198 protein-coding genes, 4 tRNA genes and 2 pseudogenes (1 of these 204 cut by a window edge) are annotated in these 230,686 nt (G+C 57.7%); 123 read left to right on the top strand and 81 right to left on the bottom strand.

Annotated features, from left to right (window positions below):
* From ACN0SY_RS14620 to panB, 14 genes are all read left to right on the top strand, one after another.
* Positions 1–173: the 3' end of a thiamine pyrophosphate-binding protein gene (locus tag ACN0SY_RS14620; RefSeq protein ID WP_417688323.1), read on the top strand. Its footprint begins 1,441 nt before the window's first position; only the last 173 of its 1,614 coding nucleotides appear in the window; its start codon lies off the left edge, out of view; the stop codon is at positions 171–173.
* 523 nt (positions 174–696) lie between these two features.
* Positions 697–1,008 (top strand): STAS domain-containing protein, encoded by a 312-nt coding sequence (locus tag ACN0SY_RS14615; RefSeq protein ID WP_417688321.1) that lies wholly within the window; start codon positions 697–699, stop codon positions 1,006–1,008.
* 7 nt (positions 1,009–1,015) lie between these two features.
* The gene (locus ACN0SY_RS14610) at positions 1,016–1,381 is read left to right on the top strand and encodes a response regulator (RefSeq protein WP_417688319.1); all 366 of its coding nucleotides are present in this window, start codon (positions 1,016–1,018) and stop codon (positions 1,379–1,381) included.
* A gap of 42 nt (positions 1,382–1,423) precedes the next feature.
* Positions 1,424–3,562 (top strand): chemotaxis protein CheA, encoded by a 2,139-nt coding sequence (locus tag ACN0SY_RS14605; protein ID WP_417688317.1) that lies wholly within the window; start codon positions 1,424–1,426, stop codon positions 3,560–3,562.
* Positions 3,563–3,591: 29 nt separating this feature from the next.
* The gene (locus tag ACN0SY_RS14600) at positions 3,592–4,083 is read left to right on the top strand and encodes a chemotaxis protein CheW (RefSeq protein WP_417688315.1); all 492 of its coding nucleotides are present in this window, start codon (positions 3,592–3,594) and stop codon (positions 4,081–4,083) included.
* Positions 4,084–4,139: 56 nt separating this feature from the next.
* Positions 4,140–6,860 carry a methyl-accepting chemotaxis protein gene (locus tag ACN0SY_RS14595; RefSeq protein WP_417688314.1) on the top strand — a complete coding sequence of 907 codons (2,721 nt, stop codon included), beginning with the start codon at positions 4,140–4,142 and terminating at the stop codon, positions 6,858–6,860.
* A 60-nt stretch (positions 6,861–6,920) separates the two neighbouring features.
* Positions 6,921–7,772, top strand: a complete 852-nt coding sequence (locus ACN0SY_RS14590; protein WP_417688312.1) for a CheR family methyltransferase — start codon at positions 6,921–6,923, stop codon at positions 7,770–7,772.
* Positions 7,769–8,386, top strand: a complete 618-nt coding sequence (locus ACN0SY_RS14585) for a chemoreceptor glutamine deamidase CheD (protein ID WP_417688310.1) — start codon at positions 7,769–7,771, stop codon at positions 8,384–8,386. Before ACN0SY_RS14590 ends, ACN0SY_RS14585 begins: the two co-directional genes overlap by 4 nt.
* Before the next feature lie 13 nt (positions 8,387–8,399).
* The gene (locus ACN0SY_RS14580) at positions 8,400–9,464 is read left to right on the top strand and encodes a protein-glutamate methylesterase/protein-glutamine glutaminase (RefSeq protein WP_417688308.1); all 1,065 of its coding nucleotides are present in this window, start codon (positions 8,400–8,402) and stop codon (positions 9,462–9,464) included.
* 36 nt (positions 9,465–9,500) lie between these two features.
* Positions 9,501–10,697, top strand: coding sequence for a methyl-accepting chemotaxis protein (locus ACN0SY_RS14575; protein WP_417688306.1), 1,197 nt, complete (start codon positions 9,501–9,503; stop codon positions 10,695–10,697).
* 9 nt (positions 10,698–10,706) lie between these two features.
* The gene (locus tag ACN0SY_RS14570; protein WP_417688304.1) at positions 10,707–11,012 is read left to right on the top strand and encodes an STAS domain-containing protein; all 306 of its coding nucleotides are present in this window, start codon (positions 10,707–10,709) and stop codon (positions 11,010–11,012) included.
* Positions 11,013–11,034: 22 nt separating this feature from the next.
* Complete coding sequence (locus ACN0SY_RS14565; protein ID WP_417688302.1) at positions 11,035–12,837, top strand: ATP-binding SpoIIE family protein phosphatase; 1,803 nt, start codon at positions 11,035–11,037, stop codon at positions 12,835–12,837.
* A gap of 141 nt (positions 12,838–12,978) precedes the next feature.
* Positions 12,979–13,839, top strand: coding sequence for a pantoate--beta-alanine ligase (panC, locus tag ACN0SY_RS14560; protein ID WP_417688300.1), 861 nt, complete (start codon positions 12,979–12,981; stop codon positions 13,837–13,839).
* A gap of 37 nt (positions 13,840–13,876) precedes the next feature.
* Positions 13,877–14,686 (top strand): 3-methyl-2-oxobutanoate hydroxymethyltransferase, encoded by an 810-nt coding sequence (gene panB, locus ACN0SY_RS14555; protein ID WP_417688298.1) that lies wholly within the window; start codon positions 13,877–13,879, stop codon positions 14,684–14,686.
* Positions 14,687–14,768: 82 nt separating this feature from the next.
* Here panB and ACN0SY_RS14550 read toward each other — a convergent pair.
* Positions 14,769–14,858, bottom strand: a tRNA-Ser gene (locus ACN0SY_RS14550).
* Positions 14,859–15,358: 500 nt separating this feature from the next.
* Here ACN0SY_RS14550 and ACN0SY_RS14545 point away from each other — a divergent pair.
* The 18 genes from ACN0SY_RS14545 to fdhF all read left to right on the top strand — a co-directional run bounded on the left by ACN0SY_RS14545 (position 15,359) and on the right by fdhF (position 34,906).
* On the top strand, positions 15,359–15,979 hold the full coding sequence (locus ACN0SY_RS14545) for a 50S ribosomal protein L21 (protein ID WP_417688296.1): 621 nt from the start codon (positions 15,359–15,361) through the stop codon (positions 15,977–15,979).
* A gap of 50 nt (positions 15,980–16,029) precedes the next feature.
* Positions 16,030–16,299: a 50S ribosomal protein L27 gene (rpmA, locus tag ACN0SY_RS14540; RefSeq protein ID WP_417671647.1), complete on the top strand. Its 270-nt coding sequence runs from the start codon at positions 16,030–16,032 to the stop codon at positions 16,297–16,299.
* 129 nt (positions 16,300–16,428) lie between these two features.
* Entirely contained in the window at positions 16,429–17,034 is a 606-nt protein-coding gene (locus ACN0SY_RS14535; RefSeq protein WP_417688294.1) for a GNAT family N-acetyltransferase, read from the top strand.
* Positions 17,035–17,451: 417 nt separating this feature from the next.
* The gene (obgE, locus tag ACN0SY_RS14530) at positions 17,452–18,498 is read left to right on the top strand and encodes a GTPase ObgE (RefSeq protein ID WP_417688292.1); all 1,047 of its coding nucleotides are present in this window, start codon (positions 17,452–17,454) and stop codon (positions 18,496–18,498) included.
* Positions 18,498–19,637 carry a glutamate 5-kinase gene (gene proB / locus ACN0SY_RS14525; RefSeq protein ID WP_417688290.1) on the top strand — a complete coding sequence of 380 codons (1,140 nt, stop codon included), beginning with the start codon at positions 18,498–18,500 and terminating at the stop codon, positions 19,635–19,637. The genes obgE and proB overlap by 1 nt, the downstream gene beginning before the upstream one ends.
* Positions 19,638–19,684: 47 nt before the next feature.
* Complete coding sequence (locus tag ACN0SY_RS14520; protein WP_417688288.1) at positions 19,685–20,965, top strand: glutamate-5-semialdehyde dehydrogenase; 1,281 nt, start codon at positions 19,685–19,687, stop codon at positions 20,963–20,965.
* Positions 20,962–21,594, top strand: a complete 633-nt coding sequence (locus tag ACN0SY_RS14515) for a nicotinate-nucleotide adenylyltransferase (protein WP_417688287.1) — start codon at positions 20,962–20,964, stop codon at positions 21,592–21,594. Before ACN0SY_RS14520 ends, ACN0SY_RS14515 begins: the two co-directional genes overlap by 4 nt.
* A gap of 214 nt (positions 21,595–21,808) precedes the next feature.
* Positions 21,809–22,162 (top strand): ribosome silencing factor, encoded by a 354-nt coding sequence (gene rsfS, locus ACN0SY_RS14510; RefSeq protein WP_417688286.1) that lies wholly within the window; start codon positions 21,809–21,811, stop codon positions 22,160–22,162.
* A gap of 57 nt (positions 22,163–22,219) precedes the next feature.
* Positions 22,220–22,702, top strand: coding sequence for a 23S rRNA (pseudouridine(1915)-N(3))-methyltransferase RlmH (gene rlmH / locus ACN0SY_RS14505; protein ID WP_417688285.1), 483 nt, complete (start codon positions 22,220–22,222; stop codon positions 22,700–22,702).
* A gap of 153 nt (positions 22,703–22,855) precedes the next feature.
* The gene (locus ACN0SY_RS14500) at positions 22,856–24,277 is read left to right on the top strand and encodes a murein hydrolase activator EnvC family protein (protein ID WP_417688283.1); all 1,422 of its coding nucleotides are present in this window, start codon (positions 22,856–22,858) and stop codon (positions 24,275–24,277) included.
* Positions 24,274–25,614 carry a S41 family peptidase gene (locus ACN0SY_RS14495; protein WP_417688281.1) on the top strand — a complete coding sequence of 447 codons (1,341 nt, stop codon included), beginning with the start codon at positions 24,274–24,276 and terminating at the stop codon, positions 25,612–25,614. The genes ACN0SY_RS14500 and ACN0SY_RS14495 overlap by 4 nt, the downstream gene beginning before the upstream one ends.
* 73 nt (positions 25,615–25,687) lie before the next feature.
* Positions 25,688–26,824 (top strand): divergent polysaccharide deacetylase family protein, encoded by a 1,137-nt coding sequence (locus ACN0SY_RS14490; RefSeq protein ID WP_417688279.1) that lies wholly within the window; start codon positions 25,688–25,690, stop codon positions 26,822–26,824.
* 10 nt (positions 26,825–26,834) lie between these two features.
* Entirely contained in the window at positions 26,835–27,368 is a 534-nt protein-coding gene (locus ACN0SY_RS14485) for an RNA pyrophosphohydrolase (RefSeq protein WP_417688277.1), read from the top strand.
* Positions 27,369–27,442: 74 nt separating this feature from the next.
* Positions 27,443–28,213, top strand: coding sequence for an SDR family NAD(P)-dependent oxidoreductase (locus ACN0SY_RS14480; protein ID WP_417688275.1), 771 nt, complete (start codon positions 27,443–27,445; stop codon positions 28,211–28,213).
* 19 nt (positions 28,214–28,232) lie between these two features.
* On the top strand, positions 28,233–29,438 hold the full coding sequence (locus tag ACN0SY_RS14475) for an acyl-CoA dehydrogenase family protein (RefSeq protein WP_417688273.1): 1,206 nt from the start codon (positions 28,233–28,235) through the stop codon (positions 29,436–29,438).
* Between the two features lie 21 nt (positions 29,439–29,459).
* Complete coding sequence (locus tag ACN0SY_RS14470) at positions 29,460–30,380, top strand: LysR family transcriptional regulator (RefSeq protein ID WP_417688271.1); 921 nt, start codon at positions 29,460–29,462, stop codon at positions 30,378–30,380.
* 84 nt (positions 30,381–30,464) lie between these two features.
* Complete coding sequence (locus tag ACN0SY_RS14465) at positions 30,465–32,141, top strand: NAD(P)H-dependent oxidoreductase subunit E (RefSeq protein ID WP_417688269.1); 1,677 nt, start codon at positions 30,465–30,467, stop codon at positions 32,139–32,141.
* Positions 32,138–34,906: a formate dehydrogenase subunit alpha gene (fdhF, locus tag ACN0SY_RS14460; RefSeq protein WP_417688267.1), complete on the top strand. Its 2,769-nt coding sequence runs from the start codon at positions 32,138–32,140 to the stop codon at positions 34,904–34,906. Before ACN0SY_RS14465 ends, fdhF begins: the two co-directional genes overlap by 4 nt.
* A gap of 30 nt (positions 34,907–34,936) precedes the next feature.
* Here fdhF and queG read toward each other — a convergent pair whose 3' ends face one another.
* Entirely contained in the window at positions 34,937–36,082 is a 1,146-nt protein-coding gene (gene queG / locus ACN0SY_RS14455) for a tRNA epoxyqueuosine(34) reductase QueG (RefSeq protein ID WP_417688730.1), read from the bottom strand.
* Positions 36,079–36,771 (bottom strand): glutathione S-transferase family protein, encoded by a 693-nt coding sequence (locus ACN0SY_RS14450; protein WP_417688265.1) that lies wholly within the window; start codon positions 36,769–36,771, stop codon positions 36,079–36,081. The genes queG and ACN0SY_RS14450 overlap by 4 nt, the downstream gene beginning before the upstream one ends.
* Positions 36,772–36,986: 215 nt before the next feature.
* Between ACN0SY_RS14450 and ACN0SY_RS14445 the strand changes: the two genes are divergently transcribed.
* A complete protein-coding gene (locus tag ACN0SY_RS14445; protein WP_417688263.1) occupies positions 36,987–37,793 on the top strand; it encodes an undecaprenyl-diphosphate phosphatase in 807 nt (268 codons plus the stop codon).
* A 31-nt stretch (positions 37,794–37,824) separates the two neighbouring features.
* Here the strand turns inward: ACN0SY_RS14445 and ACN0SY_RS14440 are convergent, their stop codons facing one another.
* Positions 37,825–38,835, bottom strand: a complete 1,011-nt coding sequence (locus tag ACN0SY_RS14440; protein ID WP_417688261.1) for a helix-turn-helix transcriptional regulator — start codon at positions 38,833–38,835, stop codon at positions 37,825–37,827.
* Positions 38,836–38,988: 153 nt separating this feature from the next.
* Here ACN0SY_RS14440 and ACN0SY_RS14435 point away from each other — a divergent pair, with 153 nt between their 5' ends.
* On the top strand, positions 38,989–39,201 hold the full coding sequence (locus ACN0SY_RS14435) for a DUF1127 domain-containing protein (protein ID WP_417688259.1): 213 nt from the start codon (positions 38,989–38,991) through the stop codon (positions 39,199–39,201).
* Between the two features lie 101 nt (positions 39,202–39,302).
* On the opposite strand, the gene ACN0SY_RS14430 is transcribed toward ACN0SY_RS14435, so the two are convergent.
* Positions 39,303–40,277 (bottom strand): complex I NDUFA9 subunit family protein, encoded by a 975-nt coding sequence (locus ACN0SY_RS14430; RefSeq protein ID WP_417688257.1) that lies wholly within the window; start codon positions 40,275–40,277, stop codon positions 39,303–39,305.
* Between the two features lie 184 nt (positions 40,278–40,461).
* Here ACN0SY_RS14430 and ACN0SY_RS14425 point away from each other — a divergent pair.
* The 9 genes from ACN0SY_RS14425 (at position 40,462) to ptsN (ending at position 48,277) form a co-directional block, all read left to right on the top strand.
* Positions 40,462–40,548, top strand: a tRNA-Leu gene (locus ACN0SY_RS14425).
* 221 nt (positions 40,549–40,769) lie between these two features.
* Positions 40,770–42,395: a CHASE domain-containing protein gene (locus ACN0SY_RS14420; protein WP_417688255.1), complete on the top strand. Its 1,626-nt coding sequence runs from the start codon at positions 40,770–40,772 to the stop codon at positions 42,393–42,395.
* A gap of 173 nt (positions 42,396–42,568) precedes the next feature.
* Positions 42,569–43,189, top strand: coding sequence for a ribonuclease D (locus ACN0SY_RS14415; protein WP_417688253.1), 621 nt, complete (start codon positions 42,569–42,571; stop codon positions 43,187–43,189).
* Positions 43,190–43,209: 20 nt separating this feature from the next.
* Positions 43,210–43,860 (top strand): LPS export ABC transporter periplasmic protein LptC, encoded by a 651-nt coding sequence (gene lptC / locus ACN0SY_RS14410; protein WP_417688251.1) that lies wholly within the window; start codon positions 43,210–43,212, stop codon positions 43,858–43,860.
* Between the two features lie 9 nt (positions 43,861–43,869).
* Entirely contained in the window at positions 43,870–44,400 is a 531-nt protein-coding gene (gene lptA, locus ACN0SY_RS14405; protein ID WP_417688249.1) for a lipopolysaccharide transport periplasmic protein LptA, read from the top strand.
* A gap of 80 nt (positions 44,401–44,480) precedes the next feature.
* A complete protein-coding gene (gene lptB, locus ACN0SY_RS14400) occupies positions 44,481–45,260 on the top strand; it encodes an LPS export ABC transporter ATP-binding protein (RefSeq protein WP_417688246.1) in 780 nt (259 codons plus the stop codon).
* Between the two features lie 67 nt (positions 45,261–45,327).
* Positions 45,328–46,875: an RNA polymerase factor sigma-54 gene (gene rpoN, locus ACN0SY_RS14395; protein WP_417688244.1), complete on the top strand. Its 1,548-nt coding sequence runs from the start codon at positions 45,328–45,330 to the stop codon at positions 46,873–46,875.
* Positions 46,876–47,154: 279 nt separating this feature from the next.
* Positions 47,155–47,742 carry a ribosome hibernation-promoting factor, HPF/YfiA family gene (hpf, locus tag ACN0SY_RS14390; RefSeq protein ID WP_417688242.1) on the top strand — a complete coding sequence of 196 codons (588 nt, stop codon included), beginning with the start codon at positions 47,155–47,157 and terminating at the stop codon, positions 47,740–47,742.
* A 67-nt stretch (positions 47,743–47,809) separates the two neighbouring features.
* Positions 47,810–48,277 carry a PTS IIA-like nitrogen regulatory protein PtsN gene (ptsN, locus tag ACN0SY_RS14385; RefSeq protein ID WP_417688240.1) on the top strand — a complete coding sequence of 156 codons (468 nt, stop codon included), beginning with the start codon at positions 47,810–47,812 and terminating at the stop codon, positions 48,275–48,277.
* A gap of 69 nt (positions 48,278–48,346) precedes the next feature.
* On the opposite strand, the gene mdoH is transcribed toward ptsN, so the two are convergent.
* Positions 48,347–50,188: a glucans biosynthesis glucosyltransferase MdoH gene (gene mdoH / locus ACN0SY_RS14380; RefSeq protein WP_417688238.1), complete on the bottom strand. Its 1,842-nt coding sequence runs from the start codon at positions 50,186–50,188 to the stop codon at positions 48,347–48,349.
* A gap of 241 nt (positions 50,189–50,429) precedes the next feature.
* Here mdoH and ACN0SY_RS14375 point away from each other — a divergent pair, with 241 nt between their 5' ends.
* The 9 genes from ACN0SY_RS14375 to ACN0SY_RS14335 all read left to right on the top strand — a co-directional run bounded on the left by ACN0SY_RS14375 (position 50,430) and on the right by ACN0SY_RS14335 (position 59,967).
* Complete coding sequence (locus ACN0SY_RS14375; protein WP_417688236.1) at positions 50,430–51,287, top strand: zinc-dependent alcohol dehydrogenase; 858 nt, start codon at positions 50,430–50,432, stop codon at positions 51,285–51,287.
* Between the two features lie 23 nt (positions 51,288–51,310).
* The gene (locus ACN0SY_RS14370; protein ID WP_417688234.1) at positions 51,311–51,712 is read left to right on the top strand and encodes a 6-pyruvoyl trahydropterin synthase family protein; all 402 of its coding nucleotides are present in this window, start codon (positions 51,311–51,313) and stop codon (positions 51,710–51,712) included.
* Entirely contained in the window at positions 51,705–52,763 is a 1,059-nt protein-coding gene (locus ACN0SY_RS14365; protein ID WP_417688232.1) for a glycosyltransferase family 4 protein, read from the top strand. The genes ACN0SY_RS14370 and ACN0SY_RS14365 overlap by 8 nt, the downstream gene beginning before the upstream one ends.
* A complete protein-coding gene (locus ACN0SY_RS14360; protein ID WP_417688230.1) occupies positions 52,760–53,566 on the top strand; it encodes a class I SAM-dependent methyltransferase in 807 nt (268 codons plus the stop codon). The genes ACN0SY_RS14365 and ACN0SY_RS14360 overlap by 4 nt, the downstream gene beginning before the upstream one ends.
* Before the next feature lie 562 nt (positions 53,567–54,128).
* Positions 54,129–54,380: an acyl carrier protein gene (locus ACN0SY_RS14355; RefSeq protein ID WP_417688228.1), complete on the top strand. Its 252-nt coding sequence runs from the start codon at positions 54,129–54,131 to the stop codon at positions 54,378–54,380.
* A 1-nt stretch (position 54,381) separates the two neighbouring features.
* Entirely contained in the window at positions 54,382–55,563 is a 1,182-nt protein-coding gene (locus ACN0SY_RS14350) for an acyl-CoA dehydrogenase family protein (RefSeq protein ID WP_417688226.1), read from the top strand.
* 3 nt (positions 55,564–55,566) lie between these two features.
* On the top strand, positions 55,567–56,478 hold the full coding sequence (locus ACN0SY_RS14345; RefSeq protein ID WP_417688224.1) for an amino acid--[acyl-carrier-protein] ligase: 912 nt from the start codon (positions 55,567–55,569) through the stop codon (positions 56,476–56,478).
* A complete protein-coding gene (locus tag ACN0SY_RS14340; protein ID WP_417688222.1) occupies positions 56,478–57,488 on the top strand; it encodes a DUF1839 family protein in 1,011 nt (336 codons plus the stop codon). Before ACN0SY_RS14345 ends, ACN0SY_RS14340 begins: the two co-directional genes overlap by 1 nt.
* A gap of 1 nt (position 57,489) precedes the next feature.
* Complete coding sequence (locus tag ACN0SY_RS14335) at positions 57,490–59,967, top strand: glycoside hydrolase family 2 protein (RefSeq protein WP_417688220.1); 2,478 nt, start codon at positions 57,490–57,492, stop codon at positions 59,965–59,967.
* A 35-nt stretch (positions 59,968–60,002) separates the two neighbouring features.
* On the opposite strand, the gene ACN0SY_RS14330 is transcribed toward ACN0SY_RS14335, so the two are convergent.
* Genes ACN0SY_RS14330 through ACN0SY_RS14320 form a run of 3 tightly spaced genes read right to left on the bottom strand, consistent with a single transcriptional unit; the run spans position 60,003 to position 64,391 of the window.
* Positions 60,003–61,760 carry an alpha/beta fold hydrolase gene (locus ACN0SY_RS14330; protein WP_417688218.1) on the bottom strand — a complete coding sequence of 586 codons (1,758 nt, stop codon included), beginning with the start codon at positions 61,758–61,760 and terminating at the stop codon, positions 60,003–60,005.
* A gap of 43 nt (positions 61,761–61,803) precedes the next feature.
* Positions 61,804–63,174: a lipopolysaccharide biosynthesis protein gene (locus ACN0SY_RS14325; RefSeq protein WP_417688216.1), complete on the bottom strand. Its 1,371-nt coding sequence runs from the start codon at positions 63,172–63,174 to the stop codon at positions 61,804–61,806.
* On the bottom strand, positions 63,171–64,391 hold the full coding sequence (locus ACN0SY_RS14320; protein WP_417688214.1) for a glycosyltransferase: 1,221 nt from the start codon (positions 64,389–64,391) through the stop codon (positions 63,171–63,173). The genes ACN0SY_RS14325 and ACN0SY_RS14320 overlap by 4 nt, the downstream gene beginning before the upstream one ends.
* 289 nt (positions 64,392–64,680) lie before the next feature.
* On the opposite strand from ACN0SY_RS14320, the gene ACN0SY_RS14315 reads away from it, so the two are divergent.
* Positions 64,681–65,769, top strand: a complete 1,089-nt coding sequence (locus ACN0SY_RS14315) for a polysaccharide deacetylase family protein (protein ID WP_417688212.1) — start codon at positions 64,681–64,683, stop codon at positions 65,767–65,769.
* Positions 65,770–65,798: 29 nt separating this feature from the next.
* Here ACN0SY_RS14315 and ACN0SY_RS14310 read toward each other — a convergent pair whose 3' ends face one another.
* Positions 65,799–66,788, bottom strand: coding sequence for a glycoside hydrolase family 5 protein (locus tag ACN0SY_RS14310; protein ID WP_417688210.1), 990 nt, complete (start codon positions 66,786–66,788; stop codon positions 65,799–65,801).
* Positions 66,789–67,043: 255 nt separating this feature from the next.
* Between ACN0SY_RS14310 and ACN0SY_RS14305 the strand changes: the two are divergent.
* Together ACN0SY_RS14305 and ACN0SY_RS14300 are read left to right on the top strand one after the other, a co-directional pair.
* Positions 67,044–67,616 (top strand): annotated as a pseudogene (locus ACN0SY_RS14305) (glycosyltransferase family 4 protein); the annotation flags it as partial.
* Between the two features lie 30 nt (positions 67,617–67,646).
* Entirely contained in the window at positions 67,647–68,252 is a 606-nt protein-coding gene (locus ACN0SY_RS14300; protein WP_417688728.1) for a glycosyltransferase family 4 protein, read from the top strand.
* A gap of 14 nt (positions 68,253–68,266) precedes the next feature.
* Here ACN0SY_RS14300 and ACN0SY_RS14295 read toward each other — a convergent pair whose 3' ends face one another.
* On the bottom strand, positions 68,267–69,634 hold the full coding sequence (locus ACN0SY_RS14295) for a UDP-phosphate alpha N-acetylglucosaminyltransferase (RefSeq protein ID WP_417688208.1): 1,368 nt from the start codon (positions 69,632–69,634) through the stop codon (positions 68,267–68,269).
* Positions 69,558–71,627, bottom strand: a complete 2,070-nt coding sequence (locus tag ACN0SY_RS14290; RefSeq protein WP_417688206.1) for a GumC family protein — start codon at positions 71,625–71,627, stop codon at positions 69,558–69,560. The genes ACN0SY_RS14295 and ACN0SY_RS14290 overlap by 77 nt, the downstream gene beginning before the upstream one ends.
* Before the next feature lie 344 nt (positions 71,628–71,971).
* Here ACN0SY_RS14290 and ACN0SY_RS14285 point away from each other — a divergent pair, with 344 nt between their 5' ends.
* Positions 71,972–72,745 (top strand): WecB/TagA/CpsF family glycosyltransferase, encoded by a 774-nt coding sequence (locus tag ACN0SY_RS14285; protein ID WP_417688204.1) that lies wholly within the window; start codon positions 71,972–71,974, stop codon positions 72,743–72,745.
* A gap of 27 nt (positions 72,746–72,772) precedes the next feature.
* On the opposite strand, the gene ACN0SY_RS14280 is transcribed toward ACN0SY_RS14285, so the two are convergent.
* Positions 72,773–73,516 (bottom strand): cobalt-precorrin-6A reductase, encoded by a 744-nt coding sequence (locus ACN0SY_RS14280; protein WP_417688202.1) that lies wholly within the window; start codon positions 73,514–73,516, stop codon positions 72,773–72,775.
* Positions 73,509–74,603 carry a cobalt-precorrin-5B (C(1))-methyltransferase gene (locus ACN0SY_RS14275; RefSeq protein WP_417688200.1) on the bottom strand — a complete coding sequence of 365 codons (1,095 nt, stop codon included), beginning with the start codon at positions 74,601–74,603 and terminating at the stop codon, positions 73,509–73,511. Before ACN0SY_RS14275 ends, ACN0SY_RS14280 begins: the two co-directional genes overlap by 8 nt.
* A 122-nt stretch (positions 74,604–74,725) precedes the next feature.
* Here ACN0SY_RS14275 and cobA point away from each other — a divergent pair, with 122 nt between their 5' ends.
* The gene (cobA, locus tag ACN0SY_RS14270; RefSeq protein WP_417688198.1) at positions 74,726–75,589 is read left to right on the top strand and encodes a uroporphyrinogen-III C-methyltransferase; all 864 of its coding nucleotides are present in this window, start codon (positions 74,726–74,728) and stop codon (positions 75,587–75,589) included.
* Positions 75,586–76,896, top strand: coding sequence for a cobyrinate a,c-diamide synthase (locus tag ACN0SY_RS14265; RefSeq protein ID WP_417688196.1), 1,311 nt, complete (start codon positions 75,586–75,588; stop codon positions 76,894–76,896). The genes cobA and ACN0SY_RS14265 overlap by 4 nt, the downstream gene beginning before the upstream one ends.
* A gap of 8 nt (positions 76,897–76,904) precedes the next feature.
* On the opposite strand, the gene cobM is transcribed toward ACN0SY_RS14265, so the two are convergent.
* The 8 genes from cobM to ACN0SY_RS14225 form a co-directional block, all read right to left on the bottom strand.
* Positions 76,905–77,678 (bottom strand): precorrin-4 C(11)-methyltransferase, encoded by a 774-nt coding sequence (gene cobM, locus ACN0SY_RS14260; protein ID WP_417688194.1) that lies wholly within the window; start codon positions 77,676–77,678, stop codon positions 76,905–76,907.
* On the bottom strand, positions 77,675–79,516 hold the full coding sequence (gene cobJ, locus ACN0SY_RS14255; RefSeq protein ID WP_417688192.1) for a precorrin-3B C(17)-methyltransferase: 1,842 nt from the start codon (positions 79,514–79,516) through the stop codon (positions 77,675–77,677). Before cobJ ends, cobM begins: the two co-directional genes overlap by 4 nt.
* A complete protein-coding gene (gene cobI / locus ACN0SY_RS14250) occupies positions 79,486–80,211 on the bottom strand; it encodes a precorrin-2 C(20)-methyltransferase (RefSeq protein ID WP_417688190.1) in 726 nt (241 codons plus the stop codon). Before cobI ends, cobJ begins: the two co-directional genes overlap by 31 nt.
* A gap of 2 nt (positions 80,212–80,213) precedes the next feature.
* The gene (gene cbiE, locus ACN0SY_RS14245; RefSeq protein WP_417688188.1) at positions 80,214–81,419 is read right to left on the bottom strand and encodes a precorrin-6y C5,15-methyltransferase (decarboxylating) subunit CbiE; all 1,206 of its coding nucleotides are present in this window, start codon (positions 81,417–81,419) and stop codon (positions 80,214–80,216) included.
* A gap of 213 nt (positions 81,420–81,632) precedes the next feature.
* Positions 81,633–82,304: a precorrin-8X methylmutase gene (locus ACN0SY_RS14240; RefSeq protein WP_417688186.1), complete on the bottom strand. Its 672-nt coding sequence runs from the start codon at positions 82,302–82,304 to the stop codon at positions 81,633–81,635.
* A 2-nt stretch (positions 82,305–82,306) separates the two neighbouring features.
* A complete protein-coding gene (locus ACN0SY_RS14235; RefSeq protein WP_417688184.1) occupies positions 82,307–83,464 on the bottom strand; it encodes a sirohydrochlorin chelatase in 1,158 nt (385 codons plus the stop codon).
* Positions 83,461–83,718, bottom strand: a complete 258-nt coding sequence (locus ACN0SY_RS14230) for a DUF6732 family protein (RefSeq protein WP_417688182.1) — start codon at positions 83,716–83,718, stop codon at positions 83,461–83,463. The genes ACN0SY_RS14235 and ACN0SY_RS14230 overlap by 4 nt, the downstream gene beginning before the upstream one ends.
* Positions 83,719–84,056: 338 nt before the next feature.
* Positions 84,057–85,343 (bottom strand): Hsp70 family protein, encoded by a 1,287-nt coding sequence (locus tag ACN0SY_RS14225; RefSeq protein WP_417688180.1) that lies wholly within the window; start codon positions 85,341–85,343, stop codon positions 84,057–84,059.
* Positions 85,344–85,559: 216 nt separating this feature from the next.
* On the opposite strand from ACN0SY_RS14225, the gene ACN0SY_RS14220 reads away from it, so the two are divergent.
* Positions 85,560–86,078, top strand: a complete 519-nt coding sequence (locus tag ACN0SY_RS14220; protein WP_417688178.1) for a glycine cleavage system protein R — start codon at positions 85,560–85,562, stop codon at positions 86,076–86,078.
* A gap of 188 nt (positions 86,079–86,266) precedes the next feature.
* Positions 86,267–87,016: a hypothetical protein gene (locus tag ACN0SY_RS14215; RefSeq protein ID WP_417688176.1), complete on the top strand. Its 750-nt coding sequence runs from the start codon at positions 86,267–86,269 to the stop codon at positions 87,014–87,016.
* A 36-nt stretch (positions 87,017–87,052) separates the two neighbouring features.
* Here the strand turns inward: ACN0SY_RS14215 and adhP are convergent, their stop codons facing one another.
* Both adhP and ACN0SY_RS14205 read right to left on the bottom strand, forming a co-directional pair.
* A complete protein-coding gene (gene adhP, locus ACN0SY_RS14210) occupies positions 87,053–88,072 on the bottom strand; it encodes an alcohol dehydrogenase AdhP (RefSeq protein WP_417688174.1) in 1,020 nt (339 codons plus the stop codon).
* A 271-nt stretch (positions 88,073–88,343) separates the two neighbouring features.
* A complete protein-coding gene (locus tag ACN0SY_RS14205; protein ID WP_417688172.1) occupies positions 88,344–88,820 on the bottom strand; it encodes a MarR family winged helix-turn-helix transcriptional regulator in 477 nt (158 codons plus the stop codon).
* A gap of 85 nt (positions 88,821–88,905) precedes the next feature.
* Between ACN0SY_RS14205 and ACN0SY_RS14200 the strand changes: the two genes are divergently transcribed.
* The 3 genes from ACN0SY_RS14200 to ACN0SY_RS14190 are packed head-to-tail and all read left to right on the top strand — an operon-like array spanning position 88,906 to position 93,636.
* Positions 88,906–90,681, top strand: coding sequence for an N-acetylglutaminylglutamine amidotransferase (locus ACN0SY_RS14200; protein ID WP_417688170.1), 1,776 nt, complete (start codon positions 88,906–88,908; stop codon positions 90,679–90,681).
* 4 nt (positions 90,682–90,685) lie between these two features.
* Entirely contained in the window at positions 90,686–92,467 is a 1,782-nt protein-coding gene (gene ngg, locus ACN0SY_RS14195; RefSeq protein ID WP_417688168.1) for an N-acetylglutaminylglutamine synthetase, read from the top strand.
* Positions 92,464–93,636, top strand: a complete 1,173-nt coding sequence (locus ACN0SY_RS14190; protein ID WP_417688166.1) for an osmoprotectant NAGGN system M42 family peptidase — start codon at positions 92,464–92,466, stop codon at positions 93,634–93,636. The genes ngg and ACN0SY_RS14190 overlap by 4 nt, the downstream gene beginning before the upstream one ends.
* A 186-nt stretch (positions 93,637–93,822) precedes the next feature.
* Here ACN0SY_RS14190 and ACN0SY_RS14185 read toward each other — a convergent pair whose 3' ends face one another.
* Positions 93,823–94,935 (bottom strand): helix-turn-helix transcriptional regulator, encoded by a 1,113-nt coding sequence (locus ACN0SY_RS14185; protein WP_417688164.1) that lies wholly within the window; start codon positions 94,933–94,935, stop codon positions 93,823–93,825.
* Positions 94,936–95,421: 486 nt separating this feature from the next.
* Here ACN0SY_RS14185 and ACN0SY_RS14180 point away from each other — a divergent pair, with 486 nt between their 5' ends.
* From ACN0SY_RS14180 to ACN0SY_RS14170, 3 genes are all read left to right on the top strand, one after another.
* On the top strand, positions 95,422–99,855 hold the full coding sequence (locus ACN0SY_RS14180; RefSeq protein ID WP_417688162.1) for a VCBS domain-containing protein: 4,434 nt from the start codon (positions 95,422–95,424) through the stop codon (positions 99,853–99,855).
* A 74-nt stretch (positions 99,856–99,929) separates the two neighbouring features.
* A complete protein-coding gene (locus ACN0SY_RS14175) occupies positions 99,930–101,702 on the top strand; it encodes a type I secretion system permease/ATPase (protein ID WP_417688160.1) in 1,773 nt (590 codons plus the stop codon).
* A complete protein-coding gene (locus ACN0SY_RS14170) occupies positions 101,699–103,021 on the top strand; it encodes an HlyD family type I secretion periplasmic adaptor subunit (protein ID WP_417688158.1) in 1,323 nt (440 codons plus the stop codon). Before ACN0SY_RS14175 ends, ACN0SY_RS14170 begins: the two co-directional genes overlap by 4 nt.
* Positions 103,022–103,223: 202 nt before the next feature.
* On the opposite strand, the gene ACN0SY_RS14165 is transcribed toward ACN0SY_RS14170, so the two are convergent.
* Genes ACN0SY_RS14165 through ACN0SY_RS14155 form a run of 3 tightly spaced genes read right to left on the bottom strand, consistent with a single transcriptional unit; the run spans position 103,224 to position 108,353 of the window.
* Positions 103,224–106,529 (bottom strand): error-prone DNA polymerase, encoded by a 3,306-nt coding sequence (locus ACN0SY_RS14165; protein WP_417688156.1) that lies wholly within the window; start codon positions 106,527–106,529, stop codon positions 103,224–103,226.
* On the bottom strand, positions 106,526–108,004 hold the full coding sequence (locus ACN0SY_RS14160) for a Y-family DNA polymerase (RefSeq protein ID WP_417688154.1): 1,479 nt from the start codon (positions 108,002–108,004) through the stop codon (positions 106,526–106,528). The genes ACN0SY_RS14165 and ACN0SY_RS14160 overlap by 4 nt, the downstream gene beginning before the upstream one ends.
* Positions 107,919–108,353 carry an ImuA family protein gene (locus tag ACN0SY_RS14155; protein WP_417688152.1) on the bottom strand — a complete coding sequence of 145 codons (435 nt, stop codon included), beginning with the start codon at positions 108,351–108,353 and terminating at the stop codon, positions 107,919–107,921. Before ACN0SY_RS14155 ends, ACN0SY_RS14160 begins: the two co-directional genes overlap by 86 nt.
* Positions 108,354–108,923: 570 nt before the next feature.
* Here ACN0SY_RS14155 and ACN0SY_RS14150 point away from each other — a divergent pair.
* A pseudogene (locus ACN0SY_RS14150) lies at positions 108,924–109,296 on the top strand (IS3 family transposase); the annotation flags it as partial.
* Positions 109,297–109,493: 197 nt separating this feature from the next.
* On the opposite strand, the gene ACN0SY_RS14145 reads toward ACN0SY_RS14150, so the two are convergent.
* A tRNA-Ser gene (locus ACN0SY_RS14145) sits at positions 109,494–109,583 on the bottom strand.
* Between the two features lie 323 nt (positions 109,584–109,906).
* Here ACN0SY_RS14145 and ACN0SY_RS14140 point away from each other — a divergent pair.
* From ACN0SY_RS14140 to pabB, 4 genes are all read left to right on the top strand, one after another.
* Positions 109,907–110,239, top strand: a complete 333-nt coding sequence (locus ACN0SY_RS14140) for a hypothetical protein (protein WP_417688150.1) — start codon at positions 109,907–109,909, stop codon at positions 110,237–110,239.
* Between the two features lie 36 nt (positions 110,240–110,275).
* The gene (gene msrA, locus ACN0SY_RS14135; RefSeq protein ID WP_417688148.1) at positions 110,276–110,926 is read left to right on the top strand and encodes a peptide-methionine (S)-S-oxide reductase MsrA; all 651 of its coding nucleotides are present in this window, start codon (positions 110,276–110,278) and stop codon (positions 110,924–110,926) included.
* 527 nt (positions 110,927–111,453) lie between these two features.
* Complete coding sequence (locus tag ACN0SY_RS14130) at positions 111,454–112,941, top strand: methyl-accepting chemotaxis protein (RefSeq protein WP_417688146.1); 1,488 nt, start codon at positions 111,454–111,456, stop codon at positions 112,939–112,941.
* 161 nt (positions 112,942–113,102) lie between these two features.
* A complete protein-coding gene (gene pabB / locus ACN0SY_RS14125) occupies positions 113,103–114,893 on the top strand; it encodes an aminodeoxychorismate synthase component I (RefSeq protein ID WP_417688144.1) in 1,791 nt (596 codons plus the stop codon).
* Here the strand turns inward: pabB and ACN0SY_RS14120 are convergent, their stop codons facing one another.
* From ACN0SY_RS14120 to ACN0SY_RS14100, 5 genes are all read right to left on the bottom strand, one after another.
* Positions 114,894–115,535 carry a nucleotidyltransferase family protein gene (locus ACN0SY_RS14120; RefSeq protein WP_417688142.1) on the bottom strand — a complete coding sequence of 214 codons (642 nt, stop codon included), beginning with the start codon at positions 115,533–115,535 and terminating at the stop codon, positions 114,894–114,896. It lies immediately after the preceding gene.
* A 160-nt stretch (positions 115,536–115,695) separates the two neighbouring features.
* Positions 115,696–118,113 carry a phenylalanine--tRNA ligase subunit beta gene (gene pheT, locus ACN0SY_RS14115; RefSeq protein ID WP_417688140.1) on the bottom strand — a complete coding sequence of 806 codons (2,418 nt, stop codon included), beginning with the start codon at positions 118,111–118,113 and terminating at the stop codon, positions 115,696–115,698.
* A gap of 67 nt (positions 118,114–118,180) precedes the next feature.
* Positions 118,181–118,846 carry a phenylalanyl-tRNA synthetase subunit alpha gene (locus ACN0SY_RS14110; RefSeq protein WP_417688138.1) on the bottom strand — a complete coding sequence of 222 codons (666 nt, stop codon included), beginning with the start codon at positions 118,844–118,846 and terminating at the stop codon, positions 118,181–118,183.
* A 46-nt stretch (positions 118,847–118,892) separates the two neighbouring features.
* Positions 118,893–119,975, bottom strand: a complete 1,083-nt coding sequence (gene pheS / locus ACN0SY_RS14105) for a phenylalanine--tRNA ligase subunit alpha (protein ID WP_417688136.1) — start codon at positions 119,973–119,975, stop codon at positions 118,893–118,895.
* Positions 119,976–120,395: 420 nt separating this feature from the next.
* Positions 120,396–121,181 carry an outer membrane protein gene (locus tag ACN0SY_RS14100; RefSeq protein ID WP_417688134.1) on the bottom strand — a complete coding sequence of 262 codons (786 nt, stop codon included), beginning with the start codon at positions 121,179–121,181 and terminating at the stop codon, positions 120,396–120,398.
* A gap of 303 nt (positions 121,182–121,484) precedes the next feature.
* On the opposite strand from ACN0SY_RS14100, the gene ACN0SY_RS14095 reads away from it, so the two are divergent.
* A complete protein-coding gene (locus tag ACN0SY_RS14095) occupies positions 121,485–122,339 on the top strand; it encodes a hypothetical protein (protein ID WP_417688132.1) in 855 nt (284 codons plus the stop codon).
* A gap of 92 nt (positions 122,340–122,431) precedes the next feature.
* On the opposite strand, the gene lepA is transcribed toward ACN0SY_RS14095, so the two are convergent.
* Both lepA and ACN0SY_RS14085 read right to left on the bottom strand, forming a co-directional pair.
* Entirely contained in the window at positions 122,432–124,237 is a 1,806-nt protein-coding gene (gene lepA, locus ACN0SY_RS14090) for a translation elongation factor 4 (protein WP_417688130.1), read from the bottom strand.
* A 108-nt stretch (positions 124,238–124,345) separates the two neighbouring features.
* Positions 124,346–125,272: a LysR family transcriptional regulator gene (locus ACN0SY_RS14085; RefSeq protein WP_417688128.1), complete on the bottom strand. Its 927-nt coding sequence runs from the start codon at positions 125,270–125,272 to the stop codon at positions 124,346–124,348.
* 81 nt (positions 125,273–125,353) lie between these two features.
* Here ACN0SY_RS14085 and ACN0SY_RS14080 point away from each other — a divergent pair, with 81 nt between their 5' ends.
* Entirely contained in the window at positions 125,354–125,884 is a 531-nt protein-coding gene (locus ACN0SY_RS14080; protein ID WP_417688126.1) for a GNAT family N-acetyltransferase, read from the top strand.
* 20 nt (positions 125,885–125,904) lie between these two features.
* Here ACN0SY_RS14080 and mepA read toward each other — a convergent pair whose 3' ends face one another.
* Positions 125,905–126,930 (bottom strand): penicillin-insensitive murein endopeptidase, encoded by a 1,026-nt coding sequence (mepA, locus tag ACN0SY_RS14075; protein WP_417688726.1) that lies wholly within the window; start codon positions 126,928–126,930, stop codon positions 125,905–125,907.
* 118 nt (positions 126,931–127,048) lie between these two features.
* Complete coding sequence (locus ACN0SY_RS14070) at positions 127,049–128,089, bottom strand: patatin-like phospholipase family protein (RefSeq protein ID WP_417688124.1); 1,041 nt, start codon at positions 128,087–128,089, stop codon at positions 127,049–127,051.
* Between the two features lie 246 nt (positions 128,090–128,335).
* On the opposite strand from ACN0SY_RS14070, the gene ACN0SY_RS14065 reads away from it, so the two are divergent.
* Complete coding sequence (locus tag ACN0SY_RS14065) at positions 128,336–129,385, top strand: M42 family metallopeptidase (protein ID WP_417688122.1); 1,050 nt, start codon at positions 128,336–128,338, stop codon at positions 129,383–129,385.
* On the opposite strand, the gene ACN0SY_RS14060 is transcribed toward ACN0SY_RS14065, so the two are convergent.
* The 8 genes from ACN0SY_RS14060 to ACN0SY_RS14025 all read right to left on the bottom strand — a co-directional run bounded on the left by ACN0SY_RS14060 (position 129,386) and on the right by ACN0SY_RS14025 (position 136,462).
* The gene (locus ACN0SY_RS14060; protein WP_417688120.1) at positions 129,386–129,970 is read right to left on the bottom strand and encodes a hypothetical protein; all 585 of its coding nucleotides are present in this window, start codon (positions 129,968–129,970) and stop codon (positions 129,386–129,388) included.
* 200 nt (positions 129,971–130,170) lie between these two features.
* A complete protein-coding gene (locus ACN0SY_RS14055) occupies positions 130,171–130,377 on the bottom strand; it encodes a cold-shock protein (RefSeq protein ID WP_417688118.1) in 207 nt (68 codons plus the stop codon).
* Positions 130,378–130,669: 292 nt separating this feature from the next.
* Positions 130,670–131,128 (bottom strand): YtoQ family protein, encoded by a 459-nt coding sequence (locus ACN0SY_RS14050; protein ID WP_417688116.1) that lies wholly within the window; start codon positions 131,126–131,128, stop codon positions 130,670–130,672.
* 159 nt (positions 131,129–131,287) lie between these two features.
* Positions 131,288–132,973: a methyl-accepting chemotaxis protein gene (locus ACN0SY_RS14045; protein WP_417688114.1), complete on the bottom strand. Its 1,686-nt coding sequence runs from the start codon at positions 132,971–132,973 to the stop codon at positions 131,288–131,290.
* 13 nt (positions 132,974–132,986) lie between these two features.
* Positions 132,987–133,595 carry a hypothetical protein gene (locus ACN0SY_RS14040; RefSeq protein WP_417688112.1) on the bottom strand — a complete coding sequence of 203 codons (609 nt, stop codon included), beginning with the start codon at positions 133,593–133,595 and terminating at the stop codon, positions 132,987–132,989.
* A 184-nt stretch (positions 133,596–133,779) separates the two neighbouring features.
* Positions 133,780–134,646 carry an SDR family oxidoreductase gene (locus ACN0SY_RS14035; RefSeq protein ID WP_417688110.1) on the bottom strand — a complete coding sequence of 289 codons (867 nt, stop codon included), beginning with the start codon at positions 134,644–134,646 and terminating at the stop codon, positions 133,780–133,782.
* 11 nt (positions 134,647–134,657) lie between these two features.
* Positions 134,658–135,497, bottom strand: coding sequence for a TrmH family RNA methyltransferase (locus ACN0SY_RS14030; RefSeq protein ID WP_417688108.1), 840 nt, complete (start codon positions 135,495–135,497; stop codon positions 134,658–134,660).
* A complete protein-coding gene (locus ACN0SY_RS14025; RefSeq protein WP_417688106.1) occupies positions 135,494–136,462 on the bottom strand; it encodes a class I SAM-dependent methyltransferase in 969 nt (322 codons plus the stop codon). Before ACN0SY_RS14025 ends, ACN0SY_RS14030 begins: the two co-directional genes overlap by 4 nt.
* Before the next feature lie 228 nt (positions 136,463–136,690).
* On the opposite strand from ACN0SY_RS14025, the gene ACN0SY_RS14020 reads away from it, so the two are divergent.
* The 5 genes from ACN0SY_RS14020 to ACN0SY_RS14000 all read left to right on the top strand — a co-directional run bounded on the left by ACN0SY_RS14020 (position 136,691) and on the right by ACN0SY_RS14000 (position 142,535).
* Positions 136,691–137,662, top strand: a complete 972-nt coding sequence (locus ACN0SY_RS14020; protein ID WP_417688104.1) for a GAF domain-containing protein — start codon at positions 136,691–136,693, stop codon at positions 137,660–137,662.
* Positions 137,663–138,039: 377 nt separating this feature from the next.
* The gene (locus ACN0SY_RS14015) at positions 138,040–138,732 is read left to right on the top strand and encodes an SRPBCC family protein (RefSeq protein ID WP_417688102.1); all 693 of its coding nucleotides are present in this window, start codon (positions 138,040–138,042) and stop codon (positions 138,730–138,732) included.
* 75 nt (positions 138,733–138,807) lie between these two features.
* The gene (locus ACN0SY_RS14010) at positions 138,808–139,296 is read left to right on the top strand and encodes a (2Fe-2S)-binding protein (protein WP_417688100.1); all 489 of its coding nucleotides are present in this window, start codon (positions 138,808–138,810) and stop codon (positions 139,294–139,296) included.
* 63 nt (positions 139,297–139,359) lie between these two features.
* Positions 139,360–141,720, top strand: a complete 2,361-nt coding sequence (locus tag ACN0SY_RS14005; RefSeq protein WP_417688098.1) for a xanthine dehydrogenase family protein molybdopterin-binding subunit — start codon at positions 139,360–139,362, stop codon at positions 141,718–141,720.
* A 14-nt stretch (positions 141,721–141,734) separates the two neighbouring features.
* A complete protein-coding gene (locus ACN0SY_RS14000; RefSeq protein ID WP_417688096.1) occupies positions 141,735–142,535 on the top strand; it encodes an FAD binding domain-containing protein in 801 nt (266 codons plus the stop codon).
* 79 nt (positions 142,536–142,614) lie between these two features.
* Here ACN0SY_RS14000 and ACN0SY_RS13995 read toward each other — a convergent pair whose 3' ends face one another.
* Positions 142,615–145,050, bottom strand: a complete 2,436-nt coding sequence (locus ACN0SY_RS13995) for a methyl-accepting chemotaxis protein (RefSeq protein WP_417688094.1) — start codon at positions 145,048–145,050, stop codon at positions 142,615–142,617.
* Positions 145,051–145,348: 298 nt separating this feature from the next.
* On the bottom strand, positions 145,349–146,107 hold the full coding sequence (locus ACN0SY_RS13990) for an SDR family NAD(P)-dependent oxidoreductase (protein WP_417688092.1): 759 nt from the start codon (positions 146,105–146,107) through the stop codon (positions 145,349–145,351).
* Positions 146,108–146,237: 130 nt separating this feature from the next.
* On the opposite strand from ACN0SY_RS13990, the gene ACN0SY_RS13985 reads away from it, so the two are divergent.
* The gene (locus ACN0SY_RS13985; RefSeq protein WP_417688090.1) at positions 146,238–146,483 is read left to right on the top strand and encodes a (2Fe-2S)-binding protein; all 246 of its coding nucleotides are present in this window, start codon (positions 146,238–146,240) and stop codon (positions 146,481–146,483) included.
* Between the two features lie 30 nt (positions 146,484–146,513).
* Positions 146,514–147,005, top strand: a complete 492-nt coding sequence (gene bfr, locus ACN0SY_RS13980; RefSeq protein ID WP_417688088.1) for a bacterioferritin — start codon at positions 146,514–146,516, stop codon at positions 147,003–147,005.
* A 30-nt stretch (positions 147,006–147,035) separates the two neighbouring features.
* Here the strand turns inward: bfr and ACN0SY_RS13975 are convergent, their stop codons facing one another.
* The 5 genes from ACN0SY_RS13975 to ACN0SY_RS13955 all read right to left on the bottom strand — a co-directional run bounded on the left by ACN0SY_RS13975 (position 147,036) and on the right by ACN0SY_RS13955 (position 152,881).
* Positions 147,036–147,638 (bottom strand): hypothetical protein, encoded by a 603-nt coding sequence (locus tag ACN0SY_RS13975; RefSeq protein WP_417688086.1) that lies wholly within the window; start codon positions 147,636–147,638, stop codon positions 147,036–147,038.
* 302 nt (positions 147,639–147,940) lie between these two features.
* Entirely contained in the window at positions 147,941–150,409 is a 2,469-nt protein-coding gene (gene hrpB, locus ACN0SY_RS13970) for an ATP-dependent helicase HrpB (RefSeq protein ID WP_417688084.1), read from the bottom strand.
* Positions 150,410–150,415: 6 nt separating this feature from the next.
* Positions 150,416–151,462, bottom strand: coding sequence for a glucokinase (gene glk / locus ACN0SY_RS13965; protein WP_417688082.1), 1,047 nt, complete (start codon positions 151,460–151,462; stop codon positions 150,416–150,418).
* Positions 151,462–151,890: a methylglyoxal synthase gene (locus tag ACN0SY_RS13960; RefSeq protein ID WP_417688080.1), complete on the bottom strand. Its 429-nt coding sequence runs from the start codon at positions 151,888–151,890 to the stop codon at positions 151,462–151,464. Before ACN0SY_RS13960 ends, glk begins: the two co-directional genes overlap by 1 nt.
* Before the next feature lie 229 nt (positions 151,891–152,119).
* On the bottom strand, positions 152,120–152,881 hold the full coding sequence (locus ACN0SY_RS13955; RefSeq protein WP_417688724.1) for a DUF1194 domain-containing protein: 762 nt from the start codon (positions 152,879–152,881) through the stop codon (positions 152,120–152,122).
* 668 nt (positions 152,882–153,549) lie between these two features.
* Between ACN0SY_RS13955 and ACN0SY_RS13950 the strand changes: the two genes are divergently transcribed.
* From ACN0SY_RS13950 to ACN0SY_RS13900, 11 genes are all read left to right on the top strand, one after another.
* Positions 153,550–154,533, top strand: coding sequence for a sugar-binding transcriptional regulator (locus tag ACN0SY_RS13950; RefSeq protein ID WP_417688078.1), 984 nt, complete (start codon positions 153,550–153,552; stop codon positions 154,531–154,533).
* Positions 154,534–154,607: 74 nt separating this feature from the next.
* Positions 154,608–155,606, top strand: a complete 999-nt coding sequence (locus tag ACN0SY_RS13945) for a BMP family lipoprotein (protein ID WP_417688076.1) — start codon at positions 154,608–154,610, stop codon at positions 155,604–155,606.
* A 166-nt stretch (positions 155,607–155,772) separates the two neighbouring features.
* On the top strand, positions 155,773–157,299 hold the full coding sequence (locus ACN0SY_RS13940) for an ABC transporter ATP-binding protein (protein WP_417688722.1): 1,527 nt from the start codon (positions 155,773–155,775) through the stop codon (positions 157,297–157,299).
* Positions 157,296–158,402: an ABC transporter permease gene (locus ACN0SY_RS13935; RefSeq protein WP_417688074.1), complete on the top strand. Its 1,107-nt coding sequence runs from the start codon at positions 157,296–157,298 to the stop codon at positions 158,400–158,402. Before ACN0SY_RS13940 ends, ACN0SY_RS13935 begins: the two co-directional genes overlap by 4 nt.
* 9 nt (positions 158,403–158,411) lie before the next feature.
* Positions 158,412–159,380: an ABC transporter permease gene (locus tag ACN0SY_RS13930; protein WP_417688072.1), complete on the top strand. Its 969-nt coding sequence runs from the start codon at positions 158,412–158,414 to the stop codon at positions 159,378–159,380.
* Positions 159,377–159,772 carry a cytidine deaminase gene (gene cdd / locus ACN0SY_RS13925; protein WP_417688070.1) on the top strand — a complete coding sequence of 132 codons (396 nt, stop codon included), beginning with the start codon at positions 159,377–159,379 and terminating at the stop codon, positions 159,770–159,772. Before ACN0SY_RS13930 ends, cdd begins: the two co-directional genes overlap by 4 nt.
* Before the next feature lie 6 nt (positions 159,773–159,778).
* The gene (locus ACN0SY_RS13920; RefSeq protein WP_417688068.1) at positions 159,779–160,591 is read left to right on the top strand and encodes a purine-nucleoside phosphorylase; all 813 of its coding nucleotides are present in this window, start codon (positions 159,779–159,781) and stop codon (positions 160,589–160,591) included.
* Positions 160,584–161,363: a deoxyribose-phosphate aldolase gene (deoC, locus tag ACN0SY_RS13915; protein WP_417688066.1), complete on the top strand. Its 780-nt coding sequence runs from the start codon at positions 160,584–160,586 to the stop codon at positions 161,361–161,363. The genes ACN0SY_RS13920 and deoC overlap by 8 nt, the downstream gene beginning before the upstream one ends.
* 2 nt (positions 161,364–161,365) lie before the next feature.
* Entirely contained in the window at positions 161,366–162,682 is a 1,317-nt protein-coding gene (gene deoA / locus ACN0SY_RS13910) for a thymidine phosphorylase (RefSeq protein ID WP_417688064.1), read from the top strand.
* 98 nt (positions 162,683–162,780) lie between these two features.
* Positions 162,781–164,001: a phosphopentomutase gene (locus ACN0SY_RS13905; RefSeq protein ID WP_417688062.1), complete on the top strand. Its 1,221-nt coding sequence runs from the start codon at positions 162,781–162,783 to the stop codon at positions 163,999–164,001.
* 41 nt (positions 164,002–164,042) lie between these two features.
* The gene (locus ACN0SY_RS13900) at positions 164,043–165,035 is read left to right on the top strand and encodes an adenosine deaminase (RefSeq protein WP_417688060.1); all 993 of its coding nucleotides are present in this window, start codon (positions 164,043–164,045) and stop codon (positions 165,033–165,035) included.
* A 30-nt stretch (positions 165,036–165,065) separates the two neighbouring features.
* Here ACN0SY_RS13900 and ACN0SY_RS13895 read toward each other — a convergent pair whose 3' ends face one another.
* Positions 165,066–166,322 (bottom strand): MFS transporter, encoded by a 1,257-nt coding sequence (locus tag ACN0SY_RS13895; RefSeq protein WP_417688058.1) that lies wholly within the window; start codon positions 166,320–166,322, stop codon positions 165,066–165,068.
* Between the two features lie 265 nt (positions 166,323–166,587).
* Here ACN0SY_RS13895 and ACN0SY_RS13890 point away from each other — a divergent pair, with 265 nt between their 5' ends.
* From ACN0SY_RS13890 to ACN0SY_RS13865, 6 genes are all read left to right on the top strand, one after another.
* Positions 166,588–167,826 (top strand): DUF1688 family protein, encoded by a 1,239-nt coding sequence (locus ACN0SY_RS13890; RefSeq protein ID WP_417688720.1) that lies wholly within the window; start codon positions 166,588–166,590, stop codon positions 167,824–167,826.
* A gap of 73 nt (positions 167,827–167,899) precedes the next feature.
* On the top strand, positions 167,900–168,529 hold the full coding sequence (gene upp, locus ACN0SY_RS13885) for a uracil phosphoribosyltransferase (protein ID WP_417688056.1): 630 nt from the start codon (positions 167,900–167,902) through the stop codon (positions 168,527–168,529).
* 167 nt (positions 168,530–168,696) lie between these two features.
* Positions 168,697–169,203 carry a retropepsin-like aspartic protease family protein gene (locus tag ACN0SY_RS13880; RefSeq protein ID WP_417688054.1) on the top strand — a complete coding sequence of 169 codons (507 nt, stop codon included), beginning with the start codon at positions 168,697–168,699 and terminating at the stop codon, positions 169,201–169,203.
* A 70-nt stretch (positions 169,204–169,273) separates the two neighbouring features.
* On the top strand, positions 169,274–170,773 hold the full coding sequence (locus ACN0SY_RS13875) for a phosphomannomutase/phosphoglucomutase (protein WP_417688052.1): 1,500 nt from the start codon (positions 169,274–169,276) through the stop codon (positions 170,771–170,773).
* 122 nt (positions 170,774–170,895) lie between these two features.
* A complete protein-coding gene (locus ACN0SY_RS13870) occupies positions 170,896–171,894 on the top strand; it encodes an aldose epimerase family protein (RefSeq protein ID WP_417688050.1) in 999 nt (332 codons plus the stop codon).
* A gap of 29 nt (positions 171,895–171,923) precedes the next feature.
* Positions 171,924–172,955 (top strand): histone deacetylase family protein, encoded by a 1,032-nt coding sequence (locus tag ACN0SY_RS13865; protein ID WP_417688048.1) that lies wholly within the window; start codon positions 171,924–171,926, stop codon positions 172,953–172,955.
* Positions 172,956–172,965: 10 nt separating this feature from the next.
* Here the strand turns inward: ACN0SY_RS13865 and ACN0SY_RS13860 are convergent, their stop codons facing one another.
* A complete protein-coding gene (locus ACN0SY_RS13860) occupies positions 172,966–173,583 on the bottom strand; it encodes an HAD family hydrolase (protein WP_417688046.1) in 618 nt (205 codons plus the stop codon).
* Between the two features lie 125 nt (positions 173,584–173,708).
* On the opposite strand from ACN0SY_RS13860, the gene ACN0SY_RS13855 reads away from it, so the two are divergent.
* Positions 173,709–174,605, top strand: a complete 897-nt coding sequence (locus ACN0SY_RS13855) for a phosphate/phosphite/phosphonate ABC transporter substrate-binding protein (protein WP_417688044.1) — start codon at positions 173,709–173,711, stop codon at positions 174,603–174,605.
* Positions 174,606–174,623: 18 nt separating this feature from the next.
* Here ACN0SY_RS13855 and ACN0SY_RS13850 read toward each other — a convergent pair whose 3' ends face one another.
* From ACN0SY_RS13850 to ACN0SY_RS13830, 5 genes are all read right to left on the bottom strand, one after another.
* Complete coding sequence (locus tag ACN0SY_RS13850) at positions 174,624–175,799, bottom strand: acetate/propionate family kinase (protein WP_417688042.1); 1,176 nt, start codon at positions 175,797–175,799, stop codon at positions 174,624–174,626.
* Between the two features lie 3 nt (positions 175,800–175,802).
* Positions 175,803–177,215 carry a bifunctional enoyl-CoA hydratase/phosphate acetyltransferase gene (locus ACN0SY_RS13845; RefSeq protein ID WP_417688040.1) on the bottom strand — a complete coding sequence of 471 codons (1,413 nt, stop codon included), beginning with the start codon at positions 177,213–177,215 and terminating at the stop codon, positions 175,803–175,805.
* 114 nt (positions 177,216–177,329) lie between these two features.
* Positions 177,330–177,902, bottom strand: a complete 573-nt coding sequence (locus ACN0SY_RS13840) for a TadE/TadG family type IV pilus assembly protein (protein WP_417688038.1) — start codon at positions 177,900–177,902, stop codon at positions 177,330–177,332.
* 5 nt (positions 177,903–177,907) lie between these two features.
* Positions 177,908–178,498: a TadE/TadG family type IV pilus assembly protein gene (locus tag ACN0SY_RS13835; protein WP_417688037.1), complete on the bottom strand. Its 591-nt coding sequence runs from the start codon at positions 178,496–178,498 to the stop codon at positions 177,908–177,910.
* A gap of 10 nt (positions 178,499–178,508) precedes the next feature.
* Positions 178,509–178,934, bottom strand: a complete 426-nt coding sequence (locus ACN0SY_RS13830) for a pilus assembly protein N-terminal domain-containing protein (RefSeq protein ID WP_417688718.1) — start codon at positions 178,932–178,934, stop codon at positions 178,509–178,511.
* A gap of 567 nt (positions 178,935–179,501) precedes the next feature.
* Here ACN0SY_RS13830 and ACN0SY_RS13825 point away from each other — a divergent pair.
* The 9 genes from ACN0SY_RS13825 (at position 179,502) to ACN0SY_RS13785 (ending at position 188,348) form a co-directional block, all read left to right on the top strand.
* Positions 179,502–179,690 (top strand): Flp family type IVb pilin, encoded by a 189-nt coding sequence (locus ACN0SY_RS13825; RefSeq protein WP_417688035.1) that lies wholly within the window; start codon positions 179,502–179,504, stop codon positions 179,688–179,690.
* 150 nt (positions 179,691–179,840) lie between these two features.
* A complete protein-coding gene (locus tag ACN0SY_RS13820) occupies positions 179,841–180,338 on the top strand; it encodes an A24 family peptidase (protein ID WP_417688033.1) in 498 nt (165 codons plus the stop codon).
* Positions 180,339–180,549: 211 nt separating this feature from the next.
* Positions 180,550–181,320: a Flp pilus assembly protein CpaB gene (gene cpaB / locus ACN0SY_RS13815; protein WP_417688031.1), complete on the top strand. Its 771-nt coding sequence runs from the start codon at positions 180,550–180,552 to the stop codon at positions 181,318–181,320.
* Positions 181,321–181,328: 8 nt separating this feature from the next.
* Positions 181,329–182,774, top strand: coding sequence for a type II and III secretion system protein family protein (locus ACN0SY_RS13810; RefSeq protein WP_417688029.1), 1,446 nt, complete (start codon positions 181,329–181,331; stop codon positions 182,772–182,774).
* A 7-nt stretch (positions 182,775–182,781) separates the two neighbouring features.
* Positions 182,782–183,501 (top strand): CpaD family pilus assembly protein, encoded by a 720-nt coding sequence (locus tag ACN0SY_RS13805; RefSeq protein WP_417688027.1) that lies wholly within the window; start codon positions 182,782–182,784, stop codon positions 183,499–183,501.
* A gap of 26 nt (positions 183,502–183,527) precedes the next feature.
* Positions 183,528–184,814, top strand: coding sequence for an AAA family ATPase (locus ACN0SY_RS13800; RefSeq protein WP_417688025.1), 1,287 nt, complete (start codon positions 183,528–183,530; stop codon positions 184,812–184,814).
* Between the two features lie 31 nt (positions 184,815–184,845).
* Complete coding sequence (locus ACN0SY_RS13795; protein WP_417688023.1) at positions 184,846–186,330, top strand: CpaF family protein; 1,485 nt, start codon at positions 184,846–184,848, stop codon at positions 186,328–186,330.
* Between the two features lie 8 nt (positions 186,331–186,338).
* Positions 186,339–187,358, top strand: a complete 1,020-nt coding sequence (locus tag ACN0SY_RS13790) for a type II secretion system F family protein (RefSeq protein WP_417688021.1) — start codon at positions 186,339–186,341, stop codon at positions 187,356–187,358.
* Positions 187,359–187,370: 12 nt separating this feature from the next.
* On the top strand, positions 187,371–188,348 hold the full coding sequence (locus ACN0SY_RS13785) for a type II secretion system F family protein (protein WP_417688019.1): 978 nt from the start codon (positions 187,371–187,373) through the stop codon (positions 188,346–188,348).
* 110 nt (positions 188,349–188,458) lie between these two features.
* On the opposite strand, the gene ACN0SY_RS13780 is transcribed toward ACN0SY_RS13785, so the two are convergent.
* Positions 188,459–189,238, bottom strand: a complete 780-nt coding sequence (locus tag ACN0SY_RS13780; RefSeq protein WP_417688017.1) for a tetratricopeptide repeat protein — start codon at positions 189,236–189,238, stop codon at positions 188,459–188,461.
* Between the two features lie 204 nt (positions 189,239–189,442).
* Between ACN0SY_RS13780 and ACN0SY_RS13775 the strand changes: the two genes are divergently transcribed.
* The 3 genes from ACN0SY_RS13775 to ACN0SY_RS13765 all read left to right on the top strand — a co-directional run bounded on the left by ACN0SY_RS13775 (position 189,443) and on the right by ACN0SY_RS13765 (position 192,188).
* Positions 189,443–190,837, top strand: coding sequence for a leucyl aminopeptidase family protein (locus ACN0SY_RS13775; RefSeq protein ID WP_417688015.1), 1,395 nt, complete (start codon positions 189,443–189,445; stop codon positions 190,835–190,837).
* A 63-nt stretch (positions 190,838–190,900) separates the two neighbouring features.
* Positions 190,901–191,251: a MarR family transcriptional regulator gene (locus tag ACN0SY_RS13770; protein ID WP_417688013.1), complete on the top strand. Its 351-nt coding sequence runs from the start codon at positions 190,901–190,903 to the stop codon at positions 191,249–191,251.
* Positions 191,252–191,291: 40 nt separating this feature from the next.
* On the top strand, positions 191,292–192,188 hold the full coding sequence (locus ACN0SY_RS13765; protein WP_417688011.1) for an NlpC/P60 family protein: 897 nt from the start codon (positions 191,292–191,294) through the stop codon (positions 192,186–192,188).
* 6 nt (positions 192,189–192,194) lie between these two features.
* On the opposite strand, the gene ACN0SY_RS13760 is transcribed toward ACN0SY_RS13765, so the two are convergent.
* Positions 192,195–193,364: a DNA recombination protein RmuC gene (locus ACN0SY_RS13760; protein WP_417688009.1), complete on the bottom strand. Its 1,170-nt coding sequence runs from the start codon at positions 193,362–193,364 to the stop codon at positions 192,195–192,197.
* Between the two features lie 164 nt (positions 193,365–193,528).
* Between ACN0SY_RS13760 and def the strand changes: the two genes are divergently transcribed.
* From def to truA, 4 genes are all read left to right on the top strand, one after another.
* Positions 193,529–194,047: a peptide deformylase gene (gene def, locus ACN0SY_RS13755; protein ID WP_417688007.1), complete on the top strand. Its 519-nt coding sequence runs from the start codon at positions 193,529–193,531 to the stop codon at positions 194,045–194,047.
* A 210-nt stretch (positions 194,048–194,257) separates the two neighbouring features.
* Positions 194,258–195,199 carry a methionyl-tRNA formyltransferase gene (gene fmt, locus ACN0SY_RS13750; RefSeq protein ID WP_417688005.1) on the top strand — a complete coding sequence of 314 codons (942 nt, stop codon included), beginning with the start codon at positions 194,258–194,260 and terminating at the stop codon, positions 195,197–195,199.
* A gap of 41 nt (positions 195,200–195,240) precedes the next feature.
* Positions 195,241–195,780 (top strand): GNAT family N-acetyltransferase, encoded by a 540-nt coding sequence (locus ACN0SY_RS13745; protein WP_417688003.1) that lies wholly within the window; start codon positions 195,241–195,243, stop codon positions 195,778–195,780.
* Positions 195,781–195,788: 8 nt separating this feature from the next.
* Positions 195,789–196,601: a tRNA pseudouridine(38-40) synthase TruA gene (gene truA, locus ACN0SY_RS13740; RefSeq protein WP_417688001.1), complete on the top strand. Its 813-nt coding sequence runs from the start codon at positions 195,789–195,791 to the stop codon at positions 196,599–196,601.
* Between the two features lie 35 nt (positions 196,602–196,636).
* On the opposite strand, the gene ACN0SY_RS13735 is transcribed toward truA, so the two are convergent.
* Positions 196,637–197,455, bottom strand: a complete 819-nt coding sequence (locus ACN0SY_RS13735; RefSeq protein WP_417687999.1) for a DUF2189 domain-containing protein — start codon at positions 197,453–197,455, stop codon at positions 196,637–196,639.
* A 141-nt stretch (positions 197,456–197,596) separates the two neighbouring features.
* Here ACN0SY_RS13735 and ACN0SY_RS13730 point away from each other — a divergent pair, with 141 nt between their 5' ends.
* Genes ACN0SY_RS13730 through ACN0SY_RS13720 form a run of 3 tightly spaced genes read left to right on the top strand, consistent with a single transcriptional unit; the run spans position 197,597 to position 199,920 of the window.
* The gene (locus ACN0SY_RS13730; RefSeq protein ID WP_417687997.1) at positions 197,597–198,094 is read left to right on the top strand and encodes a DUF805 domain-containing protein; all 498 of its coding nucleotides are present in this window, start codon (positions 197,597–197,599) and stop codon (positions 198,092–198,094) included.
* Between the two features lie 47 nt (positions 198,095–198,141).
* A complete protein-coding gene (dapE, locus tag ACN0SY_RS13725) occupies positions 198,142–199,323 on the top strand; it encodes a succinyl-diaminopimelate desuccinylase (protein WP_417687995.1) in 1,182 nt (393 codons plus the stop codon).
* Between the two features lie 3 nt (positions 199,324–199,326).
* Positions 199,327–199,920, top strand: coding sequence for a hypothetical protein (locus tag ACN0SY_RS13720; protein WP_417687993.1), 594 nt, complete (start codon positions 199,327–199,329; stop codon positions 199,918–199,920).
* 80 nt (positions 199,921–200,000) lie between these two features.
* On the opposite strand, the gene dapD is transcribed toward ACN0SY_RS13720, so the two are convergent.
* Entirely contained in the window at positions 200,001–200,849 is an 849-nt protein-coding gene (dapD, locus tag ACN0SY_RS13715) for a 2,3,4,5-tetrahydropyridine-2,6-dicarboxylate N-succinyltransferase (RefSeq protein ID WP_417687991.1), read from the bottom strand.
* 325 nt (positions 200,850–201,174) lie between these two features.
* Here dapD and ACN0SY_RS13710 point away from each other — a divergent pair, with 325 nt between their 5' ends.
* Entirely contained in the window at positions 201,175–202,080 is a 906-nt protein-coding gene (locus ACN0SY_RS13710; RefSeq protein ID WP_417687989.1) for an EamA family transporter, read from the top strand.
* Positions 202,081–202,083: 3 nt separating this feature from the next.
* Here ACN0SY_RS13710 and ACN0SY_RS13705 read toward each other — a convergent pair whose 3' ends face one another.
* The 9 genes from ACN0SY_RS13705 to rpmH form a co-directional block, all read right to left on the bottom strand.
* A complete protein-coding gene (locus ACN0SY_RS13705) occupies positions 202,084–202,491 on the bottom strand; it encodes a hypothetical protein (RefSeq protein WP_417687987.1) in 408 nt (135 codons plus the stop codon).
* A 113-nt stretch (positions 202,492–202,604) separates the two neighbouring features.
* Positions 202,605–203,471, bottom strand: coding sequence for a LysR substrate-binding domain-containing protein (locus tag ACN0SY_RS13700; protein ID WP_417687985.1), 867 nt, complete (start codon positions 203,469–203,471; stop codon positions 202,605–202,607).
* 90 nt (positions 203,472–203,561) lie between these two features.
* The gene (locus ACN0SY_RS13695; RefSeq protein ID WP_417687983.1) at positions 203,562–204,302 is read right to left on the bottom strand and encodes a pyrimidine 5'-nucleotidase; all 741 of its coding nucleotides are present in this window, start codon (positions 204,300–204,302) and stop codon (positions 203,562–203,564) included.
* Positions 204,299–205,186, bottom strand: coding sequence for an acetylglutamate kinase (gene argB, locus ACN0SY_RS13690; RefSeq protein WP_417687982.1), 888 nt, complete (start codon positions 205,184–205,186; stop codon positions 204,299–204,301). Before argB ends, ACN0SY_RS13695 begins: the two co-directional genes overlap by 4 nt.
* A 180-nt stretch (positions 205,187–205,366) precedes the next feature.
* Entirely contained in the window at positions 205,367–206,014 is a 648-nt protein-coding gene (yihA, locus tag ACN0SY_RS13685) for a ribosome biogenesis GTP-binding protein YihA/YsxC (protein ID WP_417687980.1), read from the bottom strand.
* A 70-nt stretch (positions 206,015–206,084) separates the two neighbouring features.
* Positions 206,085–206,726, bottom strand: coding sequence for a CatB-related O-acetyltransferase (locus ACN0SY_RS13680; protein WP_417687978.1), 642 nt, complete (start codon positions 206,724–206,726; stop codon positions 206,085–206,087).
* Positions 206,727–206,931: 205 nt separating this feature from the next.
* The gene (gene yidC / locus ACN0SY_RS13675; protein ID WP_417687976.1) at positions 206,932–208,746 is read right to left on the bottom strand and encodes a membrane protein insertase YidC; all 1,815 of its coding nucleotides are present in this window, start codon (positions 208,744–208,746) and stop codon (positions 206,932–206,934) included.
* Between the two features lie 5 nt (positions 208,747–208,751).
* On the bottom strand, positions 208,752–209,159 hold the full coding sequence (gene rnpA / locus ACN0SY_RS13670) for a ribonuclease P protein component (protein WP_417688716.1): 408 nt from the start codon (positions 209,157–209,159) through the stop codon (positions 208,752–208,754).
* 65 nt (positions 209,160–209,224) lie between these two features.
* Positions 209,225–209,359, bottom strand: coding sequence for a 50S ribosomal protein L34 (rpmH, locus tag ACN0SY_RS13665; protein WP_006934271.1), 135 nt, complete (start codon positions 209,357–209,359; stop codon positions 209,225–209,227).
* 425 nt (positions 209,360–209,784) lie between these two features.
* On the opposite strand from rpmH, the gene ACN0SY_RS13660 reads away from it, so the two are divergent.
* From ACN0SY_RS13660 to ACN0SY_RS13645, 4 genes are all read left to right on the top strand, one after another.
* Positions 209,785–210,549 carry a TVP38/TMEM64 family protein gene (locus tag ACN0SY_RS13660; RefSeq protein WP_417687974.1) on the top strand — a complete coding sequence of 255 codons (765 nt, stop codon included), beginning with the start codon at positions 209,785–209,787 and terminating at the stop codon, positions 210,547–210,549.
* Positions 210,550–210,595: 46 nt separating this feature from the next.
* Complete coding sequence (locus tag ACN0SY_RS13655) at positions 210,596–212,023, top strand: dihydrolipoyl dehydrogenase family protein (protein WP_417687972.1); 1,428 nt, start codon at positions 210,596–210,598, stop codon at positions 212,021–212,023.
* 73 nt (positions 212,024–212,096) lie between these two features.
* Positions 212,097–213,623 (top strand): sensor histidine kinase, encoded by a 1,527-nt coding sequence (locus tag ACN0SY_RS13650; protein ID WP_417687970.1) that lies wholly within the window; start codon positions 212,097–212,099, stop codon positions 213,621–213,623.
* Between the two features lie 235 nt (positions 213,624–213,858).
* Positions 213,859–213,935, top strand: a tRNA-Arg gene (locus ACN0SY_RS13645).
* 521 nt (positions 213,936–214,456) lie between these two features.
* Here the strand turns inward: ACN0SY_RS13645 and ACN0SY_RS13640 are convergent.
* From ACN0SY_RS13640 to ACN0SY_RS13605, 8 genes are all read right to left on the bottom strand, one after another.
* The gene (locus tag ACN0SY_RS13640; RefSeq protein WP_417687968.1) at positions 214,457–214,810 is read right to left on the bottom strand and encodes a hypothetical protein; all 354 of its coding nucleotides are present in this window, start codon (positions 214,808–214,810) and stop codon (positions 214,457–214,459) included.
* Positions 214,811–215,223: 413 nt separating this feature from the next.
* A complete protein-coding gene (locus ACN0SY_RS13635) occupies positions 215,224–219,018 on the bottom strand; it encodes a tetratricopeptide repeat protein (RefSeq protein ID WP_417687966.1) in 3,795 nt (1,264 codons plus the stop codon).
* Positions 219,019–219,129: 111 nt separating this feature from the next.
* Positions 219,130–223,011, bottom strand: coding sequence for a hypothetical protein (locus tag ACN0SY_RS13630; RefSeq protein ID WP_417687964.1), 3,882 nt, complete (start codon positions 223,009–223,011; stop codon positions 219,130–219,132).
* A gap of 72 nt (positions 223,012–223,083) precedes the next feature.
* The gene (locus ACN0SY_RS13625) at positions 223,084–224,196 is read right to left on the bottom strand and encodes a hypothetical protein (protein ID WP_417687962.1); all 1,113 of its coding nucleotides are present in this window, start codon (positions 224,194–224,196) and stop codon (positions 223,084–223,086) included.
* Between the two features lie 197 nt (positions 224,197–224,393).
* Positions 224,394–226,547 (bottom strand): DUF6371 domain-containing protein, encoded by a 2,154-nt coding sequence (locus tag ACN0SY_RS13620; RefSeq protein ID WP_417687960.1) that lies wholly within the window; start codon positions 226,545–226,547, stop codon positions 224,394–224,396.
* Positions 226,540–226,851 carry a hypothetical protein gene (locus tag ACN0SY_RS13615; RefSeq protein WP_417687958.1) on the bottom strand — a complete coding sequence of 104 codons (312 nt, stop codon included), beginning with the start codon at positions 226,849–226,851 and terminating at the stop codon, positions 226,540–226,542. The genes ACN0SY_RS13620 and ACN0SY_RS13615 overlap by 8 nt, the downstream gene beginning before the upstream one ends.
* Before the next feature lie 527 nt (positions 226,852–227,378).
* Complete coding sequence (locus tag ACN0SY_RS13610) at positions 227,379–228,239, bottom strand: hypothetical protein (protein WP_417687956.1); 861 nt, start codon at positions 228,237–228,239, stop codon at positions 227,379–227,381.
* 77 nt (positions 228,240–228,316) lie between these two features.
* Positions 228,317–229,639, bottom strand: a complete 1,323-nt coding sequence (locus ACN0SY_RS13605; protein ID WP_417687954.1) for a tyrosine-type recombinase/integrase — start codon at positions 229,637–229,639, stop codon at positions 228,317–228,319.
* Positions 229,640–230,686: the final 1,047 nt, after the last annotated feature.

The raw sequence follows: 230,686 nt of genomic DNA, 5'->3' as shown, positions 1-230,686 counted from the left end.
TCGATTTCGGCGAGACGGATTTCCCGGCTGTGGCGAAGGCGTATGGCGGCCACGGCGTGTGGATCGAAGATCTGAAGGCGCTGGAGACCGAGGCAGTATCAGCCCTTGGTAGAAGTGGTTTTACGCTTCTTGCTTGCCGAATCAATGATCGCTCCTACGACGGCAGAATTTGAAAAATCTGCTTCTTCGAAGGGTCGTTTCAAGCTGGCGCAGCATCGGCCCGCCGGCGTTCCCGCCCTCAAAGCAGCGAACATCTAACGGGTGTTCCTGATCTTCGATAGTAATATACGAATACTGTGATTTCTATGGACATCGCCATCTTTAGAATGGCCCTTATGCATCCGTCAAATTGACAATTTCACGCATTTCGGCAGGCGAAAAAGATCATTGAAAAGACTCGCATCTTTTTCACGGCCTTGTCCGCATAAGCGCCTAACTCATTGAAAAAGACCATAGTTCAGAAGATTTGCTTGTCCTGAGTCTGCGATTACTTTTGGTTTCGATGAATTGAACTTGCAATCTATCGGAGAATTCTTGCGAGTCAGCGATCGCGTCAAATTTTTATTGACTTTGCGGTCACGTGCCTGAGCCTTGGTTCAAGTATTAATCTCGTGTTAATTGTTTAAGGTGTTCATTCTTACTTGAATTGATTTTGGAAAAAGTAGCAAAATTGAATAATAACTGGATGAGCAGCAAATGATCGATGGTATTTCGTCCGTTGTAAAAAATGCCGATGGCGCTGAATACTTCGAGCTGCCTGCGGTCTGTGACTTGTCGAGCGTCTCCAAGCTGCATGCGATGATTACGGAAGGCCCCGTTGGAGCGGACTTCTTAATCGACGCCGGAGCAGTCGAGCGCTGTGGAACAGCAGCAGTGCAGGTTCTGGTCGCCGCGTCGGAGGAACTGAAACAAAACGACTGCCGACTGGTGCTCAAGTCGGCATCTGAGCAATTCAACAATGCATTCGAGGACCTTGGCCTCGGACGCTGTCTTAGTGAGTGGGAGTGACTTTACGATGGCCAAATGTGCGCTGACCGTCGACGACAGCAAGACTATGCGGGACATGGTTGCCTTCACCCTCAAGGGGGCAGGTTTTGACGTTCTGGAGGCGGAAGATGGCGTTCATGCCCTGTCTGTGGTGCAGGGCAAGAAGGTCGATGTCGTGATCACCGATATCAATATGCCGAACATGGACGGCGTCACTCTGGTTCGTGAGCTGCGAGCCAAGTCGGAGTTCAAATCCACCCCAATCCTTATCCTCACGACCGAGGGAAGCGATGACAAGAAAGCGAGTGGCAAGGCGGCAGGCGCGACCGGATGGATCGTGAAACCGTTCGCCCCCGACAAGCTTCTGGCTGTCGTCAATAAAGTGTGTCCCTGAGTTTCGGCCTGATCTGTCAATTGAACCTACGGATTTGAACTCATGAGCAACAGCGGCTCCTCCACCTCCGACTTCGACCGGTTTCGCATCACTTTTTTCGAAGAGTGCAATGAGATCCTGGCTGATCTCGAAGTGCACCTGACCCAGCTTCAGGACGAGGCGCTGGACAATGAGGGCCTGAACGCGGTCTTTCGCGCGGCGCATTCCATCAAAGCCGGTGCAGGTGCCTTCGGATTCACCGATCTTGTCACCTTCACCCATTCTTTCGAAGCGCTGCTCGACAAAATGCGCGACGGCGAGATCGACCAGTCACCGGCTGTTTCCGATCTTCTGATCCGTGGTGGCGACGTCCTCGCAGAGCTGGTTTCAGCAGCCCAGGAAGAGCGGACCGTCGAGCCCGGTTTTGGATCGGACGTGCTTGAGGAAGTGCAAAAACTTCTTGGCCATGAAGGGCCCGCGTCCGATGATCATGCCACTCAGCCGGTCGAGGCCTCCGAAGCTACGGGTGGTCCGAAGTCCTGGCACATTCAGCTGAAGCCAAACCCGGACCTGTTCAAGAATGCGACTGAACCGCTTCTTCTGATCAGGGAACTGCGCGGGCTGGGGCAACTCGAGGTCAAGTGTGACCTGTCGAACCTGCCGCCCGTCCGCAAGATGGACCCTGAACTGGCATACCTGTCATGGGAATTCGTTCTTTCCTCCGAATGCTCACGTTCGGACATAGAAGAAGTATTCGAATTCGTTGACGACACTTGCGAGATCACGATCACGCAACAAGGTGCAGAAGCCGTCGCTGCAGAACCAGCGAGCGATGCATCAGCCATCCCAGCCATCCCAGCAGAACAATCGGAACGGGTTGGTGCTGCCGTTGCTACAGACGCAGCTAGTGTCGAGGCGCGCAAGGGGAACGAGCCCGCAACGCCCGCGGCAAAGGCCAAGGCGATGGCCGCTTCGTCAATACGAGTCGAGCTGGGCCGCATCGACAGACTGGTCAACACGGTTGGTGAACTCGTCATAACCCAGGCAATGCTTGCTCAAGAGCTTTCAGACCTGACCGCCCACCTTGATCGTCAGCCGATCGAGGGACAGGAGCAATTGGCCAACCTTACCCGCGAGCTTCAGGAATGCGTGATGGCAATCCGCATGCAGCCGGTGAAGTCGGTATTCGCTCGCATGCCGCGTCTCGTCCGCGACCTGTCTGGAAAGCTCGGGAAGAAGATCAACTTGCGCATGTCCGGCGAACACACGGAAGTCGACAAGACGATCATCGAAGAGCTTGCTGATCCGCTAACGCACATGATCCGCAACTCTATCGACCACGGAATGGAAAAGCCCGAAGCACGGATTGCCGCCGGAAAGAGCGAGGAAGGTACGATCGATCTTTCGGCTGCGCATGTCGGCGGGAATATCGTCATTTCGATAAGCGACGATGGTGCCGGCATCAACCGCGAGCGGGTTCTTCAGATCGCGATCGAGAAGGGCATTGTTGCGCCAGACGCGGGTCTCACCGATCAGGAGATCGACGAGCTGATTTTTGCTCCCGGCTTTTCGACCGCAGCAGAGGTGACCGACATTTCCGGCCGTGGGGTCGGAATGGACGTCGTGCGGAGAAATATCGTCAGCCTTGGGGGACGTATCCAGGTGCAGTCGGAGCCGGGCAAGGGAACGCGTTTCCATCTGCTCATTCCGCTGACCCTCGCAGTGCTTGACGGCATGATCGTGGCGGTAGGCAACCAGCGTTACATCCTGCCCATCACGAGTATTGTCGAGAGTTTCCGGCCGGAAAGGTCGCAAATGCGACGCCTTGATGACTACACCGCCGTGGTCCAGATTCGTGGCGAATTCATTCGGATCGTACGCTTGTGTGACCTGCTGAACGTCGAGAACGCCGTTCAGGATCCCACCAAGGGCCTCATTGTCCTGGTCGAGGTCGCCGGCGGCGGCAAGGTTGGCATTACGGTCGACGAGCTGATCGGCCAGCAGCAGATCGTCATCAAGAGTCTGAACGACAACTTCGATCCAATTCCAGGTATTTCCGGCGCGACCATCCTTGGCAATGGCAAGGTCGCCCTGATCCTGGACATAGAGCAACTCGCTTCCATGAAGAGCACGGTCGCACATCCTGCGACAGCTGAGTTCGGCTTTGCCGCTCCGGCACCACGGCTCGTCGGAGCAAAATGACCATTGGGGGACAATCGATGCAGGCAAATATGCTTCAGTCACAGGATCCCGTGACCGCAGGAACGGGCGCAGTATCGCTTCAGCCGGATGGAAGTCCGACGCCCACGTCGTGCCAATTCATCAGCTTCCGTCTCGGCGATGACGAATATGCCATCGACATAATGGCGGTTCGCGAGATCAAGGGCTGGACAGAGACGACGTCTCTACCCAACCAGCCGTCGCACGTTTTGGGGGTGCTCAACCTACGTGGAGCGATTGTCCCGATCCTCGATCTTCGTAGCCGGTTTGGCCAAGGCCTCACCGAAACGACATCGATGCATGTCGTCATCATCGTCAACGTCTCGGAGAAGACGTTCGGAATTCTCGTGGACGCCGTCTCGGACATCCTGACGGTGGAGCCCGCGGAAATTCGCCCAGTACCGGAGTCCGACAAGACCGGTGGTGCGGACTACCTCTCGGGCATCATCAACGCCGATGAGGGAATGGTTGTGGTTCTGGCGCTCGAGGAATTGTTCCGCTGACGCCTTCTATTCAAAGACCGACTGTGCGCCGGATCTGATCTTTCTAGGAGAGAAAAATGCAGGATACCGAAGATACCACCCCGGAGGTCGCAAAGAGCAGCGGCGGGTTCTCAGTTCGCAAGAAGGTGATGATCTTCTCGACGATCTTGACGGCTGTGATCGTCCTCATCGGCGGTCTTTCTTTCATGACGTATTCGCGCACCAACAGTTCGTTCGCAAATGTCGAGAAGACCTTTGAGGCCGAATATGAAATGGCGCATCTACTGCGGAATTTTCTTGTCCTGAAGGCCCGCGCCCGCGAGCATTTGCTTGCAGTCCTCGATGGAGAACCTTCCACGGTGCCTGCTGATCTCGTGGCGTTTGAAAAGCAGCTTGAGGAAACCAAGGGTCATCTTGACACTCAGCACCAGGACAAGCTTGCGAAGGTTGAAGCCGACACTCTGGAGTTCCACCACCTTTTTGAAAAGGCCGAGGAGCTCAAGAAAGAAGGCGGCGAGACTTACAAGAACTATCTGAAGCCGCTGGGTGAAGAGTTGGAGAAAGGCGCGTATGAGACCGAACAGGCGGCCATCCGTACCGGCAATTCGAACGTCGTCTCCCAGTCGGTTGCCCTCTTGCAGCAGGTCATGAAAGGTCGCATGGCGGCATACCAGATCATGTCCTCTGGAACAGGCGAGAATCTTCCGAAAGCCGAGCAGGCCTTCGCCAAGAGTGAGGTGCTGGTGGCCTCGCTTGCCAACAGCGGTGTGCCCGCCGTCACATCGAGTGCCGCGAACTTGAGTGGCAAGGCCTCCGAGTATGCGAACAAACTGGCCGTCTCTGTCGAGACGATGGCCGAACTCAAGAACATCGTCGACGTCGAAATGGTTGCGGTTTCGAATGCAATCGAGGCCGATTTCGAAACGGTAATGACTGCGCTTAGTGAAGCGCAGCACCGTATTGCCGAGAGCACCAAAGGCACGACCTTCACGACTTTCATCGTGAACGCCGTTGCTGCGCTCATGGCACTTGGCATGTGCGTGTTCTTTGCCCGGATGATTTCTCGTGGCCTCGTGAAGCCCATGACGGAACTGAGTGACCAGATGGCTGAACTTTCGGGCGGCAAGCTTGATCTGAAGGTTGGCTATCAGGATCGCGGGGACGAACTCGGCGACCTCGCACGCGAGCTGGAAGGGTTCAGGCAGACCGCCAACGATTCCGAACGACTGCTTGGTGTAAATACCCGCATCAAGGTTGCGCTGGACAATTGTTCTACCAACATCATGCTGGCAGATACCGACGGAATCATCGTCTACGTGAACAAGTCGGTCACAGCGATGCTCCGCAACGCCGAGCAGGATCTGCGCAAGGTGTTCCCCGGGTTCTCCGTCGATAATCTGATCGGCACGAACATCGACATCTTCCACAAGAACCCGGCTCACCAGCGCAACATCCTCTCAACGCTCAACTCGGCGCTGAACACCGAGATCCAGGTTGGAGGGCGCGACTTCGGCCTGATTGCGAACCCCGTCACGGATGCCAATGGAAGGCGACTCGGCGCCGTGGTCGAGTGGGCGGACAAGACCGAAGAACGCCGCATCGAGCGCGAAATCTCGAAGGTGGTCGAGGCAGCTGCGAATGGCAACTTCCGTGAAAAGCTGGTGTTGGACGGCAAGAAGGACTTCATGCTTCGCTTGAGCGAGTCCATCAACCAGCTGTGCCTGACGACAGCCAACGCTCTCGATGACGTCAATGAAAAGCTGCTCGCACTTAGCGAGGGTGATCTGACGGCACGCGTCACGACCACCTATGCCGGCATGTTCGAGGAACTGAAAAATAACCTCAACGATACTGGCACGCGCCTGGCAGAGATCGTGTCCGAGGTGGCAAATGGCGCAAACGAAGTGAGCAACGCTTCTGCGGAGATCACTTCCGGTACGACGGACCTGTCCGAGCGGACCGAGCAACAGGCATCCAGCCTCGAGGAAACGTCAGCTTCGATGGAGGAAATGGCGGCGACCATCCGCCAGAATGCCGACAATGCCCAGCAAGCCGACCAGCTTGTCGCAAGTGCCAACCAGGTTGCGACACGAGGTGGTCAGGTCGTGACACGTGCGGTGGAGGCGATGAGCCGGATCGAGGCTTCTTCCCAGAAGATTTCCGACATCATCGGTGTGATCGATGAAATCGCATTCCAGACCAATCTCCTGGCACTCAATGCGGCGGTCGAGGCCGCTCGTGCGGGCGATGCTGGCAAGGGCTTTGCGGTTGTGGCTTCGGAAGTCCGATCGCTGGCGCAGCGTTCGTCCGAAGCGGCCAAGGACATCAAGGAACTTATCGTCGAAAGCGGAACTCAGGTTACCGACGGCGTGGAATTGGTGAACAACACCGGTTCGACCCTGGATGAGATCGTCAACTCCGTGAAGAAAGTCGCCGATATTGTCTCTGAAATCGCCGCCGCGAGCCGCGAGCAATCTGCCGGTGTTGAGGAAATCAACAAGGCCGTCAGTCAGATGGACGAGATGACCCAGCAGAATTCGTCGCTGGTCGAAGAGAATGCCGCAGCATGCCGCATGCTCCAGAGCCAGGCGGAGAACATGAGCCGCCGGATGGCCTTCTTCAAGACGAACGAAAATGCACGCCACTCTGTTCGGGAAACCGCCACGGCTGTTGCCAGTGTCGGTGCGGCGATGGGCGGCGGCCGATCCTATGCCGCTCCATCTCGCGGTGGCGCGGCAGCACTGCAGCAGAGCCTTGCGGTCGCTATCAACGAAGATGACGACTGGAAGGAATTCTAAAAGGGTTCGCTACCGGCGGCCGAACTGGCGGCCGCCGGTGCTCATCTTGAGAGAATGTGAATGTCGGCAGCTGTTGCAGAGAAAGAACGTGAGTTCCGGTTCAACGACAAGGAGTTTCGCTATCTTGCGGGAGTGGTGAAGGATCATGCCGGTATTGTGCTCGCCGATCACAAGAAGGATATGGTCTACTCGCGGCTTGCCCGTCGGCTGAGAGCCTTGAAGCTGTCCAGCTTCGAGGACTATTGCGCTCTTCTGGAAAGCGAGGGCGCCGCCGATGAAATGGGCATGTTCATCAATGCGATCACCACAAACCTGACGCGTTTCTTTCGTGAACCCCATCACTTCGAACACCTTGCTGAAGTCATGCCGCGAAAGTTCCAGAATGCACCCACTGCGACCCGAATTCGCATTTGGTCCGCAGGCTGTTCTTCCGGCGAAGAGCCCTATTCGATTGCCATGACGATGGCGGAGTGCCTGCCCAGGCTCGCGGCCTACGACTTCCGGATACTGGCGACGGATCTCGATACCTCGATGGTCGCGCACGCTGCTAGGGGTGTCTACCGCATGAGTGATGCGGACGGCCTGTCGAAGACGCGGATTGGTAAGTGGACACTCAGGGAGAGAGCCGCGGATTCAATTGCCATGAATCCTGTGCTGAAGGAACGGATTACGTTCAAGCATCTGAATTTGCTGCGTGATTGGCCGATGAAGGGAAAATTCGACGTGATTTTCTGCCGTAACGTGATGATCTATTTCGATGGCCCGACGAAAGACCGGCTTCTGCGGAGATTGTCCGACCATCTCGTGCCCGGTGGCTGGCTTTACATCGGTCATTCCGAAACGATCCTCGACCAGCAGAGCTGTCATCTCGTGCCTCGCGGCAAGACTATTTATGAAAAGGTGGTGGCATGAACGCCTCTGTTCGGATTCCCAAATCCAGGCGCGACCTTGCGACACCAAACCTGGAGCACACGGCGCACCACAAGAAGGTCCGTGTCTTGCCAGGTGAGACCCGCACCGTGACGGATCCCGAGCATACCCTAGTGACCATTCTCGGATCATGCGTGTCGGTGTGCATCCGAAATCCCTGGACCGGATTCGGGGGCATGAACCATTTCATGCTTCCACAGAGTGATACCGGAGAGTGGAATGGCGTGAATGCAGCCATGCGCTACGGAAACTATGCGATGGAGGCCTTGATCAACGAGGTCCTGAAGCGCGGATGCGCGCGAAAGGACCTTGAAATCAAGGTTTTTGGTGGTGCGAACCTTGGTTTTCACACCGCCAGTGTCGGCACCAAGAACGTCGAGTTTGTTTCACGGTATTTACGGGAAGAGGGCCTCTCCATTGCTGCCTCTGATGTTGGTGGCAGTCACGGTCGGCGTCTTTACTACAGGCCGTCGACCGGCGTGGTACGGCAACTTTACCTACGCACCAATCAGGATAATCGGGTTGCTGCTGAAGAGCAGACCTATGCGAAGACCGTCAATTCGGCGCCGGTTTCCGGCTCAATCGAACTCTTCTAGGGCAGCGAACAGTATGACGAAGAAAATCAAAGTGTTGATCGTTGATGACAGTGCGCTCGTTCGTCAAATGCTGGGCGAGATGCTGAACTCGGATCCGGAAATCGAGGTCGTCGGGACAGCATCTGATCCAGTATTTGCCCGTCAGATGATCAAGGAGCTGAACCCTGATGTATTGACCCTGGATATCGAGATGCCGCGCATGGACGGTCTTCATTTCCTGGAAAAACTCATGGCATTGCGCCCCATGCCGGTCGTCATGGTGTCTTCGTTGACGCAAAAGGGCGCAGATGTCGCGTTCCGTGCGATGGAACTCGGCGCTGTCGAGATTGTCGGTAAGCCGGTCATGGATTTGCGAGATGCATTTCAGGGGATGCGCTCCGAAATCGTAGGCAAGGTGAAGGCAGCTGCCCGGGCGAGGGTTCGGCCAAACGCTTCAGGGTCCACCCCTCCGGTCAAGCCCATGAGCCAGAACCTTTACAAGACAACCGAGCGGATCGTTTGCATTGGCGCGTCCACCGGTGGCGTTGAGGCGGTTGCGCAGGTTTTGCGCATGTTGCCGAGCAATGCGCCGGCGATCGCAATCACTCAGCACATGCCTCCGGCTTTCACCGGCAAGTTTGCCGCACGCCTTAATGGGATGTGCGCGATCAAGATTGCGGAAGCTCAAGGTGGAGAGCGGATGCTCCCGGGACACGCATACATAGCGCCAGGCCATTCTCATCTCCGCGTGGTTCGCTCGGGAGCAAACTACGTTTGCAAGGTTGAAGGTACTGAGCGTGTGAGTGGTCACTGTCCGTCCGTCGACGTGCTGTTCGAATCTGCAGCCGCCAATATTGGTGTGAATGCAGTGGGGATCATTTTGACCGGCATGGGACGCGATGGTGCCAAAGGCCTGAAAGCCATTCGCGATGCCGGCGGCGCGACCATCGGACAGGATGAGGCCAGTTGCGTGGTTTACGGCATGCCGAAGGCGGCATTCGATATTGGAGCAATTGAACAGCAGTGCTCTTTGGGGGCGATCGCGGAAACGATGCTTCAAACGTGCGCCAAAGGCGGCGCTCAGGCGATCCGAATCTAGGGGCGTTGCTTTTTTGGAATGGAATTGGGGACCGAGATGGTAGCGAGTGATCGGGCCGAAGGCTTCTTGCTTGAAGACGAAAATGCGATCGATTCCTTTGAAGGGGACGTTGAGGCGTCCGGCTCTGGAGGGACCTCGGACGCACTTTCCGAGACGTCTGACGCTGCAATGACGAGCAAGCTTCCGGAAGGTGATGATGAGGTCATCGGACGGCTTGGAGATCTGCGTTCTGTCCAGAATGATACCCTTCAGTTCCTGATACGAGAGATCAACTCCGTCTCGGACTATGTCGAGAGCCATGCAACCTCTCTGACCACGCGCTTCCGGGAGATGTCCGAAGCCTCGCGCGAGCAGAGCAAGGTGGTCGAGGCAATGGCCTTCGACGTCCAGCATGTTGCCGTCGACGATGCCCATGTGCCGATTGGCGATCTCGCCAAGGACCTTTCGGACACGATGGAAGACTTCTTCAAGAAGGTGATCTTCCTGTCTTCCCGTGGCGTGAAGATGTCCTACACGCTGGACGATATCTTCAAGGTCCTGGAAAACATGCAGCTGAGCATCAACGAGATCGAGCGCATCAACAAGCAGACACATCTTTTGGCACTCAACGCCAAGATCGAGGCCGCACGCGCAGGCGAGGCTGGCAAGGGCTTCGCCGTCGTCGCAGATGAAGTGCGCCAGCTGGCAAACTCGGTCAACGGCTTGTCCTCGAGCCTCAGAGAGCAGACCAGCCAGGTGACCGCTGGTCTCGATGGCGGCTATGCGATCATCAAGGAGATCGCCACGGTCGACATGTCCGAAGACAATATCGCGGCACATGATCGCCTCAAGATGATGACCAAGGGTTTCGTGACGCAGAGCTCCCAGCTCGCCAGCTCCTTGACGCGCAGCGCGGCGGCCAGCCAGAAAATGGAACAGGAAATCGGGTCATCTATCGTGGAGCTTCAGTTCCAGGATCGCGCCAAGCAGCGGCTCGAGGCCGTCTGCGATGCAGTGATGAAGATGCTTGCCGTCTCGGGTAGCAACTTGCCGGATACCCTGATCCCGCTCGAAAACACGAGCCTTGAATTCCGGCGCTCAGTGGCTGCCGAGATCGCAAATATTTTCAAGTTGGGAGAGTTGAAAGCGGCATACGAAACCGAATTCGGAATTGCAACAGCCCCTTCCGAAGGGGAAACGGACGACGCATTGGACGCCTCTCCGGCCGACGATGACGGGATTGAATTGTTCTAGGAGAAAACAATGGATCTCAGGACGGAATGTGATGCCGCGCAGTATACAGCGCATTTGAGTGGGCAATTGAAATACGCGGACAACGGTGCGTTTCGAACACTCGTGGACGAGATGAACGCATCGAACCTGAAACGCTGCGTCTTTAATCTCGCCGGACTTACAGCGATCGACTCAGCGGGTCTGGGCATGCTCGTGATCGCGTCCGATGCGGGAAAGAAACACGGTTGGTCGTTGACGCTGACCGGAGCCAGTGGACAGGTCCGCAAGGTCCTGGAGTTGTCGCGATTTGACCAACTCATGACCATCGCAGACTGAGCCGGTAGGGGAGGCTAGATCAATGGTTGGAGCCGCCCTGACAAGCGCAGACTTTGCCCGGCAGGGATTTGCCGGCGGCGCCGCTACGCTTGGCCTTGGTTCGCTTGCGGATGCAAGACTGCTCGTCATCGATGACAGCAGTTTTGCCCGCAAGACGATCAACGCCATCCTGGCAAACAACGGGTTCACGAATGTCCGGCTGGTCACGGATGGAGCCGAGGGGATTGCGGCGGCCGCCGAATGGTCGCCGGAAATCATTATCACTGACCTCTACATGCCAGTGAAAAGCGGGTTCGACGTTTGTCGCGAGCTGCGCAACCAGCCCACTTTTCGCGAAACTCCGATCATTGTCCAGACCTCCGCCGACACGCCGGCAATCCGTGGTGATGTATTCGAGGTCGGGGCCTCCGACCTGATCACCAAGCCGATAAATGCCCGCGAGCTGCTCAGCCGGATCCGGGTTCATCTGGAGCGTCTGCGCCTGATCGAAAGCCTGAAGGACTTCAGGCGCCAGATGCAGGACGAACTCAACTCTGCCAAGGCGATGCAAATGGAATTGCTGCCTGCCGACCAGATGATCGGCGAACTGGAGCAGCTTTTCCCGGTTCAATTCGCGTGGCACAGTCAGCCGTGCCAGGGTCTCGGCGGTGATATCTGGGGTGTCAATCAGCTCGATGATCGCCGAATACGGCTCTGGAACGCCGACTTCACCGGCCATGGCGTGAAATCCGCTCTGAACACGTTCCGGCTCAATACGTTTCTGAGAACATCGCTCAGGCATGATCAGAGCGGCCCGGCGCACTGGCTGAAATCAGTCAATGCATTTCTTTGCGAAGTCCTTCCGGTTGGCCAGTTCGCGACCATGCTTTGTTGCGACGTCGATTTTGCCCGCGGCACAGTTGTCATCGCATCGGCCGGGGCACCGGAGCCGGTCCTGCAGGTCGGCGGCGTCAATAAGGCGGTCGAGATTGGAGGCATGCCCTTGGGGATTAGCGAAAGCATCGAATATGAGGAACGCCAGTTGGAGTTCGGGCCAGGCAGCTGCCTGTTCGCCTACAGCGATGCTCTTATCGAAACGCCGACCGCAGACGATGCACTGTTCGACGCCGAGCGTCTTGTGCAACGACTGGATCAGTTGCAGACGTCCCCGGTTGCCAAACGTCCGGCGAAGCTCCTCGATGATTTGAATGGCGTTGCGCCCAAAGGCCTCGATGATGACCTGACGATGATCTTCCTCCAACATGCGGAAGCTCGTCCGAGAAGCTCGAATGTGCAGCCATTCAGCGCCCGTTCCGAGGGGAGCGCCGTTACGGAGGCGGCGGCGGTTATAGAGCCGCAACGACAGGTATTTGCCATCAGGACGATACGTGAGGCAGCAGATCTCGCTGAACGGCTGGCGGCGGAATACCCGAAGCCGGAAATCGTCGCCACCGGTATCTGGGAATTGCTGATCAACGCCATCGAGCACGGCAACCTGGACATAAGCCATGAAGAGAAGACACGTCTGCTTCTGGCGGATGAGCTGGATGCGGAAATCGAAAGACGCCTCGCATCGGAAGCCTTCGTGAATCGGAGGGTTCATGTCGAGCTTGCCAAGACCGGGCAGCAAATCTTGTTGACCATCCGGGACGAGGGAACCGGGTTCGATTTTGAAAAGTATATTGATCGGGAATTGCTGATTGATGTTCCAAACGGAAGGGGAATCGCGATCGCGCAGAAACTCAGTTTCGATCAGTTGACCTACCGGGGATGCGGGAACCAAGTCGAAGCGCGCCTCTCAGTTGAGGTGCAAGCTGATACGGACAGCGCCGCGCTGGACATCTGAGGGGCGAAGGTGACTTCTCTCAATACGCTTTCCGGAGTTGATCGCCACTGGACCGCTTAGACCGCTTGCCATATGGAAGCGGGTAGGGGCGGCCTTCGGAATACGCGATGCAGTCTGCCCGCTGATTTCGGGAAGGCGATCATGCAGATTTGTGCCAGCAAGAAGGCGGTTCGGGAGTTTACTCTGCAGCAGAGGAAGGCGGGCCGTAGGGTCGCCCTGGTCCCGACGATGGGATACCTCCACGACGGCCATATGTCGCTGGTCCGCGAGGCGAAACGCAGGGCCGACGACGTCATTGTCTCGATCTTCGTGAACCCCACACAATTCGGCCCGAACGAAGACCTTGCGACCTATCCGCGGGATCCGGACCGTGACCTTGCCCTGCTTGAAGCGGAGAATGTCGCCGCGGTCTTCATGCCCAGTGTTGACGAGATGTATGGCGCGGGCGGCGATACCTATGTGGAGGTGCCAGGGTTGTCCGGTATCCTTCAGGGTGCCCTGCGTCCGGGGCACTTTCGAGGTGTTTCGACGGTCGTCACGAAGCTGTTCAACATCGTCCTGCCAGATGTCGCGGTCTTCGGCGAAAAGGACTATCAGCAGCTAGCCGTCATCCGCCAGATGGTCCGCGATCTTGACATGCCGTTGCAGATCGTTGGTTCGCCGACGGTGCGCGAGGCAGATGGCCTGGCGATGTCCTCGCGCAACGTGCGCCTGTCTGACGAGCAAAGGGCGCAGGCCCCCGCGCTGAGCCGCTCCCTGACCGCCGCCGCCGAAGCTGCGAAATCCGGACCATCCATTCAGTCTCTGGAGCTGACCATTCGGTCGGTCCTCGAGCAAGCTCCGCTCGGACAGGTTGAAAGCGTTGACATCCGTGATGCTCACACGCTTGCGCCCCTGGAAGGCGTTCTGGAGGGCGAAGCCGTTGTGCTGCTCGCTGTGCGCTTCGGGGGTGTCCTTCTGATTGACCAAAGGGTGATTGCGCCGTCGCAGATGACGGCTTAAGTCCAAGGCAAAGACGACGTCAGTGAAAGGAAGCTCGATGAGCGCCCAGAAACCCATCCGCCGTGTCACGGTTCCCCAGATTGTCGCGCGAAAGGGCGGCGAGCCCATTGTCTCGCTCACCTCCTATCACGCGCACACGGCTGCCATTGTTGATAAATACGCGGATTTCATCCTGGTCGGCGACAGCCTTGGCATGGTCATGCATGGCATGGAATCGACCGTCGGCGTCTCGCTTGAGCTGATGATCATGCATGGCAAGGCCGTTGTTCGCGGAACCCAGCGCGCGTTGGTCGTCGTCGACATGCCTTTCGGCACGTATGAGGAAAGCCCCTCGGTTGCCTTCCGCAATGCAGCCCGCATCATGAAGGAAACCCAGTGTGGCGCGGTCAAGCTTGAAGGCGGCAGACGCATGGCCGAGACAATCAACTTCCTGACCGAGCGCGGAATTCCGGTCATGGCCCACACCGGCCTGACGCCGCAGTCAAGCAATGTCATGGGTGGGTTCAAGACTCAGGGCCGGGATGAAAGCAGCTGGCCCGCCCATGAAGAGGACGCCAAGGCTGTTGCCGACGCCGGTGCCTTTGCGCTTGTACTGGAAGGCATGGTCGAGCCGCTCGCGGCCCGGATCACCAAGCAGGTTCAGATCCCGACCATCGGCATTGGCGCTTCGGCGGAATGTGATGGCCAGATCCTGGTTCTGGAGGACATGCTCGGCCTCAATCCCAAGCCACCGAAGTTCGTCAAGGTTTACGGTGATCTCGGCAACCAGATCGAGAACGCGGTGAAGTCCTATGCCGACGCGGTCAAGGACCGCTCTTTCCCGGCGGAAGACCAGGTCTATCGCTAGGCATTCCCCATAGGGGTAGCAGACAGCCCGAAAGCTCGCCGTCCCGGCGGGCTTTTTCTTCGTCTAACATTGGGGAAAGTAATGGCGGAGAGGGTGGGATTCGAACCCACGGTGGAGTTGCCCCCACGCCGCATTTCGAGTGCGGTACTTTCAACCACTCAGCCACCTCTCCGCGGTGCTCAAGATAATCGGTCTCAAGTGGCGCGGAACATAGACAAGCGATCTTCGGGCCGCAAGAGGCAGATTGAGCTCATTTGCATTTTTTTGAGGGTTTTTCCAAGGCCACTCTTCATGCTGAGGAGAGGGCTGCGAGGGCAAGCGCTGAAGGCCATGTTCGTCACCGGCAGCCTTCGGACAGCGACGTTCGGGACGGTCGGTGACAGAGGGCACACTTGACGCTAGGTCCGGTGGCGGTATTTTCCGGCCGTCAACGCGGATAAAACGTTGACTTCGAGGGCTCCATGCATATAGTGCGCCTGCTTGAAGAGGCGGAATCTGCAGAAGGTTCCGCCCTTTATCGTTGTCCGAAGGCCTGCACCGGCTGTCCTAACCGACTTCAACCGGTATAGCACAAAGACCCGTCTGACGGGCGCCAAGGGATGCGAAGAACGGGCTGTTCGCCATGAATGGGCGGGTGGTCCAGGGAAAAATGAAAAGAAGGACGTGCGAGACATGTTCGCAGTGATCAAGACCGGCGGCAAGCAGTACACTGTCGCCGCAGATGACCTCCTGAAGGTCGAAAAGCTGGAAGCCGAAGCAGGCAGCACCGTTACGTTTGACGAAGTGCTCATGATCGGCAACGGTACGGACACCACCGTAGGTGCTCCGCTTGTGGAAGGTGCAACTGTTGTGGCCGAAGTGGTCGAGCAGGCGCGTGACCGCAAGATCATCATTTTCAAGAAGCGCCGCCGCCAGAACTCCCGGCGCCGCAACGGCCATCGTCAGGCATTCACCCTCATCAAGGTGACCGACATCCTGACCGGTGGCGCGAAGCCGGCCAAGAAAGCCGCTGCAAAGAAGACTGAAGCCAAGGCTGAAGAGGCTCCGGCCGCATCTGAAGAAGTTGCGCCCCTCTTCACCGCTCCGGAAGGCAAGGCCGACGATCTGAAGAAGATCTCCGGCGTTGGCCCGGTTCTGGAAAAGAAGCTGAACGCTCTGGGTATCACCACCTATGAGCAGATCGTCGGCTTTTCGGCTGAAGACATCGCCCGCGTTGATGAGGTCCTGAATTTCAAGGGCCGTATCGAGCGCGACAACTGGGTTGAGCAGGCCAAGGAACTGGCTGGCAAGTAAGCCGCCGCCGTTTCTGACTGATCTTAAAAGAGTAACGAGGAGAAACCCTCATGGCACATAAAAAGGCAGGCGGCTCGTCCCGTAACGGTCGCGATTCAGCTGGTCGCCGTCTCGGCATCAAGAAGTTCGGCGGCGAAGCCGTGATTCCGGGCAACATCATTGCACGTCAACGTGGCACTCAGTGGCACCCGGGCACCGGTGTGGGCATGGGTAAGGACCACACCATTTTTGCCACCGTTGAAGGCAAGGTCGAGTTTCAGGCGAAAGCCAACAAGCGAACCTTCATCAACGTGGTTCCGGTAGCGGAAGCTGCGGAGTAAAGCCGACGTGTCATCCAACACCGCCGGCGTCCCATAGCCCCGGCGGTTCAAGATGAAGAACCGGTCAAAGTTCAAGGGGAGATGGGTCGCCATCTCCCCTTTTCTTTTGCACTTTGATCGGAGAATGAAATGGTTGTCGAAAGTGATGGTCTCTTAGACGAAAGCTGTCTCGGTGCGGCTCCCCTGCCGCAGGAAGCTGTCCGTGTGCGGCTCGACCTGCCGCGAACCGACGATCTGGCCGACATCATGTTCCTGGCCAACAACCATCGCATCGCGGCGAACCTCGCCAACATGCCGCATCCGTTTTCGCTCGATAACGCGAAGGCGTTGATTGCACGTGCTGAGACAGCACGCGGCAACAATGCGACATTTGCAATTCGACTGCGTTCGACCGGCCGGTTCATCGGTATCGCCAAATATGGCGAGATGGAAGCTGGAGGAACGGTCCATATTGGCTACTGGCTCGGTGAGCCCTTCTGGGGTGACGGCCTTGCCACCGAAGCGGTTCATGCCCTCGTCGACCACGCCTTCACTCACGGCAGCATGGACGAACTGACGGGCGCGTGCCGCGTGACGAACCCGGCATCAAGGCGCGTCCTGGCCAAATCCGGCTTCCAGTACCGGGACCAGTCGATGATCCATTCGGTCGGAGCGCGCGGTTCGGTCCCGATCGAGCGGTACAGTCTGGAACGAAAGGTCTGGAAGTCGCTGAAGACGTGGGGCGCCGTTGCATAGTTTCGGGCACTGCTGAGGTCTGCCGGTTCAGGGGCTGGCAGACCTCGCGTTATCCAAAACAACGCGCTGAGCGGAACGAACGTGCCGCGAGAGTTGCAACGCGCACCGGGTTTCGGCTATTGGCAGGGCAAGCTTCCTGGGGTGAGTGGATTTTTTGCATGGCTCGGATGACGGGGCCACGCTGACGGTTTCGCGCGAACGATGCCAGGAAATCGCGCGCGAATGGAATGAAGAAGATCCAGCATTGACCGAAGGACAGTGGCATGAAGCCCGGACTTTCGCGGTTGGAAGGTTGCTTTCAGAGGTTTGGCGCGCGGTGGTTCCGCAGTCGACGGACGTCTAGAAGGCTCCATGCATGAATTCGAGACCCCTCGACGGCCAATATCGGGCGCAGCGGTCAAATGGAAAGAACAGAAAATGAAGTTCCTCGATCAGGCCAAGATCTTTGTGCGCTCCGGAAATGGCGGCGCGGGCTGTGTCTCTTTCCGGCGCGAGAAGTACATCGAGTATGGCGGTCCCGATGGCGGCGACGGGGGACGTGGCGGTGACGTCTGGGTCGAATGCGTCGACGGCCTGAACACGCTCATCGACTATCGCTACAAGCAGCACTTCAAGGCCGAAACCGGCATTCACGGCATGGGCAAGAACCGGACCGGCGCCGATGGTGGCGACGTGACGCTAAAGGTCCCCGTCGGCACTCAGGTGCTCGAAGAGGACAATGAGACGGTGATTGCCGACCTGACCGAAGTTGGCCAGAAGGTCCTGCTGCTAAAGGGCGGAAATGGCGGCTTCGGCAACGCACATTTCAAGTCCTCGGTAAACCAGGCTCCGCGCCGGGCGAACCCTGGCCTTTTGGGCGAGGAAAAATGGATCTGGCTGCGCCTGAAGCTGATCGCAGATGCCGGTCTCGTGGGACTGCCGAATGCCGGCAAGTCCACCTTCCTTGCGACGGTATCCGCCGCTAAGCCGAAGATTGCAGACTATCCCTTCACGACGCTGCATCCGAACCTCGGCATTGTCCAGATCGACGGAAACAGCTTCGCCATGGCAGATATTCCGGGCCTGATCGAAGGCGCGCATGAAGGAACGGGTCTCGGCGACCGTTTCCTGGGCCATGTCGAGCGGACCCGCGTTCTCCTCCATCTCGTTGATGGCTCCGGCGAGGAAGATCCGGGCGAGGCCTACACCGTCGTGCGCGGAGAGCTGGAGGCCTACGGCCATGGCCTTGCCGAGAAACCGGAGATTGTGGCTCTCTCCAAGTGCGACGCGCTGACGGACGAGCTCATTGCCGAACGTGCTGCGTCGCTGGAAGAGGCCTGTGGTCAGAAACCGCTGATCCTGTCCTCCGCAAGTGGCCACAATGTCGATCGTGCCCTGCGCATGATCGTGCGCGCCATCGACAAGGACAAACAAGACGCCGCCAACGAAGTTCCGGCCAAGGAGCAGGAGGGATGGCATCCCTGATGTCCGACCGTCGTTGCCTGACGGCTTACAGCCGTGTTGTCGTCAAGATCGGGTCTGCGCTTCTGGTTGAAGGCGGTGAGCTGAAGCGCTCATGGCTGGATGCGCTGATTGATGATCTCGTTGCGCTGAAGAAAGCGGGTGCCGAGGCGATCATCGTGTCGTCCGGATCGATTGCGCTGGGGCGCGGCATTCTTGGTCTGCCGAAAGGCCCGCTCAAGCTTGAGGAAAGCCAGGCGGCCGCCGCTGCTGGACAGATCCTTCTGGCGCAAGCCTACTCGGAGAGCCTGAGCCGCCACAACGTAAAGGCAGGCCAGATCCTGCTCACGCTCGGCGATACGGAAGAGCGGCGGCGTTATCTGAATGCGCGGGCCACCATCGGGACATTGCTCAAGCTCGGCGCCGTGCCGATCATCAACGAGAACGACTCGGTAGCAACGTCTGAAATCCGCTACGGCGACAATGACCGTCTCGCGGCCCGCGTTGCGACCATGGCAAGCGCCGACTGTCTGGTGCTCCTGTCGGATATCGACGGCCTCTACACGGCACCCCCCAATGACAATCCGGATGCAGTCTTCCTGCCCGAGGTTCCTCGCATCACGCCCGAGATCGAGGCGATGGCGGGCAGTGCCGGGTCGGAACTGTCCCGCGGTGGCATGAAGACCAAGATCGACGCGGGCAAGATCGCTACCGCTGCAGGTACCACGATGGTGATCACCTCTGGCAAGGCGCTCAATCCGTTGAAGAAGCTGGACGATGGGGCTCGCGGCACATGGTTTGCCGCTCTCGACAGTCCGGCTAATGCACGCAAGGCCTGGATCGGCGGGCATCTTGTCCCGCGCGGCGAGATCCATCTCGACGCAGGTGCCCTGAAAGCACTCAAGTCCGGCAAGAGCTTGTTGCCCGCAGGCGTGACAGCGGTGAAGGGCGAGTTTTCGCGTGGGGATGCGGTCAAGGTGCTCGGACCCGATGGCCGTGCAATTGGAAGTGGACTGGTCGCCTACGACCATGACGAGGCCCGTATGATCATCGGCCGCAACAGCCGTGAGATCGAGGCGATTGTCGGCTATCCGGGGCGGGCGGAAATGATCCATCGGGACGATCTCGTCCTCGACGATGCAATTTTGACAGGAAACGGTTAGAACTGTGCAATTCCGGCATTTCGCCGGATCAGGAGCGGAATAGAGCCATGTTGGACAAGGTTGAATTGAGTGACGTTGAAAGCTTGATGGCGGACATCGGTCGGCGCGCCCGCGCCGCTGGCCGGGTGCTGGCCATTGCTCCAACGGACACCAAGAACCTTGCCCTTGCCGAAATGGCCAAGGCCGTCCGCGTGGCAACGCCCCGGATCCTCGAAGGCAACGCCAGGGATCTGGAGCTGATGAAGGCAAATGGCCAGACCGCCGCCTTCCTCGACCGTGGAACCCTGACCGAGGAGCGTATCGAGGCCGTCGCACGGGCGCTTGAGGATATCGTTGCGCTGGATGATCCGGTCGGGAGTGTCATCTCGGCTTGGGAGCGGCCGAATGGCCTCAAGATCGAGCGTGTGCGAACACCGCTCGGTGTCATCGGCGTGATCTATGAAAGCCGTCCGAATGTCACCGCAGATGCAGGTGCACTCTGCCTCAAGGCAGGGAACGCAGTGGTTCTGCGCGGTGGCTCCGACACGATCAATTCCAACAAGGCAATCCATGCGGCCCTGCAGACAGGTCTGAAGAAGGCCGGTCTCCCGGAAGACGCGATCCAGATGGTGCCTGTGACGGACCGCGCCGCCGTCGGCGAGATGTTGAAGGGGCTTGGCGGTAATCTCGACGTCATCGTTCCGCGTGGCGGCAAGAGCCTGGTCGCGCGGGTTCAGACCGAAGCGCGCGTTCCGGTTTTCGCGCATCTTGAAGGCCTCGTTCACATCTTCATCGACAAGGCGGCGAGGCTCGAGACGGCTCTGGAAGTCGTCGTCAACTCCAAGCTTCGCCGGACCGGAATTTGCGGTGCTCTGGAGACCTTGCTGGTGGATGAGACGGTTGCCGAAAGCTTCCTGCCGTCTATCGTGAAGGCGCTTCAGGAAAAGGGCTGCGAAATTCGCGGAGACGAGCGTACGCGGACACTGTGCAGCAGTGTCAATCCGGTGAATGATGAGGACTGGAGCACCGAGTATCTCGACGCAATTCTGTCGGTGAAGGTCGTTGCAGGCCTCGATGCTGCGATCGAGCATATCGCGACCTATGGCTCAAATCATACGGACTGCATCGTCACCGAGGATGAAGCCGCTGCGGAGAAATTCTTCCAGCAGGTCGATTCCGCCATCGTGCTGCACAATGCCTCCACGCAGTTTGCAGATGGCGGCGAGTTCGGCATGGGCGCCGAGATCGGCATTGCGACCGGTCGCATGCATGCTCGCGGTCCTGTCGGCGTAGAGCAACTGACGAGCTTCAAGTACCGGGTGCATGGGAAGGGACAGACCCGTCCATGACATCTGCCGCACAGCGCGGGCGACTTGCCGAGGATTGGCTGAAACTGCCGCATGCAGAAGCCGGCAACCGCATCGGTCTGTTCGGTGGATCGTTCAATCCACCGCACTCGGGCCACCGGCTCGTTGCCGAAACTGCCCTCAAGCGACTGGGGCTTGACCAGGTCTGGTGGCTGGTCACGCCGGGAAATCCGTTGAAGGACCACTCGGAACTTGCTTCGCTGCAAGATCGTGTCTACATGACGCGCAAGATCGCTGATCATCCCAAAATGAGGGTCAGCGCGCATGAGCTGGTACTGGGGTCGCCCTACACGGCGAAGACGGTAGCTCTGCTGAAGGAAAAGCGCCCAATGCTCCGCTTCGTGTGGTTGATGGGCGCAGATAACTTGTCCGGTTTCCACCGCTGGCAAAACTGGCGGTCGATCGTCGAGAACGTCCCTGTTGCGGTCATCGACCGACCTGGGGCGTCGCTTGCGTCACTTGGTGCTCCGATGGCTTTGACCTTCGCGGCGCAACGGCTGGACGAGGCAGATGCCCGTCTATTGCCGTCGATGCAACCACCGGCCTGGGCCTTTCTGCATGCGCCTTTGGATCCGGCCTCATCGACCTCTTTGAGGCTAACGAGGCCGTAACGTAACGTAATGTGATGCTGCAAAGAGCTTGGCATGTCTTGAAACTGCCAACCTGGACAGCTTATTCTTAACCCGGCTGCGAAAGCGGCCTAGGTAGGGTCAACCCGCTCCGAAAACCTCCAGCTCGGGGCCAACGTCGAAAGGCACACCACTGACCATAACCTTTGAAAGCGAGCAGACAACCAAGTCCGCTCCCGTCCAGTCGCCCGCAAAAGTGGAACTTTCGCGGGAACTGATCGACACGGTTCTCGCCAGTCTCGATGACTCCAAGGCCGAGGACATAGTTACTCTCGAAATCGCCGCAAAGAGTTCCCTTGCCGACCAGATGGTTATTGCCTCCGGCCGGTCGCACCGTCATGTGGGCGCCATTGCGGATCACCTTTTGCGGGATATCAAGGACTCCGGCGGCGGCAATGCCAATGTCGAAGGCCAGACGACCTGTGATTGGGTTCTCATCGACGCCGGTGACGTGATCGTTCACATCTTCCGGCCCGAAGTCCGCTCGTTCTACAATCTGGAAAAGATGTGGGCCCCGGAACCCGAGGACACGCCGCACTACGTCGGCTAAGGCTGCTTCTTGCAGCACGAGTAACTGGACCGGGCCGACGGCCCGGCATGGAAAGACATGCGTCTGACTTTAGCATGTATCGGCCGGATGAAACCCGGTGCCGACAAGGAACTGTTTGACCGATACATCGACCGGGCGCGCAAGGCTGGAAAGTCGCTCGGCATTGGCGATGTGAAGATCGTGGAGCTCGGTGAAAGCCGGGCGCAACGCACGGCTGACCGCAAGTCGGAAGAAGCTGACGCGCTGATCGGGCACCTGCCTGCGGGAGCCCGCCTGGTGGTTCTCGATGAACATGGGAAGTCGATGACAAGTGTCGCCTTCAGTTCCAGGATCGAGGCCTGGAAGGACGAAGGGGTACAGGACGTTGTTTTTGCCATTGGCGGCGCTGACGGCCACGGTGATGCACTTCTGGCCAGGGCCGACTTGAAAATCGCCTTCGGAGCAATGACCTGGCCTCACCAGATTGTGCGAATTCTCCTCTCCGAACAGATATACCGTGCGATCACCATTCAATCCGGTCACCCATACCACCGGCAATAGCGTGCCGTGTGCAGGTTGCCGCAAAGAGCAATGTAAATTGTTACCGGCTCGGGTGCCTGCATCTCGCCGCATTCGGCGCCTAGGATCTTCGTCTGGAGTTGCAAGTTTTCCTAGTGAACGATTCCTTAACGATGGGCTGGGTATCGAAACCGAATGTTGGTTCGAAGCGACGGCGATAACAGGATGCGCCCGGGCAGCTTGCTGCCGGGTCTGTTAAAGGTGGGCCTGCCAGAATATCTCTGGGCCGGAAGCCTCATCATCGCCGTATCGCTTCTTCTTGTCACGCCAGCGCGCGCAACCGAAACCCCGGATGACAATAGCGCCGAGGCGACCGCTCAGGTCGATCCCGCCATTACTGAAGCTCTTCAGAAAAAACAGGCGCGTGAACAGGAACTGGCGAGCCTCAGCCGCGATATCGACGTGTCAGAGCAGCGCCAAAAGGAGATCGAGCGCGAGATCTCCGAAATTGATCGCGATCGCGAAAGCCTGAACGGGAAGATCCTGAGGACGGCCGAGACCATCAAGGGACTGGAAACGGAACTTTCCGATACCGAGCGCCGCTTACTTCGGCTCGGTGAAAACGAAGACGCCGTCCGAAAATCGCTCAACGGCCGCCGCGAGGTGTTGGCTGAAGTTTTGGCGGCTTTGCAACGCATCGGACGCAGGCCGCCCCCCGCTCTTGCTGTTCGTCCGGCAGATGCGTTGGCGGCCGTTCGGAGCGCCATCCTTCTGAATGCCGTCATGCCGGAGCTCCGGGTCGAGACCGAGGCCCTGGCGGCGGATCTCGCCGAACTTAGCCGTTTGAAGTCTGTGATCGCCGAAGAAAAGCGAAGCTTGCGCGGTGATGCGATGCGGCTTGCTGAAGAAAAGTCGCGGCTCGAACTGCTGCTGAGTGCCAAGCGCCAGGAACGCGAGAGGACTGCAGGGCAGCTTGCACAGGAAAAACAGCTTGCGGAAGAGCTGGCGGGAAAGGCTACAAGCCTTCAGGAGCTGATCGGCCAGCTCGAAAGCGAGATTGAAAGCGCGCGTATCGCGGCAGAAAAATCCCGTGAAGCGGAGCGTGCGGCCAAGGCCGGACGTGGCAACCGAGTGGATCCATTCTCGGACCCGGGCCGTATAGCTCCTGCGGTCGCATTCGATGACGCCCGCGGGCGTCTGCCTCAGCCCGTGTCCGGCGATCTGATTCGAGATTTTGGCCAGGAAGATGAATTCGGAGGGCGTACACAGGGGCAATCCATTGCCACACGCGCCGGCTCCCGCGTCACTTCGCCATCTGATGGGTGGGTTGTCTATGCAGGACCGTTCAGATCCTTTGGCCAGCTCTTGATCCTGAATACCGGCGGCGGTTACCATGTCCTCCTGGCCGGCATGGACCGAATCGACGCTGAATTGGGGCAATTCGTGCTCGCCGGGGAACCGGTAGGCGTCATGGGCACCACCAAATGGGCGAGTGCCTCCACGATTGGTTTAGGCTCGGCGCAGCCGATCCTGTATGTTGAATTTCGCAAGGACGGAAGCGCAATTGATCCCACCCCCTGGTGGGCGCGCGATGAACGAGAAAAGGCTCGCGGATGATTCGGAAAGCTTCACTGCTGCTCATTGGCGCCTTGATGGGGGCCACTGCTGTAACCACCCTGTCCCAGGTCCCGTTTCGCGTCAGCGATGCAGCATATGCGGCTGCGTCGGACACCTATCGTCAGCTGAACCTTTTTGGTGACGTTTTCGAGCGTGTGCGCTCCGACTACGTGGAAATGCCAGACGATGCGCAGCTGATCGAAAGCGCGATCAACGGTATGCTTACCTCTCTTGACCCGCATTCCAGCTACATGTCCCCGAAAAGCTTCCGCGACATGCAGGTCCAGACGCGCGGTGAATTCGGCGGCCTCGGTATTGAGGTCACCATGGAAGACGGCCTCGTCAAGGTCGTGTCTCCGATCGATGATACGCCCGCTTTCAAGGCCGGTGTTCTGGCAGGCGATCTGATCACCCATATCGACGGTGAGCAGGTTCAGGGTCTGACCCTGAATGAAGCGGTCGAGAAAATGCGCGGGCCGGTCAAGACCGATATTATCGTGACCATCCGCCGTGAGGGCATTGGCGAGCCTCTCGAAATCACCATCACGCGCGACATCATCCGGATTCAGTCTGTCCGTTGGCGGGAAGAGACCGACGTCGGCTACATTCGCGTCACCCAGTTCAATGAGCAGACTTTCGATGGCCTGAAGAAGGGCATTGAAGAAACCACTGCGAATATCGGCTCGGACAAGGTCAAGGGCTACATTGTCGACCTGCGGAACAATCCGGGTGGCCTGCTGGATCAGGCAATCGCCGTATCTGACGCGTTTCTCGAGCGCGGCGAGATCGTCTCGACCCGTGGCCGCAATTCCGAGGAAACCCAGCGCTACAACGCTCGCAGCGGTGACCTCACGGAGGGCAAGCCGGTGATCATCCTCGTCAACGGTGGCTCGGCATCCGCGTCGGAGATCGTGGCCGGGGCGTTGCAGGATCATCGTCGTGCCACGGTCCTGGGGACCCGTTCCTTCGGAAAGGGCTCGGTCCAGACCATCATTCCGCTCGGGGCAAACGGTGCAATACGTCTGACGACCGCCCGTTATTACACGCCATCGGGAACCTCGATCCAGGCGAAGGGCATCCTGCCGGATATCGAGGTTCTGCAAAACCTCCCTGACGAGCTCAAGGGCCGCGCTGAAACCAAGGGTGAAGCTGGCCTTCGCGGGCACCTTGAAAACGAGGGTACCGAAGGTGAGAAGGAGCAGTCGGGCAGCCAGGCTTATGTGCCTGCCGATCCGGCGGACGATACACAGCTGAAACTTGCTCTCGACCTTCTGCGAGGTGTTCAGGTGAACAGCGCCTTCCCGCCGGCTGGAGATGCGGCGGCTGTACCGAACTGATTGGCTGATCATTATCGGCTGCATCGATTTGAGGCGCAGCCGATGTCCCACTTCCTGAAGCTTTACGGTCGCGATGGCGAGTGAAGATCTTACAGCTCCATTAGGGTTGGGCAGGCGGAGAATTCTCCGCCTGCCCTTCGGCCTGATTGGCGCCGGTATCCTGACCGTCGTTGCGACGACGGCAGTGATCTGGATGGCGGTAGTTGACGAGCCGTTCGGTGGTGAGCCGGTCGCGGTCGTACCGCTCGAAAACACAGTCGAAGGACTTGCCAGCCGCGATATCGAGGTGGTCGAGATACGACCCGCCCTTGACGGCGATCTGGGACCGAACCTGAGACCCGACGCACGCGCATCAAGCCTTGGGCCACGCTATGAGCTCCAATCCAAGAGCGGAAATGGTGACGCTTCAACGCGTGATCTTATCAATCCGGATCCGCGGGTAAGTGAACGTAGCGATTACGGCTTCCTGCCCCGGATAAGCTCCGACGGGGTCCGCCCGCTCGATGCATATGCACGCCCATTCTCGACAGAATTCGCGTCGATTCCGAAAATTGCCGTGATCATATCCGGGCTTGGCCTGAGCGAGGCGGGAACGCAGAACGCAATCGACAATCTGCCTGCCGACGTTACCTTCGCCATGGCGCCCTACGGATCCAATCTCGACCGGTGGATGCAACGCGCACGCTCCAAGGGTCACGAGCTTCTGCTCCAGATGCCTCTCGAACCCTTCGATTTTCCAGACAATGATCCAGGTCCGCACACGTTGCTTGTCAGCTTGCGCCCCGGAGAGATGCTCGATCGGTTGGGATGGCTCCTTACCCGCGTGACCAACTACGTCGGCGTCGTCAACGAAATGGGCGCGCGCTACACTTCGACCCAGCCGTCGATGCAGTATCTGCTCGAGAAGCTGAACGAGCGCGGGCTGATGTTCGTGGATGACGGAACGTCTTCACGTAGCCTCTCCGCTGAAGTGGCAGCGCAGGTCAAGTCGCCGTTCAGCAGCGTGGACGTCGTGCTGGATGCGGTCCCGCGGGAGGACGAGATCAACGCCAAGCTGCTCCAGCTTGAGGGGGTTGCCCGGGCAAGAGGGGTGGCTGTCGCAGCTGGCTCTGCCCTGCCGGTCACCGTTCGACAGCTGGAGGTCTGGGCCCGGGACCTTGAAGAGCGTGGTCTCCTGCTCGTTCCAGTCAGCGCAACAATCGACAGATAAGGGGGGCTTCGTGCCAGCCAAGAGTATTGCCCCGGACTTTCCGGCGCCGGGTGAAGGACTGCCGTATCGCCCGTGTGTCGGCATAATGGTGGTCAACCGGGATGGACTGGTCTGGATCGGCAAGCGCGACGACGGCAACGGTGCTGCGGATTACGAGTATGTCTGGCAAATGCCCCAGGGCGGTATCGATCCTGGCGAGAATATACACGCGGCCGCATTGCGCGAACTCTACGAGGAAACATCCATTGCCTCGGTTTCGATGATCGGTGAGACCGCCGGATGGTTGACGTACGACTATCCGCCCGAGGTGGTCGCCGCTTCACGGCGCGCCCAGAAATACCGGGGTCAGGCTCAAAAATGGATTGTCGTCCGGTTCGAGGGTGACGAAAGCGAAATCAACATCCTGACGCCTCCAGACGGTCACAAGCCAGAGTTTTCCGAATGGAAGTGGGAGCGGGCCGAGCGTCTGCCGGCACTGATCGTACCCTTCAAGCGAGGAGTATACGAGCAGGTGCTGGCCGAATTTGGTGATTTGACGGCTTGACTTGAAGCTTCAGGTGCTTTGCCCTGTACGCCTGTTTCCGGACAGCAAACAAGCCGGATCGGACGGGAGGACAGATGACATTTGGAGCTGATCTGGCAGGCAAACGTATCCTGATTACGGGTGCCTCCAGCGGACTTGGTGCGCATTTCGCCGCGCTTTGCGCGTCTCAGGGCGCTCGCGTTGCGATCGCTGCCCGGCGCCTTGAACGCCTGGAGTCAATGGTACCGGATCTCATGAAATTGGGAGCGGCAGACGTCCGCACGATCGAACTCGACGTCAGCGATGGTGCCGCGATCCACGCCTGCCGTGCCGAGGCGGTAGAGGCCTTCGGAGGCCTCGATGTGCTTGTCAACAATGCCGGTATTGCACGTGAGGGAGCCGCGCTGGATCAACGGGCCGAAGACTTCGATGCGGTGATGGACGTCAACCTTCGGGGCGTCTGGCTGATGGCGATTTCCTGCGGCCGCCATTGGCGCGACACCGGCGAGCCCGGCAACATTATCAACATTGCATCCATCCTCGGTGAGCGTGTCAGTGCCGGAGTTGCGTCCTATGCCGTCTCCAAGGCCGCGGTCGTCCAGATGACGAAGGCGCTGGCCCTTGAACTCTCCCGCCACAAGATCAGAGTAAATGCCCTTGCTCCGGGATATGTGGAGACAGACATCAACCGCGGCTTCTTCGAAACCGAGCCGGGCCGGAAGATGATTTCCCGCATCCCGATGCGCAGGCTTGGCGAGCTCAGCGACCTGGATGGGCCCTTCACGCTTCTGGCCAGCGATGCCTCCAGCTACATGACCGGTGCCATCATCCCCGTGGATGGCGGGCATCTCGTCTCGTCGCTCTAACCGTTCCGGAGTTCCGCATATGGATTTTACCATCAGCCCGAGGGCCGAAGAGCTGAGGCAGAAGGTACGCGCTTTTGTCGATCGTGAGATTATCCCTCTTGAGAGCGACAGAAGCAATTTCAACGAATTCGAGAACCTGAAGCTCACCCTGCGCGACGCCTTGAGGGAAAAGTCGAAGGCGTCCGGCCTTTGGGCTCCCCAAATGCCGTCCGAACGCGGTGGGCTGCAGCTACCGATGGTGGAACAGGCCGTCTTCTACGAGGAAGCCAACCGTTCCATTTTCGGCCCCGCCATTTTCAACTGCGCGGCCCCTGACGACGGCAACATGCGATGTTTGGAGATGGTGGCGCGCGACGATCAGAAAACGCGTTGGCTGCAGCCGATTGTTGACGGGACAGTCAACTCGTCCTTCGCGATGACAGAACCGCATCCGGGCGGTGGCTCAGATCCGGGAATGATCCAGACACGCGCAGAGCGCCACGGCTCAAAATGGAAGGTCTACGGCCACAAGTGGTTCATCTCGGGCGCCGCCATTGCCAAGCATTTCATCCTGATGGCGCGAACCGACCCGAACCCTGAAGAAAAGAGGCGGCATCTGACTGCCTTCCTGTTCCACGCCGATCAACCCGGCTGGAGGATTGTCAGGCGCATCGACAACATGGGACCGGACGAGCATGGCGGCGTCTGCGAGATCGAATTCGACGGTCTGGAAATCGACGATGCTGATCGCCTGATGGAGGTGGGGGACGGTCTGCGCCTGACACAGATTCGGCTCGGGCCGGCCCGGCTCACCCACTGCATGCGTTGGCTCGGTCTTTCCAAGCGGTGCATGGAGATCACTCAGGACTATGTCTCAAGTCGCGAAGGTTTCGGCATCAAGCTCGGTGAGCGCGAGTCCGTCCAGACCGCGCTTGGAGAGCTGGCGCATGATATCCAGATCGGACGGTTGCTGGTGATGCATGCAGCCTGGAAGCTCGATCAGGGTGACCGTGCCCGCAAGGAAGTGTCCTCGGCCAAGATCCATGTCGCCGATACCTTGCACAAGGCGGCGGACACTGGGATCCAGCTCAACGGGGCGCGTGGCTATTCCAACGACACCGTGCTGGAGTGGATCTACCGCTACGCGCGGTGTGCGCGGCTCGTCGATGGTGCATCGGAAGTCCACAAGATGGTCCTGGCGCGGTTCTACGGCAAGGAAGGCACCGACTTTTGGCAATGGGGATAGGACAAAGAGCGAGATCAGCCGATGATGGACCGACTGCCGCCGTTTGATCTGGTCGACCTCCGACTGCTGGTGGCGCTCTCGGAGCATCGGCACTTCGCCCGGGCCGCAAATGCCTGCGGATTGTCTCAGCCAGCACTGTCGGCAAGAATCAGACGCCTTGAGAATGCGCTGGAAACGCCTCTGATTTTCCGGGGCAAACGTTTCGAGGGGTTTACTGCGGAAGGCGACAGAATGCTCTCCTGGGCACGCCGGATCCTGTCCGATTGCGGCGGTCTCGTTCAGGATGTTGCTCTCGAGAACGGGCCGGCAGGCAGCTTGCGCCTCGGCGTTATTCCGTCTGCCGCGCCGTTTGCGGGCCGTCTGTGTGGTGCACTTGCCCGCCGTTACCCTCAGCTTGCGTACCGGGTTCTGTCGCTATCCTCGACGGCTATTGAAGCCGGACTGGCTGATTTCTCGCTGGACGCCGGCATAACCTACCTTGAGCGGCAGCAGGGCCATGGCATCGAGGTCATCCCTGTCTACGAGGAGCAATACTCGCTGGTGGCAGCCCCCGATGTTGCATTGCCTGGTGCATCGCACTCACTGACATGGAAGGCTGCCGCAAGTCTTCCACTGTGCCTGCTGACGCCGGACATGCATAACCGCCGGATCATCGACGCAGCTTTCGAGCGTGCGGGAGAAAAGCCTGTGCCGCGGTTCGAGTCCAACAGCTTCAATGCAATTCTGGCCCTCGTCCGCCAAGGCGGTTTTGCGGCCATCATGCCGCGTATCCAGATCGAGGAGGGTCTTAGCGAGGGGCTGCTGGTGCGGGATCTCCAGGATCCCGATATCCGCGCCGGGCTCGGCCTGCTGCTTCCCGTCAGAGAGCCTGCGACGCCGGTCTCGCGAGCGCTGAAAGACTCCATCGCGAATATTTTGCAGAATTTTGATAATCTGGTGTGATCAATAGATCGTCATTGATGATTTGCCATTCCGGTACAGAGGGCGTTTCCTGAAAGAAAAATCGCCAGCCGGGAAGAAACGAAAATGACATTTGGCAAGGGGCTTTCACGAAAGCCGTCCCAGCCCAAGGGACGTCAGCTCGATGAGGACGCGCTTCAGGATGTGCGCGGCCTGCTTGGAGACGAACCGCGCAGGCGTGATCTGCTGATCGAACATCTGCACAAGATCCAGGATGCCTTCGGTGCCCTGCATGCCCGGCATCTGCATGCGCTCGCAGAGGAAATGCGGCTGTCTCAGGCTGAAGTGTTCGAGGTTGCGAGCTTCTACCATCACTTCGATATCGTCCGTGAAGGGGAGGCGGCACCCGCACCGCTGACGGTGAGGGTGTGTGACAGCGTAGCCTGCTCGATCAAGGGTGCCGATGCGTTGGCCGCGGTCCTTGAGACGGGGCTCGATCCCACGAAGGTAAGAATCCAGAAGGTGCCATGCATCGGCCGTTGCGCGGGTGCACCGGCCGTCCAGGTCGGCAAACGCGCGATTGAAAACGCCAACGAGCTTGCCGTTCATTCGGCCATCTTCGCATCCGAGAATGAGCCGGAAATCCCGGACTACATCGGCCTCAAGCGCTACCTGTGCGACGGAGGCTATCAGCTTCTTCAAAAAGTACGCGCGGGCTCCCTGACAGCCGGGGAGATCGCCGAAAAGGCACTCGAGGCCGGGTTGCGCGGGCTGGGTGGCGCAGGTTTCCCAACCGGGACGAAATGGAAGATCGTCCATGATCTTCCAGGGCCGAAATATCTGACCATCAACGGAGACGAGGGCGAGCCCGGGACATTCAAGGATCGTTTCCACCTTGAGCGCGACCCGCATCGCATGCTTGAGGGTGCGCTTATCGCGGCTCATGCCATAGAGGCGGAACGTGTCTACCTCTACATGCGCGACGAGTATCCGGCTGTGCTCGAGATTCTGCGCCGAGAACTGGACCTTCTTCGCGAAGCCGGAATCATAACGACCATCGACATCGAACTGCGCCGAGGCGCCGGGGCCTATATCTGCGGCGAAGAAAGCGCGATGATAGAGTCCATTGAAGGCAAGCGCGGCCTGCCGCGCCATCGACCACCCTATATCGCGCAGGTCGGCCTTTTCGGTCGTCCGACGCTCAACCACAACGTCGAAACGCTGTTCTGGATCCGCGACATTGTGGAAAAGGGACCTGAGTGGTTCGCTGCGCAAGGACGCCGGGGTCACAAGGGGTTCCGGTCATTCTCCGTGTCCGGCCGGGTACGGAATCCGGGCGTCAAGCAGGCGCCTGCCGGCATCACGATGAACGAACTCATCGACGAGTATTGCGGCGGCATGGAAGAGGGGCACAGCTTCAAGGCCTATCTTCCCGGGGGGGCTTCAGGAGGAATACTACCGGCATCTCTGGGCGATGAGCCACTCGATTTCGGCACCCTCGAGAAACACGGGTGCTTCATCGGCAGCCACGCCGTCGTCGTTTTCTCCGACAAGGACAACATGCGCGACGTCGCTCTCAATCTGATGCGCTTTTTCAAACACGAAAGCTGTGGCCAGTGTACGCCCTGCCGGTCGGGAACCGAGAAGATGGTTTCGCTGCTTGAGGACAAGACCTGGGACGAAGGCAAGATCGCGGACCTGCAGGAGGTGATGCGAACGGCATCCATTTGCGGCCTCGGTCAGGCCGCAAGCAATCCCGTTGCGTCGGTTCTAAAGTTCTTCGCCGGGGAGGGGCAAGCATGAGCAGCACCATCACCTTTACCCTCGACGGCCGCGAGGTTACGGCAGCTCAAGGCGAAAGCATCTGGGAGGTGGCAAAGCGTGAAGGCATCGCGATCCCCCATCTCTGCCACAAGGACGCGCCGGGCTACCGCTCGGACGGCAACTGCCGTGCCTGCATGGTCGATGTGGAGGGCGAGCGCACCCTGACAGCGTCCTGCGTCCGTGAACCGTCCAACGGCATGGTCGTGACCACATCCAGCGAACGGGCGCGCAAGGCGCGTGAGATGGTGTTCGAGCTTCTCGTCGCCGACCAGCCGCAGCGAGACCATCATCCTGATCCGGACAGCGACTTCTGGAAATGGTCGGATCGGGTCGGTGTCACCGATAGCCGCTACACGTCGTGTCCGAAACCGGAGCAGGATATCTCGCACCCTGCAATCGCGGTGAACCTTGAGGCTTGCATTGCCTGCAACCTTTGCGAACGGGCATGCCGGGAGGTTCAGGTCAACGACGTCATCGGGATGGGGTGGCGTGGATCGCATGCAGCACCCGTCTTCGACTTGTCGGATCCCATGGGGTTGTCTTCCTGCGTCGCCTGCGGCGAGTGTGTCTCTGCCTGCCCGACGGGGGCTTTGTTTGAGAAGAGCCTTCTCGATGAGACAGCGACCCGGCGTGAGGTCTTTGCCGAGGAGACTGTCGACAGCGTCTGCCCCTTCTGCGGCGTCGGCTGCCTGACCAAGGTTTCGGTGAAGGACGGCAAGATCGTCTCCGTCGATGGCCGCAATGGCCCGGCCAACGAAAACCGTCTTTGCGTGAAGGGCCGCTTCGGGTTCGATTATGTTTCCAGCCCCGAACGACTGACGAAACCGCTTATCCGCCGCGACGATGCTCCGAAGGATGCCCATCAGTCCCTCAGCCTTGACCGGATCCATGAGGTCTTCCGCGAGGCAACCTGGGAAGAGGCCCTGGACCGCGCTGCCGCCGGACTGAAAGCGTCGTTTGAGGCCAAGGGCAGCGCCGGGATCGCCGGGTTCGGCTCAGCCAAGGGCTCCAACGAGGAAGCCTACCTGTTCCAGAAGTTGATCCGTCAGGGCTTCGGCTCGAACAATGTCGATCACTGCACGCGGTTGTGTCATGCCTCCTCGGTCGCAGCGCTCATGGAGGGGATCGGGTCCGGAGCAGTAACGGCACCTTTCGCGGCCGCCCTCGAAGCCGACTGCGTCATCGTCATCGGGGCGCGACCGGAGCAGAACCATCCCGTTGCGGCCACCTATCTCAAACAAGCTGCGAAGAACGGCACCAAGCTCGTTGTCATGGACCCACGACATCAGGGACTGATGCGGCACGCGGATCACAGTCTGGTCTTCAAGCCCGGTTCGGACGTGGCGATGCTCAACGCCATCCTCAATGTCATCATCGCCGAGGAGCTCTATGACCGGCAGTATATCGCTGCCCATGTGGATGGCTTCGAGGCCTTGAAGGAGAAGATCGCCGCCTTCACGCCGGAAGCGATGGAAGAGGTCTGCGGCATCGATGCCCGGACGCTGAGAGAAGTCGCGCGCCTCTACGCAACGTCGGCCAAGTCGATCATCTTCTGGGGCATGGGCGTGTCCCAGCATGTTCACGGAACGGACAACGTCCGGTCGCTGATCGCCATGGCGCTCACGACCGGGCAGATCGGGCGGCCGGGCACAGGCCTGCACCCGCTTCGCGGCCAGAACAACGTGCAGGGCGCGTCTGACGCCGGTCTTATTCCGATGGTGTTCCCCGATTACCAGTCGGTCGAAAACCCGGATATTCGGGGCCGTTTCGAGGATGCCTGGGGCCGTTCCCTCGATCCCGATAGAGGCCTGACCGTCGTCGAGATCATGGATGACATTCTCGCAGGTGGCATCGAGGCGATGTACGTCATGGGCGAAAACCCCGCGATGTCGGACCCTGACCAGAACCACGCGCGCAAGGCTTTGGCAAGCCTCAAGCACCTGGTGGTTCAGGACATCTTCCTGACTGAAACGGCCTGGCATGCGGATGTCATCCTGCCTGCATCCGCGCATGCCGAAAAACTCGGAACCTACACGAACACGAACCGCCAGGTTCAGATCGGCCGTCCTTGCGTACCAATGCCAGGAGATGCGCGCGGGGATTGGGAACTGATCGTCGAACTTGCCAATCGGCTCGGTCTCAACTGGACCTACGGCGGTGTGCCCGAGGTCTATGAGGAGATGCGGTCGCACATGCCGTCGCTGGCACACATCTCGTGGGAGCGGCTGGAGCGCGACGGGACGGTTACCTATCCGGCCGACAGCGATGACACACCGGGCAACGAGATCCTGTTCGGTGAATCATTCCCAACCTCGGACGGGCGGGCGCGGATCGTGCCGACCGACCTCGTGCCGCCGGACGAAATGCCCGACGATGATTTCCCGCTGGTTCTCACCACAGGGCGGATGCTGGAGCATTGGCACACGGGTGCGATGACCCGCCGCGCCACGGTTCTCGATGCCATCGAGCCGGAGCCGGTGGTTTCCATGCACCCCAGGGATATTGCCAAGGCAGGTCTTCAGCTTGGTCAGAAGGTCAGGGTCGAGACGAGGCGAGGGGCCATCACCCTGACACTTCGGGCGGATCGGGACGTGTCGAACGGTATGCTGTTCATACCGTTCTGCTTCACGGAGGCACCGGCCAACTTCCTGACCAATCCGCAGCTTGATCCATTCGGCAAAATCCCGGAGTTCAAGTTCTGTGCGGCCCGCATTGCTCCGGCTATCGCCGAGGCAGCCGAATAGGCGCTTACGAATGAAGAGAGAATGGTCGTCTCACGGGTGAGGCGACCATTCCTCCAGGACGGTGACGTCCTGTTCACCCCGGGACCGGGTCAGTTTTTCCTGTTCAAACAAGTCCGCATCTGCGAGTTGCCGGAGTGCCCACACAGCGGCGCCACGTACGGTCGGGTCTTCGTCATCCAGATGTGGACGAACCTCGGAAAGCATGTTCCGCCGACCGGAGTTTCCAATTGCGATCAGAACATTGCGCAGGAAACGATTTCGGCCGATCCGTTTGATCGGCGACCCGGAGAAGCGCTTTCGGAAAGTCTGGTCGTCGAGCTTCGCCAGATCGGCAAGACGCGGCGCCTGCAGGTCATCGCGGGCGATGAGCTTTGCCTCGTTTGCCAAACGAGCAAACTTGTTCCACGGACAGGCCGCCAGACAGTCGTCACAGCCATAGATCCTGTTGCCAATGGCCTTCCGGAATTCTTGCGGAATGGGTCCTGCGTGCTCGATCGTCAGGTAGGAAATGCAGCGACGCGCATCGAGCTGATAGGGCGCAGGAAATGCATGTGTCGGACAGGCGTCAAGACAGGATCGGCATGAACCGCAGTGATCCCGCTCTGCTCCGGACGCCGGCAGGTCCAGCGTCGTAAAGATCGATCCGAGAAAGAACCAGGAGCCGAGTTCGCGCGAGACAAGATTTGTATGCTTGCCCTGCCAACCGAGACCGGCTGCAGCCGCGAGCGGTTTCTCCATCACGGGCGCCGTGTCGACAAAAACCTTCACGTCTCCACCGGCACGGGAAACGAGGAAACTCGCCAGTTCTTTCAGGCGGCCCTTGATGACGTCGTGATAGTCGCGGTTTCGAGCATATACGGAGATCCCCGCCGTTTGCGGATCTGATAAATGGGCGAGTGGATCGACATCCGGACCATAGTTCATGGCAAGCATGATCACGGACCGAACCTCGGGCCAAAGGACGGCGGGATCTGCACGCCTGTCTTCCGTCTCGGCCATCCAGCCCATGGAGGCGTGATATCCGGCTTCGAGAAACTGGCGGAGACGCTCGGGTGCCTGCGGTATGGAACTGGCGGGAGCGATACGCACGCCGTCGAAGCCCAACGCCGCAGCTTTGGTCTCGAGCCCGGATATCAATTTTCCGGTCGACGATTGATTTTTGACAGACGACGTCAGAAGTCCAGGTCCGCGTAGGTCGCCGATGGCGGCATCCCGAGGATCTTCTCGCCGAGGAGTGGCCGCATGCTCGGACGCGATTTCACCCGCGCGTACCAGCTCTTCACGTTGTCTTCCTCCGCCCATGACACTTCGCCCAAGTAATCGGCGCACGACAATTCGGCAGCCAGGGCAAAGTCGGCGAATGACAGTCGATCACCCGCAAGCCACCGGCGCGAGGCTACAAGATAGCCGAAATACTTCAAATGATGGTGGATATTGGCGCGGGCAACGCGCAGGGCCGCTGAATCGGGCTCTCCGCCACCTGCAGAGCGGGGCATGGTCTGCTTGTAGATCCGCTCACGTACCAGATGTCCCACAACCTCATTGTCGAACTTGACGAGAGACCATTCGACCAGGCGGCGGCACTCTGCCCGCGCGTCCGGATGATCGGGCATGAGGCGGCGGTCCGCCACGACATAGCCGCGTGTCTCATCGAGATACTCCATGATCGGCGTCGGTCCGCAGATGGCAGGCCCATCGTTTTCAACCAGCACCGGAACGGTACCAGCAGGGTTTCGCTGCAACAGCTCCTGTGGGCGCTCCCAGGGGTTGATCGTGCGTTCCTGATACTCCGCGCCATATTCGCGAAGGGCGAGGCGAACGAACCTGGAGGACGGAGAGAATGGATGATGATAGAGCGTGAGCATGAACGCTTGATGAGGCCTGACGTTACCGGTCGGAATACGGCAAATCTTGGTTGCGGTCCTTTATGAAGCCGAACCGGGTGTGCCGATAGCTGTCAATTATGACCTAAGGGTGGTTATCAAGGGTTTGACGCCGAAGTTCTGAATTAGGAATTTGGCAATGCTATTCGTTCAATCCGTGTCAGCATTGGTCGAACGCGGATTTTTGAGGAAATTTCATGGAAGATCAGACAATTATCAACGCCTTGATCCTTGGCGTCGTGGAAGGGGTGACAGAGTTCATCCCGGTTTCGTCCACAGGTCATATTCTGCTCTTGGGACACTTCCTCGGGTTTGAGAGCACCGGAAAGACCTTCGAGGTCCTCATTCAGCTCGGCGCGATTCTCGCAATTCTGACGGTTTATTCCGCCCGGCTCTGGAATCTGGCGATGGCGTTGCCGTCTGATCATGCAAGCCGGCGGTTCGTGTTCGGCATCCTGCTGGCTTTTCTGCCGGCAGCTGTCATCGGGGTTCTGGCGCATGGGTTTATCAAGCAGGTGCTGTTCGAATCGCCGGCATTGATCTGTACGACGCTTTTTGTAGGTGGCGTCATTCTGCTCTGGGTAGACCGCCTGCCGCTCAAGCCGCGCTACACAAATGTCATCGATTATCCGCTCAGCCTCTGCTTCAAGATTGGGCTATGCCAGTGCCTCGCCATGGTGCCAGGCGTATCGCGGTCCGGTTCGACAATCGCTGGATCTCTCCTGATGGGGACGGACAAGCGCTCTGCCGCAGAATTCTCGTTCTTCCTGGCCATGCCGACGATGGCCGGAGCCTTTGCCTATGATCTCTACAAGAACCGGGACATCCTCTCGATGGATGATGCCTACATCATCACCATCGGCTTCGTGGCGTCCTTTGTCGCCGGTGTGTTCGTGGTGAAGGGACTGCTGGACTTCGTTTCACGCCACGGGTTCACGCCATTTGCCTACTGGCGAATTGCCGTTGGCCTCCTCGGGTTTCTCGGACTGTACCTTTTCGGCTGACAGGCCGGAACGTTTGCAGATGCGGGCAATCTCAGTCCGGGCAAGCATGTGCCTGAGACATGGCGCTCAGTTCTTCCGCGAACTCGATCCGCAACTCTTCGGGTTCGATTAGCTCCGTCCCAGGGCCAAGCCAACGGATCAGTGGGAATAGCTGCGCTTTCTTTATGGTCGGAATGCTGATCAGGACCTTGCCGTCGGTAGCGGGCGAGAAGATCGCATGCCGGTAGTACCAGTCGCTGGCGAGGACCCTTGCCTGGCCTTGAGTGATCTTGATCCGGGCGCTCGGCCCTTCCTTCTCCCAACGGCGCATCGCCTGTGACAACCATGCTCCACCCAGCAGCGTCTTGATGGAAAAGTCCTTCGGGGGAGTGAAACGAAATCCACTCACCTCTATTTCGGCAACCCTGTCGGCGCGGTAGATCTTGATGTCATCAGCGTCGACGGAGCGACCCGCCAGGTACCAGAGGTTTCTGTCGTAGAGGATGCCATAGGGCTCCACATCATGCTCGCGAGGCTTCTGGCGTAACGGATTGACATGCTTGAACCGCACCCTGCGGTTTTCCAGCAAGCCGGCCATGAAGGCGTCAAGCGCGCTCTGCCAGCCCTCATGGGGCTCGGCCTTGGTCTGACTGTGAAAGATGTCGGCCGGTACCGGTTCGATGCCAATGATCCGATCCGCTTGTGACAGAAGAGAGTGAACCGCCTTTGGGAGGCTCGCGACGAGCTTTTGCTCGGCAGCATGCAGGTCACTCGCCAGGGGCAGGATCTGGCTGCCTCTGACCAACGCCAGCGCAGTCAGCAGCGCGGCGGTTTCATTTCGTGTCAGCGCGACTGGCGGCTGAAGATAGTCTTTTGACAGCCGATACCCGCCCTCGGCCCCGCGTTCCGCATCAATCGGAATGCCAAGCGAGAGCAGCCTGTCGATGTCCCGATAGATCGTCCTCAAGGAAACGCCGAAGCGTTCGGCGAGCGTAGTGGCCGAGACAAGGCGCCCTCCGGTAAGCAGCAGCAGAATTCCCAAGGCTCGTTCGATGGCATTCATGTTTTCGGCCCCTTCTTTCCGCAGACCTTAAGGCATGAATGAAAAAAGGAACAGAACGAGAATAAACCTGACTCACAGCTGTCAGGATTGGCTTGCCATTGTCACATCTGCGCCGGGAGACAGGCTCTTCGGCACGGTGTTGGGAGCACGATAATGGCAATGACTTTTGATCGAAACTATCGGTACCGGGCTGACGGCCGAGGTCTGCTTATCTGGCTGGCTACCGGCTTTGCAAACGCGATCCGCCGTGAATGGGAATACCGAAGGACAATGCGTGCCCTTCATGTTCTCGATGACCGCGGATTGAAGGATATAGGCCTTGTACGAACGTCAGTCGGTTACGAGCGGATCTCCGACGGCGGATGACGGCGGATGACGGCGGATGTCAAAGATGGACCCGGAACGACAAACGGGCGGCCCGGAGCCGCCCGTTGACTTATATATTCTGTCGCAGACTGTGCCGCAGCCTACGCAATGCGGTGGGCGTCGTACTGACCATGCTCGCGGAAGCGATCAAGATAGGTCGGAAGAACGGCCTCAAGCGTCGAGGTCCGAATTCCAATTCCTTCAAGCGTAAGGCCGTTCGCCTTGGCTGCTTCGGAAACCACGTTGTCGGACTTCAGCAGTTCTACCTGGTCTGCAGTCAGCATCGGCTTCGGGAGCATTTGCATGATTTTGCCCATCACGCTGGCCACCTCGAACGGGATCGGCACAAGGAAACGCTTGCGCCGGGTGACGGCGAACATAAGTTCGAGGCACTCCTTGAATGTCACCACTTCCGGTCCGCCGAGCTCGTAGGCGGCACCCGCCTGTAGGTCGCCGTCCACTGACCGGGCAACTGCCTCGGCAACATCGGAGACGTAGACCGGCTGGAACTTTGTCTCGCCGAAGCCGATCAGAGGCAAGGCCGGAGCGAAACTGGCCATCGCGGCAAACTTGTTGAAGAAGTCGTCCTCCGGACCGAACACGATCGACGGGCGCAGGATGACGCTGTCGGGAAGTGTTTCCAGAACGGCGGCTTCACCCATTCCTTTCGAGCGTGCGTAGTCGGATGCGGAATCGACATCTGCGCCGATGGCCGAGACATGCGTAATCGCGGAGAGACCTGCCGCGCGGGCGGCTTCCGCAATGGCACGCGGCCCGAACGCCTGAACAGCGTCAAATGTCTGCTTGCCGCTTGGAGCCAGGATACCGACCGCATTCACCACGGCATCGGCACCCACTACCGCGCGGTCAACCGACCAGCGGTAACGCAGGTTCGCCTGCACGGGCATGATCTGTCCCGGCGCGCCGAGCGGCTGCAGATGGGTTGCAAGATCGGGGCGGCGAACTGCTGCCCGGATGCGGTATCCACGGCGGGCTAGCGCCTGCACGATGTGGCGCCCCAGAAAGCCGGATGCACCGAATACTGTTACGAGTTTTCCATTGAGAGCCATGGACATGCCGGTTGCCCCCTGTCGCGTCCAAATACCTGCCCAGCTTCGAGAAGCGAGCGTTCCTGCAGTCTCTTAGACCGTCGACGGCGGCCTGTGAAGTGCTTTCCACCGCCACCTTGTGAATGAATGAAAATGATTTCGATTCTGTGATTGACAAGGCTCCGGGTGGTCCTTAAAAGCCCCTCTCACAGCCCAGGTGGCGGAATTGGTAGACGCACTAGCTTCAGGTGCTAGCGCTCGCAAGGGCGTGGAGGTTCGAGTCCTCTCCTGGGCACCAAAATTTTCTCAGACAGACTACCAACGTCTGAGCATCCCGAAAAAGCTCCGGTTTCCGGAGCTTTTTTCGTTTGCATCTTTGACGTTCAAGCAGTACGGGCGCAGGCGCTATGCTGCGCGGCCTTCTCGTCGGAAATCCGAATAATTCACTAGGTACCGCATAGATTTAACTTTGTGCGATGCGCAGAAAGACGTAGTCTTCGCTGCTTGTCTGGAGTTGCGATGTATCGTCTCGTTTCCCCCTCGGTTTTCCTTCTGGTTTCGGCTGTTGGGCTCGGAGCCACATATTCCTATTACGAGTCCGTCAGTTTAGGTGAAACGGCGCGACTGACCTCATTGGCTGAACAAGCCGCCCACCAGGTTGTCGCCAGAGTTGGCAACCACGTCTCTCTACTTCAGGCGACCAAGGCGCTTTATTCCGCCAATGACGGATCAGTGAGCGTGGACGCGTTTCGCGCATTCGTGGCCGGGCTTGACCTGAGTGGCGAGTATCGCGGGGTGCAGGGGATAGGTTTCTCAAAGGTTCTGCGTGAGGGGGACGCAGAAAAGGTGACGGCGGATCTGGCGCGTGATTACGGTATCGAGCGGGCGCCCTGGCCGGAGTCAACCGAGGACCTGAAAACATCCATCACCGCACTGGAGCCCTCGAATCCTCGCAATGCCGCAGCACTTGGCTACGACATGTATTCCAATGAGACGCGTCGCGAAGCGATGAAGCGGGCTGGCCAGACGGGTGAGGCCTCGGCATCCGGGCCTGTCATGCTCGTTCAGGAGATCACCGACGACAAGCAGGCTGGTTTCCTGGTCTATCTGCCGTGGTATGCGTCCGGTCAAATTCCGTCGGAAACGGATCAGATACGTTTAGAGGGCTTCATTTATGCCCCGTTCCGCGCGGGTGACCTGCATCAGGCAGCACTTCAGGAAAAGGGCGAACTTCCGCTTCTTGTCGAAACATTCGATGCGACAGGCAACGAAATGCAGTCTCTTTTCCGATCAGGCGGTTTCGAGGAGCGGGTTGCCGACAGCGGTCCGAAAGTGATCGTATCCGCAGAAGTCGCGGGCAGGGAATGGCTCTTCAACATTTATCCGACGCGTGATTTCAGCAATCCGGGTGACTACTACCCCGTTTACGCTGCCGGCCTGGGCGTCTTGTTGCTCGCCGTTCTGGCTGCAGCGCTGACGCATGTACAGTTCCGCGCCGGCATTGCAGCCCGAAACCTCGCGGATGCGACGCGAAAGGGCTTGGAAGAAAAGGAGCTGATGCTTCAGGAAATGAAGCACCGGCTGAAGAATGCGATTGCGAGAATTGCCGCGATTGCACGGCAGACCTCTGCAAACTCAGAAGATCTCGAGGAGTTTTCGTCCTCTTTTCAGGCACGCTTGAATTCGATGGCGAATGCTCAGGACATGCTGACAAGGTCGCAATGGTCAAAGGCGGACCTGAAGTCATTGCTGTCTTCCGAGCTTGAGCAGGTTCTTGGCAGCGACGTTGTTTCCAGCGCTGTCGACGGGACTTCCGTTGAAGTCAATGAGAAGGCGACGCAAGCGCTCGGCCTTGTTTTTCACGAACTGGCGACAAACGCTCTGAAGTACGGCGCTGTGACCGATCCGGATGGAAGTCTGAAGGTCAGCTGGACCATTGAAGGAACCGGAAAGAAAAAGCAGCTCGTGATCGACTGGGTTGAACAGCGTCCCGCAATCGAGCTCCCGGAAACGGCGCGAAAGGGCTTCGGTACCCGGTTGATCGATCTGTATGTCACAATCGAGCTGTCAGGTGTTATCGAGCGGGTGATCGAGGCAACCGAAACCCGTGTCTTGATCAGGCTGCCCTTCGCCTCCTGGGCGTGACGCATTGGTACCGTCCCGCCGTTTGGCCTGGGACCGTCAGGATGTAGTGGCTATGCGCCTTGCGCGATCATCGTCCATGATTTACCTCACTGCACAAGTGCAGGCGTTACGGGAGCCGTTGCGTCATATTGGCATAAACGAGCCCCGCTGCGGATCAGGAGCGACAGACGCGCATGACAATCCGGTACCACAAGAACGACCTGCCCGACCTCTCAGCCTACGAGGCTGCCGAGGCCGTGGCCGTGGACACGGAAACCTTGGGCCTCAATCCGCATCGTGACAGGCTCTGCGTGGTGCAATTGTCGTCTGGCGACGGCACCGCCGATGTCGTTCAGATCGAACGAGGGCAAACTGAAGCTCCGAATCTGGCCAGATTGCTCACAGATCCGAACAGGCACAAGATTTTTCATTTTGCACGATTTGATGTTGCCGTGCTCAAGCACTACCTGAATATCGATGTTAACCCGGTCTGGTGCACCAAGATCGCGTCTAAGCTAGTGCGGACCTATACCGATAGACATGGGTTGAAAGAGCTTGCGCGCGAGCTTGTCGGAGTGGATCTGTCGAAACAGCAACAGAGCTCCGACTGGGCCGCGGAAACGCTGTCGGACGCCCAGCTTGCCTACGCGGCCTCTGATGTTTTGCATTTGCACAAGCTCAAGGCGGTGCTGGAGGCGATGCTGGTGCGAGAGGGACGTTTGCACATGGCGCAAGCCTGCTTCCAGTTCCTGCCGATGCGTTCCGAGCTGGATCTGAAGGGATGGGATGAAAATGATATCTTTGCACATTCCTGAGGCTGGGCACTGAGAAACGGATGAGCGTTCAAGACGCGAAAGTATCTGGTGGAAACCCCAAACGGCTGGAAAGCCGCGTGCAAAGATCTGCGCGCCGTCACAGCCGTTGGGTGAAGGTGCTTCGCATTCTCCTGCCATTGTCCGGACTGCTCATCCTGTTGGGCATGGCCGGGCTGATCGTCGCCTTCAATATCCTGACGGGTCTGGGGATCGGCAACGTCAGCTTGACCAGCGACGGGCTCGTCATGGATCGGCCCGAGCTGTCCGGGCATGATGGTGAGCGCTCCTACAAGGTGTCGGCTGTTCGGGCCATTCAGCGCCTGAGCGACCCTCGCATTATCGATCTTGAGAACATTCGCGCCGATATCGTTCTAAACCCGAACGAAAGTGCAAGTGTCACCGCGCTTAAGGGGACATATGACAACGGTGCAGAGACCCTGGCTCTTTTTGACGGTTTGCAACTTCAATGGAGCGAGGGCTACACCGCCGACCTGTCGAGCGTCATGATCGATCTGAAGTCTGGTGCGCTGGAGACGAGCGAACCCCTTTCGATCCGCTCCGATCAGGGTAATATTCAGGCTGGACAACTGACCTACGATCAGGAAAAGGGAATCGTTCGGTTTACGGACGGTATCAAGATGACCCTAACTCCGGCCGCACAGGACAAATAGGAAATGCCGATGAGACTTGTGATCGCAGCGCTTGGCGCAATTTTCCTCTGTGCGGGAGGTTTCAACGCAAGTGCGCAGACTTTCTCTGACGCGTTTGCAGGTTTCGGCTCCAACGACAAGGAACCGATCCAGATAGAGGCGAGTGAGCTGCAAGTCGAGGACAGAACCAACAGCGCGACGTTTGTCGGCGATGTGGTTGTGTCGCAAGGCGATACGCGCCTGAAGACACAGCGGCTTCGCGTCTATTATGACGGCTCGGCAGCAGGTTCGACCCAACAGAAGATCTCGCGGCTGGAAGCGTCCGGTCGTGTCTTGATCTCGGCGAAGGACCAGACGGCAACGGGCGATCAGGCGAGCTTCGACATGAAGCAGGAAGTCATGGTGATGACCGGCAAGGAAGTTGTCTTGAGCCAGGGGCCGAACGTTGTCGTCGGCAACCGTCTCACGGTGAACCTGAAGACCGGAAAGGCCGATCTGCAGGCTCAGTCCTCGGGTCGAGTTAAGGTTCTGATTCAGCCGAACAGCCTGAACAGCAATTAAAACCCCAATTACTCCGCACTCGACAGTTTGCCGCAAGACACCTATGTCTTGCTTCAGTTCGGCAGCAACGGAACGCACCGGTGAAGCTTTTCCCATTCTCGTCCAACGAGGTCGCGCCCCGCGACGATGCAAGATCACCGGGCGCTCTTGTCGTTGATGGTATCGGCAAGACTTATGGACGCCGGCAGGTCGTGAAATACGTCAGCCTTGAGGTTCGCCCGGGAGAAGCCGTCGGGCTCCTCGGTCCGAACGGCGCGGGCAAGACCACGACCTTTTACATGATTACCGGTCTTATTCGGCCGGATCAGGGCGGGATCACGCTCGATGGCTTCGATATCACGCGTTTGCCAATGTATCGCCGTGCCCGCCTTGGGATCGGGTATCTCCCGCAAGAAGCATCGATTTTCCGCGGCTTGACCGTGGAAGAAAACATCCGTGCCGTGCTCGAGGTCATCGAACCGGACCGCCGCAGACGCTCCGAGGATCTTGAATCGCTTCTGAACGAGTTCGGCCTGACGCACCTGCGCAAGTCGCCGTCGATTGCCCTTTCCGGGGGCGAACGGCGCCGGGTCGAAATTGCGCGGGCTCTGGCGAGCCGCCCGTCCTTCATGCTTCTCGATGAGCCTTTCGCAGGCATTGATCCGATCGCGGTTGGGGATATCCAGCAGCTCGTTCGCCATCTGACAGAACGCGGCATCGGTGTCCTGATCACGGACCACAACGTCCGGGAAACGCTGGGTCTTATCGACCGTGCCTACATTATCGCAGCTGGCGAGGTCCTCACTGAAGGGTTGCCACGGGAAATCGTGGCGAACCCGGATGTTCGGAGGCTCTATCTCGGAGAGCAATTTACACTTTGATGACCGGGGGCGGGTTAGGTTATAGCAAGAAGCGGACCAACCGCGTGCACGAGAGACCCCGGACTTAATGGCAATTTCGACAAAGCTGGAGATGCGACAAAGCCAGTCGCTGATCATGACGCCGCAGCTGATGCAGGCGATCAAGCTTTTGCAATTGTCGAACCTTGATCTGGTTGCCTACGTCGACGCAGAGCTGGAACGTAACCCGCTCCTGGAAAAAAGCGATAGTGACACTCAGGGAGCCGGTTCCGAAACCGATGCCATTCCCGACGCCTTTGAAACGGATGCTTCTCAGGCCGGCTCTTCCCGAGACGAACCTCAGTCCGGCGACTGGATGGAGAGCCAGCTTGAGACCGGGTCGGAGGCCATTGCCAGTCGACTGGATACGGATCTGGGCAACGTCTTTCCCGACGAGCCGGGAGTTCCTGCGTCTCCTGATCCCGCTGCGCTCAAGGGCGGTGACAGCTACAAGAACACCTCAAGCGGCGGTTCGAGCGAGGACTACAATCTTGAAGCATTCGTGGCCGAAGAGGAATCACTCGTCCACTCGCTCGACGAACAGATGAATCTTGCCATCTCGGACCCGGCGGACAAGCTCATCGCTGGCCACCTTATCAATTCGCTCGACGAGAACGGTTACCTGTTTCTGGACCTGGAAGAAACGGCCGAGCAGCTTGGAATCGGCCTAGAAAAGATCGAGGCGGTTCTTGCTGTCCTGCAGACCTTCGAGCCAGCCGGTGTCTTCGCACGCAGCCTTGCGGAATGTCTCAAGTTGCAGCTGATTGAGCGCAACCGTTTCGACCCGGCAATGGAAGCCTTGATCGACAACATCGAGCTGCTTGCACGTCACGATTTTCCAGCGCTTCGAAAAGTCTGCGGAGTCGACGACGAAGACCTGACCGAGATGATCTCCGAGATCAGGGCACTGGACCCGAAGCCGGGAAGTGTCTTTGGGGGTGGCTTGGTCCAGCCGATGGTCCCGGATGTTCTGGTGCGCCGGTCTCCGGATGGAACATGGCTCGTCGAATTGAACACCGACACGCTTCCCAAGGTGTTGGTCAATCAGACCTATTATGCCAAGGTTTCCAAGAACGCGCGCAACGAGACCGAGAAGGAATACCTGACTGATTGCCTGCAGACCGCCAATTGGCTGGCCAAGAGCCTTGATCAGCGGGCAAAGACGATCCTCAAGGTGTCAACGGAGATCGTCCGCCAGCAGGACGGCTTCCTGACTTACGGCATCGAGCACCTCAGACCGCTCAATCTCAAGACGATTGCCGATGCAATCGGAATGCATGAATCCACGGTCAGCCGGGTAACGTCGAACAAATACATGGCGACCCCACGTGGCATTTATGAGCTCAAGTATTTTTTCTCCTCTGCCATATCAGCAACTGTCGATGGCGATTCCCATTCCGCGGAATCGGTGCGTCATAAGATCAGGCAGATGATTGATGCTGAGGATCCCAAAGCGATCCTTTCTGACGATACGATTGTTAAAAACTTAAAGGACGACGGTGTCGATATTGCTCGCCGAACGGTTGCGAAGTATCGCGAGGCGATGAAGATACCTTCCTCGGTGCAGCGGCGTCGTGAAAAACGGTCAATGCGATAAGCATATGATAATAATATAGAAATTCTCTTGGTTTCTAATTTTAAGTTGCGCATCGGCAATCGTGAAGTGGCCTTGTAACCGTGCTGCGCTGACGCTGCTGCGGCGCACGGATTGACAGGTGGCTTGGCGATGCGTATACGACCGCCCGCAAGTGAACGTGACGATGGGGATGGCGCTTCGGCGTTGACTGGTTCATTCTGTTGGCTTGGAGCACGACCTGCTTCAAGCGTCGGCATCCCGCCGGCGACCTTTTGGTCCAAACGAGAATTAGAGGTCCCCATGGCTTTGCGGATTTCGGGAAAGAACGTTGATGTTGGTGACGCTCTGCGCACCCACGTGACTGACCGGGTTGAAGACGCCTTGTCCAAGTATTTTGACGGTGGTTACAACGGCCACGTCACTTTGAGTCGGGAAGGCGCGGGATTCAAATCCGAATGCACTTTGCATCTGGACACTGGAATCGTCCTGCAGGTATCGGCTCAGGACCAGGAGCCGCGGCAGAGCTTTGATCTGGCCGCTGACAAGATCGAAAAGCGCCTCCGGCGTTACAAAAGGAAGCTGAAAGACCACCACGGCAATCATGCAGCCGGCCGTGAGGATTATGAAGCAGCCTCCTACGTTCTGGCCTCTCCGGAAGAAGAGGAAGAACTGCCCGTTGACTACAATCCGCTGGTGATTGCGGAAACAGCGGCGAAAGTGAAGACGTTGACCGTCGGCATGGCGGTGATGGAACTGGACCTGAGCGAAGCGCCTGTGATCCTGTTCAAGAACGCGGCCAACGGCGAAGTAAATGTCGTCTACCGCCGCTCGGACGGAAATATCGGCTGGATTGATCCGGCGCTTGTGGCCAAGCAGGCCGCTGAATAGAACACAAGAGATTGGCGCCGGAGTGTGTTCTGCGGACCCGGCGCCAAGAGATGCGTAGGCGAATGAAATGGATCTTGGTGATCTTCTGACGAAAGAGGCGGTCGTCGCCGGACTGAAGGTTAAGAGCAAGAAGCAGGCGATTCAGGAGTTGGCTGCCAAGGCAGCAGAACTGACAGGCTTGTCCGAGCGTGAGATCTTCGACACTCTCCTTCAACGAGAGCGTCTTGGTTCCACTGGTGTTGGCAACGGGATTGCCATTCCGCACGGGAAACTGACGCGTCTTGATCATCTGGTTGGGCTGTTCGCCCGGTTGGACAAGCCGGTGGATTTCGATGCCCTTGATGATCAGCCCGTCGACCTGGTGTTCCTTCTGCTTGCTCCGGAAGGCGCTGGCGCGGACCATCTGAAGGCATTGGCACGTATTGCCAGGCAGCTTCGCGATGGTGGCGTTACCGAGGGCTTGCGTTCCTCGACGGATGTCGATGACATCTACTCTCTGCTTACACAGCCGCTGGCCTCGTCCAACGCGGCCTGACGGAACCGTTTTAGGAGAGCAAAAAAAACCGGCCAATCGGCCGGTTTTTTTGTTTTTGGGACGTGCGCTTTATGCCTTCAGGCGAATAGGTTCCGATTGCGATGCCAGCGCGCTGTCCTCGTTTGCCTCTGGGCGGATGTGGAATGCTTCCGGCTGCAGGGCGGGTAGGCGCAGAGCGAAGAGTTCAGCTGGAGGCGCGGTCTCCTCGGGTATCCGCCAGAACCCGCTTCGGACCAGCAAATCGCCAACGCGGGGTGTCGACGTTGCCATGGCGAAGGGGATGGCCAGCAGCGGGCCAATCGCGATCGGGATGGCCGGCCAGACAAGTTCCAGCGGCTGTGTCGACAGCCAGGCAACACCCAGAAGCCCGAATAGCGTTTGGGGCCACAGTTTCGAAGCTGACAGAGCGAAAGAGAGCTGCTCCACGTCCCGTCCCTGAGCGCCCCAACCAATGGTCTTGCCGAACAGAAGGCCACCCATGAACAGGGTGTGCGCCATTGCCATGATCGGGGCCAGCATCGAGGAAAAGACGATCTCCACAAACGTACTCGCGACGATGCGGTGCGCTCCGCCAAATGCCTTACGCAAATCGGGGCGGGTGAGAATGTCAGCCATTGTTGCCAGCTTCGGAGCGAACACCATCGTCATGATGACAAGGAAAAGCGTGAAACCACTGTCCGATCGGAACAGGGGCCCTTCTCCCTCGACGAGTCCAGCCAGAGCCGCACTGAACATGAAGCCGATCCAGGCGGGTGATCCGATGAACATAAGGATGGCGAGGAAAAGCTGCACGCGGCTGACGGGCCTCAGGCCTGGCAGGGTGAGCAGCTTAATGTATTGAAGGTTGCCCTGGCACCAGCGCAGGTCTCGCCGAATGAACTCCAGCAGATGAGGCGGATTTTCCTCGTAGCTGCCCTGTTCTTTCGGCAGGACACGCACTTCGTATCCTGCTCGGCGCATCAATACCGCTTCAACCTGATCGTGGGAGAGGATGGTGCCGCCCAGAGGCCCGTTGCCCGGCAAGACCGGCAGACTGCAGTGGTCCATGAAGGGCTTGAGCCGCAGGATCGCATTGTGGCCCCAGTATGGACCGCAATCCCCCTGCCACCATGCGCTTCCGATCGTATAGGAACGCATTCCGAGCCGCATTCCGTACTGGAATACCCTTGCGAAGGCGCTGCGTGCCGGAAGGCCGACGACGAGGCTTTGCAGGATTCCGACGTGCGGGTTGGCATCCATTCGTCGGACGAGATCAAGTATCGCCTCCGGGGACATATAGCTATCGGCGTCGAGAGGGATGGCGTAGTCGTAGCCATGTCCCCATCGCTCGGCGAAATCAGCGATGTTGCCAGCCTTGAAACCGGTATTATCGGTTCTTCGGCGATAGATTATCTCGATCTGTTGTCCCCAACGATCCTGCAGCCGCTTCGCAGCTGCGCGTTCGTGCACCGCGATGTCGTCCTTGAAACTGTCACTGAGAATGAAGAGGGAAAAACGGCCTGCATCGTCGGTTTCGCACAATCCCGCCAACATGGAGCCAAGGCGGGTTTCAAGCGCTTGGGCATCTTCGTCGCGGATGCATGAGAGCAAAGCGGTGCGGGACGTTTCGATGTTTTTCTGTGGGTCCGCCTGCACCGGGCTAACCGCCGATACCGCATCGCGGCTCAGCCACATGACGGCAAGGCCTATGACCGCATTCCAGAAGCCGATTACCGTCCATGGCAGTGTGGCGAGAAAGCAGCCGAACATTAAACCCTTCAGCACACCGATCCCGCCGGGTGAGAGGGTTTGCATCATAAGCAATGCAAGCCCACATATGCTCGCGACGACCAGGGTGGCGAAAACGATGCGACGCATCATGGCCTGATGAGGCGTTTGCACGGTGCCGTGAAGATCCGCGACATCACGCATATTTGTGTCCTTTGATGGTGAAGCACATGTCATTAGTGCGCAGTAATAACGATCCAAAGTATGTTTTGCAGAACCACGTCATAACTGCGGTGAATTGATGGCAAATCACGAAACTGAGGCCAATAGGCCCCGACTCGCCACTTCGCTTTGGTACGCGGGTCAGGGCAAGCTGGATCTCAGGGAGGCACCCGTGCCGGCGCGCCAGCCCGGGCAATGCCTTGTTCGCACTTTGGCGACCGGAGTGAGCAGGGGAACCGAAAGCACAGTCTTCTCGGGCCTTGTCCCAGAAAGCGAGTGGGATCGCATGCGTGCACCGAACCAGGAGGGAGCCTTCCCCTTTCCGGTCAAATACGGCTACGCATGTGTCGGCATGGTCGAGTCTGGTCCAGAGGAACTGCTTGGTCGCAACGTTTTCGGTCTGTTTCCTCATCAAACCCATTTTGTTGCTGCTCCAGATACTCTGCACAAGTTAGCGCCGGAGATCCCGGTCAAACGCGCTGTCCTCGCGGCCAATATGGAGACCGCCCTCAACTCTTTATGGGATGGATTGCCCTCACCAGGGGATCACATCTGCGTGGTCGGAGGTGGGGTGGTCGGGTTGCTGACAGCCTACCTCGCTGCGCGGATCCCGGGAACGCGGGTAACCGTTGTCGACAAGAACCCGGAACGAGGCGACGTCGCGACGGCATTGGGTGCGAAGTTCGCCCTCCCGGAGAAGGTGCCCGCCAATCAGGATCTTGTCTTCCATGCCAGCAGCTCCTCGGCAGGATTGGAAACGGCCTTGCGGGCTGCCGGAACAGGGACGACCGTCATCGAGATGAGCTGGTATGGGAGCCGCAAGGTCGAAGCATCTCTCGGGGCGGATTTTCACGCAAGGCGCCTGGCGCTGAAATCCAGTCAGGTCGGTACCATCCCTTCGGCACGACAGCCACGATGGGATTTTCGCCGTCGCCTTGCTCTCGCCCTGTCTTTGTTGGATGACCCCCGCCTCGACCTGTTGCTCAGCCATGAAATTTCATTCCATGAGAGCCCGGGCCGGCTCCCTGAACTCCTTTCCGGTGAAGCAGATGCGCTGATGCCGGTTCTTGTCTACCCATAGGTTCTAGAAGGAATAATCGCCTGATGTTTGCTGTTGAGGTTCGTGACCACGTCATGATCGCCCATTCGTTCAAAGGTGAGCTGTTTGGTCCCGCGCAGGCGCTTCACGGAGCGACCTTTGTCGTTGACGCCGCTTTCATTGCTCAGACCCTGGATTCGAATGGTGTCGTGATTGATATCGGTCGTGCGCATGAGGCTTTGAAGGAGGTACTGGGGCCGCTGAACTACAAGAACCTGGATGACCTGCCGCAGTTCGCAGGTGTCAATACGACGACCGAATTCTTGACAAAGCATGTTCACGACCATTTGGCATCGGTCGCGCGAGCTGGGCAGCTTGGTCGTTCTGGCGACGAGATCGAAAGGATCCGGATCACGATCTCGGAGTCCCATGTTGCTCGCGCCTGGTATGAGGCTCCAATTGCCTGACACGCGGACGGTGGTCTTCGCCTATCCGGGTGATCTTGAGACACCGACAGGGGGCTATGCATATGATCGCAGGATCATCGACGGACTTCGGCAACTTGCCTGGAACATAGAGCTTCTTCCCCTCGGCGACGGGTATCCCATGCCCGATCAAGTGACCCTTCAGCATGTTGGTAGACTGATCGCGGAACTTCCGCAAACTGCAACGTTGGTCGTCGACGGATTGGCATTCGGCTGTATGGCTGAAGTGCTGCGCGAACATGCCGGATCGCGAAGGTTTGTCGCCCTGGTCCATCATCCGCTTTGTATGGAGAACGGCATGTCTGCAGATGTTGCGGCGCGCATGCAGGAAGCTGAGTGCAAGGCGCTTTCATTTGCCTCCGAGGTCATTGTGACCAGTGATGCAACAGCGCTGCAAGTAGTGGACATGTTTGGGATCAGCCGGGATCTGGTTCACACGATCTACCCCGGCACTGATCGCACGGCGTTGGGGTGCCCGAGTGATGGTGAAGAGGTCAGGATCCTCTCCGTGGGCACTATCGTGCCCCGCAAGGGCTACGACCTGCTTTTCCAGGCGCTGGGCGGATTGAAACACCTCGACTGGCATCTCGATATCGTCGGGGACACCAGTCGAGACCTGCGCTGTTTCGATGAGCTTGAGAAATTGCTGTCTGACCTTGAACTTTCGAGCCGGGTGACCTTCCACGGGGCAGTCGCTTCGAGCCGGTTGTCGGAGTTCTACCGGTCAGCAGACTTTTTCGCGCTTGCGAGCAACTACGAAGGCTACGGCATGGCCTACACCGAAGCGCTGTCGCATGGACTCCCCGTCGTCGGCAGTGGCGAGGGCGCCGTACGTGATACGCTGAACGTCGAGGGTGCCCTGTACTGCGAAACCGGTGACCTAAAGGCGCTTGCGGCGACGCTCGGACGACTGATCTGCGATCGATCCGAGCGCGAACATCTGCGACAGCGCGCATTTCTAGCGAGCCGGGATTTCCCCACGTGGGAAGCTGCAGCCAAGGCGTTCGGCAATGTTCTGGAGGGGGTAACATGAGCGGGTTCTCTGCCGATTGGCTGGCGCTTCGCGAGCCGTTTGACCTTGCAGTCAGGAACAGTCGCATTGAGCAGCGCTTCATAGGTTTCCTCGGCACGCAGAAACCCTTGAGACTTCTGGATCTGGCTAGTGGCGCCGGCTCGACTGTCGCTGCGCTCGGGCCAAAGCTCCAGTCCCGGGCATCATGGACGCTGGTCGACAATGATCAGAACCTGCTGAGTGTGGCCGCAGGGCGCTTCAATGACGGCGGGCCGGGGACGGACGCTATTGAATCTGTCTGCCTCGATCTCGCGCGCGAGCTCGATACCCTGGACTTCCAGGCCTTCGATGCGGTCACAACCTCCGCATTCTTGGACCTAGTTACGGATGGGTTTCTCGAGCGGCTGGTCAAAAAGGTGGTTGCTTCCCGAAAGCCATTTCTGGCGAGCCTCTCCTATGATGGCCGGTCCTGGTGTGAGCCGGCCGACGCACTGGATGACGTTATCCGGCAGGCAATGAACCGGCATCAGCAAACCGACAAGGGGTTCGGGGCCGCGCTGGGGCCATACGCATGGTCCCGCGCGGCGGAACTATTTCGGGCCGCCGGCTACGAGGTCGTCACCGGATCGTCCGATTGGGATACCGGAACAGGCGCTGGCGCATTTCAGAAAGAACTCTTGTCTGGCTGGCTTCAGGCGGCGTCCGAAATGGGTGTCGATGCCTTGCGGTTGGACAGCTGGAAATCCCGGCGCTGGCGGGAAATGGACACGGGTCAGCTGCGTGTGTCTGTCGGACATCAGGACCTGTGCGCCTGTCCGGTCTGAAGGGAAACAGGCACTCGAACGTTAGCCGGAAATACCTTGCCTCGGGTCGAAATTGGGAAGAGTGTCTTAATTTTACAGGCACTGTATCCGCTGATGCAACCAACCGCGGCAACAGCCGTGCACGGGTTGCTCTACCTCGGCCTCATCGCCCATCCGCTAGTGGGGTGGCTGGCCGCATCGGCCTATGCTGCATCGATCCCGGTCTTCGGACTGTTCACAGTGCCACCATTGATGGAAAAGGAACGTAAACTTTCCGCAGAGTTATATGAGTTCCGTGAGCTTTTTGCTCTACTATTCATTGCGGTTGTGGTGGTTCATGCGCTCATAAAACGAGATGATGTCCGCCGAGGGAGGCTCGGAGGCGGGGGGTGAATTTGGAGGCGTTCTTAAATCTAATGATTTTCTATATTTTTATTAAGGTAAATAAATCGTAATTCAACGTTATACATAAATTAACCAAGTAACTTAAGCGGTATTTATCTAATATGTCATAGTTAGTTATCCCAAGGGAAGTGGGCTGGCGTATTGTGCCGGACCTAAACAACGACAGGGAATTGCCACTATGACATCCAAGATCAGAGAGCTGCTGGCCAAACACGGCGGCTTGCCCGTCGCCGTCGATACACTCGCAGACTCGGCAGACCTCTACGAAGCAGGTCTGACCTCCTTTGCCTCCGTCCAGTTGATGCTGGCGCTGGAGGAAGAATTCGATGTCGAAATTCCCGAGAACCTGCTGACCCGCAAGTCCTTCTCGTCGATTGCGGCGATCGCCGACACCCTGTCTCAGATCACCGACGATCGCCAGGTCGCTTGAGATGAACGTTGCCGGCCCGATCACGGCCATGTCCGTGGTGGAACGTGCCCGTCGCGCAGCGGCGGTCGCGTCCAAACATGCCGATGACGTGGATGTGCAGGGCCGGTTCCCTGCCGAAGCCGTCGAGGCGATGAAAGGCGAACGTCTGCTCGGGATGCAGATTCCCACGGCATGCGGCGGTGAAGGCGCAAGCACGGCGGAAATCGCCGAGGTCTGTTCCATCCTCGGTCAGGCCTGCGCCGCCGCCGGGATGGTCTTCGCGATGCATCAGATCAAGTTGTCCAGCCTGGTGTCACATGGGCAGGACGCTGAATGGCATCAGGGGTTCATGCGACGTGTGGCGAACGAACAGCTGCTCGTTGCCTCCGCAACGACCGAAGGCGGCATCGGCGGCAACCTTCGCAATTCGATCTGTGCCCTCGAAGTCGCCGATGGTGTTGCACGGCTCGAAAAAGACGCAACCGTCATCTCCTACGGCAGGCAAGCCGATGCCATCATGGTCACCTCCCGCTCCAATCCGGATGCGGCGGCGAGCGACCAGATGATGACTGTCTTCGTCAAGGGGCAATACACGCTCGACCAGACCCATGTCTGGGACACGATGGGCATGCGCGGTACCTGTTCGGATGGCTTCCTGTTCAAGGGTGAGGCTCCGGCGGAGCAGGTTCTCCCCAAGCCTTTTGCCGAAATCGCGGCTCAATCGATGCTGGCAAACTCGCACATTCTTTGGAGCGCTGTCTGGTATGGCATTGCTGCCGATGCAGTTGCCCGTGCCCAGGCGTTTGTGCGCGGAGCGGCCCGTCGTGCGCCCGGCACGGTTCCCCCCGGAGCATTGCGCTTGGCTGAAGTCTCTTCGGACCTTCAGCTGGTCAAATCCAACGTCCTTTCGGCCTTGCAGCAATATGATGCAGCCCAGCGGGATGAAGACAAGCTGTCGTCCATGGGCTTTGCCGTTGCGATGAACAACGTCAAGATCGCGTCCTCTCAGACGATCCTGAGCATCATCAACCAGTGCCTGCTGATCTGCGGCATTCTTGGCTACAAGAACGGGACGCCCTTCAGCCTCAGCCGTCATCTGCGCGACGCCCATTCCGCTCAGCTGATGATTTCGAACGACCGAATCCTCGGCAACACGTCGACGATGCTTCTGGTCAACAAGCAAGACACCAGCCTGTTGGGGTGAGCCATGGACATGCAGACTTCACTTCTCAATCGTCTCTTCGACAGCGGGCTCCTGATCGATACCGGCGTTGAAGGTCTCTACGGGCGCTCCGGCGCGTTCGAAGACGTCATTGCGCGCTTCGAAGCTCTCGTCAGCAAATTCGGCCAGGACCAGAATGCCGAGGAAATCCGTTTTCCTCCCGGCATGAACCGGGCCCACTTCGAGGGCTCCGGCTACATGAAGAGCTTCCCGCAGCTGGCGGGTACGGTTCACAGCTTCTGTGGCTGTGAGCTGGATCACATGAACCTGCTGCAGTGCATGGCAGAAGGCGATGACTGGACCAAGGGGCAAGATGCGACCAACATCGTTCTTACACCTGCAGCCTGCTATCCGCTTTACCCGGTCGTGGCCAAGCGCGGACCTCTGCCACAGGGCGGCGGGTTGTTCGATCTCCAGTCCTATTGCTTCCGCCATGAACCCTCCAATGACCCAGCGAGAATGCAGCTGTTCCGCATGCGCGAGTATGTCCGTATCGGTGCCCCGGAAGATGTCATGGCCTTCCGCCAAGCCTGGATGGAAAAGGGTCGCAAGCTGATCGAAACCCTGCAGTTGCCGGTCGAGATCGACGTTGCCAACGATCCGTTCTTCGGCCGTGCAGGCAAAATGCTGTCCAACAACCAGCGCGACCAGAACCTCAAGTTTGAGCTGCTCGTTCCGGTGACATCGACGGCCAAGCCAACCGCCTGCCTGTCGTTCAACTACCACCAGGACCATTTCGGCACGACCTGGGGCCTCAAGACCGCGGATGGTGCTGTTGCTCACACGGCCTGCGTCGGGTTCGGTCTGGAGCGCGTTGCTCTTGCGCTCTTCGCCCACCATGGTCTGAACACCAATGAGTGGCCGGAACCCGTCCGCGAAGCTCTCTGGGGGAACTGATGACAAGTCCGGCGGACCTTCAGATCTTTCCCGGTTTGAATCCGGTAGCCTATGATCGTCACCCGCTTCACGCGATGACGCGCGACTGGCCGGAAACGAACTGCTATCTCGACATCTGGATCGAGGTTCTGGCGAGCCTGAAGCTGCCGCCGGAGGCCTGTCTCGGCTTTGCCGTGACTCAGGACTTCGAGGGCGATCAGTTCACCTTTTTCAAGGTGCCGCTGGAAGATCTGGAAAGCCTATATGGTCTCCGCGTCACGGAACTGGCGATCTACGACCGTGTCGAGCTCCATGTTCTGGAACAGCTGAAGCGGGGCCGCCTGTGCCTCGTGGAACTGGACAGTTTCTATCTGCCGGACACGCAGGGGACGGCCTATCGCAAGGAACACGGCAAGACCACCGTTGCCATCAACCGCCTCGACATCGAAGGCCGGTCCATGGACTACTTCCATAACCTTGGCCTTCACCGGCTCGAGGGCGAGGATTTCGACGGTGTTTTTCATCGCGGCGACAAGGCCCAGGCTCTTCCCCTGCTGCCCTATACCGAATTCGTCAAGCTGCCGGAGAGCTTGCCGGACACTACCGAGCTCGTGCGCGCTGCGCTTCGGCTTCTCGAAGGCCATCTTCGCCGGGCTCCGACGGAAAACCCGATCCAAGTCTTCGCACGCCAGTTCGCCGGTCAGGTTGAACAGGTTGCCGAAAGGCCGTTCGAGTTCTTCCATCTCTATGCATTCAACACGCTGCGTCAGCTTGGTGCCAACTACGAACTTTTCTCGGCCCATCTCGACTGGCTCGGTGAAAACGGCGTTGGTGGTCTCGAAACAGCGGCTGACACAGCGCGGCAGATCTCCACGGCCTGCAAGGCAGTCCAGTTCCAACTTGCCCGTGCGGTCATGCGCAAGAAGTTCGACAAGCTCGAAGGCTCGCTGCAGCCTGCCGTTGAAGCTTGGGATACCCTGATCGACACGCTCAACAACCGTCTTGCCAAGAACGACCGCGAAGCCGCCTGATATGCCGCACCAGTTGGGTTTCGAAGGTGATGAGCCAGTTCTGCTGAACAGCGGGTGGCGCATGGCTTTGACCGGGGCAGGGGCAATTGCCTCGGTGGACGAGCTCTCGAGCGTGACGGGATGGCTGCCAGCCTCAGTGCCTGGAACAGTTGCCGGTACGCTGGCGGAGGCGGGGCGGTATTCCGTCGAGCGGCCCGAACCCCTGCATCATCTTGACGCCTGGTACACGGCCTCGTTCGAGGTTCAAGAACCGGGCTCATGGCAATTGGTTCTCGACGGCCTGGCAACGATCGCAGAGGTCTATCTGGACGGCCATCTCCTGATTGCCACACGCAACATGTTCCGCTCTTTCGATGTGGATGTTGAGCTCAGTGGAGCACACGAGCTGACAATCTGCTTTCGGGCTCTCGCGCCTGAACTGGAGCAGAAAGGTCGGCGCGCGCGATGGCGTCCGCAGCTGGCGACGTCACAAGGGCTGCGGCTGGTGCGCACGACGCTGCTCGGGCATATGCCGGGATGGTGTCCGGAGGTCCATGCCGTCGGTCCATGGCGCCCGATCTATCTGCGTAAAAAGCGGCCGCTCGTTTGTAGCGCTCCCCGGATGACCGCCAGTCTCCTGCCAAACGGCGACGGCGAGTTGTCACTTTCTGTTTGCCTGAAAGGAACGTTCGAAGACGTCGTACTACACTGCGCTGGCCAGGAAACACGGCTCGCACGCGCCGGCGGCGATCATTTTTCCGGCGTTTTGCGACTACCTTCTGTCGAACAGTGGATGCCACACACCCACGGGGCGCCAGTGCTGCACGACGTCGTGCTGACCGTAGATGGCAGGCGCATTGACCTTGGCCGCACCGGATTCCGCCTGCTCGAAGTTGATCGCGGAAGCGATGGCAAGGGATTCGGTCTGAAGGTCAACGGGACTCCGGTTTTCTGTCGCGGGGCGGTCTGGACCTGCGCCGACATTCTCAATCTTTCCGGCGACATGGAAACATATCGGCCGCTTCTCCAGATGGCGCGGGATGCGGGGCTGAACATGCTCCGTATCGGCGGCACCATGACCTATGAGACGCGTGCGTTTTTCGAGCTTTGCGACGAACTCGGCATTTTGGTCTGGCAGGACTTCCAGTTCGCCAACTACGACTACCCGGTAAAGGACGAGGCGTTTGTGGCCGAAGTCCTGACTGAGGCAACGGACTTCCTTGAACGGCTGCAGGGGTGTCCATCCCTGGCAGTCTTGTGCGGCGGTAGCGAAATCTATCAGCAAGGCGCAATGTTGGGCCTGTCAGAAGACCGATGGAAGGGGCCGCTTTGCGAAGAGATCCTCCCGGCCGTTGCCGGGGACCTGCGCGCCGACGTGCCTTATGTGCCGAACTCCCCCTGTGAGGGAGCGTTGCCGTTTTCGCCGAACGAAGGTGTTGCGCATTACTATGGCGTTGGCGCCTATCAGCGGCCTTTGGAAGATGCCCGCAGAGCCGAAGTTCGCTTCGCAGCCGAGTGTCTTGCCTTTTCAAATGTTCCCGAGGCCGCAACTCTGGAGAGCCACCTGGCCGCAAGGCCTGGGCATGACCCGGCATGGAAGGCGCGGGTTCCTCGGGACCGGGGTGCCGGCTGGGACTTCGAAGACGTTCGTGATTTCTATCTGAAGACGCTTTACGGTTTCGACCCGGCGAGGCTTCGCTATTCCGATCCGGACCGGTATCTCGATCTATCGCGTGCCGTGACCGCGGAAGTGATGGAAGCGACGATCGGCGAATGGCGCCGTGCCGCTTCAACCTGCCAGGGCGCGCTTGTCTGGACGTTTCAGGATCTGCTCCCAGGACCGGGCTGGGGGCTGATCGACGCCTTGGGAACGCCGAAATCGGTCTGGTACGTCATGAAGCGGGCCTGCCGTCCTTTGCAGGTCTTCATGAGCGACGAGGGTACCAACGGTCTTGACGTTCATCTCATCAACGAAACGCCTGAGGACCGCAATCTCGTTCTGACACTGACGTGTCTGCGGGATGGGCGCACGCCGGTGATTTCATGCCGGAAGGAACTGGACCTGCCGGGCCGGTCGAATTCAAGGATGCCGGCGACTGATGTCCTCGGTAGCTTCTTCGATTTCACCTATGCCTATCGTTTTGGACCCTTGTCCCACGATGTGACGATCGCCCGGCTTTTCGACCCGGCAAGCGGCGGGGTTGTCGCCGAGAGCTTCCACTTCCCCGACAGTTTCAGGGATGACCGGGTTCAGGCAGACCTGACCGCTGAACTTGAGCAAGGCGAAAACCAGACTTGGCATTTGAGGTTGCAGACGGATGTGTGTCTTCGCTCGGTTCATCTCAGGGCCGACGGTTTCAGCCTGTCTGACAACTGGTTTCATTTGGCGCCGGGAGCCGAAAAACGTGTCAGTCTTCGTCCGAGTGCCGGTGCAACGTTCGAAGGTAAGCCGTCCGTGCAGGTCTCGGCGCTCAACGCAGTTGGACCACGACGGGTCTGATCAGGCATTACGCCTCCGGGCGGATAGTTACTTGCCTAAGCCCGGGCGCCGTCTGACCCGGAAATCCGCTCTACGGCTGATTTGATCTTCGCGTAATAGATCTCTTGAGCCGGCGCCGGCGTGAGATTGTGGTCGGCGTCAGGGATGAATGTGAGGTCCAGATTGGGAAATGCAGCCGCGTTCCGGCCGTCTTTTCCGAGAACTCTCTCCATATGCGGAATGCCGACGTCGCCAACACTGAACAGAAAGTCGATCCTCACGTTTCGGTCCCGGAGATCTCGTAGTTCGGAATTGACCCGCCGATAGATACGGGAAGATGGGGATAGACCGAAGAGATACGGCGCAGTCCTGCTCTCCAGCGAACGAAGGGCCCTCGTTGCGAGAAATCGGGACAGTGACAGAGCGGAAACCTGTCCCGTGAAAAGCTTCTTCAGTTTGGAGGCGTCGAGCAGTTTTCGGGCGTATGCGCCGGTATCCGTATGATCGAAGCGAAGCGCCTGTTCCACATCCTCGCGCCGGTCCCAGAGGAAGCGCTGCAGGTTCACCGCAACGATTCCGGCGATCCGCTGGTCGGAAATCGCACCTCGCAAGGCCAGGTATGCTCCGCTGCAGGTTCCTGCCGCAACCACGCTCCGCACGCCGCGTGTCTCGACGAAGTCAAGCGCATCGGAGATATCATGAAGCTGACACTCGCTATAGTGAACTATTTCATCTCCTTGCGAGGCTGGGTGGCTATCGCCGACGTCTGAAACATCAATCCGCAAGGACGCTATGCCGTCTTGCGCGAGCCGGCGAGCCGTCGTCCGGACATGGTCTGCCCATCCCGAGCGAGGCGTACCACCGGCGTTGAAAAACACGACTGCCGGACCCGTCTGTCCACGCTCAGGACAGCACCAGGTACCGACCATCTGGTTTTCTCGACCAATTATATGAATGGTTTCGACGAAGCCCGCTCCGGTCATGGCCGGGGCGATTGGTCCGCTCTGAGCAGCTGATGCGGCCTCTGGAGGAAATTGGGTCCTGATCCACTCTGCGACCGCCGTGAAATCCGGCTGAGGGACTTTGGCTGCGGTCGGATCAGTCATCAGGTCATCATAACCCCAGAAGACTGCCGTTCGATTGACTGGGTTTCGCGCTGCGATCTTGCTGGCGAAGTCGGCTTCGTTTTCGCGCCCTCCACGGTTCAAGACCAAAATCGGCAAGTCGCGCGGAAATTGCTCGGCGGAGATACGCAGCGACTTGATCTCCGCTGCCAGCCCGGGGCTCATCACAAAACCCGCGACTGAAAACGCACCGTCTGGCAGTGGCTCTGGTCTGACGCCGGTCACCTCGGCAATCATGGATGCACGGAGCTGAAGTTCGCGCAGATAGGCCCGGCCATTCAACACAGGAGCTAGCAAAACGGCACCCGCAGCCTGATCGTCCTGCCGTGCGATTGCATTGCCCACCAGAACGGCACCGAAACCGAGGCCGACCGAAATGACCTTGGTAACCCCGCGGCGAATTCTGAGGATGTCCGAGGCTTGCGCCAGGGTGTCGTCGAAAATCTGCAGACCATCAACGTCCAGAGGTAATGCGAGAGACTCGCCAGTCCCCGGATAGTCGAAGCGTAGAACCGGGTACCCGAGGCCCGCCAGCCGGTCGGCGAGGATGCGTAAGGAACGTCTGGCGCAGGTCCCCTCGAAACCCCAGTCGTTGCAAATCACGACCCCGGTGCGGCCCGTGCCGCCGTGGATCAGGCCGCTGGTTGCTCCGAATGCGACCGGTTCATATGGGAGGATCGAGTCGCTCAAGGATGTATCGCCTTCAAGTCACTTGTATGGGCAAGCTTCCACATCAGGGAGTGTCCTGAACATTCCCATTGCGGGTACTGCCTTTCGAGGATTTATCGGACAGCACTGCGATTAACGATGTTGCCGCATTGTCTACTTGCCATCGTCGAATGACCCATCGACGGCTGAAAAGGTGAACAGCGAGCAGCTGCAGCCAGCTGGCGACTGCAACACCGGCAAGGCCAAGTTCGTACCCAAGGATGCCGAGTGCGGCAAGATAGACGACAAATACGATTGTCCGCATGACGAGCAGATATTTCTCGCCATTGCCGATCATGATCAGCCATGTTCCAGGGCCGAAAAACGCACTCGTGATTGCGCCCAGGCACAGGATCAGAAGGATCCCGAAGTGTTGTTCAAAGTTCGGGTCAAACTGACTCAGGATAAAGCCGCCGAAGAAATAGAGGAACAAGCCGCCTATCAATGCGAGAGCAAAGCTGCCCGCCGATAAAAATGCGGTGATCCTCTGAGCCCCACGGCGATCGTTCTCTTGAAAACATGCCGAAATGAGCGGAATTCCGACCGTGTCGATGGCGAGAACTGGAAGGGTCAGAAGCATCGAGATACGAAAAGCGACAAAGTAGAAAGCCGCAGCCTCCAGGTCCAGAAGCAGCCCGATTAGGATGGTTTCAAAGTAGCTGGCAGCCGAATTAAAGAAGCTGTTGGCGGTGAAGAACCCTGTCTCGGTTCTCCACGTGCGCCATATGTCCCGTGACGGCAGAGCGTCGCGGCGCCAGATGAATCCGATGCCCTCAAACTGCAAAAACTTGACGAACTGGTAGGTGACAGTCACGCCGAGGAGAAGGGTTACGACCTCAGCCGCCGTAGCGCCACTCGTCATGTATCCGGAATAGGCCAATGCGGGCAGTGCCATGGCGCATAGGATCCGCCAGATGTTCTCGCGCGGTCCCAATGCGAGTGCGATCCGCCCGTGAATCCGGAAATAATTTTGAAAATATTCGCTCAACGCGAAGATTGCTGCGAAGAGGAAGGCAATGGGAAGCGAGTTGTAGGGCGTTTCCAATCGATCTGCGTAGGCCCAGGTGACGCTCGCGGCGAGCACTAGAACCGCGCTACCGAAAGCCAGCCACGACGCGTTGGCAAGCAGGATACCCTGATTGGTTTCGCCCCTTGCATGACCGTCTAACCGATAATGCTTCACGAGAAGAACGTGCTGCCCGAAAACGAAAATCAGCCCGAGTGAGCTACCGACCGAAAATAGAAAGATGTAGAGCCCGTACTCGGCTGTCGGCAGACTGTGGCTGGCAGCATACAGCACCAGAAAGCTCAGCACTGTGCTCCCGAACCGGCTCCCCATCGACCAGATGAAATTCATGACGCTGATTTGCTGAAGAAAGCCGAGCAATTGCCTCATTTGACGGAATCCGTAGCATTCTTCGTGGCGGTCACACGGTCGAAGGTTGCTTCTAGTGTCTTGGACAGTTCGCGGCCCACATGAGGCTTGAGATATAAATGTGCGGATCGAAGGGCGCCTTCGGACATCCGGACGTAGGCCCGTGGGTCGCTCGCGATTGCTTCGATGCGTTCACGCAGTGCGGCAACATTCTCAGATACAAAGTGGTAGCCGTTCACGCCGTTGTCGATATTCTCGGCAACGCCTCCCCGATCAGTCGAAATGACGGGTACTGCGTGGGAAAATGCCTCGATTGAGGCCCGTCCGAAGGCTTCGCGTCCGAGTGTCGGATAGACAAGTGAGTCGATCTGAGGAAAGAAATCTTTGGGCGTCGTCCATCCGAGAAACCTGGTGCGATCTTGCGGAAAGCGGGTGCGTACTTCTTCTGCAAACGGTCCCTGGCCCTTTCCGCCGATGACGAATTCGATATTCAAGTCATCGCTCAACGTACGTGCAGCGTCGGCCAGGACACCTAGCCCCTTGAAACGCGTGTGAACGCCGAGAAATCCGATCCGGAACGGTCGGTCCTTTGGAAAAGGACGCGGTTCGGTAGCGCAAACCTCTTCGATCGCAGCCGGGATCCGGGCGGACTCGGCATTCGGGAAATAACCTTCGTCCAGATGCCGCTGGATGATGTCGTGGGACTCCCCGATTAACGTGTCGACCAGACGGGATAGTTGCCGTCTGCCGAATGACGTCACGCGGCAGCCCCGGCATTGTCCCTGACAATCCTCGCCATTTTTCTGCATGACGCCGTTCCAGCACATCATGAATGAGCTGAAGACAGTATGTGCCACCGGCACACCGGCTGCCTTGGCAGCTGCCCAGGTGGCAACGTTGATGTTCTCGATGCTGACGGTGAGCACAAGATCCGGCTTGAAGTCCGCGATCTCGCGCGACATTGCAAAGAACGCTCTAGGGTTGCCATTTTCCAGGGCATGCCAGAGCATCTTCTGCCATGTAGGCCGGGGTTCATAGTAGTTCCAGTAGAGGTTTAGCGACTTGATACGGTGGACAGGAATGCCTTCGTAGGTCTCGTGTCGATCCTCGTCCGACACATGGACGACACGAACGTCATGACCTTCCCCGATCAGCATTTTGGCCAGCATCATCGATGAAACGGGCCCACCACCGTCGATAAAGGGTGGAAACGCCGCGCACGGCATCAGAATTCGCATTGTAGTGTCGTGCCTGCTGAGAGCGTCGAAGGTGAGGGCGATAAAGGGTAGATAATACCTACGCCGAAAATCTTACGAATGCGTTTTGGGTTCAGGATTGTCTGAGGGGAAACTGATCGAAAAGCGTTCGTTAAGCGCTCCGTGGGACCGCGGAACTTCAATTGGTTTCAAGTTAATCGACGCCTGTAATCAGTTGCGCCTAAATGGAATATTCATCTTGGTGTAATTACTTCGGGTTTGGTTGGCACATTGTAGATTTCACATTGAGAAAAAGGCTAAATTCCCGGATATGGAAAGCGAATTTTCCAGACAGACACCGCGATTGTCCGCCAAAGATCGTATCCGTCGGCGCGTGAAGACATCCGCGCTGAAGTTCCTGGCACAAAGTGGTCTCGCGAGTATGATCGGGTCGCGGTATGCCGGACGCGGTGTGGCCCTGATGTTTCACGAGTTCACCCATTGCCCGAAAAGCAAGCTGGACCAGGGTTGTCGGATCGAAGACTTCGAAGCGATCTTGAAAAAGATCCGAAAAAGTGGCCGCGACATAGTTACATTGAGCGAGGCCGTGCGAAGGCTCAACGAACCCGGTAGCCGGCCCTTTGTGGTGTTGACGTTCGATGATGGCTATCGCTCAAATCTGGAACTGGCCTTGCCGGTCATGGAGCGGTACGACGCCCCGGCAATCATCTTCGTTCCCACTGAAATGATGACTCGGACGATAAATGCCTGGTGGCTAGGACTTCGCGATCTTGTCGAGTCAAACGACAGCATCGACATGGATCCCATGGGCGTGAGGTTTCACTGTCCCGATCTGGAGGGCAAGATAGCCACGCTGCGCAGGCTGACGGCCTGGGTATGGGATGATTTTCAAAGAGCGGGATTGCTGCAGGACGTTTTCCACGCCCATTCGGTATCAATGCCGGATCTGGTCGATCAACTGGCCATGACGGAAACCGATATGGTTGAGAGTGATCGCCATCCGTTGATTGAAATCGGGGCGCATACGACCACTCATCGAGCTCTCACGATACTTTCCGAAGCGGAAGTCGAAGAGGACATCAGTGCGAACAAGCACTACTTGCAAGACAAGCTACAGCGTGAAGTGCCCCATTTTGCCTACCCCTATGGGCCCCCGTCGATAAGCGGCTATCGAGAAGCCGATATCGTTCGCAAATTGGGCTTTAAGGTCGCTGTGACGACGGAGCCGGGGTGTCTTTTTCCCGAGCACCTCGACCAACCTTTTCTGCTGCCAAGACAGGATGCGGAGTACACGGAAGACAGTCTTGTCCAAGCTGTTTGCGGCATGAACGGGGTATTTCGAGCAATGGCCTCGCGCGGCGGTTCGCCGATTGCTAACCCGGCAGTCTGCCGAGACTAGAGGCTTTCTGATCAGGGCAACGCGACCTGCTATTCAGAAACAAGGCACTGGGCAATTCGCCCATCGGGCGTGCGGATATGGGGTTCAAGTGCTTTCATCTGGGGCCGGTCATTGCCGTCCTTTGGTTGCAGCGATAGCGGGTAGTCCCCCCACCAGTCTCCGCCGGCCCAGGCGGTCCAGCCGAGCCAGATGTCGCCCTGGCTGTTGAGGTAACTTGCCATCTCGGCGATTCCGGCAAGGCAGTCCGGACTGGAGGAACCGCCAAACTCACCGACGAAACCAGCGTAGCCATGCTGGCGGAACCAGCCTGAGACCCCTTCAAGTGCGAGGATCGCATCATCAACTCTTGGGCACGTGGTATTGGTGCCGGAATAATCCCGGTCGAGGTATTGGTGAACCTCGAAAATAAAGTGGTTTTGCGGATCATGGATTTCCCGGAGGACTTCCGCGTTTGAACCGCCGTCCTGATCGTCGAACCAATGCGAGGCGCCGGTCCAGATCGTACCGGGCACCATGATCAGATTATTGGCGCCGGCCTTTCGTATCGCCTCGATCCCTGCATTTGCTGCCGGAAGCCAGGTCGCTGCTGAGATCCCCGCTGGCTCGTTCATCAGCAGAAATATGACGTCGTCGCGATTGGCAAAGTGCGGGGTAAAACGCAGCCAGAAATCGGCGAATGCGGGAGGAAGAACACGGCCCTGACCCATACGTGTTCCGGCATATTTCGCATAGTTGTGTGGATCGAGGATAGTGGTCATACCTCTGGCAGTAGCTCGCCGGACCGTGTCCTTTATTCGTTCCAGCTCATCGTCGTCCAACTCACCGTACAGCTGCGGCTGCACCCGTTCCCATCTGAAGGGGAGACGAATGACGTTCATGCCTTTGCTTGCGAAATAGTCGAGCGTCGCATCTGAGGGAAAAATATGTGTCTTTCCATGCTTCCCCGGCAGCGGACCGAATTCGCCCCCCGCTGCATTGATGCCCCTAAGGCACGGCTGGGCGGACAGTCCCGATGTCATTCCTGTAAAAACGGATAGGCACGTCATGGCTGCGCGAAGTGTCCGGACAGGCATAGATCGGCTCCATACTGGTTGCAGATGCAAGGATGCTCGATCAGGGGAAATCTTAGGTTAAGGAATGCCGAAAAACACCAGCAGCAAGGCGACGGATGTTCATCTACCATAAACCCTGTTGCCCAATGCCTCCGCATTTGTTGCGGGGAGGAAAGTGCTTTTTCACCAAATCAGGCTAACAGTTCCTGCATTCGTCGTTGAATGACTGAGATCGCCGGGATTCACATGAACGCAAACCCGAACCGCCAATTTGGTTCCCAAGATGCTCTTGAAGCGCCAACCAGCGCGGATCTGTCGGCGCTTAACGTCGTGCATGTGGTTCGCCAGTTCGCCCCAATGGTTGGCGGTCTGGAGGATTTCGTTCGAAACCTGGCGATGCGACAGGCCAGGTCGTTCAACAACGTACGGATCGTCACCCTGGACCGCCTTTTCACGGATCCGTTCAACCGGTTGCCCAGTGACGAGACCATTGACGGCCTCACCGTGCGCAGGATCCCGTTCTTCGGCAGCAGCCGCTATCCACTGGCTCCCAGCATTTTTGGTGAACTTGGCGGGGCCGATCTTGTTCATGTTCACGCCGTGGATTTCTTCTTCGATGCTTTGGCTTTGGGACGTATTCTCCATCGATGCCCGATCGTTGCTACGACGCACGGTGGCTTCTTCCACACCCGAAACCACGCGGGATTAAAGAAGCTTTGGTTCAAAAGTGTCACTCGTACGTCGGCTAATCAGTATCGTTCAATCGCGTGTTGCAGCCAGAGTGACTACGACCTCTTCGAGAGGATAGCGCCGAGTAAGGTTCGTTTGATTGAAAACGGCGTTGATCTGGAAAAATTCGCTGGTGCCGCGTCCACGGCTCCGCAAAAGACACTTGTGACGATCGGGCGGTTCTCCGCAAACAAGCAGATCCCGCGTGTCCTAGATGTGTTGGAGTGCCTGATCGATGCAGACCCCAACTGGTCGCTCGATATTGTTGGATCTCCTTCCGACCTCACCATCGAGGACCTGAACTCGGAAATTCAAGAGCGCGGTCTTGGCAACGCAGTCAGGGTTCACGTCGGCCTGAGCGACGAGCAGGTTCGCGAGGTCGTGAGCAAATGTAGTCTGTTCGTCAGTGCGTCGGAATACGAGGGTTTCGGGATTGCCATGATCGAGGCCTTGAGTGCGGGTCTTCTTCCGATCGTTCATCCCAATGACGCTTTCCGAGGCCTTGCAGGGCAGCATGATAGCGTGTGTTTGACCGATTTCTCTCGGCCGAAGGAGGCAGCAAGCGCGATCGACCACAGTTTCGAAAGGTTGCTTCAGGCTCCGGAGATGCGCGCGGCAGCTATGGCCTCGGCACAGCGTCACGGGTGGTCTTCAACCCTTGAAAGCTACAACGACATGTACCGTTGTGCCTTGGGCCGGTGAGACGACGTTTCGCCTTACGAGCTTCCCATCAGGGCACGCAGTCTCCGGATGGGCTCAGCTACCGAGGATGGCCGCGCGTAGTCCACTGCATCTTCGCTGACTGAGGAAATAGAGGTCCCGCCATTATCCGCATCCACGGCTCCAGCGGTGAACCAGAAGAGTGCGGCGAGTTTGATCGAGAAGAGTGAGCTCGAAACGATCAATAGAAGGCAGATGAAGATCGCGGCGAGAGCCTTGAAGCGGGTTGCATCCTTTCGGTGCTCTGGAGCGAACATAAACAAGCTCCAGAACATCATTATGCCAATCAAACCGATATGGCCGAGTGTATACGCGTACCCGCTGTCACCGAAGAAAGGCACGTTTCTTGAAATACCGAAGGTACTCGTCCAGGTAAGCTTTGTAATCAGCTGACCAGAGAGAACTACGCGTCCAATGAAGTCGTCCTCCCAGGGCATGCCTTCCATGTACTGGCCGATAATCACCAGCGCCGCCATGATCACGAAGGGGAGCAGCCACCAGATCAGGCGTGGCATTGTCTTGATGAATGGCAATGCGGCGGCGAAGGCGAGGCAAACAAACAGCCCGAAGCGCGCGTCCCCGAGTATGATCACCAGCGCTCCGGCAACGGCAAGGACATAGCGTCCCTTCATGTCATTGCGATACAAGGCCCACAGGAAGAGAAATGCGCCGAAGTTTCCCATCGTGACGGGTTCGAGAAAAACCGATGATGCGCGAACCTGCCCAAGGAAAGGTAAAAAATTTCGGCCCTCAAGACGCGTGCTGCTGATGAAAAGGTTCGATCCTTCGACGAAATTGTCCCCCGCCGACAATGTGCCGCGGGCGACGTAGTAGTCGAAGATGTTGACCAGTGCAGTGAATTGTTCCAGCTGAAGAAACTCGAAAAGACCGACTGCCGCCACCACGGCCGCAGATATCATTACGATGCGATCGGCATCACTGATCGAGCGGACCTTCCGGCCGACAAAGTAAAAGACAAGTGCGATGAGGACGTCGCGAACAGCCTTCAAGTCCAGTTCCGGGCGCAGGGCAAAAATGAAAGCCATGTAGCCGGCAAACAATAACATGAGGGCATAGAATGCGCCGCTTCGGGTGAGCGCCAGGGCAAAGGCAAGACCCACCAGGATGAGCTCTGTGAGGATGACGTGGGTTTCGCGAATACTCGAGAGGTTGGTATTTACGAATGCCAGGACGAAGTTGAAGGTGAGGCACGCGACTATGACTGCCGCTACTGCGGCTCTCCAGGCTCCGTATCGATCTCTGGGCGCAAAGCCTGGGAGGTCATTATCAAGCGGCGTCGAGTACGACATTTCCGATAATCCTGTCCTTCCACGGCTGCAGATAGGCCAGAGTTTCGTGAACATCTGCTGTCCGAGCCTTGCCCAGGGATGATACAAGCAAGATGCCGTCGCAGTGGCGCAGCAGAACCGGCAGAACTGGATTATCCATTGCAGCGCCGCCATCGATTAGCAGGTAGTCATCATCGCCATCCTGGGTGAGTTCGGCCTGCGATGCATATTTTCGTCGCGCACCCACGCTACTGACCTGAATATATTTGGACAGCATCGGCGACCGCAGATCGCCTGTCTCCGACGATTCAGGTGCACCGGAGATATGCCGGATCAGTGAATTGATCTTGCCAAGCGCCGTTGCGCTGTCTGCGAGTATGCCTTTCTCGTCCTGTGAGATTACGTCTGGGAGGCCGTTTGCGGTCGATGCGAGAAGCACGCGCTGGCCGATATCGCTGAGTGCAGACGACAAGTCGCGTGTGAAGTTGCGAGTGTCGGCGCTGGGCCTGGTGGCGAGCACGAGTACATTGGCGGGTGTCGCATCTTCAAAAGCCTGCCTAATCGCGTAAGCAAGACGCGACATCTCAAGCCCATTCCGATTGGCCCGTTGACGCTGTGCAAAGCCAAATGCGGGTAAGAGCTTGCCTGTCGAAAGGGCAGTCGAGCCTTTACCGGATGGAATCTGAGCAAGCACTGGCAGTAGTGTCAGCCTCGCCAGATCCTTGGGTGTCGAGATAGTCCCCCAGAGGATGGCCTTGCCGATTATCGCCGCCACGGCGAGGGCAAAGCCGAACAGACCGGCCGCGATGATGACGATCAGCTTGCGTGGTCCGCTGGGAGCTGTTGGAACCAGTGCTTCCTGAAGGATTTTTGTTGAGTTCGCTGTCAGGTCGGGCTGCTCTTCGAGTTCGCGTGAGCGTTTGAGGAAAGCCTCGTAGATTGCACGGCTTGCGTCGGCCTCGCTTTGCAACTGACGCAGTTCGATAAGCGCCTGTCCCTGTGCTGAATTGGTGGATTGCAGGTCGTTCAGCTGACGCTCTAGCGCGGCGACGGTGGTCTGGGCCTGCTCGTATTCTGTCTTGATATTCAGTTGACGGCGTTTCAGCTCCGCAGTGATCTGCCGCCGGGTATTCTCGAGCTGAGAACGCATTTCGCGCAGTGTCGGGTGCGCCGCACCCAGCGTGGTTGCCATTTCGGCGGTTTGTTGCTCGATCTGTGCATATTGGACACGAAGTGCAGAAAGAACGCTGTCGGTGACACGTTCCGGTAGGGCGCCTGCCTCTATGTCTGCCGCGGTGAGCGAGTTGACGAGCAGGTAGGTCGAGCGCGCCGCCTCCAGGGCAACACGTGCTTCAGTGAGCCGCGTGTTCAGGGCCTGGATCTGCTGATCAACGACCAGACCACCCTGGCCGGTGCTGATCAATCCTTTTCGGGCCTTGTACTCTTCGACAGAGGCTTCGGCCGCTTCCAGACGCTGCCGCAGTTCTTTAGCCTGAACGCCAAGTGTCGAACTGGTCTTGCGTAAGGTCTCCGCCTGACTTTGACTGACTTGAAAAATGTAGGCGCTGGCAACCGTGTTTGCGATTGCAGCCGCTTTGTTGGCGTCCGGGTGTTCGGCAGAAATCCTGAAAACCAACGAATTGTCCAGACGGCTCACGGTCAGAGCGTGCCGAAGAGCCGATAGTGTCGCTGCGCGCTTCTCCGTGTCTGAAAGACTTGCTGCGATACCGCCGAAAAGTCTCCGGAGTAGGCCTGCCTTGTGAAGCGCAGGGTCATTGTCGAGATCAAGCCGGTTCGAAACTTCGTTCAGCACCGGAGCCGATGTGATCACATAGATCTGGCTGTTGAGATCGGTCGACTGGGTCGCGGCGGCCGGGCGATTAAAGCTTTGGTCGGCGGTAACGAGGCCGAGATTTTCGGTTTGCAGGAGCAGCTCGCTCGACGCCCGATATGATGGTGTCTTCAGTGCAACATAGAAAAGGCTGAGAAGGATCGTCGCGACGGGTAGCGCCACGAGGGTTCGTTTGTGCCGCCTGAGGAGGCCCGGTACGTCTTCGATATCGATCATAGGTGACGTCCGTAGGACTTGGTCATGTTTGAGAACGGAAAAAGAATATCGGCCAGATTAAAAGGTTCAGCCAATCCTTCACAGATTATGCTTAACAAGTTCCAAACAACTGTTCTTCGCCCTGAGGTTTGGGAGATCGGTGCCGTCTATTCACCGGGATGAGGCAACTGATGAACGAACCCTGAATCCGATATCCGCGATCTACCGCATCGGCTTATTTTCCGATTAACCAAAAACCCGAATAGGGAATGTCCCTTAAGACCTATTTCGTGTGTTCAGCCTTATGTTGGCGTCACCAATGCACTCGATGAAGAAGTGCTGCCAAACACGAGCGGTAGGCGTAAATGTTGCTACAGGACGTGGACGCAGGCGTGGCCTCGCGTGCCGATCATGTTAGGATCGGTGCGGTGGATCTGCTGCGTCTGAACAGGGAAAGTGCAATCGGGTACATTAGGTCGGCGGTTCTGCTTGGACGTCCGATCGACATTGCCATCTGCAATGCCCATACGATCCTGTCTGCGCTCGATGATGCCGACTATGCGGCGGCGCTTCGGAAAATGACGCTGATCAACGACGGAATCGGCGTGAACCTCGCATCAAAGTATCTTCACGGGTACGGGTTTCCCGACAACCTGAATGGCACGGACCTAATTCCCGCCGTTCTCGCAGAGGTGGGTGTTCCACTGCGCATCTATCTTCTGGGTGCGCGCGAGAACGAGGTGCAACGTGCTCGGAAGCACATTGAGGCACTGTACCCGCTGCACACGGTCGTTGGAGCGCGCAACGGATATTTCTCGGATCCGGATATTCCATCGGTGTGCGACGAGATCAGCAATGCCAAAGCCGATCTGCTCTTGGTCGCGATGGGGAATCCGCGACAGGAAAAGTTCATTGTCGAAAACCGGGCGCTCATCAACAGTACCGTGGCGATTGGTGTCGGTGCCTTGTTCGATTTCATGTCCGGCTCAGTGGTGCGTGCTCCGCAGGTTGTTCAGGCATTGGGACTTGAGTGGCTTTTCCGGTTGGTCCAGGAGCCGCGACGTCTTTTCAAGCGCTATGTAGTGGGAATTCCGCGCTTCATGCTCGCCGTTCATCGTCAAAAGCGCGGTGAGGCGTGAGCCTGGCGCTTCCCCGGTTGCTGTGCTTCACAAGGCCCTGACGGCGTCGCACAAGGCTTCGATACTTCCAAAACTGGGAACCTTCGGGAGCTCCGGTCTGTCGGCAAGAAGCACCGGAAGACCTAGGTTCCGTGCCGCCTCGATTTTTGCATAAGAAGCATGGCCGCCGCTGTTCTTGGCAACCACGTGGGTCACTGCTCGTGACTGCAGGAACTCCTGCTCAACGCCCACTTCTCGCGACGGCCGTGCAAGGACCAGCTGCCATAACGCCGGCAGCGGCACCTCAGGCGGCTCGATCATGCGGACGACCGCGTCAATGTCTTTGCGGTGGTAGAAGCGTCCGATTTCCTTCCGTCCGACTGCAATGAACGGCCGGGAACGGGCCGGCAGCAAGGTTGCAGCTTCAGCAAGATCGGCCACGATTTGCCAGCGGTCGCCAGCTTGCGGTTCCCAAGGTGGACGCTCAAGGCGAACGATCTGAATACCACTCATTTCGGCGACGCTGGCCGCATTGCGGCTCATCTGAACGGCGAAAGGGTGTGTTGCGTCCACGATCAGATCAATGTCCTGCGACCTGCAATAGTCCGCAAGGCCGCTGCCCCCTCCAAAGCCACCGATTCTGGTCGGAAGACCGAGATCAGGCAATTCTGTAACGGCCCCTGCAAATGACGCTGTGATCTTCGCTGCAGGGAGCACCTCCGGCAGTCGCTTTGCCAACTGCCGGGCTTCCTGTGTGCCTGCCAGCAGGAGAACCTTCAGGCGATCACGCATCGAAGCCGGCCTCGCCTGTGACCCGGCCGTTCCGGTCGACGATCAGGACTTCGACGTCAATAGGGGCGTCGCGGAGGATGTTTCGGATCGCGTCCTTGGTCTTCCGGGCGAGCGGTGTACTGATGTCGACGCCTGCCTCTGTCGCGAGATCGAGCACTTCCTTGGCGGTATTGGCGTTAAGGCATCGCGTGACCAAGTCGGAAGAGTCCGATAGGCCTTCGATCAAGGTTGCCAGAAACTCGAAATCAACCTGGCTTCGAGCTGAATGCAGATCCAGCGCCCCTTGCGCGAGCTTTGTGAACTTCGCAAAGCCGCCGGACATCGTCAGGCGCTGAACAGGGTGCTCCCGCAGATATTTAAGCAGGCCGCCAGCGAAGTCCCCCATATCGAGGTAGGCGGCGTCATCGAGATCATAATGTGCTCGAACCGCGTTCTCCGATGTCGAACCGGTAGCGCCTACCACATGGGTCAATCCGGTCGCCCTTGCGACGTCGATGCCACGGTGGATCGACGCGATCCAGGCCGCGCAGGAAAACGGCCGCACGATACCAGTCGTCCCCAGAACAGACAGACCGCCCACGATGCCAAGGCGTCCGTTCAGGGTCTTCCTGGCCAACTCTTCGCCATTCTCGATGGAGATGGTCACTTCGGCATCGGAGTGGGCGTTCGCGGTAGCTGCGACTTGCGTGATCGCCTGGGTGATCATCTGCCGCGGCACAGGGTTGATCGCTGGCTCGCCTGGGGGGATTGGCAGTCCTGGACGGGTGACGGTGCCGACGCCGGGGCCTGCCTTGAATACGATGCCGCGCCCCGCTTCCAGCAGCCGGACGGTCGCGCTGACAAGAGCGCCGTGGGTGACATCAGGATCGTCACCGGCGTCCTTTATGATGGCGGCGGTTGCGGAACCGTCAGACAGAATGTGGCTCGCGAGGCAGAATGAGGTTGTGCCGCCGCGCGGCAAGGTGATCTCGACCGGGTCGGGGAAGTCACCGCTGACGAGTGCCTGAAACGCGGCTTTCGCGGCACCGGTAGCACAGGCGCCGGTTGTCCATCCGCGTCTGAGTTCTGTTGTTTTGGGCACGGTCATTCCGCCTTTATACCCGGAATTGCCGCAAGCGCATCTGCGCACATGGGACGTGCGTCGTTCTTGCTCGAAAACCTGCCGGATGAATGCTTGGCTGAGGCCGAAAGGCCGGATAGAACAGGCACATGTCCAGACGCGAAGAAACAGTCGAGATCCCTCAGGGCCTGCCGGAATTCGAACCCGGCTGGGTATGGCTCGCGGGTGCGGGCCCCGGCGATCCGGGTCTTTTGACACTGCATGCCCTCAACGGTCTCCGTCAGGCCGATGTCGTTGTATACGACGCGCTTGTCGACCAGAGCATCCTCGCCTGGATCAAACCCGGAGCAATAGCCGACTTCGCCGGCAAACGGGGCGGAAAACCCAGTCCGAAGCAGCGGGACATTACGCTCAAGCTGATCGAGTATGCCAAGGAAGGCAAAAAGGTCCTTCGCCTGAAGGGCGGAGATCCGTTTGTCTTCGGAAGGGGCGGCGAAGAAGCGCTTGGCCTGGTTGGCGCGGGTATACCGTTTCGGATCATACCGGGCATCACGGCTGGTATCGGCGGGCTTGCCTATGCAGGAATTCCTGCGACTCATCGGGACACAAATCAGGCCGTGACGTTCCTTACCGGCCACGATCAGACCGGCCTCATGCCCGGGGCAATCAACTGGCAAGGCGTCGCGCAAGGCTCTCAGGTGATCGTCATGTACATGGCGATGAAACACCTTGCGTCCATCTCCGAAAAGCTCATTGAAGGCGGGAGATCACCGGCTGAGCCCGTTGGCATCGTCTGCAATGCGTCGCTGGCAAACCAGGATGTGCTCGAGACGACCCTTGGCACATGCGCTGCCGATGCAGCTGCTGCCGGTATCGAACCCCCTGCAGTTGTCTGCGTCGGCGAAGTGGTCCGCCTGCGCAGCGGTCTCGACTGGATGGGTGCGATGTCCGGACGAATTCTCCGGTCCGATCCCTTGGGGCTTTCCAGCAGCCGGAACGTCGACGCAGGATGACCGGCAACCCGGCAAATGGTTTCCTGATTGCAGCCCCCCAGTCTGGCGCTGGCAAGACGACGGTGACCCTGGCCCTGCTCAGGGCCTTGCGGAATACGGATGTCAAAGTCGCGTCGGCCAAATCCGGGCCGGACTATATCGATCCGAAGTTCCATGAGGCAGCGAGCGGCTTGCCGTGCATCAATCTGGATGCTTGGGCGATGCAGCCTGCGCAGGTACGCAGCCTCGCCGCCGATCATGCCGATGCTGCCGATCTTCTGATCGTCGAAGGCGCGATGGGACTGTTTGACGGCGCTGCGAATGGGACCGGATCTGCCGCCGACCTTGCTGCCTGTCTGGGGCTACCCGTTGTCTTCGTTGTCGATTGCGCGAAACAGGCCCAGTCGGTTGCGGCACTGGTGGCCGGATTTCGGAACTTCCGAGCCGACGTTCAGATGGCGGGCTTGATCCTGAACCGGGTTGGCAGCGCCCGGCATGAGACAATGTTGCGGAAAGCGCTTGATCCGATCGGTATTCCGGTTCTGGGGGCGATGCCGCGACATGACGATCTCGTCCTCCCCGAGCGCCATCTCGGTTTGGTGCAGGCGCAAGAACACGCCGGCTTGGAACACTTCCTTGAGCGCGCAGCGGCCACTTGCGCTGAGCACATCGATCTCGCTGCGCTCGGACGTCTCGCCACGCCGGTCAGATCTGCCGATGGCGAGGAGAAGGTAGACCTGCCGCCGTTGGGCCAAAAGGTTGCAGTGGCCAGAGATGTGGCGTTTGCGTTTTCGTACTCGCACATTCTGGATGGCTGGCGGCGGGCGGGAGCCGAGGTGAGTTTCTTCTCGCCGCTTGCGGATGAGGCCCCGGATCGGGACGCTGATGCAATCTATTTGCCCGGCGGCTATCCGGAACTGCATGCTGGCCGGCTGGCTGTCGCAAAGAAATTCAAGGCCGCAATGCAGAAAGCTGCCAGCGAGGGGGCTTTAATCTACGGCGAGTGCGGCGGCTACATGGCGCTGGGCGCAGCTCTGACCGACGTCGATGGCATCGCTCATCAAATGCTGGGCTTGCTACCGCTGGAAACCAGCTTTGCGACCCGAAAGCGCCACCTCGGCTACAGGGTCGTCGAAGCGAAGTCTGACATCCCTTGGGCCGGTGCCCTGTCAGCTCACGAATTCCACTATGCGACAATCGTTCGTGAGGGTGCGGCTGAGCGCCTGTTCTCAGCGCGCGATGCCGAAGGCAACATGCTCGACGACATGGGCCTGCGCGCGGCGAACGTCATGGGCTCCTTCGCCCATGTGATCGCAGCGCGCGGCTAGGCGTTTCGTCAAGCCTTTGCCTTTTTCTTCGGGCGTAGGACGTGGACATGGTCCGCGTCATAAAGGGCGCTGTCGCGGAAGTCCTTTGCCGGCTTCAAGGCGTGACCCACGAAGATCAGAGCTGTCCGGGTAATCTTCGACTTGCGAACCTTGTCGGCAATGTCCGACAGCGTGCCGTGGATGAAATCCTGATCCGGCCAGCCGACACGATAGGCGACGATGACTGGGCAATCTGCCCCATAGAGCGGCGTCAGTTGTCTTTCGATCTCACGCAGATTTCGGATCGAAAGATGAATGGCGAGGGTCGCGCCGCTCTTGCCGAGGGTTACGAGATCCTCGTTGTTCGGCATCGCCGAGCTCTGCATGGTGGTCCGGGTCACGATAACTGTCTGGGCCACTTCCGGGATCGTCAGCTCTGTCTTCAGTGCTGCCGCTGCTGCGGCAAACGCCGGCACGCCGGGGGTCACCTCGTAGTCGATGCCGAGCGCATCCAGCCGCCGCATCTGCTCAGCAGTGGCTCCGTAAATTGACGGATCGCCGGAATGAACGCGGGCAACATCGAGGCCTTTCTCATGCGCGGCCTTGATCTCCTCGATGATCTCGTCGAGATGCATCGGCGCTGTATCGATCACGCGTGCGCCCTCGGGAGCTGCTGCCACGATCTGCTCGGGAACCAGCGAACCCGCATAGAGGCAGACCTGGCAGGACTGGATCAGCCGCAGGCCGCGAACCGTGATGAGATCCGGATCGCCGGGACCGGCGCCAATGAAATGGACGGTCATACGGATTCTCCCGTTTGTTCCTTGGGGGCGTCGATCCGCTTGGCATAGCCGCGCGGGGTATAGACGAAGGGTTTGCCGTCGCCCTTCATGACGGCACGGCTGTTGGAGGAGCCAACAAGAACTGTGGTCAGCATGTCGACCTCATCCACCGTCAGGGCTTCCAGTGTTGTCACGCGGACCGTTTCTTCCGGGCGGCCCAGGTTGACGCCGAGAACCACGGGCGTGTCTGCGGGCCGGTGTTTGAGAAGAATCTCGCGTGCGGCGGCGAGCTGTGTTCTTCGGCGCTTCGAGACCGGGTTGTAGAAGGCAATCACGAAGTCGCCCTCCGCGGCCGAGTGAAGGCGCTTCTCGATGGCCTCCCAAGGCGTCAGCAGGTCGGACAGCGAAATGGCACAGAAGTCATGGCCGAGCGGGGCACCGATCCGGGCGGAAGCCGCCTGCAGCGCGGAAATGCCCGGCGCGTTGATGATGCTGACCCGGTGCGCCGCATCGGAGACGCCGCCATGGTCAGTGTCCCGGTCGAGCAGTTCATAGACAAGAGCGCCCATGGCGTAGATACCGGCATCGCCGGAACACACGAGCGCAACATTGCGGCCTTCCCCGGCAAGCTCGAGGGCGAAACGAACGCGTTCCTGTTCTTCGCCGAGCGGGAAGTTGTGGTGGGTCTTGCCGGTGATATGCGGCGCGACGATGTCGAGATAGAGCGAATAGCCGACAACCTCTTCCGCTTCAGCGAGAAGGCGCGTTGCCTCCGGCGTGCGCCAAGCATCCTGGCCCGGTCCGATACCGATGACGGAGAGGTGTCCACGCGCGCGTCCGACTGTGGTAGGGTCGACGGGAGAGGGAGCCTTGGCGATTGCGACCGTTGCATTGGCGGTTTTCTGTTTTTCGAGAACGAGGGCGCCATCCGCCCCGGCGCCTGCGAGCGCTGCGCCCTCGGACACTCCGTGGCAGCCGACTTCCTCGAAAACCACATCAGACGGGTTTTTCAGCCGTGGCGTTTCCTGTTCCAGACGCTCGGCGGAGAAAACCCGGAATGGAATATCGAGATGGGTAGCGAGTGCGTTTATCGCCGTCTCGTCGGCCTTCAGGTCGATGCTGGCAATGCAGGCGACGCTGCCGCGAGCGATCTTGGCAGTGTTGAGCGAACCTTCGACGAGGTCGATCAACTCAGCCGGATCGCACCCGCGTGCGCATCCGACCCCGATGACATGCGTGCGCGGATTGTAGACCAGGCGGGTCGGTGAGCCGACTTCAGGCTGCTCGGTGACATTGATCGTGATTGCAGCGGTCTCAGAGCGGGGCAGCTCAGCTGCCTCCAGCCACTGTGCCGTGCCCTCAATGCGCACACTCGCACCTGACAGCAACTCGGCCATGACCGGCTTGGCGTCTTCCGGGTTGGCCAGCACCCATCCGGCGGGCGGTGCATCGAGTGCAATGCCAAGGGCCGTGTCGCCGGCGGTGGTGACCGCGGCGTGTCCTTGAAGCGTTTCGGCAATCTGGCGTGCAAGGTCGTTGGCGCCGCGATGGCCTCCGAGCAGCGGCACGACGCTTGCGCCGTCTTCCGAAACAGCCAGAACGGCAGGCTCCTTGCGCTTGTCTGACAGAAGCGGTGCCAGAGCGCGGATCAGTATGCCGCTCGCGCAGACGCCGATGATCGGGTTGCCGGCGGAAAACAACATGCGGATATGATCGATGGTTTCGCTGAACAGCGTATCGGCACTTCGAATACGGCCTGCGAGACCGTGAATGGCGGAACCGGGAAGGCTCGCCTCGATGCGCTGCGCGGTCTCAAGACCGGCCGAGTTCAGGACGAGAATGATGGGGGAAGCGTCCACGCTTCTTCTCCCTTGTAGATGAGGATCATGGAAAAATAGGGGGCTGTCTCGGCTTCAAGGTCCGCGAGCCGCGAAACCCGTTGTTCCGGCAAGCTCGCACGTTCGACGTACCCTGCCTGATCGAGAAGGCCCATCTCAGTAAGCAGCCCCTTCAGGCGCGGCAGGTGGCGTCCGACCTTCATGATGGCAACAGCCTGTGCCGTGTCGATCCGTGACCGGATCTCGTCATCGGGCAACGGGCCGGGAATGACGGTCAGGACGTCTGTCCGGCTGGTCAACGGCCGCTGCAGCTGCGCGGCGCAGGCCGTCAGAGACGTGACGCCTGGCACAACTTCACAGGCAAAGCGCTCGGACAGACGCTCGAAGAGATACATGAAGGAGCCGTAGAAGAATGGGTCGCCCTCGCACAGAACGATGACATCCTCGCCGCCTTCCAGAACCGCGGCGATCTCAATGGCGGCCTTGTCGTAGATCAGCTTTGCAGGGAATCGATCAACCCGCATGGGCACGACGATCGGGATCTCTCGCACAGTTGCCGGAATGAATCCGGCCGCAATGGAGCGCGCGAAGCTTGGTCCGGTATCCGGTGCCGGATAAGCGATCACGCTGGCGTTTGATATCAGCCGATAGGCCTTTAGCGTCATGAGCTCCGGATCCCCCGGACCCAGCCCGACACCATAGAGTGTTCCAGCCATTCTCATGCCGCTCCTTTGTGAAACGCCCATTGGGTGACAGGCATGAGCGGACGCCAGCCGGTCAAACCGCCGACGGGGCTTGCTCTTTGCACAGAGAGGCGGATCAGGTCGCCCCCGAAGCGCTTGTGCGCATCAAGAAGCACGGCCTCACTTTCAAGCGTGACCGCATTTGCCACTAGCCTACCACCCGGCTTCAAGGCGCCAATGCAGCACTCGACAATGCCATCCGCCGTCAGGCCACCGCCGATAAAGATCGCGTCAGGGCAGGGCAGGCCGGCCAACGCCTCCGGAGCGTCGGCGTTCTTCAGATCGAAGCCGGGAACCCCCAACGACAAAGCGTTCTCGGCTGCCATGGCCCGCCGCTCGTCGTGCGGCTCAAGGCCGATGGCCTGCGCACCCCGAGCCGCCCGCATCCATTCGATGCCGATGGAGCCGCAGCCGGCCCCAATGTCCCAGAGCAACTGACCGGGCAGTGGCATCAGGGCAGCCAGAGTGACGGCCCGGATTTCGCGCTTCGTCATCTTGCCGTCGTGCCGGAAGGCGGCGTCCGGAAGACCCGGTGTTCGGGCATGGACTGCAGCCCCCTCATCGGCGCATAAGGTTAGGGCAAGCGTGTTGAAATCCGCCACCGTTTCCGACCAGTCATGGGCTGTTCCCGAAACGATGCGCTCCGCGCTTCCGCCCATATGTTCCAGAACGGTCATCTCCGACGCACCAAAGCCTTTTTCGCGCAGAATCCGGGCAACCTGACCCGGTGTCTCGCCATTGCTGGTCAGCGCCAGGATCCGTGCTCCTGGATAAAGGAAAGTCGCGAGCGTCTCGACAGGGCGGCCATGAAGCGAGATGCATTCGACTTCCTGCAGGGGCCAGCGCATGCGGGCTGCGGCAAGCTGGAAGGCCGAGGGGCAGGGCAGAACTCGCATGTCTTCGGCTGCAAAGTGTTTTGCCAGCGCAGAGCCAATGCCAAACCACTGCGGGTCGCCGGTCGCAAGGATCGCGACAGGCGTTCCGGCAAGGGACTTCAGGTCGTCATAGACCGAGGCAAACGGGCTCGGCCAAGTCCGTGTCTCGCCGGGCAGGGTTCCGGCAAGTTCGAAATGCCGCTGGCTGCCATAAACGATAGCCGAGCCGTCAAGAATGTGACGTGCCGTTGGCGACAGGCCACCGTCCTCGCCGATACCGATGAGGGAAAGCCAGGGAGCGCTCATTCGTCCTCCAACTGGTATGGCCGTCGCGGCTTCGCTGCATCCAGGGCCTTCGGTGAGGTGTCATTCACGCCGTCATGCGACAGCATTCCGCGTGACCGCTTCGGCGTTCCTGCGTCCCCATCAGATGCGGAGCTGCTGCCGTGTGACAGCATTCCACGTGATTTCATTGGCTGCTTGTTGCGGGTCGAAAGCGGGCCCGGTCGTCTGGGTTCGTCAGCCATCCGCTTGTTCCTCCGGCAGGCCGGCTGCCAGTGCGTTGACGGCTGCTGCGGCCATGGCGGAGCCGCCGCGGCGACCCCGTATGGCGAGAAAGTCGACGCCGAACGGGTTTTCTCTGAGCGCATCTTTCGATTCCGCTGCACCGACAAAGCCGACGGGGAAGCCAAGAACGATAGCTGGCTTCGGTCCGCCGGCTGCGATCATCTCCAAAAGGTGGAAGAGCGCGGTCGGTGCATTGCCGATCGCAACGACGGCTCCCTCGAGCCTTTCGTGCCACAATTCTACAGCGGCTGCCGAACGGGTCGTTCCGAGCGTCTGGGCGAGTTCGGGCACAGGCCGGTCGTTCAGGGTGCAGATGACATCGTTTTGCTGCGGCAAGCGTGAGCGGATGATGCCGTGGGCGACCATTTCCACATCGGTGAAGACCGGAGCGCCCTTATGCAGAGCCGCCGCGCCAGCCTCGACGGCACTTGGCGAAAACATCAGGTCCTCGACGATATCCGTCATGCCGCAAGCATGAATCAGGCGGATGGCCACCGTCTGCAATGATTGCGGCAGGCGCGCCAAATCTGCTTCCGCTCGGACTGTGGCAAAGGATTGCCGGTATATCGCCGAAGGGTCGTGCTCATAAGTATAGCGCGGACCGGATGTTTCGCTCTCGTGCACCGTCAGTGTCCACCGCCCTTGGGCTTTTCCATCGACTTCGGCCCCAGCGGATGGTCCGCATGCGGATAGGGGTGATGGTGGTGCCCGTGGTCGTGCCCATGATCGTGAGAGTGCCCATGATCATGGGAATGGTCGTGATGATGGTGATGATGCGCGTTGTCACCATGCGAATGGCCGTGGTGATGGTGGTCATGATCATGGTGGTGATGATGAGCGGCAGCCTTGACCTGCTCTTCACAAGCCCCGGTACAGAACTCCTCACAGAGTTTGCACTCGGCTTCTGCTCCGAGACCTTCCACGTGATGATGGTGGCTTTCCTGCGCGAGGCCGACCTCGGCTTCGAAACCGAGCACCTGTTCGCGGTATTTGCACATCTGGCAGTTCATCACATTGGCACCCTGCAGGATCTCCTGCACGCGGTCGGCCATCGTATCGATCACCTGCGGATGGTCGTTCAGATAGCCTGCCTTGATGAACTCGATCTCGGGATGCTTTGCCGCAACTTCATCTGTGTTCGAGTAGATCCGCTGGACCAGCACGCCGGTGAAGAGGAAGTAGGGGAAGACGACGATGCGCTTGTAGCCGAGCTTGGCTGCGTGTTCGAGCCCGGGGGCAACCAGCGGAAACGTGACACCGGAATAGCAGGTCTCCGCCCAACCGAAGCCCATGCCCTCCCACAGAAGACGAGTGATCTTCGTGACATTGGAGTTCGCATCCGGGTCGGACGCGCCGCGCCCAACGACCATCAGAAGCGTCTCATGCCGAGGAACGTCGCCACCAGCCGCATCAAGAGCCTCCTGAATGCGTGCACCGGCGGCGCGGACCATGCGTGTGTCCACGGCCAGCTCCCGGCCGTAGGTGATCTTCATCTCGGGATGCTGGGCCTGATAGGTGTTCAGCACCGAGGGGATGTCATTCTTGGCATGGCCGGCGGCAAACAGCATGCCCGGCACGGCCAACACATGTGTGCAGCCCTGTTCGCGCAGCTTGTTGAGACCGTCGTGAATGACGGGATTGGCGAATTCCAGATAGCCATACTCGACGGGCCAGTCCGGGAACCGCTTCTTGAGGCCTTCCGCGAGTTGTGCGAACTGCTTGACCGCACCCTTGTTGCGGCTGCCATGACCACAGATCATCAGGCCCAGTTTCTCGGTCTTCATCGTGCAGCCTCTGCGTCGGCTTCACCCTCGGCCACGGCATCCGTGCTTTCTTCGCCTTCGGCTTCGCGCTTGCCTTTCAGGGCTGCGATGCCGGCAACGAGGGCAGCGCCTGCAAGGGCAGCAACACCGATCCAGTGCGAATGGCCGGCCAGCTCGCCAAGGTGTCCGGCGTGGGCCATAGCTGCGGACGGCACGCCAATTGCGAGCAGTGCCATGCAAACTGCGGCAGACTTGCTGCCGGCATTGATCGACATTGAGATGTCTCCCTCGTGTGTTTCGTCGTCGCGGCGGAGCAGGTGCCGCCGCGAAGTCGCGATACGCCAAACGAGAGGGAGAAAGCGGCGCAATACGAAGTCGCTCCGGCCCGGTGGGGCGGAGGTATCTCCGTTTTGACAGCTCCGGGCTGGGTCCCCGACATGGGTCGACCGCCACCGGAATAGCTTTCAGTCCGTCTCGGGACGCCGTCCAGTGGCGGCCAAGCTAGTGGAGCGGCGCCCGACGATCAAGCGCCAATCCGACAGGAAAAAGTATGAGACCGGCGTATCGGGTCGGTTGGTGGCTGAAGGTGACAGAGCGGGCTTGGCGGCCTCTGCTAGCTGATGGCCCAGTCGTGTGCATCGTCCCGCGCACCGATGAGCGCAAGGCCCGATGCGATAGACGACAATTCCTCTCCGCTCGCAATCCTCTCCGCCCCGAACCGATCGGAGAACATGCGACGGATAGCCGGAACAAAGGACGTGCCACCGGTCAGGAATACCTGGTCGATATCTGCTTCCTGCAGTCCAGCATCACCGAGGGTCTGGAGCAGAGATGCCTCGATGCGCTTCAGGTCTTCGGCGATCCAGTTTTCGAAATCGGCCCGGTGAATGGAGACAGAAAAATCTGTGCCAAGCGGATCGAAGCGGAGGTCGGTCGTCTCGGTATCGGACAGTGCGGCCTTGGCTTCGGACACCGCCTTGTAGAGGGGATAGCCCTGATCTTCGTCGACGATGTCGATAAAGAGTTCAATCTTTTCCGGTTCCAGGCAGTAGCGCAGGAGCTTTTTCATTTCCCGGTAGTCGTCGGACGTCTTGAACACCGACAGAAGATGCCAGCGGGCGAAATTGGAGAAGAGGTTCGGCGGGATCTCCAGTTGCTTTCCCATGCTGCGGTACAGTGTGCCCTTGCCCAGCTCGGGCAGGATGACATTGTCGATGATCCGGTAGTCGAACGTGTCGCCGGCAATGCCGACGCCGCCGCGACCGAGGGGAGCTGCTTTCAGAACTCCGCCTTCCTTGGAAAATCGCATCAACGAAAAGTCGCTGGTTCCGCCGCCGAAGTCGGCAACGAGGACGGTTGCATCCTGCCGCAGGCGTTGGGCAAAGGAGAAGGCCGCGGCGACGGGCTCATAAACGAAGAGCACGTCGCTGAAGCCGAAGCCTTCGAGCGCCTTTCGGTAGCGTGTCATGGCCAGTTCGTCATCCGGAGCGTTTCCGGCAAAGATCACCGGTCGGCCAACGACGAGCCGGCGGTCCGATGCAACGAAGCCGTCTTCGACATGATCGAGAGCTTTTGCCAGGAAGGTCTGCATCAGCGCTTCGAAGTCGAAGCGCTTTCCGAACACCCCGGTGCCGTTGAATTGCCTGCTGGCAACGAAAGTCTTCAGCGACTGAATGAAACGGACATCCCCGATGTGTTCCAGGAACTGCCGGATCGCCCAGGGTCCGACCTCCGGGAGTGGGGTGCCGGGTGCCCTGTCGAGGAAGCTCAACAGCGTGGCAATGCCGAGGTGCTGGTCACCTGCTGCGCCAAAACTAACACGCTCGGTATGCTCGCGCCCGGAACTGGTAGCCAGAACGGTATTGGACGTGCCGAAATCGAGGCCATATGCGAGCGTCATGGCGCAACCTTGTCGTTGTGTGTTGAAAACCGGCCGACGCACGAGGGCGCGCGACTTCTGGACATGGGCATCCTGCGCCGATGAAATCAGGGGCGCGGTACTTACCTTTCTATGCCGAAATGCGCAAGCTGATGACGGCCATTCGTCTCCGTTGCGGATCAATGACGTGCTGCACTAGTGTGGTGGCAGCGAAGTCGATAACGAGGGAGACGCGACGTGGCGAGCCATCTGGTGTTTACGGTGATTGCACAGGATCGACCGGGATTGGTCGATCGTCTGGCAACGGCGATTGCCGATGCAGGCGGCAACTGGGTCGAGAGTTCCATGGCGCGTCTCGGCGGTGAGTTTGCCGGTATCGTCAGCATCGATATCGATGAAGCTGCAATTTCCTCCCTCCATGAGAAATTTGATCTGCTGTTGCAGGATGGAATCGCGATCACGCTCCGGTCTGATGCCAATCGGCCGGCAGCACCGTCCGGAAAAGCTGCGCATCTCGACCTCGTTTCCCAGGATCACCCGGGCATTCTGAGGCAAATCACGCGCGTTTTGAGGGAACGCAACGTTAGCATCGAACATCTGGAGACCGAGGTCGTCGCCGGATCGATGTCGGGCGAATCGCTGTTCAAGGCCTCGGCCGATCTGAGGCTTCCAGATGGTCTGGATCCATCCGCGCTGGGCGACGCCCTGCATGCGACCGCGGCCGATATGATGGCAGATATCAACCTTATCGAATGACCGGTTGGTTGACTCTTCGAGGCAGGTGGAATCCTCCTCTCTCCATCTTTCAGATTCTGACAAGGCATGTTTCGATCGTCCGCTCGCGAATGTTTATAACTGCCATGTCGTGCTTCGAAGCATGAATTGACGGGTGCTAGCGTTTCTGATCCCGCGCATGGGGCGCGGACAAAAATGCTGGCCTCGACATGCTTTACCGTGCCTGTGCGCCAACGACCTCGGACGGAGCCATCAACGAACTCCTGAGATCGTGGGGACGCGACATTGCTGATGCCCGACAGACGATGGGACTGAGCCAGTCTGCCTGCGCAACCTGCCTGTTTCTCAACGAGGATACGGTAAGACGAATAGAACTGGGCGATCCCCGCATCGGGCTGGGAGCGTTTGTCTCTGTCTTGTGGGCGCTGGGGCTGATGGATGCGCTGGAGGGGCCGCTCGCACCCGTTGAACAGGAGGAGCGCCCGGTTTTCCTGCCGGCGCTCATACTTCCCTGGCAGGTTTCGAAGCTCCCAGTTCCCGTGAAATCGCCGGGACTCCCCGACCTGGATGATGAACCATTCACTCCGTCCGGCCCGAGATGGCCGATCGAGCTATGGGCGCTGGAGGATCGTTTGATCATCGGCGAGCTCTGGCGGTTCGACCCATCAGCGGCTGATGAGACGGTTTGCGAAACCCCGCATGATGAGGGTCTTGTTGCCGACTTCGAGTTTCAACGCATGCTGGAGGCCTGCCTTTCCGAACCGGAGGCAGACATCAGGGAAACCCTGCTTGCCGCCTATGGCGATGCGGCAGAGGAAACGCTTGCGGGAGTTTGGGCAGACGATGCTGCTGAACCGACCGAGGTGGCCTGCGAAGGCCTTCTATCCCGCTTCCTGCGGGGCATCAAACGATCGTTTGGAAAGACAAAACCAGAGCAGAAAGCGAAGAAAGTGGCCTGACGCAGGGCTCGCGACTTGCGTCAGGCGAGTAGCTCGTTAGAGCGTCATAACAATTCGGCCGTCGATTTCACCCGCGCGCATCTTGTCGAAGATGGCATTGATGTTGTCGAGGCTATCCTCGGAGTAATGCGATGCGACCTTGCCTTCGGCCGCGAACTCCAGAGCTTCCGAAAGATCGTTCCGAGTACCGACAATCGATCCGCGGATGGTCTTGCGCATCAGGACTGTTTCAAAGATCGGCAGCGGGAAGTCTCCAGGCGGCAAACCGACAAGGCTCATCGTTCCGCCCCGCCCAAGCATGCCCACGCCTTGCGCGAAGGACGAATTGGAGACGGCAGTGACAAGGACGCCTTCGGCGCCTCCACCTTTCTGGACCTCGGCGACGGGATCCGTGGTGGCAGCGTTGATGGCAAGATCAGCACCAAGCGACTTTGCCAGTTCAAGTTTGCTGTCGGATATGTCGACCGCGATGACGTGCAGGCCCATGGCCTTTGCATATTGAACGGCAAGGTGTCCCAGACCACCGACCCCTGCAATGACGACTGTATCGCCTGGCTTGGTGTCGGTTTCCTTCAGCCCCTTGTAGACCGTCACGCCGGCACACAGGATGGGAGCCGCTGGTGCGAAGGCGAGACCATCCGGCAATCGGCCGACATAGTTGGGATCAGCCAGAACATACTCTGAGAATCCGCCGTTCACGCTGTACCCGGTGTTTTGCTGGTCGGCGCAAAGCGTTTCCCAGCCACCCACGCAATGGCGGCAATGGCCACAGGCCGAGTGAAGCCAGGGTACACCGACACGGTCGCCCTCCTTGACTCTTGTGACCCCCTCGCCGACCTCGCAGACAAAGCCGACACCTTCGTGCCCGGGAATGAAGGGTGGCTTCGGCTTGACAGGCCAGTCACCTTCCGCGGCATGCAGGTCGGTGTGGCAAACCCCGCAAGCCTCTATCTTTACGACAATCTTTCCGGGTGTAGCCTTTGGTCTTGTAACGGATGAAATATCGAGTGGCGCCCCAAATTCCCGCACCACCGCAGCCTTCATGTCGCTTGTCATGAGCGCTCCTGAAAAATGAAACTTCAGAACGCCCTAAACCTACCGGGAAAGGTCAACTTAACAATACGCAGGAGACCCTAAGGCATTTCCCGGACATGCCGACTAGCCTCCGCCATCCATTTTACTCGGCAGGAACAGTGCGATCGAGGGAACTGCCAGAACACGCCATTCGGCCCTGGCGCAATGGGTGCGCGAACCAATCGTTCAGACGATCCTTTAGCGGTCCGGTCGGGGAGTTCTAACAGATTGAGCCGGGTATCTCGACGGCTGTTTACTCCTGAAGCTCGCCAGTTGTCAGGATCGGCGCAGCGCTGATCTTGTGCGCGTTCATCATCTCCGCAATCTTCTCGATTGCCGCGACGAGCGCCTTCCGTTCTTCAACCGGGAGGCTGGCGAAGTTTGCCTCGAATTCTTCATGGAGAAGGCCCGGGAGATTCTGGACCAGCGCGGCGCCTGTATCTGTCAGGTGCGCGTGAACAACCCGGCGATCGACCGTGGAACGATACCGCCCGATCAGGCGTTTCTCCTCGAGCTTATCCAGGATCATGACCACGGTTGCCGAGGACAGGTCCGCCTGATCCGAGAGTTGTTTCGTCGTGACTTCGCCAAGGTCTCGGATTGCCTGGAGCACGACGATCTGCGGAATCGTGAGTCCGACTGCCCGGGAAACCTCCCGCGATCGCAGGTCGATCGCGCGTACGATGCGCCTGATCGCCTTGAAAACCCTGGATGTATCGGTCGTTTCCATAATTATGACTCTGATTATTTGACCTCTAATGATTTGATCCCTATCTATTGCGGCGACCTAACACTGACAAGGGAAATTTGATTTTATGTGCGGTATTTGCGGCGAAGTGGTTTTCGGCGACGATCTGGCCAACACGACTCGGGTGGACAGAATGGCCCAGGCCCTGGCTGCACGCGGGCCTGATGCAATGGGCGTCACCATGCGCGGCCGGGTTGCCTTCGGACATCGCCGCCTCAAGATCATCGACCTGTCCGACAAGGGCGCGCAGCCGATGACGGACGTGACCCTTGGACTTACCCTGGTCTTCAACGGCTGCATCTACAACTACCAGGATTTGCGTCAGGAGCTGATCGCCAAGGGCCATAGCTTTGCATCGACGAGTGATACTGAAGTCATCCTGAAAGCCTGGGCAGAATGGGGTGGCGACTGCTTTTCCAGGTTCCATGGCATGTTCGCTGTAGCCATTCACGAACATGATAGCGGGCGGCTACACCTCGCCCGCGACCGTTTTGGTATCAAGCCGCTGTACTATTCCGAGGCCGGTGGCCGTCTTGCCTTTGCCTCTTCCTTGCCGGCCCTGTTGGCGGGCGGCAGCATCGACAGGTCGATCGATAAGGTCGCTCTCAACCACTACATGAGCTGGCATGCTGTCGTGCCGGCGCCGCGCACGATCTTGAATGGTGTGCGCAAGCTGCCGGCGGCCACGCTTCGAACGATCGAAAAGGATGGATCCTACAAGGATGTCACTTGGTGGGAGCCACGTTTCGAGCAGTCTGCCGAAGACATGAATCGTTCAGCCGAAGAGTGGCGGGACATGGTGCTGGAGGGGCTGCGCACCGCCGTTCGTCGCCGGATGGTGGCGGATGTTCCGGTTGGCGTGCTGCTGTCTGGAGGCGTTGATTCCAGCCTGATCGTCGGTCTGCTGGCGGAGGAAGGACAGAAAGACCTCGCGACCTTCTCGATCGGCTTCGAGGAAGCCAACGGCGAAAAGGGCGATGAGTTCCAATACTCGGATCTGATCGCCAATCACTACGGCACCGATCACCGCCAGATCTTCATTCCCTCGTCAGAGCTTCAGGGAAACCTTCCCGGTGCGATCAAGGCCATGTCCGAACCGATGGTGTCCTATGACAATATCGGCTTCTACCTTCTGTCGCGCGAAGTCTCGAAATACATCAAGGTGGTGCAGTCGGGGCAGGGGGCCGACGAGGTCTTTGCTGGCTATCACTGGTATCCGAAGATGGTCGGTGCAAATACGCCGGCCGCATCCTACGCCGACGCCTTCTTCGATCGCTCCTTCAATGCCATGGCTGAAGCTGTTTCGCCGGAGTACATGTGCGAGCGTGACGAGGCGATGGCGTTTGTCGAAAATCATTTCGGCAAGCCAGGTGCTGACGATCCGGTCGACAAGGCCTTGCGTCTCGATACCAACGTCATGCTGGTCGATGACCCGGTAAAGCGAGTCGACAATCATTCCATGGCCTGGGGCCTTGAGGCGCGCGTACCGTTCCTCGATCACGAACTGGTGGAGCTCGCAGGTCGCATTCCCGCGGAACACAAGCTTGCTCAGGGCGGCAAGGGCGTCTTGAAGGAGGCGGCCCGTCTTGTGGTGCCATCTGAAGTCATCGACCGGCCGAAGGGGTATTTCCCCGTTCCTGCGCTGAAATACATCCAGGGAAGCTACCTCGACATGGTACGAGATGCGCTGACCAACGAGGCGGCGCGTAGCCGCGGCCTGTTCAACTCGTCCTACCTGGACAAGCTGTTCAAGGATCCGACAACCTACATCACGAAACTTCGCGGATCAGAACTTTGGCAGGTCGCTCTTCTGGAAATGTGGCTGCAGGCTCAGGAGGTCTGAACCAATGGCGGACAACGAGGTGAGCCGGCCGAAGGGTGCCTACGACCACCGTTTGAAGCGCATGCGTGACCATGGCATGAAGCCGGTCTACCGCCCTGGAGAGCTTCAGGCGCACAAGAACCGGGTCGTTGAGTGCGGTTGGGGCCGGCTGGTGTTCGGAAACACGTTTTCTGATCCGGCCGACCTGGTGTCTGTTTTGCGCGACGAACGGCCGGATCAGCGCGACATCGCATTCTACGTGCGCGATCCGCATGTGGTCCTTGGAACGGCGCCCCAGGAACTGTTCCTCGATCCGTCCCATACCTATCGGTTGGATCTGGCGACCTACCGACCGGCACGGAACAGACGCAAGGGCTTCACCGTCCGGCGGCTTGGTTCCCGCCGCGATGCGGAGGCCATCAATATCCTCTACACCAGTCGCAACATGGTGCCCGTTCCTCTGGACTTCTTCTGGAACCGGATGGACCAGCGCGAATTGACGGTGCTTGTTGCAGAAGAGGACGAGACGGGTGCGATCGTGGGGACGGCGATGGGCGTGAACCACGACGCCGCTACAGCCGGTGCCGACAAGGGGGCTTCGCTCTGGTGCCTTGCCGTCTCTCCGCAGGCACGCTTTCCAGGCATAGGTGAAGCCTTGGTGAGGCGTCTCGCAGAGCAGTTCAAGGGGCGCGGAGTGCCCTACATGGACCTCTCGGTGATGCACGACAATACTCAGGCGATCGCGCTCTACGAGAAACTCGGCTTCGACCGCGTTCCCTACTTCACCGTCAAGCTCAAGAACACGATCAATGAAGCGCTTTATGCCGGTCCTTCGGTGGAGGAAAAGCTCAATCCCTACGCCACGATCATTGTCAATGAGGCGAGAAGACGGGGCATCCGTTCGGAGATCATGGATGCCGAGGCCGGCTTCTTCCGCTTGTCCTATGGCGGCCGCTCGGTCCGGTGCCGGGAATCCCTCACCGATTTCACCACCGGAGTTGCCATGTCGATCTGCGACGACAAGGCGGTCACCCACCGCGTCGTCCGCAATGCAGGCCTGAACGTGCCGCGCCAGATCCTGGCTGGGGACGAGGGCAGGATGTCCGAGTTCCTGACAAGCGTTTCGTCCGTAGTCGTGAAGCCTGCTCGAGGAGAGCAGGGCAAGGGCATTGCAATCGGCCTTTCATCGATGGAAGAGATATTGCGTGCCGTTGAAAACGCGCGAACCTATTCGGATGAAGTTGTGCTGGAGGAGTGTGTCTCGGGGCACGATCTTCGCCTTGTCGTCATCGACTACAAGGTCGTGGCGGCCGCAATCCGAAAGCCTGCCGAGATCGTCGGCAATGGCCGTGCCACGGTCAGGGAACTCATCGAAAGTCAGTCCCGTCGCCGCTCTGCCGCAACGGGGGGAGAGTCTCGCATTCCGCTTGACGATGAAACCCTGCGCTGTTTGGCCATGGTTGGTTACGATCTCGAGACTGTCCTTCCACACGGTGAAACGGTTCAGGTTCGCAAGACCGCCAATTTGCATACAGGCGGAACGATCCACGACGTGACCGGTGAGACCCACTATGCGCTGGTGGACGCTGCGATCCGTGCCGCCCGTGCCATCGAGATACCCGTCACTGGCATCGACCTGATGGTGCCATCCCACCGGGAGGCCGACTATTGGTTCATCGAGGCCAACGAGCGGCCGGGCCTCGCCAATCACGAGCCGCAACCAACGGCCGAGCGCTTCATCGACTTTCTATTCCCGCTTTCCATGCCGCAGCCCGTACGGGACGCGTTGAACCGGACCGGACTATGAGCTTGCTATCAATTGACGTTCAGTATCTGAGCGAACGCCTCGAAGACCTTCTGAAGATCCCGAGCCCAACCGGCTATACCGATGAAGTCGTGCGGCATGTGTGTGCGGAAATCGACAAGCTCGGCATCTTCTATGAGTTGACGCGCCGGGGCGCGATCCGCGCTCGCTTGAAGGGGCGAAAGCAGCGCCCGGCGAGGGCCTTTGTCTCTCATCTGGATACGCTCGGAGCGCAGGTGAAGGCCTTGAAAGACAATGGCAGGCTGGAAGTCGTTCCGATCGGATGCTGGTCCGCCCGGTTCGCCGAAGGCGCCCGCGTCAATGTATTCACCGATAGTGGTGCCTACACCGGCACTATCCTGCCGCTGAAGGCTTCGGGCCATACCTTCAATACGGGTGTCGACGAACTCCCGGTTGGTTGGGATTATGTCGAGCTGCGCATCGATGCCTATGCACGCTCGAAGGGTGATCTGGACCGTCTCGGGGTTGAGGTCGGTGATATCGTTGCTGTCGAACCGCAATCGGAATTCCTGGACAACGGTTTCATCGTATCCCGGCACCTGGACAACAAGGCCGGGGTTGCGGTCATGCTCGCCGCGATGAAGGCGTTTGTCGATGCGGGCGTCACGCCGACGGTCGATCTCTATTGGCTGTTCACGATTGCCGAGGAAACCGGGCACGGGGCCACGTCGATCCTGCCGGCAGAAGTTGCGTCGTTGATCGCCATCGACAATGGCACATCCGCTCCGGGACAGAACTCGGACGAGTTTGGCGTAACGGTCGCCATGGGGGACGAAACAGGTCCGTTCGATTATCATCTCACGCGCAAGATCGTTGCCCTTTGCAAGGAAAACGACATCAAGCATCAGAAGGATGTCTTTCGCTACTACCGCTCGGATGCCGCCTCGGCCGTCGAGGCGGGAGCGGATGTGCGTACGGCCCTGATCACCTTTGGTGTCGATGCCAGTCACGGCTATGAGCGGATCCATATGCATGCCCTGCGATCGCTTGCGGAATTGACGAGCGCCTATGCCCAAAGCCCGGTCGAGATCGCGCGCGACGCAAGCGAGTTTTCCGACCTGAAGGGTTTCACTCACCAGCCCACGGAAGACGCCGAACAGCGACTGCGCCCCGAGACCGACGATCCGGAGACCGAACCCACCGGGGAATGAGCGGACCTGAGGTGAGGCCGCAGAAATGAGGGAAAGCAACTGGGACTTGGCTATACTTTACCTCGCTGCGACAGGGTTGGGGGCAGCCGCCAGGGAAGCCTGTTCGTGCCCCATGTGGTGCTTTGCAAAAGATGCCAAGTCCTCCAGGTCTTAGCTTGGTGGCTGGTTCCTGGGAGGTCAGCGGCCTTATTCGAAGAAACGGAACCTTTCATAGATTTGAATGATTTGCTTCTGTGAATTGACGCCAAGTTTTGACATTGAGGATTTTAGCTGCTTGCGCACGGTATCTTCTCGTACGCCTTTCTGCTTTGCGTATTCACCAAGAGATTGGAGGTTAATGACTGCGGAAATTACGCCACTTTCACTCTGACTGAGATTGAATAGCGAGCCTAATCGCTCCAGAGTCTTTGTAGATATCTCAAGAGCCTCGGAGAATACCATGATTTTGTATGTAACTCTGCGGGCACGCTCAAGGCGACCCTTTACAAAGCGCGGAAGCGGATTGAACATTTGTACCGCATAGCCCATTCCATTTGTGCTGTCCGAAAGGCGGATCACCGGTGAGATGCCTGCTTGAAGTTGGCGGTAGGCGCCATCAATTATTCGCTGCCCTGCGATCTCTGAGCACAGTAGCTTTCCGTCCTGCATTCTTAGAAAACCTGACTTCAAGATTTCCTTTGCGACAGAATTCGCATACTCGGTAGTGTCATCAATTGTGACGGCGATGCCATGGGTTTGGGTATCATTGGCGGATTCGTGAGCTATAGCCTTTTCTGAAACCTCTTCGCTTAGCAGTCTCAGGTGCAAGGCCTTGCGAACGTGAATGGCGATTGCTTCAAATTCTCTTGCGGTCTCTGCAGAGAATTCACCTCCTCGTCTAAGAGTACTTACCCCGAACCATCCAGTTTTATATTTTGATCCAATGTTGGATCCCATTATTTTATTTATATCATATTTGACATGTAGAATATTATGAATTGGGTTTGTTTTCAGCTCGATCTCTGAATTGAATTCGTCATCAAGAATTGCCTTACTGAATTCCGATTTTTTTATAAATTGCATCCGATAGTCTGTCGGATAGTATAAGTCATGGTACTCTCGAATAAAGTCTCCATCAATATTGGCGCAAAAACTTAATCCGGATAGTCTATTTGAGTTATTCTTCAAAAATATGTGAGCCTTCGCAATTTTTAATTGCATGGATATTTCTTTTAAAGCCGACTCGAAATTTGCTGGATCTTCTACTCCGTCATAGATGGATGATATTAGATGGTTAATAGTATTATTTGAGTCCTTCATATTAAGCCCCACAAACTACATAAATAAATTCCTGCCCGGAAAAAATTTTTCGATCGCGGTGTCACCGTGCGATCACTGCTAGACAGTCAAAAGCGCGCTTCACTCCATATTTTTTAACGAATGGTTAATACCCGGCTGTGGTTAAATTATGCGCAGTGATTTTGGTTAAGTGTTTGATATAAAATTTAAATTCAGAAGAACTGGACTTCTGCCCAAGCTAAATAATCTCTGATGGATCGTAAGTTTTTACGGTCCGAGCGCCGTATCCCCCCATTTGGGGAATGTTCGATGCTGACGCTCATCGCTTAAGCTTATAGTGCATTTTATCAGGGGTAATTTCCACCCTTTCTTTCATTTTCGATTATTCGACAGGGTAGTCGTTAGTAATTAATGAGGATATTAAAAATGCCTAATAATATTAATCTTGAGGAGTTTTTTAACTCCATTCGCGCAAAAGTAGCTGAAATCAAGGGGAATACGTCCTCGGTGTCTGATGTTGATGTGATCGGCACCTACATCGAACCCGAAGGTGACGACCCGTCTCCCGATGTTTCGAGCATAAATTTTGTCGACGGAACAACAGGTCCCGATGTTCCTCTCCTTGGAACTGAAGGTCTTGATCTGATTTTGGCCCGCAGCGGTGATGATCTCCTGGTCGGCTATGGCGGAATCGATATCCTGCTTGGAAGTGATGATGTCGACACGATCGACTATTCCTACCTGAATGGCACGGGTAGCGGCATCTTCATCGACCTGCGCAGCGGGATCGCCATCAGCATGGGCGGCGACATCGACCTGCTTTCATCCATTGAAAACGCTATCGGCACGGTGAACAACGATGTGCTGCTGGGCAATGGACTCAACAACATCTTTTTCGGCAACGGCGGCAGCGACATCATCGATGGTCGCGGAGGCAACAAGGACGTTGCCCAGTTCACCGGCAAGGCCGAAGATTACGACATCGTCACCAATGGCGATGGTTCCGTCAGCATCACGAATGCTACGGGTACAACAACTCTCTACAATATCGAGTTGGTCCAGTTCGGCGAGGGAAGCGAGGTCGGTGACATCGAGCTCTTCAGCGTCACCGAGGGTGCGCTCGTTGCACACAACGATGAGATTGCGATCACCGAAACCACCGACGACGATGACTTCGTTCCAGGTGCAACGAACTTCAACGTTCTAGGCAATGACGACGAGATCGGTTCGACGTCGGGACAGGTTATTACCAGTCTTGCTTTGAAGGGAGCAGGCGGCGCGGAAACCCAGGTTGACACGTCGGTTGATACGAACGGCTTCCTTCAGGTGCATGGGGAATACGGCACTCTGGTTCTCAACGTTGAAACGGGTGAGGCCAGCTACATCTTCAACGATGAAGCGGACCGTCTTGCAGACGGTGAGATCGGGACCGATACATTCATTTATCAGGTCGTCGGCGGGGACAAGGCGGAGTTTACTGTCACAGTGACAGGGTCCAATGACACCCCGACAATCGGCAACGATATTTCATTGAACTTCTTGCCGATTTTCGAACTGCCAGGAACCGAGGACAGCTCGTTCAATCATGTCCGTTCGGGTGTCTTCGAAATCAACGACCCCGACACTGTCGTTAACCCCGACAATTTCGAAATCCAGATTAGCGGACCGTCTGTGTCACTGGCTTCCGAAGCGGGCGACATCCTTGAGATCCCTGGCAATGTCTATGCTTCATTGACGGCAATTGATACCAACATCCTGTGGTGGTCTTTTGATTGGTCCGATGAGCAAGGCCGGGTCAATTACTCCTATCAGGTGCAGGACAAGGCTCTCGATTTCCTCGCAGAAGGGGACGTCCTCACGGTCAATTACACACTCCGTGTTCAGGATGTGAACGACTCGAACTCCTACGTCGATCGCCCGGTCACAGTGACCATCATTGGCACCAACGACCAGCCGGAAATTCTCGTCGATGAGAGTGTTCTCGACTTCCAGGTTGATGAACTTTTGGATGCAGATCCGCAAGCGATCAGCTTTCTGACCGGTAGCCTCGTCGTTGACGACCCTGATCTGGGTGACACGCTCTACATCTCTGTCGACGGTACAGGTACCCCGAGCTATTCAGAAGGCGCTCTGCCAAGTGGGGTGGACATCTCAGATCTCCTTTCGATGGGCAACTTCAACTTCACCAGTGGGACGGAACTGGGCAATGTCTTTTCCGTTCCCAAGGGCGAAAGTCAGAACGTTGAGTTCACCTACGCTTACAATGGGTCGGCAAATCTGGATTGGCTTGCTGCCGGCGAAGAACTGACTTTGACTTTCGATGTGAAAGTCAGCGACCGTAACTGGTTCCCTGAAGGCACCGATACGACCCAGATCACGATCACCATTACCGGTACCAACGATGCTCCGGTTCTCTCGGCGGGCAATGTGACCGGCTCGATCATCGAAGGTGATCCAGCAACACTATCCGATTCCGGGTCGATCGATTTTACTGATCTGGATCTGTCCGACACCCCGACGGCCTCCTTCGCCGTGAAGAGTGTTGCGGGGCTCGACGGAGTAAACCTAACCGCAGGCCAAATTGCTCACTTCGCCTCTGGGTTCGGTATCACCGAGGACGCAGGCAACACGAATGATGGCACCGTAAACTGGTCTTACAGCATTGCGGAGCAGTATCTGGACTTCCTCGCCGAGGGAGAGCAGGTGGAAGCGGTCTTCACCGTCGTTGTCGATGATGGCAACGGTGGCGTCGTCGAACAGGATGTAACGGTCACGATCACAGGCACCAACGATGCCCCAACGATCGGAACAGACATTTCCTTCAACTTCCTGCCGATCATCGAACTTCCCGGAACAGAGGGCAGTTCTTTCAACCATGTTCGCGCAGGCGTGTTCGAGATCAATGATCCGGACACAGTCGTCAACCCGGCCAACTTTGAGGTTCAGATCAGCCAGCCGACGTTCTCGCTCGCTTCGGGAGCTGGTGAGGTAATCGACATTCCGGACGCAATCTATGCTTCATTGACGGCAATTGATACCAACATCCTTTGGTGGTCTTTCGATTGGTCGGACGAACAGGGAAGGGTCAATTACTCCTACCAGGTACAGGACAAGGCGATCGACTTCCTTGCGGAGGGTGACGTCCTTACGGTCAACTACACGCTTCGCGTGCAGGACGTTAACGACGCAAACTCCTTCGTGGACCGGCCCGTCACGGTGACGATCATTGGTACCAATGATCAGCCGGAGATCCAGGTTTCGGAAAGCAACCTCGATTGGACGGTTCTCGAAGACGAAGATGCCGCCAATCAGGCGATAGGGACTTTCGAGGGGAACATCGTCGTCGTTGATCCGGATCTTGGCGACACTCTCTTTGTTCAGGTTGCTGACGGCACGGCCAGCTATTCCGGCGGTTCCCTTCCGGCTACAGTCGATCTATCGAGCCTGCTTGACGGCGCCAATTTCGATTTCGGCTCCTCAAATCCGCAGGACAATGTGTTCGATGTTCCGAACACCGGGCACGACGTCACTTTCACATACAGCTATGGTGAAACTGCAGACCTTGATTGGTTGGGCGCCGGCGAAACGTTGACCCTGACCTACGAGGTTACGGTCAGCGACGATCGCAGCCTCCCGCCGGGTTCCGATACGACCCAGATTACCATCACGATTACCGGCAGCAACGATGGTCCGATGTTCTCGTCGGGTGATTTTGACGGTGCCGTTACGGAAGAAAACTCGCCCGCAACACTCATGGACACGGGCATCGTTTCGTTCGCAGATCTTGATCTGTCCGATACCCCGGTTGTAACCGCTGAGTATTGTGCAGTCGAACCGGTCGGTGGCGGGTTTACTCTTACCCCGGCCCAGAAAAGTGCGTTTGAAAATGCACTTACGGTTCAACAGGGGGTCGGCAATACCAACACAGGTACAGCGACCTGGACCTTTGCGATCGCAGCAACGGCACTGGACTTCCTTGCGGAGGGCGAACAGGTTGAAGCCAAGTATCTTCTGACCGTGACCGATGACAGTGGCGCCGTAGACACCCGGGAAGTTGTTATCCTGGTGACTGGCACCAACGATCAACCGACCCTTTCAATTGACCCGGGCGGTGATTATTCGGTCACCGAGGCTGGTGTCGGTGAGGCAGGCGACGTCGCGGCTTCCGGATCCGTTACGGGCGAGGACATCGATGTCCGAGATGTCCTCACTTATTCCGCATCTGATTTGGTCGGGGCCCTCGGGACGTTCAGCATTGATGAAGATACCGGAGAATGGACTTACGAGATCGACCAGGCCTCTCCAAGCGTTCAGGCGCTGAATGTTGGCGATGTAGTTGAGGAACTCTACACGATCACCGTGTCGGACAACCACGGGGGATCGGCGACTGTCGATGTCACCATCACCATCAATGGCACAAATGATGCCCCGACAGTCTCTGACTACACTGGTTCATTCACGGTCGTTCACAGCAACAGCGACCCTGCCGAGAGCAGCTTCAATCTGTTTGACCTTCTCGGTGCGAATGATGTCGATGATGGTGAAACCGAGACGCTTCAGATCAATGACATCGCGGGGACTCTCAGTCTCTCGATTGCTGGGCATGAAGTGACGCTTGATATTGCCGATCTCGAGGCTGCAGGTCTCCTTGATATTGGTACGGGAGACGGAAGCTTTACATTCACCCGCAATCTGGAACGCATCATGGCTCAAGTGATGGACCAGGGTGAAACGGCTGAACTCTCGGGCTCGATGACGGTAAGGGATGTCAACGGAGCAGTCTCCGACACCGCTGAATTCGACATCGAACTAAGCGTCGATCCGGATGAGACCAACACGTTCGGTGGGGATGATTGGACTACGTCGCCTGGTGCTGGCGACATGCCGGACATGCTCGTTCCGACGTTCGATACGAATGGTGACGGGCCGACACTTATCTGACCCGGCTTCTATTATCGGGGAGGGCTTCCGAGCCCTCCCCAGTCATGTTTTTTCTATTATTTTGGAGAGTAAAAATGGCTGTGCGCAGCGTTGCGGAGAGCTTCTATCCAGCTCTCAAGGTCTACCGCTCTTCTTGGGCAGGTTTTTTTGCCGTCGGCTTCTTCTCGATTTTCGTCAATCTGGGCACATTGATTTCGCCACTGTACATGCAACAGATTTTCGATCGGGTGATGCAGAGCGGCCACCTGGAGACCCTGGTTTTTTTGACGGTATTGGTAATTTTTTTTCTTGCTGTGATTGGCGTTCTGGACGCGATACGCGGTTCCATTCTGGCGACTATCGCGAAATGGTGGGATGAAACGGTCCATGCAGATCTGCTTCACGCAATCATCCAGACAGCGCGGTCGACAGGGAATTCCTATTCCCATGCAATGAATGATCTGGGCACCATCCGGCAATTTGTCGGTAGCTCCGCAGTGCTTCCGTTCTTTGATGGTCCATGGGTTCCCTTCTTTATTGGGGCGATCGTACTCATTCATCCGGCGTTGGGGGTTATTGCAGTCGCCGCCGGCGTAATGCTTCTTGTCATCGCCGGAATAAATGACGTCGTGACTCGGCGCAGAATGGAAGGTGCAGCAGCAGCACGGGTTCGAGCGCAGCAGACTATCGATATTGCGTCGCAGCATTCGGAGAGCGTCTACAGCATGGGCATGATACCCGGTGTCATGGCCCGGTTCAGAGCGGACAATGAGATTGTTGCAGATTCAACCTACGGCGTCGCTTCGTTTTCGGCCAAGACGACCGCACTAAGTAAGTTTGTGAGGTTTGCCGCACAAATCGGTGTGCTGGGATTGGGGGCTTTCTATGCCACGCAGGGGGAAATTACCCCAGGTGGCATGATTGCAGCGTCGATTATCATGGGGCGCGCGCTTGCCCCTGCGGAACAGGCCATTGGTGCATGGCGGGGTCTTGTGGGGGCTGTCCACGCGCACGGCCGCCTGACCAACCTCTTTTTGAAGGCGCCCCTCCTTTTCGAGAAGACCAAACAGCCAGAGCCCTCGGGACGTCTTCAATTGCGAAGTGTGAACCTTCTGGTGCCCAATCATGAGAAGCCTTTGCTACGGAACGTTACCGTCGACATTCAGCCTGCAACGCTGAACGCGATTGTTGGTCCCTCCGGGTCCGGCAAAAGTACGCTATGCAAATTGCTTATAGGAGCTATGGATCCGAGTTCAGGATCGGTGCGGCTGGATGGTGTCGCAATGCGTAACTGGGAGCTCCAGCAGCTCGGTCAAAGCGTAGGCTATCTCGCGCAGTCTGTAGAACTTCTGCACGGAACGGTGAAGGAAAACATCGCAAGAATGGGATTGCCGGACGATGACAAGGTCATCGCTGCGGCCCAACTCGCCGGCTGCCATGACATGATCAATGGCTTGCCAAACGGCTATGAAACACTGATTGGTCCGGGGGGCTTGCGGTTGTCGGGAGGTCAGGCACAGCGGGTTGGCCTGGCTCGGGCAATCTATGGATTGCCGCGGCTGATCATTCTGGACGAGCCGAATGCCAATCTGGATGCCGAAGGCGAGGCTTCCCTGCAGGAGTGCCTGGTTGTTCTTCGAGATCTGGGTTGCACCGTGATCATCGTGAGCCATAGGCCATCCGCGCTTTCCAAAGTTGACCTCATAATAACTCTTTCCGAAGGAGCCATTCAAAAGACGCAGACCGGCGAGGAGTTCATGAAAAATGCAATCCGACCTGTCAGCGACATACTACAGAAAATTGGAGAAATGCAGTCGAAGCGGCAGCCATCATCTTCCGTTTCTGAAGCCGGGGGAGAAAGTCGATGAATAGAGGGGATAATCCAGGCTCGTCGCTTCGGCGCTCGATCCGTCGGCACTGGTTTCTTGGCTTTACGGTGGTTGCGGTCTGCTTCTTCGGCACCGGATACTGGGCGTCCAATGCTGAACTCTCTTCCGCAGCGATTGCTTCAGGGAAGGTAAGTCCGGACGGCAGTCTACGGATCATTCAGCATCTTGAAGGAGGCATTGTCCGGCAGCTGAACATCAAGGAAGGTGATCTCGTTCACAAGGGAGATGTCCTGCTGGTGCTTGATAAGGCGCTCGCAATGGCGAACTATCTTTCGACCTATCGCAAGTATCAGCGCTTCGTCGTGACCCGTGACCGGTTGCTGGCACAAGAAAGGGGCGACGAGTCTTTCGAAGTTGCCATTTCCGAGGACATGGCAAGTGATCGCAGCTACAGACAGTTTGTCTCTAACGAGATGCTCAAGTTCAAGGTCCGGCGCGAATTGCTGGCTAATCAGCGATCGACATATCATGTGCAGACGCGGCAGGTAGAATCGGAAATCGATAGTCTCAAGGCGCAGGTCGGGGGGATCGGCCAGCAGATCAAGCTACTCGACCAGGAACTTGCAAACAAACGAGAACTCCGAAAGAAGGGCCTCATCCGCGAACCGGAATTGCTCGCCCTTGAGCGGAAGCGCGCGGAATTATGGTCTGAGCAAAATGCAATCGGTTCGACAATCGCCAGAGCCAGACAAAAAATCGAAGAGATCAAGATTGCTGAACTGACTTCCCTGAGCGAAGAGCAGGAAAAAACAGCCAAGGAGCTATCGGAGATCAACGCCGAAATCGCTCAATCCGAAGAAGCCATATCGGCGACCACCGACATCTTGAAGCGGACGGACATTGTATCCCCAGTCGAAGGGCGTGTGTTGAAGGTCAACTATAAGACCGTTGGGGGCGTCGTCAGGCCGGGCGAGCCTATTGTGACCATTGTTCCCGAAAAAGAAGAACTTATCCTGGATACCCGTCTGGGGACCTCCGACATCGACAATGTTATCATTGGGATGACGGCAAAGGTACAACTTACGTCGTTCATGGGCCGCCACATGAAACCATTGACCGGTGAGGTCTTTCAGGTTGGAGCTGACGCCGAGACCGATGACAAGACAGGCGAGCTTTTTTACACGGTTCGTGTGCGTGTAACGTCTGAAGACATCAACGAATCGAATGGCGATCTGGAGCTCGTACCTGGCATGCCTGCTCAAATCTTTATTCAGACTGGGAGCCACACACCGATGCGGTATTTCTTGGATCCGCTGATGAAGTCCTTCGATCGAGCGTTTCGCGAGGAAAGGCTTTAGGTCACGACGACGAATAGGCCTCCGTCTCACCGTGCAAGAGGCGGAGGCGTCTTTCGTGCGAAGTCAAACTCAGTCAGGGATTGCTTCGCTCTCCTATTATCCCTTGCAGGGACCAAGTTCCCAAAGGTGTTTGAGGAAACACCGGCGTTTACCGTGCAAAATGTTCCAAGATAAGGTTGGAAGGCTATGCCCGTCGAAAGCCTTAATGAAAATCGCGGCTGGGAAATAGTTGATTTGCCTGATCTCTTGGATGCATCGCACGAGGTTGTTGCCGCGGGTGTGGAGCGGTATTGCTTTTGGTCGAGGCTCGGCTGATCGCGCTGTCCATTGGGCGAGCGAGATCGGGCAGGCGGAATGAAAGGTCTTCGATCTGCTGTGCGATGAGGTGCACGACGATACCTTCACGTTGCAGATAGCCCGTTACGCGCAATAGTCGGCCACTCATGACGATCTGGCGAAACCGCTCATAGACCTTTGGCCAGATCACTACATTAGACACGCCCGTTTCATCCTCCAGTGTTAGAAAAATTACACCTGACGCGGTCCCTGGGCGTTGGCGGGTGATGACAAGGCCACAGACGGAATAGCGACCCAGTTGAACCTTTTGCAGCGCGTCATGTGTAATGAGACCCGGTATTGATGAGCGTAGCAACTCCATTGGATGGGCCCGTAGAGACAAGCGCGTAGACACGTAATCCTCGATCACTTCCTCGCCTAGGTGCATTGGTGGTAACAGGGTTGGAGGTTCATGAATATTTTCACCGTTAATCGGATCGTTGAATAGCGGCAGGGGGCTCCGATCCCGCATCGTCCGCACCTGCCAAAGTGCATCGCGGCGGGTCAGGCCCATATCCGTAAAGGCGTCTGCCTCCGCCAGCCGTTCCAGCACTGCAGGTGCCACGCCGGCCCGACGCCAAACAGTTTGGGGGTCACGATAACCGTTGCCGCGGGCTGCTACTATCCAACCGGCATCTTCCTGACGAAAGCCCCTGATTTGTCGGAAGCCCAGTCGTAGGGCCAGTGCCCCATCGGAGCGGCGTTCCAGCGTGTTATCCCAGTGGCTGATATTGACGCAGATGGGGCGAACTTCGACCTGATGGTCGCGGGCATCACGCACGATCTGAGCGGGAGCATAGAATCCCATCGGTTGGGAGTTCAGCAAGGCGCATGCAAAAATCGCGGGGTGATGGCATTTCAGCCAGGCCGACACATAGGCGAGCATGGCAAAGGCAGCCGCATGGCTTTCAGGAAAGCCATAGTCTGCAAAACCCTCGATCTGGCCAAAACAGCGTTCTGCAACCTCTTGGCTGTAGCCGTTCGCTAGCATTCCATTAATGAACTTCTCCCGATGCATCCCAATCGTGCCCATGCGGCGGAATGAAGCCAAGGAGCGGCGCAGATGATCGGCCTCCGCTGCATCATAGCCCGCGCCAACCACGGCGATTTGCAAGGCTTGCTCTTGGAACAACGGCACACCGAGTGTTCGTTTCGTGACGGCTTCCAGTTCCGGACCGAAAGGTTCAACCTTTTCCAGTTCTTGCCGCCGTCTGAGGTATGGTTGCACCATGTCGCCCTGAATCGGGCCGGGCCGGACAATGGCTACCTCTATTACCAGATCATAAAAAGTCCGCGGCTGCATTCGTGGCAGGAAACTCATCTGCGCGCGGCTTTCAACCTGAAACACTCCCACGGCATCGGCCCGGCAGAGCATGTCATATGTCGCCTCGTCTTCTTGGGGGACACTGTCGATGCTGAGGTCATAGCGCATATGATCGTGCATCAAGTCGAAGGCTTTTCGGATACAGGACAGCATACCCAAACCCAGTATATCGACCTTGAGAATACCCAGCGTATCAATATCGTCCTTGTCCCATTCGATGAGTGTTCGGTTCTCCATTGACGCATTTTCGATGGGGCAGAGTTCGTCCAAACGCCCCTTGGTGATGACGAACCCTCCTACATGCTGGGACAGGTGACGGGGAAAGCCGATAATCTCTCCAATCAAACGAATGGTCTGAGCCAGACGGCGGTTAGCCGGGTCGAGACCCAGCTGCCTGATCCTATCAGGGTCGGCCCCGTCATTGGATTGACCCCAGATTTGGCCGGACAGACCTGCTGTAACGTCCTGCGACAATCCCATGACCTTGCCCACCTCGCGGATTGCTGCGCGCGAGCGAAAATGGATTACTGTGGCGCATAGCCCGGCCCGGTGGCGGCCGTATTTTTCGTAAATCCACTGGATGACTTCTTCGCGCCGCTCATGTTCGAAATCGACATCGATATCGGGCGGCTCGCTACGGTGTTTCGAGATGAAACGTTCAAACACCATGGCGATCAGATCGGGTGAGACATCGGTGATCCCCAATAGGTAACACAGGATCGAATTGGCCGCAGAACCTCGCCCCTGACACAGAATACCCTGCAAGCGAGCGAATTGAACGATGTCGTAAACGGTGAGAAAATAAGCTGGAAAACCCAGCTCGGCGACTAATTTCAATTCCTTATCCATCAGATCGTAAACACGCTGGGGTGCTCCATCTGGATAACGTCGCACCAGCCCTTCCTGCACCAGTCGTACCAGCCGCGCTTGCGGCGTTTCACCCTGTGCAATCTCGTCCGGGTATTCATAGCGCAACTCGCTCAGATCAAAGGCGCAGCGTGTGGCGATCTCCAAGGTGCGGCGTAAAGCTGCGGGATGATCGTGAAAGACCCGCTCCATATCCGCACGACCCTTTAGGCGGCGCTCAGCATTGGGCAGGGCGCGGGTGCCAATCTGGTCAATGGTGATATGCTCGCGCATACAGGTCAGCACATCGACCAGTTGGCGGCGCGCGGCACAGTGCATCAGCACATCGCCGACCGCTACCATAGGAGTTGCGCATGTCAGTGCCAGCTGCGCGCAGGCGTTCAGATAGGCCTGATCGGAACCGTCATAGCGAGGGGCGGCACCCAGAAAGACATGGCCGGGGAAATGGTATTGCATCTCTTGGATATGTGGCTGCGCGGCTTCCAGTTCGCCTTTTGGCAGGGCAATTAGGATCGTACCGGCGCACCCATCTTGTAAGTCGGTCAGATCAAGATGGCATTCACCTTTTGGGGCCCGCCGTTTGCCCAAGGTCAGAAGCCGGGTTAACCGTTGATAGGCCGCTCTGTCAGGCGGTAAGGCGATCCAGTCGACCGGACTGTCCCGCAACACTAGTCGACAGCCAACGATCAACTTCGGGAATTGTGTTGCTGCTGGCCGCTCGATCCGGCTGGGGTGCCCCACCTCCTGACGAGAGCATTGGTCGATGCGGTGGTGCGACCGGATGCTAATGGTTTCTTCGTCAGCCCGCCTCAACTCCGCCAGCGCCCGATAGGCTCGAACGACCCCTGCCAATGAGTTGTGATCAGTGATGGCAATGGCAGACAGGCCGAGTTCCATGGCCCTCACAACTAACTCCTCGGGATGGGAGGCGCCGGTCAGAAAAGTGAAATTGGAGGTTACACAAAGTTCCGCGTAGCTCATGCGAACTCTCCCTGCACGAACCAGCCGGGATTTTGTGGGGTGTAAAACAGCCAGAGCCGCCGCCCTTGCCTCGTTTGCACATGCCAGTAGTCCCGGACGCCGCTGTGCCAGTTTTCATCATCAAGCCACCATTCCGGAGCGATCCGCTCCGGGCCTGTCGCCCTTTCTGTGGTCAGCGGCATGCGCCTCCAACTAAACTGTCGGGGGGGGCGTGTACCGGTAGCGGAGATGGGCTCGGGGGGGAACAGCTTCAAAGGGCGTGGACGGGCGCCGGCCGATAGGCTTTCTGGCCGGGAATAAGCGGCAGCGGCGGTGATAAAGCTACGCTCGGGGATATGGCTGTCCGCAGGCAGAAAACGCTGAATATTGTCTAGTCCGATTCGGGTGCCAATCCGCGTGATAAGATCGTCCAAGGTGCCCTCGGGACCAGAGGAGACGTAGCTCACCTGCTGCACAGGTAGCGGTTCAACCGCTGTCGCCTCAAGCCGCATATGGTCGATACCATACCCTGCATCGACCTCACCCACGCCCCGTTCAAAAAGTGACAGGATGCGCATCGTATCGCGTAGAGGATGCGCCAGACGCAGCTCGACCATCTGCGCGGCTTTGTCGACCCGGCTCAGAGTCAGGCACAGTACCCGCGCCCCGGTCTCCTGCGCCTTGAGCTTGGCGCACAGCGGATCAAGCAGGCGGGAAAGTCCAGCCATCACATCGTCAAAGAGGCCAATCGGTTCAGGCAATGTCATGCGTACCCCGTAATGGGGTGGCTCAGCCAGGGGTGAGATTTGCTCCGGCTGGCGGCCAAGCGCCTGGTCCAGGCGCAGCAGAAGATGCGGGCCGAAACGGCGCGTCAGCGACGCGCGTGGCATGCCCTCCAGATCACGGATCTTGCGCAGCCCCAGACGTTGCAACCCCGCGACCGCTTTCTCGTCCATTCGTAAAGCAGCAACAGGCAGATCGGCCAATGCCTCAAACATCTTCCCTGGCTCTGCCAGGCCTTCGTCATAATGAGCCAGTGCCCATGCCGCCCCGCGTGTATCACCCAGCCCGATCCGGACCGTCAGTCCGGCGCGTTTCAGCCGCTGGCGCATATCGGCCAGCATCAATGTCTCTCCTCCGAAAAGATGCGCCGAGCCGGTGATGTCCAATACTAAGCCGTCATCACCTTCGATGCCCACCCACGGGCAATAACGCGTGGCCCAACGGCGCAGCACATGCAAAAACCGTTCGTCCTCAACTCGGTTTGCAGGGCAACTTCGCAGCTCAGGATAAAAGGCGCGTGCATCGGAAAGGGTGATGCCCCTTTGCAAGCCCTCACGCTCTGCCTCGTGGTTCAGACAAAATATCCGCTCTGTATTCGCCTGCTTGAGCGTAAGCGCAAAGGGGCCGTCAATCGGGTGTGTCCGCAGAACCCGGTCGCTTGCAAGCCGGGGAAACCACATCGAGGTGATGCGTCTCTGCATTCCATCGAACATGCCAAGCTCCCAATGTTCCCGTTTTGTTCTTAATAATCTCCCAGCGCATCAGAGTCGAGTCGTTCACGTCGAAAACCGGCGCACAATGCCAGCGGGTTTCCGCTGCATTGTTGCCCTGACCTTCGGGGATCAGACCCAGGCCAGTCGTACTGCCCGCCCTTGCAGTCAGTTGCAAGCGGCGGCCTTCGCGTAAGTCAAGCGGGCGAGATATCTCAAAGATAACAAGTGGAACTGCCCCAGCTTTGAGCGCTTCTTCCGAAACCGACAGCGTTTCGGTTTGGTTTCTAGTTTGCACCAACAACAGACACGCCGGATCCAGAAAGGCAGACAGGCCGACCGGATTGACCATCTCTGTTTGCCAAACCTCTCGGACCCATAGCACACGCCTAGCTGAGGCCGCGGCGATTGCGGCAAATGTCATAGAACTTGCCCCGCAGACCTCATGCACGCGGGCTTTGGCTAGCGGGAGATGAATATCCGAAACACAGGGCATGACGTATATGTAGTGAAACGCAACAGGCTATTACTACCCGAGTGTTACTTGTGAACAAGTGAGAAATTTCCGGGTCTGAAAGGCGTATGCATAAGGCATTGATATTTAAATGACGTCTGTGCCGTATAGTCCTCTGACCGTGCAAATTTGCTTAAACCGCTCCGGGTTTGGCGGGGGCTCCAGATCCTGAGTAGGATGGAGCATGATGAGCAAAGCGACCAACAAGGGGTCCCCGGAAGTACGCGAACTAGCGGTTCGCTAGTGCTGGATAATGAGAGCCAGCATGGATCTTGCTGGCAGGCGACCGTATCGATAGTAGCGAAGATCGGCCGCTCGGCGCACACGTTGAACGAATAAGTTATGAAGTCCGAGGTTGATAGTCGTGCCTGGGCTGGCATTCCGACGGAGATGGCCCAGAAGGTGACGGCCCTGGAACAAGCGCTTTATGATCGGCGCCCCATTCATGGAGGCGGCCTCGTGCACCACTCTGACAGGGATATTCAATATGTGTCGATCAGGTATCGGAGCGGCTGGCTGAGGCAGATATCGAGCCCTCGATAGGAAGTGTCGACGACATCTGCGACAATTCTCTCGCCGAAACGATCAACTGGCTTTAAAGGCCGACGTCATTCATCGTCGGGGGCTGTGGCAAAGCTTCGAAACTGTCGAATTCGCAACACTCGAATGGGATGACTGGTTCCACTACCAGCGCCTTCCGGAGCCCATAGCAAACATTCCTCGAGCTGAAGCGGAGGAACATTATTACGCCACGCTGGAACAAACGACCGGGGCTGCATAACTTAAACCAAGCAACCTCCGGCAAACCTAGCGTGGTTCATGGGTAAGAGCAGCTACGTCCCGATACAAGCGCAAAAGACGGGAAAAATCACTTGATCACGTGAGGCTGTGGGAGGTGTTCGTTATGTGGGTCTGAGTGTGGCATCAGCCAATCGAAAAATCTTATTAGAATTAAAAATCAATAATCTAATTAAAAAATGGCGGACAGAGAGGGATTCGAACCCTCGATACGGTTGCCCGTATACACGCGTTCCAGGCGTGCGCCTTCAGCCACTCGGCCACCTGTCCGTCTGCGGCGGCAAACCCCGCTCGCAAGTCGCGCAATATACTGACGAAAGGCGGAAGCGCAAGGACCTGTGAGGCGTTTTTTTAAACGCAGCATCCAGCCTGTGGATTGTGTCCTGTCTACGCCAGCTCGCATCCCGATCACAAAAGATTTTATCCTGCCTGATTGCGCATGCACTGCACACTGCGTTACGTTGCGTTCGCCTCGGTCCGGGAGGGGTAGCGTGTGCAATTCCGCTGCGCCGGAGCCGGGAACCTTTTCATTGCCGATTGTTTTACTGATTGGACTCGTTTCCACCAACAAGGACGGTTTTGGGTAATTCGAAATGTTTTCTCTTATTCGATTTGTTTTTCGCCTTGCCGGATATCTTCTGCTGGCAGCGGCTGTCGTCGCCTTTGTGGCAGACGGGAGCCGAAGCATCGCACAATCCTCTCTATCCATCTCAACCACGGCAGAGCTCTTGATGCTGGCAATGCCCGAGATTGCAAAGCCATTGATCTCCGGTCTCTATTCTACGGATCAGGGGACTTTTCTGGAAAGCGTAGCGCGCTATGTTCTTGAAGGGCCGGCTTGGGTGGTATGCTCTGGCATTGGCTTGGTGGCGTTAGTCGTCGGACGGCGTTCAGTGACGCGTGAAACGGCATTCGCCTATAATTGATCCGACCAACGCGTAAAAACGCCCGGGGAAACCGCAATGTCTTTCATGTCCATGCTGACCAAGAAATTCGCACTTCCCACGAGGGAGGAGGCTCTTCCCGGGCGACCTGATCGTGTTATCCCGACACTCAGCCATTTTGTGAGCGGTCGCTCTCAGGAAACGCCGTTTCCGGGAAACCTGAAGACAGTCTTGCTAGGTATGGGATGCTTCTGGGGTGCGGAGCGACTGTTCTGGAAGCTTGATGGGGTGTGGGTGACTGCCGTCGGATATGCTGGCGGCTTTACGCCCAACCCGACCTATAATGAAACCTGCACCGGCCGGACAGGCCACACCGAAGTCGTGCTGGTTGCTTATGATCCCGACATTGTTTCCCTTGAACGGCTACTGGCAGTTTTCTGGGAAAACCACGATCCCACCCAAGGCATGCGCCAAGGCAATGACACCGGAACACAGTATAGATCCGCCATTTATGTTTCGAATGCCGATGACCTCGCTGTGGCGATCGCATCTCGTGACCGATATCAGGAAGCCTTGAAAGAGGCCGGGCGACCCAATTCCATCACCACAGAGGTGAAGGAGCTGAATGAGTTTTACTACGCTGAGGAGTACCACCAGCAGTACTTGGCGAAAAATCCGTCAGGCTATTGTGGCATTGCCGGTACTGGTGTGAGGTGCCCGGGAGCTTGAACCGGCCAGGTTGGTCCCAGCGATTGCGATGTGCTCAGTTCAGCAGATGATGCCGGAGTTAAGTCGAGTCGAATTACCTGCAACGCGTCTCAGCACAGCGACTTCTACGTAATATAACGTAGCGTCGGGAAACCGTTTATTAAATCAATAACGGCATTCTCTATCGCTGCGGGTCGATCGACCCGGCAGCGATTTGCACGAGTTGTGAAAGAGATGTCCAGGAAGTTTGTTTTCACATATTTCTCGGCGACGTGCCTTGTGATGTTGCTGGCAGCTCTCCATCCAGGGCCTTCGGGCAAGGTTGCCGTTTTTGCCGGCCCATGGAGTGACCCGGCTGCGTCAATCGTGGCCCGCGCTGGCGGACAAATTCTTTCGACAGATTCGGCCGGCTGGGTCGCAATCGCTGACTCGGATGATGGAGGCCTGGTGGGGCGCCTCTACTCTTCCGGAGCGTTTTTTGTCGCGTCGTCGGTTGTTGCGACGGCTTGCGCAGGAATCCTCTGAAGAAGATGGGGGAGGAAATTCATATGGATGATGAAATGGCTCAGATGTCTGGCTTGGATGCGCTCCGAGCGTCTTTCGCAAAGTACATTATCTTCTTTATCTGGGCGAACGTCTTGCTGGTCATCGGCACGACCGCTTGGAACGGCACCACTTCTTTGGTTGCCATGTCGGGGGCAGCTCTGCTTTTCGGGGCGGCAGCTACCGCGACTTGGCTGAAATTCAAGACCGGTGTCGAGACGCGCATTGCAACGGCTGTCTCGCTTGCGGCCCTCGTGGCGCTTTTCGTCGCCGGAATGGCGAGTGATGACCCGGCCACGTCCTACCAGCTCGATGCTCACATGTACTTTTTCGCCATGCTGGCGATCCTTGCAGGTTGGGTCGATTGGCGCGCGCTGATCGCCTATGCCGGTGTTGTCGCAGTTCATCACCTCGTTCTGAATTTTGCCCTGCCGTGGGCGGTGTTCCCGAACGGTGCAGACCTGCCGCGCGTGATATTCCACGCGGTGGTCGTGGTTGCGGAGGTCGCAGTCCTGTGGTGGACTGTCAAGCAGCTGCAGGACGCATTCGATGCATCGGATTTCGCTCGCAGCGAAGCGCAAGCGGCTCAGATTCAAGCCACAGCCATGCAGAAGGCCGAGGAAGAAAGATCCATCGACGACCGCTCCCGCCAGCTGCGCGTAAGCGAACGGATCTCCAACTTCCGGGAAGAAATCGAAGTCAAGCTGTCGGCAGTTACCGAGCAGGTCCGGGCAATGCGCTCGGCATCGGCGGCCTTGGGTGAAGTTGCAGAGGATACGGCGGGACGGACATCCATTGCCGCTGATGCTTCCGAGACTGCTTCCTCGAACGTTCAGACAGTGGCATCGGCAGCCGAGGAACTGGCGTCTTCTATCGGTGAGATCTCACGTCAGGTTGATCAGACCACCGCAATTGTTGCCCAGGCGACAGAAGGGGCGCAGACCAGCAACAAGAAGGTTGCAGGCCTTGCAGAAGCTGCCAATCGGATCGGTGAGGTCGTGACGCTCATTCAGGCGATTGCCGAACAGACCAACCTTCTGGCGCTGAACGCGACAATCGAGGCTGCCCGTGCAGGTGAAGCCGGCAAGGGTTTTGCGGTCGTCGCAGCCGAGGTCAAGGAACTGGCGAACCAGACATCCAAGGCGACCGAGGAGATCGGGGCCCAGATTTCTGCAATCCAGAACGAAACAAAGGATGCCGTGCAGGCCATCGGTGCAATCGCGGAAACGATGGATGAGGTCAACAACTACACCTCTGCGATCGCATCTGCTGTTCAGCAGCAGGGTGCCGCCACCCAGGACATTTCGCGCAATGTGGCTGAAGCCATGAACGGCACCGGACTGGTGGCAAGCAACATTGGCGGCTTGCGCGATGCGGTGACACAGACGTCGGGATCTGCTGCAACGGTTGCTCACTCGGCAGAGGAGCTTGAGCGTGAGGCTGAATCCATGCGGATGTCTGTGAACGACTTCTTGAAGGATGTGGCTGCCTAAACCAGCCGCAACACGATGAGTTGAAGAAAGCCGGTCCTTGGAAGGCCGGCTTTCTTGCGTTCGGAACGAAAGGGTTGACCGGTTCGCGCAGGAATGCAAAGAGCGCTCACTACGACGCCACCCGGTGGCGCAAAAACGCAAAGTCAGTCCACCCATCCGCCATGACATCTTCAGGTCTTGAAGTTGGAAGCGTTCTGCTTCTCGACTGCCTCAATGAGAAACGGGCTCGACTTTTCGAGGCGCCAAGACGGATCATCGAGTGCCGGCACATCGATGGCGTCAGGGAATGTCTCGAGAAGGCGGAAGCGGAGCAGTGCGGCGGCAGTTTTGTGGCCGGGTTCCTGGCGTATGAACTTGGCTTCGCGTTCGAGCCCAAATTGACGAAACTCTGGCAGCACGACGGTGAGCTCCTGGCCTGGTTTGGTGTCTATGACCGACCCAGGGAACTGCCGTTGGATGAGGCGCGTGAGTTGCTCGCGGGGACGGCCGGTTCACATCCCGCCGGCTTGAGCTCTGCGGACTTCGAGTGGCAGTCTGAGCGATATGACGATGCTTTCAGGCAGGTGCAGCGGCACCTGGCTGCAGGGGACATCTACCAGGTCAACCTGACCATGCGTGCTCACTACACCCATCACGGAGCGGCTGAATCCAATTTTCTGCAGTTGTTGGAGCAACAGCCCGTTGCATATGCAGCATTTTTGAAGCTCGAACGGCAAAGCATCCTGTCCTTGTCGCCGGAATTGTTTCTGCAACGCACCGGAGACAGCCTGCGTACGAAGCCCATGAAAGGCACTGCGCCGCGAGGCAGGACGCCTGACGAGGATCGGATGATTGCCGCCGCATTGGCGAAAGATCCCAAGCAGCTTGCAGAAAACACCATGATCGTGGACCTGATGCGCAATGATTTGTCACGCATTGCCCGGACCGGAAGCGTTGAAGTGAGCGGTCTGTGTGAGGTCGAGCGCTACAAAAGCCTTCATCAGATGGTCTCAACGGTCGAGGCCGATCTCTTGCCGCATGTCGGTTTTGCAGGGATCATTGAAAGCCTGTTTCCCTGCGGATCTATCACGGGGGCGCCAAAACTGAGCGCCATGACCATCGCGCACCGGCTCGAGAGTTCTCCACGCGGGGTCTATACCGGCTCTATCGGCGTTCTCGAGCCCTCGGGTGATTTCTGTTTCAACGTGGCAATCAGAACGCTCGTGCTTCGTGATGACGGAACAGGGATTGTCGGCGCAGGCTCCGGAGTTGTCTATGACTCTGCAGCCTCACCCGAATATGACGAGTGCCGTCTCAAGCTCAACTTCATGACCGGAGCGCAGGAGCACTTCGATCTCTTCGAGACGATGGCGTTTCACCCGGACGAAGGCTTTGTTCTTCTGGAGCGGCATTTGCAGCGACTGAAGGAGTCCGCCGCCTATTTCGGCTTTTCGTTCGACCTGGAGGCAACACGAGCGCTTCTTTCGAGGCACTCGGAAAGCTACGCCACCTCAAAACGGGTGCGGTGTGTCCTGTCCTCACAAGGGTCGCTTTCAGTCACGGAGACCGATCTGCCACCGTCTCAGCCACAGTCCGCCTGGAAGGTTGCGCTGGCGAAGGAAACGACGTCTGCCAAGGACAGATTCCTCTATCACAAGACCACGCGCCGTGAGTTTTACGACGATGCGCGCGAGCGCTACGCCGCCCTGACAGGTTGCCAAGAGGTGATCTTTGCGAATGAAGATGGTTTTCTGACAGAAGGCAGCTTCACCAACCTATTCCTGCAGCGTAACGGGCAGCTGGTGACACCGGCGTTGCAGCACGGCTTGTTACCGGGAACCTTGCGTGCAGGCCTCCTGGAACATGGATTGGCGTACGAGGGAGACCTCAGTATCGGGGATCTGCGTGACGCGGAAGCCATCTATCTCGGCAACTCCGTACGTGGTCTCATACCAGTCGAAATCTTGCACTGATCACTTGGCAGGAGCTGTTTGCTCCCACGGTACAACAGTTAGCTCCGGCCAGAGCGAGATCATGCGCGCTGCTTTCTCGCGATAGGTGGCCGAGTTGTTCATCACATGGTTCGGTGTAAGCCTGAGCCCGAAAATATTTGCCAGTCCGAAAGGAGCGTGGACTTCAAGCTCGCCATCCTTTCCGATCCTCACGGCGACCGCGTGCGTTTTGGCCGCATAAGTCGTCAGGGATTCGAGGGAGCAGGTCAGAGGCGCATAGGGGCGACCGAACCTTTTCTCGTACCACAGGTGGACGCGTGCCTGATTGCGGACCTCTAGCATTTGCGAAAGAGCAGGGACAGCCTTGGCGAAAGCGGTAATGACCTCGTCTTCCGCTTCGTATGACAGGTCTGTGCCATCGAAGTAGATGACGTCGTAATCCTTGATGCCATGACCGTGGTTTCGGCCTGTGAGAGCGTTCCAGACAGTCTGGTAGATGCCACCGGATACGAGCCAGCTATCAGGCGCAGACACATCGGACATGGCCTGTAGAATGTCGCAAACAGCCGGTGCGCCGCGAAGGATCCCGCGCAGAGCGTCGATGCGTTGGTCTTCCGACGTGGCGTAGGGATCTGAAAGGACGGAAGGGGCAGGATGCGGCATGCGAGAGTCCAAGAGTGCATATTTCTGAAAGCAATATTCCGGCAGCCTACGCGATTCTAACGCCGCTTACCTCCTGCATCGGTTGATGAACCAGCCTGAATAGACGAAGGCCGCTCCAAGGGGATGGAGCGGCCTTTGCTTCAGTCAGACTGAGGAGTTTTTACCCACGCAGGGTGCCACCCGTTGCCTTCTCCACGGACGCGATGATTTTCTTGGCGACTGCCTCGATTTCCTCATCGGTCAGGGTTTTTTGCGTCGGTTGAAGCGTCACGTCGATTGCGAGTGACTTCTTGTCGTCGGCAATACCCTTGCCCTCGTAGACGTCGAATAGTGTCACGTCGGCGATGAGTGTCTTTTCTGCACCGCGCGCCGCCTTAAGCAGTGTTTCCGCGTCGATACCCTTGTCGACGACAAAGGCAAAGTCACGGCGTACCGGCATGAGGTCGGACGCATTCAATGCTCCCTTCGACCGGGTCGATTTGCCTTTCGGCTGAGGCAGGTTGTCGAGATAGATCTCGAAACCGACCACTGGGCCTTCGACATCAAGTGCAGCAAGAGTGCGCGGATGCAATTCCCCGAAGACGGCGAGCGTGTTCTTTGGGCCGAGCTTGAGACAGCCCGACCGGCCCGGATGGAAGTAGTCCGGTGCGTCCTTGTAAACTTGCAGCTTGTCGACCGGTGCACCGATGGCTGCCAGCGCCGCTGCGGCATCGGCCTTGGCATCAAAGACATTGACGGTCTGTGCTCCGCCGGACCAGTGACGCCCGGAACCGGTGAGAACAGCGGTCCCGCGGCGAATACCGGAAGCGACCATTTTCTGATCTTCCGGCCGATCGCCCGCAAAAATCTGGCCGATTTCGAACAGGGCAACATCGGGGAAGCCACGGTCCGCGTTCCGTTGTCCCGCAGTCAAAAGGCCAGGAAGCAAGCTCGGGCGCATGTCGGACATGTCCGATGAGATCGGATTGGCAAGGACCAGTTCCGGCTTGCCACCGCCAAAGGTCTCGGCTTCGGACTTTGAAACGAACGACCAGGTCACGGCTTCGTTCAGGCCCCGCGCGGCAAGAGCACGGCGGGCCTTTCCACGGCGGATCTGGCCGGTGGTCAGGACCTGTGCGCCTACGCTGCCGGTTCTGGGAAGCGGAGTGGAAATAACGCGGTCCAGGCCGATGATGCGAACGACTTCCTCGACAAGGTCGGCCTTGCCTTCGATATCCGGTCGCCAGCTTGGAGCCGCGACCTTCACCGTTTCGCCCGATCCGGAAATCCAGAAGCCAAGCGCCTTCAGAACCATGTTGATTTCGGCAACCGGTACATCGATCCCTGACAGACGCTTCACTTCCGAATAGGGAAACTCGATGATGTTGGTGTCGTCCGGGACTTTACCTTCGCAGACGACTTCAGAGGCTTCCCCGCCGCAAAGTTCGATGACCAGCTTCGTCGCTGCCTCCAGCCCCGGCAGCATGTAATCCGGGTCAACACCGCGCTCGAAGCGGTACCGCGCGTCGGTGTTGATGCCGAGCTTTCGTCCGGTTGCGGCAATCATGTCCGGATTCCAGAGCGCGGACTCGATCAACACGTCGACCGTATCCTCGGTAGAACCGGAGTGTTCGCCGCCCATGATACCAGCAAGGCTTTCAGGGCCGTTATCGTCGGCAATGACGTAAACGCTCTCATCGAGTTCATAGGTCTTGCCGTTCAGGCCTTCGAGGCTCTCGCCCTGATTGGCGCGCCGAACAACCAGATTACCCTGCACCTTGGCAGCATCGAAGACGTGAAGCGGACGACCCTGGTCGAACGTCATGTAGTTGGTGATGTCGACAAGCGCGTTGATCGGACGAAGGCCGATCGCCAGCAAGCGGTCCTGCATCCACTTTGGCGACGGTCCATTCTTCACACCCCGAACGAGGCGGAGACCGAAGGCAGGGCAGAAAGGCTTTTCCGTTTCCACGTCCAGCTTGACGCTGACCGGACAGGGGAAGCTGCCGCGGACCTGATCGTGGCTGCGCTCCTTCAGCTTGCCGACGCCGGCGGCGGCCAGATCGCGGGCGATACCGTAGACACCCGTGCAGTCGGGACGGTTCGGCGTTAGCCCGATCTCAATCACCGGATCACTGAGCCCTGCCCATTCTGCATAGGAGACGCCCACGGGGGCATCGGCGGGCAGATCGATGATGCCGGTATGTTCGTCCGACAGCTCAAGTTCGCGCTCGGAGCACATCATCCCGAAGCTTTCCACGTCGCGGATCTTGCCGACGGACAGCTTGATGTCGAGGCCGGGGACGTAGTCGCCGGGGCGTCCGAGAACGCCAAGAAGGCCGGCCCGGGCATTCGGAGCGCCGCAAACGATCTGTACCGGTTCGCCTTCCCCGGTATCGACCTTCAGCACCTGGAGACGGTCCGCGTTGGGATGAGGTGCGGCTTCGAGGACCTTGGCGATCTTGAAGGAGGCAAGCTGTTCGGCGCGGTCGACCACTTCTTCGACTTCAAGGCCGATCATCGTCAGCTTTTCGACGATCTCGTCGAGGCTGGCATCGGTCTCAAGGTGTTCCTTCAACCAGGACAGGGTGAATTTCATCGGTTTGCTCTTCGTTTGTGGCCGGTGCCGGACACCGGGAAATCTCTGATGTGCCGGGGCTAACCCGTTAATTTGAACTGTGGAACCGGTCGACTTCCGGAAGGATGGAGGCATCGCCGTAGTTGTTGGCGAAGCGTTGCCCTATCGCCGTGAGCTCCTGAGTCCATGTCACGACCATCGCTGGCGTAACGTCTCCACCCGTTGCGATCACTTGCGCCGCCTCTGCCTCGATGCGGTCACGGAGAATTCCGAGTTCGACTTGGGCCGAATATTCGGCGCGATATTTTCCAAGCCACCCCAGCGCGCTGACGCCAACCATCACAAGAAGGGCGGCTGATGTCGCAAGGCTCGCCCATTTCGCGGTACCAGGAATGCGGCGGTCACTGGCGACCAGAACGATCGAGACGATGGTCAGGAACGAAACGATGTAGATGGCTGACAGGAAGCTGTCGTACTTGTCCTTCGCGGCTTCCTCATGCGAGGCGCGCAGCCCGGTAATCCGGTCGCGCAGGTACAGGAGTGCGTCCGCCTGCGTACCGAGCTTTTCCCGGAAGTAGGTGTCGCAGAAGCGGAGCCGGCCACGGCTCTCGATCTTGTCCGCACAGGCTTCGAGGAAAGACGTCGGCGTAGCGACGCGATCCGAGGTTGTCTTTTCCTGGGCTTGGATCGAGCCAATTGCTGCGGTCAGAAGTCCAGCAACGACAAAAAGCGATACAAAGAGACGGCTCATCATGTGCATAGGGCCGGGCCTTTCCCGTTCAACGAATGCGAGTACTTCCTCAGGAGGACAGGCCGCCGAATAGTGTCGGCATGTCGAGCGGGCGGAAGCCATAATGCTGGATCCAGCGGACATCCGCGTCGAAGAACGCGCGCAGGTCCGGCATGCCGTATTTCAGCATGGCGATACGGTCGATTCCCATGCCCCAGGCGAAGCCCTGATAGACGTCCGGGTCGAGACCGCAATTGCGGATGACGTTCGGATGGACCATGCCGCAGCCTAGGATCTCCAGCCAGTCGTTGCCTTCACCGATCTTCAACTCGGCACCGGAGCGATCGCACTGGATGTCCACTTCCATGGACGGTTCCGTGAACGGGAAGAAGGAAGGGCGGAAGCGCATCTTGATGTCATCGACTTCGAAGAACGCCTTGCAGAATTCCTCGAGGATCCACTTGAGGTGGCCAAAATGCGAACCCTTGTCTATGACGAGGCCTTCAACCTGGTGGAACATGGGCGTATGGGTCTGGTCGCTGTCGCAGCGATACGTCCGACCCGGGATAATCACTCGGATCGGCGGCTCCTGGTTCCGCATGGTGCGAATCTGGACGGGAGACGTGTGGGTACGGAGCAGCAGGCGCTCTCCGTCTTCCTTCGGGTTGAAGAAGAACGTGTCGTGCATTTCGCGTGCCGGATGGCCTTCCGGGAAATTCAGCGCCGTGAAGTTCAGATCATCGGTTTCGATGTCCGGGCCTTCCGCGACCGAGAAACCCATGTCGGCGAAGATGGCCGTCAGTTCGTCGATGACCTGGCTGACCGGATGGATGCGGCCGGTTTCGAGAGGCGAGGGGCGTAGCGTCAGCGTGACGTCGACGCTCTCGCTTGCCAGCCGGGCTTCAAGCGCGGCCTCCTCCAAAACGTCCTTGCGGGCGGAAATCGCGTCGGTGATGCGCGCCTTCAATCCGTTAAGCGCGGGTCCCATGGTCTGACGTTCTTCGGGAGACATCTTGCCGAGCGTCTTCATCAGTTCGGAAATGCTGCCCTTCTTGCCCAAGGCCGCAACTCGGATGTCTTCCAGGCCGGACGCGCTTGAAGCGTCTTCAATGGCTGAAAGAAGTTCGGTTTCAAGTATGTTCAGATCGGACATGTGTGCTCGATATGTCGGTCGGCGCCATGGCGCTCATTTGGCGATTAGGAAAGTTGACGGCTCTTTTAGCAGAAATGCGCGAGGATGCCACGGCGAAGAGCCAGTTTCTGAAGCCAGGCGCCGGGAGTTCATCCAGAAATAACGGGAACTTGTCCGCCTGGCGCACTCGCGCGAGATCTCAGGCCGTAAATCGGCCGCAGGCCGGACCCTGAAGATGTGGGTATCGGCGAGACGTCAGCGTTCTGGTGAGCTTGTGGGTCATGGTTGGTGAAGTCTAGCCAACTCGCCGGGAAGGGCAAGCGCAGTGTGCGAGGTACTTCCTGGAGTCTGGGAACGAAAAAGCCCGGCTGCTTGGCACCCGGGCTTTCAAAGGATATCTCTTCACCAGAGCCGCTGTCCTGTGCCGCCGGCGTGAGGTACTCAGTTCATCGAGAACGGTATGCGGACACCGACAGTCGCAACGTGGTTTACGAGGTCGAAGTTGAAAGATTCGCGCGGAGACGGTCCATTGCCGTCGGTTTGCCTGTATCCGCCCTTCACCTTGCCCAAGTCCATGTAACGATAGGTCAGATCAAGATAGACCGGCTGGGAAAAACCGAAGATCTCGTTCAGTTCCGCCGTGACACCACCGCCGATGCTCCAAGCGAATTCAGTCGAAGTCGCGCCAGTGAAGCTGCGCTCGTAATCTGGATCACTCGTCGCGAGGTCGTCTCGACGCCGGGTCCACTCGCCCATCTTGTTGAACGAAACGCCCAAGCCGCCAGTAATAAAGGGGTTTATCGGGAAGTCCTGGCCCGCGAGGGTGAGTGGCTCTACGAAGATATTGGCCATGACCTGCCAGGACGAGACGTCACCTTTCTGGTGGTCGGCGTGGATACCTGACGGAGCAATACGGCGCCCCTGCACCTGCATCTCACTCAGATATCCAAGGGAAAGGTCGCCACGCACACCCGGAATGACTTCCGAACCAATTCCGACCATGCCCGTGAAAGACGTGTTGTCATTGAGTGAGAACGTAACTCGTTCTGCGCCAGCGCCAGGCCCCCGCCAGTAACCCCGGTTCTCACCCAGGAATGCAGCACCTGCCTCGCCTCGAACGTAAAGGGAGGACAGCAGAGAAAAGTCATCTGCAAACGCGGCGGTCGGGGAAGTGACTACGATCATCGAAAGCGCTGCCAGCGCGCATCTGATTTTCCGGTCCGTCATAATCACCTGATCTCAAAATCTGAAATAGAAAGCCCATAGTTTCGAGAAATCCTAACTGTTCCGAGGTCGTCTCGAAAGGCATTAATTCAAAATGGCGGAAAAACTCAGGGAAAATGACGAGGTTGTTGCGGGTACGCAACAATAGCGCGTCGGCCGGAACGAACTCAACCCTTGGCGAAGTCACCTGCCTTGCAGCCCTGAGTAGAAACACGAGGTTTGACGCAGGTCAATTAGTTCGCCCTTTCTGAAAGTAAGATCCGGCTCCAGCGCAAGCAGGAAGTGTGTTGGACGGAGGATCAAAACATGTCTGGTATTGGTAGTTTCAAGAAAACAATTGGGGCGACCTCAGTCGCTGCAATGCTGCTGGGTGGCGTTGCTTTCATTACATCTCAGGTCGATGGGTTTCATTTCGTAACCGTGGCCATGGCTGACAACCATGGTGGCGGAGGCGGCCAAGGCGGAGGTGGTCAAGGTGGTGGTGGTCACGGCGGCGGCGGAGGCGGCCAGGGTGGCGGCGGCCAAGGCGGCGGTGGAGGCCATTCCGGTGGCGGTGGCGGACACTCCGATGGTGGGGACAGCCATAGCGGCGGAAGCGACAGCCACAGTTCCGGCGGCAAGAAAGGTGGTCATGACAACGCATCCTCATCCGAGGATGATTCCGATGGCCGTGGCCCGAAATACGGCAAGCCTGGCGAGTCACGCAGCAAGCCGGTATGGGCTCAGGAAGGAATTCCGGAAGTCGAATTGGGACGTTTGAACGTCGCCCGCTCGCCGAGCAATGTCCTCGACCGTGCACGTCAGGAGCTTGTGACGAGTACGGTTTACAGCATCAATACCGATGCTTATGCGAGTGTCGATGCATACATTGCCCATGTTGCCGACTGGGATAATGCCAAGATCGTCGACTCACCCTTGGAAAATCTCGCGGTTTTCCGGGACGCAATCAACAATGTCACGACCCTGCCAGGCACGACAGTTGGTGTCGACCTGATGGCCATCACGCTCGGCACGGCATCCGACAAAGGTCTGCCGATCACAAACGATACCGTCACTGCGATCGTGACGATCCTGGGTGGCGATCCGTCAACTCTGAACGTGCCGGCGATTGCCGCGGCTGCGGAAAGCGTTCGTCGCGCTGTCGCGGATGCGCATGGCTAAGTAGAGCCTCAATAATGAAAAAAAGCCCCGTAGAGCCTGTGCTCTTCGGGGCTTTTCTTGTCTGGCTTCGAATTTCCGATGCCGAGAGGTATTCAGTCGTCCATCTTGAGGGCTTGAATGAAGGCCTCCTGCGGGATCTCCACCTTGCCGAACTGACGCATCTTCTTTTTACCCGCCTTCTGCTTTTCCAGAAGCTTGCGCTTACGCGTGGCATCGCCGCCGTAACACTTTGCGGTCACGTCCTTGCGCAGTGCAGACAGGGTTTCACGCGCGATCACACGGCCGCCAATAGCTGCCTGGATCGGGATCTTGAACATGTGGCGCGGGATCAGCTCCTTGAGCTTTTCCACCATCGCACGGCCACGGCGTTCGGCCTGGCTGCGGTGGACAAGCACCGACAGTGCATCTACGGGCTCTTCGTTGACCAGGATCGACATCTTAACGAGGTCGCCGGCACGATAGTCCGAGATCTGGTAGTCGAAGGAAGCATAGCCCTTCGAGATTGACTTCAACCGGTCATAGAAGTCGAAAACGACTTCGTTGAGCGGCAGGTCATAAGACACCATGGCTCTGGAGCCGACATAGGACAGGTCGATTTGCAGACCGCGGCGTTCCTGGCAAAGCTTCAGGATGCCGCCAAGGTATTCGTCCGGCGTCATGATGTTGGCGCGGATCCACGGCTCGCGGATTTCGGAGATCTTGACCACGTCCGGCATGTCTGCCGGGTTGTGAAGCTCGACGTCGGAGCCGTCCGTCATCGACATCTGGTAGACCACGGAGGGTGCCGTCGCGATGAGGTCCAGATTGAACTCGCGGGACAGGCGTTCCTGAATGATTTCCAGGTGCAGGAGACCCAGGAAGCCGCACCGGAAACCGAAACCAAGTGCTGCCGAAGTCTCCATCTCGAAGGAGAAGCTGGCATCATTCAGGCGCAGCTTGCCCATCGCGGCGCGCAGGTCCTCGAAGTCGTTGGCGTCGACAGGGAAAAGACCGCAGAAAACCACCGGCTGGGCAGGTTTGAAGCCCGGCAAGGCCTTCGCGCATGGTTTGCGCTCGTCGGTGATGGTGTCACCGACGCGGGTGTCGGCGACTTCCTTGATCGAGGCGGTAAAGACGCCGATCTCGCCGGACTTGAGTTCGTCGACCTGCAGGAATTTGGGCGTCATGACGCCGACACGGTCGAGCTCGTAGCTGGCGCCGGTGCCCATCATCTTGATCTTCTGGCCCTTCTTGAGAGAGCCGTCAATGATACGCACAAGAACCATGACACCGAGATAGGTGTCGTACCAGCTGTCGACGAGCATCGCCTTCAGCGGTGCGCCCGGGTCGCCTTCAGGGGCCGGCAGCTTTTCGACAATCGCTTCAAGAACCGTATCGACACCAAGACCTGTCTTTGCCGAGATCATGCAGGCTTCTGAGGCATCGATACCGATGACGTCCTCGATCTGCTCGCGAATTCGATCTGGTTCAGCAGCAGGAAGATCGACCTTGTTCAGCACAGGGACGATCTCATGGTTGTTGTCGATAGCCTGATAGACGTTCGCCAGTGTCTGGGCCTCAACGCCCTGGGAGGCATCGACGACCAGCAGTGAGCCTTCGCACGCCGCGAGTGAGCGCGAGACTTCATAGGCAAAGTCGACGTGACCCGGGGTGTCGATGAGGTTCAGGATGTACTGCTGGCCATCCTTGGCGTCATAGATCAGGCGCACGGTCTGCGCCTTGATCGTGATGCCGCGCTCGCGCTCGATATCCATGCTATCGAGGAGCTGCTCCTGCATCTCACGATCGGTCACCGTTCCCGTCATCTGGATCAACCGATCGGCAAGTGTGGACTTGCCGTGGTCGATGTGGGCCACGATGGAGAAGTTGCGAATGTTGGAAAGCGTCTTGGTCGTCATGGCGCTCGTTTATCATCGCGCGGGGCGAACGCAAAGGGAATTGCTTGGCCTTTCAGTCGATCCTGACGTTTTTTGAGGGCCTATTTTGCACGAGGGACACAAGGCATTTCATTCGTCTGTGAATTTTGACAGTTCATCGCGTAACACGCGCCCAAGGGGGCGGGCGTCTTCGGCAATTTCACGAGCGAAAGACAGCAGTGCCGGTTGGGCGAGTGCCTGATGATTCTGAACCACCAGGGCCACATCGCGGAACAGGGGCTCGAGGTCGCTTGGCCTGATTTCGACAAGTCGACCATCTGCGAGCGCATCCGCCACCGATGACCTGACAAAGAAGCCGACTCCGTGCCCTGACAAGACCAGATTGCGGCCGGGTTCCGTCGGCAGTTCCACGCGCGAAGGTGCAGCAAGAGCCATTGAGGTGGCAGCGGGCGGTGCGATCTGCCACCAATTGAGCGTCAGATAGCGTGGTGCTACCTCGAGAACCCGGGCAATGGTCGGGTTCTGTCCGATCGCCTCCGCAACCTCGGGAGCGGCTACAAGCGGTGCATCCTCCCGTATGATCAACAGTGCTTCGGCATTGGTCAAAAGTGGATCGAGGTTCGGCCAGCACATAACCGCAAGATCGACATCGCGTTCATGTAGCATGGCTGCGATCTGGTTGTGGCGTCCTTCGCGGATGATGACGTCAATCTCGGCGTTTTGCTTTTGAAAGCGCACCAGGGCGCGATTGATCGTCGGCATGATCATTGTCGCCAGGCTGCCCACGGCGACCCTCCCGCGTTCTGCGCGCTTCAAAGTTTCGCGGGCCTCCTGAAGAACGCCAAGCATCCTTCGGCAGTAGGGCAGAAAGCTGATACCTTGATCGGTGAGCCGTATTTGCCGTCCGCGAACAAAAAGCTGCGCACCAATTGCGTTTTCCAGCGCCTGAATGCGCATTGAAACGGTCGCCTGGGTGACGTTCAGCCGTGCAGCGGCACGTGTGAAACTGCCATCTCTTGCGACTCGGTCGAAGGTTTTGAGCTGATCGATATCCATTTGAAGTGCTTATTTACAGGATAATTTTTCTTCGAAAAAGTTGGGTTATAAGGGGTATATCTAATAGCCGAGAGACATCCAATGAAACTCCGTACTGCCGCCACCAAAGATCTTCCGGCACTTCTCCAGATCCACAATCACGCGGTACGCAACCTCACTGCAGCCTGGACTGAGCAGGAAGAAACGGTCGAGGAACGGGCGATATGGCTAGAGGGGCGCGGCAGGGACGGATTTCCCGTCATTGTAGCCGTCGATGACGAGGATGATGTTCTGGGTTTCGGAAGCTTTGGGCCGTTTCGAGCTCGACCCGGTTATCGAAAGACGGTTGAGCATTCGATCTACGTAAGATCGGGTGCACAGGGTGTGGGAACTGGCGCAGCCTTGATGCAGAAGCTGATCGAACTGGCACGTGCGGACGGCTACCACGTGATGGTCGGTGCGGTTGATGCCGAGAACGAGACCTCGTTGAAGTTCCATCGCAAGCTCGGCTTCGACGTGTCCTGCAAGCTGCCTCAGGTCGGCACCAAGTTCGGCAGATGGCTTGACCTTTATATGGTCACGCTCGTCCTGAACGACGATCCCGCCCCGCCATCAATGCTTCCTTCCCCTTGATGGGAGGAGTGGTGCCGAGTCTATTCGGCGGTCAGCACCTGCTTGCACTCTCTTGGTAGAGCCGCAAGCTCCATTGGCTTCTTCTTGACGACCTTCGGTTTGTCGTCAGGCTTCTTTGGCTTTTTGGGGACCCATGGCTCGTCGGAGAGCCACCAGGTCAGCTCCTGTCCGCATCCGTCTCCCGGTGGCGGCGCTTTCTGGTCCTGGCATCCCTGGCTGCCTTGAGGGCAGGCCAGACGAACATGGAAGTGATAGTGATGCCCCCACCACGGGCGCACGGTTCGCAACCACTCCCTGTTGCCGCCGGTTTCGAAGTCGCAGAGCGCTTTCTTGATCGCCGGGCTTACGAAAATCCGGGCGACGCGCTCGTCACTCGCAGCTCGCTTGATCAATCGGGAACGCGCATCGCTCCACTTTGACGGATCGACGGACCGGTCTGCGCCTTTGACGTCCATCGCGCCCTTCAGCATCGATACCGCCGAGATATCTTCCCGTTCCTGCCGGCTCAGCGTTCGGGACGGCATCTCGGTCAGCCAGATATCCGCATCAAGTCCAATTTGGTGGCTGGCATGGCCAGAGGTCATCGGTCCGCCGCGAGGCTGCGCCAAGTCTCCCACCAAAAGTCCCCGCCAGCCGAGACGGGGGGCGTCGTTTGCCAGGTCTTCAAGGAAGCGCACGAGTTCGGGGTGTCCCCAGTTGCGATTGCGTGAAAGCCGCATGACCTGCCAGGTCGGACCATCTGTCGGAAGTGCAGCTCCGCCCGCAAGACAGCCCTTCGCGTAAGATCCGATAGCGCGGGCCCGAAGCGGAGCCGGGCCGGACATCGCGCCGAAATAGTCTTTGGCCGGTGCAGAGTCCCTAAGAACCAGCCGAGAGGCCGGTTGATTGCCGGCGGGAGCAGATTCTTGTTTGGGCAAAGGGACTGGGGCGTTGCTAGTGGCAACGGGAAGCAGGGTGGTCTCTGCCGATGGTTTGCTTTCCGGTAGCGGAACTGCCGCACCGCGTGATGCAGCCATCACAGAGGCGAGGCATAGACCTGCGATCATTAGGGACGTATTGCGCAGTTGTGCTCTCAAACCGAACGCCTCCGACTCAGTTCGCGCCAAGCGTGCCGGTCCTTTGTGGCCGTCGCAAGGCATTCGTGCTTCGCGCAAGAACGGACTGTCAAGCAGCTGCGGTAATCAGCAATTCTGCAACCTCATCGAGCAGTATCGTGTTGTCTCGGATGATCCGGTCGGCAGCGCCATTGAGTTTGATCAGGTTACCGGGGCGGGCATTGTCGATTGCCTCGGATTCTGCCGGTATCTCTCCGTCAATGCGAATTAATCGTGCTTCGCCGAGGTCGGTAAAAAGGCAGTCCGCCTGGTAGCTGGCCGTCCTGCTCTGTGCGTCGGAAGCTATTGATAGAAGTGGACTGCCGTTGGACGGGCGCACCCAGTCATGAGAGCCCCAGTTGCTTGCTTCCTGAAAGCTGAAGCCTTTCTGTGCAGCGTGTCCGCTACCGAGTGAGAGGATGACGATATCTTCCGCCTCCCAACCCATCTTTCGTGCCTCGATATAGGCCGAAAACACGGGATTCTGTAGAAAGATACCGGCATCGATCAGCGTGTTCGTGTCGCCTGTACTGAGGTTGTCGACGCGTGCCGGTTCGAGATAGCCGGGCGTCGCCAGCGCCGCACGAACGGCCTGCCAAATATAGAAGTCGTCCGCCTTTGCTCCGTCATGCGCGTGACCATTGGTCAGGAATACGGCCTGACGTCTTTCGATATCATAGGTCGTCAGCACTACCGGAGTGAGTGCGCTCGCAAGGGATGTCCAACCGAAATGCTCTTTCAGCCAGGTTTCCAGTGGCCGGGGATCATAATTTTCGTTGAAGAGCCCCAACGGATTTGTGAGGCGAAGCGATAGAGTCCGGCCGATTGATCGGATGAAGATCTCACGCGTATCCCTCTCGAAGAATGCGCGTAGGTCAGAGATAGAAAATGCCGCCTCATCTATCCCGGATCCGGGTTTCGGGGCCGCAATTGCTGCTGCAATGAGGCCGCCCGTCGAAGTGCCGCACATGAGGTCGAAACATTGATGCAATGGCCGCCGCACTCCACGGTGGGACATCCGGCTTTCAATGCTCTCCAACAAGCGCAAGGGGATCAATCCCCGGATACCGCCACCGTCCATTGAAAGTACAATGCGCTTTTTGCGTGCCATTCGGTTCCCCGTGTTGATCGTTCAGCGGGTTGTTGGCGATCTGCCAAGCTCGGGTGAATGACTTTGATCCTCTTCGGCAATTGCGACGCCTCCGTGGCAATGCATGCCGCCGCCAAATATTTTCGATGTCGCATCGCCCGCTGTTTGTCAGGATACCTGAAAGCGGGAGCGTTCAAACGGTGGCCTTTAACGGAGCGCCGGGAACGGCTAAGACTCGAATAATCCGCTCAAGAAGACAGGGTCAAAATGAACATAGATCTGCTACGCCGCCTTTGTGAAACGCCGGGGGTTCCCGGCCACGAACATCGGGTTCGTGAACTGATCCTCTCGGAGATCGACGGACTGTTCGATGAAGTAACCGTCGATCCGATGGGCTCGCTCTTGTGCAAGCGTAACGCCCGCAAGGCGCCCAAGACGGGGGAAGAGCCGAAGAAGGTGATGCTGCTCTGTCACATGGACGAGATCGGCTTCCTGGTCTCCCACATTACCGAGAAGGGCTTCCTCCATGTCCAGCCGGTTGGCGGCTTCGATCCACGCAACCTCTTCTCCCGCCGTGTCCTCGTGTCCACCGACGATGGTGACTATAAGGGCGTGATGAACCCCGGTGGTCGTCCGATCCACATTTCGTCGCCGGAAGAGCGAAAGAAAGTGCCGGAGCCTGCCGATTTCGTCATCGATATCGGCATGTCAGGCGAAGATGCCAGGGACAAGATCAAGATCGGTGACATGGTCACCATGGATGAACCGCTCATCGAGATCGGCGACAAGATCGTTTCAAAGGCGCTCGACAACCGAATTGCATGCTGGCTTGGCATCGAGGCAATCCGTGCGCTGGGCAAGACCAAGCATGCCTGCGAAATCCATGTGGCATTCACCTGTCAGGAGGAAGTTGGCCTGCGCGGTGCGCGCACGGCAGCTTTCGCGATCAAACCGGATGTTGGCCTTGGTATCGACGTCACGCTGGCTTGCGACACTCCGGGCGTGCCGGAACAGGACCGCACGACGGTGCAGGGCTCCGGTTTTGGTCTGCACGTCAAGGATTCCAGCTTCATTGCAGACCGGGAACTGGTCAAGGAAATCGAGGCTCTGGCCGAGAAGGAGAAGATCCCCTTTCAGCGTACGATGCTGAAGGCCGGTGGTCAGGATGGCGCAGCCGCTCAGCAGGCGGCAGCAGGCGCGAAGGCGGTCGGGATCGTTGTCGGTACCCGCTACATCCACACCGTCACGGAAATGATCCAGCGCGAAGACCTTCAGGCGGCGTGCGACATCATCGCGGCCTATTTGAAGAAAGCCTGATCAGGCGAGGCCGGCGATTAGGTTTCCGACCTGGTCGCCGGTCCCGGCATAAAGAGAGCTGACAGAAGCGCTCTGGTAGCTGGCGCTGATATTGCCAAGATCAGCGTCAATGTTGGCTGCACTGGCCGTGCGTACCGAAAGTCCGGTTTCGTTGTTGAACGAGACCCGCTCGATGGAAATGAACTCTGCGGAGACGGTCTCACCGTTGATTTCGGCTTCGATCGTCGTCGTCGAGATCGTGGCGCTCTCGTACGAAATTGACGCGGAACTGCCGCCGTCTTCCCCGAGAGCGCTCTTCAGCTTTCCAGCGGTTTCACGGTATTCATCCATCTTGGCAAGTGCCGACTTTTGGCCCTCGTCATCGGTCCCGCCCTTGCCTTTTTCGACGGCCTCCTGAAGCGCCGCAATGACGACAGCGTCGTCCTCTGCTTTCTTGGCGGCATTCTCGAGAGCGGACAGAACCGGAGCTTTCGTGGAGCCTTCGTCGGATGCCTCTGCACCCTTCGGTGAAGGCATAGCGACAGCGCCGGTCGAGCTGGTAAAGATGCTCGCGCTCTGGGTCGTCGTTTCGATGGAAAGCTGCATAGGCGGGCCCTTGGATCGTGCGCGCCGGCGAGCGCGCGAATTCGTCCGCTCCAGCTTTGGTGACAAAGGTTAATTTGCTGTTAACCTTCGCTTGCAGCGAAAACCCTGTTCCTTCGGTGATATTCTCGCCAGTTGGATGATTGGTGCGCCATAGAAAAAGGGCGGTAAAACCGCCCCTTGATCATCCTGTTTCAATGCTATCAGAGGATCTTGAGATCTTCTGCCATTGCCTGGCCCCGGTGCCACTCAAGGTCGAAGGCTACAAGTTGGCCTTCACGAAGTGTGTCGATCCCGGAACGGTGCAATGCCTTGATGTTGACGGAAATGTCTTCTCCGTCTTCGGGCTCGATCGAGCCGATACCACGGCTGTTGTCGAACCACTTCACGTTTCCATGTTGCATGGACATATACGTACTTACTTTCTACTCAAATCGTCTTTAGCGTCGCACGGAATACACCGGCTCTTCGACGCCTTGATGACAGTTTATATGAAATGCCTGCGCCGCCTAAGCGTGGCAGTGAGTCCTTAAACTCACTGTAGAGTGCGAAAATTAACGCAACGTTAGGCATGTTGGGCGCGGCCCGTTTCGTCAGCGTTCCTTTTGGGGAGCTGCTGTCGGTCGTTGTATATGTGGGTATGCAATATAAAGTTACAAGGTCAGGTCGGGATCCTCAGGTGGCTGTCGTGCCACAGGGAAATCAGCGCGCCAGTTCGCCTTTGATCACGTAACGTAGGATTTCAACGACCTGCTCGGATGTCTCTGCCACTGCAAGGGCCGCACCGTCGACTTCTTTCAGCGGATGGGTAAGGGACGGATCGTGCAATACGATCAGAGACTTTCCGAGTGCTGCGGCATAGCCGGCATCGAACGCTGCATTCCACTGCTTGTACTTGTCGCCGAACCGGACGACGACAATGTCGGCCTTTTCGATCAACGTTCTGGTCCGGATCGCATTGACCTTCGCACCCTTGTGGTCAAACCAGAACTTCTTGTCTTCTGCGCCTAGAATGAAAGCGCCGCAATCGTCGCTCGCCTCGTGATCGGTGACGGGAGCGGAGAAATTGACCGGCAACTGATGTGCCTCGGCACCTTGTCTGATCTGATCCCGCCAGTCCGTATGGATCTCGCCAGATAGATAAACAGACCAGGTCGTCATGGGTCGGATCCCTTTTCGGCACGTGAATGGAGCGGCAACGTGCGGCGAAAGACGCACCAAAGTCAAGGAGCGAGCTTGCCTGTTCCGGTCGCTCAGCCTTGGGTCAAATAAAAACGCCCGCAGAAGGCTGCGGGCGTTCAGGGTCAAAACTCCGGTGGCTCAGGCCGCTCTTACCTGAGACAGGAACTGGTTCATCGCATCGCGCATGCGCGTCGAACGGTCGTGAAGGTTCTCGACGGCAGCGCGCATTTCGGAGCTCAGATCTCCGGTCTGGCTTGCAGAGGCACTCACCTGGGAAATCGACTGTGACACGCTCCGGGTTCCATCGGCGGCCTCGGTGACGTTGTTTGCGATTTCGCTGGTTGCCGCGTCCTGCTGGTCCGTCGAGGTCGCCATCTGGGACGTCCGGTCGGCAATCGAGCGGACCATATCGGCAACGCTGGCCGTGGCCGAAATACTGTCGTCAGCAGCGGCCCGCATTTCGGAGATCTGGCGGTCGATTTCTTCTGTTGCCTTGGAGGTCTGTTCGGCAAGTGCCTTGACCTCTGAGGCGACGACGGCGAAACCCTTGCCCGCATCGCCTGCACGGGCAGCCTCGATGGTGGCGTTCAATGCCAGAAGGTTGGTCTGCTCGGCAATGTCCGTAATCAGGCTGGTGACGTCACCGATCTTTGCGACAACCTGTTGAAGTGTGGCAACTGCCTGGTTGGAGCGTTCGACCTCTGACGAGGCATCGTCGGCAAGGCGGGAGGCTGCACGAACCTGTTCATTGATCTCGCGGATCGACGCCGACAGCTCTTCCGTAGCCCCGGCAACGGTGTTGACGTTGCTCGTTGCCTGTTCCGCGGCCGCGGAGACCGACATGGCCTGCTGGGTGGTTCCGTTGGCAATGCCGAAAAGGGATTCCGCCTGAGCATTGACGCTGTCCAGAGAGGTAATGATCTCTTCGCTGATCGTCATGACCGTGCGTTCGAACTCGCTTGCGATCTTCTCCATCTCCGCGCGTTTCTGGAGGACGCTATCCTCCCGCTGGCGAGCTGCATCGTCTTCGAGTTCGCGGTTTTTGATCAGATTCATCCGGAAGACACCAAGAGCGGCACCCATCATTCCGATCTCATCCTTGCGGTCATCGAAGTCGATCTCGTCATCAGTGTTACCACTTGCCAAGGACTGAACGATAGAGCTCAGCTTGCCGAGCGGGCGTGACACGAGCAAGTTGTTGACGAAGCCGAGAATGACAGCAAAAGCAACAATCAGGGCCGCGCTAACTAGAGCAACGAGCTTCACCAGCTCGAGCTCGGCGCTTTGCTTGGTAAGGCTGTCGTTCTTACTGCTTTCCAGCGCGGCGGAGAGCTCGCTTCCACTGGTGGTGATCGCGTTCAGTAGATTTCGGCTTTCCGGGGTAAGCTCCAGCGCGCGAGCCATGTCTACCGTTTCCGGGGCGCGCATGTAGCTGATCTGCTGCTGCACGAAACCGTCAAACCAGTCCTGCCATGACGTTTGCATGTTGCTGACAAGCGCTGCATCGCCAGGGCTGGCTTTTGCCACCGCCGCGTTCAGGGCACCGAACCGCCCGGAAATCGTCTCGGACGCAGATGTCGCCATTTCCAGCCAGGAGCGGTCGCCGGTCAGAAGGAAGGACTTGAAGGCAAGTGCCTGGCCCTGAATCTGCCGCTGAAGTTCGAGAGCATCCGCGTTGATGACGCTGATAGAAGATGCCTGATCGACCTCGTGCATCGCACCGACGGTCTTTGTGTATGTGAAACCGCCGGCAATTGCGCCGATCAGAGCCAGGATCGAGAAGGCGAGTGCGCCCTTCTTCGAAACGGAGAGATTGTTGAACATCTCGGATCCCTTGTTAGCTCGCAGCCGCGCCGCGGCGCTGAAGTTCGGTGAGGTTGACTTCGACGGTTGCTGCGCCAATCGCCTTGCCGGAGGTCTGATCGGCAATCGCCAGGTTCAGCTGCGCGCGCCAGATCTTGCGCTCTTCGTCCCACTCGGCCTCGTCGATGAACACTGCATCGGGAGCGACGCTGAAGGTTTTCTGGAACTTGGCTTCGTCGCCCTGCCAGTAGTCGCCGGTGATCGCGCTCTGGCCGACGTTCAGGCCGTTGGAATCCATGATGAAGATTTCCGTGTAGAGGCCGGTTGCGCCGGCCTGGACACGGAGAAGGTAGGACGACAGAGGCGCCGAAAGCGTCGCCGAAATAAGAGGCTTGTCGTCGTTCTCGCGTTCGGCTCGCCACTGCTTGTCCAGGGCATCGATGCCATCCTGTGCGAGTTGGCCCCGCAGCTGGTTTTGCGCGGTGATCGACAGGTTTACGATCGGATTTGCGAGCCAGTCACGCACGTCGTCGATGAACGCAGGTGTCATCAGCGCTTGCGGGTCTGGCGCAGCAGGTTGAGCCGTGAGTGGGAGTGGGGTCAGAAGCGCCAGTAATCCCGCCACGAGGAATTTTTTTGTCATGATCATCTTGAATTCCCTAGAGGCAATTTCAGGGTCGAAGATGAACTGTATTTGTTAATGAAACGTGCAAATATTTCCCTTGGTTGTGATGGCTATAGGTATTTTTATCGATAAGGTATACTTGAGTTTATATGGCTAACTCTAGGTTGCGTTTGTCTGTTTTGTTGTATTTTGGGGGAGTGGCTCAAGTATCAGTATAGTTCTTGAGCAGCTCGATTAGGGCTGGCTTGTAACTTGGATAGGCAAGGTTGTAACCAAGTTCATTTTTCATTCGCTTGTTGGAAACCCTTTTATTTTCACCGTAAAATGATCGAGCCATCGGTGTCAGGTCAGCATCTTCAAATGCAACTTCCGGGGGTGGGGTGGCGCCAAGAAGTTCGGCCGCGAAAGAGACCACATCCTGTGGCGGAGCGGGTTCATCATCTGTGATGTTGTAGACCCGGGTAGTTGGCGACGCCAATGAGGCTTCAAGCGCACCGGCAATATCGTCTACGTGGATCCGGTTGAAAACCTGACCGTCCTTGATCAGTCGCCGTGCCGTGCCTTTTCGGAAGTTCTCGAAAGTGTTCCGTCCCGGGCCGTAGATGCCGGACAGGCGGTAGATCTGAACAGGAAGGCCACATTCGACGGCGAATTGGAGCCAAGCTGTCTCTGCGGCTACGCGCTGAATGGATCGCTTCGACACCGGCTTGCATGGAGTATCTTCGTCTACCCAGGCGCCGTCATGGTTGCCATATACTCCGACGGTGGAGAGGTAACCGGTCCATTGCGGGCGAGCGGCGGCGACATCGTCCTTGTGATGCAGCAATACGGGATCTCCGGCCTCGTCCGGAGCAATTGAGACAAGGACATGGGTTGCCGAGCGCAAGGCTTCGACAAGTTCGTCAGACTTTTGTGCACCGTCGAACAAGAATGGCTCGATACCCTTGGCCTTGAGTTTCTCAGCCTTTTCGCGAGACCGTGTGGTGCCGCCGATCCACTCGCAACGGTCACGAACCTTTTCGATGAAAGCCGTGGACGAATATCCGACGCCGAACACGAACAGGCGCATGTCATTTTCCTTCAAAGTGCTAGGTGCTTGCGACGAATCTCGTAGAGAGATATCCCGGTCGCGACCGCGAGGTTCAGACTGTCGGCTTCCCCGACCTGAGGGATGCGGATCAGGGTCTTGCAGACCTCCGCCATGTCATCCTCAAGTCCCTGTTGTTCGTTCCCCATGACCAGGAGCACCGGTTCGGAGTAGTCCGGCTGACGGTAGTCCACGGACCCCTTGAGATGGGTCGCTGCAACAGTTCCAGGCCACGCGGTGGCAAGCGACTTGAACCGATCCTTGCCGGTTTTCACGATCGGAACGTGAAACAGGGATCCCATGGTCGCGCGTACTGTCTCGACGGCGAAAGGGTCCGTGCAGTCTCCAACAAGTATGATCCCGCTCGCTCCGACAGCGTCGACGGTGCGAATGATGGTGCCCAGGTTGCCCGGATCGCGCACCCGGTCGAGGGCCACCCAAACGGTGGAGTCCTGAGGACGGATGCTGTCTATCGGCATAAGCTTCTGCTCGTAGACGCCGACAACCATTTGCGGATTGTCCTTGCGCGTCATGGCCGCGAGCACGGCGGTATTGACCTCGAGGATCAGTGCTCCCCTGGCCTTTGCCGTTGCAGCCGCTTTTTGTGCAACTGGATGATCGCGGGCGTCCGGCCCCAGGACCAGGTACCGTACTTCCCATCCTGCATCGAGCGCGTCCGTCGCGAGCTTCAGGCCTTCCGCAACAAATAGACCCGATTGGGTGCGGTACTTGCGCTGGGAAACAAGGGCCTTGATTTCCTTTACGATAGGGTTCGAGTGGCTGGTGATCTGCTTGACCGCGCCCTGGCGTTTGGTCCTTGTCGTATCGTTCATCGGCTGCTCCACCGTGAGAACAGTGACGTGGAAAGGCAGCGCTTGCCGTTTTCTTCGCGAATGACAAGCTCGCCGGATTCCAGAAGGCCGCCCTGCTTTGATAGTTTCTCCGACATCAGTTCATGGATCGAGACGAAGCTGGATCGGATGGCATAGGCGGTGAGGATCATGAACAGGGCGTCCTTGTCGAGGAGCTGCTGGAGATCATCGAGCATCCCCGGCAGGCTCGAGTAAATGTCCCAGACCTCTCCCTTTGGTCCTCGCCCGTATTTGGGTGGATCCAGGATGATCCCGTCATACGTGTTACCCCGGCGGACTTCCCTGGCGACGAATTTCGAAGCATCTTCGCAGATCCAGCGGATCGGCAGATCATCCAGTCCTGAAAGCGCCTGGTTCTCGCGTGCATAAGCGATGGCCTTTTTCGATGCATCGACATGTGTGACATGCGCACCATCTGCCGCAGGCAGCAGGGAGGCGAGGCCGGTATAGCCAAACAGGTTCAGGATCTTGAGCTGCTTGCCAGGCTTGAGATCGGCTTCCTGTCTGATCTTCTCGCTCACCCAGTCCCAGTGTGCGGCTTGTTCCGGGAAGACACCGACATGCCGGAAGGACATGAAGCGGCCAACATAGCGCACGGGGCCATAGGCCATGTTCCATGTCTCGGCCACATTGCCGGAGAACTTCCAACGGCCTGGACCTTCCTCGTCCGTATCCCCGGTAAAGACTGCATTTGCCCGGTCCCAGACCGCTGGCTTGAGGCGTGGCGTTCCCATAGCCTGAGGCTCCGGGCGAATGATCGTATGCTGACCATAGCGCTCCAGCTTGCGTCCCTCTCCCATGTCGAGGAGGCGGTAGTCCTTCCAGCCTTCCGTCTCCAGGATCACCGGCCAGCGTTCGGCGGGCGGTTGCCCCTGTTTGGCAAAGGTGGTTGCTTCAGCGTTGTGGTGGGTGAGCGTATCCGCCAAGGTGCACTCTTTCTCGTCTCTTTTAATATCGCTTGACCTGATGGCATTATGCGCGAGGAGCGCGGCGGTCAACAAATGACGGTGCCTTTTTGCATGAAACTCCGTTCTAACGGTCAAATTGGACCTCGAACGCAGGAGGTCAGGTGAAAAGCTTTTGACAAGTACGCCGGGTTTTGTTCGAGTTGACGCAACTGCAGGCTGGGAACCTGCAACGAGGGAGGAATGCAGATGCGCTCGACAAACATGGCACTGACCCATGTGGACAGGGTCGCGACGACCGTGCAGGAAAGTGCGACAGCGACGTTGTCGCCCGTCGCAGCATCCTGGCGCCGGTCCATGGTTTATTACGGTCTCGATCCGGCACGCCGGTCACCTACCCGCCGTTTGTCTGGCCCGGAGCTCGACCGGGCGCGGGAGAAAAACGGAAATCTGCTCGAAGTGGCCAGGCCCAGCCTGGAGCGCCTCTACCAGACCGCGGGCACCGCAGGGTGTTGCGTCGTGCTGACAGATGCTGAGGGCGTCATTCTCCAGGCGAACAGTACCGCTGCGGACCGCCATCATTTTGCAGAATGGGGTCTTGCCGAAGGTGCGATCTGGAACGAGGCGAATGAGGGGACGAACGGCATTGGAACCTGCATTGCCGAAAAGAGACCCGTTGTCATCTTTCAGAACGAGCATTTTCGCGCGCAGAATATCGCGATGAGCTGCATGGGTGCACCGATCTACGATCCAAGCGGAGAGATCATTGCGGTTCTCGATGTCTCGAACTGCCGGAAAGATCTGACGCACTCGTTTGCCCAGGTTCTTGGCTCCGTGGTGACCGAGAGTGCCAGGTCCGTGGAAAGTGAGCTGTTCCAGCGCGCCTTTCAGGGAGCGCGGATCATTGTTGCCGAAGGGCACGGATCAAGCGGTGTAGCGCTGCTTGCCGTCGATGAAGATGATCTGGTCATTGGTGCAACCCGTCATGCGCGCCGACGCCTCGGCTTGTCTGGCGAGATCCTGCAGGCAATGCCATCGCTGCACGAGGTGATGGCAGGATTGAGAACCAGTCAGGATAGAGGCCGTGTCGAAAAGGGCGAGATCAGAAGGGCTTTGCTGCGCCGGCGCGGCAATGTCTCGGCTGCTGCTCGCGATCTTGGGATCAGCAGGGCAACCATGTACCGTCGCATGAACCAGCTGGGCATCCTGAGCGAGAACTGACGTCTCGCGTTATGGCAATGTCTCATCGGTGAGACACATTTGACAGATACTTGATGCTGGCGGCTTTGCGTTGCCTGCTGCGTTCGGGCAACCTGAAGCTAAAGGTGCGATCGACACCTGTGTATACGTGGCTTTGGGAGGAGCACCGTGACATCAGTTGAGAGCCGACATTTCATCGGGGCAGTGCGAAGGTACGGAAACCGTCTCGCGGTGACTGCGGTTTTCCCTCTTGCCTCGATTTTCCGTGATGCCTCTATTGCACGGCTCTACCACGATCGCTTTCGCAGCCTCGTCAAATCCTGCATTTCAGGCCCACTTTGCGGTTATGACTTTCAGTCCGCGGAAGCGACATCGAATTTACGAAAGGTCCCAGTATCATGGACATGAGCGGTGAATACAGGATCCCGGCATCCCGCGAGGCCGTGTGGGAAGCCCTGAACGATCCTGCAGTTCTCAAGGACTGTATCCCGGGATGCGAAGAACTCGAAAAGGTAAGCGACACGGAAATGACCGCCGCCGTGACGTCGAAGATCGGCCCGGTCAAGGCAAAGTTCAAGGGCGAGGTGAAGTTCGAGAACATCAATGCACCCGAGAGCTACACCATAGTGGGTGAAGGCAAGGGTGGCGTCGCCGGTTTTGCAAAAGGCGGAGCAGATGTGCACCTCGCCGAAGATGGCGGTGAGACCGTTCTAACCTACACCGCCAAGGCGCAGGTTGGTGGGAAACTCGCCCAGCTCGGCAGTCGGTTGATCGATTCCACCGCAAGAAAAATGGCTGATGAATTCTTCGGGAAATTCTCGGAGGTCGTTACGGAGCGCGCCGGTGCTGGCGGGTCGGGCGCCGAACTGGACCCGGGACTTGCCGAAGAGGCAAAGACCATCGCAATGGAAGACGCCCCTGCGCATCTGGCCGAAGCGATCGAGGATGTCGAGCATGCCATTGAAGACCGTGTGCACGATGTCGAGGAAAAGGTTGAAGTGGCTGCTGGCAAGGGCGCTTTTGGCGGCCCCGTTGTCTGGGGTCTGATTGCCCTAGCGGCAATCATTGCAATTCTGGCCGTGGTCAACTGACAGCCGCGTTCGGATGTGTTCTCCGTCCTTGCTGGAGCGATCAGCGAAGACGGTTGGAGCTTGAGGGAGTGAGAAATGACGACAGTGTCAATGACATTGAACGGCAAGAAGGTTTCGGCCCAGGTCGAAGACCGCACCTTGCTGGTCCATTACATCCGTGAGGCCCAGGGGCTGACCGGAACCCATGTGGGGTGTGACACATCCCAATGCGGCGCTTGCGTCGTCCATGTCGACGGCCGGGCAGTCAAGTCCTGTACGATGCTGGCAGCCCAGGCAAATGGTGCGCAGGTTACCACCGTCGAAGGATTGGCAAACGGCAATGAACTGCACCCTGTCCAGGCGGCGTTCCGCGAGCATCACGGTCTGCAGTGCGGCTTCTGCACGCCCGGCATGATCATGACCGCCGTGGACATGATCGAGCGCTACGGTGCGAACCTGGATGAAAAGACGATCCGCCACGAGCTGGAGGGCAACATCTGTCGCTGTACCGGCTACCACAACATCGTCAAGGCAATTAAGGCCGCCGCCGATCAGATGGCAGCCATGAAGACCGCAGCTGAATAGACGGTCAGACAAAGACATACAGAGACATCCATAGGGAACACCAGCTGTCTTGGGAGACACGCCATGGGAGTTGAAGGTATTGGGGCACGCGCCCTGAGAAAAGAAGACAAGCGCTTCATCACGGGAAAGGGGCGCTACACCGACGATATGGTCCTGCCACGCATGACCTACGCGGCATTCGTGCGCTCGCCGCATGCTCACGCCAAGATCAAGGGGATCGACGCAAGTGCTGCGCTCGACATGCCTGGCGTCGAGGCCGTTTTGACCGGCGAACAGCTTGTCGGTGATGGTATCGGCAACCTGATATGCGGCTGGATGATCCATTCCAAGGATGGATCGCCGATGAACATGGGTGCTTGGCGCGCCCTTGAGCCTGAAATCGTGCGCCATGTCGGTCAGGCAGTCGCTGTCGTGATCGCGGATACGCAGGGTCAGGCACGCGACGCTGCCGATGCGGTGGTGGTTGACTACGAAGAGCTGCCAGCAGTCGTTGATCCGATTGCTGCGATGGGCGCCGGAGCACCACAGCTTCATCCGGAAGCCTCAAGCAACCTGATTTATGACTGGGACATCGGAGATGAAGCGGCAACCAATGCTGCCTTCGACAATGCCGCACATGTCACGCGGATGGAGATCACCAACAACCGTCTGGTGCCGAACCCGATGGAGCCGCGTGCAGCGCTGGCCGACTATGACACGGCCGAAGAGCACTTCACGCTCTACACGACCTCGCAGAACCCGCATGTCGCTCGTCTTGTGTTGTCGGCATTTTACGCGGTCGCGCCCGAGAACAAGCTCCGTGTGATTGCGCCGGACGTTGGCGGCGGGTTCGGATCCAAGATCTTCATTTATCCGGAAGAGATCGTCGCGCTCTGGGCTTCCAAGCGGGTCGGCCGTCCGGTCAAGTGGGTCTCCGACCGCACCGAGGCCTTCCTGACGGACGCTCACGGCCGTGACCATCGCTCGACTGCCGAACTGGCCATCGACGCGAACAACAAGATCACCGGTTTCCGGGTGAAGACCGTGGCGAACCTCGGGGCCTACATGTCCCTGTTCTCCTCGTCGGTTCCGACTTACCTCTACGCGACGCTCCTGTCCGGGCAGTACGATATCCCGGCGATCCACTGCAACGTGAAGGCGGTCTACACAAACACGACGCCGGTCGATGCATATCGCGGGGCCGGCCGTCCCGAAGCGACCTTCCTGGTCGAACGGATGATGGAAACGGCAGCGCGTGAGCTTGGCATGTCGCCGGCGGAGTTCCGTCGCAAAAACTTCATCCGCTCGTTCCCGCATCAGACGCCGGTCATCATGTGCTATGACGCCGGCGACTATGATGCGACGCTCGATGCTGCGCTCAACGCCATCGACTATGCCGGCTTCCCGGCACGCAAGGCGGAAGCTGCTTCCCGTGGCAAGCTCCGCGGAATGGGCCTTTCCTGCTACATCGAAGCTTGTGGTATCGCTCCGTCCGCTGCCGTTGGCTCCCTTGGCGCTGGTGTCGGTCTCTGGGAATCTGCGGAAGTTCGGGTCAACCCGGTTGGAACCATCGAGGTCCTGACCGGATCACACAGCCACGGTCAGGGCCATGAGACGACCTTTGCCCAGCTGATTTCCGAGCGCTTCGGCGTTGACACGGACTCCGTCTCAATCGTTCACGGCGATACGGACAAGGTCCAGTTCGGCATGGGGACCTACGGCTCACGCTCTGGCGCTGTCGGCATGTCCGCCATCGTAAAGGCGCTGGACAAGGTCGAGGCCAAGGCCAAGAAGATCGCCGCCCACCTGATGGAAGCCGCCGAGGGCGACATCCAGATCGAGGGCGGTGAACTGAAGGTTGCCGGCACCGACAAGAAGTTGACCTTCACCGAAGTGGCGCTTGCCGCCTATACGGCCCACAACCTGCCTGAAGGCATGGAGCCGGGCCTGAAGGAAGGGGCGTTCTACGACCCGACGAACTTTACCTTCCCGGCAGGGACCTATGCCTGCGAGGTCGAGATCGATCCTGAAACCGGCAAGACGGAAATCGTCAACTTCGTTGCCGCCGATGACTTCGGCAAGATCATCAACCCGATGATTGTCGAGGGCCAGGTCCATGGCGGTTTGACGCAGGGCATCGGCCAGGCGCTTCTGGAAAACGCTGCCTACGACGAAAGCGGGCAGCTCCTGAGCGCGTCCTACATGGATTACGCGATGCCGCGTGCCGATGATGTGCCATCCTACCAGTTGCTGACGACGGAAACCGTCTGCCCGGGCAACCCGCTCGGCATGAAGGGCTGCGGCGAGGCCGGTGCGATCGGTTCGCCGCCAGCTGTCATCAACGCCATCACGGATGCGATCAACAACAATGACCTGTCCATGCCGGCGACACCTGAACGTGTCTGGCAGGCAAGCCGTTCCGGCATGCAGCAGGCAGCTGAATAAGGAGACCTAGTGACATGTATGAAACATCCTATCATCGTGCCGGGTCTGTCGCGGAAGCCACGTCCCTGATGGCCAAGGCCGACGACGGCAAGTTTCTTTCCGGCGGCCAGACGCTCATTCCGACTATGAAGCAGCGTCTCGCGGCACCGAGCGATCTGATCGATCTGCGCAACATCGAAGAGATGAAGGGAATTTCGGAAGATGGTGCTTCCGTGACCGTCGGTGCGGCAACATCCCACTATGATGTTGCCACTTCGGATGGTGTGAAACGCCTGATCCCGGGTCTTGCCTCTCTGGCGGCAGGGATCGGCGATCCGGCGGTGCGCCACATGGGCACCATCGGTGGCTCCATCGCCAACAATGATCCGGCGGCCGATTACCCGTCCGGTCTGGTCGCTCTCGGGGCAACCGTGAACACCAACAAGCGCAGCCTGGCGGCCGAAGACTTCTTCACCGGCATGTTCGAAACCGCTCTGGAAGAAGACGAGATTGTCACCTCTGTTGTATTTCCGATCCCGCAAAAGAGCGCCTACGCGAAGTATCCGAACCCGGCCTCCCGCTATGCCATGGCGGGTGTCTTCGTTGCCAAGGCAAAGGACGGCTCTGTTCGTGTTGCCGTGACGGGTGCTGGACAGGACGGTGTCTTCCGTGTCTCCGAGATGGAAAGCGCATTGTCCGGAAACTGGTCGCATGACGCCGTTGCGGGGATCTCGATCAGTTCGGCAGATCTGCTGTCTGACATCCACGGCTCTGCCGAATACCGTGCGAACCTCGTGACAGTCATGGCAAAGCGGGCAGTAGCCGCGGCTGGCTGATCGTTTTTGGCACCAGTCATCGAACTAAAAAGGGGCGGCCGATTTGGCCGCCCCTTTCGTATTCGATTGTCCTGTTTGATCAGGCCGCGGCTACGTCGCGCAGGAAGCGCTCGACTTCGTCCTTCAGGCGGTCGGTCTTGGTCGACAGTTCGCCGGACGCAGAGAGCACCATGTCGGCGGATTGGGTCGTCTGGTCGACGGCCTGCGAGAGCTCGGACATGTTGCCGGAGACAAGTGTCGTCCCTTGTGCCGCCCGTTGGACGTTCTGAGAGATCTCGGTCGTGGCAGCGCCCTGCTGTTCGACAGCTGCGGCGATGGTCGCCGTGTAGTTGTCGACCTCTTCCATGATCTCGGTGATCTCGGCAATCGCCTGGGCGGATTCATGAGTCGCACCCTGGATTGCGGCAATCTGGCTGGAGATCTCTTCAGTTGCCTTGGACGTCTGCGTCGCGAGCTCCTTGACCTCTGCAGCAACGACTGCGAAGCCCTTGCCAGCCTCGCCGGCGCGAGCAGCCTCGATAGTCGCATTGAGGGCAAGCAGGTTCGTCTGCTCGGCAATCGCCTGGATCAGGACGATGACCTCACCGATCTTGCCTGCGGACGCAGCAAGCCCTTCAACCTTTTCGTTCGTTGCCCGGGTGCCGATTGTGGCACGACCGACGACCTCAGTGGTCTGGGAAACCTGACGCGAAATCTCGCCGATTGAGGCGGCCAGCTCTTCCGCAGCGCTGGCTACGGTCTGGACGTTCTGGGTTGCCTCATCCGATGCATTCAGGGTCTGTGATGCGTGACCTGAGCTTTCTCGGGCGATCTCAGTCAGACTCTGTGCTGTTTTGTCGAGGCTTTCCGCCGTTTCGCCGACAGATGTCAGAACCTCTGATGCGGCTGCCCTGAAGTTGGTGATGAGGGCGTCGATGGTCTGCTGTCTGGCAACTCGGCCTTCTTCCTCGCGAGCGCTCTCAGCCTGCAGGCGTGCGCGCTCAACAGCATTGTTCCGGAAGACCTGTACCGTGCGGCTCATGTCACCGATTTCGTCGCCGCGATCGGTGCCAATGATGTCGACGTCCGTATTGCCTTCCGCAAGTTCGGACATGATTGCGGTTGTCCGCTGAATTGGCTTGGTCACCGCCAGGTTCAAAGAGTAGGCAAGGCCTGCACCCACTGCGATCGCTATGATCAGGGCAGAGGCGATCACGACCATGGCCTGCTGGCTCGAAGCTGCTGCCTGTGCCGACTGATCGGAAGAGATCTGCCCGACCCGGCTAGCAACGTCCGACGAAAGAGTGGACATGATGTCTGTCTGACGCGCAGCTTCTTTCTTTGCTTCCACAATGCCGGTGAACCCGGCCTTGAATGCATTGATTGCCTCTTCTGCTGCCTTCACCTCTTTGACAATGGTTGGGAAGGCCTGTGCCTGATCCTTAAGCTGGAGTTCGGTCGAGATGACTTCTTCAAGCTGCATCATGACGCCTGAGCCGTCCAGGATGGCGGCGTTGTTGAGGAACTCTATGGTCGAGGCCTTGACGTTTAGTGCACCTGCGTTCAAGGCCGCTGCTTTCCGGGAAATATCTTCAACACGGCGCAGACGATCTGATGCTTCTGCAGCGATGGCTTGGACCTTGCTGACTGCAGCGGTGGTCTTGTCACGAACAGCAGTTGCGTTGTCTGACAGAGCCGTGATCGCGTCCTTGACCTCGACCTTGAGCGAATACAGCGCCATGAAGTCGGTTGTGGACATGAGCTTATCGATCTTGGTAGCCAAGTCAGCGGCAGCGTCGGCAAGCTGGTTCAGCTCATCAGCAGTGATACCTTCGATCTGGGCCGATTTGAGAATATCGGCATTGGCGTAAAGCTCGTCAGCGCGTGCTTTGGCTTCCTGCATCTTCGGGCCGGAAGTCGAGTTGCCAGCCTCGTTGTAAAGGTTCTGCACAATCACTGCGCCTTCACCCATGGCAGCTGCGATTTGGCCGACCTTTGACGCGTTCTCTTGCGTTTCCTTCGCAAGATCTGCTGCATGTACCGCTTCAGCGCGTACCTTGTTGACCTGACCGTCAACGGCGATTGCCACTGCACCAAGGTTGGCGAGCGCGGTGTTGACCTCTGTCTGGGAGCTGTCGCGCTTGTCCAGAGCGTCGGTCAGGTCGAGGAATGTGCTGCGCAGGCCCTCTACAGCCGACGATGCTTCGGCAACGCTCTGCTCGGCAGTAGCGTCTCCGCCTACAGATTTTTTGAGGGTATTCAGTTCTGCGTTGAGGCCAACGATCGCATTGACAGTACTTTCCTTGGAAGCACCGTCGCGTGAGCGCAGGTGCTCGGCGCTCAGGTTGGTTGCGTTCTGAAGCTTGGCACTTACCTTCATTGCCTGATCGGCGCTTTCGAAACGGTTCGCAAGACCGTTGACTGCGAATGCGCCAACCGCTCCGACGATGCCGGTGAGAAGAAGGACCGCAGCAAATCCGCCGCCGAGTTTAAGGCCGATCCGCACGTTGTTAAATGTGCTCAGTATTTTCGACATTTGATGTTCCCGCCCTCAGCCGCTTGGGTAGCAGGCTTTCGTATGATGATCGAAATACTAAGGGCGATGTATAAATCTCAGGTAAACCGCCGAAAATCGAATTTGCTATAATTTACAAGGGGCGGCACTCAAAGAAGAGGGCTTTTTATCAGGAGTTTGTATTATTAGTATACTTATGAAAAATCATAAAGCTAACTTAGCGTCAATTTTTGTCAGCCCGCGCCGGTTGAGCGGTGCGGGCCGTCGGTTCATCGACCGGTGGGGCCGTTACCGCTTGGCTCGGAGTGGAGGCTCGCCCCTAAACATGCTGCCCGCCGTTGATATGGATTTCCGACCCAGTCACATAGGATGATGGCGACGTGCACAGGAAGTGGATCGTGTCGGCGACTTCGTCGGGACGGCCCAGCCTGCGGAGAGGGATATCCTCGATCAGTTTCTCCGTTCCGGGAGATAGGATCGAGGTATCTATTTCACCGGGGGCGATTGCGTTGACACGGATGCCGTGGGGGCCGAAGTCGGCCGCCATTTCCCGTGTTAGTGCAGATAGTGCGGCCTTGGAGGTAGCATATGCGGTGCCCGCAAATGGATGGACCCGCGATCCCGCAATCGAGGTGACGTTGACGATCGAGCCGCCGGCGTTTTTCAGTTCGTTGAACAACCCGCGGCCGAGCATGATTGGTGCGAAGAAGTTTACCTGGAACACATGCCGCCAAGTGTGCATAGGCGTCGTGATGGAATCCAGCCGCGCTCCCCCATCGCCCTTCGGGCTGATGCCCGCGTTGTTGACGAGTGCGTGCAACTTCGATCCATGCGGCTCAAGGCGCTTGCGCATTTCCTGGACAGCAAAGCCGAGATTCTCAGGATCCGACAGATCGACCTGAATGTGATCTTCCGGTCCCATCGGCCATGGGCATTTGTCGGAAAAGGCATGGCGGGAACAGGTGATGACACGCCAGCCAGCAGCAGAGAAGCGTTTGACCGTGGCATGGCCAATTCCGCGGCTGGCGCCCGTCAGGACTATCGTGCGCCGTTCGTCAATCGTGCTCTTATCGGTCATGCGGATTGCCTTGGTCTGCTGTTTTCGTGTAGAGAAAGGAAACTTGAGTGAATGGGTTCACTTTAATTGGTGCGTCCGGACCCATCTATGACAGATTAAACGAGAAGACGAAACGCCGCGGGCCATCTGAATGATCATCTGTTCGTGCAATGTGTTGTCAGACAAGCAACTCCGCAAGGCGGCCGAGGAAATGCGGGCGGATCCGAATGGCAAGGTTCCAACTCCCGGAGCTGTGTTCCGTCATCTAGGGTGTCGTCCTCGCTGCGGCAATTGCTTTCCGTCCGTAATCGATGTCATTCATGATACGACTGCTGACAATCAGGATCAGCAGCCATCTCGGACCTGCTGTCGACTGAAGGTTGCTGCGGCAGGCTGAATTCATGCCTGTGATCATCGAGAGGGCGGAATGAAGGGCGACACGCGGGTTATCGAGTATCTCAACAAGGCACTTCGCCACGAGTTGACGGCGGTCAATCAATATTGGTTGCATTCACGCATGCTCGAGGACTGGGGTTACCATCGGATAGCCCGAAAGGAACGCGAGGAATCGCTTGAGGAGCGTGATCACGCGGACCAACTGATCGACCGTATCCTTTTCCTTGAAGGATATCCGAACCTTCAGGTGCTCGATCATCTGCGCATAGGGTCATCGCTCAAGGACTGCATTGAGTGTGATCTTGCGGGAGAATACTCGGCGCGGGCGCTCTATCACGAAGCACGGCAGGTCTGCAGTGAAGCGGGCGATGTGGTGTCGATGAAACTGTTCGAAAGTCTCCTTGCTGATGAGGAAAGTCACATCGACTTCTTGGAAACGCAGCTGCAGTTGATCGAGATGATCGGCATAGATTCTTATTCCCAGCTGCAGGCTGTGCCCGCAGACAGTTCGTTGCCGGCGTGAATACGCTGAACTCCTGTCGCTGATATCAACTCAAAAGCTGTCAAATACGTTCGGGTCCTCAGCGGCTCGTAGCCCGGCTGCAGCCGTACTGTTCACTCCGGAAATGACATGCCTGGCGGCCCGGAAAAAATCCTCATACGCCTCCGAAAAAGGCGTGTAGCGCTTGCGAAGTTTCCACTTGGTAAACTCCTCGGGTGTTCGCTGCACGGAATTTGCCTCGTGCAGATCGTTGTAGAATACATCAATGTCGCTTGAAAGAATGGCGAGCGAATTCATTTCAAGCTGACCGGTCGCAATCGTTTCCTCGACGACCGGCACAAGCTGGTCCAGACCAAGATCTGCTATCGCTGTAAGCCAACCGGTCCAAAGGAAGCTGTCGGCAGGCAGGCCGCCGTCCTTGGGAAAGGATCGCAGCATCTTTGTAGCTTCGACGCGGGAAACCTCACCCATCAGGGCGAGATAGGTCCAGCAACGCAGGAACGCCTCGCGTACCAGCCAGTCGTGCTGTCGAGATATGGCAATGTTCCAGCAACGCCCTGCCTGGGCGTGTGCCGTCGACATCAAGACCTGCGGAATGGTGTCGGCGACGGAGTCTCCAAGGAACTCCCCGACCGTTTGGCTGTGTTGCGTCATAACGCCAATCAGCGGCGGAAAAGTCTCAGCGACCCTCAGGGCGGCCAGAATGTGGATGCCTAAGTACAAGGTACGTTCTTCATCCTGTGAAAGAGGCAGACCGCGCGATTTGCGCTCAAGCAACAGGAGGAAGAGGGGTACACAGTCGTCGGGTGCACAAAGGCATTGGGAGACACACGTCCACGGAAACCGGGTGCGTTCGGACAGACTGGCGATGATGTGGTGCCGGTTCATGAGACCCCCGCATCGGATTATGTGGCTTTTCTGCCAATTATCCAACCGGCCTTTGTCAAAAATGCGGATCAGCTTGTTGCGCGTTTGGTTCTGTTGGTCGCCTGGGCGGCCGTTGGGTCGTCGGGCCAGGGATGCTTCGGATACCGACCCTTCATTTCGCTTTTGACGTCAGTCCAGGATCCGGCCCAGAAACCGGGGAGGTCCCGGGTGATCTGAAGTGGGCGCTGGGCCGGCGAGAGAAGTTGAAGGGTCAGCGGGATGCGGCCGTCGCAAATTGCGGGATGGCTGGTTAGGCCGAAGAGTTCCTGAACCCGGATCGCGATTGTGGGTCCGTTCTGCGATCCGTAATCGATCGGAACCCGCGAGCCAGTCGGTGCCGTGAAATGCGACGGCGCCAGTCGATCGAGGCGTTGGCCGATATCATATGGCAGAAGAGCCGCCAGAGCATTGCCCAGACAGACGGCGTCGATGCTGCCGACGGCCTGCTTCCCCGCGATGAACGGTCCGAGCCAGTCGGGCAACGATGCTTGCAGCGCCAGGTCTGAGACATCTGGAAGCTCTGGCTCGCCAGTTTGCCGCAAATAGGATACCCGATCTCGTAGCCTGAGCTGGTCGTTCGTCCAAGGCAGCCGGGCAATCCCGCGCCTCTGTACCTCGCCCAACACCGCCCGCTCGATGGCAGCTTGATCCGGCTTGGATATCTGGCGCGAGTCAAGTTCCACACTGCCAAGTCGGCGAACACGACGAGCGCGGACAATGCCGTCTTTCTCCAGTGTCACGACATCTTCCTCAACGATGTCGTTGGCGAATTGCTCTTCTATCTCTTCGCGCGATATCGGTGCGCAAAGAAGAATTCGCCCGTTGGCGGCACTGCCCTGAATATCGGCGACTACCAGAAATGCTGCACCTGCAAGCGAGTGCTCCTCTGGCAGGACCGCTCCGCGGCCGTTGGCGAGACGGAACCGGCCACGCGGCCCTCGAGCCTGTGCGATCCGGTCGGGGTAGGCCATGGCAAGCAACCAGCCGGCATCCTCGGGCTCGCAAATACCTGCCTTCCCTCCGGTCAGTCGAAGCCAACGCTCTGCCATCGAGCGCGTGTCGGCCGCACGACGGGATTGATCATTTCTAAGACGGCGCAGCTGGTCGCGTAGATCCGCATCACGTCCACCGACGCCCGGATCCGACAGGAGGGCTGCCAGGTAGGTGGCGGTCAGGCCTGCGCCCCTGGTTGCACCAGCATCGACCATGTGGGCGAGTCGTGGTGCAAGGGGGAGCTTGCGAAGGCGTTTGCCCTGGTCAGTCAGTTGATTGCGCTCGTCGAAGGCATGTAGCGCGCGCAGGAGTGCCTGCGCCTCTTCCCATGCTCCGGATGGAGGTTGATCCATCAATGAAAGCTGCGTTGGACCCGATGCACCCCATGCTGCAAGGTTGAGTGCCAGCGAAGACAGGTCGGCCTCAAGAATTTCCGGCGCTTCATGAGCAGGAAGGGCAGCCGTTTGCGGTTCATCCCATAGCCGGTAGCAGACCCCTGGCTCAGTTCGCCCGGCACGGCCACGACGTTGGTCGGCAGAAGCTCGCGAAACCCTCACGGTTTCCAGACGTGTCAGACCTGTCTGGGGCTCGTACTTGGGAACGCGCGCCAACCCTGCATCGATGACGACACGCACGCCTTCAATGGTGAGAGAGGTCTGGGCGATAGATGTTGCGAGCACGACCTTGCGGAGGCCTGACGGAGCAGGGCGTATAGCGGCGTCCTGTGCCTTGCCGTCAAGCGCTCCGTAAAGTGGAGCAATGACGCAATTGTCGGGAACGACATCTTGAAGCAAGGTAGCAGCGCGTCGGATTTCGCCCTGTCCGGGTAGGAAGACAAGGATCGAGCCGGTTTCCTCCCGAAGAGCTTTCTGAACGGCTCCGGCGACCTCGACCTCGATCCTCTCGTTAGGACGCCGTCCCAGGTAGCGCGTCTCGACTTGATAGCTGCGGCCCCTGCTCTCGATCACCGGGCAGTTGGCGAGTAGTTTTGAGACCGCAGCGGCATTGATCGTTGCGGACATCGGAACCAGCTTGAGATCGTCGCGAAATGCCCCTTGGACATCAAGTGCCAAGGCCAGGCCCAGATCTCCGTCAAGTGACCGCTCGTGGAACTCATCGAAGAGGATGCAGGAAACCCCCGAAAGCTCCGGGTCGTCGAGGATCATCCGCGTGAAAACACCCTCGGTTACGACTTCGATGCGTGTGGCGGCGCTGATCTTGGTGTCCATCCGGACCCTGTAACCGACGGTCTGACCGACTCTCTCTCCGAGTTCCTCTGCCATTCTGCGAGCAGCAGCTCTGGCTGCAAGCCGGCGGGGTTCCAGCATCAGGATTTTTCCGTCGCCGCGCCAGGGCGCGTCCAGTAGCGCCAGTGGAACCCGAGTGGTTTTGCCTGCGCCAGGTTCAGCAACGATCACAGCGTTGGGCCCGCCCTCCAGTGCATGGCAGATGTCGCCTAGCACAGCGTCGATTGGAACGGCTGAGGCGAAGGTACGGCGTGTCATTTGGGGTCAGCTGGCTGCCGACAATACGTCTTCCCTGCGCCAGCGACGGCCAGACATGTCGACAGCGAACTGGTCCGGGGTCCGCGCAAAGGATGCGAGTCCTTCAAGGGCAGGGTTAGGATGGCGCACAATGTAGGTCGGGATCGAGCGCATGAGCGCTTCGTGGGGGGCCTTGGCTTCGAAGGCTGCGCGGAAAGAGCCATCCGTCAGGAAACGGGCGATGCGTGGAGTAACGCCACCGGTCAGGTAGACCCCACCTCTTGCCAGCAGGGAGAGGGCAAAGTCCCCGGCGACACGGCCCAGTGCACGCGCAAATACCTCAAGCGTCCTTACTGCGACAGGGTCGTTGGCTTCGGCAGCCGTCGTCACATCCGAGGCCGTGCTGAAAACCCGCTCGTCGCCCATCGCAAGGCAGACGCCGCGGGCGAGGCGCGGAAGACCAGTTCCACTCAGGATCTGCTCGGCCCCCAATCGACCGCCGACGCGCTCAATATGCTGGAAGACCTCGAAGTCGTCGTCCGTCACTGGACCGATCTCGACATGGCCGCCTTCCCCGGGAACAGGAATCCAAGTGTTGGCTGCGTGGATCATTGCTGCAGCTCCAAGACCCGTTCCAGGACCGAGAACGAATTTGGTGGAGGCCGGGCGAGGCGTTCCGACGCCGATCTGCTCGATGTCGTCGCCCTGCAAGCCGGGCAGCGCCAGGGCCTGGGCTTCGAAGTCGTTCACGACGATCACTTCATCCAGGTTTAGGTCATCGATGAGCTTCAGGGGTTCGATTACCCAGGAAGCGTTGGTCAATGGGATCTTGTCTCCCGTGACCGGACCGGCGACCGCGATGATGGCGGTGCGTGGATGCTTGGCGGAAGTCTGAGTCAGGATGGAGCGAATTGCGCCGGAAATATCGACGTGGTCCGCCGTTGCCGTTGCGCCGCACAGGAGTGTTTCAGCCTGCGGGCCTTCGACAAGCGCAAACCGCGCGTTTGTACCCCCGATATCAGCAACGAGGATAGGGTACTTGAACGTGTTTGCGGGCTGGTTGGGAAGGCTCATTAGCTGGATACGCTGACTTCAGGAGTTGTGGACGTCGTTTTTAAACCGGTTAGGCGCGCTGAGCGAAGCAGAATTTCGGCTGTCGACAGATTGAGTGCCATTGGAAGGTCGTAAACCAGCGCAAGGCGCATCAGTGCTTTGACATCCACGTCGTGCGGCATCGGAGAAAGTGGATCGACAAAGAAGAAGAGTCCTTGCAGCCGACCCTCGGCGATCATCGCGCCAATCTGCTGGTCTCCGCCCAGCGGGCCGCTTTTCAAAGGGGTGATATCAAGGGACGGACAACGCGCGGCGATCCGGCCGCCGGTGGTACCTGTTGCAACGAGGCGAAATCCCGCGAGCTTGTCGGTGTTTCGTGCCGCAAATTCGACCATGGCGTCTTTCTTCGCGTCATGAGCGACAAGTGCAAGGGTAGGGCGCGTCGACATGAAGTGTCCTCTGATCGGGCTGGAGTCGAAAACCGGATCAGAAGTAGCGGCATTTTTGACCTTTCGTAAAGGTGGTGCCTTGAGAAGTTTGCTCCTAGGCAGTTTTGAAGGAGTGAGCGCGGCGGACTGCGCTTTCGATTTTGGCGCCGGATCGAGGCCAGGATCCGGAAGCGGGGGCTGTTCGTGGCGATGCTCGGGCCGACCCGAGGGCGTTTCCCCTGATTTCTTGTCAGTCGAACATGGAGCAGCGGACCGGCTTGCGTGCCGACACGCGATGGACTTGCGGCTGTTCGAAGCTCAATCCGGCAATTTCCATGACCAGCTTCATTCGAATGGCATCTGCGAAGCCTTCCTTCGAACGAACGGGAATCGCGAACGAGCCGGGACCGCCGATCACGCAATCCTCGTAGTAATGGTCGAGGTTGAGCATCGCCTGCCAGGTATTGGTGTTTGCCTTCATCATCAGCGGGAGACCGTTGATGGTGATGCCGGACATCAGCATCTTGTCACGAGCCTGAGTTACTGAGCCGCCCTGGTTGTTCGGGCCGTCCCCGGAAATATCGATGACCTGACGAAGGCCCTGATACTGGTTGTTGCGGATCAGGTCGACCGATTTTGTAAGGGCGGAAGATATGGAAGTCCGTTGCACCTGGCGAAGGGGGGCTTCGGCAATCCTTGTGGCAAAGGCCTCGGCGGAAGCCTTGTCCTCGATAACGGTCCATTCGGCGACCATGAAGTGCTCGTCGACTCCGCCCCACTCCATGTATGTGACTGCAATCTTGCCGATCGGGCCGTATTTCACGGCCTCCAGGACTTCGGGGGATGTTATTGCGGAAACATACCCTGCCCGTTGCACCTCCTGCTCTTCAGTGTCCATTGATTGCGAGATGTCGACGGCCAGAACAAGCTCGACGTCCACCTCGCCGGCCGGATCATAGCTGTAGGCGAGGCTGCTCTGCCCTGCGAGAGAAAAATCCCTCGCAAACGTCATTGTCGGTGTCGTCGTGGAGACAAGGCCGGCAAGCATCGACGCGCCGGCAACGCAAACTGTTAAATTCAGTATATCGAGACGCATGACTTGAACTCCTCTTGAATGCCTCAAGGGCTGAGATGTCACGTCTCCCCATGTGTTATATTCGGACGAAATTCTTAGCGCTTCGTTCCTCGTGAAAATAACGGATAAAAACCTCCTGATGCGGTTGCACTATTTGGGAATACTGATCTCCCGAAAAGATATACTGAATCAATATTGCCGTGCCGCCTAGGGGGGATGGTGCACGCAGTGCGCTTCGTCCACAGGGTGGAGCCATGTGCTTCAATTTTTAGATGAATTGGAAACGGTGCCAGCCTCGCGTCCTATCCGCGGAGCTGAGAATGGACGCCAACGCCTGCTGTTTGAGCAATGCGGCGCCAAACAAGCACAAAGGAGTCGCAACGGCGGTTTTTTCGGGTTTTGATGCTTGACGGAGAGGGGATGTCCGGGCAAACATCTGAATAAATTCTCAGCCCATGAAGAATTTTTCGGTAGCCGCACTTGAGTTGCCAAAAGCTGGCAATGTGTTGTTACAGCCGCCTTGGTTACGGTACGCCTTGTGCGCTCGGGCTGTACGGTTTTCTGACTCGGCAAGAGTCGCAAATTCGAAGGGTGGCGTTTCGCCAATGCAGGCACGCGACGACGACTGGACCACGTATCTTGCCATCAGGGCGGCATGGCTTTCGTTCGTCGGTGGCCGCACCCAGGGTGAGATCGCTGCTCAGCTCGGCATTTCTCCGGCGAAGGTTCACCGTCTTATCGCCCATGCGCAGAAGGCTGGTTACGTCAAGTTTCAGGTCGACGGACGTCCGCTGGAGTGTCTCGAGCTGGAAGATTGGGTTTGCCGGGAGTTCGGGCTGCGCAGCTGCGTGATTGCGCCCGATCTTGGGGCCGGCGACCAGGAAAGCGCAATCCGTGCGGTGTCCTCCGCCGGTGCTCAGGTCCTCTCCGGAATTATCAGCTCGACCAATGTTCGCCGTGTCGGGGTCGGTATGGGCCGGACATTGAAGGCGACGGTCGAGGAAATGGCGAGTTTGTCCCGCCCCGATCTGGAGGTCATGTCCATCTGCGGATCCCTGACGCGGACCCTTGCAGCCAACCCATTCGATGTTGTGCAGCTTCTGCAGGGCCGAACAGGAGGTGAGGGCTATTACCTGCCTGTGCCGTATTTCGCCGAAACGCTGGAAGAGAAAGAGGTGTTTCTCGGACAGCGCAGCGTTCAGGATCTTCTGGGCCGTGCACGTCAGGCCGACGTTTTTATCGTCGGCATTGGTTCGGTCGAAGAGGAAGGTCACCTGATCCAGCGCGGCATGATCACGAAGGAAGAGCAGGACGAACTGAACCAGAGTGGCGCTGTCTGCGACCTTATGGGAAGGTTCCTGACGATGGATGGAAAAATTGCTTCCGTTCAGCTCGGCAACCGGGCTGTCGGTCTTCATTTCAACGAGATCGAGGGAAGCCGTCTGATTGCGCTGGTGGGCGGAGAAAGCAAGGTCGATGCGACCCTTGCCGCTCTGCGTGCCGGTGTCATTACCGATCTGATAGCCGATGAAACCCTGGGAAGGGCTTTGCGGGATCGGGCCGGTCTGAAGTTGGCGCATTCTGCTTGAAGGCAGGGCGTCTTGAGGGGAAGTAATCGAGGGGCCGCCCTTCCGGGCGGTTCATAGTCTCGGAGGATAAACGAGTGAAGAAGCTCCTGACGATTGGCGCCGCCGTTGCCGGCATGGCGTTTTCCGCAGCCGCCGGTGCGGCCGACATCAACCCGGCGGTTCTCTATGACCTGGGTGGCAAGTTCGACAAGTCGTTCAACGAAGCGGCCTATACCGGTGCAGAAAAGTTCACTGCAGACACCGGTGTCGCCTACCGCGACTTCGAAATCCAGAACGACAGCCAGCGCGAGCAGGCTCTGCGCAACTTCGCCAAGCGCGGCCAGAGCCCGATTGTTGCCATCGGCTTCTCCCAGGCAAATGCCGTAGAGAAGGTCGCCAAGGAATTCCCGGACATCCAGTTTGCCATCGTCGACATGGTCGTTGACCTGCCGAACGTCCGTTCCATCGTCTTCAAGGAGCATGAAGGCTCTTACATCGTCGGCATGCTTGCTGCGATGGCTTCCGAAACCGGCAAGGTCGGCTTCATCGGCGGCATGGACATTCCGCTCATCCGCAAGTTCGCTTGCGGCTACAAGCAGGGCGTGCTTGCAGCAAACGACAAGGCTGAAGTCTTCGAGAACATGACCGGCACCACCGGTGCGGCATGGAACGACCCGGTCAAGGGCGGCGAACTCGCCAAGTCCCAGTTCGACCGCGGTGCGGACGTCGTCTATCACGCAGCTGGCGGCACCGGCATCGGTGTTCTGCAGGCGGCAGCTGACGCCGGCAAGCTGGGCATCGGCGTTGACTCCAACCAGAACGGCCTGCACGCAGGTTCGGTTCTGACCTCAATGCTGAAGCGTGTCGACGTCGCCGTCTACAAGGCTTTCGAAGACGCCAAGAACGATGCCTGGACCTCTGGCTTCGAAGTTCTCGGCCTTGCTGAAGGTGGTGTTGACTGGGCTCTCGATGAGAACAACGCCAAGCTGGTCTCCGATGAAATGAAGGCAGCCGTCGACCAGGCAAAGGCTGACATCATCTCCGGCAAGATCGCCGTTCACGACTACATGGCTGATCAGAACTGCCCGTTCTGATCCCCATGAATTGCCCGCGCGCGGCGTTGAGAGCTGCGCGTGGGTTTTTTGATTTGGGTACGTGTCCACCCCGGGGGCGGCGGTGGCCCTGTTCATCGACCCGGCCGGAACTGGCGAAGTCGGACTGAACATGAACGTGCCAGCATCTTCGAGCGAGGGCTCCCTGATGACGCCTGCCATTGAGCTGCGGAAAATAAACAAGAGCTTCGGGCCTGTTCACGCCAACAAGAACATCGATCTTGTTGTGAAGAAGGGCTCGATTCACGGCATCATCGGCGAGAACGGCGCGGGCAAGTCCACGCTCATGTCGATCCTCTACGGGTTTTACCAGGCGGATCGCGGCGTCATTCTCGTGGATGGCAAGACCGTCTCCATCTCCGATTCCAAGACGGCGATCTCGCTTGGGATCGGCATGGTTCATCAGCATTTCATGCTGGTCGACAATTTCTCCGTCCTTGAAAACGTCATCCTGGGAGCAGAAGGCGGCGCACGCCTGGCCGGGGGCGTGGACGCAGCGCGCAGGGAACTTAAGCGTCTGGAAGACGACTATGAGCTGCGCGTGGATCCCGATGCGCTTATCCAGGACCTGCCCGTCGGGCTTCAGCAGCGCGTTGAAATCCTCAAGGCGCTTTTCCGTGGCGCGGACATTCTCATTCTCGATGAACCGACCGGTGTTCTGACACCGGCCGAAGCCGATCACCTTTTCAAGATCCTCGAGGTGCTCAAGAACGAGGGCAAGACGGTCCTGCTGATCACGCACAAGCTCCGCGAGATCATGGCGATCACCGATACGGTGTCGGTCATGCGGCGAGGCGAGATGGTCGCAACGCGACAGACCGCGGAAACCTCCATGGAAGAGCTTGCCGAACTCATGGTCGGCCGAAGCGTCTTGCTGCATGTCGACAAGAAACCGGCAACGCCCACGGACAAGGTTCTCGTTGTCGATGGCTTGAGCGTGACCGACAGCCGAGGCGTCCAGGTCGTCAAGAATGTCTCCTTTAACGTGCGTGCCGGCGAGATCGTCGGTATTGCTGGCGTCTCGGGCAATGGTCAGTCGGAACTGCTTGAAACCCTGTCCGGCATTCGGCCGGCCGACGGCGGAACGATCTGGATCGACGGCAAGATGATCGATCTCGCGAAGCAGGACATCGACCCGGCAGGCATGCGCGAGCGGAATATGGGTCATGTTCCCGAAGACCGGCATCGCATGGGATTGGTGACGAGTTTCGCCGAATATGAGAACGCGATCCTCGGCTATCACAACGACTCGAAGTATTCGAAGGGCATGTTCCTCGACATAGCCGGAATTCGGGAAACCGCCAGCGCAGAGATAGCGCAATATGACATCCGCCCGCCCAATCCGATGTTGAAGACGGCGAATTTCTCGGGCGGCAATCAGCAGAAGATTGTCCTGGCGCGTGAGATCGAGCGCGATCCGGAAATCCTGCTCGTCGGACAGCCGACGCGCGGCGTCGATATCGGCGCAATCGAATTCATTCACAAACGTCTGATCGAGCTGCGCGACGCGGGCAAGGGCATTCTGCTGGTGTCGGTCGAACTCGATGAAATCCGCTCACTGGCAGACCGCGTCCTGGTCATGTTCGACGGAGCCATCGTTGGAGAACGTGCTCCGGATGCGGATGAAGGCGAGCTCGGCCTCCTGATGGCGGGTGTTCATGGAGAAACGGTATGAGTGCGGGTCAACTGCCGCGTTGGGTTGATTTTGGCCTGATCCCGGCTATCAACCTGATTGCCGCCTTCCTTGTGTCGGGACTCGTCGTTCTTCTGATTGGTGAAAACCCGTTGGAAGCGGTCGAAATCCTTCTCTGGGGGTCTCTTGGCTATGGTGAAGGCATCGGCTTCACTTTGTTCAATGCCACGAGCTTCATCTTCACCGGTCTTGCTGTGGCCGTGGCTTTCCATGCCGGCCTGTTCAACATCGGCGGTGAAGGGCAAGCCTATGTCGGCGGGCTGGGTGTTGCCTTCGCCTGTCTGATGCTCGACCAGTATGTTCCCTGGTGGGTGACGGTTCCTTTCGCCGTCGCCGGTGGGGCGCTCTTCGGCGCCGCATGGGCCTTCATTCCCGCCTGGCTTCAGGCAACGCGCGGCAGCCATATCGTCATCACGACGATCATGTTCAACTTCATCGGTGCCGCGCTGATGGGCTACCTGCTTGTGGACGTCATTTCCAAGCCGGGGTCCATGCAGCCTGAGACCAGGACCTTTGAAGAGGGTGGGCGTCTGCCCCTACTTGACACCTTCCTGCCTGGCGAGTTCTTCGGCACTTCGCAGGTGAACTTGTCCCTGATAATCGCGCTTTTGTGCTGCGTGTTCATCTGGGCGCTGATCTGGCGCACCAGGTTGGGCTACGAAATCCGCACTTTCGGGGCCAATCCGACAGCTGCCGTCTATGCCGGTATTTCTCCGGTCCGCATCATCATCGTCACGATGCTGATTTCGGGCGGACTGGCCGGCCTTATGGCGATCAACGAGATCATGGGGGCGCAGCACCGTCTGTTGCTGGAATTCGTCGCTGGCTACGGCTTTGTCGGCATCGCTGTGGCGCTCATGGGCCGAGCACATCCGATCGGTATTGTACTCGCCGCGATCCTCTTCGGGATGCTCTATCAGGGCGGTGCGGAACTGGCGTTCGAAAAGCCTGCCATTTCCCGTGACATGATCATTGTCATTCAGGGCCTCGTCATCCTCTTTGCCGGTGCCCTTGAGTACATGTTCCGCCCGGCTCTGGTCCGGATCTTCAGTTTCGTCACCACCCCGAGTGGAAGCGAAGGATAGGAGCGCGCCATGTTCGACACTTTTATCCTCATTCTCGATTCCACCGTTCGCCTGTCGACACCGCTTCTGCTGGCATGTCTTGCAGGACTTTATTCCGAGCGCTCCGGTGTCGTTGACATCGGTCTTGAGGGCAAGATGCTCGGCGCAGCCTTTGGCGCTGGCGCGGTCGCTTATCTGACCGGCAATGCCTGGGTTGGTCTGGGCGCCGGGATTGTCGTCTCGATTGCGCTTGCGCTGATCCACGGCTTTGCTTCGATCACCAACCGTGGAAACCAGATCGTGTCAGGCGTCGCGATCAACTTCCTGGCGGCCGGGCTGACTGCACTGCTCGGCCAGGCCTGGTTTCGTCAGGGCGGCCGGACACCACCGCTGCCAAAGGATGGCCGCTTCCAGAATATTGAACTGCCCTTTGCGGCCGAGCTGGCGGATGTTCCGGTTATCGGTCCGATTTATTCGGAGCTGCTGTCCGGTCACAACATCATCGTCTACCTGGCGTTTCTGGCTGTACCTCTGACCTGGTGGATCCTGTTCCGGACCCGCTTCGGCCTCCGCCTGCGCGCTGTCGGCGAGAACCCGGCGGCGGTCGATACGGCCGGTATCTCCGTTACCTGGCTGCGCTACAGGGCGGTCATTGCTTGCGGTATCCTGTGTGGGATTGCGGGCAGCTATCTTTCGATTGCTCAATCGTCGGGTTTCATCAAGGACATGACGGCGGGACGCGGCTTCATTGCTCTGGCAGCCCTGATCTTTGCCAAGTGGAAGCCGGTCAACGCGATGATGGCGTGCCTGTTGTTCGGCTTCCTCGATGCCGTTGCAATCCGTCTTCAGGGTCAGGAGATCCCAGGAGTCGGGGCGGTCCCCGTCCAGTTCTTCCAGGCGCTGCCGTACATTCTGACCGTGATCCTGCTGGCTGGCTTCATTGGCAAGGCGATCCCGCCCAAGGCATCGGGCATTCCCTACCTGAAGGAGCGCACATGAGCCGGATCGATGAACTCTTTGCTGCCGCAAAGGTGGCCCGGGAGAAGGCCTATGCGCCATATTCACAGTTTCAGGTGGGCGCGGCGCTGATCGCGGAAGACGGCAGTCTACACACGGGGTGCAATGTCGAGAACGCAGCATTTCCGGAAGGTGTGTGCGCGGAGGCCGGCGCCATCAGCGCGATGGTCCTGGCGGGCCAGCAGAAGATCTCCGAGGTGATGGTGATCGCCGATGCGGCGCTCTGCACGCCCTGCGGAGGTTGCCGGCAGAAACTGAATGAATTCGCGGACAAGGATGTGACTATCCACATTGCGGACCTGAATGGCGTGCGCCGCAGTTTCCGGATGGATGAGCTTCTTCCCGCGGGATTTGAACTTGAGGAAAAGGACTGACCACCCATGAGCGGTTTTGGTCGCGAATGCGCGGAGATCGTCCGCGCCGCCCGTCCGGGCTCCTATCGCATTGGCATGATCCTTGGCTCGGGTCTTGGCTCCCTTGCCGAGGAAGTCGAGGATGCCTCGCGCATTGCCTATTCGCATCTGCCGGAGTTCCCGGTCTCCACGGTCACTTCGCATTCCAGCGAACTGGTCGCCGGGACCCTTGAAGGTGTTCCGGTCGTGATCCTGTCCGGACGTGCCCACTACTACGAGAGCGGGAACCCCAGCGTGATGCGTACGCCGGTCGAGACGCTCAAGGAACTCGGTTGCGAGGTCCTTCTGGCGACCAATGCCGCCGGATCCTTGCGTGAGGAAGTCGCTCCGGGCAGCCCGATGCTGATCTCTGACCACATCAACTGGTCCGGCATGAACCCGTTGATTGGCGAGGAAGACGAAAGCCGATTCCTCGACATGAGCGCCGCCTATGACCCGGAACTGCGCGCGGCCATGAGAAAGGTAGCCGAAGAGACCGGCGATCCGGTCGCAGAAGGCGTCTACATGTGGTTCTCGGGCCCTTCTTTCGAGACGCCAGCGGAAATCCGTATGGCCAAGATGCTCGGTGCGGATGCCGTTGGTATGTCCACGGTTCCGGAGGTGATCATGGCGAGGTTCCTCGGCATGCGGGTTGCAGCCATGTCGATTATCACCAACTACGGTGCGGGCCTTCAGGCCCATGCGCTGTCCCATGACGAGACCAAGAGCGTCGCACTGACCGGTATGGACCGGATGAAACAGCTGGTGCGCGCGTTCGTGAAGGAAATCGGAAATGACTGAGATTGCTGCTGCTGAAACGGCAAAGCGCGCTCTTGGCCTGGTTGACCTGACCAACCTCAACGATGACTGTACGGCCGAGGATATCTCTTCCTTATGCAAGCGCGCTGTCACGGCCCATGGTCACGTCGCCGCCGTCTGTATCTGGCCGCGGTTTGTCGCGCAGGCTGTCGAGGAGCTTAAGGGTACGGGCGTCAAGATCGCCACCGTCGTCAACTTCCCGGATGGCGGGACGGACACGCAGGCCGTTGTTGCCGAAACCGAGCAGGCAGTGAAGGACGGTGCTGACGAAATCGATCTCGTCATGCCCTATCGGGCCTTTCTCGAGGGCCGCCGCGGCTTCGCCGAAGAGCAGATCATCCGTGTAAAGGCTGCCATTCCCGAGCCTGCAATCCTCAAGGTTATTCTGGAAACCGGCGAGATTGCAGACCCGCTGCTGATCCACGTGGCATCCGAGATCGCGATTGCCGCTGGCGCCGATTTCATCAAGACCTCCACCGGCAAGGTCAAGGTCAATGCGACGCTCGAAGCTGCCGAAGTCATGCTGACGGTGATCGAGGAAACGCGTAGAGACAAGCTGAAGGACGTCGGCTTCAAGCCGGCGGGCGGGATCCGCACGGTCGATGATGCTGCCGCCTATCTTGCCTTGGCGGACAAGATCCTCGGTCACAACTGGGTTTCGGCTGCGACCTTCCGCTTCGGCGCGAGCGGTTTGCTTGACGCCCTGGTTGGAGCTATCGACGGTTCCGGCGCCACCGCGGGCGAAGGATACTGACCATGCTGCCTCAAGAACTGATCCGCAAGAAGCGCGATGGCGGCACGCTCAGCCACGACGAGATAGCCTTCTTCGTTAGAGGATTGGCGGATGGCAGCGTGACCGAGGGACAGGTCGCCGCCCTTGCCATGGCGGTCTTCTTCAAGGGCATGAGCATCGACGAGCGCGTAGCCTTGACCCTCGAGATGCGCGACAGCGGCGATGTCATGGATTGGTCCGGTGTCGATGCACCGGTTCTCGACAAGCACTCGACCGGAGGTGTGGGTGACAATGTATCCCTGATGCTCGCCCCGGCGCTGGCTGTTTGTGGCGCGGCAGTGCCAATGATTTCCGGCCGCGGTCTGGGTCACACGGGTGGAACCCTTGACAAGTTCGACAGTATTCCCGGCTATCAGACCCAGCCGGACAACACGCTGTTCAAGAAGGTCGTCCGCGAAGTCGGCTGTGCCGTGATCGGGCAGACTGGCAATCTTGCGCCTGCGGACAAGCGCTTCTACGGGATCCGCGATGTGACCGGGACGGTGGAAAGCATCGACCTCATCACGGCCTCGATCCTGTCCAAGAAGCTGGCGGCGGGCCTTCAGGGGCTGGTTCTCGACGTTAAATGGGGTACGGGCGCCTTCATGGCTTCTCTGGATGCGGCGCGCGCTCTCGCAGAGAGTCTCGTTCTGGTCGCCAACGGTGCCGGCCTGAAAACGACGGCGCTTTTGACCGACATGAACGAACCGCTGGCCTCTGCTGCGGGCAATGCGGTTGAAGTCCAGAACGCCGTCGATTTCCTCAAAGGGACTGCGATCGACAACCGCTTGTGGGATGTAACAGTCGCACAGGGTGGCGAGCTTCTGGCAACGGGAGGTCTTGCTTCCGATGCCGAAGACGGGGCCGCCAGGATGCGCGCTGCTTTCGAAAGCGGGCGCGCTGCGGAAAAGTTCGCCGAGATGGTGACGGCGCTTGGCGGTCCTGCCGACTTCATGGAAAAGGCCGAGATCTACCTGCCGAAGGCTCCGGTCGTTGCACCGATTTATCCCGAACACGACGGCGTGGTGACTGCTGTCAACGCCCGCGCTGTCGGTGTCGCCGTGGTCGAACTCGGTGGTGGCCGCAAGGCGGCCGCCGATGTGATCGACCCGGCCGTCGGGCTCACCGATCTTGCGGGCATTGGTCATTCGGTCGATGCAGATGCTCCGATTGCCATTGTCCACGCCCAGAGCGAGGAGCAGGCGGAAGCTGCTGCGATCGCCGTACGGCGCGCCTACACCATCGGCGCTCCTGCCGATGTTCAGGACCATCCCAGCGTGGTGGAACGTATCGCGCCTTGAATGACTTGCGTTGCCATTTCGGCAGCGCCCCGGATGCCGACCGGAGAACGGCTGGACAAGGCGGGCTCGAACCTGCCGAACGAGAAGAGGAAACTCTCATGCCACGCGCAATTCTCTGCGTTTTGGACAGCTTTGGCATCGGTGGTGCAGCCGATGCCGAGCGCTTTGGCGACGCCGGTTCCGATACGCTCGGTCACATCGCCGAAGCGTGTGCTGCAGGTCGTGGAGATCGTGAGGGCCTGCGGTCTGGGTTGCTTAGCGTTCCGAACATGGATCGGCTCGGCCTCGGTCGGGCGTCTGTCCTGTCAAATGGCAAGGCTGCGCCGGGCCTGGATTTCGACGGAGAGCCGCTAGGCATCTGGGGTTGTGCGGCCGAAGTGTCCAACGGCAAGGACACCCCGTCCGGCCACTGGGAAATTGCAGGCGTGCCGGTTCGGTTCGACTGGGGTTATTTCCCGGAAACGGTACCGACTTTTCCGTCTGAGCTCATTGCGAAGGTTCTCGAACAATCCGATATCCCGGGAATTCTCGGTGACAAGCACGCCTCAGGCACGGTGATCATCGAGGAACTCGGCGAAGAACATCTTCGCACGGGCAAGCCGATCTTCTATACCTCAGCCGACTCGGTCATCCAGATTGCGGCACATGAAGAGCATTTTGGCCTCGAGCGTCTCTACGCGCTTTGTGAAGTCGTGCGCGGCATCGCCGACCCCTACAATATTGGTCGTGTAATTGCCCGCCCATTTGTCGGGACCAGCGCGAAGGACTTCACCCGCACGCCAAACCGGCGGGACTACTCGGTTCTGCCTCCGGAGCCGACCCTTTTGGACAGAGCCGAGAAGGCGGGCCGTCAGGTCATCGGCGTCGGCAAGATTTCCGATATTTTTGCCCATCAGGGGGTCACGAAGGTTCTGAAAGGGGCCGGGAATGACGATCTTTTCGACAAGACCCTGGAAGCAATGGATCTGGCCGGCGATGGCGATATGGTCTTTTCCAACTTCATCGATTTTGATTCCCTGTTCGGACATCGACGGGATGTCGCCGGCTACGCCGCTGCGCTGGAACATTTTGACCGCCGCCTGCCGGAGATGCTGGAGAAGCTGAAAGAGGGGGATCTGTTGATCCTGACGGCGGACCATGGTTGCGATCCGACCTGGAAGGGTACGGACCATACGCGTGAACATGTCCCGGTAATCGGAGTGGGGCCGGGCATCGCGCCCATGGCCATTGGCCTGCGTGATACCTATGCAGACATCGGCGAAAGCATAGCCGACCATTTGGGCCTTGCATCTGGCCCGCATGGTGTCAGTTTCCTCTGATCCGAACGTAGCGAGCCGCGCGATTCGGCGACGAGGATTTCATGACCTATCCGATGACCGTGCCAAAGGCCGAACTGCATTGTCACATAGAGGGTGCGGCATCGCCGTCTCTTGTTGCACGTCAGGCGGAGAAATACGGCGTCGATGTTTCTTCCATCATCGGCGGCGACGGCAAATACATCTGGTCCGATTTTACGACTTTCCTTCAGGCGTATGATCTTGCCAGTTCGGTGTTCAAGTCGCCGGCGGACTATGCCCTGCTGTCCGAGAGTTATTTTCGTATGCTGGCTGCCGAAGGCGCGATCTATGGAGAGGTTTTCATATCTCCCGACCATGCGCAGGCCGCCGGGTTGTCCTACCGCTCCTACGTTGAGGGACTTGCCGCAGGCATCGAGCGGGCGAAGGAAGACACTGGCATCGAAGGTCGCATGATCGCCATCGGCGTTCGTCACTTCGGCGCAGCATCGGTTGAACGCGTCGCCAAGGAAGTGGTCGGTAATCCGCACCCCCTCGTGACTGGATTTGGGCTGGCCGGCGATGAGCGCGAGGGACATCCGGCGAATTTCGCCAAGGCCTTCCGCCTGGCAGGTGACGCCGGTCTCGGACTGACTGCTCATGCGGGCGAGTTCGGCGGCCCGGAGAGTATCGTGGCTGCCCTGGAGTTCCTTCGCGTGAAGCGTATCGGTCACGGCGTGCGTGCGATTGAAGACAAGGCGCTGGTCGATCGTCTGGTGAAAGAGCGCATCGTCCTCGAGGTCTGTCCGGGGTCGAATACATCCCTGGGCGTCTATTCTGTGCTGCGGTTTCATCCGGTGAACCTCCTGCGCCGTGCGGGTGTTCGCATAACGCTCAATTCGGACGATCCGCCGTTCTTTCACACGACGCTTGGCAAGGAATATTCCAGTGTCTCGAAGACGTTCGGCTGGACGGAAGCAGATCAGGTTCAGGTAACGCGTACCGCCATCGAGGCAGCTTTTTGCGATGACAGCACGAAGCAGCGGCTTCTCGTCCGTCTGGACAGCGCAAAACCCTGACCTCCGTCACATGGCTTCGGGGCATACCGCTCAGTCGTCTAGCCCGACTTCGTCCTGATCTGTCCTTGGATCGAGCACTGCGGTCTCCGGCGTGGTCATTCGGCCGGTCGAGATTACCGGAACGAAGTCCACCTTCTCATCATCTTCGACCGGTGCCCGCTGAGTCATGCGCCACAACGCGAAGAGCATCATGATCAGGTGAGCGGTGGCAGTGACCTGGAAGAGAGCGCCCGGATGCGTGGCAGTCATCAGGGCGGCCGCCGCGAGTGGCCCGATCATCGTGCCCACACCGAAGATCAGCAGCAGTCCGCCACTGGTTTTCAAGAAATCCCGGGGGTCAGCATGATCGCTCGCATGGGCAACAATCACCGGGTACATCGAGTAGATCATTCCCCCGAACGCAGCGATCATGCCGACCGTGATCAAGGGGTCAAGTTCGCCGAAAAGGGACACGCTTGTGCCGAGTGTCATCGCAATGATGGCCATGGCGACGAGGACCAGACGGCGATCGAGACGGTCGGAAAGGTATCCGACGGGGATCTGGACGATCGCACCGACCAGAAGTGCGAGAGACATCATGATCGCGATGTCGGACACTTCGAGCCCGATCCTTCTCCCGTAGACGGCACCAAGTGTGCCGAATGCGCCGTTTGAGATGCCGACGAGAAAGACTGCAACAACGGCAATCGGCGAATTTTTCCAGAGCAGCTTGGGATCAAGGCGTGCCTGGGTAAGCGGCGTCGGAGATGCGGCAGTGGAAAGGGCGGTCGGGAGCAGGGAAAGCGAGTAGATGATCGAACCGACGACAAAGAAGATGAAGCCGGTTGGATCGCCAAGGGTAAGTAGCATCTGGCCCGCGGTCGTGGCGGCCAGATTGATCATAGTGTAGATGCCGAAGATCTTGCCGCGTGTCTTGTTGGTCGCTCTTTCGTTCAGCCAGCTTTCGACGATCATCGCGGCGCCCGCGAAGCAGAAGCCCGAGATCGCTCTCAGCAGCACCCAAACAATCGGTTCGATGAAGATCAGATTCAGCAGGACGGTGATTGCCGCCAGAGATGCCAGCACGCCGAACGACCTTATGTGTCCGACGCGCTTTACGATCATCGGTACGGCAAGGCAGCCGGCCATGTAACCAAACGCCCATCCAGCGCCCAAGAGGCCGAGAGAGGCATCTGAGAACCCCTCGGCGAGGCCACGTACCGGTAGCAGCAGGCCATGGAGCCCGCCGGCCAGCAAGAGCAGGGCGGAGCCACTCAGAAGGGCTGCGATGGAAAAGACAGTCGACATGAAATTCTCGATCTTCGGGCCCGAAGGCTCTTGATTGGGAACGGGCGGGGGCGAATGGGTTGGCTTTTGTCAAGCGCAAGTAAAATACGCCAGCGAAAAATGAGCAATTCGGAGGTTGGGCATTTGTGCAAATGCTCCACTCATTTAGAACTTAACCACGATGACCTGAAAACGGTTCCGTCAAATTCCGGCAGAGAATGTCGCGATGGGCCCGTGGCTATGATTGATCACCAGTGAACTGATACCGAGAAGTGCATTGAAAGCCGTGCCTGACCGCCCCTCGCTACCGATTGCCTTGTTGAACTCGCCTGGCGTTTTCGAGCGCTCCGAGAAGCTCTTCCGCCACGCCTTGGCCGGGGACTTGCAGAGCCTGCGGCTCGATATGGACCGGATCGGGGCCTTGGTCGCGAGGGTCAGGCATCAGATTGCGGAAAGCTATCCTGACTTCCAGATACCGCCCTACGGATGCTGGCGGTTCTTCGAGGTAGGGAACGTTGACCGCTGGGGAATGATCGCCGGAGCACGTGGATTTTCAAGCGCCAATGAAATGCTTCTCTCTGCCGGAGATCTGGCAGTCTTGTGTGCGATTGCCAACGTCGCCCTGGATCCGGCCTGGACCTTCTACGAAGAGGTGACCGGAAGGAGTTTTCGTGGTCAGGAAGGCAAGGCTCTCGCCGTTCTGTCCATGTTTGCAGCCGGAGTCTTCTCAGCCCATCCGGATGACCCGTTGCGCGCGGACGCGCATGCGCTGATCCGGGTTGAGCCCAAGGAAGTCATCGACGGCTTTCAGCTTGACCCCGACGTGGATGCTCCACATGCGGAAATGCTTGCAGCGCTGTTCAATCGCCTCGGAGAGGCTACGGGGATGCGGCCCGATTTGTTCACGAGTGGCGACGAAACCCGTCCGGGCAACCTGCTTGTGCAGCTGGCGCTCAAGGCGGATGAGAAAACAGTGATTGGGAGTGACCTGCTGGATGTCGTTCTGGACGGATGCGCTGTTGTCTGGCAAGGCGGCGCCGTCATCGATGACGTAATCCTTGGCGATACCTGGCGCCATCCGGCTCTGCTTGCGGAACTGGTGGGGAACGGAGAGGTGCCGTTCCATCTCCCAGCTATCGAGATCGCCTCGAGCTTCGTCGAACCGCTTGCTTGGGCGGGCGTCACCATCGACGTCTTGGATACTCTGCCAGCTCTGGCCAACCTCGAACACATCGCGATGTTCGTCGACGCAGGTGTCTTGGTGCTCTCGCCAGCAGCAGAGATCGAGCCTCTGGAGGCGATGATCGAAGTGAGGGGCGGCACCCTTGCGCTACTGAATGAACTCGCCAGAGAACTCCGAACGGATCTGGATGTGAGTGCGGACCAATTGCCGCTCTCATGCATCCAGGAGGGTGGGACTTTGCGTCTCGGGCGGGAGATTCTCATGGAAAATGCCGCTCTGGCTGAAAAACTGTCAAAAATCCTCGGCAGCGGGGGTGTTTTTTGGCTACCTTTCAAGGCATAGCACGTTCAAACGAATTGAAGAAAACAGGCCCGTTTCCCGATCTGTCGACGGGCCCTGAACGAAAGAGGCAAATATGTCCGGAGCCACCGTCGTCAATCATCCGCTGGTACAGCACAAACTCACGATCATGCGCGACAAGGCGACGTCCACTCAGGGGTTCCGCCGGCTGCTGCGCGAGATTTCCCTCCTGCTTTGCTACGAGGTGACCCGCGACCTGCCCGTTGTCCATCAGACCATCGAGACCCCGATCTGCGAGATGGAGGCTCCGACGCTTGCAGGCAAGAAGCTTGTTTTTGCCTCCGTACTGCGTGCTGGCAACGGCCTGCTTGAAGGTATGCTGGACCTGGTTCCGTCCGCACGTGTGGCCCATATCGGCCTTTACCGCGACCCGGAAACGCTGAAGCCGGTCGAATATTACTTCAAGGCTCCGGAAGATCTGAACGAGCGCCTTGTGATCGTTGTCGACCCCATGCTGGCCACCGCAAACTCTGCCATTGCGGCTGTCGAAAAGCTGAAACAGCGCGGAGCGAACAACATCCGCTTCCTCTGCCTGCTTGCGGCTCCGGAAGGCGTTGCCAAGTTCAACGAAGCGCATCCGGACGTGCCGATCTTCACCGCGTCAATCGATCAGAAGCTGAATGACCACGGATATATCGTTCCGGGTCTCGGCGATGCCGGCGACCGCATGTACGGCACCAAGTGATCACAGAGACAAGACCCTTAGCGCCCGGCAACTTGCCGGGCGTTTTTATTGTGAGCGAAGTTCTCGAACGACTAGCGGCATAGACAGCGCAGAGAATTTCGAGATGCCTTTTAAGCAACGCTAACAGGTTGTCGATATGGTCCCCTGGTCAGGGGAAAATCACGCCAATGTTGCGATATGTCGTCATAGTTCTGTTTTTTGTGGCAACCTTGCCGCTCGTTCCGCATTTCCTTGCTGAGATGACGCCACAGACTGACGATGGCGAAATGTCAGAGGAGCCCGGCCAGGCAGAACGCGCCAACGGTCCTGTTCACCGCATAATGAAACGAGCAGATGGCAGCTATCGGCTCGAAGGCCAGGTGAACGGCCGAAAGGTGGAAATGCTCGTCGACACCGGAGCCTCTCATGTCGCCTTGCCACAGACGGTGGCGCGAAAGGCTGGCATATTCTTGCAACCTTCGGACTTTAAGATCGAGGTTCGGACGGCGAACGGATCCACTCGCGCTGCTCCGACCAGATTGCGAGAAATCGAGATCGGGAGAATTCATTTGAAGAATATCGACGCGCTGGTACTTGATGACGATGCGCTCAGCGTGACCCTGCTGGGAATGTCGGCGTTGCACAAGCTGGACCGCTTCGACTTTTCAAATGACACCCTGCTTCTGGTTCAATAGGATCTAGCCATTCCGATCACGCGATTTTTGACCCCAGTTCGCCAACGTGTTTTATCCCAAGAGGTGATAGATGTTCCCCAAGCCGCAGGCTTTGCTGACACCCAATACCTATGCCTATGAGTCGCAGCCAATGGTGAAGCCGACAGGCTTCCGTGAGTACGACGCCCGCTGGCTGTTCGAAAAAGAAATCAACCTGATGGGCATGCAGGCGCTGGGCATGGGGATCGGCACGCTGATGCATGAACGCGGCGTTCGCCCGGACATTGTCGTCGGTCACGATTTCCGCAGCTATTCGGCGTCGATCAAGATGGCGGTCATCAATGGTCTTCTGGCTGCCGGTATCAATGTTCACGACATTGGGCTGGCGCTTTCGCCGATGGCCTATTTCGCACAGTTCGCTCTTGATGTTCCTGCGGTCGCGATGATCACCGCATCCCACAACGACAATGGTTGGACCGGCGTCAAGATGGGTATCAACAGACCGCTTACCTTTGGACCGGACGAAATGGGTCGTCTGAAGGAAATCGTGCTCGAAGCGGCGTTCACGACGAAGAGTGGCGGCAGCTATCGCTTTGTCGAAAATTTCCCGGACATTTACATCAAGGACCTGACCGAGCGGGCAAAACTCAAGCGGCCGATCAAGGTGGTTGCAGCCTGCGGAAATGGCACCGCAGGCGCATTCGCGCCTAAGGTCCTTGAAATGCTCGGTGCAGAGGTCATTCCGCTGGATGCGGAGCTCGATCACACCTTCCCGAGGTACAATCCGAATCCGGAAGACATGAAGATGCTTCATGCCTTGCGCGACAAGGTTCTGGAGACCGGTGCTGAGGTCGGTCTTGGTTTTGATGGCGATGGGGACCGCTGCGGCGTCGTCGACAATGAGGGCGAGGAGATCTTCGCCGACAAGGTTGGCGTGATGCTGGCCCGCGATATTTCGGCCCTTCATCCAAACGCACAGTTTGTCGTCGACGTGAAATCAACAGGCCTGTTCAACACGGATCCGGTGCTCAAGGCGAACGGTGCGAAGACGGATTATTTCAAGACCGGTCATTCCTACATCAAGCGCCGTGTTACGGAACTTGACGCGATTGTCGGCTTCGAGAAGTCCGGCCACTATTTCTTCAACGCTCCGATCGGTCGTGGCTACGATGACGGCCTTGTCTCCGCGATTGCGATCCTCGACATGCTCGACCGGAATCCGGACAAGACCATGGCGGACCTGCGTCGTGATCTGCCGAAGACATGGGGCTCACCGACCATGTCGCCGCATTGTGAGGACGAGATCAAATACGACGTCGTCGACCGTGTGGTCGCACGGTTCAAGGACATGCAGGCCAAGGGCGAGACGGTCGCAGGAAGCCCGATCGTCGATCTGATCACCGTCAACGGGGTCCGGGTCGTAACCGATGACGGAACCTGGGGTCTTGTTCGGGCATCGTCCAATAAACCGGAGCTTGTCGTCGTGGTCGAGAGTCCGGCATCGGAAGAACGTCTGCATGCCATGTTCAAGGCAGTCGATGGCGTTCTGCGGGAAAACCCGGAAGTCGGCGAATATAATCAGACCATCTGATCGAGCACTCAGTTAAAGTGTGGCAAGGCGACGGGCATGCCCGTCGCCTTTTACGTTTCCGAGCACCTTTGCGAAAGTTGATCTCGCAGTCCTGCTCAGAACCTTGAAAGGAACGCCGACAGATGGTCCGGGAATTCGGCAGGCTTGCGGATGGCACGCTCGTGGAAGAGGTCACTCTGAAGAAGGGGGCGCTTGAAGCAAAGGTTCTCACCTATGGCGCTGTCATTCGCGATCTGAAGTTCAATGGTAAAAGCGTCGTGCTCGGATTCGAGGACCTGCAGAGCTACGTCGATCATTCTCCCGACTTCGGTTCGGTGCCGGGGCGGTGTGCGAACCGCATCAAGAACGCCCGCTGCACGATCGAGGGCACCGAGTATCAGCTAGGTGCCAATGTGGATGGCAAACATCATTTGCATGGTGGCGCGACCGGCTTCGGACGCCGCGTCTGGAGCCTGGAGCAACATGACAAGGCAAGCGTCCTGCTGAAATACGTCTCCGCAGACGGAGAAGAGGGCTACCCGGGACGGGTGGAGGCGCTTTGCCGGTATACGCTGACCGGTTCGGGTGCGTTGCGAGTGAAATTGACCGCAACGACTGACAAGACAACCATCGTCAACCTGACCCAGCACAGTTACTTCAATCTCGATGGCAGCGACACCATCCTGGATCATACCCTCGAAATTGCGGCAGATACCTATCTGCCTATGTCTGAAGAGTTTTTGCCGACGGGCGAAATCCGCAAGGTCGAGTGGACGCCCCACGACTTTCGTGATGGGCGCAGGCTTAGGCGAAAGCCGGGGGAGGAAGGCGTCATATTCGACCATAATTTCTGCCTGGCCGATGCTCCGCGCGATGAGGTGGCGTTTGCGGCAGCGCTGGAAGACAAGAACGGGGATTGCCGAATGGAGGTCTGGACCACAGAGCCCGGCGTCCAGTTGTACGATGGATACAAGATCGATGTGCCGGTTCCCGGCCTTGATGGAACTCGGTACGGCGCCCATGCCGGATTGTGCCTTGAAACGCAGCGCTGGCCCGACAGTGTCAATAACCGGAATTTCACAGATGTGCTGTTACAACCGGGTGAGACGTATACTCATGTCACCGAGTTCCGCTTCGCGTGAGCGGATGGAAAGGATAAGCGAGTAGGCCATTGAAGACGGTATTCTCCACGATCCAGCTCACCCATGCGCCAACGCATGAGATATCCGACGGCCAGCTGAAACCTGCGGTCGAGATCCCCAGCCGCGCGCAGATCGTGCTCGATACGATCAGGGAACGCAGACTCGGAGAAGTGATTGGACCGGAGGATTTCGGAGCGAGACCCTTGCGAAGGGTTCACTCTCCTGAATACCTGGCATTCATGGAAAGCTTCTGGGAACGTTGGACTGCAGCAGGTCGTTCATCCGAGGCGTTCCCCTTTGTCTGGCCAGTCCGCTCGTTGAGAAGCGATCCCATTCCCGATCACATTGACGGTCTGCTTGGCCGCTATTCGATGGACGCGGGAACACCTTTGGGACAGCATACGTTCGAAGCCGCCAAAGCCTCCGCGAATACTGCGCTCACCGCTGCGAAGCTTGTCCAGGGGGGAGAGCGCTCTGCATTCGGCCTGTGTCGTCCGCCCGGTCATCATGCAGGAATCGACTTCTATGGCGGTTATTGTTTCCTCAACAACGCGGCAATCGCGGCGCAATGGCTTCGTGACTACGGCGCCGCCCGTGTTGCGATCCTGGATGTCGATTATCATCACGGAAACGGCACTCAGGCGATTTTCTACGACAGATCGGATATCCTTTTCCTGTCCATCCACGCTGATCCGAAGCAGGAATACCCCTATTTCCTCGGCCACGCGGATGAGACGGGGGTCAATGCCGGTACAGGGTTCACCCGCAATTGGCCATTGCCTCTAGGCACGAGCTGGGAGGGCTATCAGCAGGCACTCAACGAGGCCTGCCGATGGTTGCTGGTCTATAAGCCTGACTATCTGGTCGTGTCGCTGGGTCTGGACTGCTTCCAGGACGATCCGATTTCAGGCTTCACCTTCACGAGCGACGACTTCACGGCGCTAGGTCAACGTCTGTCCTATGTCGATGTCCCGACGGTGTTTCTATTGGAGGGGGGCTATGCAGTCGATGCCCTTGGGCAGAATTGCGTGAACGTACTCCAGGGCTTCATAAAAGGCTGAGGGTTTGGTCTCAGACGGGGAAGCCGAGCGAGCGCAGATCCGTACGCAGGACATCGGGCGACGTGAAGTGCAGGGCATTCATCCCGCTCCGGCGTGCCCCTTCGACGTTATTGGGTGAATCGTCGATGAACACGCAGGCACCTGGGGCAAGGTTATTGCGCGAGAGAAAGGTCTCGTAGATCCTGATATCTGGCTTGATCATCCCCTCGTCGCCAGACACGAGGATATCCAGAAACGACTGCTTCAGGAAAGGGAAGCGCTCCTGCGTCTCCGCAAACTTGTCCGACGAGAAATTGGTGATCGCATAGAGTGGAACTCCCGAAGCCTTGAGTTCTAGAAGAATGTCCACCGTGCCGGAAATGGCACCGGGAACCATTTCATGCCAGCGCTCGGAATAGGCAGCGATGAGGTCGGCCTGATCGGGATGCGCCCGGACCAGTTGATCAATAGCCTCTGTCCAGGACCGCCCAAGGTCTTGCTGAAGGTTCCAGTCCATGGAGCAGATATCCTGCAGGAAACGGGCTCTGTCCGCTTCATCTGGAATGAGTTTGCGGTAAAGATGGTCCGGATCCCATTCGATCAGAACATTGCCGATGTCAAAGACGACGATTTCTGCAAAAGACGACACGTTTACTCCAGATGGCTGCGTAGAAACTGATTGGGCCAAATATCGATATGCTTGCTCAGGTATCATCTTCTCCCCGGCAAATGCGCCGGGCAACAGCTTTCCTCATTGGCCTGGTGATTTGCTTGTTGAGCGTCCAATTCGGCTGGAACGAGAAGGCATTGGCGGAAGGAGAAATGCATCGTCTGCGTTTCGGCATAGCTGTCGGTTCCGACGAGACGGCGCGGGAGCGGATCGAACCTTTCCGCGTCTATCTGGAAAATGCCCTCGACATGGCGGTCGACCTGTTTCTCATCGACACGCTTGGAGAGCTTGCCGAAGCCTTGTCACAAGGAGACATTGACTACGCCCGATTGTCACCTTCGGCATTTGGTGTGGTTTCGGCGTCCTGCCGGTGTGTGGAGCCATTGGCGACCGCAGCGCCTGACAGTTTTCCTCCGCACTACTTTTCGGTGCTGGTCACGCGCAAGGCGTCGCAACTCAACACATTGGCGGACCTGAAGGGAGCCCGCCTCGGTACTGGCGAGGGGACTTCGATTGCGACCCATCGCGTACCATTGTCCGGGCTTCTGGCGGAAGGCATAGATCCGGCCCAGCATTTCAGAACCCTGGTTCAGGTCCAAACTCCGATAGAAGGACTGCAGGCGGTTCTTGACGGACGAGTGGATGCGTCGCTCGCCTGGTCGACACTGAGCGGCAGTCCCGAGACCGGCTACACGGCCGGAACCTTGAACGATTTCTACATAAGCCGGAGGCCGGGTTTCTCTGACCTGCAGATTGTCTGGAGGTCCTCCCCGATCCCCTATACCGCTCACGCCGTTCACACGGAGACGCCCGACGCGGTCAAACAGTCCTTGCGTGAGGCGCTCCTGACGCTCTTGGAAACTGCTCCTGATGTCTATCTGGCAGTGGAGCCGGATTATCCCGGAGGTTTGCGTCCGGCCGTGGCGGCTGATTTCCGCGCCCTTGAACGAGGCTACTCTCCAGCATTCCTGTCCTGGTTGAAGAGCTACCGGAACAGATAAGGGTACCGATCGCCTGGCCTACCCATTCAGGATTTCCAGCGTTTTCCGGCGGATCATCTCCTCCTCGTTGGTCGGGATAGCAAGGACATTCACTTTTGAGGGTCGAGAAGATAGGCACAACGCGTTCGTCTCGTTGGCCGAGCGGTCAATCGAAATGCCAAGCCAATCCATATCAAGGCAGACCTCACGCCTGACACGCTCCGAGTTCTCGCCGATCCCGCCGGTGAACACCAAGGTATCCAGACCGCCGAGAACAGCGGCCATGGCACCGAGCTCCCGGCGGATCCGGAAAACGAAATAGTCGATGGCGCGGCGTGCGTCTTCTGAGGAGCTTCGCTCCAGCTCTCTCATGTCCTGGCTTAGACCGGAAAGTCCCTTCAACCCGGACTCCTTGTAAAGCAAGTCGGAGATATCCTGGGGGCCCATCTGCTTCGTCGTCATCAGATAGAGCAAGACGCCCGGGTCAATCTGGCCGCAACGTGTTCCCATCGGCAGGCCATCAAGTGCGGTGAAACCCATCGTCGAGCCGATGCTTTTGCCGTGTTTGATAGCGCACATTGATGCTCCGTTGCCGAGATGGGCGACAACGATCTTGCCATCCGCAAGGTCTGGCCGTTCTTCGTCCAGATAGGCGCAAATGTATTCATAGGACAGCCCGTGAAAACCGTACCGCCGCACGCCCTCGTCATAATACTGGCGCGGAAGGGCAAAGGTGTCGTTGACCCAGGGGTGCCCGCGATGAAATGAAGTGTCGAAGCAGGCAACTTGGATGGCATGCGGGAAGGCCAGCTGGGCTGCCTCCACACCGGCAAGATTGTGAGGCTGATGAAGCGGTGCCAGAGGTACGAGTCTCTTTAGATCGGCTAGTGAAGACTCATCCAGGAGTTCTGCCGACCTGCGCTCTGGCCCGCCATGTACGATCCGATGCCCGACGGCCGCGATTGCGCTGCAATCGATGATGCCATCAAGACGGCGGAGTATGGCCGCGAGTGCTGATTGATGATCCCTGCCGTCCTCGGCGGAAAGATCGTTAGCATCGTAATTTTGGCCAGTTCGATCTCGAAGCGATATCCGCGGGGACGCCCCGAGGCCTGACACCTGACCCCGAACGAGTTCGATGCTACCGGAAAAGACGGTGAACTTGATTGAAGATGAACCGGCGTTCAGGACTGCGATCATCGGATCCCGGATCATGTGCTACTCCCCAGACGGATCGAAAACCTCGACCGGTAAGCCGGTTCGCTTCCAGTGATCGTAAAGCAACGCAATGGCACAGGAGGCGAGGCGAGCCCTGCCGTCATCGGCCCGGCTGGTCAACATGACCGGTACCTTTGCACCAATGACGAGGCCTGCGGCTTCGGCATGGGCGATGAATGTCAGTTCCTTCGCCAGCATGTTCCCTGCCTCGAGGTTTGGCACGACGAGGACTTCCGCATGTCCTGCCACCAGCGAGTTTATGCCTTTTGTTCTGGCGGCCTGTACGTCGATGGCATTGTCCATCGCCAGTGGGCCATCGACGATCCCTCCCTTGATCTGGCCGCGCTCGGCCATCTTGGAAAGGACGGCAGCGTCCAGACTCGACGGAATGGCAGGATTGACGGTTTCGATCGCCGAAAGAATGCCGACCTTCGGTTCGCTCAAACCCAGCGAGCGGGCAGCGTCTATGGCGTTCTGGGTGATGTCGACCTTGGTTTCCAGGTCAGGAGCGATGTTGATTGCAGCATCGGTTATCAGGACCGGAGTCCCGCGACCGGGAATGTCCATGACGAAGACATGGCTGATGCGACGCTTCGTGCGCAGTCCCCCATCGCGTTTCACAATGTGCCGGAGAAGATCGTCAGTGTGCATGTGCCCCTTCATGACAGCACGCACGCTTCCGTCATGAACCATGGAGATCGCTTTTGCGGCAGCCTCCGACTCGTCTTCCAGATCGATGAGTGCAAAGGCCTCCAATGACCGGCCGATGCTGTTTGCAGCAGTTTTGATCCTTGCCGACGACCCGATCAGGATCGGTTCGATCAAGCCCTCATCCGCGGCCAGAAGCGCGCCGGCCAGTGAACTCTCGTCATCCGGTGCGACGACGGCAGTCGGCATCGGCGCGAGTTTCTTGGCAAGCGTGATGAGCCGATTGAAGTGGCGGTGCCGTTCAATCAGCAAGGCCGGCAGGTCGGATGCCTCGAACTCGATTGTTGTCTCGGGTGCCGTGACCTCCGCCTTTCCTGAGGCAACGGCGGTACCATCCTCGAGTGTCACGGTCGTATCGATCTCGAGCACACGATTGGCGCCTTTGCCCGTGACCTCGACGCGAACAATGAGCTCGTCGCCGACCGCGACCCCTCGGTGAAATTCAAGGCTCTGAGTAAGGTAGCGTGTCCCTGGGCCCGGCAGGATATTGCCTAGAACAGCGGATATCAGTGCGCCGACCCACATGGAGGGTGCGACGGGTTTGTCGACCTGCCCATCGCCGGTCCAATCGGTATCTGGAAGATTGAGCGGATTCCGGTTTCCTGACGCGTGCGCGAAGATCAGAAGATCGTTTGTTGAGCAGGTTCGGGTAATCTGCGCGGAATCTCCGACGGAGATCTGATCATAGGTCTTGTTGCTCGCCATTCCCGTCCTCGTGGATTGTCTCCAGCGCGCTGCGATGCAGCATTGCAGACGGCACATTAGCTGGCTTTGCCGGGCGAGCAAATACGGGCAACTGGCTATGGAAAGCGCTTGCCGCTAGCCGGTGTAAAGAACCTTGTTGGTCAGGCGCGGCCTCAGAAAATAGACGTCGCCCATGGGTATCGCTGTCGCGCGCGGGAAAATGTTTTGCGCCAACGTGGCGAACATCGGGATGTAGGTATAGAAGCTCTGGCCGATGACAATGGATGTCCCCGGTAAGGCTACCTGATCTGGTATTTCGATCGTTGGCTCCGATCCGCGCGCCCAAGGTGTATCGCCGTCCTGATCGATGCTCCAATCGACCTCGGGATTGCCATCTTCGTCAAACGTGACGCTGGCGATGATCACCTGAAGTGTTGCGGTTGTGTAAGGCGCAAGGATCTCGTTGGACGCGGTCATGATGTCCTGTGCCTCGGCAGCCGACAATTGTTCTGCCTGGGCGACAAGGTCGGCGACGGAACCTGCAATCTGACTGACCTTGCGACTATGGTTCAGTGCAGAAGTGGTCTCTGCAACGCCAATCAGCAGAATCAGGAGAAACGGCAGGATGAGTGCAAATTCGACTGCCGCGATTGCCCTCGTGTCGCGAACAAAGCGGCGCACTTCGAAAATCGTTTGCTTGAGGCTCATGATTTTCACCAAGGGAAGGGTTCGTTGCGGAAAACAATCGTCGAGAACAGGTAGCGCTCCATGTTCCCGGTATCGCCAGCATCAGTCTGGATGATCGATGTGAACATCGGCCAGCGATATATGAAACGGGCGACGACAATACTGTTTGCGGAGCCGACCTGAAACGCCTCGTCCTCCAATTCCCCATCCTCATCAAACAGAGGCGGCATGGCGTCAAGAGCCGAAAACTGGTCGTAGCTCCGGACGTCGACTGTCAGTCGAGTCGGGAAGCAAAGAAATGCCGTCAACCGTTCACATACTTCGGTTTTGAAACCGGCGGCATCCATTGAGGATTGATGGATTTGACCCGTTCGTATCAGCCGGCCGGTCTCCAGGGCCGCGTTGTCCAGCAGCCGATTGACGAAGAACGCGAGGCCGATCTCCATCACGCCAACAGTGAGCATGAATAGAGGTACCCCGACCGCTGCAAATTCAATGGCTGCGATGCCGCGAGTATCCTTCCCAAAGAGCCTGATCGCACCGCGGCCCCTTGCAAAAAAGGTCTTCGCGAATTTGCGGCAGGATTTGAGAAGGAGGGAGGCTTCGCGCGGGGGCATGGACGTATCGCTAGTTGCCGCTGGCCGCTTTGACGGCGAGGTCGTTTCGCACCGACGATTGTTCGGCCGCCGTCTGGAACGAATCGCGTCCGTCACCGAGACGCAGGATGGGTTCACATGCAGGGGCGCATGAATATGTCGTTCTGTTTGTCCGCCGCGTGACCGCAACGGCATTCTCATCGGTGGCCGTCACTATGATGACTTCATCGATGATTGGTTCATTGGCGGCATCCAGAATGACCAGGTTTGTCGATCCATATGCCTTGCCCGTGACCACCACGGTATTGCGGTCATGCATTGATACGTCGGCTATCGCCGGGTTCCCGACGATGACCGTGCTAGCCGGTTCCTCGATCCTGAACACTTTGGCGCGGTCGACCGTAACTGAAACGGGTCCTTCAGCGTCGGCGGTCTGCGCAAAAAGTAAGACGGCCATGGCAAACAATCCGGATTTTCCAAGCAGGGCGCTAGTCCTATCCATGACGTACTCCAGAACAAATGCGGTTTACGAACGTTTACCAAGAACATGGTGAAGGAAGCCCTAACACCCGAAACGAGGAAGGGTAAACCGTCAGGTCTGGTGTTGTGACCGGGGCAGCCCTGTCATTACTTTACGTAAATTAGCTTCAGATGCACTCAGAAGGGCTGCGCAAATAGTATCGAATTTTTTTATTCGTTATCTGGTGTTTTTCGCCTCTATATGTCGGATGTAAACAGTATATTAACGCATATATTCGGAGTTTTATCTGCATGAGAGATGTATATATTCATATAGTATATGTAATTTTTGATTTTTTGTTTTGTTTAAATTGGATTAATTGTTGGTAAATGGATAAAAGTTCATTAACCATGGTCTATTTTACCTAGTTCAGCTTCAGTTCGAATAGTAAATTTAACTGATTGGAAAGGGCCGGGCGGTAATGTCCTTTCATGTTCGAACGGTCGGTAACAGGCGCGGCGAACAATGAAGCTGTCAAATAAAGTGGAATTTCGGAGCAAACACATGAAGAATCTTATCGCACGTTTCGCCAAGGATGAGTCTGGCGCAACCGCAATCGAATATGGTCTGATCGCCGGTCTGATCTCCGTCGCAATCGTCGGCATCCTTGCTACCATGGGCGGTAGCCTGACCACGGTATTCACCACCATCAACGACAACCTGGCACCGGCTGCACCGGCAGCTGACGGCTAATCGCGGGTTTCGCGCAAGCGAGCCATCTCAGCATCTGCAATCCGCAAGATGCCAAGAAAGCGGGCGTTTATCGCCCGCTTTTTTATTTTTTGTTCATATTGAAAGCCAATTTATTGAGGCTTGAATTTGTCCCGATGAGGTTGAAGTCGGATGTATCAGGCTGCATTGCTCGTAATCTTTCCATTGCTTGTTGTTTATGCGGGCGTCTCGGACCTTCTGACCATGAAAATTCCGAACCTGGTATCGATCCTGCTCGTGGCCGGGTTCGTCCTGGTTGGGTTGCTGACCGGACTATCGCTCGAGGCATGGGGGTATCATCTTCTCGGCGGGGTGGTGGTGTTTCTTCCCTGCTTCATAATGTTCTTCCTGGGCTGGATGGGGGGCGGCGATGCGAAGGTCGCCAGCGCGATTGCTCTCTGGTTTGGCTTTGGTATCGACCTGGCAACATTTGTTCTGATGACGGCAATGTTCGGGATGATCCTGACCCTGGCCCTGCTGCAGTTCAAGAAGCTGTCATTCCTGCCGCTCTTTCTCGCGCGTATCGAATGGGTCGAACGCCTTCATGATTCACGGACCGGCATACCCTATGGGATTGCTATTGCCGTGGCGGCACTGCTTGTCTACCCGAAATCTCAGTGGTTTCTTTGATCGACTGCAAGTAATCTGCGCGGTCAAAGCTGGATTTCATGGTTAATGATATGTAAATATTTTCAAAATGCGAATTATTATTAAATTTTTAATTTAAGTTAATTTCGATTAACCTCGTTTCCTCACAATGGATTAACCATGTTTTGACGAATTCGATTCCACACTAGCTGCAACGCGCCATTTGCGCGCATCGATCGTGTGGAATTAACTCATGAAGTACGGAAGACTATTGGTTCTCGGGGTGGCGTTGGGCGCGGGGCTTTTGGCCGCGCGGATCGTCATGAATACCAATGCGCCGCAGCCGGAAACATTGTCAGTTCTGCCAGATGCACCAACAGCTAGCGCTGAGGTGCTTGTTGCAGCCCGTGATATTCGACTTGGCTCCAAGCTTACCGGAAAAGATTTGGGGTGGGTACAGTGGCCCGAAAGTGCATTGCCCAAGGGGGCTATTGTACGCGCCAGTGAACCCAAGGCGAAGGAAACCTACGCCGGTCAGATTGCGAAAGCGCCCATCTACGACGGTGAACCGATCCGCCCTCAGCGCCTTATCAACACCGAGAAGGGGTTCATGGCGGCGATCCTGCCGAAGGGGAAACGCGCGATTGCGGTCAGCGTGGAAGCTGAGACGACAGCGGGTGGGTTTATCCTGCCAGGCGACAAGGTGGATCTGATCCTCACACGCTCTGACCGCAACTCGAGCGCCTATAGCGAAACCATCCTTTCGAATGTTCGCGTGCTTGCAATTGATGCCACTACGGCTGGAGAGCAGGAACAAAAGAACCTTTCACCGAAGCGCACGGCGACATTGGAGCTCAGCCTTGAACAGGCCGAGATTGTCGCGCAGTCGCAGCAGATCGGCACAATTGCATTGGCTCTCCGGAGCGCACAGGACTCTTCTGATGACGAAGCGGAAGAGGTGCGGCGGCAAGGGGGCGTGAATTTTGTGAAATACGGCGTTTCAAGTCAGGCGACAACGCGATGACCAATTTTATGAAAATTATCAGTCCATTATGCAGAGTGACGCGGCAAGGCACCACACTGCTGGCTGCATTGCTTGTTGCTGCAATTGCATTTCCGGCAATGTTCAACGCAGGTGACGCTCTGGCGGAAGGCGCAAGTCAGGCGCAGATCCATGTCGCTGCGGGCGAACGGGTGAAGTCCCGCATCGTGACCGTCGGACTTGGCCGCTCGCTGGTGATCGACCTTGCAGAGCCGGTGGCTGATGTCCTGGTTTCCAACCCGGAAGTCGCAGATGCAATTGTCAAGACGCAGCATCGTGTGTTCGTAATCGGCAACTCGATTGGGCAGGCACATCTGGTGTTGTTCAGCCGGTCCGGCCGTGAACTTGCCAGTTTCAACCTCCGTGTCGACCAGGATGCTTCGGATCTCTCGGCACTGATCAAGCGCATTATTCCACGCTCCAATATCCAGGCCGAATCGCTCAACGGCAGCATCATCCTGACGGGTACGGCAACGAGCACGGCCGATGCACAGCGCGCGGCGGATCTGGCTGCCCGTTTTGCGGGAAATGGAACGACCGCCGCGCAGATCCTCAACATGATCAGCGTCGACGGCAAGGACCAGGTGCACCTCAAGGTGACGGTCGCCGAAGTCGAGCGTTCAATCATCAAGCAGCTTGGCGTCGAACTGGGTGGAACTGTTGGCTTCGGCAACTACAACGCCAGCTTCAACAATTCGACGTCGTTCAACGTCAATTCGAGCATTGTTGACCAGGCGAGCACCGGCGTCGGGTTTCTGAGCGGCAATACCTCTCTTTCAGCAAATATCGAGGCTCTGCAACGTGATGGCGTGATCCGCACACTTGCGGAACCCACGCTCACGGCAATCTCCGGTGAAAATGCAAGCTTCCTTGCAGGCGGAGAATTTCCGATCCCTGTCGCCCAGGATAGCGATGCCGTCTCGGTCGAGTTCAAGAAATTCGGCGTGGGCCTCGATTTTACCCCTGTGGTCCTGTCGGGCGGTCGTATCAGCCTCAGGGTCAAGACGGAAGTCAGCGAACTGACCAACGATGGTGCGGTCACCGCGGGAAATATCACCATTTCGGCGCTTAAGGTGCGCCGCGCGGAATCGACGCTGGAGTTGCCGTCGGGCGGGACGCTTGTGATGGCGGGCCTCTTGCGGGAGTCCTACCGTCAGTCAGTTAACGGCGTGCCGGGTCTCATGCAGCTTCCGGTCCTCGGGTCTCTTTTCAAGAGCCGTGACTTTCTTCGTCAGCAGACCGAGCTGGTTGTGTTCGTGACTCCCTATGCGGTGACCCCGGTGGCGCCGTCGAAGTTGACGCGGCCCGACGAGAATCTGGCGCCACCGAGCGACGCTGAAACGATTTTCCTGAACCGCCTCAACAAGATCTTCCGCTCCCCGGGACAGGTTGCCGCCGGCACCTATCACGGCCAGGTCGGCTTTATTTACAAGTGAGGAACGGATGATGAGTTTTGACCACGACACTCTGTTCCAGAGACTCCTGAAAGTCGGATTGTGCATATCGGCTGCGGCCATCGTTGCCGGATGCAAGACGACAACTGACGAGAGCCAAATGGGCTACATGGCGTCCAACGACTATCGTTTGCGTCATCCGATCGTCCTGACCGAACAGCCCGAGGTGCTGGATTTGCCGGTGGGTGCCGCAACGCGGAACCTGAACAGCAATATTGCCGACAGTGTCACGTATTTTGCTCAGCAAGCGCGAACCAATGGCAATGGCAGCGTCGACATCCAGGTGCCGGCAGGAGCTGCCAACGAGGCTGCCGTCCATGCAGTGGTTCCGGCAATCCGCTCGGCGTTGTCCCGCGGCGGCGTCGCCGCGAACCGGATCGCGACACGCACCTACGCTGTCGATGACCCGGGCGCTGACGCTCCGATCAGGCTGTCCTATGAACGTGTCATGGCCAGTACAGGGAAATGCGGTGAGTGGCCGGAAAATATCGGCGGCAAAGCAAACGCCAATACCGATTATCAGAATTTCGGTTGTGCCTCGCAGGCAAATCTCGCCGCCATGGTTGCCAACCCGGCAGACCTGATCGCTCCGCGTGCTCCCACAGCAGGCGATCAGATGCGCCGTGCAGTTGTTTATGAAAAATACAGGGCCGGCGCAGTCACCGCTTCCGAATACAAGGAAGGCGAAGGCGCCAAGGTTTCAGAATAGGTTGTCCGATGAGCTCCGAAGTACAAATGTCTGACATCGAAACCGCTGAACAGCACGGCTATATTTCCGAGCAGCCAAACCTGTCCGCGCAACACCATGACGATATTCGACCGGTTCCGCGTGTATCGATCCAAGGGTTCTGCCTGACTGATCAGACCATTCAGACGATAGAACGGGCATCCGAAGACAGGCGTATGCTCAAGGCACACGTCAAGGCGCACATGGGTGGCATTCCGGCGGCGATCGATTTCTATTCGCAGGCGCCGACCCCCAACCTGATCGTCATTGAAACAGGCGAGTCGAAGGGTTCCCTGCTGTCTGATCTTGATCGGCTTGCAGAGTTCTGTGATTCCGGCACCAAGGTGATCGTGATTGGTGAGATCAACGACGTATCCCTCTATCGGGAATTGATACATAGAGGCGTGAGCGAATATCTGGTCGCTCCGGTCGACGTGTATCAGCTGATCGGAGCAATCAGCAGCCTGTACAGCGATCCGCAAACCGAACCGGTTGGGCGTACTATTGCCTTTTTCGGAGTCAAGGGAGGCTCCGGAGCTTCCACCGTTGCGCATAATTGCGCCTGGGCGCTCGGTCGCAACTTCGAGACCGAAGTGGTCGTCGCCGATCTCGATCTGCCGTTCGGAACTGCGGGTCTCGATTTCAACCAGGATCCCCTTCAGGGCGTCTACGAGGCAGTGTCCGCTCCCGAACGCCTGGACGAGACGTTGCTCGACCGCATTTTGTCGAAGTGTAGCGAAAACCTTAGTCTCCTCGCAGCGCCGGCGTCCCTTGAACGGACCTACGATTACTCCGAGAAGGCCTTTGAGGGCCTTGTCGACATCATGCGCAGTTGCACGCCGCAGATCGTTCTCGATGTGCCTCACACCTGGAACGGCTGGACCCGGAATGTACTCGTCAGCGCAGATGAGGTCGTGATCGTCGCCGAACCTGATCTCGCCAACTTGAGAAATGCCAAGAACGTGGTCGACACCCTCAAGCAGTTGCGGCCGAACGACAAGTTGCCGATGCTTGTGATCAACCGGGTCAATGTTCCAAAGCGCCCGGAGATTAAGCCGGATGAGTTTGCGACCGCGCTCGGTTTGAGTGCACCTGTCACGATTCCGTTCGACCCGCAGCTCTTCGGCACCGCAGCCAACAACGGCCAGATGGTTGCCGAGGTAGACGCAAAGCACGCGACAGCAACACTCTTTTCCGAACTCGCACAAATGGTCTCGGGCCGCAGCGACGGCAACAAGGTCAAGCGAAATGCCTTGAACTCCATTCTGTCCAAGCTGATCCGCAAGACGGCTTGAGGCCGTCCAGGTAACGGAGAAACGGAACGAAATGTTCGGTAGACGCGGAACATCGCCATCGGGTCCTGGATCGGCAAGTCCGGTTCAGCAGCAGCCGGCTGTAACGGCGCCCGCTTTGGACATGCCGACTGCGCCAGAGCCGCCGGTCGCTCCGCCAATGCCGGAGCCGGCTGCTCCTCCTCCGCGCGCGGCACAGTCGGAAAACGAACCCAAGAAGCGCAAGTCGGAAGAATATTACGAGACCAAGAGCCAGATCTTCAACGCGCTGGTTGAGGCAATCGACCTTTCGCAGCTGAGCAGACTGGGGCCGGAGGACGCTCGCGACGAAATTCGTGATGTCGTCAATGACATCATCGCGCTCAAGAACGTTGTCATGTCCATCGCCGAGCAGGAAGACCTGCTGGAGGACATCTGCAACGACGTGCTTGGATACGGTCCTTTGGAGCCGCTTCTGGCCCGCGACGACATCGCCGACATCATGGTCAATGGCGCCCACACGGTTTACATCGAAACCGAGGGCAAGGTTAAGCAGACACCAATCACGTTCCGCGACAACGCGCAGCTGATGAACATCTGTCAGCGCATCGTTAGCCAGGTCGGAAGACGCGTCGATGACTCCAGCCCGATCTGTGATGCGCGCCTGCCGGATGGTTCCCGTGTCAACGTCATCGCTCCTCCTTTGGCGATCGACGGGCCAGCGCTCACAATCCGTAAGTTCAAGCGCGACAAGCTGACACTGGATCAGTTGGTGAAGTTCGGATCCATCACTCCGGAAGGCTCAACAATCCTCCAGATCATCGGCCGGTCTCGATGCAACGTTCTGATTTCCGGTGGTACCGGCTCGGGCAAGACGACACTCCTGAACTGCCTGACGGCCTATATCGAGGGCACCGAACGTATCATCACCTGTGAAGACTCCGCGGAGCTTCAATTGCAGCAGCCTCATGTGGTTCGTCTGGAAACGCGGCCGCCCAACCTCGAAGGCGAGGGCGAAATCACCATGCGCGACCTGGTGAAAAACTGTCTGCGTATGCGCCCGGAACGGATCATCGTCGGCGAAGTACGTGGTCCGGAAGCGTTTGATCTTCTGCAGGCCATGAACACCGGTCACGACGGCTCGATGGGAACATTGCACGCCAACTCGCCGCGTGAAGCTCTCTCGCGTCTTGAATCCATGATCACCATGGGAGGGTTCTCACTACCGTCCCGCACGCTGCGCGAGATGATCGTGTCCTCGATCGACGTCGTGGTACAGGCAGCCCGCCTGCGTGACGGCTCGCGTCGCATCACCCATGTTACCGAGGTGATGGGCATGGAAGGTGATGTCATCATCACTCAGGATGTCTTCCTCTATGAAATGATGGGTGAAGACCCGAACGGACGTATCATCGGGCGCCACCGTTCAACTGGTATCGGTCGGCCTCGTTTTTGGGAGCGCGCCCGCTATTTCGGCGAAGAGCAGCGTCTTGCTGCCGCACTGGATGCGTCCGAGCTGCCGGAATACGCCAATGAGTGAGGCTCTCCATGCTTGAGCTGCAATCGCTTCTCGGACAACAGGGAGCAACCTTTGCCGTTGCTGCCTTGGCAGCCATTTGCATCGGCGGCATCGTCTATGCACTTTTCCAGCCGATGCTCTCCGGCGTGAAGCGTCGCGACGAACGGATGAACGTCATCACGTCGCGCTCGCAATCCGTCGAGGCCCGAAAGAAACTCAAGGACGGTGATCGCCGCCGCAGGTCTGTGCAGGACCAGCTCAAGGAATTCGAGGAACGTCAGCGCAAGAAGCAGCAAAAGCGTGATTCTGTTTCCTTGAATGAGCGGATGGAACAGGCCGGCCTCAGCTGGGAAATGAAGCACTTCGTCTTCTTCAGCATTGCATCAGGCATAGTTTTTCTGATTGGCGGCCTTGTGTTTGCCCAGAACCTTCTGGTTGCGCTGGGCCTGGGATTTGCCGGCGCCATCGGCTTTCCGCGTTGGTTCGTCAACTACAAGCGCCGCAAGCGATTCAACGCATTCCTCGACGAACTTCCCGGTGCGGTGGATATCATCGTCCGCGGCGTGAAGGCCGGTCTTCCCCTTGGCGACTGTATCAAGATCGTCGCACGGGAAGCTGCAGAGCCAGTTGCGACGGAGTTCGGCAAGATTGTGGAAACCCAGGTCATGGGTGTCTCGTTGACCGATGCGGTCTTGCGTCTTCCCACACGTGTCCCGGTCGCAGAGGCGAATTTCTTCGCCATCGTGGTATCCATCCAGCAGAAATCCGGCGGCGGTCTATCCGAAGCCCTTGGCAACCTGTCCAAGGTGTTGCGCGGTCGCAAGTCTATGAAGCGAAAGATCACGGCGCTCAGCTCTGAAGCCAAGGCTTCCGCCATGATCATTGGTTCGCTGCCGTTCATCGTCTCCGGGCTGCTTTACCTGATCGCTCCGGATTACGTCTCATTGCTGTTTGAACGGACAACCGGCCAACTCATCGTCGCAGGCGGACTTTTCTGGATGTTCTGCGGCATCATGGTGATGCGCAACATGATCAATTTTGACTTCTAGGGAGATCAGCGCATGAATCTGGAAACCCTGGTCGACAGTCAGTTTCTGCTTGCGGTCTTGTCTGCCGTTGCTGTGGCCGGCGCCCTGTATTCACTCGTCATGCCATTTTTCGACCGGGATCGATTGAAGTCCCGCATGAAGACGGTAGCCCTTGAGCGTGACAAGTTGCGGGCAAGGGAAAGGGCGCGGCTTGCCGCCGAGAAGAGCAATCCACGTGAGGCACTTCGTGCGCAGCCAAAGGCGCAGTTGAAGAACGTCGTCGACAGGCTGAACCTGCAAACAATGCTTGCTGACGAAAATACCCAGAGGAAGCTTCGCATGGCGGGCTACCGGGGAACGGGACCGCTTTACACGTTTCTGTTCGCGCGTATCGCCCTCCCGGTCCTGCTCCTGCTTGTTTCCCTTTTCTACGCCTTCGTCATCCTGCCCGATACGTTGCCGTTTATCACTCGGGTGGCAGGTTGCATTATCGTTGCCGGGTTGGGTGTCTTCGGACCGAACATCTACATTCAGAACAAGATCACCAACCGGCAACTTTCCATTCGCCGCGCCTGGCCCGATGCACTCGATCTAATGCTCATCTGTGTTGAATCCGGTATGTCGATCGAGGCCGCGTTCGGGCGCGTGGCGGAAGAGATCGGTGCGCAGTCGGTACCCTTGGCGGAAGAACTGACGCTCACAAACGCGGAGTTGTCATATCTCGGCGAGAGGCGGCAGGCCTACGAGAACCTAGGGGCGCGTACCGGGGTCGAAGGCGTGAAGAACGTCATGATGGCCTTGATCCAGGCTGAGCGATACGGAACGCCCGTCGGGCAAGCAATTCGCGTGATGTCCGATGACAATCGCGAACAGCGCATGCAGGAAGCCGAGAAGAAGGCCGCGTCGCTGCCGCCGAAGCTGACGGTTCCGATGATCGTCTTTTTCCTTCCCGTGCTATTCGTCGTGATCATGGGACCGGCCGTCATGCAGGTGATGGACGCCTTCAAGTAAGCCATCCGACCCACATGTGTGCATCGAAATGAGAAAAGGCCCGCAGGTTTTTCCTGTCGGGCCTTTCGTTTTTTCTTGGTCGATTGTGGGGGACGGCGAGCGTCGTCTTATCAACCGCGCCCGCTAAGCATCTGACGCAGATAGGCGACGTTTGCTTCCGCCTGCCGGGGGTCAAGCTCCGCGCTCGCGACCTGCTCGGCTTCGCCGTATTTACCCTGGATGCCGAGCACCAGGGCAAGGTTCTGTCGCACTCGACTGTCCGCCGTCGGCAACATCGCCGCCTTACGCAAGGTGTATTCGGCTTCCGGAAGCTCATTGGAGAGCAGGTAGGACAGGCCAAGATTATTGAGAAGAGTCGGATCGTTCGGCTCGATCTTCATGGCCTGATTATAGAGCGAACGCGCGCGTTCATGGTTGCCCATCTGATCATGAATTGCGCCTTCTGCCGACATCAGCCGCCAGTCAGGCGTCTGTGGGTTCTGTGCGCGCTGAAGGACGTTCAGCGCTTCGCTGAAATTGCCGTTCATGGCAAGGACCTTGCCATAGGCAGACGCGATTTCCCGATCGTTCTGGTGAGTGATGACGCCGCTGCGCAGCACCGCCATTGACTGCGAGATCTGTCCGTTCTGCCTAAGGGCTTCGGCATACCCGAGAATTGCGGCCTTGTCCTGACGGTTCTGTTCGTAACGGCCCCCCCATGAGGATACTGCCCGGCGCGCTTCGCCGGAACCTGGGGCGGCATACGCCTGCGATGTCGCCGATGCGTGCGTCGCAACGCTTCCCTGTCTCGTGGACGAACAACCCGCGACCACGATCATCGCACTGAGTGCGACCGCAGTTGATAGAGTACGTGCAATACGGCGGTTGAAAGGGGGCGCATTGTCGGCCATGTCGGATGTCCAATGTTCCAGGTGGAAAGAAAGCCTTCTTACCCTTGGAAATACCCTGTTAACCCTAATGCTTTGTTAAAAGTCGCATTTTGCATTCTGTGCGATGTTTATGGACGCCTTCAGGGGCGTCGCTTGCCAACCGTGCAGCGTACGCTTAACAGTGCTTGATAACGACGCAACCCTCGCGGTTTATAGGAGCATCCCGTGCGCCAGTCCCTGTTTGTGAAGAACTCCGAGCACGATACGACGCCGATTCATGCGGTCAACGAGGCCAATCTCGAAAGCGTACTGAAGATGCTCGGTCAATCGGCTATCGACTGGGTGAAACGCAATGGCTTTACCGCGTCACCAGGCAATAGCCTGCTCGTACCCGCCGACGGACCTTCCGGCGCTGCTGTGCTTTTTGCGACGGAGAGCGACACCCTCCCAAGTGCATTCGCCCTGGGGGCCTTGGTCGCGGCTCTGCCTGCCGGAGACTACCATCTCGAAGAGCCATTTCCGGACGTAGAGCAGGCCGCGCTCGGGTTTGCGCTCTCGTCCTACCGTTTCACCCGCTACTGCCCATCGTCGAAGGAACTTCCACGCCTGGCGGTTCCGGCGACAGTGGATCTTGATCGTCTGAATACAATTCTCGATGGCGTAGCTCTGGCGAGAGACCTGATCAACATCCCCGCAAACGACCTGGGGCCCGAAGAGCTGGCAAAGGCTGTAAGCGATCTGTTCGATCAGCATGGTGGAACCGGTCGGATCATCATCGGCGATTCTCTCCTCGAGCAGGGCTATCCCATGGTGCATGCGGTCGGGCGTGCGAGCAGCCGCGAACCGCGTCTGGCCGACTTTTCGTGGGGGGATGAAAGCGCGCCCAAGGTGACGCTGGTCGGAAAGGGCGTGATTTTCGACACGGGTGGCCTCAACATCAAGCCCTCTAGTTCGATGGCACTGATGAAGAAGGACATGGGCGGAGCCGCGAATGTGCTCGGCCTTGCGTCCATGATCATGGCAGCCAAGTTGCCGGTGCGTCTGCGGGTGATCATACCGTGCGTCGAAAACTCGATCTCCGGTTCGGCTTTCCGGCCGGGAGACATTCTTCCGAGCCGCAAGGGCATTACGGTTGAAATCGGTAACACCGATGCTGAAGGCCGTCTGGTTCTGGGGGATGCCCTGGCGCTCGCCGACGCGGAAAGCCCTGACCTTCTGATCGACATGGCCACTCTGACCGGTGCCGCTCGCGTTGCTCTTGGCCCGGACCTGCCGCCGTTTTTCACGAACGACGAGGAGCTGGCCGAAGAGATTGCCCTGGTCTCCGAAGCCTCGGCCGATCCGCTATGGCGTTTGCCGCTCTGGCAGCCATACATGAAGTATCTCGACAGCAAGGTTGCCGACATAAACCATATCAACACCAGCGGCGCGGGCTTTGCCGGCGCGATCACTGCTGCTCTTTTCCTGTCGCGGTTCGTCAAGAATACCTCCTCGTGGGTTCACTTTGACGTCTACGGCTGGACGCCTATTGAAAAGCCCGGAAAACCGGCAGGTGGTGAGGCCCAGGCGATCCGCTGTCTGTTCGATCTGATCAGTGAGAAATATTCCGCGAAAGGATAACGGCTCCGAAACGGTTTCATGCTTCAATGGACGCACTGAAACCGGATGGGGAACGCCGGACCAATGGCGGTTGAGATCCGCGCCTCCCAGGCGCTGAAGCTGATGCATGAGGTTAATCTTGCGCTGGTGCGCGACAGTGAACAGGACCTGTCGGCGCGCCAGCTGACCATATTGCTGTCCGTCTATCTCGAACCGCCGCCGCATACGGTTCGCGGCCTTGCCGCCAAGTTGAACGTGACGAAGCCGGCGATTACGCGTGCGTTGGATACGCTGGGTGGAATGCGCCTGTTGTCGCGCAAGCGCGACGATGCCGACCGCAGGAACGTGATCATCACTCGTACGGTCGAAGGTGCGCTCTACCTCGAACAGTTGGGTGATCTGGTTGTCGAGAAGGCCAAGAGCCTGCCGCGCTAACCGATTTCAACGCCCACGGATATAGCCGGGAACCGACTTGATGCCTGCGAACTTTGATCCCGAAAATTTTGATCGTCGCCGGCACCCGGTGCGCAAGGACCTGGCGTCAGCCGAATACAGGGGATTGATCGCCGCCGACCGCTTCGTCGAGGGCGAGATCCGGACGATTACTGCCGACTTCGTCGACATGCGCGGGACCGCCCAGCCTGGAAGCTCGATCGATACCCAGCTGATCTACGGCGAACAGGTCACGGTTCTTGAAACAAGCCCGGAAGGCTGGGCTTGGGGCCAGTCGCTGGCCGACGGCTATGTCGGTTGGTTCCCGTCAGACGGATGCGGCCCAAAGCTACAGCCGACACACCGTGTCCGCGCGCTCAGAACCTATCGATACCCCGGCCCGGATCTGAAATTGCCACCTCTCGGCCTGATTTCGCTCGGGGCAGAGGTCGCCGTGGTGGGAACGCGGACAACGCGGGGACTTGAGTACGCAATTCTCGCTGACGGATCGGCGGTTGTCGCCGGCCACCTTTGGCCGATGGATCGGTTGGCCGCAGATTGGGTAGGTGTGGCCGAAGAGCTTGTCGGAACGCCATATCTGTGGGGCGGGCGGACGAGCCTGGGTCTCGATTGTTCTGCACTTGTCCAGATTTCTGCGCGCTTCGGAGGTCACTGGCTGCCCCGCGACAGCGACATGCTCGAGCGCGAGGCCGGAGAGGTTCTGGACGAACCGGAAAAGGTGGATCTGGCATCGCTCAAGCGCGGCGACCTGATCTTCTGGAAAGGGCACGTCGGGATCATCAGTGAGCCGGGACGTCTGCTTCACTCCAATGGTCATACGATGACTGTTGCATATGAAGACCTCGATGCAGCGGTCATCCGGATTGCGGAAACCGAGTGGGGGAAAATCACCTCGATCCGGCGGTTGCCGCTAAAGTGAAGGGCATCACCGGCCGGACGGCAGGGCGTCAGGCCGTATCGCTTCGCCCGGGATTTCCCCCAGATCAAGATCCTCGATCCTCTGGCTCCGCTTGGTGATCTTGTCGGTCGAAATCAGGATCTGGTCGATATCCTTGTTCGCCTGCGAGAAATGCGACTGCAGCTTGTTGACCCGGTCATTCAGACGCCCGACATCGGCCATAAGGTGCGAGACCTCCGCCTGAATGAGGTGAGCCTGTTCCCGCATCTTGGCGTCACGCAGCACGGCCTGGATGACCTGGATCGACAGCATCAGCAGGGAAGGGGATACGATCACGACCCGCGCCCGGTGCGCCTTTTGCACAAGGTCTTCGAAATTCTCGTTGAGTTCGGCAAAGACACTCTCGGAGGGAACGAAGAGGAACGCCGTGTCCTGTGTTTCCCCCGGCACAAGATATTTTTCGCGGATGTCCTGAATGTGCTTGGTCAGATCGCGGCGGAACTGCGTCTGCGCATGGCGAAGCTGTTCGTCAGACTGGGCAGCGCGCAGCAGATTGAAGGCCTCTAGTGGAAACTTGGCGTCAATCGCAAGCGAAGGTGCACCGTTCGGCATGTGAACGAGACAGTCTGGCCGGGAACCTGTCGAGAGCGTTGCCTGGAAGCTATAGGCGCTCGCGGGAAGCTGGTCCTGGATGATCGCTTCCATGCGGCCCTGTCCGAAGGCGCCGCGAGTCTGTTTGTTGGATAGAATGGCCTGAAGCTCGATCACCTGACCGGAAAGGTCCGTTATCGTCTTCTGCGCCCGGTCGATCACGGCAAGCCGTTCGTGCAGATGCCGCAAGCCCTCATGCGTCTGTTTGGTGGTGTCGGCCATCGAAAGACCGAGCTTGTGGCCCATTCCATCCAGCCGCTCGTTGACTGCCCGCATCATGTCGCCCTGGCGAGAACCGAACACCTCGGCCATCGTCTGCATGCGCCCGGTCATTTCACCTTGTGATTTCAGAAGCTGGGACAAGTGGCTTTCCAACTCGTGGATCCGCTCCGTTGCCGCCGTGTCGGCTTCTGCGCGGATGCGGATCTGGCGCAGGGACTTGGCGGTCAGCCACGCCGTGATCAGGAGGAGGAAAAGCCCACCGGCGATTGAGGCTTCCAGAACGCTGACCGGGTAGCCACTGAATGTGAACAGGATCTTGTGCATGAAACAAACATAGAACGATTCGCGCGAAACATGCAGATTTTCGAGGCCGTGTTCGCCCGGTCAAGCCGTGGATCCAGGGGCGAAACCCGCGTTTGCGGATGTCCCTTCGCCATCAGTTGCGGAAACGCGTTGACCCTGAGCATTGCTTTGCCTATCTGGAACCCATGACAAAACGTGACATCATCATCATCCCCGATCCCGTGCTGCGCGAAGTGTGCAAGCCGATCGTTACCGTTGACGCGGATATCCGCGCGCTTGCCGACGACATGCTGGAAACCATGTACGCGGCACCTGGTATCGGCCTGGCTGCAAGCCAGATCGGCGTACTTCAGCGCATGTTCGTACTTGATGTCGCCAAGGAAGATGCGCCCAAGGACCCGATGGTTTTCATCAACCCGGAAATCACCTGGGAGAGCGAAGAACTCTCGGTGTATCAGGAAGGGTGCCTGTCTATCCCCGAGTACTACGAGGACGTCGAACGTCCGGCCATGGTGCGGGTCAAGTATCAGGATATTGATGGTCAGCAGCAGGAGATCGAGGCAGGTGGTCTGCTCGCGACCTGCATTCAGCACGAATTGGACCATCTGAACGGCAAGCTCTTCATCGACTACCTGTCGAAGCTGAAGCGGGACCGGGTCATGAAGAAGTTCAGCAAGCTGGCCAAGCAGACCGGGAAGCTCTGATCGAGCTTGGAGTGACGGTTGGAGGGCAGATCCTCCCGGCAAAACGCTTCATTGTGCCGTATCAGGGTTCGGCATCGGAGAAATATGATCTCGGATGATCCTTGCCGTCATTGCCATGGAAATGATTGTGTCGAGCTCGAGAGTCCTGTTGCCCGGACTGGCCTGATCGCGCAATAAGGGCGCCAACGCGTCAAAAAAGCCGGAAAGCACATGACCCTTCGTATCATCTTCATGGGAACCCCGGAGTTCTCCGTCCCCACCCTGATGGAAATCGTTGGCCAGGGGCATGAGGTGGTCGCATGTTATTCCCAGCCTCCGCGCCCGGCAGGCCGGGGCATGGATCTGAAGAAGTCGCCGGTTCACGAAGCAGCGGAATCCTTCGGTATTCCGGTATTCACCCCGACAAGTCTGAAGGGTGCCGACGAACAGCAGCAGTTTGCCGATCTTGATGCGGATGTTGCTGTCGTGGTGGCCTATGGCCTGCTTCTACCGAAGGCCATTCTCGAGGCACCGCGCGAAGGCTGCCTGAACCTCCATGCGTCCATACTGCCGCGTTGGCGTGGTGCAGCTCCGATCAACCGCGCCGTCATGGCGGGTGACAAGGAAACCGCTATCCAGGTCATGCGGATGGAGCAGGGACTGGACACTGGTCCGGTTTGCATGTCTGAAACCGTTGCGATCGGGGACAACACAACGGCCGGTGAACTTCATGATCAGCTCTCGGGCCTTGGGGGCGATTTGATGGTGCGTGCGCTCGCTGCGCTGTCACGCGGAGCCTTGACGGAAACGCCGCAGGCGGAAGACGGCGTGACCTACGCCAGCAAGCTGTCCAAGGACGAAACACGGATCAACTGGTCTGAGCCAGCGCCCGCGGTACACAATCATATCCGCGGGCTCTCGCCATTCCCCGGTGCCTGGTGTGAAATGAACCTCGGCGGCAAGGTGGAGCGGATCAAGATCCTGCGGAGCCAGGTCGAAGCCGCTTCCGGAACGCCGGGAGAAGTGCTGTCTGTTGACGGCAATGGCCCAGTGGTTGCCTGCGCAGAGGCAAGTGTTCGGCTGGTTCAGGTTCAACGTGCGGGCAAGAAGGCCGTCGGCGGAGAGGATTTCCTGCGTGGCGCCAAGCTGGCTGTCGGAGATCAACTTATCTGACCACTGCGTCAGGCGCGGAGACAACTGGAGAGGCAACGGGCATGAGCGAGGAAATGGACGCAAAATCGCTTCAGGTGCGCGATGCTGGCCCTGCCGACGAGCTTGGGGTCAAGGAACTGATCACGGCCGCATTCGGCCAGGACACCGAGGCGGGCCTGGTACATCGTCTGCGCCACTGTGGTGCGCTGGTGCTTGAACTCGTCGCCGTGACCGACCGTGGGCGGTTGATGGGGCACATTTCCTTCAGCCGTGTCACGCCGGCCGATGCCGGTCCAGGACGTGAGCTGACCATCTGCTGTCTGGCGCCAGTCTCGGTCTGGCCAGAGTTTCAGCGTCAGGGGATCGGGTCTTTGCTGATCGAAACCGCGATCGCAAAGCTGAAGGACATGGGGGAGGACCTGATTCTCGTGTTGGGTCCGCCATCCTACTATCCGCGTTTCGGTTTTGATCCGGAACTCGCCAAAAAGGTCAGGGCTCCCTATGCAGGCAATGCGTTTCAGGCGCTCGCGCTGACAGACGCGGGGAAGAATGACCTTCCGGTCGAAGTGGCCTTCGCTACGCCCTTTGAGGAATTCGAGTAAGGCACGACATGCCGCGCTATAAGTTTACCGTAGAATATGATGGCCGCCCCTTCTGTGGCTGGCAGAGACAGGCGAATGGTCCCTCCGTTCAGGCTGTTATCGAACGTGCGATCAAGGCGTTCTCCGGCGAGGAAGTCACCATCGGCGGAGCAGGGCGCACGGACACGGGTGTCCATGCCACCGGCCAGGTCGCCCATGCCGATCTGGAGAAGGACTGGCCGGTTGAGACGGTCATGGGCGCGATGAACTTTCATTGCCAGCCTGACCCTGTCGTCCTTCTGGCAGTCGAGAAGATGCATGAAGGTTTCGACGCGCGCTTTTCTGCTATTCGCAGGTCCTACCGCTACCGGATATTCAATCGTATCCCTCCGCTGACCCATGAGCGTGGACTCGCATGGCACGTAAAGCCTGATCTGGATGCTGATGCGATGAACGAGGCAGCGCAGGAGTTCGTCGGTCATCACGACTTCACCACGTTCCGCCATTCGCGCTGTCAGGCCAAGAGCCCGGAGAAGACGCTGGAGACCTTCACCGTGCGGCGGGAGGGAGAAGTCGTTATCGCGGAGTGTTCCTCGCGCTCCTTCCTGCACAACCAGGTTCGCTCCATGGTCGGAACCCTGCGGCTTGTCGGCGAAGGCAAGTGGACGCCGCAAGATGTTCGTGATGCCCTTGCAGCCCGTGACCGCAAGGCCTGTGGTCCGGTGGCACCGGCAGACGGGCTTTACCTGACCCGCGTCGATTATCGCAGCAGGGAAGCCGATATTGAGGCGGCCGAAGCCTGGGCGGCCCAGCAAGCCGATGTTGCGAACGACGAGGCCTAGGCGGCCCAGCAAGCCGATGTTGCGAACGACGAGGCCTAGGCGGCCTCGCTCTCATGCACGACGCATTTCCGGTAAATATGCCACGTCGTGTGTCCCAGAACCGGCAAGGTGACGACCAGTCCGACGAAAGCCGGCACGATCGAGGCGATAAGCGTGATGGTGACAATGAAGGCCCAGCCGATCATCGGCACGGGTGAGGTCACCACCGCTTTCACGCTCGTGATCATCGCGGTGATGAAGTCGCGATCTTCCTCCATCAGCAGAGGTAAGGAAATCACGGTCAGCGAGAAGAGAATAAGGGACAGGATCGCTCCGACCACGTGGCCTACGGCGAGAAACATCAGCCCTTCCGATGTTCCGATCACTTGCAACACAAATTCGTTGAACGAGGCGAACGATCGAAAGCCGAGGAACAGCGCAAGAAGCAGGCGTACCTGGTACATCCACATTATCTGGACGAACAACACCACGAACGCCATCCACGACAGTTCCCGGCTCTTCTGCGCCCACATGGTTCCGAAAATCGCGCGCCAGCTGAGGTGTTCGCCGGAGTCAATGCGGCGGCTGACCTCATAGAGACCGACGGCAGCAAATGGCCCGATCAAAACAAAGCCTGCCGCAAGGGGATAGCTCAGGTAGCTCATGTGGAATTTTGCGGCGGTCAGGATGATCAGAACGCCGCCAATAGCAAAAAAACTCCCGAACGCTAGTCCGTAGGCCGGGGCACGCCGGAAGTCGCGTAGACCTGCCCCTAGTGCGTCGACCACGTCGGTGATGGTGATTTTACGAACCTCGGGATCCTTCCGGAAACCAGGTTGCGACATAGGCGCATGAGTGTCGGTGTTGTCTGTCATCGATGTCCTCCGCAGTGCCGCTCCTCATCGGCACGGGGTGATCATGGAGGCTTCGGAATTCTTCGCCAACCGTACTTTCCGGTATCTTCATCGGTTTGCGTACGTTTTTTGGTGTCTGCAATGCAAAGTGGCGCATGAAGCTTGATCAAGCGCATTCTTGCGACTAACTGCAAGGATCGTACACACTCATTCAAAACCAGCGGACCCTTCATGGCCTCGAGCGACCAACAGGCAAACATCTCTCCCGGACTGTTCTGGCTTCTTGTCAGCCCAATTGGCCGTGTTGCCCGTGAGCCCTACTGGCTTGTCCTCTTCCTGATCTGGATAGTGATTGGCGTTGCGATCAACATGTGGTTCGGCTCCCTGCCGGATGACGTGACCATCGATGATCTGGGCATGGACAGCTTTGTCTCCTCCAATGCTCTGTTCCCGATCCTTTTTTTCGTGCTGCAATGGGTCGAACTCGCCCTCGTAATCAAACGGTGTCAGGATATCGGGATCACGGGGTTCACCGCACTTTTGATTTTCGTACCCGTGGTGAATATTCTCGTCGTGCTCTTTCTGGGGTTTGTTCCCAGTCAGCAGGGGCCGAACCGTTTCGGTCCTCTTCCGAATAGTTATTATCGCCGAAAAACCTGAACCGGGAGCGCAGTTTCTCCGACGCTCCGGTTCAAAAAAGAGGCCTCATGTCCGAGCAGATTTCCCGTGCCGTCCAGATCTCGCGCGATCTGATCCGTTGTCCGTCCGTAACACCTGCGGAAGGCGGGGCTCTTGCCTATCTGGAGAGTTTGCTCGCGGGGGCCGGATTCCGGGTCGAACGCGTCACCTTCTCCGACACCGAGACGCCGGACGTCGAGAACCTGTTTGCATCGTACGGCAGCGGGGCGCCGCATTTCGTATTCGCGGGACACACGGACGTTGTGCCGCCGGGAAACGAGCAGGACTGGTCACATGCGCCATTTTCGGGTGACATTGAAGACGGAGTGCTCTTTGGTCGTGGCGCCGTGGATATGAAGGGCGGTGTCGCGTGCTTTGCAGCCGCGGCGCTGGATTACATCCGTGAGCAGGGAGAGGCTTTCGAGGGCACCATTTCGTTCCTGATCACGGGGGACGAGGAAGGCCCGGCAGTGAACGGCACGGTCAAGCTACTCGAATGGTGCGAGACACAAGGGCACAAATTCGACACCTGCATCGTCGGTGAGCCGACCAACCCGGCAGAGCTTGGTGATGCAATCAAGGTCGGCCGTCGCGGTTCGCTCTCGGGCATCGTCACCGTCAAGGGCACTCAAGGGCATGCGGCCTATCCGCATCTCGCCAACAATCCCATTCCGGGTCTTATGAGGCTCATGTCGGCTTTGGACGGCGTTGTGTTCGACGCCGGAAATGAACGGTTCCAGCCCACCAATCTGGAGATTGTTACCTTCGATGTCGGGAACACTGCGTTCAATGTCATCCCGGCGCGGGCCCAGGCCCGTTTCAATGTCCGTTTCAACGACGAATGGACGCTCGACAGCCTGAAGGAGAGGATATCCAGTGAGCTGTCTGCTGCTGCCGGCGACGGTCTGGCGTGGGAGCTCGAATTCCGCCGCGACGCGAGCGAATCCTTCCTGACCAAGGATGAACGTCTGATCCAGACGCTAAGCGATGCCGTTCTTGCGCGGACCGGGCGCGTGCCGGACCTGAGCACGGGCGGAGGCACCTCGGACGCGCGCTTCATAAAGAACTATTGCCCCGTGGTCGAATTCGGGCTTGTCGGACAGACCATGCACAAGGTCGACGAATGTGCCGCCTTGTCGGATATCGACGGCCTGACGGCAATCTACCGGCAGTTCCTTGAGGACTACTTCAAGGCAGCAAGGGGCGTCTGACGAATGCTGAGCGGCCTAGAGATCTCACGAGCGCTGCAAGGGTGCTGGCTGCTGTTTCGAAATCGCCCGGAAGGCATGGGCTACTTTGATGTGTCTATCGAAGGTTTCTGGCGCTCTTTCCGGGTCGTATTTCTGCTGGTTCCGCTTTTCATCATCAGCTCGATGTCCGAGCGACGGCTGATTATCGAAGAGACCAACATCCTGGCGGAAAACTTCCCCGAGAATGCCTACTGGATGGCCCAGTTCACGAGCCTTGGCGTTGACTGGATCGCCCTGCCGCTGCTTTTGGCTGCGCTGTCAGCCCCCTTGGGCGTTTCTCGAGGGTATGTGCCCTTCGTGATTGCACGCAACTGGTCGAGCCTTGTCGTGGCCGCTCCCTATGTCATCGTCGGTCTCTTGTACCTGTCCGGTGTCATCGCACCCGGCATCATGGTGCTTCTGTCGCTTGCGACACTCGTCGTCATGATCTGGTACCGCTATCAGGTGACGCGGATTGCGCTCCAGGCGGCTGTCGGAACGACAATCGGCGTTGTGGTGCTGGACATAATCCTGTCGCTTGTCATCGGCGAAGTCGCGGGCCGGATTTTTGGCGTTTGAGAACACCGCATTTTACTGATGGGCGAAAGTAAAAAGCCCGCCTCGATGAGGCGGGCTTTGATTTTACGAATGGCTACGAATTAATCGCGCAGCAGCTCGTTGATGGCGGTCTTGGACCGGGTCTGAGCATCAACCGTTTTAACGATGACTGCGCAGTAGAGGCTCGGGCCCGGCGTTCCGTCAGGAAGCGGCTTGCCCGGCATCGCTCCCGGAACGACCACCGAATAGGCAGGTACTTCGCCGATATGGATCTTGCCTGTCTGGCGATCGATGATCTTCGTCGATGCGCCAATGAAGACGCCCATGGACAGGACAGCGCCTTCGCGCACGATCACGCCCTCGACGACCTCTGAGCGGGCGCCGATGAAGCAGTTGTCTTCGATGATGACCGGGCCGGCCTGGAGCGGTTCCAGAACGCCGCCGATGCCGACGCCACCGGACAGATGCACGTTCTTGCCGATCTGCGCACAGGAACCGACTGTTGCCCAGGTGTCGACCATGGTGCCTTCATCGACATAGGCGCCGAGGTTGACGAAGGACGGCATCAGGACGACACCCTTGCCGATGAAGGCTGAGCGGCGAACGGTACAGTTCGGCACGGCACGGAACCCTGCCTCTTCAAAATCGACACCACGCCAGCCGTCAAACTTGGACGGAACCTTGTCCCACCAGGTTGCATCACCCGGGCCACCCTTGATGACTTCCATGGCATTGAGGCGGAACGACAACAGAACGGCCTTCTTGGCCCACTGATTGACAACCCAGTCGCCGTCCTTCTTCTCGGCCACCCGCAGCTGGCCGCGATCGAGAAGGTTCAAGGTCAGCTCGACGGCATCGCGGACGTCGCCGGTCGTATGGGTATCGATGTTGGCGCGGTCTTCGAACGCTGCATCGACAGTCGCGGCGAGTTTGACGAGGTCGTGGGTCATCAGGCTCAATATCTCCGGCAAAATGCGGTTGAAATCGTTGAGCGGACCTAAGCCGTGCGGCGGCGGTGTGTCAAGCGCAGCGGAGGTAAAACCGGCAGCGACAAAGTGGCAAAATTACCGTCTGTCCCCGGTACCGCGACCAGACGGCTCTGCGAGAGAGGCCCTCTGCCGATCATATCGTATGGCCTATGGTCCAACATCTCAGGCTCTGCAGCGCGCATTTGGCGATGCTTGAGGACAAGTCAATTGCATCGTGTGGAGCTGAGAATAGGCTGGCGGAGCGGTCGATGGCCGTGTTGATAACGGCAGCGGCGAGTGAGCGCACATGGAACTCTGGATCCCGATCACGATCTTCGCTGCATTCTGCCAGAACCTGCGGTCGGCTCTTCAGAAGCACCTGAAAGGAACGCTTGGAACAACCGGAGCGACCTTCATTCGTTTCGGCTACGGGTTTCCTTTCGCGATAGCGTATGTGCTCGCACTTCATGAGTTTGCAGGCTTCGAGCTACCCGTCATCAACGCGCGGTTTCTTGTTACCGGGGCTTTTGGCGGCCTTGCCCAGATTGCGGCGACCTTCCTCCTCGTTCACCTGTTCGCTTATCGAAACTTCACGGTCGGAACGGCGTATTCCAAGACCGAACCTGTACAGGCAGCAATTTTCGGCCTTGTGCTCCTCGGCGAGCACATCACCTTGACCGCCGCGGTTGCAATCCTGATCGGTGTCTTTGGGGTGGTGATGATCTCGCTCGCCCGGACCCCGTCAGGTTGGCGGGATCTGGTCGCTGCGCTGACAGGGCGTCCTGCACTGATCGGGCTTGCATCAGCCGCTTGCTTTGGGGCCTCCGCCGCTGCCTACCGGGCAGCTTCGCTGTCGCTTTCCGGACCGGGCTTTCTCATGCAGGCGGCATTCGCTCTCGCATGTGTGACGCTGTTCCAGACCGTCGTGATGGCCGTCTGGATGTCGTTTCGGGAGAAGGAACAGCTTGGTGCCAGCCTGCGAAGCTGGCGCAGCTCTGTTTGGGTCGGTTTAGCGGGCGTAGCAGGTTCGGCCGGCTGGTTTACTGCCATGACTCTGCAACAGGTCGCCTATGTCAGGGCCCTTGCGCAGATAGAGCTCGTCTTCACGTTTCTGGTCTCGTGGCTGGTCTTCAAGGAGACCATCAGGCACGCCGAGATCGTTGGCTGCACGCTGATCGTCGTGGCCATTCTGATCCTGCTGCTCAGCCGTTAGGCGTCAGGGGTTTAAAACGATGACCTTGGTGCGTCCGCCGTCGCAGGTATAGCAACAGTTCTTGCAGCCATTTCGGTTGTTGTAACCGACGCCCCAGTAGCTGTTGTTGCGATTGCGCACCCAGGCGCCATAGCAGACCTTTTCGCCATACCGGCAGGAAATACGAATGGTCTTGTTGCTGTAGTCATTCAGCACATAGACTTTTTTGTTTCCGGGCCAAACGTGACCGCGGCGGGTCTGGGAATAGAGTTCGACGTCCACTATTTTCGGATGTTCGCTCCGGAATTCCCAAAGAAGCGTTTCAGCTTTTGCCGAATGTGTCAGTCCGCCGAATGTCGTCGTAACGGTCAGGCTCAGCAGCACCATCAAAAATCTGGTGAGCGCTCGCCCCCGGCTTTTCAAAATCGTCATGATCTGCCCCCACATGTCATGCCAATGGACGTCGTGACCCCTCTGATCCTTCGACGTTCCTGTAGGGTAGTATGGCGAAAAGGCTCAAACGAGCATACCCCTGATGGGGAATATCAGGCGGCAGTCTGGAGCAACCAATTCCGGAAAGCCCCGACCGGCCGCGACAGTGGGCGCGACGGCGAGCGAACGAACCAGTATCCGGTTTCCAGTTCCAGAACGGGCCAATCGGGCAGGACAAGATGTCCGGCTTCGACTTCCTTCTCGACGAAGCGCCGGTCGATCACGATTGCTCCCATGCCGGCTATGGCCGCCTGGATTGCCAGGTCACGACTTTCCACCAACGTGCCGGAATTGGCCTCTGAATGGGAAATGCCAGCCTTCTCAAGCCATTTCGGCCAGTCGCCGCGCCGGCTCGCACTGTGCAGCAGGCGTAGTTTTCCGATGCTTTCAACCGGTGAAGCAGGGCCGTCGGGAAGCAGCCATGGCGCAATCGCGACGGCTAGATGCTCCTGCCAGAGAAGGGCGCTGTCGATGCCTTGCCAGGCGCCTTTTCCGAGCCGGATGGCGCAATCGTAGTTTTCCCGCTCCAGGTCCACGACGCGGGTAGACGCGGAAAGAAGGATTTCTACATCGGGCTGGATGGCCTGGAATTCAGGCAGGCGAGGGATCAGCCATCGCGTGGCGAATGTAGAGACCGTGCTGATACGCAGTTCCGTACGCCCGCGGCGCTTGAAACTGTCGACGGCTTCATCGATCCGCTCGAACGCATCCCCGATGCCGAGCGCCAGTCTTTGGCCTTCTTCTGTAAGGGACAGTCCGCGCCCGTCGCGCAATACCAGCGTCGTTCCGAGTTCGCTTTCCAGCTTGCGCATGAGGTGGGACAGGGCGGAAGGAGATACGCCAAGTTCTTCAGCGGCCTGGGCGGCCCGTCCATGCCGGGCTAGAAGAGAGAAAGCGTGTAGGGCGCGCAGCGATGCCATGGGCGGTGTCTTTGGTAATTGAGTTTATCTCAATATACGGCAATGCGTTGCCCGGCGCCAGCAGGGCTCTTGGAAAACAGTTTTAACCGATCAGATCGACCCGTTGACGGCCTTCAGGAAACCGGCGAGATCGTCCGTGACGAAATCAACCGGGCTCTCGTCCTCGCGCTCCAGATCCCAGCTTTCCTGAAAGACTTCGCGTGTACCTTTCGGAATGATCAGGACCGTACGCATTCCCAGCCCGTGCGGGACCGTCAGGTTTTTCTGCAAGTCCTCGAACATGGCTGCACGCACGGGAGAAACACCAGTCCGGTCGAGAAACATGTCGTAGGTCTCCCGGTTCGGTTTCGGCATGAGATCTGCTGCAACGATGTCGAAAATATCCTCGAAATGATCGGTTATTCCGAGGGCTGCTGCCGTACGCTCCGCATGAGGCCGATCGCCATTCGTAAAAATGAACTTGCGGCCGGGAAGAGAGGCAATTTGTTCGCCGAGCGCCGGGTTTGGCAGGATGGTTGAATAGTCGATGTCGTGAGCGTGACGGAGATAATCATCCGGATCGACCTGGTGCTCCGTCATCAGACCTCGCAGCGTCGTACCATACTTGTGATAGTAGGCTTTTTGCTGCGCCATTGCTTCTTCCTTGTTCAGGTCTAGAAGCTTCGCGACATAGTCGGCGATCTGGCTGTTGATCTGGCCGAAAAGGTCAGATTCGATCGGGTAGAGCGTATTGTCGAGGTCGAAGACCCATGCTTCGACCCCCTTGAAGACCCGAAGGTCCTGAGTGTGTAGGTGGCGCCCCTCGTAGGGAATGCTTTTCTTGCCGGTCACGGTCGGATCAACGTCCCCACGCCACCTTCGGTGAAGAGTTCCAGAAGTACGGCATGTGGCACCTTACCATCCAGGATGACCACGCCTTCGACGCCCTGATCGAGTGCATCGATACAGGTTTCGACCTTGGGAATCATTCCGCCGGAGATCGTTCCGTCGGCGATCAGTTCGCGCGCCTTTGAGACGGTCAACTGCTTGATCAGCTTGCCTTCCTTGTCGAGAACACCTGGAACGTCGGTGAGGAACAGCAAGCGCTTGGCATTCAGTGATCCGGCAACAGCGCCTGCAAAGGTGTCGGCATTGATGTTGTAGGTTTCCCCATCCGGACCGGGCGCGACCGGCGCGACGACCGGTATGAGTTCTTCCTTCAGGACCAGTTTGAGTACCGTCGGGTTGACGTCTGCGGGTTCACCAACGAAGCCGAGGTCGACGACCTTCTCGATGTTGGAGTCCGGATCAACCATGGTACGGCGCAGCTTTTCCGCCGTGACCATGTTGCCGTCCTTGCCGCACAGGCCGACCGCACGGCCACCTTCGGCGTTGATTGCCTGTACGATTTCCTTGTTGATCGAGCCTGCAAGGACCATTTCCACGATTTCGACGGTGGCCTTGTCGGTTACGCGCAGACCCGCCTGAAATTCGCTGACAATACCCAGACGGGTCAGCATCTTGCCGATCTGCGGTCCGCCGCCGTGCACAACCACGGGATGGACGCCAGACTGGCGAAGCAAGGTGATGTCCCTGGCAAAGGCGCGCCCGAGTTCGACGTCGCCCATGGCGTGACCACCGTATTTCACCACGACGGTTCGGTCGTCATAACGCTGCATGTAGGGCAGTGCCTGGGCGATGACGTGGGCGCGGCTTTGGTGGTCCGGAGAGGTCATTGGGTCGGTGGTCTCGCTCTGGGCCCTGGCACATCCGCTTTCGAGGCAGGAGGCCGTCAGGCTTATCGGGTTCAAGACGCCAGGGCAGCGGCTGTTCTGGTGAACGTCCCACGTCCTGGATGGTTCAATTCAAATGCGGTTGATAGCTGTTTTCGTTGAGCTTCTCAATCGCGTCCGCGGTCAGTTCTTCACCAGTTGATCGATTTCGGCCCTGAGTTCGGCAAGGCCCTTGCCCTTCTCCGAAGAGGTGGCAATGACTTCCGGATAGGAGGCCGGGCGCTTCGCCAGCTTGGCAAGGGTTTCATCTATCAGGCGTGTCAGAGCCGGGGGCTTGATCTTGTCCGATTTGGTCAGGACCACCTGATAGATCACTGCCGCCTTGTCGAGCAGGGACATGGCTTCCTCATCGATTGTCTTGATGCCGTGACGGCTGTCGATCAGAAGGAAGACGCGGCGAAGGGTTGGCCGCCCGCGCAAATAGGCGAACACGAGATTGGTCCAGGCTTCGACGAGTTCCTTCGGTGCCTGCGCATAGCCGTAGCCGGGCATGTCGACAATCGTCAGCGGTGCGTCATCGGCCGAGAAAAAGTTCAGCATCTGCGTCCGGCCCGGAGTGCTTGATGTTCGGGCCAGACCCTTGCGACCGGTCAGGGCATTGATCAGGCTCGACTTGCCCACGTTGGACCGTCCCGCAAAGGCGATCTCGGTGTTGCCGATCTCGGGCAGATTGGCCATGTCGGTGACGCTGGTGCGGAAGTCCCAAGGCTTTGCAAACAGAAGCCTTGCTTGCTCAAGTTGTTCGTCAGTGAATTTCGGTTCGTCGCTCATGCTTGGTCTTCTAGCTGGCATTGCGCCCGGCGTCGAGTAAACGATGGCGGGCGCGGATTATTGCGGCGTTTCAGGAGTTCACCTGGCGCAGACGGGAAATGTCGCATCCGCGAATGGCGGCGAGGTTTCCGGTAATTTTCTCGACGGGCCAATCCCACCAGGCAATATCGAGAAGTTCCTCTATCACCTTCGCAGGAAACCGCTGCCGGACGATACGGGCAGGGTTGCCGGCGACAACGCAATAGGGCGGCACATCGTGTGCCACGACGGCCTTGGCAGCAATGATCGCGCCGTCCCCGACGCAAACTCCCGGCAGGATCGTGGCATCCGTACCGATCCATACATCGTTTCCGATGATCGTGTCACCGCGCGACTGCTCGAGGAAAACCGAAAGGTCGCAGTCTTTCTCCCAGCCGTTCTGGAAGATCTGAAAGGGAAAGGTTGAAAGGCCGCCAAGCGCATGATTGGCGCCGTTCATGATGAACTCCACGCCAGTTGCAAGCGCACAGAACTTGCCGAACACGAGGCGGTCTCCGAGAAACTCGAAATGGTACCGGACGCATTTGTCCTGGAAGCGTTCGGGCTTATCGGGATCATTGTAGTAGCTGTAGTCGCCGGCTTCGATATTCGGGCCGGTAACGACGTTCTTGATGAAGACGGTGTGATTTGCTCCCGGAAAGGGGAAGCGAGAATTCGGATCGGGACCGTGCATGGAAACTCCACGATTTCAGAAGTAGGCAAGGAGGAAAGGCAGCATCCGCTGCGAGCGACCCGGTGGTCGGCAAACGCCTTGCAAAACGGGTCTGAAGTCAGTGGATCATCGTCACGATACTCCTGATCGCCGGGCTTTCCGGCGTGAATGAAAAAGGGCCCCGCCTTGCGGAGCCCTCGTTTTCTAGCAGGTTGCCTGCCACTTGTCAGCTTTTGTCCGCGGCTTCTTTTTTCCGCTTGAAGGTGCCCTTCAGATTGTCGAAGAGCTCTACCTTCACGCCCTGGCGGCGCATGATCACCCACTGCTGTGCAACCGACAGCGTGTTGTTCCAGGCCCAGTAGATCACGAGACCGGCCGGGAAGGACGCCAGCATGAAGGTGAAGATTACCGGCATCCAGGTGAAGATCATCTGCTGCGTCGGGTCCGGCGGGGCAGGGTTCATTTTCATCTGGACGAACATGGTCACGCCCATGATGAGAGGCCATACACCAAGCATCAGCATCTGGGGCGGGTCCCACGGGATGAGGCCGAACAGGTTGAACAGGGTAGTCGGATCCGGAGCCGAAAGGTCCTGGATCCAGCCGAAGAACGGCGCGTGACGCATCTCGATGGTCACGAACAGAACCTTGTAGAGCGAGAAGAAGACAGGAATCTGGATCAGGACCGGCAGGCAGCCTGCCAGCGGATTGATCTTTTCCTTCTTGTAAAGCTCCATAAGGGCTTGCTGCTGCTTCGCACGGTCGTCTGCGTAGCGCTCGCGAATCTCGGTCATCTGCGGCTGCACGAGCTTCATCTTGCTCATGGAGACGTAGGACTTGTTGGCGAGCGGGAAGAAGACCAGCTTGACCGCAACGGTGATCAGCAGGATTGCAACGCCGAAGTTGCCGACCAGATGGAACAGCCAGTCGATGGCGAAGAACATCGGCTTGGTCAGGAAGTAGAACCAGCCCCAGTCAACCAACAGTTCGAAGCGGGAAATGTTCTTCGCTTCCTCATATGCGTCGATCAGGTTGGTTTCCTTGGCACCTGCAAACAGGGAGGAGGTATGGCTGGCGCTGGCGCCTGCTGCGATCTCCACTGCCTGGCCGAGGAAGTCGGCCTGATAGTTGCCGGTTGCAAGGGAGTAGCTAAAGCTGGGCTGAAAGCTGGAGCCCGGTGTCGGGATCAGCGTCGTTGCCCAATACTTGTCGGTAATACCGAGCCAGCCCTGGTCCACCTCTGACGGACGAATCTGGCCTTCCTCGGCGAGGTCCGAATAATCGATTTCGCGCAAGCCTTCCTCGCCGAAGACGCCAAGGAGGCCTTCATGGAGGATGTAGAAGCCGGACGTTTCCGGCTCGCCGTTGCGGGCGATCAGGGCATAAGGGAACAGCGTGACGGCTTCGCCACTTGCATTCTCTACGGTCTGGCTGACATCGAACATGTAATTGGTGTCGATGCTGAAGGTGCGTTTGAACGTCAGGCCCTGGCCATTGTCCCAGGCAAGTGTGACCGCATTGGACGGGGAAAGGGTTGAATTCCCCTCTACGGACCAGAGCGTATCGGTCCCCGGAAGAGCCACGTCAGCACCCGGGTTCGCTACCCAGCCGTAGTCTGCATAGTAAGGCTTCGGGCTGCCCTTGGGCGACAGCAGCACGATGGTCGGGCTGCTCTTGTCTACCGTCTCATGATAATCCTTGAGACGAAGGTCGTCGAGACGCGCCCCTACCAGATTGATTGAACCGGACAGGCGCGGAGTGTCGATGACGACCCGCTCGTTGCGTTCCAATGCCTGTTCACGGGTCACAGTCGCAACAGCCGCACCTGCCTGCGGGCTGGAAATTTGTCCAGGTGTCGCGTTTGGGGCTGGGGTGACCGGATTTCCGGCAGCCTCCGCCGCCTGGCGTTCAGCTTCCTGCTGCGCCTGAAGGGCAGCCTGTTGGCGCTCCATCTGGGGCTGGGCGATGAAATACTGCCAGCCGAGCAGAACGATCAGCGACAGAACGATTGCTAGAATCGTATTTCGGTTTTCGGAGAACAACTGGACTACCCCTGTTTTCTGCTCGATGCGGCATTGGGAGCCGGCTTGCCTCGATGGGCGCTCGATCTGGGGCGACGTTGCCCCGACCGTGGATCAAGTGCAAGCGGAAGGCCTGATTTGATATCTGATACGAGATCCTCGAAGGGCAGGGACAGTGCAGTCTCACGCCCGATGAGAACGAAATCCGTCATTGCGGGAACATCGGACGGATCCAGCGCTGCAACGGCTGCGCGCAGTCGGCGCTTGATCCGGCTGCGGACCACCGAATTGCCTGTCTTCTTGGTCACCGTGTAACCAACGCGCGGCGCGCCGTTACTGTCGCTTTTGAGGGCTTGAAGCACAAAAGCGCGCCGTCCTACCCGTCCACCTTTGGCGACGGCTAGGAATTCGGAGCGCTTTTTAAGTGTTTCCATCGGCTGTGGTGTAACTTGTGGGTCAAAACCAGTCATCACCAGCGGCGCCGAGTGCGTTGGCCGGATCAGGCGCTGAGGGACTTGCGGCCCTTGGCACGGCGACGCGCGAGAACCTGACGGCCATTCTTGGTAGCCATGCGTGCACGGAAGCCGTGGCGACGCTTGCGGACAAGACGGCTCGGTTGATACGTACGCTTCATTGTTCTTACCCGCGCGAACAGCGCGGCCCTTGCTTATCGAATGTCTCGGAGGAAGCACCCTTAGCGCCATATTCTGACGCGCCCATAAAAGGCATGGTTCCGGATGCGAATTCCAGTCGAGCGCGCTTATACGGGGCAGAGCCGCGCAAGTCAACGCGCCATCCTGCAATTATCTGCAGTAACTTGCCGTTTAAGGCCGTGGGTTGGAAAACTCCAGCGGTCGTGCCTCCGAAGGGGCGAAGAAGCGCTCACCATTGGCTCACTTGTCGGTGATATGGGCTTCTTATTGGGCGTTTTCATGTACACGTTTACGACAAATAACGGCGAGCAGCAAAGCAAGGGACCAGGAAGCGCAAGGCATGAACGAGGGTATCTCCGGAACGGACCCGCATTTGAAGAGGAAAGCGCAGGGCAGGAAATCCTCCATGACGCAAGCCTCAGCCCGATTCGGCAATACCGTTCGCCGGTGGGTTCCTGTTGCCCTGATACTGGGTGCGATGGCTTTCGCCTGGTTCATGGGTTGGCACGAACAACTGACCCTTTCGGGACTGATCAGGAACCGTATTGCCCTATCAGGGTTCGTTGACAGCAATTTGGCGTTGGCCGTCGGCGGTTACGTCGGCCTTTATATTCTGGCGGTCGCATTGTCGTTTCCCGGAGCTTCCTTCCTGACCATTGCCGGGGGGCTCCTTTTCGGTTGGCTCGTTTCTGCCACGGCGACCGTCGTCGGTGCCACATTGGGTGCAACGCTCATCTTTCTGATCGCGCGCTCCTCCTTTGGGGAACTCCTGACCGGCCGGGCAGGGCCGTTCGTCTCCGGTCTGGCAAAGGGTTTTCGGGAAAACGCCCTCAGCTATCTCCTGTTCCTGCGGCTGACGCCCGTCTTTCCGTTCTGGCTGGTCAACATCGCACCCGCGATTGTTGGGGTCCCTCTTGGAACATACGTGCTTGCGACCTTTATCGGCATCGTACCCGGCACTTTTGCATTTGCAGTGATTGGGTCCGGACTCGATAGTGTGATCGCGGCACAGGAAGCTGCGAACCCGGGATGTGCTGAAGTCGGCACGTGCGAGCTTGAAGTCGGAGCGCTGCTGACGCAAGAGCTGATCGTCGCATTCTTCGCGCTGGGTATTGCTTCATTGATACCGGTCGCCCTGAAGAAATTCCGGTCGCGGTCGGAACGGGGCTGATGGGTGGCGCTCCAGGCCACGCGCTGCATTTGAGAAAAGGTTCGCCATGTCTGCTCTTCTGAAACCGGACATATGCGTAATCGGGGCCGGCTCCGGAGGGTTGTCGGTTGCCGCCGCAGCCGCTGCCTTTGGTGTCGACGTCGTCCTGATTGAAAAGGACAAGATGGGTGGCGACTGCCTCAACTATGGCTGTGTGCCCTCCAAGGCTTTGCTTGCAGCGGGCAAGGCAGCATCAGCACACGGTCCGGATCCGCGCATCGGCGTTGTCTCGGGTCCGGGCGAAATCAGCTTTGAAAGCGCCAACCGTCATGTTCGCTCGGTGATCGCGGCCATTGCGCCGCATGATTCTGTCGAAAGGTTTGAAGGGCTCGGTGTCACGGTCCTGCAGGGCGAAGCGCGCTTTGAAGACGCCGGTAGTGTTGTCGTCGGTGAAACCAGGATCAAGGCTCGGCGCTTCGTGATCGCCACTGGCTCGTCCGCGGCGATCCCGCCGATCGAGGGACTTGCTCAGGTGCCCTATCTTACCAACGAGACCTTGTTCGAACTGACCGAGGCGCCGGAGCACCTTCTGATCATCGGCGGCGGCCCCATTGGTCTGGAAATGGCGCAAGCGCACCGCCGTCTAGGCAGCCGAGTTACCGTCGTCGAAGCACAGAAAGCACTTGGTCGAGATGATGCGGAACTGGCAGGAGTGGTTCTCGAAAAGATCAGGGGTGAGGGCGTTGGTCTTCTCGAGGAGACCAGGGTCACATCCGTTCGTTCGGTCGATGGCGTGATCGAGCTTTCGGTTGAAAATTCTCACGGCAAGTCGGTTTTGAGCGGGTCGCATCTCCTGGTGGCAACCGGCCGGACCCCCAATGTCCAGGGGCTCGGACTCCATGAGGCTGGTATCCGGTTTTCCAGCAGAGGCATCGAGATTGATCGGGGTCTGCGCACGTCCAACCGGAAAGTGTATGCGATTGGAGATGTCGTCGGGGGGCTGCAGTTCACACATGCAGCGGGTTATCAGGCGGGGCTCGTGATCCGCTCCATTCTGTTTCGCCTGCCGATCCGTTTCGATGACACCATCATGCCCTGGGTCACCTATACCTCCCCGGAGCTCGGACATGTCGGCTTGAGCGAAGCCGCGGCTCGTGCTCGTTTTGGGAAAGGTGTTCGGGTCCTCACCGCGGACTACTCGGGCAACGACCGGGCGATTGCAGAAGGTCTCCCCCTTGGCAGTCTCAAGCTGATTGTCGGACCGGGCGGTCGTCTACTTGGGGGCGATATCGTCGGTCACCAGGCTGGCGAAATCATCAACCTGTTGTCTCTTGCCCTGTCCCGAAGACTTAAAATGAAGGATCTTGCCGGATTTGTCGCACCTTATCCGACGCTGGGCGAACTGGTGCGCCGGGCAGCGATTTCCTACTACGCGGACGCCCCCAAGTCCTCCATCGTTCGCTCGATTGTTCGCTTTCTTCGCAAACTCGGGTAAGAAATAAACACAGCATCCCTGTGCGCCGCGTTGATTAGGTGGCCATTGGCGAAAGCATTGCGAGTGTTGTTGCATGAAGCATGACGGTCTTCCGAGCGGTCCGGCGGAACCTGCGATTTCTGCCCAGGGCGTCGTAAATGGAGAAGATGGCATGCGCGCCCCTGACGGAGCGCGCCTGGGCGGCCTGTCCGGGAAGCTCCTCCTTCTGACCATCGTCTTTGTCATGCTCGCCGAAGTATTCATCTATGTTCCGTCGGTCGCCAATTACCGCAACACATGGCTGAAGGATCGTCTGGCGACCGCCGGTGTCGCAGCTGCTGTCTTGAGCGAGACAAATACGATTGCACCGCGCTTGCAGGAGGAGCTTCTGCGCACCACCGGTGCAACAGCTATCTCTCTCGACCTTGGTTCCCGGCGGAGCCTGATTGCCATGAGCGAGATCCCCTTGAATGTGGAGTTCGTTGTCGATCTGTCGGAGATGACGGCGTGGAGTTCGATCATCGAGAGTTTCCGGATTCTTGCCTATCGCGGCGATGGCTTGATGCGCGCTGTCGATGCCGGTCAGATGGGGTTGGTCAAGCATGTCGACGTCGTCTTGCCGATCGCGTTGTTGCAGAACGACATGCTCGCATTCTCCTGGCGCATTCTGGGACTGTCCCTGGTGATCTCGGTCATCACGGCAACCCTGGTCTATGTCAGCCTTCGCGCGTTGTTCGTTCGTCCCTTGCAACGGCTGACGCGCTCCATGGATCACTATGCCGAAGCGCCTGATGATGCGTCCCGGATCATTGCCCTGACCGGCCGTAAGGACGAACTTGGCGATGCCGAAGTCCGCCTTGCGGCCATGCAGGAGGCGCTGTCACGCCACTTGCACCAAAAACAGAGACTTGCTGACCTCGGTCTCGCTGTTTCCAAGATCAACCACGATCTCAGAAATCTGCTCGCCTCCGCGCAGCTGTTTCTGGAGCGCTTGGAACATGTCCCCGATCCGACGGTTACGCGCCTTGCGCCCAAGATCCTCGCGACCCTGGACCGCGCGGTGACCTATACTCAGGCGGTGATGGCTTATGGAAAGGCGCAGGAAGAAGCCCCGAGACGGCGCCTGCTGTGCCTGCATACGGTCTGCGAGGACGTCGCCGACGTATTGGGGCTATCGGAGAGCAGCGCGGTTGCCTTTGAGAACTCTGTTCCAAAGGACCTGGAAGTCGATGCAGATCCCGAGCAGATTTTCCGAGTGCTTCTGAACCTTTGCCGCAACGCGGTTCAGGCTCTGGAGGCGGAGAAGGACCCGTCTCTGGTGCGCCGGATCACACTGGATGCGAAGCGCGAAGGGCCTTGCGTTCATATATCTGTCAGTGACACCGGGCCGGGCATCCCGGCAATGGTCCGAACTGCCTTGTTCAAGGCATTTCACGGCAGTTCGAAACAGGGTGGTGTCGGGCTGGGCCTTGCGATCGCCTCTGAACTGCTGAAGGCTCATGGCGGTCAGATCTGTCTCGACGAGACGGCCAAGGGCACCTGCTTCCATCTTGAAATTCCAGATCAACCCCCGGTGACTGACCACAGGTTCAGACTGGTGCGCAACGCCAAACGAACGTGAAGCCTGCGCGATCAGAGTTTTTCACAGGCTGAAATGACCGGATTTGGGCGCTTTTTTTAAGGTCCGTGAAGAAGCGGAAAAAAAACGAAAACGGCGCTTGCAATGCGCAAGGGAGCAAAGTAGAAGACCTCCATCGCATGGCGGCGCCCCAAGCGCGGCCAACGGTTTCGCGAGGCAGTCTCACGGTCCTGACGAACAGTCTGAGAGGCCATTGAAGACCAAGCCGCCGCAAAATGCACCGGTAGCTCAGCTGGATAGAGCACCAGACTACGAATCTGGGGGTCGGGGGTTCGAATCCTCCCCGGTGCGCCATTATTTTCAATAACCTAGCATAAATTCACTGTAGCGAAAACAGGACTGTGTAAGCATTGTGTAAGCAGTTTTCGCCTGCTGTTCCGGCATCGAGTCAGTCGGCGCCATTCTTTCTCTGTTCCCAAATTTGAAAAAGAAGAAGCCTCGTCAGAGCCGTCATAAGTTGTCTTCGGCTCGAGAATCCAAGGCTCTGAAACAGTGCTATAGCCGTCAGAGGTCGTGGCAGGTTGTCAGCTTCGGCACACGCGCCCGCAAAACATAATCCTAAACAACATCCTGACATGTTCTGAAAACACCGCGCGTTTCCAAGTCCAGCGGTCGCGAATAACCCCGTAGGACAAAAAGGCTCTGAAAGGACCCGCGACCGGATAGCGCGATTACACTTCAATAATAGTGAAGCGACTAAGCATACGAGACTATTCATACCTCTGATTGCGCATTTGCTACAGAGAGCATTTCTTCACTCTGTTTTTTGCCGTAATCGAGAATTTTCTGATTTGTCGGTTAAGCTCAGACAGGACTCAATCTAACCAAATCGGCGATGTTAAAGCATTAGCTGTCAACGCAAAAAGTACGTCGGGTGCTGCACTACGATCGTTATCAACTTCACGGCCAATCAGTGCATCGTACCTTAGGTCTCTGGCAATAACGGCCAGTTCTTCAATCCAACTTCGTGTCAGGTTTTGGATCTTGATCCATGCATCTAGATTTTCCTGCCGCAGGTCACCGTGCTTCGCTCGTAAAGCCAATTCCATTAGCGCCTCATACTTCACAGCATCTTTCCCACGCGTGCTAGCGTAACGCATCATCGTTCCATTTGCCCAAGCGTTATTCCAATCGTCTTGGTTTCGGGCAAGCGCATGAAAGCGTCCCATTCCCTTATTTCTTACGGCCTTACGAAACTTTTCACTGGCTGTGCTGGGTTCTAGGACATTTAGAACACATGCATTCTCTGATATTTTTGCAGCACATAGTTTCTGCCCAGATAAACGTGCAAAATTCTGGTCAGTTGTTAGAAATACTGCACTGTGCTGCACTAGTTCTGGTTTAGATGGAGCCGCTGGGGGAGGAAATGTCCATTCGAAAAAAATGTTATCTGTACCATGATACCATCTTATATTGTTATATATATACATAGACGTTTCTTTCGGTGGATTGTAAGTGCTAAAATATATTATGATTTTTGCTATTTATTTGCATGTTGAGAATCTTAACTAATTGCGGAGCAGGCGTGTATTCTGAAATATAGCTGATTAAACTAAAATAAAGTTGCGACCTCATTGTCGGATTAGCGCGTAATGAACGGATTGCCGTAAAGCGTCATCGCAAGCGACCGACCAAAATCATGACTGGTAGCATCTGCGACCGCATTGTTGCCAGCAAAGCAAGCATCGATAATCCAATCACCATTGCTCCAAGAATTTAGAAACGCATTGAGCCAAGGTCGTGCGAGCGTGAATGGTATGGGCCAGGATGGGGCGATAACGGCAGATAGCCCGTTATCGAGCAGTTTATGAGTGATCCCTAAAAGACCACCGCTTTCAGGATGCAAGTCCAAACGTCCACCCGAACAGACAAACAAGACCGCTACCCGGCTTCCCCTCAATATGTCTGTTAGTTGCCGCAGATCTGTTGGCTCATGACGGTCGTCGCCCAACCCTCTGAAATATCTGTTGTCCTCTGCCAGACCGCCATGCGCGCCAATTATGGCGAGATCTGCCGACGCTAGGGCAGTTGGGGTTGAGGAATGGGTGTAGAGCTCAATGTTTGCTGACGTAAGAATTTCCTCAATATCGCCAGCCATCAGGTTAAGTGTGTCTATATGCGAAGCGCCTGCCGCAACCGGTATCCAAGCTGCCGCGGTGCCGTCGCTTTGTCGATTTTCGGCAATCGAGGCTTTCAGCCATGAGAGAGATGGAGTACTGGCCAGCGCCCTAGAGGCACCGGCAAGATCATCTTCAACCGTCAACACGTTCGGCGGCACCCGAGAGAGGTCGCCAGAGATGATTAATGTGCGCTCCGGAAGCCAAGGCAGTCCCAAGTGTTTGGTCGCATCCCGGAAACCTTCCGCATTGAGTCTGGGGTCCGAGTATGCATAAGGAAATGTCTGGCCCCATTCAATCAACTGTCTGGGGTCGAAGATTTCAGATGGCACTGCCACCGGTGCTTGCGGGCCTTCAGCGGTCACAGTCATCGACATTAGCCCATTCCCGTCCGATGCCAGACCTATAATGGGAATTCCCAAACCGGCGATTTCGACGGCAGCATGGAGCGGAGACTTCGTATCTTCGAAAATTCGGGCTGCTGCTTTAATTTCTTTCCCGTAGTGATGGACACCAACGCCTTGTGCACTGAGAAGTTCAACAGAATATGCGAAGCCTTCAGGATCTGCCTCTTGCGTGGAAGATCTGGCGAGCTTGCTTCCCATCGTCCGCGCGATTCGAAGATCGTAGCTAACGTCGTCGTTATATCTCGCTGACTGGATGGAACTGGCCACAGATGCTATCGCCGAAGCCTTTGGCGAGCGGTCCATTGCCGCTATCAAACTTTGGTGAGAACCAGCCAGACTGGCAGAAAGATCCTGTAGTGTTCGATGGACCTCAGATGACAACTCCATGCCATCCAATTCTGCATGGTCAATTAACTGCCGCATCATCACAGAAATTGGAAGTGCTTCGTCCCCAACGTCCAAAACGGCCTGCGCATTTGCTACTGCACTTTCGAGAAGCCGGGTTATTGGCCATGCTTCTACGCTCCCAATAACATATTTGAGAAATTGCACATGAAACTCCAGCATCTCAAGTCGAGTAGCGTAGAAATCGGCGCTAGTCGATCCGTTCGACACTTCCCGCAGATGTTCGATGATGTGAAGTGACTCGTCTACCAAACCAATATCTCGGAGCACACGAAGAAGAATCGTATTCTCCTTCCAGATTTCAATCCAGGTTCCATCTGAAGGCAATTCTAGAGCGGCAATAAGTACGAGCAGTGCCTCGCGACTCCGATGAAGCCTTGCGTATATGTCCGCAAATGCTGTGAGTGCTTTCCTGCGCCTCTCTGGACGTTTGCCTGCAACGGCAAGCATCAACTCCGCTAAGTCGCGTGCGTCTTGAGAGCGTCCGTTCAATATCAGCTGCACTGCTATGAGGCGCACGATTTCCAGGTCGCCATCGACATTTTTTGCTGCTGGGGCAATAGCAAAAGCCACCGTAGCGATATGCTTCAATACCTGCTCATCAGTAGGTGAATTCGAAGCATTCGCGTAGTAGTCGACCATTTGATATAAGCCGTTTAAGACTTGATCTGGATCCTCGCCTAGAACATCAACAGGGATTGCATCGCGCCCCATTTGCACGACGCCATTGTTTTTCTCTCCTAGCGAGACAAGGGCACGTTCAATAATGTTTGGAAGCCGTTCGATGTTGCCGAGCTGCTCCCAGTCGTGATCATCTTTCTCGATTTTTCGCGATTTCACAGCCCGACCCAGCGCATTCATCACCAACGCCGTAATGCCACCGAATCCTGTACGCTCGACTTCGAAGAAGTCCGCCATAGTAGTGCGCGTACAGCCATCATCCGGATGCGCAGCGATATGGGTCGCTGCTAAATCGATGAAGCGCAACACTACGTTGGTTCCGACTGCTTGACTTCCAGATACAAGCGAGCGTTCAAGAATTCCACGCGCGACGTTGAACCAGTCATTGTCCCAGGCGATTTCACCAGAGAAAAGCAGTGCCACTGCTTCATCCCGTCTACCGGTACGCTCTAGAGAACGCATAATTTCCCGTTGGATTTCGCTCGCCCATTCAGGTTTTTTCGCTGCGAGGCTTCGCATTAGTTCCGTAGGTTGAGAAAAGCAGGGACCCGAGATTCCGTCAGCAAGTAAGCGATATAGTTCACCAAGTTCTTGCTCTTTGGCGTTTAATGAGGCCCTTAGTTGTGCCGAAGCTCTATCGTAATCACCGGAACGCGCTGCGCTACGTCCGTCTATGGATCGGAGAAGCTCTGAGCTGGGATGGAGTGTCTTGATTCGCTGGCGGACGGTCTCAATCAGCCATTGCCGATGCGTTTTTAGAGCTACTAGGAGTGCAACTTCGAGCTCAGTTAATCCGAGGAGGTCAGGAAGCGCACGCTCTATAAGTACTTGAGCAAAATCATCGCGACCGATTTCAGCTGCAACTTTGGCTACGCCAATCAAATTATGACTATTTAGCGATGAGATCTTTTCGTCAGACTCATCCAAGATCTGGCTCGCTTCGTCTTGAAAACCGGCTTGCTGGTAAACCACGAGGCGCAAGTACCATTTGCGCATATCCGAGAGACTATCGTCGTTTTCTATAAGTGAGAGTGCTTTTCCGACAGCACCGGCTTCAATGAAACCGTGGACCGCGCTAACTCTCGAGATCACGTCCTCGGGTGGAAGGTCCTCTTCGCGGACGTTCCCACACAGGCCAACATTTCCGACCGACTTTAAAAGCTCAATATTTGACGAACGCAATGGAAGTTCTTCGCCAGTATCTAAAATGATGTAGTTGTTGGTCGAATTTGCCCTAATTTCCACAACCGTCATCAGGTGGTGCAGGTGCGCGCACCAAATATCTTCGGAAATATAGCTGCCCTCTTCAAAGGGTTTTACATTTGATGATGTGTAAAGAGCAGCTTCGCCAATAATTATCGCCTGGTTCTTTATATCAGGGGGGAGTAATTTGGCGAGCGTCTCTTGATCAAAATCAGTTGCTTGCACGAGCAGTAGGTTCGCAATTGTTTTCTCAACGAATTGAAAGGTTCTCTGTTCATCTGTTTCAAACCGCCGAAAGGCGCGCCCTAGGCCTTCACGAACTTCTCCGTGCATTTGATGTTTGCTACGACCACCGAATGGCGGAAGCACGACGCATACTGAATCGACATAGGGATTGCCGTCTTTGTCACCCATCATCGAGAGGTAGCCAGCGATTTCGCCTAGCCGAGAAATACTGTTTCGCCTGCCCAAAGCGAACACGTCGGCATTGCCCCATTCGAAATTTCGCCGAACAGTAGAGATTAGTTCATGCTCTTCGAGTTGTACCGTTGTTTGCTCAGCCATCGGTTACCATAGCTACATTCAAATAAAGACCCAGATTTTGTTAATTATTACATGCCGCTAGAATAAATGATTCACCCCTGTGCATCTTGGTGAGCCAACGCGACATGCACCTCATCTATCAGCAGCCGGAAATTGCTCTGCGATGTCCGCAAATGTGCAAACTGTGACGGCGTATTGCTCGGCGATCTTTGAAAACTGGATGGGCGTTGACTGACTGAACAGCAAGACCCTGTCAATGCGTTCAACATCAAATCCGACAAACTGAGATAGCTGTGCGATATTGGCCTCGATATCTTCACACCGATCGAGATGCTTTTTTAGATCATCACGTTTGCCGTTTGCTTTCAGAACGCCTTTGTAATTGGCGAGCCGTCTCGCAATCTCGCCGATGGTTTTGTCAAATGACAGGTCTTTGCATTCAACAACAAGGACGCGCTTTTGCGTTTTGTCCCATGCAAGGACATCCACATCACCAAATGCCGGATTTTTCTTCCTGTTCAGAATCTGGCCGTCCGATAGATTGGCTTGTGCATCCCATCCGGTGCTTCGGAGTTTCTCAGCGACTTTTTCATTGAACGCTTCCCCCTGATCGCCATTCACTAAGCCAACCCATTTAAACATCAGGCCATCTTGTTTGAACATTCGCTGATCAAGCGCACCATCTCTCGCGTCGGAAACAAACTTCGCAACGTTCATGATAATCATCGCAGGGGCGATCAGGCACTCCGGATCGTCGCTATCTTCGAGCTGAATAATCGGTCGAGAAACCAGCGAGAGCTGGCGTTGAAATTGCCACGGGAACCAAGCAGAACTTATATACCCCTCAGGCGACACGTCCCATTTTTCACGCGGAATGAACGAAAATGTCTGAATACAGGCCGCGACAATTTCAGAAGAGAGACTGCTTTCGCTGCAAAGCCGTTTGATCAGGTTTGACAGTTTCATCTGGAGTACCGCTTTGCGGTCAGTCACCAGCAATGCGTCAATTCCGCCAACAAAAGCCTGCAAGTTATCTAAGGTAAAACCATATTCCTCACGCCAAGCTTCTTCAAATTGCCGATCGTGATCGGAGGGCGTCTGTTCTGCTTTTTCTTCGGCATCTCCATCAGTATCCGAAGCGTAATTTTCAATGTATTTCTGCGCAGAGTTTCTGAGCGAAATGGACTGGAAATGCTCACCAAAAGGCTGAATGACTTCCTCAGAAAACTCATGGTTCATCATCACTTCACCGGCAGGCGAAATTTTGATCTCGGGCGGCATCATTCCGGCGATCATTGCCTCCGAATACCCGCCCATGTGGTGAATCAAAGATGCATAAGCCAACATTTGCGCGATGTCATAGTTCCCTGGTTTTAAACCGCCATTGAGCGGACTTTCACAAATTGCCGCTTCTATTGCTATGCGCGACGACATGCTTGCGGCGTTGAAGTTCCCGATTTGTTTGATTGCTTCGCGCGTTGCCAGAGATTTATCCGAGCTCAACGCCTCAACGGCACCGTAGGTCCGTTTCCACGTATCCATTTCCGCAAACAAGGCTTCGTGATTTCGAAGCAACTTCTCTACGAGCATACGTTTGTCGAACTGCGCGACGCTGGCTTTAAAATTTTGAACCAGCTCATTCACAAGTTTTCTCAGGTAAGCCTTACATTCATCAATACCGTCAATCTGACTGCCCTCGGATGGATTCCTGCAAAGCCACCCAAGACCCAAACGGGTATAGGCATCGTCCATCTTCTCGATAATTTGAACCGTATCGGGCAGATCGCTTCTTACGTAGTCGCGCAGTTGCGGAACGGAAAATGCGTGGAAGTGCCGAGCGCTATCTGTCTTAACCACTTCATTAACGGTAGCGTCTATTTCGTCTTCATCGGGTGTTTCAGACAATGCCGTGAAACAAGACCGTACGAGCGCCCGTACAATGGCCCGTTCGCCAAAGTTATCAGGGCGACGGCCAGCCGAAATGAAACCTTCTTTCACATCGAAAGTGACCGAAACGCCGGCATCGTTACTCCTACACTCAACCAGCACAGAAACGTCTTCATCACTTGGTATCGGATCATTTCCATCCGGCATCCTGCTATCCTGAAAATGGAAACAGCAGGATGCACGAACACCCTCTTGAGTACGTTCAAGCTGATCGAAATGTTGGAATACCAACTCACCCCAATGCATCGTCATGTTGCCAAGGTGAAATCTCGTTTCTATATCCAACTCCGGAGACGTATTGGCTTCAACCCAGTAAGTTCCGCGATCTCCGATGTAGACGGACCGGAATATCCGCTCATCCAAGGCAGCTATATCGGCATAGAACGGCGAAAGGTCTTCGGTACCATATCTGGGAGTGCCGTGTGCTCGTCGCAGTTTTGCTATTGAGCCATCCGGCCTGGCTAAAGTTCGTACGTCTGCAGACAGATAGGCGGTGTGCCGCAGCCTTAGGTTACAGTTTAGAGGAATATTGAAGAAGCCTTGGCCGGACTCATTAAGCAGGTCATCATCCATCTTTTCGTGCGGGATAATGTGACCGTTGTTCCCTTTGATCCACGCGAACAGATTTAGAAAACCATTGGCGTTCATGACCTCAATATTTAAACGGCCTAATGCATCGCTTGCATCCAGAACCCTAAGCAGGTCGAGAGCTTGAAACGACGGAGTTCTGCTCAGCGTAGTCGCATCGTGCGCTGGGATCATCTCTGTCCGCCAGCCTGATGGATTATCTCCAAGCCTCAGCCCCAAGGAACGCCCCCAACCACAACCGATCACGAAGGTCACACCTTCCCGAAATCCGTCTTTGGGCGAATAAGTTTGGTACGCGTGATCGACAGATTTGTTAACAAAATCACTGATTTTCTCGACTGGATTGAGTCCGATAAAACCACCGTTGTCGAAACCTTCGAAGCCATCGACAAAAAACAAAAGATGCAAATACCTTCCCTGATCTATTTCTTTCACGACCTGGGATGAATAAAAACTGTCATATCGCTGCATCTCAAGCAGAGGAGCGGAGGACCCCAAGAAACTCTCATTCGCAAAATGCATCGTATAGGCATTTGCAAGCGCTGCATGAAGGCTCTCCTCCATGCCTGCCTTGATGCAGCTTGTAATCAGAAAACACCTGATCGCCGTACCGATCAGGCCGGGCTGATAGACGATCAGCCCATTCTTCGTCGGAAAAATTGGCTTAAAGTCGAGTGGGCTATGTCCGGGGCAATAAGCCTCAAGGTTCTCTACATCATTGCTGCCAATTATGAACGGACGCAAAGAATTGGGGTCAATACCGAGCTGTGCCAATTCTTCGAATGTAAAACTGGCGCGCTTGCGCAATTCAGACCAGGTGCGATTGTCAGGCTTTCTTATATTCGAGACCGGCGTAGTGTTACCTACACTGTACACGGGTATTCCAGTGCGTTCAGCTAGTTCATCCGATAACCGGAGTAAACTACCGACGGCAGCTTTCAGCGCCTGGTAAGAACCATTATCAGGCATGTCGTCAAGAATTGTCAGAAACAACTGGGTGTGAAATCCGTTGCCCTCCGCATTGCCTTCAAACAAGCGGAAATCGCCGGCCTTCACCGATGCGATTGACACGAACACGTCTTCTGCTGCGTCTTCTTGCCGACCACACGTACCCTTATCGAGTTGGTTGAACCACGCGACGATCTGGGCCTGAGACGGGCGACCTTTCCCTTTCGCGCATAAGAATGCCAGATGGATCAGCACTTCCATTCGATAAGCGTTTGACTGGAATTCAGGCAATGTGAGCATCGAGCCGATTATTGCCAAGCAATGCTCTAACGAGCATCTCGACAAGCCGGATGCAACAACCGGATATTCTTTTACAAACTCACCGTAGTTAGAACTCATTTTCGGGAAATTGAGAGCATCTGGCGGCAACTCGCCATCAATCGAAAGCTTTGCTATTTCCATGCTGGGCGAACCTGATTTACCCTTCATGAAATCAGAAATTATTTTTAGAATGTCATCTTCTTCGCTCAAAATATCTCTCACTGCAAAACGCGCTTATACTGTGAAGCTCAATTCGCGCACCGGTAATTTCTCCACACACATCTAGTTCAATCCCTCAATCCACACTACCGCATCTTCAATGTCAGGGGTGACGTAGCATTCGAACTGTTTGTCCAGTTGCAGGTGCTTTTGTTGGATCATCGTGCAGAGTGGACCTTCCGAGAAAAAGGCATCGCAATAGGCAAGTGCTGCAGTGGCATGATGAAAATCAAAAATGCCGTTGCTTACGACTTTCTGCCCTTTATTCCAGCGCAGCGATGCGTGAAGGCTGGCAAGGATATGCATCGTGCGGAGCTCTTTTTGAGCCTTGCCTTTTTCAAGAGCCAGAGCCATGAGATTCTTATAGCTATTTTCCGCCTGCTGGCGCTCTTCAGATGTAGGCTCGGGCAAGATTATTCCCTTAGCTGCGGCGATCTCGGGAATAGTGTCTGCTGCAATGGCGCCCGCAATATCGACAACGCCCCATGCCTCTGCCTTGTATGCCTGTTTGAAACTGCGCAACTCATGGGCATGCTCGGCAATACCGGCATTTAAATCATTTGCCAGATTGCTGAAGTCGCGGCCCGGAATTTCAGTGTCACCAATTTGCTCGACCATCTGCATGAGTGGAATGGTCCACATATGATCAAAGAAGGCTTTTTGAATGGCCCGTTCGGTGGATGGATCAAAAGGCGTCTTATATGGATGGAGGATGCCGAGCACGTAGCTCAACTTGCACCAGACCAGTTCTTCGAGTGGATATAGGTCTGTATGCCCGGAATTCTTATAGAGAAAGTGAGCCACTTCCGTCCCAACTCTCATATCCTCTGGAATGAGGGTGATGCCCAGGCTTAGCTCGTCAATCAGCGCTGCCGTCATGGTGCGAGAAGTCGGGTCAGACTGCTTCATCAGCTCGACGAATGTATTCTCGCTGATAGGGCAGAATATCAATCCTGCTTTTGTTTTCTCACGTAAAAGATCGAGAAGTTTGCGGGCTGTGTCGATCGAATGACTTCTAATGGCATCACGCAGCATGATCCAAAAACACATATCGAGATAGACGGCACGGCGTGAACGAAGGCTTTGCCCCAGTGCCTTGATACGTCGGTTCGCATGCTGGTCAATCGAGATGTCGGGTTCACCAAAATGTTCTTTGAAACTCTTGGGACTATTCATATCCGCCACCTAGGCCTTTTAACTGACTTGATAGTTGAGTTCATCAGATTCCACAACCGTGAAGTCGTGCCGGAACTGGTGTCGAAGGCTTGGGTGATAAGCTGGAAAAGGTTGCGATGAACCGAGCCAATCATTTCGGCGATTGGGCTTCTTTCAAACAGTCTGATTGCGCATTGATAACGTCAGATTTTTTGAGCTTAGGCATGTTGCAGCTTTAAAAAAATCAGCCGTTTCGCCCCTGTAGATCGTTTGGTCGTCTGAATTCCCCTATGCCGTAGAAGCGGTGCCGCCCTGTCGACCGCGTTGCCGAGGGCGTTCGGTTTGGCTGGCCAGAAGCGGGAGCGGCGGAGGTCGTCGGAGACAATACGGTTTAGGTGTCCGAGCAGCTCCGTAGCTGTCCCTTCCCATCCATTTGTCGGGTGTTCTTCCTGAATGAATTTCAGGATTGCGACAGCAACGGGGTCGGATTCAAAAACTGCCTCGGTCGTGGCTTTCCGATTGGCAGTGTAGGCAGACATGAACTCGCCGGTCTCCCAACCAAGACCAGGCTCCGCTGCAGTGATCAGATGCGCAAAGTCTGCCATGCGGGGCTTCTGTTTGAGGTCAACCGCGTCCCAATTTCGTAGCGCAGTCGAAACTGCATCGAGCAGCGCGCCAAGGATGCCGGGCTTCGACTGATCCCACGCCTTCCAGAATTCATCTTCGGTTTGACGTCCTGCCTCATCAATCCTCAGAAGACGTACCGTCAGGGATCGTTCAGCCAGGTCAGCGCGATCTGTGAGGCTGGGGATCCCGTTCAAAATCACGGGCCGCGAGCCCTGAAACCAGAACGGATCGGCATCGGAATGAAGCTTGCGGGTAATGAAACCGGCGCCGGTCGCGAGGCGGCAAACAGCATCGGAAAACCAGCTCTCCACCTTGGAGACATTGTCGAACGACAGAACGTGGTTGTTGACGGCCATGACGACGAGGTCTCGCCCGTCCTTCGGGGTAGCAAGAGCCGAGACATCGCTTGGATCGGTCAAGCTCCGCAGCAAGCGCGCCATCGTTGTTTTGCCGCTGCCTTGTTCCCCGCCTAGCGCCAAAACCGGGAAGGTCTTTCCGCGACCGAAGAGGCTGGCAACCAGCCATGCGACGATGAGCTGGAAGTCGTTGTCATCGGCATTCACGAAGCTCCGGAACGTTTCGATCATCGTTCCAGGCTCAGGCTCTGGAAGCGCGGCCATCGTTTCATTTCGGAGGAACCGGGCCTTCGGCTTGTCTACAATTTCCCAGCCGTGTCTGGTTATCTTCACCGCCCGCCAGTGTTCATCGCAGAGGTCCAGCCAGCAAGCCTCCCCATCCCATCCCGCACGCAACATCGGCCGATGGCAGGCGCCGTCTTCCAGTGCGCGCACTTCGAGAACGCGCAAGGCATCAGATATGGCTTGGCCGGACGGGACATGCCCGGTTTGGTGGTAGATGCGCCCCGAAAACCAACGCTTGAAGTGGATGCCGTCAATTCGCCAGTGTTCTGTGTGGCCGTTGACCTCAATGGACGCATAGGCCTGCATCTGAGGCGTGTGCCACAGTTCGGCGCCATCTGCTGCGGACAGGATTGATGACGGCTTTTTCTTTCGGTTGGATTGGGGTTTCCGCATTGTCTGCGATGCGGACTTGGTTTTCGTTTCAACGGATCTGATTGATTGGCCCGACCTGACGAAGTTCAGCGCCTGATCTGGCGACCATCCGGCTTGCAGTGCATCTGCTGCATCCCAACCGCTTCCAACGTCCTTCGGAGGTTCAAGCCGGGTGATCGAATTTGCGCCAGCATGTTCGGCGCGCTCTGCGACAGCGTCGGCGTATTTTGATCCGGCTGGATCTGCGTCAGGCCAGATGATCACACTACGGTCTTTCAAGGGTGACCAATCGGTTTTTGCTGCACCATTTGAACCGCCCGGGGATGTGATTGCGATATGATCGGGCAAGAGAACCTGCGCGGCATCCGCAGCCTTTTCGCCTTCCGTTATGATGATTGGCGCAGTGGGGTTCTGGGCCATCTTGTCCAAACCATAAAGCGGTCGGTTCTCTGGCCAGGCTTGCCAGCGCCAACGGAGCGCTCCGGGTTCTTCGAAGAGGCAAAGTGGGCGGAAGCTTTTGCTGCCGTCTTCGGCTTCAAACCGGAGGACGAAACCGAGAAGACACCCCTGCTCGTCCACATAGCGCCAAACTTTGGACGGTTCCCCAAGCTTCGGATGAGCGGATGGTGCTTGCGGTGCAGAGACGGGAACCGGCACAAGGCAGCGTCGGCTGGCTTGTCTGCTATTGGAACCGGGTGTTTTCAGGATCGGGGCAAATGGATCGCTAGGCATATGGATCGACCCTCAGCATGTCGGCGATCCGTAATGCCGCCTCCTTTTGCGACAAGTCGAAGAGATAGGCTGCAAGGGCGACGAGATCGCCGCCCTTGTTTCCTGTTGCAAAGTCACCCCATCGACCAGTCGACAGGTTCACCTTGAAGCTACCCGTGTGGTGGTCGGCGCGGCGTGGATTGCGGGCAACCCACTCCTTGCCTTCCTGATATCCATCCGGAAGCCAACGGCGACACAGGCTGTCGGAATGAAGCTGTGCCGCCTTTGCAATCTGGCCAAAGTTGATCGAAGGGCTTACCGGCATGGCGGCAATTCCTTCAGCTGGAAGTTCAGAATGATTATCGAATCCAAACCCGGCTCTGCGTCGATTGGGGCCAAGCTGACCTCGACGGACTTACTCTCCTTCAACATCGCTAAGACCATCGAGGCAGGAGGGCGGTCCTTTCCGCTTAGAATAGTTGCGATCTGAATGAGAAGAGTAAGTGCGTGTTGCTCGCTTTCCAGTAAGTGAGGCATAATTTCATACCTCGCCTTGACTGGTGGACTTGCGGCGATTGGCTTCAAGCCAATCGTCCAAATCGCATATTCGATACCGTACCGCTCTGCCGAGTTTCAGGTAGATGGGGCCTTTTCCCTGCACTCGCCACGCCTGCATGGTTCTCGGCGAGGCCCCGACATAAGGTCCGGCAATCTTTTCGCAAACGCATCGTTTGCGATCGAGTTCTTTAGAGATGGCTTCCATTACCATCGCTCCTTGTTGGTTGCGATGGTTGGAGCCTGATTTCAAAACCTCATCTATAATAGGGAGGGGGGAGCAAATCGCTGGAGGAGTTATTTTAAGACTTTGATTCCGCGATATTTTTTCGGGATTGCGCCCGACTTCTTCCAATCTTGCGGGGCGTATTTGTCCCAGAGTTCCTTGAAACGACCTTTGCCAAGCTTCGGAAATTTGCCCTTCGTGTCGACAAAAACCTTGGGCCGATTGCAAAATTTCACATACCTGAAAAACTCTAGTTCCAGCCAATCTGCGATCTCAGAAGTCACAAGCCGGGGAGGCTTGTTGAGCTCCTTGCGTGTCTCGTCAGCCAGCACCAACCTTGCGTTACTGAAGCGTTGAATGCGTCGATTTTGGAGAGGCAGGAGAACATCATTGCCGACAAAATTCAGGCGGATTCTTCCCGGCCTCGACCTCCAGTCTGACCTGTCCAGCTTTTCTCTGGCACCTGATGGATCGCGCACCGAGATCTCAATACGTCCATCTGATATGTAATCAAAAAGTGCCTTAAGATAGCTCAGGATCAGATGCACAGCCTGCCGGACTGGTTCCGGTTTGGCCGGTACTATCTTCCCATCTGCGACTTTTCGTCGAATGTATCGCCTTACGCGTCGCCCGGCATCGCCCGACCTAACCCTATAAGATGGGTTCGGTACGCGTTCGTAAGTGTCCGGCTTTTTGCTTTGCGCTGTCACGCGTCGACATACTAGTTCGACGTCGAATGTGAACGGTACATTGCCATCAAACACCCAGCTTAAAAGTGCCTTGCTTGATTTTGGAAAGGAAGAATCGACTTCCAGGGCGTTGGCGCATGCATTCTGCACTTCCTCAGCAGTCCAAATCAGAAAATCAAAGGCTTCCAGAAGCGTCTGTCCGTCCAACGCTTTGAGGTTCTGTCTTGGAAATTCGATAATCATGGAACAGGGGGCGTTGAAGAGAATATACAATTATAGATAGCATAAATCGGCATCCGCAATCAGATCAAGAGTGCGACTCAACTTGGAGAGGGGGGGCGTCGTGGGAATTGAACCACATTGCTGGTTTCTTGATATGGGCTGGGCGTGGGCTCTGGACGCTTCGCCAATCCATCAAGGAGTCGTTGGCCGATAACACCGGACAGAACACGGATCGGATCCAGATCCGTGTTTACATACCGGTTTGTGATCGTGACGTTGCGATGCCGGAGCAGATGGCTGATCAGAAAAGCATTGCCGCCTGATTGCGATGCCAACGTTCCAACCGTGTGCCTGAGATCATGAAGGCGCACATCTTCGATCTGAGCATGTTTGCGGATCCGCCGCCAAGCAGATTCAACAACCTCTTTGCTCACATGGCGTGTCGCGTCCCCATCGCGGGGTATGACATAATTGCTGCGCTTCGTTACAGCCAGTTCGTCTATGAGATCCATGACGGTATCGCTGACGGGATGCGGCTTCCGGCCGTCACCCTTCCGGCTGGGGAGGGCCAGCATCCTGTTTTCGAAATCGACGTGCGACCATTCAAGCGTCAGGATCTCCGAGAGCCTTGCCCCGGTGTGCAGAAGCAATCGGATGACAAAGAGTGCTGGTTTGCTGACAGGCGTTCGGCGGTTCTCTTCATCTTTCGGCAGGTGTTTGCGCGTCTTTCCGCTGGCTGTGATCACCCAAGGCAATCCGATTGTTTCCGCTTCCTCAAGAGTGGCACCTAGACGGCCCAATTCTTGGTCCGACAAGAAACGATCGCGTTCGGCTTCCTTGTAACGCTTGATCAGACGCACAGGGTTTGAAAGTTCAGGCCTCCATCCCCAGACCTCTGCCAGATTGAGTGCCTTGGACAAGACTGACAGCGTCATATTGGCCTGACGCGGTATGTGCTTCAGCTTGGAATGCAACTCCGCGATGTCTCTGCGTGTCAGTTCCGTGACTTTCATTGTGCCAAGGTGAGGGCGCAGGATATTTTTGATGATGTGTTTGAAGGTGTGTTGCGTCGTCTTTGCATTGTGTACCAAAACATGATCCGACCAGTATTTGTCCAAAAGGTCGTTGATCGTTGGCGCTGCGCGGAAGGAGTGCCGGGTCGCCATGGGATCTTCGCCATTCCGGATCCGGGCAATAAACTCGCTTGCCATCCGCTTTGCTTCCGTTGGAGTGAGAGCTCCGTACGGCCCGAGCGTGAGCCTTCGGGACCTTCCGCCCAAGGTGCGGTACTGGAGGATGAAAGACTTCTTGCCGCTGGGCAGGATCAGAAGGCCGAAACCCTTGAGGGTTTCATCCCACAAGAATTGCTGCTTGGCGCCGGGCTTGGCTGCATCGATCAAGCGTTTTGAAAGCCTGGGCATTCTTCGTCTCCACTGACAGCATGAGACGGCAATCGGGAGCGGCTATTTGCGTTCCGCTCATGGAACCGCATTGCGTTGTCTGCTGTTTTGACGGCCTGACGACTTCTGACGAACGATCAGGGTTCATATGTGCACCAACACTGAGGCCGCTCTCTTTTTGGTCCTGAAAGGGCTTTCTGTGTAAGCACTGTGTAAGCAGATGGAAGCGAATTGGCGAGAAAAAGTCAACAATGGATAGTAAGGGAATTTTCATAAGATATTGATATATAGTAATTTATCGTAAAATAGCGAAAAGCGCAGTATTGATAAAAAGACAACTACGAATCTGGGGGTCGGGGGTTCGAATCCTCCCCGGTGCGCCACTCTTCAAAAGAAAATTTTAGATTTGATTGCCCGGCAGACTCTCGTCGTTGCCTGAGATGCTTCGCGTTCTTCATACGCTTTGACGATGACAGTTGCCTAAGACCTCACATGTTGTGCCACCCTTTCCCCGCTGCGCTGAGCGTCTGACCGATACGCTGAGCCCATACAATCTTGACGCGGGCAATTTGTTCCAGCTCGCAACGCAATCGCTACCATCATCTCGAAAACGCACCCGCAGCGCCTGGGGGGCAACTTCTCCGGACGTCTACGCGCACTGATATGCGTCCGCCAATTCTAGTGCGGCGTGATCCGACCGTGCCGGGACCTTACTAGAGGGCTTGCCATGAACCGCGTGTCTCCCCTCGGGACCTGGAGCTGGATCTTCGTTCCCACACGCAGCGGCTCGAAGTGGCGAAAAGGTCGGGCCACGAAGCAGGAACTGAGATTTCTCCACTTTGAGACTGGCAAAGAGCTCTGTTCGTTGTGCACTGGAATAGCGGCGCATGCCGGTTCTTCAGAATAGCTCCGTCTCCCGGCTCAAACCTTTCCTGGAATTAACATTTTGTGGAGTAGCGCCAAAACCGAAGGAAAACGCTACGGCCGTGAGCTGCTTGCGTTTGGCTTATCCACATTGGGTAATTTTTGGATTTTGATTTGTTCTGTTTTTTTGGATTTTGGCGTTGA

This window comes from Roseibium sp. (assembly GCF_048261595.1).
Lineage (GTDB): Bacteria > Pseudomonadota > Alphaproteobacteria > Rhizobiales > Stappiaceae > Roseibium.
Note: the sequence above shows the minus strand (reverse complement) of the source record. Positions and strands in the feature narration are given on the sequence as shown.

What these genes read in the sequence shown, in the direction of transcription:
- ACN0SY_RS13955 (WP_417688724.1), bottom strand. Translation starts at nt 152,881, where the DNA reads ATGACGTTTGCGAGGGATTTTTCTCTCGCAGGGCAGAGCAGCCTCGCC.
- ACN0SY_RS14060 (WP_417688120.1), bottom strand. Translation starts at nt 129,970, where the DNA reads ATGCAGCTTTCCATCGAAACGACGACCCAGAGCGCGAGCATCTTTACC.
- ACN0SY_RS14535 (WP_417688294.1), top strand. Translation starts at nt 16,429, where the DNA reads ATGGTTGTCGAAAGTGATGGTCTCTTAGACGAAAGCTGTCTCGGTGCG.
- ACN0SY_RS14320 (WP_417688214.1), bottom strand. Translation starts at nt 64,391, where the DNA reads ATGCGAATTCTGATGCCGTGCGCGGCGTTTCCACCCTTTATCGACGGT.
- ACN0SY_RS14085 (WP_417688128.1), bottom strand. Translation starts at nt 125,272, where the DNA reads ATGGATATCGATCAGCTCAAAACCTTCGACCGAGTCGCAAGAGATGGC.
- ACN0SY_RS13745 (WP_417688003.1), top strand. Translation starts at nt 195,241, where the DNA reads ATGAGCGAGGAAATGGACGCAAAATCGCTTCAGGTGCGCGATGCTGGC.
- rpmH (WP_006934271.1), bottom strand. Translation starts at nt 209,359, where the DNA reads ATGAAGCGTACGTATCAACCGAGCCGTCTTGTCCGCAAGCGTCGCCAC.
- ACN0SY_RS14020 (WP_417688104.1), top strand. Translation starts at nt 136,691, where the DNA reads ATGCGCTCGACAAACATGGCACTGACCCATGTGGACAGGGTCGCGACG.
- ACN0SY_RS14370 (WP_417688234.1), top strand. Translation starts at nt 51,311, where the DNA reads ATGTTTGCTGTTGAGGTTCGTGACCACGTCATGATCGCCCATTCGTTC.
- ACN0SY_RS13940 (WP_417688722.1), top strand. Translation starts at nt 155,773, where the DNA reads ATGACGCCTGCCATTGAGCTGCGGAAAATAAACAAGAGCTTCGGGCCT.
- ACN0SY_RS14110 (WP_417688138.1), bottom strand. Translation starts at nt 118,846, where the DNA reads ATGATGAGCCGTCTCTTTGTATCGCTTTTTGTCGTTGCTGGACTTCTG.
- ACN0SY_RS14480 (WP_417688275.1), top strand. Translation starts at nt 27,443, where the DNA reads ATGACATTTGGAGCTGATCTGGCAGGCAAACGTATCCTGATTACGGGT.
- ACN0SY_RS13985 (WP_417688090.1), top strand. Translation starts at nt 146,238, where the DNA reads ATGATCATCTGTTCGTGCAATGTGTTGTCAGACAAGCAACTCCGCAAG.
- ACN0SY_RS13620 (WP_417687960.1), bottom strand. Translation starts at nt 226,547, where the DNA reads ATGCCTAGCGATCCATTTGCCCCGATCCTGAAAACACCCGGTTCCAAT.
- ACN0SY_RS13680 (WP_417687978.1), bottom strand. Translation starts at nt 206,726, where the DNA reads ATGCACGGTCCCGATCCGAATTCTCGCTTCCCCTTTCCGGGAGCAAAT.
- obgE (WP_417688292.1), top strand. Translation starts at nt 17,452, where the DNA reads ATGAAGTTCCTCGATCAGGCCAAGATCTTTGTGCGCTCCGGAAATGGC.
- ACN0SY_RS14010 (WP_417688100.1), top strand. Translation starts at nt 138,808, where the DNA reads ATGACGACAGTGTCAATGACATTGAACGGCAAGAAGGTTTCGGCCCAG.
- lptA (WP_417688249.1), top strand. Translation starts at nt 43,870, where the DNA reads ATGAGACTTGTGATCGCAGCGCTTGGCGCAATTTTCCTCTGTGCGGGA.
- cobI (WP_417688190.1), bottom strand. Translation starts at nt 80,211, where the DNA reads ATGGCTGGAACACTCTATGGTGTCGGGCTGGGTCCGGGGGATCCGGAG.
- rpoN (WP_417688244.1), top strand. Translation starts at nt 45,328, where the DNA reads ATGGCAATTTCGACAAAGCTGGAGATGCGACAAAGCCAGTCGCTGATC.
- ACN0SY_RS14120 (WP_417688142.1), bottom strand. Translation starts at nt 115,535, where the DNA reads ATGCCGCATCCTGCCCCTTCCGTCCTTTCAGATCCCTACGCCACGTCG.
- rnpA (WP_417688716.1), bottom strand. Translation starts at nt 209,159, where the DNA reads ATGGAAACACTTAAAAAGCGCTCCGAATTCCTAGCCGTCGCCAAAGGT.
- ACN0SY_RS14050 (WP_417688116.1), bottom strand. Translation starts at nt 131,128, where the DNA reads ATGACGACCTGGTCTGTTTATCTATCTGGCGAGATCCATACGGACTGG.
- ACN0SY_RS13845 (WP_417688040.1), bottom strand. Translation starts at nt 177,215, where the DNA reads ATGGCGAGCAACAAGACCTATGATCAGATCTCCGTCGGAGATTCCGCG.
- ACN0SY_RS14345 (WP_417688224.1), top strand. Translation starts at nt 55,567, where the DNA reads ATGGACATGCAGACTTCACTTCTCAATCGTCTCTTCGACAGCGGGCTC.
- ACN0SY_RS13660 (WP_417687974.1), top strand. Translation starts at nt 209,785, where the DNA reads ATGACGCAAGCCTCAGCCCGATTCGGCAATACCGTTCGCCGGTGGGTT.
- ACN0SY_RS14140 (WP_417688150.1), top strand. Translation starts at nt 109,907, where the DNA reads ATGTTTTCTCTTATTCGATTTGTTTTTCGCCTTGCCGGATATCTTCTG.
- ACN0SY_RS14595 (WP_417688314.1), top strand. Translation starts at nt 4,140, where the DNA reads ATGCAGGATACCGAAGATACCACCCCGGAGGTCGCAAAGAGCAGCGGC.
- ACN0SY_RS13605 (WP_417687954.1), bottom strand. Translation starts at nt 229,639, where the DNA reads ATGCCCAGGCTTTCAAAACGCTTGATCGATGCAGCCAAGCCCGGCGCC.
- ACN0SY_RS13705 (WP_417687987.1), bottom strand. Translation starts at nt 202,491, where the DNA reads ATGACGATTTTGAAAAGCCGGGGGCGAGCGCTCACCAGATTTTTGATG.
- ACN0SY_RS13950 (WP_417688078.1), top strand. Translation starts at nt 153,550, where the DNA reads ATGCAGGCACGCGACGACGACTGGACCACGTATCTTGCCATCAGGGCG.
- deoC (WP_417688066.1), top strand. Translation starts at nt 160,584, where the DNA reads ATGACTGAGATTGCTGCTGCTGAAACGGCAAAGCGCGCTCTTGGCCTG.
- ACN0SY_RS13795 (WP_417688023.1), top strand. Translation starts at nt 184,846, where the DNA reads ATGTTCGGTAGACGCGGAACATCGCCATCGGGTCCTGGATCGGCAAGT.
- ACN0SY_RS14355 (WP_417688228.1), top strand. Translation starts at nt 54,129, where the DNA reads ATGACATCCAAGATCAGAGAGCTGCTGGCCAAACACGGCGGCTTGCCC.
- ACN0SY_RS13875 (WP_417688052.1), top strand. Translation starts at nt 169,274, where the DNA reads ATGTTCCCCAAGCCGCAGGCTTTGCTGACACCCAATACCTATGCCTAT.
- ACN0SY_RS14030 (WP_417688108.1), bottom strand. Translation starts at nt 135,497, where the DNA reads ATGAACGATACGACAAGGACCAAACGCCAGGGCGCGGTCAAGCAGATC.
- cbiE (WP_417688188.1), bottom strand. Translation starts at nt 81,419, where the DNA reads ATGAGCGCTCCCTGGCTTTCCCTCATCGGTATCGGCGAGGACGGTGGC.
- ACN0SY_RS14350 (WP_417688226.1), top strand. Translation starts at nt 54,382, where the DNA reads ATGAACGTTGCCGGCCCGATCACGGCCATGTCCGTGGTGGAACGTGCC.
- lepA (WP_417688130.1), bottom strand. Translation starts at nt 124,237, where the DNA reads ATGACGACCAAGACGCTTTCCAACATTCGCAACTTCTCCATCGTGGCC.
- ACN0SY_RS13650 (WP_417687970.1), top strand. Translation starts at nt 212,097, where the DNA reads ATGAAGCATGACGGTCTTCCGAGCGGTCCGGCGGAACCTGCGATTTCT.
- ACN0SY_RS14000 (WP_417688096.1), top strand. Translation starts at nt 141,735, where the DNA reads ATGTATGAAACATCCTATCATCGTGCCGGGTCTGTCGCGGAAGCCACG.
- ACN0SY_RS14545 (WP_417688296.1), top strand. Translation starts at nt 15,359, where the DNA reads ATGTTCGCAGTGATCAAGACCGGCGGCAAGCAGTACACTGTCGCCGCA.
- rlmH (WP_417688285.1), top strand. Translation starts at nt 22,220, where the DNA reads ATGCGTCTGACTTTAGCATGTATCGGCCGGATGAAACCCGGTGCCGAC.
- ACN0SY_RS14230 (WP_417688182.1), bottom strand. Translation starts at nt 83,718, where the DNA reads ATGTCGATCAATGCCGGCAGCAAGTCTGCCGCAGTTTGCATGGCACTG.
- ACN0SY_RS13880 (WP_417688054.1), top strand. Translation starts at nt 168,697, where the DNA reads ATGTTGCGATATGTCGTCATAGTTCTGTTTTTTGTGGCAACCTTGCCG.
- ACN0SY_RS13710 (WP_417687989.1), top strand. Translation starts at nt 201,175, where the DNA reads ATGGAACTCTGGATCCCGATCACGATCTTCGCTGCATTCTGCCAGAAC.
- ACN0SY_RS13935 (WP_417688074.1), top strand. Translation starts at nt 157,296, where the DNA reads ATGAGTGCGGGTCAACTGCCGCGTTGGGTTGATTTTGGCCTGATCCCG.
- ACN0SY_RS14185 (WP_417688164.1), bottom strand. Translation starts at nt 94,935, where the DNA reads ATGAAGGACTCAAATAATACTATTAACCATCTAATATCATCCATCTAT.
- ACN0SY_RS14585 (WP_417688310.1), top strand. Translation starts at nt 7,769, where the DNA reads ATGAACGCCTCTGTTCGGATTCCCAAATCCAGGCGCGACCTTGCGACA.
- hrpB (WP_417688084.1), bottom strand. Translation starts at nt 150,409, where the DNA reads ATGACACGCCGTACCTTCGCCTCAGCCGTTCCAATCGACGCTGTGCTA.
- ACN0SY_RS14415 (WP_417688253.1), top strand. Translation starts at nt 42,569, where the DNA reads ATGACAATCCGGTACCACAAGAACGACCTGCCCGACCTCTCAGCCTAC.
- ACN0SY_RS13975 (WP_417688086.1), bottom strand. Translation starts at nt 147,638, where the DNA reads ATGACGCAACACAGCCAAACGGTCGGGGAGTTCCTTGGAGACTCCGTC.
- def (WP_417688007.1), top strand. Translation starts at nt 193,529, where the DNA reads ATGACAAAACGTGACATCATCATCATCCCCGATCCCGTGCTGCGCGAA.
- ACN0SY_RS13760 (WP_417688009.1), bottom strand. Translation starts at nt 193,364, where the DNA reads ATGCACAAGATCCTGTTCACATTCAGTGGCTACCCGGTCAGCGTTCTG.
- pabB (WP_417688144.1), top strand. Translation starts at nt 113,103, where the DNA reads ATGACATCTTCAGGTCTTGAAGTTGGAAGCGTTCTGCTTCTCGACTGC.
- ACN0SY_RS14440 (WP_417688261.1), bottom strand. Translation starts at nt 38,835, where the DNA reads ATGAATGCCATCGAACGAGCCTTGGGAATTCTGCTGCTGCTTACCGGA.
- ACN0SY_RS13825 (WP_417688035.1), top strand. Translation starts at nt 179,502, where the DNA reads ATGAAGAATCTTATCGCACGTTTCGCCAAGGATGAGTCTGGCGCAACC.
- ACN0SY_RS13930 (WP_417688072.1), top strand. Translation starts at nt 158,412, where the DNA reads ATGTTCGACACTTTTATCCTCATTCTCGATTCCACCGTTCGCCTGTCG.
- argB (WP_417687982.1), bottom strand. Translation starts at nt 205,186, where the DNA reads ATGACCTCTCCGGACCACCAAAGCCGCGCCCACGTCATCGCCCAGGCA.
- ACN0SY_RS14165 (WP_417688156.1), bottom strand. Translation starts at nt 106,529, where the DNA reads ATGAGCTACGCGGAACTTTGTGTAACCTCCAATTTCACTTTTCTGACC.
- cpaB (WP_417688031.1), top strand. Translation starts at nt 180,550, where the DNA reads ATGAAGTACGGAAGACTATTGGTTCTCGGGGTGGCGTTGGGCGCGGGG.
- ACN0SY_RS13785 (WP_417688019.1), top strand. Translation starts at nt 187,371, where the DNA reads ATGAATCTGGAAACCCTGGTCGACAGTCAGTTTCTGCTTGCGGTCTTG.
- ACN0SY_RS13805 (WP_417688027.1), top strand. Translation starts at nt 182,782, where the DNA reads ATGATGAGTTTTGACCACGACACTCTGTTCCAGAGACTCCTGAAAGTC.
- ACN0SY_RS13995 (WP_417688094.1), bottom strand. Translation starts at nt 145,050, where the DNA reads ATGTCGAAAATACTGAGCACATTTAACAACGTGCGGATCGGCCTTAAA.
- hpf (WP_417688242.1), top strand. Translation starts at nt 47,155, where the DNA reads ATGGCTTTGCGGATTTCGGGAAAGAACGTTGATGTTGGTGACGCTCTG.
- ACN0SY_RS13900 (WP_417688060.1), top strand. Translation starts at nt 164,043, where the DNA reads ATGACCTATCCGATGACCGTGCCAAAGGCCGAACTGCATTGTCACATA.
- ACN0SY_RS14295 (WP_417688208.1), bottom strand. Translation starts at nt 69,634, where the DNA reads ATGTTCACGAAACTCTGGCCTATCTGCAGCCGTGGAAGGACAGGATTA.
- ACN0SY_RS14155 (WP_417688152.1), bottom strand. Translation starts at nt 108,353, where the DNA reads ATGGTCAATCCGGTCGGCCTGTCTGCCTTTCTGGATCCGGCGTGTCTG.
- ACN0SY_RS14315 (WP_417688212.1), top strand. Translation starts at nt 64,681, where the DNA reads ATGGAAAGCGAATTTTCCAGACAGACACCGCGATTGTCCGCCAAAGAT.
- ACN0SY_RS14490 (WP_417688279.1), top strand. Translation starts at nt 25,688, where the DNA reads ATGGCGAGTGAAGATCTTACAGCTCCATTAGGGTTGGGCAGGCGGAGA.
- ACN0SY_RS14205 (WP_417688172.1), bottom strand. Translation starts at nt 88,820, where the DNA reads ATGGAAACGACCGATACATCCAGGGTTTTCAAGGCGATCAGGCGCATC.
- ACN0SY_RS13765 (WP_417688011.1), top strand. Translation starts at nt 191,292, where the DNA reads ATGCCTGCGAACTTTGATCCCGAAAATTTTGATCGTCGCCGGCACCCG.
- panB (WP_417688298.1), top strand. Translation starts at nt 13,877, where the DNA reads ATGAGCGCCCAGAAACCCATCCGCCGTGTCACGGTTCCCCAGATTGTC.
- ACN0SY_RS14275 (WP_417688200.1), bottom strand. Translation starts at nt 74,603, where the DNA reads ATGACCGTGCCCAAAACAACAGAACTCAGACGCGGATGGACAACCGGC.
- adhP (WP_417688174.1), bottom strand. Translation starts at nt 88,072, where the DNA reads ATGACAAGCGACATGAAGGCTGCGGTGGTGCGGGAATTTGGGGCGCCA.
- panC (WP_417688300.1), top strand. Translation starts at nt 12,979, where the DNA reads ATGCAGATTTGTGCCAGCAAGAAGGCGGTTCGGGAGTTTACTCTGCAG.
- ACN0SY_RS13655 (WP_417687972.1), top strand. Translation starts at nt 210,596, where the DNA reads ATGTCTGCTCTTCTGAAACCGGACATATGCGTAATCGGGGCCGGCTCC.
- ACN0SY_RS13700 (WP_417687985.1), bottom strand. Translation starts at nt 203,471, where the DNA reads ATGGCATCGCTGCGCGCCCTACACGCTTTCTCTCTTCTAGCCCGGCAT.
- ACN0SY_RS13800 (WP_417688025.1), top strand. Translation starts at nt 183,528, where the DNA reads ATGTCTGACATCGAAACCGCTGAACAGCACGGCTATATTTCCGAGCAG.
- ACN0SY_RS13735 (WP_417687999.1), bottom strand. Translation starts at nt 197,455, where the DNA reads ATGACAGACAACACCGACACTCATGCGCCTATGTCGCAACCTGGTTTC.
- ACN0SY_RS14325 (WP_417688216.1), bottom strand. Translation starts at nt 63,174, where the DNA reads ATGAGGCAATTGCTCGGCTTTCTTCAGCAAATCAGCGTCATGAATTTC.
- ACN0SY_RS13635 (WP_417687966.1), bottom strand. Translation starts at nt 219,018, where the DNA reads ATGGCTGAGCAAACAACGGTACAACTCGAAGAGCATGAACTAATCTCT.
- bfr (WP_417688088.1), top strand. Translation starts at nt 146,514, where the DNA reads ATGAAGGGCGACACGCGGGTTATCGAGTATCTCAACAAGGCACTTCGC.
- ACN0SY_RS14235 (WP_417688184.1), bottom strand. Translation starts at nt 83,464, where the DNA reads ATGAAGACCGAGAAACTGGGCCTGATGATCTGTGGTCATGGCAGCCGC.
- ACN0SY_RS14200 (WP_417688170.1), top strand. Translation starts at nt 88,906, where the DNA reads ATGTGCGGTATTTGCGGCGAAGTGGTTTTCGGCGACGATCTGGCCAAC.
- ACN0SY_RS14170 (WP_417688158.1), top strand. Translation starts at nt 101,699, where the DNA reads ATGAATAGAGGGGATAATCCAGGCTCGTCGCTTCGGCGCTCGATCCGT.
- ACN0SY_RS14100 (WP_417688134.1), bottom strand. Translation starts at nt 121,181, where the DNA reads ATGACGGACCGGAAAATCAGATGCGCGCTGGCAGCGCTTTCGATGATC.
- proB (WP_417688290.1), top strand. Translation starts at nt 18,498, where the DNA reads ATGTCCGACCGTCGTTGCCTGACGGCTTACAGCCGTGTTGTCGTCAAG.
- ACN0SY_RS14190 (WP_417688166.1), top strand. Translation starts at nt 92,464, where the DNA reads ATGAGCTTGCTATCAATTGACGTTCAGTATCTGAGCGAACGCCTCGAA.
- mdoH (WP_417688238.1), bottom strand. Translation starts at nt 50,188, where the DNA reads ATGCGTGATGTCGCGGATCTTCACGGCACCGTGCAAACGCCTCATCAG.
- ACN0SY_RS13905 (WP_417688062.1), top strand. Translation starts at nt 162,781, where the DNA reads ATGCCACGCGCAATTCTCTGCGTTTTGGACAGCTTTGGCATCGGTGGT.
- ACN0SY_RS13780 (WP_417688017.1), bottom strand. Translation starts at nt 189,238, where the DNA reads ATGGCCGACAATGCGCCCCCTTTCAACCGCCGTATTGCACGTACTCTA.
- ACN0SY_RS14335 (WP_417688220.1), top strand. Translation starts at nt 57,490, where the DNA reads ATGCCGCACCAGTTGGGTTTCGAAGGTGATGAGCCAGTTCTGCTGAAC.
- lptC (WP_417688251.1), top strand. Translation starts at nt 43,210, where the DNA reads ATGAGCGTTCAAGACGCGAAAGTATCTGGTGGAAACCCCAAACGGCTG.
- ACN0SY_RS14570 (WP_417688304.1), top strand. Translation starts at nt 10,707, where the DNA reads ATGGATCTCAGGACGGAATGTGATGCCGCGCAGTATACAGCGCATTTG.
- ACN0SY_RS14070 (WP_417688124.1), bottom strand. Translation starts at nt 128,089, where the DNA reads ATGGCACGCAAAAAGCGCATTGTACTTTCAATGGACGGTGGCGGTATC.
- ACN0SY_RS14215 (WP_417688176.1), top strand. Translation starts at nt 86,267, where the DNA reads ATGCTTTACCGTGCCTGTGCGCCAACGACCTCGGACGGAGCCATCAAC.
- ACN0SY_RS14340 (WP_417688222.1), top strand. Translation starts at nt 56,478, where the DNA reads ATGACAAGTCCGGCGGACCTTCAGATCTTTCCCGGTTTGAATCCGGTA.
- ptsN (WP_417688240.1), top strand. Translation starts at nt 47,810, where the DNA reads ATGGATCTTGGTGATCTTCTGACGAAAGAGGCGGTCGTCGCCGGACTG.
- rpmA (WP_417671647.1), top strand. Translation starts at nt 16,030, where the DNA reads ATGGCACATAAAAAGGCAGGCGGCTCGTCCCGTAACGGTCGCGATTCA.
- pheS (WP_417688136.1), bottom strand. Translation starts at nt 119,975, where the DNA reads ATGTCCGATCTGAACATACTTGAAACCGAACTTCTTTCAGCCATTGAA.
- ACN0SY_RS14040 (WP_417688112.1), bottom strand. Translation starts at nt 133,595, where the DNA reads ATGACAAAAAAATTCCTCGTGGCGGGATTACTGGCGCTTCTGACCCCA.
- ACN0SY_RS14225 (WP_417688180.1), bottom strand. Translation starts at nt 85,343, where the DNA reads ATGACGCTCGCATATGGCCTCGATTTCGGCACGTCCAATACCGTTCTG.
- pheT (WP_417688140.1), bottom strand. Translation starts at nt 118,113, where the DNA reads ATGAAATTCACCCTGTCCTGGTTGAAGGAACACCTTGAGACCGATGCC.
- ACN0SY_RS14015 (WP_417688102.1), top strand. Translation starts at nt 138,040, where the DNA reads ATGGACATGAGCGGTGAATACAGGATCCCGGCATCCCGCGAGGCCGTG.
- yihA (WP_417687980.1), bottom strand. Translation starts at nt 206,014, where the DNA reads ATGAGCGACGAACCGAAATTCACTGACGAACAACTTGAGCAAGCAAGG.
- upp (WP_417688056.1), top strand. Translation starts at nt 167,900, where the DNA reads ATGTCCGGAGCCACCGTCGTCAATCATCCGCTGGTACAGCACAAACTC.
- ACN0SY_RS14065 (WP_417688122.1), top strand. Translation starts at nt 128,336, where the DNA reads ATGAACATAGATCTGCTACGCCGCCTTTGTGAAACGCCGGGGGTTCCC.
- ACN0SY_RS13770 (WP_417688013.1), top strand. Translation starts at nt 190,901, where the DNA reads ATGGCGGTTGAGATCCGCGCCTCCCAGGCGCTGAAGCTGATGCATGAG.
- ACN0SY_RS14055 (WP_417688118.1), bottom strand. Translation starts at nt 130,377, where the DNA reads ATGTCCATGCAACATGGAAACGTGAAGTGGTTCGACAACAGCCGTGGT.
- cobA (WP_417688198.1), top strand. Translation starts at nt 74,726, where the DNA reads ATGTCCAGACGCGAAGAAACAGTCGAGATCCCTCAGGGCCTGCCGGAA.
- ACN0SY_RS14175 (WP_417688160.1), top strand. Translation starts at nt 99,930, where the DNA reads ATGGCTGTGCGCAGCGTTGCGGAGAGCTTCTATCCAGCTCTCAAGGTC.
- ACN0SY_RS14310 (WP_417688210.1), bottom strand. Translation starts at nt 66,788, where the DNA reads ATGACATCGGGACTGTCCGCCCAGCCGTGCCTTAGGGGCATCAATGCA.
- ACN0SY_RS14035 (WP_417688110.1), bottom strand. Translation starts at nt 134,646, where the DNA reads ATGCGCCTGTTCGTGTTCGGCGTCGGATATTCGTCCACGGCTTTCATC.
- ACN0SY_RS14520 (WP_417688288.1), top strand. Translation starts at nt 19,685, where the DNA reads ATGTTGGACAAGGTTGAATTGAGTGACGTTGAAAGCTTGATGGCGGAC.
- ACN0SY_RS13990 (WP_417688092.1), bottom strand. Translation starts at nt 146,107, where the DNA reads ATGACCGATAAGAGCACGATTGACGAACGGCGCACGATAGTCCTGACG.
- ACN0SY_RS14005 (WP_417688098.1), top strand. Translation starts at nt 139,360, where the DNA reads ATGGGAGTTGAAGGTATTGGGGCACGCGCCCTGAGAAAAGAAGACAAG.
- ACN0SY_RS14580 (WP_417688308.1), top strand. Translation starts at nt 8,400, where the DNA reads ATGACGAAGAAAATCAAAGTGTTGATCGTTGATGACAGTGCGCTCGTT.
- ACN0SY_RS14420 (WP_417688255.1), top strand. Translation starts at nt 40,770, where the DNA reads ATGTATCGTCTCGTTTCCCCCTCGGTTTTCCTTCTGGTTTCGGCTGTT.
- mepA (WP_417688726.1), bottom strand. Translation starts at nt 126,930, where the DNA reads ATGATCGCAGGTCTATGCCTCGCCTCTGTGATGGCTGCATCACGCGGT.
- ACN0SY_RS13820 (WP_417688033.1), top strand. Translation starts at nt 179,841, where the DNA reads ATGTATCAGGCTGCATTGCTCGTAATCTTTCCATTGCTTGTTGTTTAT.
- ACN0SY_RS13790 (WP_417688021.1), top strand. Translation starts at nt 186,339, where the DNA reads ATGCTTGAGCTGCAATCGCTTCTCGGACAACAGGGAGCAACCTTTGCC.
- ACN0SY_RS14590 (WP_417688312.1), top strand. Translation starts at nt 6,921, where the DNA reads ATGTCGGCAGCTGTTGCAGAGAAAGAACGTGAGTTCCGGTTCAACGAC.
- fdhF (WP_417688267.1), top strand. Translation starts at nt 32,138, where the DNA reads ATGAGCAGCACCATCACCTTTACCCTCGACGGCCGCGAGGTTACGGCA.
- ACN0SY_RS14045 (WP_417688114.1), bottom strand. Translation starts at nt 132,973, where the DNA reads ATGTTCAACAATCTCTCCGTTTCGAAGAAGGGCGCACTCGCCTTCTCG.
- ACN0SY_RS13920 (WP_417688068.1), top strand. Translation starts at nt 159,779, where the DNA reads ATGAGCGGTTTTGGTCGCGAATGCGCGGAGATCGTCCGCGCCGCCCGT.
- ngg (WP_417688168.1), top strand. Translation starts at nt 90,686, where the DNA reads ATGGCGGACAACGAGGTGAGCCGGCCGAAGGGTGCCTACGACCACCGT.
- ACN0SY_RS13640 (WP_417687968.1), bottom strand. Translation starts at nt 214,810, where the DNA reads ATGGGACGCTTTCATGCGCTTGCCCGAAACCAAGACGATTGGAATAAC.
- dapD (WP_417687991.1), bottom strand. Translation starts at nt 200,849, where the DNA reads ATGACCCACGACCTCGTCAAACTCGCCGCGACTGTCGATGCAGCGTTC.
- ACN0SY_RS14290 (WP_417688206.1), bottom strand. Translation starts at nt 71,627, where the DNA reads ATGATCGATATCGAAGACGTACCGGGCCTCCTCAGGCGGCACAAACGA.
- ACN0SY_RS13810 (WP_417688029.1), top strand. Translation starts at nt 181,329, where the DNA reads ATGAAAATTATCAGTCCATTATGCAGAGTGACGCGGCAAGGCACCACA.
- truA (WP_417688001.1), top strand. Translation starts at nt 195,789, where the DNA reads ATGCCGCGCTATAAGTTTACCGTAGAATATGATGGCCGCCCCTTCTGT.
- ACN0SY_RS14470 (WP_417688271.1), top strand. Translation starts at nt 29,460, where the DNA reads ATGATGGACCGACTGCCGCCGTTTGATCTGGTCGACCTCCGACTGCTG.
- ACN0SY_RS13610 (WP_417687956.1), bottom strand. Translation starts at nt 228,239, where the DNA reads ATGATTATCGAATTTCCAAGACAGAACCTCAAAGCGTTGGACGGACAG.
- msrA (WP_417688148.1), top strand. Translation starts at nt 110,276, where the DNA reads ATGTCTTTCATGTCCATGCTGACCAAGAAATTCGCACTTCCCACGAGG.
- ACN0SY_RS14615 (WP_417688321.1), top strand. Translation starts at nt 697, where the DNA reads ATGATCGATGGTATTTCGTCCGTTGTAAAAAATGCCGATGGCGCTGAA.
- ACN0SY_RS13625 (WP_417687962.1), bottom strand. Translation starts at nt 224,196, where the DNA reads ATGAATAGTCCCAAGAGTTTCAAAGAACATTTTGGTGAACCCGACATC.
- ACN0SY_RS13835 (WP_417688037.1), bottom strand. Translation starts at nt 178,498, where the DNA reads ATGCCCCCGCGCGAAGCCTCCCTCCTTCTCAAATCCTGCCGCAAATTC.
- ACN0SY_RS14475 (WP_417688273.1), top strand. Translation starts at nt 28,233, where the DNA reads ATGGATTTTACCATCAGCCCGAGGGCCGAAGAGCTGAGGCAGAAGGTA.
- ACN0SY_RS13840 (WP_417688038.1), bottom strand. Translation starts at nt 177,902, where the DNA reads ATGAGCCTCAAGCAAACGATTTTCGAAGTGCGCCGCTTTGTTCGCGAC.
- ACN0SY_RS14285 (WP_417688204.1), top strand. Translation starts at nt 71,972, where the DNA reads ATGTTGCTACAGGACGTGGACGCAGGCGTGGCCTCGCGTGCCGATCAT.
- ACN0SY_RS13830 (WP_417688718.1), bottom strand. Translation starts at nt 178,934, where the DNA reads ATGGCCGTCTTACTTTTTGCGCAGACCGCCGACGCTGAAGGACCCGTT.
- ACN0SY_RS13615 (WP_417687958.1), bottom strand. Translation starts at nt 226,851, where the DNA reads ATGCCGGTAAGCCCTTCGATCAACTTTGGCCAGATTGCAAAGGCGGCA.
- cdd (WP_417688070.1), top strand. Translation starts at nt 159,377, where the DNA reads ATGAGCCGGATCGATGAACTCTTTGCTGCCGCAAAGGTGGCCCGGGAG.
- deoA (WP_417688064.1), top strand. Translation starts at nt 161,366, where the DNA reads ATGCTGCCTCAAGAACTGATCCGCAAGAAGCGCGATGGCGGCACGCTC.
- ACN0SY_RS14450 (WP_417688265.1), bottom strand. Translation starts at nt 36,771, where the DNA reads ATGCTCACGCTCTATCATCATCCATTCTCTCCGTCCTCCAGGTTCGTT.
- ACN0SY_RS14430 (WP_417688257.1), bottom strand. Translation starts at nt 40,277, where the DNA reads ATGTCCATGGCTCTCAATGGAAAACTCGTAACAGTATTCGGTGCATCC.
- cobM (WP_417688194.1), bottom strand. Translation starts at nt 77,678, where the DNA reads ATGACCGTCCATTTCATTGGCGCCGGTCCCGGCGATCCGGATCTCATC.
- ACN0SY_RS14575 (WP_417688306.1), top strand. Translation starts at nt 9,501, where the DNA reads ATGGTAGCGAGTGATCGGGCCGAAGGCTTCTTGCTTGAAGACGAAAAT.
- ACN0SY_RS14445 (WP_417688263.1), top strand. Translation starts at nt 36,987, where the DNA reads ATGGAAGATCAGACAATTATCAACGCCTTGATCCTTGGCGTCGTGGAA.
- ACN0SY_RS13895 (WP_417688058.1), bottom strand. Translation starts at nt 166,322, where the DNA reads ATGTCGACTGTCTTTTCCATCGCAGCCCTTCTGAGTGGCTCCGCCCTG.
- ACN0SY_RS13720 (WP_417687993.1), top strand. Translation starts at nt 199,327, where the DNA reads ATGCTGAGCGGCCTAGAGATCTCACGAGCGCTGCAAGGGTGCTGGCTG.
- dapE (WP_417687995.1), top strand. Translation starts at nt 198,142, where the DNA reads ATGTCCGAGCAGATTTCCCGTGCCGTCCAGATCTCGCGCGATCTGATC.
- ACN0SY_RS14565 (WP_417688302.1), top strand. Translation starts at nt 11,035, where the DNA reads ATGGTTGGAGCCGCCCTGACAAGCGCAGACTTTGCCCGGCAGGGATTT.
- ACN0SY_RS14465 (WP_417688269.1), top strand. Translation starts at nt 30,465, where the DNA reads ATGACATTTGGCAAGGGGCTTTCACGAAAGCCGTCCCAGCCCAAGGGA.
- ACN0SY_RS13960 (WP_417688080.1), bottom strand. Translation starts at nt 151,890, where the DNA reads ATGTCGACGCGCCCTACCCTTGCACTTGTCGCTCATGACGCGAAGAAA.
- ACN0SY_RS14360 (WP_417688230.1), top strand. Translation starts at nt 52,760, where the DNA reads ATGAGCGGGTTCTCTGCCGATTGGCTGGCGCTTCGCGAGCCGTTTGAC.
- ACN0SY_RS14495 (WP_417688281.1), top strand. Translation starts at nt 24,274, where the DNA reads ATGATTCGGAAAGCTTCACTGCTGCTCATTGGCGCCTTGATGGGGGCC.
- ACN0SY_RS14600 (WP_417688315.1), top strand. Translation starts at nt 3,592, where the DNA reads ATGCTTCAGTCACAGGATCCCGTGACCGCAGGAACGGGCGCAGTATCG.
- ACN0SY_RS14515 (WP_417688287.1), top strand. Translation starts at nt 20,962, where the DNA reads ATGACATCTGCCGCACAGCGCGGGCGACTTGCCGAGGATTGGCTGAAA.
- ACN0SY_RS14265 (WP_417688196.1), top strand. Translation starts at nt 75,586, where the DNA reads ATGACCGGCAACCCGGCAAATGGTTTCCTGATTGCAGCCCCCCAGTCT.
- ACN0SY_RS14130 (WP_417688146.1), top strand. Translation starts at nt 111,454, where the DNA reads ATGGATGATGAAATGGCTCAGATGTCTGGCTTGGATGCGCTCCGAGCG.
- ACN0SY_RS13870 (WP_417688050.1), top strand. Translation starts at nt 170,896, where the DNA reads ATGGTCCGGGAATTCGGCAGGCTTGCGGATGGCACGCTCGTGGAAGAG.
- glk (WP_417688082.1), bottom strand. Translation starts at nt 151,462, where the DNA reads ATGAGCCTTCCCAACCAGCCCGCAAACACGTTCAAGTACCCTATCCTC.
- ACN0SY_RS14605 (WP_417688317.1), top strand. Translation starts at nt 1,424, where the DNA reads ATGAGCAACAGCGGCTCCTCCACCTCCGACTTCGACCGGTTTCGCATC.
- ACN0SY_RS14160 (WP_417688154.1), bottom strand. Translation starts at nt 108,004, where the DNA reads ATGTTCGATGGAATGCAGAGACGCATCACCTCGATGTGGTTTCCCCGG.
- ACN0SY_RS14080 (WP_417688126.1), top strand. Translation starts at nt 125,354, where the DNA reads ATGAAACTCCGTACTGCCGCCACCAAAGATCTTCCGGCACTTCTCCAG.
- ACN0SY_RS14500 (WP_417688283.1), top strand. Translation starts at nt 22,856, where the DNA reads ATGTTGGTTCGAAGCGACGGCGATAACAGGATGCGCCCGGGCAGCTTG.
- ACN0SY_RS13850 (WP_417688042.1), bottom strand. Translation starts at nt 175,799, where the DNA reads ATGATCCGGGATCCGATGATCGCAGTCCTGAACGCCGGTTCATCTTCA.
- ACN0SY_RS14095 (WP_417688132.1), top strand. Translation starts at nt 121,485, where the DNA reads ATGTCTGGTATTGGTAGTTTCAAGAAAACAATTGGGGCGACCTCAGTC.
- fmt (WP_417688005.1), top strand. Translation starts at nt 194,258, where the DNA reads ATGACCCTTCGTATCATCTTCATGGGAACCCCGGAGTTCTCCGTCCCC.
- ACN0SY_RS14280 (WP_417688202.1), bottom strand. Translation starts at nt 73,516, where the DNA reads ATGCGTGATCGCCTGAAGGTTCTCCTGCTGGCAGGCACACAGGAAGCC.
- ACN0SY_RS14610 (WP_417688319.1), top strand. Translation starts at nt 1,016, where the DNA reads ATGGCCAAATGTGCGCTGACCGTCGACGACAGCAAGACTATGCGGGAC.
- ACN0SY_RS14435 (WP_417688259.1), top strand. Translation starts at nt 38,989, where the DNA reads ATGGCAATGACTTTTGATCGAAACTATCGGTACCGGGCTGACGGCCGA.